This is a genomic window from Microbacterium sp. Root61, assembly GCF_001427525.1.
GTDB lineage: Bacteria > Actinomycetota > Actinomycetes > Actinomycetales > Microbacteriaceae > Microbacterium.
Genome location: NZ_LMGU01000001.1, coordinates 1,410,401 through 1,638,762, shown reverse-complemented (window position 1 = coordinate 1,638,762; position 228,362 = coordinate 1,410,401). Strand labels below are relative to the sequence as shown.

Sequence of the window (228,362 nt, the reverse complement as noted above, 5' to 3'; positions counted from 1 at the left end):
TCTGTTCGGCGCTGCGGCTGTGACGAACGCGACGAAGAGCGTCCGGAAGTGTGGAGACGTCGGCACGGGGACTTGCCACGTCATGGCGAAGTACTCGTATGCGTGATGGCAGGCGCAGCATGATTCGACTCGAGGGGTCAGAGCGCTCCCGGAGTGCGGCATTCAGCGCGCTCGGTCAAGATCTGCCGGGTCACGGTTGTCGAACGTGCAGGCGGCACGACGAACGTCGTGAGGCTCACGGTCACCCGATTCTCAGGGTGGGGGCCCACAGGGTCGGGTTCGTCCTCGATGGAGTCTGCAGTGGGGGCCGTGCCTCCAGAGAGACGGCTATGACTGGAGCGTCCGCCGCCACCGTTGTCCTTCGTGTCCGGGCAGGCCACCGGCGGTGCGCCGCCGAGTGACGCCGCTTCCCCTGTCGCACATCGCGGTCGGTGCGCGCCGATTGCGACAGGGGAGCACCGGCGAACGGCCGGTTGCGCGGGTCAGGCCGGAGCCGCCGTCAGGAGCGCCCGCGCGGTCGTCGTGCGGCGCCGGGCCACGGCGATCGTCGTGACCGCGAAGGCGAGGACCGTCCACACGATCATGCCGACGATCGCGGCACCGACTCCGCCCGCGGAGGTGAGCGCGGCGACCATGCCGGTGTAGGCGGGTGAGGTCGGCATCAGGGACGCGACGCCGGCGAGGAAGCCGGGCACGGTCGAGACGACGCCGGTCGCCACCGCGAGCACGCCCACGAGGGCTGCCACCCAGCGTCCGGCACCACCGAGGGCGGCGACGAGCGCTTGGTTGACGGCGGCGAACGCGATGCCGGCGATGACCGCCAGGGAGGCGAAGACCGACCAGGTGCCCCAGTCGTATGCGGCGGCCCACTGCACCACGAGCGCCACGAGCAGACCCTGGACCGCGCCGAGTGCGGCCGCCGGGGCGAAGCCGCGCAGCGCGAGCAGCGCCGACGGTGCACGCGAGGTGAGAGCCCGACGAGACACCGCCTGCAGCGCCACGAACGTCGCGAGTCCGCCGAACCACAGTGCCAGCATCGCCAGCAGCGGGATCGCCGAGGCGCCGAAGATGTTCGAGCCGAGACCGTCGGTCTCGACCGGGTTCGCAACGACCTCGGCGAGGCTGTTCGCCTCCTGGTCGGTGTACGACGGGACGGATTCGGATGCCGTCTTCAGGCCGTCGGCGAGCGTGCTCGTGCCGTCCGCGAGCTTCGCGGTGCCGTCGGCCAGCTGCGTGGCGCCGTCGGCGGCGGTGGTCGCGCCGGAGGCCAGCGCGCTTCCGCCGGCCGCGAGCTGGCCGGCGCCGGCCGCGAGCTGCTGGGTGCCCGCGGCGGCGGCAGTCGCACCCGCGGCCAGGCCGTTCATGCCGCCGGCGATCTGGGTGAGATTGCCCGACATCGAGACGAGCGTCTGGCCGACCGCGGGGAGCTGGCTGAGACCCTCGACTCCTGCCGCGATCGTGCCGGACTGGTCGAGGATGTTGTTGACCGTCGGCAGTGCCGCTTCCGCGCGATCCGCGGCCGCGCTGATGCCGGTGCAGATGTCTGCGGGCGAGCCCTGCGCGACGCAGTCGACGGCGAGCTGCCGCAGGCTCGCGGCCGCCGCGGCCGCGTCGGACTTGAGCTGCTCGCTGTTGGCCGCGATGCCGTTGGCCGCGTCGATCACGTTCTGCGGAATCTGCGGAGTCTGGGCGAGGCCGCCGCCGATCTGCGCGATGCCACCGGCGATCTGACTGGTGCTGCCGCCGAGTCCCTGTGCCCCGGCGGCCCAGGTGTTCAGACCCGAGGCGGCGGAGTTCGCCCCCGCGGCCCACTCGGTCAGGCCGCTGGAGAGGGCCCCGGCCCCGGTCCCGAGCTGACGGATGCCGTCGGCCAGACTCACCGCACCGTCGGAGCTCTGCTGCGCACCGTCGGCGAGCTGCTGCGCGCCGTCCGCGGCGGTGCCGAGCTGGTCGCCGAGGGTCGTGAAGCCGAGGAAGACGTTCTCGAGGTACACGGTCGACAGCTGCTCGCCGAGGACGGAGGCCGCGGTCTGCGCGACCTGCGCGGTGATCGCGTCATCGACGATGAGGCTGTCCGGCGGGGTGGTGACCTCGATCGTGGCCTTCTCCGGGGTTCCGCCCGGCGCCGTGGAGGTCGCCGCTGCCGAGAAGTTCTCCGGGATCGTGATGACGGCGTTGTACGTGCCATCGGCCAGACCGGCCGCGGCATCCTCCGTGTTGGAGATCGTCCAGGTGAGGTTGCTCTCACCCTCGCCCTGGCCTTCGACCAGGCCCGCGGTGAGCTGACGGCCCAAGGGCACGAGCTGGTCGTTGATCGTGACGGGCTGATCCTCGTTCACGATCGCCGCGTTCAGCGAGTCGAGCCGATCGGTCGGGTTGTACAGCGCGGCGACGAGGATGCCGCCGATCACGACGGGCAGCAGCACGACTCCGATGATCGTCAGCCAGGTGACGGGGCGACGGGAGCGGGCGCGTTCGATGTGGAGAGTCATGCGGTCACCTCAGGGGTGGAGAGGAGTCGGGTGGATGCGCGCGGTGTGGCGAGATCCAGAACTGTGGCGTCGGTGCGCCCGGCGGCGGCCAGCAGCGCGCGTGCGACGGCCGGGTCGGTGGCCGAGACGAGGACGGTGACGGATGCCGCGGCCGACGCGTCGCGGAGCACCGCGGCGGCCTGATCCAGCGCCGCCCCGGAGGCGATCGCGTCGACGCCGTCGATGACGACGATGCGCGTGCGGCCGCGGACCGCCCGACGCAGCTCGGTGATCGGGTCGCTCGCACCGGACAGCAGTGCGACGCCGACGTGAGCGCGCACCCAGGCCGCGCGGCCGGGCAGCAGGTGGCCGGCGACGCGGAGCCGGCCGTCCGAGGGGTCGATGCGCCCCGCGACGGTCAACAGCAGGGAACGTGCGGCGACGGCTTCGGTCGCGGTGACCACGAGCGAGTCGCCCGGTTCGAGGCGCAGTGCGACACCGTCGTAGAGTGCGACGTCGTCGGACACGAGCGAGAGGTCCTCGGCCACGACCGCGGCCGTGGTGTCGGGCTCGGGCCAGTCCGCCAGCTCGAGTTCGCGTTCGACGGCTTCGCCCTCGATGTCGAAGTGGGGGAGGACGCGGTCGAGCCACTTCGGCATCCACCAGGCCTTGTCGCCCAGCAGCGCCATCACGGCGGGAACCAGGGTCATCCGCACCAGGAACGCATCGATCGCGATGCCGACGGCGAGACCCAGGGCGATCGGTTTGAGTGAGGCGTCGCCTTCGGGGACGAAGGCGGCGAACACGGCGAACATGATGACGGCGGCGGCGGTCACGACCCGCGCGGAGGCGGTGAAACCGGAGCGCACAGCGCCGACGGCCATGGCGCGGTCGGTGCGGCCACCCATCGCGCGACGTTTGTGGACGAAGTCCTCCCGCATGCGAGAGACGAGGAACACCTCATAGTCCATCGCGAGCCCGAACAGCACGCCCATCAGCACGATCGGCATGAAGCTGATGATCGGACCGGTGCGCGTGACGTGCAGTGCGTCGGCGAGCCACCCCCACTCGAACACGGCACTGACCACACCGAACGCGGCGAGCACCGAGAGCAGATAGCCGACTGCGGCCTTGATCGGCACCCAGATCGAGCGGAACACGATCATGAGGAGCACGAGCGAAAGGCCGACGACGAAGATGCCGAAGGGCACGAGAGCGGCGCCGAGGCGGTCGGAGATGTCGATCGCGACGGCCGTGAAGCCGGTGACCTTCAGATCGACGCCGTACTTCTCCAGGAAGTGGTCGTGCTGCGCGCGGAGCTCGCGCACGAGGTCGGCGGTGGCCGGGTCATCCGGCGCCGTGGTCGGGATGATCTGCACGATGCCGGTGTCGGCCGTCTCGTTCGGCGTGGACAGTGCAACCGTCTGGACACCGGGCATCTCGGCGATCTCGTCGCCGAGATCCTGCATCAGGCCGAGCGGGTCGGTCGAGGTGACGATCGTGCCGGTCATGACGAGCGGGCCGTTGAAGCCGGGGCCGAAGTGCTCGGCGACCAGGTCGTACGACTGGCGGGCTTCGTTGTCCTTCGGGAGCATGCCGGCGTTCGGCAGGGCCAGCGCCAGGCTGGCCGCGGGGATCGCCATGATCCCGAGCGTGAGGACGACGGCGACGGTCGTGACGATCGGATGCTTCGTCACGAGGCCTACCCAGCGCGTCGCGAACCCGCGCTTGACCTTGGTCGGGGCTGCAGGCACCTCGCTCGCGGCGGGCGGGGTCATGAGCACACCTGCGGGCGCGGCATCCGCCTCGCCGTCCGATTCCGTGCTCGACGCGGCGCGTCGTGCGGCAGCCCCGCTCTTGTGGGCACGTCGGGCAGCGCGTGCGGCGCGACGCGCGTCGCGGGTCGGCCAGCCGAGCATGCGGCCCTTAACGAAGCCGAGGAACGCGGGGGTCAGCGTGATCGCGACGAGCACGGCGATCGCGACCGAGACGGCCGCCGCGATGCCCATGGTGGTGAGGAACGGGATGTTCGCGAGACCGAGGCCGATGAGCGCGATGAGCACGGTCACGCCGGCGAACACGACCGCGGAGCCGGCCGTGCCGGTCGCGCGCGCGGCCGACTCCTCCGGCTCGACCCCTGCCCGCACCTGGTCCTGATGTCGCGCCATGATGAACAGCGCGTAGTCGATGCCGACCGCGAGCCCGAGCATCAAGGCCAGCAGCGGGGTCGTGGACGAGATCGACACGAACGCGGTCGAGAGCATGATGAGCGAGAGCGCGAGCCCGACCCCGATGACGGCGGAGGCCAGGGGGAGCCCTGCCACCGCGATCGAGCGGAACGTGATGATCAGCACGAACAGGGCGATCAGCAGGCCGACTGCCTCGGTGAGGGTGACTCCGGGGATCGACAGTGCGAACAGATCGCCGCCGAGCGAGACCTGCGAGCCCTCCGGCAGCTCGTCCTGCAGCTGGGCGGCGATGTCGCGCAGCTCGTCCTTGGTCTCGTCCGAGACATCCGTCGCCTGACCGTCGAACTGCAGGCGGACCAGCGCGGCGGTTCCGTCATCCGAGACCAGCCCCGTGACCATCTCGTCGAACGGATCGGTCACCGCGAGGATCCCGTCCAGATCTTCGAGCTGGGTGATCGTGTTCTCGATGTCGGTGGTGAACGGCTCGCTGTCCACGACACTGCCATCCGGCCCGACGACGATGAACTGTGCGCTGGTGCCGCTGGCCTGCGGGAACGACCGGCTCAGCTGCTCGAGGCCGGCTTGGGCCTCCGTACCCGGGATCGAGAAGGAGTTGTCGGTCGCCTTGCCGAAGAGGGCGAACCCACCACCGGCCATGGCGAGCAGGAGGAGCCACGACACGAGAACTCGCCACGGATGCCGGTACGACCACCGGCCGAGCGAGTAGAGCAGAGTGGACACAACGCCTCCGGATCGGATGTCAGACAGTTTCGATACAACGCTGTATCCGATACATAGATGTATCGTAAAACCTGGACCATGCGCCAACCTGGAGACTTCATGTGTGTTTCGATGAACTCAGCCTCGGTCCGGAAGGAGAGTCGATGACAGAGAACACGGTCACGACGCCCGCCGCGCCGCGCCGGCGCGAGAACACGCGCCAGAAACTGCTGGATGCGGCCGCTCAGGTGTTCGCCGAGGTCGGTCTGGATGCGGCATCCGTCGAGGCGATCTGCGAACGCGCGGGCTTCACTCGCGGCGCGTTCTACTCGAACTTCGACTCCAAGGACGAGCTCTTCCTCGAGCTCGCCGGACGAGTCGCCCGCGCGCGCGTCGAGGTCGTGAAGAGTCGGGTCGCTGCGCTCGAGCAGGAGGGCGGCTTCGACGCCGCCTCGATCAATGCGTTCGCGATCATCGACCAGGTGCTGGACGTCACCGCCGACGACCGGCTCGGAGTCCTGCTGATGAGCGAGATCCGCATCCACTCGCTGCGCAATCCGCAGCTCGCGACGGCGTACCTCCGTCAGGAGGAGGAGATGCAGCGCAGCGTCGCCCAGATCGTGCGCGACATCGGTCAGGCGAACGGGCTGCGGTTCCGCGTGACCGCCGACGAGGCGGCACGGCTGATGCTCACCGTGTGGGAGGGCGCCTCCGTACACGCCGCCATGGCGGGGCTGGACTACGAGGCGATGTGCCGGCACACCAGCGCGGAGCTCGCCCGCGTGGCCGAGCTCATCATCGAGCCGCCCGCCGCGTAGCCGCTAGGCGCGGGTCTGCCGCCGCACCATCTCGGTGATCCAGCTGGGCGCGAACGGCGACGTGCAGTTCGGTGGCGTGGGGTAGTCCTTGAGTACCTCGAGGCGCTCGCCGATGTCCAGGGCGCGCGCACGGTACTCGGGATGGGCGATGCCGATGTGCGCCAGGCACGTGTTCATCGACCACTGCAGGCGGTCGGGAGCGGTCTTCATCTGGGCTTCGATGATGTCGAGCAGCCCGGGAAGGTCGAGGCCGTCGGGGTTCTTGTCGACGCGCTCGGTCGTCAACTCCCACCCCGCGCTCGCCACGGCGGGATCGGCGTCGTCGAACCAGGCGACGCGAAGCTCCTCGGCGTGCGGGCTCTTCTTGACGACGTAGTTCACGAGCCAGTCCTGCACCTTGGGGGTGCGGGCCTCGCGCATCATCGTGTCGAGCTGGTCGCGGTCGAACGCCTTGGGGCGGCAGATCAGCAGTGCGACCAGTCGGGCCGCCGTGTCGCCGGTCGCCCACAGGTCGAGAGCGAGATCCTGCTGGATCTTGAGCGGCTTGGCCACCGCGCGCAGCTTGGTGAGGTTCACGCCGTGGTCGTCGCCGTGCCGGACGTTCACGTCGCGGATGCGCGGATCCTCGAGTGCGGCCAGCTCGGCCATCACCTCGGGCACCGTCCCATTGGTCACGGTCATCTCGGCCACGTCGGTCTCCTGTCCGTTGACCTCCAGCCTAAAACGCGGCCCGCACGTCGGTCTACGCGTTCGCGCGCCGCTCCAGCTCCGCGTGGCACCGCTCGAGGCGTGCCAGCCACCATGCGCGGCGGTCGGCCGGTGCTTCCCACGCGGCCAGGGATGCGGCATCCGGAATCACACGCCCCACGAGGATGCGACCGTCGAGCGGCGTCAGCGGAGTCGCGGTGACGTCGGCCGTGAACAGGGATGCCGTGCCCAGCCCGCAGTCGAAGTCCAGGGTCGGCATGGCCGCGGCGAGGGCAGCACCCATCGACAGACCGATCGAGGTGTCCAGGGCGCTGGAGACGACGGCCGGCAGCCCGGCCTCGGCGATGATCTCCAGCGCACGACGCACGCCGCCGAGCGGCTGGGCCTTGACGACGATGATGTCCGCGGCGCCTGCGCGGGCGACGGCCAGCGGATCCTCGGCCTTGCGGACGCTCTCGTCGGCGGCGATCGGGATGCCCATGTACTTCACGCGGCGCCGCAGCTCAGCGAGCTCCTCGACGGTCGCGCACGGCTGCTCGGCGTATTCGAGGTCGAACTCGGCCAGCGCGTGGATCGCATGTTCGGCCTCGTCGACGTTCCAGCCGCCGTTCGCGTCGATGCGCACGCGACCCTCGACGCCGAGGACCTCGCGCACGGCACGGACGCGGGCGATGTCGTCGGCCAGCCGCTGGCCGGGCTCGGCGACCTTCACCTTTGCGGTGCGGCAGCCGTCGAAGCGCGCGAGGACGGTGGCGACGGATGCCGCATCCACCGCCGGCACGGTCGCATTGACCGGGATCTGGGTGCGGAGCGGCGCGGGGGAGCGAGTCCAGCCGAAGTCGAGCGCGGCGGCGAGCCAGGTCGCGGCCTCCGGGTCGGGGTACTCCCCGAACGGGGAGAACTCGGTCCATCCCTCCGGGCCTTCGAACACGACGGCTTCGCGCACGTCGACGCCTCGGAATCGGGTCGCCATCGGCAATGCGACGACGCGGGCGGTGTCCAGGATCTCCTGGAGCGGGGGGAGAGGGCGGATCATGCGTCCATCATGGCCGTCTCAGAGCCATGCGCCGGGATTGCGCATCGCCTGTTGCGCGGTGACGCGCTGGTCGACGGCTCCCGTCCGGGCGCGATCGGAGGCAGTGGCCGCTCGGTGCTCTTCGTGCGTCACCGGCTTGCCGAAGATCGCCCACTTCACACGAATCCAGAACGACGGTGTGGCGGTCACGGCGGCTCCTCTGCTTTGCCTCAGCCTGCCCGATCGGGGGTGGAATAGCTACGGTTTCGTACGCAACGAGTCTTCGCGCTGCAATGTGTGATTGACGATAGTGTGTGTCGCACAGTATTGTGTGAACATGACCGAGAACGAAACGCTCGACACCCACCTGCAGGAACTGCGGCGGGGCACGGTCGTGCTGGCATGCTTGCGGCTGCTCCGGCAGCCCGGCTACGGCTATGGGCTCCTCGAGGAGCTCAACGGGCGCGGCTTCCAGACGGACGCCAACACGCTGTACCCGCTGCTGCGCCGACTCGAGAAGCAAGGGCAGCTCACGAGCGAGTGGAACACCGACGAGGCGCGGCCTCGCAAGTTCTATCGCACCAGTCCCGCGGGCGACGCGCTCGCGTCGGCCATGGCCGCAGAATTCCGGTCGATCGCCACGGCGATCGACTCCCTCACCGAGGAGAACTGACATGACGAACCTGACCGAACGCTACATCTACGCCGCTACCCGCAGTGTGCCCGAGAAGAGCCGCGACGACCTGCGGGCCGAGCTCGAGGCATCCATCGCCGATGCGATCGACGCACGTGTCGATGAGGGCGAGTCGAGGGATGCCGCGGAGCGCGTGGTGCTGACCGACCTGGGCGACCCCGACCGGCTCGCCGCCGACTACTCGGATCGCCCGGCCTTCCTCATCGGACCGCGGTACTACTTCGAGTGGCTGCGGCTGCTCAAGGTGCTGCTGTGGATCGTCGTGCCCATCGCCGCCGTCGGCATCACGCTCGGCGAGGTACTGTCGGGCGGCGACATCGGCGAGATCGTCGCGGCCGCGATCGGAGGCTTGCTCACCGTCGCCCTCCACGTCGCGTTCTGGGTGACGCTCATCTTCGCGATCCTCGAGCGGACCGCGGACGCCGCTCCCGAGCGGCGGGGCGCGGCCAAGGATGCGCTGAACGTCACGTGGAGCCTCGACCGTCTCCCCGAACCGCGGGCCAAGGGCCTGGGCCGCGCCGACCTGATCGCGACGCTGGTGTTCCTCGGGCTGGCGGCGGGCGCGATCATCTGGGACCGCTTCATCGGCCTCGCGTGGATCGGCGAGAACTCGAGCCGGGTGCTGGATCCGTCGAGCTGGGCACCGATCCCGGTCTTGAACCCCGACCTCTGGCCATGGTGGATCGCCGGACTCTTCGTGCTGATGGCGGCCGAGGCGGCGTTGGCGATCGCGATCTACGTGCGCGGACGCTGGACGTGGACGTTCGCCGTCCTCAACGCCCTGATCGCGGTGGCGGTCGCCGTTCCCGCGCTCGTACTCCTGCTCACCGACCGCCTCCTCAACCCCGCGTTCCTCGCCGCGTTCGACATGGTCACCGCCGAGGTGGTGGGCATCGTCACGGCGATCGTGGCGGTCGTGATCGTCGGCTGTGCGCTGGCGGACATCATCGACGGCATCACCAAGACGGTGCGTTCCCGGGTCCGCTGAGCGGGACGTCTCGCTGAGTGCAGGGGTTCGGCGGATGCAGGACGAGTGTGCGTTCACACGTCCTGCGTCCGCCGATCGTCCTGTTCTCGGCGCCACTGAGCCGGACGAGCAGACGAAACGACGCGGCGCGGCGCCGGGTCCCGGCATCCCTCGTCTTATGCTGACGGGATGCTTCTCGACACTCCCGTGCGCCTCGGCGTCCAGCTCCAGCCCCAGCACTCCCCGTACGGCGCGTTCCGCGACGCCGTGCGACGCCTCGAAGACATGGGCGTGGACATCCTCTTCAACTGGGACCACTTCTTCCCGCTGACGGGCGACCCCGACGGTCTCCACTTCGAGTCCTGGACCATGTTGGCGGCCTGGGCCGAGCAGACCGAGCGCGTGGAGTTCGGCGCCCTGGTCAACTGCAACAGCTACCGCAACGCCGATCTGCAGGCCGACATGGCCCGCACGATCGACCACATCAGTGCGAAGGGCGGCACCGGTCGGTTCATCCTCGGCACCGGAGCGGGCTGGTTCGAGCGGGACTACGACGAGTACGGCTACGAGTTCGGCACGCCCGGCACACGACTGAAGGACCTCGCCGAAGGCATGGACCGGATCGAGGCCCGCTGGGCGAAGCTGGTGCCGCCGCCCACGCGCGAGATCCCGGTGATGATCGGCGGCAAGGGCGAGCAGAAGACCCTGCGGATCGTGGCCAAGCACGCCGACATCTGGCACAGCTTCGTCCACCCCGAAGAGATCGCGCACAAGGTCGGCGTCATCGACGCGTGGGGCGAGCGCGACGGGCACGACACCTCGCAGCTGATCATCTCGAACGAGCTGCAGCGCCGCGACGAATCCGTCGCCGATGACCTGTTCGACGCCGGCACACGTCTGTTCACCCTCGGCTTCCAGGGTCCGGACTGGGACTTCGCCCGGGTGCAGCAGTGGCTCGACTGGCGCGACGCGAAGAACGGGACTCTCTGACGGGATGCCGCGGCTCTAGGCTGAAGTCCATGGTCTCTGAGCTCTTCGATCCTGCGGTGTGGACCCTGGCGCCCGGCGCCGATGCCTACACCGACATCACCGCGCACGTCTCGCTCGACGGGCGGATCGCCCGGATCGCGTTCGACCGGCCCGAGATCCGCAACGCGTTCCGCCCGCACACGGTGGACGAGCTGTACCGTGCGTTGGAGATCGCGCGCCAGGACCCGAAGATCGGCGTCGTGCTGCTGACCGGCAACGGTCCGAGCGCCAAGGACGGCGGCTGGGCGTTCTGCTCCGGCGGCGACCAGCGCATCCGCGGCCGCGACGGGTACAAGTACTCCGAGGACGAGACCTCCGTCGCCGATCAAGGGCGCGGCGGCCGCCTGCACATCCTCGAGGTGCAGCGCCTCATCCGCTTCATGCCGAAGGTCGTCATCGCCGTGATCCCGGGCTGGGCCGCGGGCGGCGGGCACTCGCTGCACGTGGTCTGCGACCTGTCGATCGCATCGCGCGAGCACGGGCGTTTCAAACAGACGGATGCGGATGTCGGATCCTTCGACGCCGGCTACGGCTCGGCGTACTTCGCTCGGCAGATCGGACAGAAGTTCGCCCGCGAGGTCTTCTTCCTGGCCGAGGAGTACTCGGCGCAGCGCGCGTACGAGATGGGCGCGATCAACCGTGTCGTGCCGCACGCCGAGCTGGAGAGCGAAGCGATCGAGATGGCGCGCACCATCCTGACGAAGTCGCCGACGGCGATCCGCATGCTCAAGTTCGCCTTCAACGCGGTCGATGACGGACTGGTCGGTCAGCAGGTCTTCGCCGGTGAGGCCACGCGTCTCGCATACGGCACGGACGAAGCCGTCGAGGGGCGCGATGCGTTCCTCGAGAAGCGCGAACCAGACTGGGCGCCCTACCCATGGCAGTTCTAAGCGACATCCGGTGAGACTCGAACCGGTCGACGGCGACGATCCGCGCGTCATCGCGCGGGCGCTGCGTGACGCGCTGCACGGCGCCGGGCCGGCGCTGGGTCTGGGCATGGTCCACGCCTCGCCGATGCAGGTGGATGCCGGCACCGCGGTCGTGGTGACGACCTCCGGCTCGACCGGGGTGCCCAAGAGCGTCGTCCTCAGCCGCAACGCGCTCATCGCCAGCGCGATGGCGACGGCCGCGCGCATCGGGGAGGGGACGTGGCTGCTCGCGCTCCCGGCGAGCTACGTCGCCGGACTTCAGGTGCTCGTGCGCTCGCTCGTGTCCGATCGCGAGCCCGCGCTCCTCCGGGGCGTGTTCACGCCCCAGGCGTTCGCCGCGACCGCGCTGATGATGATCTCCACCGAGGGAGGCAGCCGCGTCCCGACGTACACCTCGCTCGTGCCCGCGCAGCTCTCCCGGCTCCTGGACGCCGCGACCGACGACCACAGCGTGCTGCGCGCACTGCAGTCGTTCGAGCGGATCCTGATCGGCGGCCAGGCGCTGCCGGCCGCGACTCTCGAGCGCGCGGAGGCTGCCGGCGTGCGCATCGCGCGCACCTACGGGTCGACCGAGACCAGCGGCGGCTGCGTGTACGACGGCGTCCCGCTGGACGGCGCGTCGGTGCGGATCGTCGAGGGCGAGGTTCGCATCTCCGGTCCGATGCTCGCCGACGGCTATCTCGACGACGCACAGCTGACGGATGCCGTGTTCCCACGCGATGCGGAGGGCACGCGCTGGTACCGCACCGGAGACGCGGGACTGCTCGAAGACGGCATCCTGCGCGTGCGCGGCCGCATCGACAACGTCATCGTGTCCGGGGGGATCAACATCTCGCTCGACCGCGTGGAACGCGTCGTGCGCGCCGTGCCCGGTCTGGAGAACGCAGTGGTGATCGGGGTTCCCGACGAGCGCTGGGGCGAGGCATCCGTCGTCGTCGCCGGCAGGGGAGAGGCGCTGCGGCGCAGCGAATCGACCCAGCTCGAGGAGGCACGCGCGGCGGTGGCCGACGAGATCGGGCCGCACGCGCGCCCGGTGCGGCTGGTGCTCGTGGACGAGCTGGCGACACTGCCGTCGGGCAAGCCCGACCGCGAGGGGATCCGCCGGGTCGTCACCGCGCTGCACTGACTCAGGCGGCGGGCCGCTCGCCGACGTCGACCACGCAGAACCGGTTGCCCTCGGTGTCCTCCAGGACGACCCAGTCCGCGTCGTCCGGGTAGCCGTCCCAGTCGACCTTGCGGGCGCCCAGCTCGAGGAGCCGAGCCACCTCGGCGGTCTGGTCGTCCGCGTACAGGTCCAAGTGGATGCGCGGCGGGTAGTGCTGCGGATAGCCCGTGATCGACAGCGCGATGCTCGCGCCCGGGGCATCCCAGTGCTCCTTGTAGGGCGGGTCGAGGATCACCCAGTCCTCGGACGGCTCGCGGCGGTTCACGTATCCGAGTGCGGCACGCCAGAAGTCGCCGGCCCGGGTGATGTCCTCGACGGTCAAGACGACGGATCCGATGCTCAACATGCGGCCATTGTGCCCCCGGCGCGCCCCGGCGGACAGGGGTGCTCCGGGCTGCGAGCCGTAGGATGACACCTCGTGGCAGGTACCTCCAGCAAGAAGCGCAAGCGTCAGGGTCCGAACAAGCAGCCGTCGCGGGGAAATCCCCAGAAGGCGCACCAGTCCGGCAACCCGCGGCGCATCGAGAAGGCGACGTTCGGCGACTGGGTCGGCGCGGCACGACTGCGCACGCTCCCGCTCGCGGTGACGCCGATCCTGATCGGCACCGGCGCGGCCATGCTCGTGGACGGACTGCTGCACTGGGTGCTCGCGCTGCTGTGCCTGCTCGTCGCGGTCAGCCTGCAGATCGGCGTGAACTACGCGAACGACTACAGCGACGGCATCCGCGGCACCGACGACTTCCGGGTCGGCCCGGCCCGCCTGACGGCCTCTGGCAAGGCGTCACCGCGCTCCGTGCTGATGGTCGCCCTCGTGTTCTTCGGCATCGCTGCGGTCACCGGCCTCGCGCTCACGATCCGCACGCAGCAGTGGTGGTTCCTCGCGGTCGGCGCGGTATGCATCATCGCGGCCTGGTTCTACACCGGCGGCAAGCGCCCGTACGGCTACGCCGGATTCGGCGAGCTGTTCGTGTTCGTGTTCTTCGGGCTGGTCGCCACGCTCGGCACCACCTGGGTGCAGGTGCAGTCGCTGCCGCAGGAGGCATGGTTCGGGGCGGTCGGTGCCGGCCTGCTCGCCGTCGCGGTGCTGCTGACCAACAACCTCCGCGACATCGACCAGGATCGCGAGGCGGGCAAGCGCACGTTGAGCGTCCGGATAGGACGCCGGGCCACGCAGTGGCTGTTCACGGTCGTCGTGCTGCTGGCCTTCGCGATCGCCGTGTTCCTCGCGGTGTTCTACCCGATCGCATGGCTCACGCTGCTCGCACTGATCGCGGCGCTGCCGGCGATCCTGATCGTCTGGACGTACCGACTGCCCAAGGAGCTGCTCGTCGCACTCGCGCTGACCTCGCTCACGTCGGTCGCGTACGGCGCGTTCCTGTTCTGGGCGTTCGCGGGCTGAGCCTGCGGGCTACGCCTCGCGGCCGGGTCGCGCGGAGTTGGGCTCGCGGGCCGTTCAGCGCTCGTCGGTGCCGGTGGGCTCGGGGCGGGATGCCGCATCTGCAGCGGCATCCTCGACATCCTCGTCGCGATCCGTACGGACGTTGGCGGCGCGGCGCTTCTCCACCTGTCGGGAGACATCGCTCAGGGGGCGGCGCAGGAACAGCAGCGAGATGCTGAGTCCGATGAGGGCGGCGAAGATCGCGGCGAGCCAGTAGAACTCGCGGAAGATCGGGAACAGCATCATGACGCCGAACGGGACCAGGAAGGCGAGCAGGCGCAGCACCGTGTAGACGAGCACGGGGGAAAGCTTCACGTATCCATCCTAAGTCGCCGTGCGATGCGGGCTCGCCGGGCCTGGGCGCTCGCTCACAGTTCGGTGACGGCCCGGCCGGAGTGCGGCGCGACGCCTAGGATGGGGGTGTGCCCCGCGTACTGCTGATCCTGGCTCTGGTGGCGACCGCTTTCTGGGTCTACACCATCGTCGATTGTGCTGTGCAGCCGCCGACGCGCCACCGTGGGGTGAGCAAGCCGGTATGGATCCTCATCGTGGTCCTGATCCCGGTTCTGGGCGGTCTGCTGTGGCTCGCGGTCGGTCGCATCCGCAACTCGACCATCGCCGCACGCCGCGCCCCCGACGACGACCCCGAGTTCCTCGGCAGCCTCGGTGCGGTCACCGACCAGGACGAACGGATCCGCCGCCTCGAAGAGGAGCTGGCGCAGCTCGATGCCGAGGACGACGACCCCCGCTGGGGCACCCCCGGCGTGCCGCCGGTGACCGACGTCGCACCGCCGACCGGAACCGCAGGCCCCACGAGCACGACGACCCCGCCGAGCGGAACCGCGAGCCCGGCGGGTACGACGGCGCCGGAGCCCCCGGCGCGCGGCCTCGACGGCGACGACGACGGCCGCGGTCAGCGCGGCGCCGTCGGCTGAGCCGTGGCGCATGACTTGACCGGCGGAGCATCCGCCGCCGATCCGAGACGTCTGGCATCGCCGGCGACGGATGCTGCGGCGGCGCTGCTGTGCGGACTCATCGAGCAGGGCGTGCGGCACGTCGTGGTCAGCCCGGGTTCGCGCTCGCAGGCGCTGGCACTGGTGGCGGCCGAATTCGAACGGCGCGGATCGATCCGCCTGCACGTGCGGATCGACGAACGCGTCGCCGGGTTCACCGCGCTCGGCATTGGGCGGGAGTCCGGGATGCCGGCGGCCGTGGTGTGCACGTCCGGCACCGCCGCGGCGAACCTGCTGCCCTCCGCGCTCGAGGCGCACCACGCCGGCGTTCCGCTGCTGCTGCTCACCGCCGACCGCCCGCCGGAGCTGCGCGGTGTCGGCGCGAACCAGACCACGCGACAGCCCGGCATGTTCGCGCCCAGCCTCCGGTTCGAGGCAGACCTGCCCGTGCCCGAGGACACTGATCCCGTCGGGGACGGCGAGCAGAGCACGATGCTGCGGGCGGTCGCCGCGGAGGCGGTCGCAGCCGCCCTCGGCGCCGGGATGCGCTCCGCCGGGCCAGTTCACCTCAACATGCCCTACCGGGAGCCGCTCGCCGGTGAGCTGCCGACGTGGCTCGGGGTTCCCGAGGTGGAGCTCGCGACGACGGACGCCCCCGACCTCGATGCAGCGCCGGAGCCCGACCTCGAGAGCGAGGACGAGGCATCCGGTGCCCTGTACCAAGGCGGCGGCGGCATCGGCGAGGCGGACCTGCCGCTCGAGCCCGACGACCAGCCGTTCGTGCTGGTACGCGGCCCCCGCACGGTGGTCGTGGCCGGTGCGGACGCAGGACCGGATGCCGAGGCCCTGGCCCACGCCGGCGGCTGGCCGCTCATCGCCGAGGTCGTCAGCGGCGCCCGGTTCGGTCGCCACCTCGTGCACGCCTACCGTGAACTTCTGCGCGACCCCGAGCTCGGCGGCCGGATCGAACGCGCCGTCGTGCTCGGGCACCCGACCCTGAGCCGCGAGGTCGCGCACCTGTTGTCGGATCCCGAGGTCGAGGTGCTCGCGCTGCGCGGGCCGGGCGAGCCGCTCAACCTCAACGGCGCGACCATCCCGCTGGACACGGTCGCCGTCGCGAGCGGCGACACCGACCGGGACTGGCTCGGCGCCTGGGTGCGGGCCTCACGCGCGGCATCCGTGGATCTCACGCCTCCGGCGCCGGACGCGGACGGCCTCGCCTCCGCGGTGCCCAGCGAGCGGCTCGGAGCGATCGCGGCGGAGCTCGCGACGATCCGGGCGGTTCTGGACCGTGAAGGCCTCGTGGACGCCGTGTGGCGCGCCACCTGGCCGCACGACCGGCTGATGTTCGGCTCGTCCCGCCTGGTGCGCGTCGCGGACGCCGTGGTGAACGGCAAGAAGGTGCCGGTGCACGCCAACCGCGGCCTCGCCGGCATCGACGGCACCGTCTCGACCGCGCTCGGCATCGCGCTCGCCAGCCAGGCCGACGGCGGCCCCGGAGTGACGCGGGTGCTGCTCGGCGACGTCACACTGCTGCACGACGTCGGGGCGCTGCTGCATGCGCCCGGCGAGGCCGAGCCGCGCATCCAGGTCATCGTCGGCAACGACGGCGGCGGCACGATCTTCGATGACCTCGAGGTCGCCCGCGTCGCGGCCGAGGACGCGATGAACCGCGTGCAGTACACGCCGCACACGACACGCTTGGAGCACCTCGCCCTCGCGTACGGGTGGGAGTACCAGCGCGTGACGACCCGGGTCGCCCTCGACCAGGCGCTGACCTCTCCGGTCGGCGGGCGTCAGCTCATCGAAGTGCCCCTCTCGCGCTGACCCCGGCGAATCCGGGCGTGACGTGAAGCGTTCCGCCATGATGGGGGCATGACCGCCAAGAGCCAGCACTATTGGGGCGCCGATGCCCTCGACATCCTGCGCGTGGGGGAGGGCTTCGTCCTCTCGGGCGTGGATCCCGAGTCTGCTCCGGGCCATCCCGGCGGCAAGGTTCAAGGCCAGGCCGACCTCGCGACCGGACTCGAGCAGTTGGACGAGTACCAGGAGCGCCTGTTCGCGCAGTCGCGGGCTGACGCCACTCACGCCTCGGTGCTGCTGGTGCTGCAGGCGATGGACTCGGCGGGCAAGGGCGGGATCGTGCGCCACGTGGTCGGCGCGGTCGACCCGCAGGGCGTCATGCTGACGGCCTTCAAGAAGCCGACGAGCCAGGAGCTCGCGCACGACTTCCTGTGGCGCATCCGCAAGCGCGTGCCGACGCCCGGGATGATCGGCGTCTTCGACCGCTCGCACTACGAGGACGTGCTCATCGGCAAGGTGCGTTCGCTGGCGCCGGCGGACGAGATCGAACGCCGGTACGACGCGATCAACGCCTTCGAGAAGGAGCTGACGGATGCCGGCACCCGCGTTGTGAAGGTCATGCTGCACATCTCGTACGACGAGCAGCGCACGCGGCTGATGGAGCGGCTCGACCGCCCCGACAAGCACTGGAAGTACAACCCCGGCGACGTGGACGAGCGTGAGATGTGGCCGCACTACATGGACGCGTACCAGACCGTGTTCGAGCGCACCTCGACCGAGCACGCGCCCTGGTACGTGGTGCCGGCCAACCGCAAGTGGTACGCGCGCCTCGCCGTGCAGACCCTGCTGCTGGAGACCCTCGAGGGCATCGACCCGCAATGGCCGGCCGCGACCTTCGACGTCGAGACCGAGAAGAAGCGCCTCGCCGCCACCTGACGTCTGCGACGGGTGGGCGTTCCGTCAGACGATCCCGCGGGCGGCCCAGGCGGTGGCAGAGATCGTGAACGGTGCGTCCGGCATCAGGGTCCGGCAGCGCTCGCGCACGACTTCCCGTTGCGCGGGATCGAGGGCCGCAAGCTGCCTTCCGGCAGGGGCGACGCCGAGCGTGTACGGCTCCCACCACTCGTCGAAGCCGGGGTAGTCGACCGCCACGGTGACTGCGGTCTCTTCGACTCGGCGGCACCCCGCTGCGGTCAGAAGATCGACGAGCTGTCCGCGCGCGGCACCCGAGCGGCGTGTTTCGTCGTCGAGACCGGGGAGCACCTCAGCGAGCGCTGTGAAGAACAGCGTCTGCGGTGCACGTCCGCCGACGAAGTCCCAGACGCAGGCGGCGACCGTCCCCCCTGGGCGGGTGACGCGGACCATCTCCGACACGCCTCGCGGCGGATCACGCATGAAGTGGACGACGAGCGCGGCGAGGGATGCATCGAACACGTCATCGCCGTACGGGAGGTCCTCGGCGGAGGCCAGTCTCACGTCGACCCCCGGCATCCGTGATCGCGCGGCCGCGACGAACGGTTCGGACGGATCGACCGCGCTGACTGCCGATGGGCCGAGTCGCTCCACCAGCACGGTCGTGAGCGCTCCGGGCCCGCAGCCGACATCGAGCACCCGTGTCGCAGAGGCCAGGCCGACCCAGTCCGCGAACGCGATCCCCAACGGCCCCGAGTAGCGGCCCATGAACCGGTCGTACGCGGATGCCGCGACATCGAACGACATGGCCGAATTCTACGCTCCGGCTGCAGAAGAAACTCTTGCATCATCCAGTACTTGATCTGATACAGTACTTGTCATGACACAGGACGATGCGTTCGCGGCGGATCTGCTGCGCGGACATACCGACACGATCGTGCTCGGTGTGCTGCGTCGTGGCGAGCGCTACGGCTTCGAGATCTACAAGTCCATCCGGGAGGCCACCGGGGGAGACCACGAGATCAAAGAGGCGACGTTGTACGCGACCTATCGCCGGCTCGAGAAGGACGGGCTCGTCGAGTCCTACTGGGGCGACGAGACGCAGGGCGGGCGACGCAAGTACTACCGGATCACCGATGCGGGGCGCGCCGTCTACCGCGCCAAGGTCGCGGCCTGGGTCGCGACCCGGCGCATCATCGATTCGCTCCTCGACGTGAACGACTCCGCAGTGAAGGAACAGGCCAATGAACACTGACATCCACCGCCTCCTGGACGAGGCCTTCCGCGGCGTCGAGATGACGCCCGACGCGCAGGACCTGAAAGAGGAGGTCCGCGCCAACCTCGTCGCCCGCGTCGCCGAGCTCGAAGCATCCGGTCGTTCGTCGACGGATGCCGCGGAGCAGGCGATCGCCGAACTGGGTGACGTCCGCGAACTGCTGGGGGATGCGGATGCCGCCACTGGCGGCACGGCGCGCGCACCGGAGTCCGCCCAGGCGCTGTTCCTCCGCCACCGCGTGCGCCCCAAGACCGGGTTCGTGGTGCGGGTCGTCGTCTGGTCGATCGCGTTCGTGGTCGGGCTGACGCTGGCCACCCTCGGCGCCACCGGCGTGCTGCCCCTGCCGATCGGACCCATCATCGCGCTCCTCGGCGTCGCCTCGACCGGCGTCGGCCTCATCGTCGGCGACTCGCTCTCCCAGGAGACGACGACCAACCACCCGATGCCGCAGAACCGGGCTTCGATCTACGCACTGGCCTCGTTCCTCGCGATGTACGGCCTCGGCTTCGGGGGTCTCGTCGCGCTCGGCGCGCTCCCGATGTGGGCGATCGTGTTCGCCGCTCTCGGTGTGATCGCCTCGATCATCCTGTTCGCGTTCCTCGCGGCATCCCAGACCAATCGGCACAAGGCCTGGACCCGCCACGTGCAGGCCGACACCCCGCCCAACCGCTTCGAGGAGGAGCCCGAGACCGCGGCGCGTTTCGGCATGTACACCGCCGTGATCTGGACCCTCACCTTCGCGGTGATCGTCGTGCTCGTCTTCACCGTCGGCTGGTGGTGGGCGCCGCTCGCGTTCGTCGTCGGCTTCGCCGCGATGCTCCTGCTCCTGGCCCGGATGATGTTCGCGCCCAAACGCTAGTCCTTCACTAGGCCTCCCGGCCGCTTCACCACCACCGCAAGAGAAGGGACGTTCGTCATGCCCAACCGCACCGAAGAATCCGGCGCCATCGTCGCCCGCGACCTCATCAAGGTCTACCGCGGCGGTCGGCGACGGCCCGAGGTCCGTGCCCTCGACGGGCTCGGCTTCATCGTCCCGGAGGGTCGCGTGTTCGGACTGCTCGGCCCGAACGGCGCCGGCAAGTCCACCACGACGAAGATCCTCACGACGCTGTCCACGCCGACGAGTGGGGGTGCCCGTGTCGCCGGGCACGACGTGCGGCGCGAGCCGGACGCCGTCCGCGCGGCCATCGGCTACGTCTCGCAGGGGTCCAGCACCGATCCCGTGCTCACCGCGACCGAGAACCTAGAGATCGCCGCCCGACTCCGCGGCGCGAACGCCTCCGAGGCCCGGAGCCGAGCGAAGCGCCTGCTGGCGGACTTCGGCCTGGCCGAGGCATCCCGTCGCCCGGTCAGCACCTTCTCCGGAGGGATGCGGCGGCGCCTGGACGTCGCGGCGGCCCTCGTGCACCGACCTCGGGTGCTGTTCCTCGACGAACCGACCACGGGCCTGGACCCCGAGGCGCGGGCGGCGATGTGGAGCGAGATCCGCCGGCTGTCGGGGGAGGAGGCGCTGACGGTCGTCCTCACGACGCACTACATGGAGGAGGCCGACCGCCTGGCCGACGAACTGCTGCTCGTCAATCGCGGCCGCGCGGTCGTGCAGGGCACCCCGGAGGAACTCAAGGCCGCGCTGCATGGCGATTCCGTGCGCGTGAGTCTCATTGAGCCCGAGGAGTCGCACGTCCGCGCTGCCGTCGCCCGCGTCGCCGGGCTCCGCGACGTGATCGTCGAGGTGTCCGGGGTCGACGGCACGCTGGCCGCCCGCACCGACGACGCCTCCGCGGCCGTGGGTGCGGTCATCGCCGCGCTGGATGCCGCGGGCATCCGCTTCGGGCAGGTCGCGGCATCCCATCCCACCCTCGACGACGTGTATCTGCACTTCGTCGGCCACACCTTCGGCGACGCCCCGACGGCGTCGCCCGCTTCGACGGGAGTCGCAGCATGACCTCCTTGACGCTATCCGTTCAGTCGGCGCCGGCTCGCGCCGACTGGTTCACGCAGACCGCACAGGTGCTGCGCCGGTGGATGATCTCGTCCCTCCGCCAGGCGTGGGGGCCGGTGATGTCGCTCATCCAGCCCATCATCTGGATCCTGCTGTTCGGGCAGGTGTTCTCCTCGCTCGGCGCCCTGCCGCAGTTCGGCGGCGCGGGGTACATCGACTACCTCGTGCCCGGCATCCTGATGATGACCGTGCTGTATTCCGGCGCGTGGGCGGGTACGGGGTACATCGATGACATCAATTCCGGGGTGATGGACCAGTACCTCACCTCGCCCGTGCGACGCTCGGCCATCATCACCGGCCAACTCGGGCAGCAGCTCATCATCAACATCGCGCAGTCGCTCGTCGTGCTCGGGATCGGCTGGCTCGGCGGGGCGCGCTATCCGGGCGGCGTCGGAGGGATGCTGGTGGCCCTCGGCATCGCGACGCTGCTGGCCACGATCTTCTGCTGCGCGTCGACCGCGGTGGCGCTCATCTCGCGCAGCCAGATCGCGCTGATCAGCCTCTCGCAGCTCATCGTGCTGCCCGCGACCTTCCTGTCCACGACGATGATGCCCGCGGAACTCATGCCGCAGTGGGTGCAGGACGTGTCCCGCTGGAACCCGATGACGTGGGCGGTCGAGCTCGGACGCGGGGGCCTCACGGGTGTGTATCCCGCGGCGGGATGGTGGCAGGCCGGAGGGCTCACGGTGCTCGCCGCGCTGGCGTTCGTCTGGGCGCTGCGTTCGATCCGCGCCTACCAGCGGTCGATCTGACCGCGCACCCGTCCGTCGGTTCAGGCCAGGGCGTCGACGATCGGGCGGAACTTCACCCGGGTCTCCAGCAGCTCCGACTCGGGGTCGCTGCCGGCGACGATCCCGGCGCCGGCGTGCGCGGTGACCGGGGTCGTGTCCGAGTAAGTGGCGAACCGCCGAATCGGCTCCGCACCGAACTGGGCGCAGCGCAGGGCGATCGCCCACTCACCGTCGCCGTTCGCGTCCACCCATCCGACCGGGCCGGCGTAGCGCCCGCGGTCGAACGGCTCGAGCCGGCGGATCAGCTCGATCGCGGCATCGGTCGGCGTACCGGCCACCGCCGCCGTCGGGTGCAGCGCGGCGACGAGGTCCAGCGCCGATTCGCCGTTGGACAGGTCGCCTTCGACATCGGTCGCCAGGTGCCACACATTGGGCAGTTTCAGCATGAACGGCTGTTCGCTCGCCGCCAGCGCACTGGTGTGCGGGCGCAGCACGGCCAGCACGCTCTGCACGGCGTACTGGTGCTCGTCCTGGTCCTTCGCGCTGGTCGCCAGGGCGAGGGATGCCGCCGTGTCGGCATCCGCGTCGGCGCCGCGCGACGCCGTCCCGGCGAGCACGCGCGCGGTGACGGTGCCTCCCGACACGGTCACGAGCGTCTCCGGGCTGGCGCCGATCAGGCCGTCCACGGCGAACGTCCACGTGTCCGGGTAGCCGCTGGAGAGGGCGCGTGCGAGTCGGCGCAGATCCGCGCCGACCGGCACCGTGCCGACCAGATCCCGCGCGAGCACGACCTTGCTGACCTCGCCTCCGGCGATGGCGTCGAGTCCCGCCCGGACGGCCGCCTGGTACCCGGCCGGATCCATGGCACCGGGGCCAAGCGTCGCCGACCAGTACGGGCCGTAAGGCTGCAGCACCGGCGCAGCCGGCTCCGGATCATCGGCGCGACGGATGCTGGTGACCCAGGATCGCCCGCCGTGCTTGCCGACGATGACCGACGGCACCCGCAGGACGCTCGACCGCTCCGAGCGCGCGTCGAAGGCGAAGGCGCCGAACGCGACGAGCCCGGTGCCGGGGAGACGAACCTCATCATCGACCTCGGCCGCGGCGGTCAGCCACCGCCACCCGTCGGCGGGGTCGGGAACCGCTCCGGCCGCGGACGTCGGGCGGGAGCCACCGAGGGAGACCTCGACCACAAGAGGTCCGATCCCGACGATGCCGTCGCCGCGGCGGAGCCACACGAGGGGGTCCCGCGGATCGGCGTACGCGAGGAGGTCTTCGATCGATTCGACTTCCCGGGTCTGTACGAGCAGTCGCGGGGAAGAGTTGCCGATCACGCCTCCAGCCTAGACTCGCACCGTGACGGCTGAGCAGACCAACAACGACGGGGTTGCGGCATCCGTTCCCCGCCGACCGGCGATCGGCACGAGGCTCTCCGCCCGCTGGCGCAAGTGGGACGGCTCCCCGCACTGGGTGAACGACGGGGTCTACCTCGGGCGCGACCAGTGGGGCGACTGGATCGGACAGCCCGTCGGCTGGGGCAGCTCCCGCCCCGGCGCGAGCTTCTTGGCCGAAGGCCCGAATGTCACGCTCTTTCCGCCGTCCGGCGACCACGCCGTCACCATCAACCGCGACCACCCGCGCCAGATGCGGATCTACATCGATATCGCGTGGGACATCCAGTGGAGCGACAGCGAGCCGTACGAGCCCACGGGCATCGACATGGATCTCGATGTGGTCCGCGCCGACGACGGTCGCGGCATCTGGATCGACGACCGCGACGAGTGGGACGAGCACCGCGTGCGGTACGGCTACCCGCTCGACATCGTCGAGAAGCTCGAAGCGCTCGCCGTCGACCTCGAGCGGCGGGTCACGGCGCGCGAGGCTCCGTTCGACGATGCGACCGGCGACCACTGGCTCGATCGGCTGGTCGCGATGCGACTGACCGACGGCGAGTCCACAGGCGCGCCCGCCTAGACTCGACGCGTGACCCCCGAGCAGAATCGCGCCGACCTCGGCAAGGACCCGGCACGCGTCAGCGGCATGTTCGACGAGGTGGCGCGCGGCTACGACCGCACGAACACCGTCCTGAGTCTGGGCAACGACCAGCTGTGGCGCGTCGCGACCACCCGCGCGGTCGCCCCCCGGCGCGGTCAGCGCATCCTCGATCTCGCAGCCGGCACGGGTGCCTCGAGCGTGGCGCTCGCCCGCAGCGGCGCCGATGTCGTGGCCGCGGACTTCTCCCCGGGCATGATCGCCGAGGGGATGCGCCGGCACGGCGACATCCCGAATCTGTCCTTCGTCGAAGCCGACGCCACCGACCTGCCGTTCGGCGATGCCGAGTTCGACACGGTGACGATGTCGTTCGGCCTGCGCAACGTCAACGAGCCGCGCATCGCGCTCGCTGAGCTGCTGCGCGTGACCAAGCCCGGCGGACGCCTGGTCGTCTGCGAGTTCTCGCATCCGCCGTCGCGCGTCTTCAACGGTTTCTACCGCTTCTACAACGACAGGGTGCTGCCCGTCGTCGCCAAGACGGTGAGCTCGAACGCCGAGGCGTACGACTACCTCAACGAGTCCATCCGCGACTGGCCCGACCAGGCCACGCTGTCGGCCTGGATCCGCTCCGCGGGATGGACGGATGTCGCCTACCGCAACCTCTCGTTCGGCATCGTGGCGCTGCACCGTGCGACGAAACCGGTCTGAGCAGGTCGTCGGGGTCTGGTCGCCCCGGCAAGGGCGGTAGGCTGAGCCTGTGACGCCGAGTTCAGCTTCCGGCTCGCGGATTGCGGGCAAACTGGGCCTCACCGACCGCATCTTCGCGGGGCCGAGGTCCCGCAGACTTCTGAGTACCGTTGAGACGGGCCTCGAACGGGTCGATGCCAACCTTGCCAGCGAGTTGCGGGTTACCGATTCCGTGGCCGATTCGGCCAGCCGCTACCTGTACGAGGCCGGCGGCAAGCGCGTGCGGCCGATGCTCACGCTCCTGACCGCGCAGCTCGGCGAGGGCGCGAACGATGACGTCATCGCCGGTGCCACGGCGCTGGAGATGACCCACCTCGGCTCGCTGTACCACGACGACGTGATGGATGCCGCAGACAAGCGTCGCGGTGTGCCCAGTGCGCATGCTGTCTGGGGCAACAACGTCGCGATCCTCACCGGCGACCTCCTGTTCTCCCGTGCCAGCCAGATCATGGCGCGGCTCGGGGATCGGGCCATCCGTCTGCAGGCCGACACCTTCGAGCGCCTCGTCCTCGGGCAGATGCACGAGACCGTGGGGCCGCAGGAGGGCGATGACCCGGTCGAGTTCTACCTGCAGGTGCTGGCCGACAAGACCGGCTCACTGATCGCCGCGGCCGCACAGCTCGGCGTCATCTTCTCCAACGGTCCGCGTGAGCTCGAGGACGCGATGTTCCAGTTCGGCGACAAGGTGGGCGTGGCCTTCCAGCTGCTCGACGATGTCATCGACCTCTCGGACGACCCCGATGAGACCGGCAAGGTGCCCGGCACCGACCTGCGCGCCGGTGTCCCGACCATGCCGTACCTGCTGCTCGCGACCCGCACGGATGCGGCATCCGTCGCCCTGCTCACCCGCATCGACGCAGGCGTCGCCCTCATCGCCGACGGCGCCGACCCCGCGATCCTCGACGCCGACCTGTCCGAGCTGCGCGAGCACGAAGCCACCCAGGCCACGCTCGACCTCGCGCACCAATGGTCCAGCGAAGCCATCGCGGTGCTTGCGCCCCTCCCCGAGGGCCCCGTGCGCGAGGCGCTGACCCGCTTCGCCCAGGCCGTCGTCGACCGCTCCAGCTGACGCGCGGTCGCGCACTCTTCGTTCCATCCGAAAGGACCCTCATGACCAAGCTCAGGCTGGCCATCGTCGGCGCGGGCCCGGCGGGCATCTACGCGGCTGACATCCTCCTCAAGGCGGAGCGCAAGTTCGACGTCGCCATCGACCTGTTCGAGCAGCTCCCCGCGCCGTACGGACTCGTGCGCTACGGCGTCGCCCCCGACCACCCGCGCATCAAGGGCATCATCACCGCGCTGCGCGATGTGCTGGACCGCGGTGACATCCGCATCTTCGGCAACGTCCGCTTCGGCGAGGACATCACGCTGGAAGACCTGCAGAAGCACTACCACGCGGTCATCTTCTCGACCGGTGCGATCCGCGACACGTCGCTGGACATCCCCGGCATCGATGCGGAGGGCTCCTACGGTGCCGCCGACTTCGTCAGCTGGTTCGACGGACACCCCGATGTGCCGCGCACGTGGCCGCTGGATGCCGAATCGGTCGCCGTCATCGGCAACGGCAACGTGGCGCTGGACGTCTCGCGCATGCTGGCCAAGCACGCCGAAGACCTCCTGCCCACCGAGATCCCCGACAACGTGCACGAGGGGCTGGCCGCCAGCGCGGTCACCGACGTGCACGTGTTCGGACGCCGCGGACCCGCACAGGTCAAGTTCACGCCGCTCGAACTGCGCGAGCTCGGCGAGCTCCGCGATGTCGACATGGTGGTCTACGACGAGGACTTCGACTACGACGACGCGTCCAAGGCCGCGATCGCCAGCAACAAGCAGGTCATGGTCATCGACCGCGTGCTGCAGTCGTGGCGCCAGCGCCCATCGGCCAACAACGCCGGCGGCGAGGCATCCCGTCGTCTGCATCTGCACTTCTGGGCCAAGCCCGTCGAGGTGAAGAAGGACGACGAGGGCCGTGTGTCGTCGTTCGTCTACGAACGCACCCGTCCGGACGGCCAAGGCGGGGTCGTCGGCACCGGCGAGCTGCGCGAGGTGCCGATCCAGGCGATCTACCGCGCCGTCGGCTACTTCGGCTCCCCGCTGCCGGGTGTGCCGTTCGACAAGCGCCACGGCGTCATCCCGAACCACGAGGGACAGGTGCTGCGCAAGGAGTCCAACGAGCGCGTGCCCGGCATGTACGCGACCGGCTGGATCAAGCGCGGACCGGTCGGCCTCATCGGCCACACCAAGTCCGACGCGATGGAGACGATCCGTCACCTGATCAACGACCAGGGCTCGTGGTGGCAGCCGGAGGATCCCTCCGACGAGGCCATCCCCGCCCTGCTGGCCGAGCGCGGCGTGGCCTGGACCGACCTGGACGGCTGGCACCGCCTCGACGAGCACGAGGTCGCGCTGGGTCAGCCGCACAGTCGCGCCCGAGTCAAGGTCGTGCCGCGCGACGAGATGGTGAAGATCTCGCGAGGAGAGTGACGCCACCCCCAGGGCCTAGGCTCAGGGGCATGGCCGATGCCTGGGTGCCCGACGTCCTCGGAGCTCCGTTCCAGCAGCGCACGCTGCCGCTGGGAACGGATGACGAGGGCGATGTCTTCGCGACGGTGGTGCGCCGCATCCCGAGCTGGTGGCAGTCGCTGCGCGGCCAGCTCTCGGATGTTGACGTGCTGTACGTGCACGGCTGGTCGGACTACTTCTTCCAGACCGGTCTCGCCGAGTTCTGGAACGGTCTGGGCGCCCGCTTCTACGCGCTGGACCTGCGCAAGTACGGCCGATCGCTGCGCGAAGGCCAGACTCCCGGCTACATCACGTCGCTCGACGACTACGACGCCGATATCGCGGCGGCGCTGGAGGCGATGGGGCACGGCGGCGAGCGGAGCCCCCGGCGCCTGGTGCTGATGGGGCACTCGACCGGCGGACTGACGCTCACCCTGTGGGCCGCCCGCCATCCGCGCAAGGCGTCCGCGCTGGTGCTGAACAGCCCGTGGCTGGAGCTGCAGATCGGCTCGATCGGCCGGCAGGCGCTGGCGCCGATCGTCGAGGTGCGCGCGCGGTTCGATCCGCGCGGCGCGCACCCCGACGTCGACCTCGGCTATTACACGCGAGCGCAGTCCGAGATCGGCACGCTGCCGGCCGCGGGAGACCACGAGCGGTGGCGTCCGCAGCGCGGGTTCCCCACGCATCCGGGGTGGCTCAACGCGATCATCGTCGGCCACAAGACGGTCGCCTCGGGGATCGACGTCGGCTGTCCGTCGCTCGTGCTGCTCTCGAAGCGCTCCGCGAACCCGTTCGCGTGGTCGGAGGCGGCGACCTCGTCCGACTCGGTGCTCGTCGTGGACGACATCGCCAAGGCGGCCACCAAGATCGGCCGAGTTGTCACTCTCGGCCGTATCGACGGTGCGATCCACGACATCTTCCTGTCGCGCGATGAACCGCGTGCGGCCGCCTACGACACGTTGCGCACCTGGGCCACGACCCCCGGCATCCGCGTCGGTCCACCGGGCTGACGCGCGCTGCGGTTCAGCCGAGGCGGCGGCTGCTGAGGCGTCGCACCCACTCCGGGTCGCGGTGGTCGAAGAACTGGGTCGAGGCGGTGTCGAGGGCTGCGACGGCGGACATATCGGCGTCGCTGAGCACGAAGTCGAACACGTCGAGGTTCTGCGCCATGCGCTCCGGGCTGACCGTTTTGGGGATGACGACCACGCCACGCTGGATCATCCAACGCAGCACGACCTGGGCGACGGACTTGCCGTACGGCGCGCCGATCGCCGCGAGGACCGGGTTGCTGAACAGGTCGTTCTTCCCCTCCGCGAACGGACCCCACGACTCGATCTGCACACCTTCGGTGCGCATGAGCATCTGGTAGTCAACGTTCTGGTGGAACGGGTTCGTCTCGATCTGGTTGACCGCGGGCGTGATCTCGTTGTTCAGGATGAGGTCGAGCAGACGGTCGGGGGAGAAGTTGGAGACCCCGATGGCGCGGATCCGCCCCTCGCGGTGCAGGTTCTGCATTGCGCGCCACTCGCTGTAGTAGTCGCCGAACGGCTGGTGGATCAGGTACAGATCCACCACGTCGAGGCCGAGCTTGCGGGCGGAATCGTCGAAGGCGCGCTTCGTGTTGTCTTCACCGGCATCCTGCACCCACAGCTTGGTGGTGATGAACAGCTCGTCGCGGGGAATGCCGCTGGAACGGATGGCGCGACCCACGGATTCTTCGTTGCCGTATGCGGCCGCGGTGTCGATGAGCCGGTATCCGGCGGCCAGCGCGGCGCTGACGGCGTGTTCGGTCTCTTCGGGGCCGACCTGGTAGACGCCGAACCCGAGGATCGGCATCTGACGCCGTTGTTCAACGTGACGGCGGGTATCGGGGCAGTGTTCGTGCTGGTCATGACTTCACCGTAGGCGCGCGCCACACCGGATGGGAGGGACCACTGCTACCCCTCAGATCGCCGTTCGACGCATCCGCCACGCAGGGTGGCAATTCACTGTGAAAGCCAGGCGCACTGAATATGATGAGGGTGCCTGACCGCATGACCTGAACGGTTTCCCCAGAGCCGTGAGCAGATGACCCCCAAGCATCGGCTCGACAGGTGCGACGGGAAGTGGCCCCCTTCAGGGCTGTGCGCGGTTGATGGCGCCCCTTGAAGGGGGCCGCGCCACGCCACATTGCTGCGACGTTGTTGTGATCCCCAAGCACCGATTCTTAGTGGACGGGATCCCCAGATCCCTGTCGTCCACGATCGGGATCTTCCGATGCTACCTGCAGACATTGAATTTGCCCAGACTATGACGACAGAAGGTCCGGTCGACGTCCAGGATTCGAGCACCCGAACTATTTCAACGACGCGGAGTACCGCGGCGGTTCCGGTGCTCGGTGGAACCGCACTCCGGTTATCGATACCGACGCGATTCGCACCCAGTGGTACTTGAGAGTCGGAATCCACGGCGTCAGCGGGAGGGCATCGGCATCGTCGATCTCGCGTTGCAGTTCGATTCGCGTCGCGGTGCCTTTGACCACCACGCTCGCGGCCGTTTCGTCGTCGTACTCATCGACTTCGAAAGCGACGAAAGGGTTCAGTGAGAGATCCGCGAGCTTCGAACCGACCGCTGTCCGGAACAGAACATGTGGGCCATCGACCACATAGTTCACGGGGAAGATGTCCGGCTTGCCGTCGACGGCCACGGCAAGACGCCCCAACTCCCTCCGCGCCAGGAGATTCCAGCACTCATCCTCGGCCAGCCTCCAGACGCCCGCATTATTCGAGCCCTCCATTGAGGTCCTCCTCACCCCCGTTTGGCACAGTGTGGCCGCTGTCTCAGCCGAGCGCAATACCTGCGACGGGACGTCGCGTCTGGCTGATCCGTCGCATGTTCGGTGAACATTCGCCGGAGCATTCGCGTCGGTGTACGGGCCGCGACGCGGGCGCTAATGTGTCGTTCGACGGAGGCCCGGCGTTGTGCAGACGTCGATGCCAGTCGGATTCTCGAAGGAGAGAGCCATGGTCAACTCGTCCGCAGCGGAGATCGTTCGCGCCGTGGGTGGCGCCGAGAATATCGAGAGTCTCACGCACTGCGCCACACGGCTTCGATTCCAGCTCCGCGACGCCTCCGGCGTCGAGCAGGAGACGGTCGAGGCGATTCCGGGTGTGATGGGCGCGGTGCCCCAGGCAGGCGACAGATTTCAGGTCGTCATCGGTGGTGGGGTGCAAAACGTGTACAACGACATCATGGCGCTGCCCGAGATGACGGGCGCGAGCGCACCAGCGCCGGCCGAGAGCCTCGATGAGATCAAGAAGCGCGAACGCGAAAAGGGCGTGCGGGGCAAAGTCGCATGGATCGACTCGCTCTTCGAGTTCCTGTCGGATTCGTTCCGTCCGATCCTCGGAGCCCTCCTCGGAGCCTCGTTCTTCATCACGTTCATGGCTCTTCTCGCGACCCTGGGCACAATCCCCGATTGGAACGCGCCCGGGGTCACGCTCGACCCGTCCTGGGCGTTCGTCAACCTGATGTGGCAGTGCATCTTCATCTTCCTTCCGCTGATGGTCGCCTATAACGCGACGAAGAAGGTCGGCGCTGATCCGTGGGTGGGCTTCGGCATCATGGCCGTCCTCATGTTGCCGGGGTTCCTCGCGCTCGGCGATGGGGTCGAGCCCACCCAGATCTTCGGCGTCGACGTCACGATCGTGCCGATCTTCGGGGTGCCGCTCACGATCTTCGACTACAGCTCGCAGGTGTTTCCGCCGCTGCTCATGGCAGCCGCGCTCGGACCCCTCTACAAGCTGCTGCGCAAGATCATCACCCCGAACCTGCAACTCATCTTCGTGCCGTTCCTCGCGATGCTGATCATGATTCCGCTCACCGCGTTCCTCATCGGGCCGATCGGCGTTTACGCGGGTGCGGCCCTGGCGAACCTGCTGTCGGCGATCAACAGCTTCTCGCCGTTCATCTTCGCGATCGTGATCCCGCTCGCGTACCCGTTCATGGTGCCATTGGGCCTGCACTGGCCCATCAACGCCATCATGCTGTTGAACATCCAGACGCTCGGCTACGACTTCATCCAGGGCCCCATGGGCGCCTGGAACTTCGCCTGCTTCGGCGCCACCGCGGGCGTGCTCGTGCTGTCGCTGCGCCATCGCGACACCCAGATGCGGCAGACCTCGACAGGTGCTCTCGCCGCCGGGCTGCTCGGCGGTATCTCGGAGCCGTCGCTGTACGGCATCCACTTGCGCTTCAAGCGGATCTATCCACGCATGCTCGTGGGGTGCTTCGTTGGCGGTCTGATCATCGGAGTCGGCAGTCTGGTCCTCGGCCTGCCCGACGGCATCACGACGCAGGCGTTCGTCTTCACCTCGCTGCTTACGATCCCCGCCTTCAACCCCATCGGCCTCTACGCCATCGCGATCACCGCCGCCTTCTTCACGTCGATGTTCCTCGTGATCGGAGCGAACTTCCGCACGCCGGAGCAGCAGGCCGAGTTCGAAGCCGTGCGCGATGCGGCTGAGGCCGCTGCAGCGGCGGAGCGCGTCGCGCCCGCGACCGTTGAGGCAAGCGTGGCCCGCGCGATCGACGCATCCGATGCGGCACCTGAAGCCGCCGCGGCGTCGATTGCGATTGCGGTGCTCGAGCGTGCCGCCATCGAGATCGCCTCGCCCCTTGCGGGGGTCGTCGTGCCGCTCGACCGTGTGCCCGACGCCGTGTTCGCCGGCGGGGTCATGGGGCCCGGCGCCGCTATCGAGCCGACCGGCGACACGGTGTACTCGCCCGGTGCGGGTGTCGTCGCGGCGGCGCAGCCGACCGGTCATGCATTCGGCATCGTGCTCGACGGGGGCGTCGAGGTGTTGATCCACGTGGGCATCGACACCGTCAATCTGAACGGCGAAGGGTTCGATGTGAAGGTGAAGAACGGTGACCGGGTGGAGCTCGGCACCCCGCTGGTCGTGTTCGATCGCGCCATCATTGAGAAGGCCGGGTATCCGCTCATCACTCCGGTCATCGTGCTCAACGCCGACGACTTCGGCGAGGTCTCACCCGTCCTCGAGGGCGCGACGACGCCGGGCGCCTCGCTCATCACCGTCGAGCAGAAGCCCTCCGATCCCGACACGGATTCGCGCTGATCACCTCGGCCTGCCGACCAGAGAAACGCTCCAGCGCAACCGGATATCACCCAGACAGGATGAGTCGACGCGGTTGGGCATCGGCATACGATCACCGCAGGTGATGAAGCGGAGTTCGATCGCGGTCTGCCGGCCGTGTCGAGCGTGAAGCAAAGGGGACGTCCATGGGCACGAAGAACCTCGCGTTGGTAGTCGGCTCGTATGACGATTCCGCGGCAGCGTCTGAAGACTATGAGGCTCTGCGAAGCGGACAGGATGCCGGCGGCTACGAGATCGTCGGTGCCGTCGTGCTGGTGCGCGACAAAGACGGGAAGGTGCAGGTGAAGGAGCACGGCACCCACTCGGTCGGGCATGGCGCCGCGTGGGGCGCCGGCGCGGGAGTCGTGGTGGGCCTCTTCGCCCCGCCGTTGCTGGCTGCGACTGCTGTCGGGGCCGGGATCGGCGCGATCCTCGGGAAGATCAAGAAGAACCGCGATGAGAAGCAGTTCGGCGTCGACGTAGACGAGTATCTCGCGCCGGGAACGTCGGCAGTCGTCGCCGTCGTCGACGACAAGTGGGCCGACAAAGTCGAGAGTGCCCTCCAGCGATCGGATAAGCGCATCAGCAAGGCCATCGACTCCGATGACTACGAGAAACTGCGCAAAGCGCTTGAGGAGTCAGCCGACGACGTGGTGGAGCAGATCAACTCGTAGCCCGATGTGGTGGCCCGCACGCGCGCTGGGCGAATCGGCGAGCATCCATTCTTCTTGCCGCGCTCGGCGCTCTTCGCCGATTCTCCCGCCGTCGCGAACGTGATTCGTCCGAGTACGGACGCGCTCATCCTGTTCGGGTGATGAGTCTCGCACGGATCCAGTGGACAGTGAGCATGGCGGGGATCATCTGCGGTACCCGCTTCCGGCCCGTTCGAACGTAAGGAAAGCTGACGATGAGTGGTAGCTTCTGGGACTTTCTCGTCTGGATCTTCTGGTTTTACATCCTCATTGCGTGCATCTGGATCTTCATCACGATCATCATGGATCTGTTCCGTGATCACACTCTGAATGGCTGGGCCAAGGCTCTCTGGGTGATCTTCCTCGTCTTCGTGCCGTTCCTCGCGGCACTGATCTATCTCATCGCGCGCGGGCAGGGCATGGCTCAACGCGAGCTCGAGCGCCGGGCTCAGGCGCAGCGCGAGACGAACAGTTACATCCGCAACGTCGCGGTCGCCTCCTCGCCGACCAGCGAGATCGAGGCGGCCAAGAAGCTGCTCGACTCCGGAGCGGTCAGCCAAGCAGAATACGACGCTTTGAAGGCGAAAGCGCTCGCCGCTTGAGCCATGGCCACGTCATGAGCACAATGCACACCACGTCGTCAGTTCCCTGGTTCGTTCAAGACCCCAGCGCGGTCGTTGCGGCACTCGGCACCGATCGTGAAAAGGGTTTGACGCAGGCGGAAGCGGCACGTCGCCTCGCCGAGCACGGGCCGAACTCGATCGCGTCCGAGCCGCAGCCCTCGATCTGGCAGGTCGCCTTCAATCAGCTCATCGATCCGATGAACGTGATGCTGGTCGTGGTGGCGATCATCAGCCTCTTCATCAACCAGATCAGCGTCGGCATCGTGGTGGGTGCCCTCGTCATCCTCAACGTGTTCCTCGGAACGCGCCAGGAGATGAAGGCCAAGGCATCTGTGGATGCGCTCTCGAAGATGCAGATCCCGAAGGCACGGGTCGTGCGCGACGGTTCGGTGCTGCAGGTCGAGTCGACGACTCTCGTTCCCGGGGATCTGGTCGCCCTGGAAGCCGGAGACATCGTGCCGGCCGACGGTCGCATTCTGCGCTCAGCGACGCTCGAGACACAGGAGGCGGCGCTCACCGGGGAGAGCGCACCGATCGCGAAAGACGCCGGCACCCTCACCGATCCTGAGACCACGCTCGGCGACCGCGCAAACATGGTGTTCCAAAACACCCAGGTCACCCGCGGTACGGCGAGCATCGTCATCACGGACACCGGCATGGGCACTGAGATGGGCCAGATCGCGTCGATGCTCTCCGCCGTCAAGCCCGCAAAGTCGCCGCTCCAACGTGAGCTCGACGCGCTGACCGGGGTGCTCGGCTGGATCGCGTGGGGCGCCGTGGCGGTCATCGTCATCTTCGGTCTGGTGCGCGGTCAGGAGATCGCGTCGGTGATCCTGCTGGGCATCTCGATGGCGATCTCCGCCATACCCACCGGCATGCCCTCGTTCGTGCAGGCGATGCTCTCCTACGGATCCCGTCAGCTCGCCGAGCACAACGCGGTCGTCAAGAACCTGACCGATGTCGAGACGCTCGGCGCCACAAGCGCGATCAACTCGGACAAGACCGGCACCCTGACGATGAACGAGATGACCGTCGAGTCGCTGTACCTCGCCGGTGAGTGGTACACGGTCGGCGGCAGCGGATACGACAAGGTCGGGGAAATCCGTCAAGTCGCTGATCAGCCCAATCCGGATTTCACACAGCTCGCGCTCGGGCTGACGCTCTGCAGCGACGCGATCGTGTCTGACGAGGGCGAAGTGATCGGAGACCCGACCGAGGCGGCACTCGTCGTTCTGGCGGCCAAGATGGGGGTGGATGCCGAGCTCACGCGGGTGAAGTATCCGCGCATCGCCGAGGTGCCGTTCGACTCCGCCTACAAGTTCATGGCCACGTATCACGATGTTCCACGAAATGGCGCCTCCGTGCGTGTCGCGCTCGTGAAGGGCGGGCCGGACGTCGTTCTCGAGCGGTGCTCGACTGTCGCGACGGTGGATGGCCCCGTCTCGATCGACGCTCAGCGCGACGTCGTCCTCGCGGCGAATCGGCGACTCTCCGAGCAAGGGCTGCGTGTGCTCGCGTTCGCGATCCGCCGCTTCGCGCCGGGGACTGTGGTGTCCGCGGACCCCATGGCCGAGGTGAAGGATCTTGAGCTCGTCGGTCTCGTCGGCATCATCGACCCACTTCGTCCCTCGTCGAAGGAGGCCGTGCGCATCGCGCACGAAGCCGGTATCGAGGTGCGCATGATCACGGGCGACCATGCGATCACGGCCGCAGCCATCGGGGCCAAGCTCGGACTCGGACCAGGAGCCGCAAGCGGCGCCGAGATCCAGGCGATGAGCGACGACGAGCTCAAAGCCGCGCTCCCGAGTCTGCACGTGTTCGGCCGGGTCACGCCCGAAGACAAGCTGCGCCTGGCCCGGCTCATGCAGGAGGACGGCGCGGTCGTGGCGATGACCGGCGACGCGGTGAACGATGCCGCTGCACTCAAGCAGGCCGACATCGGCGTCGCGATGGGATCCGGCAGCGAGGTCACCAAGCAGGCCGGCAAGATGATCCTCGTCGACGACAACTTCGGCACGCTCGTCACTGCGGTCCAGCTCGGACGGTCGATCTACGAGAAGATCGTCAGCTACGTCCGGTATCAGATGTCGCAGTTGTTCTCGCTCGTGCTGCTGTTCCTCGTCGCGAGCATCTTCGACATCAACGACGGCGTGCCACTCACGCCGATCATGATCCTGTTTCTCAACTTCTTCATCTCGATCTTCCCCGTCATCGTGATCCTGCTCGATCCCGCACCCTCGGGGATCATGCTGTTGCCGCCCCGCGACCCGAAGAAGACGATCGCGAACGGGGGCGCAGTCGTCCTGTGGTTCGCGTACGGCGGCGCGCTGTTCCTCATGACCTTGGTGCCCCTGCTGGTCTTCCCCGACCAGCTCAGTTCGACGGAGCCGAATGCGCCCGTGACGATGACGTTCGTCGTAGCGGCGTTCGGCGCGATTCTCGGCGGGCTCGCGATGCGCCGTGACCCGGAATCCGGACTGAACGCGCCGATCCTCGCGGCGATCAAATGGCTGTCCATTCCGATCGCGCTGACGGTCGCCGCCGTGGAGATCGGGTTCCTGCAACGCCTGGTCGGCACCGTCTCCCTGAGCGGCAGCGAGTGGCTGATCGCGATCGGACTTGCTCTCGTCGTGCCTGTGTTCGTCGAGGTGGAGAAGTGGATCCGCCGTCGGCGCATGGCGCACCGGCACCCCGCCCCCGGTACTCGTTCGGTTTGAGGAGGACATCATGACCCAGACACCGGCAAGCCCCGACACCGCCGAAACCCCGGGACGGAAGGTCGGTCTCGTTAAAGCGGCGGCCGTCATCGGCATCATCATCGGCGCGATGCTGATCGTTGTCGGAGTCGTCGCCTGGATAGGCGTGACGAACCAGCTGACGGCGGAGAAGATCACGATCCCGGACGACGCCATCGCCTTCCAAGGACAACAGGTGAGCGGGCCCTTCACCGCCTACGTTCAGGCCGACGTCATCAACAAGCACGCGCTCGAAGCCTCGGGCGGCAAGACGTATGCCGAACTCGATCAGGACGATCCGGTGCGCACGACCGTCATGCAGGCCTCATTCCTGCGGGCGTCGCTTTTCACTTCGGTCGTCGCCTACGGCGTGGCACTCTTCGCTGTCGGGATGGGCGTCGTGTGCATCCTCTTCGGCTGGGCCATCGCCCGGCTAGCGAGTGCGCCAGTCATTGTGGCTTCGAAGGCATCCACAGTCACGTAGTCCACGGCGCGCGATGCGCTTCGGCTCTGGCCGCGCGGGAATCCCCGGACCAGAGGGCCGCTCTAGCGGTAGTTGATGTACTGCAGGTCGACGTCGAGGTCGGCGGCCTTCAGCAGTCGCTGGACTTCCTGGAGGTCGTCGCGGCTCTTGGACTGCACGCGCAGCTCGTCGCCCTGGATCTGCGACTTGACGCCCTTGGGGCCTTCGTCCCGGATGATCTTGCCGATCTTCTTGGCGTTCTCCGAGGAGATGCCGTCCTTGATCGAGCACTGGATGCGGTACTCCTTGCCGCTGGCGAACGGCTCTCCCGCGTCGAGGCTCTTCAACGAGATGCCGCGCTTGATCAGCTTGGACTCGAAGACGTCGAGGACAGCCTTGGCGCGCTCCTCGGTGTTCGCCTTGATGAGGACCTGCTCGCCGCTCCACTCGACCGATGCGCCGGTGTTCTTGAAGTCGTAGCGCTGCTCGATCTCCTTGCGCGCCTGGTTCAGGGCGTTCTCGGCCTCCTGGTGGTCGACCTTGCTCACGATGTCGAAGGATGAATCAGCCATAGGGCGAGTCTATCTAGCGGGTCGCAGCGGCGGGCAAGCGGATGACGTCGGTCGCGGCATCCGTCCTTCCGCCCTCGCGTTCAGGAGGTTCTCCACAAGAGGTAGGCACGGAGTCCCGCCGTCGGGCACACTGAGGGCCATGGGATCAGCGTTGACCACCATCGGACTTCCGGTCGCCCTCGGCATCATCATGTTCGGGCTCGGCCTCAGCCTCACTCCCGGCGATTTCGCCCGGGTCGCGAAGCAGCCGAAGGCGGTGATCATCGCGCTGCTCTGCCAGCTCATCCTGCTGCCGGCGATCTGCTTCGGCCTCGTGCTGCTGTTCCAGCTCCCGCCCGTCCTCGCGGTCGGCATGATGATGCTCGCCGCCTCGCCGGGCGGGACGACGGCCAACCTCTACAGCCATCTCTTCCGCGGCGACATCGCCCTGAACATCTCGCTCACGGCGGTCAACTCGGTCATCGCGGTGATCACGCTGCCGCTCATCACCAACTTCGCGATCGCGTACTTCGACCCGTTCGACGACCAGCTCGGGCTGCAGTGGGCCAAGGCACTCGAGGTGTTCGCCATCGTGCTGCTGCCGGTCGCGGTCGGCATGGTCGTGCGCCGCTTCTGGCCGCGCTTCGCGGCGGGCATGGACAAGCCGGTGCGCATCGCCTCGGTCATCATCCTGATCGTCGTCATCGCCGGCGCCGTCGCCTCCAACTGGGCATTGCTGGTCGAGAACTTCGCGCGGCTGTCGATCATCACGATCGTGTTCTGTCTGATCAGCCTGGGCATCGGCTACCTCGTGCCGCGCGTGCTCAAGGTCGGGCAGCGGCAGGCGATCGCGACGTCGTTCGAGATCGGCATTCACAACGCCACGCTCGCCATCGTGATCGCGCAGACCGTGCTCGGGTCGGTGGAGCTGAGCCTGCCGGCGGCCGTCTACGGCGTGCTGATGTTCTTCATCGCGTTCGGATTCGGCTTCCTCATCCGCGGCCGACAGGGAGCGGATGCCGAGGGCGACCTCGCCGCCGACGACTCCAGCGAGCCCGCCACCGCCGGCTGATGCTCCTGGGCGCACCGCAGGCCGGTGACGGCGGCATCCGCGATTCGTAGACTGGCAGCAGATGCGAGGAGGTTCCATGCGCCCGTTGACCGAGCCTGAAGTCCGTGAATCATTCGCGAACGCCACCCCCGACGAGGAGCGCCTGATCGCGCTGCCGCTGGATTTCGTGCTGCTGGACTGGGATCACCTCGACTTCCTGGCGTGGCGTGATCCGCGCACGCGCGGCCGTGGGTATCTCGTCGCCGAGATCGACGGCGCGCCCGTCGGTGTCGTACTGCGCGCGGCCGACGGCTCCTCGCGGGCGCGGTCCGCCCTGTGCAACGTCTGCCACACGATGCAGCCCGGCGACCAGGTTGCACTCTTCACGGCGCACAAAGCCGGCACGGTGGGGGAGAAGGGCGACAGTATCGGAACCTATATGTGCGCGGATCTGTCGTGCCACGAGACCGTGCGACTGGCCGCTCCGTTGGCCCCGAACGAGGTCCGCGGCAGCGTCGACCGCCGATTGGACGGCACGCGCCTGCGCGCCGAGGCCTTCGTCGCCCGGGTGCTCGACCCCGTGCGGAGCGACGCATGAGCGCACGCGTCGTCGTGATCGGCGACGCGCTGATCGATGAGCTGCGCGACGACCACGGTGTGCGCGAGTTCGTCGGCGGTGCCGCGCTGAACGTCGCCGTCGGCATTGCGCGACTCGGCGTACCGGCGACCCTCATCGCGATGGTGGGCGACGACGAGCCCGGGTCCCGCATCCGCTCCTTCCTCTCCGACTACGGTGTGCCGCTGCTCGCGAGTCCCGCGCCGCACGGGTCTTCCCGTGCGGTCAGCACGCGCAGCGGCGGGGGCGAGCCGGAGTACGAGTTCAACCTCGCGGCACGGGGGCGCCGCATCCGTTTCGGGGATGCCGAGCGGCAGGCGATTGCGGATGCCGACCTCGTCGTGATCAGCTGCGTGCCCTTCGACGACGCCGAACAGACGGCCGAGCTCGCGGCCGCGGTGGGCGGGAAGACGCTCGCGATCGACCCGAATCCGCGCGCGGGGATGATGACCGACCGCGCCGGGTTCGTGCGCGGCTTCGAGTCATTAGTCCCCGGTGCCGCGCTCGTGAAGGTCGGCGACGATGACGCCACGCTGCTGTCCGGCACGTCGCTCGACGTGCTGCGGGCGCGACTCGTCGATCTCGGTGCGACCGCGGTGCTGGCCACTGAAGGCGCCGCCGGAGCGACGGTCGAAGCCGAGGGCTACGTCGTCAACCGGCCGATCACCGTCCTGCCCGGGCGGATCGTGGACACGATGGGAGCGGGAGATGCCGTGCTCGCGGCGACCGTCGCCTCGATGATCGAGAGCCCACCGGAATCGCCGGCGGAGTGGGCCGAAGCGCTCGATCGGGCGATGGCCGTGGCGGCCGCGACGTGCCGTTTCGAAGGGGCGCTGCTGCGGCTTCCGACTGCTCTGTCGGGCGACGATTTCGACCGAATCGGCACGTGATTTCTGAGGGCCTCCGAGTCAGGTAATATTGCTGTGCGCCTCCGGTCGTCTGCACAAGTCGGACGGATGTGTCTGGCGAGTTACCCAAGCGGCCAAAGGGATCTGACTGTAAATCAGACTGCTCAGCATTCGGGGGTTCGAATCCCTCACTCGCCACAGAACGAAAGAACGAGCGCCCGGCCTTTCCGGGCGCTCGTTCTTTCGTTTGTCGGCCCTACCCCCGAGAAACGACATTCCGGCGGGGAAACACGGCGTCGCATCGTTTCCCTGCCGGGATGTCGTTTCTCACCGCGCGGCTCGCTGGGAGCGCGCTGCGCGGCTTCGGTCGACCGATTCCGGGCTACTCGGCCCAGGGGGCGGGGCGCTCGCGGTCGAGTGCGCCGTCGCGGCCGATGTCGCTGAGCGCAGCGCCGCCGGCGCGGATGCACAACCATCGCAGCTGTTCGGGGCTGTCCGGCAGCGCACGCCAGGTGCTCCAGGTGCCCGGGGGGACGCGAACGGTCGTTCCCGCCTGCACATCGACGACATCGTCGTTGAGCCCCATCTGACCGTTGCCGGCGAGGAAGACGTACAGCTCTTCGAGCTTCTCGTGGGTGTGCCAGAACGGTGCCCGGCTGCCGGGCTCCGCCGCGTTGGCCGACATCCCTACGTTCTGCAGCGGCAGTTCCTTGTCGACGAACCGTTTGCCGGGGGTCGTGCCGCCGGCGAACTCATGCCAGGCATCGAGCCCGCCCATTTCAATGACTTCGTATGCACTCATGTCGCCACGATAATGCTCGCGGCGGCGATGGTCGGGGACCAGCGGTTTCGCCGCGTCCTTATCAACCACGTCCGTTCCTCCCCATCGAGTCTCGCGGCGGCATCCTCCACAGTCCGGCGCACTTCCTCGCCCCGTCGAGGGCTACGTGTCAGGATGGGGCAGCGGGCAACGCCCCGCGTCGAGAGAGGACCGCGATGACTGTGCCCGACCATCTTGAGAGCCCGCCGATGACCGATGCCTCGAACTCGAAGCTGCTCCGCCTCGCCATCTGGGTCGCGATCGGCGCTCTCATCGCCGCCGCGATCGTGTGCGTCGTCTGGGTGCTCGTCGGTCCAGCCAACGATTTCATCGGGCGCGCATTCCTGACGATCCTGCTGCTGGCGGCCTTCGCCGGTGTGGCGATCCTCGACGCGCACCTCGCACCCCGTCGGCCCGCGTGGTTCGCTCTGACGAGCATGATCGTGTGGGTCGTGATCCTCATCGTGGGCGCGTTCATGATCTGGATGCCGCTCAACGGGTACGGCTATGGATTCGGCCGGTTCTTCTCGTTCCTGCTGATCGTGCTGATCCTCCAGCTCGGCGTGCTGCACGTGCGCCTCTACGCCAAGGCGTACCTGCGCTACGTGACGGTGTTCACCCGGATCGTGGCCGGCGTGACCGTCGCCCTGGTGACCATCCTCGCGTTCATGCTCGTGTTCGCCCTGATGCTCAACGAGTTCCTCGATTTCGGCGAGTGGTACTGGCGTCTCGTGGTCGCGATCACGATCCTGGCTGCGGTCGGCACGGCGCTCATCCCGCTCATCAACGTGCTGTTCGCACCGAAGAAGCCGCGTCCCGCCCACCTGCAGGCTCCGGTGTACGCGCCCGTCGCGTGGCCGACCTACGTCGACGGCGTCACCCCGCTGCCGGTGCTGGCGGACGGCACGCCGGACTGGAATGCGTATTACACGGGCTATCCGTCGCAGACCTCTCAGGCTCTGATGCCGGGCGCCCTCCACCCCGTCGGCGAGCAGCCTCCCGTCGAGTGGCAGACGCCCGCGGAAGCACAGGCCGCGCCGCAGCAATGGCCCGCCCCGGAGCAGGCGCCGCAGCAGTGGTCGGCGCCCGAGCAGCAGCAGTGGCCCGCCCCGGCTCAGCCGCCGGCACCGGCAGGCTACGAGGGATACCCGCCGCCGCCTCCGCTGCCGCCGCAGCAGTAGGCGAGACAGTCACCGAGAGGGGTCGCGGATGCGGCCCCTCTCGTCATCGGTGCACGCGTGTCAGCGGGCCAACAGCTCCAGCGCCGCCATCGCGGCGCTGTGACCACCGAGACCGCTCACTGCGCCGCCGCGACGCGCGCCCGATCCGCACAGCAGGATCCGCTCGTGCGAGGTCTCCACGCCCCAGCGCTGCGCGGGCGTATCCAGCGGCTGGTCATCCTCCACCCACGGCCAGGACAGCGCGCCGTGGAAGATGTCGCCGCCGGTCATCCCGAGCGATTCTTCGAGGTCGGAGGTCGTGCGCACCTCGAGGCACGGCTCGCCGTTCGGCGCCTCGTACAGGCAGTCCGCGATCGGTTCGGCCAGGACCGAGTCCAGCGAGGTCTGCGCGGCCGTCCACAGCGCCGCGCGCGTGGCCGTGGCATCCTTGCCCGCCACCAGCCGGTGCGGAACCTGTAGGCCGAACAGCGTCAGCGTCTGTGCCCCGCTTGCGCGCAGTTCCGGTCCGAGGATGGACGGATCGGTCAGCGAATGGCAGTAGATCTCCGCGGGGAGCGGATCGGGGATGCTGCCGCCCGCGGCCTGCGCGAACGCGTCGTCGAGCAGGGTCATGGTCTCGTTGATGTGGAACGTGCCGGCGAACGCGGCTTCGGGCGTGACCGACGAGTCGCGAAGTCGCGGGAGGCGACGCAGCAGCATGTTGATCTTCACCTGGGCACCTTCCGGCGCTGGGGTCGCGGCACCGGCTGCCGCCATCAACCCGGCCAGCACCGCGGGACCGACCCCGCTCAACACCAGCGTGCCGCACACCCTAGTCGGGTGGTCTCCACCTGCCTCGACCTCGCCGTCGGGCGACACGGCGACCACGGGGGAGTCGGTGCGAAGCTCGGCGCCTGCTGCGCGCGCGGCCCGTTCGAGCTCCGCGGTGACGCGGCCCATGCCGCCGACGGGGACATCCCAGTCCCCGGTGCCGCCGCCGATCACGTGGTACAGGAAGCAGCGGTTCTGCCGGAGGTCGGCCCCGTCGGCGGTCGCGAACGTGCCGATCAGCGCATCGGTCAGCAGGATGCCGCGTGCCAGGTCGGTGCCCACCGACGAGCGCAGCAACGCGCCGAGGGGCTCATCGACGACCGCGTCCCACAGGGCGTCATCGCCGAGCCGCGCACGCACGGCCGAGCGAGACCGCAGCGGCTGCGTCATCGTGGGGAACATGGTGCGACCGAGCGGGGCGATACGGTGGCCGAACGCAGCGAACCGCGCAGCCTCGTGTCGGTCACCCGTCGCCTGGGCGAACGAGCGTGCGGTGGCTGCGGCATCCGCGGTATCGATCAGGATGCCGCGAGAAGGATCCTCCGGGCTCGGCGTATAGGAGGAGTACCGGCGGCGGCGCAGATCGATGCGCAGCCCGAGGTCGTCGATGATCTGCCGGGGGAGCAGGCTGACCAGATAGGAGTAGCGCGAGAGGGCGGCATCCACTCCCGCCCACGGGCGTTCCGACACAGCGGCCCCGCCTACGTGCGGCAGGCGCTCGAACACGACGACCTTCTTGCCTGCGCGGGCGAGATACGCCGCGGCGACGAGGGCGTTGTGCCCACCGCCCACGATCACGACATCGTGTGTGGCGGTCATGCTCCGACTATGCGCCCTGGGCGGGCGCTTCGGCAATGGTGGAGGGCGCTTCGGCGACGGTGGTGGGTGCGTCAGCGGCAGGCTCCTGCGCGTCGGCACCGACCGGAGCCGTCTCCGCAGAGGTCTCCGACGAGGCATCCGCACGCCCTCTGCCGCCGATCGCGACGAGTGCCGCGACCGCACCGACCACGAGCCCGAGGATGGCACCGAGCAGCGCGGAGACCACGACGTTCGCGACGAGGTGACCGAGGTACGTGCCGAGGTCGGCATGCACGACGAAGCTCGTGAAGATCGCGCGCACGATGTTGCCTGCGACGATCGCGACCGTCGTCACCCAGACCCCGCGGCCGAACGCGCGAGCCGGGCTCGGAGCCGCTTGCCGCTTCGGTGCCATGAGCATCGCCCACGCCGTGAGCAGCATGACGATCACGCCGGCGGCGTCCGCGGCCCAGAACACCCAGGTCGTCTCGCCGAGCGGCAGGATCCGCAGCGCGGGGATCAGGTTCGGCAGTCCTGCGGCGGCCGGCACGGCGAGCAGCGGTACCCAGGCGATGAGGACGCCGATGATCGGCCAGAAACCGGCGAGGATCGCCAGCACCAGGAGCGACACCACGATCGCCCAACCCACGCGACCGAGGCGCCCGCGATCAGATATCCGAGAAGGCATGGGCTGATGATAGCCTCCCCTCACACGCGTCAAGGAGGACCGGATGTTTGCCGCACGCACCGCTGTCGCCGCAGGGCTGGGGGTGCTGCTGCTCGTGGGCGCCGGTGCTGCCGCGACCCGTACGCCGGGTCCCGCATCCGCCGCCTCCTTCATCACGGACGACCAGGACCGGGCGCTCGTGCAGCACGGGTTCTCGACCGCCAGCAGCGCGAAGAATGCCCCGGGCGGCATGCCGGACTTCACCGAGGACCAGCTGGTGCAGGAGCAGGCCGATATGGGCACGAACTTCGTGCGGTTCCTCATCGCGTGGAGCCAGGTCGAGCCGAGCCCCGGCGTCTACGACCAGGAGTACCTCGATCGGGTCGAGGAGCGCGTCGGCTGGTACGAGGAGCGCGGCTATCACGTGATGCTCGACATGCACCAGGACTTGTGGGGTCCGGGCATCACGCCCGAGGGTACGAACGGCAACGGAGCGCCGGTCTGGGCGACCTACCTCGACGGCTTCCCGGTCAATCACCACGACATGTGGGAGCTGTATTACCTCGAGCCCGGCGTCATCCGCGCGTTCGACAACTTCTGGAACACCACCGGCGCGCACCCCGAGCTCACAGACCACTACGCCGCAGCGTGGCGGGCCGTCGCCGAACGGTTCGCCGACAACGACGCCGTGGTGGCCTACGACCTCATGAACGAGCCGTACGGCGGCTCACTGCAGGGCCCGGCGTTCGAGGCCGGACCGCTCACCGCGATGTACCAGAAGACCGTGGATGCGATCCGCGAGGTGGATGACTCGACGTGGGCCTGCCTCGAGCCGCAGGCGCTCGGCTTCAACTGGGGCCTGCCCAGCGGGCTCGGCAAGGTCGCCGACCCGCGCGACGGCGATCCCCGCATCGCGTTCTGCCCGCACCTCTACCCGCTGCCGATGGACCTCGGCGACGGGTTCAGCGGTATGTCGCGCGACCTCGTCGAGGGGACCGTCGCAGCCTGGCGCTCGAACACCCTGCGCACGGCCGAGGCGCTCGGCGGCGTGCCGATCATCCTCGGTGAGTTCGGCCTGGACACGACGCTGCCGGGCGCGCTCGACTATGTCGATCTGGTGTATTCGACCTCGGATGCCTCGGGCATCGGCATCGCGTACTGGTCGCGCGATCCGGGATCCTGGGGTCCGTACGAGACGGACGGCACACCGCGGAACCTCATCTCCGTGCTGGACCGGCCCTACCCTCGGGCGGTCTCCGGGCAGCTGCACGACTGGAAGTCCGACCCGGACTCGCTGGAGATCTCGGTGACTCCGGCTGCGGATGCCTCGGCCCCGACCGAGGTGTACCTGCCGTCCGGCGCATTCCCCGACGGCGGGACCGTCGAGGGCGGCACGGTCGTGTCGTGGGACGACGAGTCCCGCATCCTGCGCTTCACGGTGGACGCCGGAGACGGCGCGCAGACGGTGACCGTACGACCGAAGTAGCGTGGAGGCATGACCTCTCCCACTGATCTGCTCGACCTCGCCATCGAGATCGCCCGTGAGGCGGGAGAGCTCGCGCGCCGACGCCGCACTGAGGGCGTCGCCATCGCCGCGACCAAGTCCGCGCTCGCCGACATCGTCACAGAGGCGGACCGCGAGGTGGAGGACTTCATCCGCGCCCGGCTCGTCGCCGAACGACCGGCTGACGGCTTCCTCGGCGAGGAGTCCGGTGCCGAGCGCGGTACGAGTGAGATCACCTGGGTGGTCGATCCCATCGACGGCACCGTCAACTACGCGTACGGCATCCCTGCCTACGCGGTGAGCATCGCGGCGGTCACCGGTGAACCAGATCCGCAGCAGTGGACGGCGCAGGCCGCCGCCGTGTTCAACCCCGCGGTGGGCGAGCTGTTCCAGGCGGCACGGGATGCCGGAGCCTGGCTCGGCGGACAACGTCTGGCCGTGAACGCCGAGCCGTCGGTGGCCGGAGCGCTGCTCGCGACGGGCTTCGGCTACGACCCGGCGACGCACGCGGGAGACCTCGCGCGGGTCGCGCGGGTGATGCCGCTCGCACGCGACCTGCGACGCATCGGCGCGGCATCCCTCGATCTTGCGTACGTCGCGGCCGGACGACTGGACGGCTACTTCGAACGCGGACTGCAGCCCTGGGACCACGCCGCCGGTGCGCTGCTGGTGACCGAAGCCGGGGGAGTCGTGGGCGGTGCCCCCGGGGGACGCCCCGGCCGCGAGATGACGATCGCGTGCGGTCCCGCACTGTTCGACGCACTCACTGCCGCCGCAACCGGCGTGTGAATGGGTGGCGTCCGAACAAATAGAGAAACGCGGGCACATTCTTCATGGCATTCCCAGGATGACCGAGGTAGTGTTTACCCGATCGTTACCTTCATTGCCGTCATGGCAGGGGTGATCCCGAACCCGAGTCCGACCCGTTGCCCCCCGAGCGACACGACCTGAGAGCTCCCCTGCGTTTGTCTTTCGATGCCTCGATGGCTGATCCAGCGCCCACGCGCCGTTCCAGTCGTCCCCTCTCCGCGCCCCAGGCGTCGGACGAGTCGTCGAGTACCTCCCGCTCGGAGGTGCGCCGTCGCTCAGCCGATGCCGTGCCTGCCCGTCCGGCAGTCGTCTGGGGCCGTTCTGCCGCCGAGGCCGCAGTGACGGATGCGGCAGCCACGGTGTCGACACCGCTCGAGTTGCCCGCCGCACCGGCCCAGGTATCGGCCGTCGCTGAGGCTCCCGCACCCGTTCCGTCACGTCGTGCGCGTCGCGCATCGAGCCCGATCGCGGCTCCCGAGGAGCCCGTCGTCGAGGAGCTCGACGTCGCCGTCCTCGCGACCGAGGCTCCGGTCGAGCCGGCTGCCGTGCCGGTCGACTCCACACCTGCTCTGGCCGCTCCTGCGTCGGGCCGTCGGGTGCGCACCGCGCCTGTCCCGGTGGCGCCGCTCGAAACCGTGCTGACGCCGGTCGAGCCCTTCGAACTGCTGGCACCCGAGGCAGAGGCCGAGGCTGAAACGGACGCTGAGTCGCTCGTCGCGGTCGCGTCCGAGGTGCTCGTCGAGGTCGAGCCCGAGGCGGAAGTCGAACTCGAGCCGACGGTGGAAGCCGAGCTCGTTCCGGACGTCGTCGAGGTCGAGCCCGAGACTCCTGTGGCCGATGCGTCGCACGCCGAGCCCGAGGCATCCGTCGATGAGTTCGAAGCCGCCGCGCGCGCCTTCGCCTTCACCGGCGAAACCCCCATCACCCTGATCGATGCGGATGTGCCGGAGGCGGATGGCGCGTCCGCAGAAGTCGTCGAGACGGACACGGTGCACGTCGCTCCGCGCGGCAAGGCCACGCGTCGCTCCGCGTTCAAGCGGATGGCGACAGCGTCGTTCTCCGTCGGCGTCATGGGCATCGTCGGACTCCTCGCGGTCGGGATGACCACGCCCGCCGAGGCTGTCGCCGCGGCCGGTGGCAACGCTCCGGTGACGATGTCGCTCGTCGCGGTCGCCGGGGGAGATGTCGATCCGGACGCGAAGCCGGAGATCCAGGCCTACGTCGCCCCCTCGCAGATCCAGAACGCTGCCCTGCAGCGTGCCGAGAACTACGAGACCGACACTCTGGTCGATCTCGCCGGAGTCGCCGGCATCAGCAACTATTCGAACTCGGTCTTCACGAACAACCCGAACTGCGCCATCCAATGGCCGTTCGCGGTCGGTGTGACGATGAGCTACGGATTCGGATACCGTTCCGGAACTCTGCACGAGGGCATCGACTTCACCCCCGGCGAAGGCGCGCACATTCAAGCGATCGCCGACGGCGTCGTGCGCATCTCCACCGACAGCGGCGGTGCTTACGGCGTGACGGTGGTCATCGACCACGTCATCGACGGCGAGCTCGTCTCGAGCCGCTACGCGCATATGCAGTACGGCTCACGCCAGGTGCAGGTCGGCGAGACGGTGTCGGTCGGGCAGTTCCTCGGGCAGACCGGCAACACCGGCCGCTCGTTCGGTGCACACACGCACTTCGAGATCCTCAGCGGCGGAACGACGGCGATCGACCCCCTGCCGTGGCTGCGCGCACACACGACATGTTGACCCACGATTCAGTGAGACGCCGAAGCTCTGGTATTCTCTTCTAGTTGCCTGGATGCATCCAGGTACGCCCCGATAGCTCAGTGGTAGAGCACTTCCATGGTAAGGAAGGGGTCGTCAGTTCAATCCTGACTCGGGGCTCGCAGCATCAGTATTTCGGTTCGGATGCCGTGCGGCAGGGTAGCTCAGTTGGTGAGAGCGCACGACTCATAATCGTGAGGTCGCGGGTTCAAGCCCCGCTCCTGCTACAGATGAAAGACGCCCCTCGGGGCGTCTTTTCTCGTTGGTCGGGAGAACGGTCGGTTGAGCCGCACGCGCGGGTGGGCGGCAGCGCGACTGATTTACTGTGGTTGTGATGGATTCGGTGTCCGATGCAGAGGTCGCGATGCGCGCGGGTCTGGCTGGCGCGGCAGTCGCACGATCGCGATACCGCACCGGCTCCCGCCGGGTCGCTGAGGTTGGAGTGGACTTCACGACGGAAGCCGACGTCGACACCGAGCGCGCAGTCCGCGCCGTGCTTTCGCAGCTTCGGCCCGGCGATGCGATCGTCGGTGAGGAACTCGGCGCCAGTGGTGACTCGGCCAGACGCTGGCTGGTGGACCCCATCTGCGGCACTCTGAACTTCGCGGCAGGGCTGCCGTTGTTCGCTGTGAACGTCGCACTGGAAGTGGACGGCAACACAGTGGCTGCGGCCGTCGTGGATCCGATTGCCGGGCACGCGTTCGCGACGGACGGGATCACAGTGTGGCGACGCGTCGACGGTGCTGACGGGCTGCTCACGCCGACGTCGTCGTCACGTCTCGTCACGGTGAATCTGGAGTGCAGCTACCCGAATTCGGCCGGAACCCGCTTGTTGTCGGATGAGTCTTTTCGCTCCCGGTTCAGCCCCCGCTGCGTGTCGACCACCCTGGCGCTCGCGTGGGTCGCCACCGGTCAACACGCGGGCTACGTGACGGGCGGTGATCTTCGCCACAGCGTGCACTGGGCTGCGGGCATCGCGTTGTGCCGTGCCGCGGGTGCTGTCGTCACCAACCTTGCCGGCGAGGAACTGCACACCGGCGCACACGGCATGGTGGCCGCTGCCGATGCGGAGACACACGCATTCCTCCTCGCGGTGCTGCGGAGGCTCGGCAACGCGGTTTGGCCGACCCTCGACCACCAGACCTCAACGGGGCGTCCAGACCACGGGTAATACCCGCAGTCTCGACGCCCCGTTGCAGTCTCGGCGCGTGGCGTAGGTGCTAAGGCTTCTCGTGCACGATCTCGGGGAGCTGCCAGGTCATGTCGAACCACGGCTCCAGCGGGCCGTACAGGCGCAGCACGGGCCACCAGGACTTGCCGGGGAGGGTCGGGATCCAGTTGGACTCCTTGCCCTCCGGTGCGGTCGGACCGAACCAGATCACGTGGGTGCCGTCATCCTCGATCTTGAGGTCGGCGTCGAGGCTCGACAGGGCCGGGTAGGCCGTCGACTGCAGGAGCGAACGGGTCTGCGTGTCGTAGGCGTCGATCGACCAGAAGTTCTTCGCCGGCGGATCTGCGGGGATCCGCAGGGAGTAGGTCTCGCCCCCGTCGAACAGCGCGCCGTCGGCATCCTCCGCAGTGTAGAGGTACGCCGAGCCGGCTCCCACCTGCGCGTGCGCCATCGCCGGAGTGATCACGGTCGCCGCGTAGTGGAAGAGCGTGCGCGCGTCGAGATTGCGGGCGCCGTTGCTCAAGAACTCGTAGCTGCCACCGACGAACGGGTTCTTCCACGACGAGCCGTCCCACCGGAAGGTCTCGGGATCGCGCGGCGTGTACAGGATGGCGCGCGACATCGCGGCGCCGGTGCGGGCAGCGTTGTCGAGGATGCCCCGCAGTCGTTCGTCGGGTGCGAACGGCTTCCCGTGCACGATGCCGAGTGCGCGCAACGTCCCCGCCCGCTCCGGATCGAGCGCAGTGGCCGGCTCCTCGGCGACGAGCTCGGCGATCTCCTCGAAGAAGGAGAAATCGTTGGAATGGACGGTGTTGAACACCTGATCGGCGATGTTAACGAAGGTGTTCTCGGGCGCCGCGTCGGCGTCGCTCAAACGATAGATGCGCGACTGCTTGATGGCCGGCACTCCGCCCAGGGCACGGATCACGACGAAGTTCGTGAACGTCGGGCTCTCATAGGTGTAATAGCCGTCGGGCCGCTCGCCGTCATACCCCGGCGGGAGGAAGAGATACTTGCCACCGGCGCCCTGGTCGGGGCCCGGGATGCCCATGTCGGTGACATATCGGAACCAGAAATCGTCCACGACGCACAGCGACTGCGACGGCACCTCGATGACCGTCGGCCCCCACGCCTTCAGGTCGAGGAACCCGATTCCGTAGGTGGTCTCGGTGTTCGGGGTGAGCCAGATCGCGCCGGAGTTGCATCTCGGATCGGTGTAGGCGATCTTGTCGGGGGAGTCGACGCCGGCCGTGCGCAGGCCCTTGCGCATCGCGACCAGCGATGCGCCGGGCACGGTCGTCAGGAATGCGTCGATGCCGCGCACGAGGTCGAGCCCGTCGAAGATCGCCTGGACGGAGTCGGGCTTGGGGACGCCGTCGAAGAACTCGAACTCGCCGAATGGAGTCGAGAGGACATCGGGTGTCGACACATGACGCATTTGCTCGGCCAGCTGTTCCGCGGACAGCCCTGGTCCCTTGGATCCCTCAATCGTCACAATCATCTCCTTCTGAGTCAGATGATTGCGATCCTGTCAGTGATGCTGGTGCCCCGCCGTCATCCCCCTGAGGTGATTCGAACAGGGGAGTGTGAGGTCGACGGCCAGTTAGCACAGATTCGACCCCGATGGCGCGTCGGGCAGGGAATCATAGCCCCTCGGGGCCGTTTAGGCTAGAGATATGAGATTCACAAGATTTGTCCCCCTCATTCTCGCCGCGGGTCTTCTGGCCGGCTGCTCGGCATCTCCGGCAGCTACTGAGAGCAACGCCCCGTCGGCTTCCGCCACCACCGCGAGCGACGAGATCACATCGTCGTCGCGCGTCACCACGTTCGACGAGGCCCTCGCCTTCGCCGTCACGATCACCCCCGACACGCAGAGCGCCAAGTACGAGGTCGTCAACACGGCCGGCAAGCTGCGCACGCTGGGTGCTCAGGAGATCACGCCCGAGGTTGACGCTGCCCTGGTCCAGATCGGTGCCGACGCGACCGCGACCACGACCAAGGACGAGCTCGCTGAGCAGATCACCCAGCTCCAGGACGTCGTGGCAACGATCAACGCCACACGCTGAGAGCAACGCAAAAGCCGGGGTCCCACGGGGCCCCGGCTTTTGCGTTACCCGCGCATGACAGACCACCGCCGCCGCGGCTACCGTACGATCGCGGTGACCGTGGCCAGGCCGAGGACGACCTCGTGGCTGATCGAGCCGAGCAGGAAGCGCGTGATCGGCCCGCGGCCGTGTGATCCGACGACGCAGAGGCGAGCGGATGCCGCGAGCTCGTTGATGACCTGCGAGGGATAGCCGCGCGCGGCGCGGGACCGGATCTCGAGGTCGGGGAAGTCTTGACGCAGGCCTGCGAGCGACAGCGCCAGGTTCTCCTCGGTGAGGGCCTGCATGTTCGTCAGGTAGTCCTCCGGGAAGACCCCGGGGTTGCGCGGGGCTGCCAGCGGGGTCCACACCGCGACCGCGATCAGCGGCTCGCCCAGACGGTCGGCTTCTGCGGCCGCGAAGGCGATCGCCGCCTCGGAGACCGGTGAACCGTCCACGCCCACGACGACTCCGCGTCGATCCGCGGTGTCGACATCAGGTACCACGACGACGGGGCACGATGCTCCGGCGACGATGCGGACACCGTGCACTCCGCGGGCCGGGCCGTCGCCCCGACCGCGGTAGTCGCTGCCGATCACCAGCAGCGACTGGTCGGCGGTGGCCGAGATCAATTGCCTGACCGGATCGCCCCGACGGACGACGACCTCGACGTCGAGACCCGACTGTCGCAGCGCGGACGCGTGGGTCTCCAGGAGCTCTCCAGCTGCGGTGACGGCGCTATCGGCCACGGTCCCCTCGCCGACGGCTCCGACCGCACCGCCCACGACGGCCATCAGCAGCAGCGAAGCGCCGCGTGCGGCGGCCCGTTCGGCGGCCCAGGTCACCGCCCTCCGGCCGGCAAGTGAATCGACGACCCCGACAACGATGCGTGTGCCCACGATGGAACCTCCTGTGCGTGTGTCGCCAGCCTACGAACTCCGGATGACCTCACGCCAGGCTGCGGGCCGTGAGAAACCGCGGTGTCGGCCAACCGCCGCCGGCGTCGCCGCGATCGTCGTGGAGAATGGAGAGTCCATGGATGCCTACACACTTGCGACCGACGGCGCCTGCCAGCGCAACCCCGGACCTGCCGGTTGGGCGTGGGTGGGTGAGGATGGGCACTGGGCCGCCGGCTCCCTCGCTCAGGGCACCAACAACATCGGTGAACTGCTCGGACTGCTGCACGCCATCCGCGATCACATGCACGTGAAGCAGCTCACCGTGCAGGCCGACTCGATGTACGCCATCGACACCTACCGGTCGTGGATGGACGGTCACGCGCGACGCGGGTGGAAGACGTCGACCGGGGCGCCGACGAAGAACATCGACATCCTGAAGGAGCTGATCGCCGCCCGCGACGCACGTCGAGCGGCGGGTCAGCCGGACGTCATCCTCGAGCACGTCCGCGGACACTCCGGCCATCGCCTCAACGGCTGGGCCGACGAGCGCGCAGTGCGGGCCGCTCAGCACGGCGCCGAAGGTCGCGAGGGCGTGTGGTCGTCCCACGGCGGGCATCCGCGTGTGGATGCCACGGTGGACGCCCCGAAGTCCGGTGAGGACAAGCCCCGCAAACGGCGGCCGAAGAGCTGATCCACCGCGCACGCAGCGCCACCCTGTCCGGAACAAGGGCAGACTAGAAGGGCGGCCTTCCCGCGCTTCAGAACGGACACGGATGCACACCTCAGCCCCGAGAGATCAGGACCTCGTCGACTCTCGGCTCGACTTCGCGTACTTCACGCACCACCCCGATCGCGTCTACCTCGATTCGGCGGCGACGGCGCAGCGCCCGGCATCCGTCCTCGACGCGGAGCGCACCTTCGTCGAGCGTGACTACTCCGCCGTGCACCGCGGAGCGAGCGAGGCGGTGGGCATCGCGACCGAGGCCTTCGAGCAGGCCCGCGAGAGTGTCGCCCGGTTCGTCGGCGCCGGCTCGGACGAACTCGTCTGGACCGAGAACGCGACGGATGCGATCAACGTGGTGGCACTGGGGATCTCGGATGCCTCGGCAGGGCTCGGAGACGACACGCTCGCGCTGCGTCCCGGCGACGAGATCCTCGTCACCGAGGCGGAGCACCACGCCAACTTGATCCCCTGGCAGCGCGCGGCCGCGCGCACCGGGGCGACGCTGCGCTGGGTCGAGGTCCGCGACGACGGTACGTGGGACCTCGACGCCCTGCGGGCCGCGACGACCACGCGCACCCGGCTGATCGCCTTCGGCCACATCTCGAATGTGACCGGGATGATCGCGCCGGTCGTCGATGTGGTGGAGCACGCGCGCTCCATCGGCGCGCTGACGGTGCTCGACGCCTGCCAGTCCGTGCCGCACCTGCCCGTCGACTTCACCGGGCTCGGCGTCGACTTCGCCGCGTTCTCCGGGCACAAGATGCTCGGCCCCACCGGGATCGGCGGTCTGTATGGACGCGCCGAGCTCCTCAACGCGCTGCCGCCGGCACGCACCGGGGGAAGCACGATCACCACCGTGACGATGACCTCGGCCGAGTTCCTGCCTGCACCGCAGCGCTTCGAGGCCGGCACGCAGCCGGTCTCCCAGGCTGTGGCGCTCGGCGCCGCCGTCGACTATCTCGCCGGCTGGGGCATGGCACGCGTGCACGCCCACGAGACCGAGCTGGCCGGACTCCTCACCGAGGCCGTCGCCGCCGTCCCCGGTGTCCGCCTCGTCGGCCCGCCGCCCGGCGCCGAGCGCGCCGCGATCGTCAGCGTCGACGTGGATGGGGTGCACGCGCACGACGTCGGCCAGTTCCTCGACGCCCGCGGCATCTCGGTGCGCGTCGGCCATCACTGCGCACAGCCGCTGCACCGCCGGCTGGGGCTGACCGCGACGACGCGCGCGAGTGCCTACCTGTACTCCACGCCCGACGACGTCGCCGCGTTCGGCGCCGCGCTCGCCGAGGTGCGCTCGTTCTTCGGGGCGGACCGATGAGCTCCGAGCTGGAGGGCCTCTACCAAGAGGTGATCCTGGACCACTCGCGCCGCAAGCTCGGCCAAGGCGATATCGCGCCCTACGCGCACACCCACACCGAGGTGAGCCCCACGTGCGGCGACGAGATCACCGTCGGCGTCGAGATCGGTGCGGACGGAGCGGTCGATCTGCGCTGGAGCGGTCGCGGATGCAGCATCTCCACCGCATCCGCGTCGGTGATGTCGGAATTGCTCGAGGGCGCCACCGACGAAACCGTGCGCGAGAGCATCGATGCCTTCCGCACCATGATGCGTTCGCGAGGTGCCGGCGAGGCGCCCGAGCTGCTCGGCGACGCAGAGGTCTTCCAAGGCGTCTCGCGCTACATCATGCGCGTCAAGTGCGCCATGCTGCCCTGGGTGGCGCTGGAAGCTGCCCTGGCCAAGGCATCCGCCGACTGATCCTCGGGGGCGAACCGTGAGCGAAGACCCGGGACGACGCTCGACCGAGGGATAGGCTTGATCTCGCCGCGTACGCGCGGCATCGACGAGGCGAAGCGAGACGGTCATGACCACGACACCCCCGGGCTGGTACGACGACGGACACGGCGCGCTGCGCTGGTGGGATGGCGCGCAGTGGACCGACAACGTGCACACTCCGGATGCCGCACCCGTTGCGGCGTCGGAGCCCGTGGTGCCGGCCGCCCCGCCCGTCGCCGAACCGGCCGCGCCGAACGCCGCGCCGGCGGGTGGGCCGAGCGAATCGACCGCGATCCCCGCCCACTTCACCGGCACCTACCCGGGCTTCCCTGCCGGGACCGTGCCCTCCGGCGGTGTGTTCTCCGAGTCCACTGAGCCGAAGAAGTCGAAGCTGTGGATCCTGTGGGTCGTGCTCGGCGTCGTCGTGGTGGGTCTCGGCATCCTCGCCGCGATCCTCATCCCGCTGTTCCTCGTCGCGGTCTCCGGCGGCGGCGCCAACGCCGATGAGAAGGCGGCCGTCGCGGCGGTGAACCTCTACGACGAGGCGTGGAACACGGGCGACTGCGACAAGTTCACGGCCGCCACCACGGAGAGCTTCCGTGTGCAGATCCAGGTGCCGGACTGCGACACGTTCGCGCTCGCGTCGCAGGACTTCGTCGATTCGACGGATGACTACCAGATCGCGGTCACGGACGTGGCCAGCGCAGACGGCACGATCACCGTCGAAACCACCGAGACCTACACGAGCCTCCTCGACGACGACGGCAACACCGTCGAGACGCCGATGCCGTACGAGGAGTACTACACGTACTTCCTCGTGCCCTCGGACGGCGGCTGGGCGATCGACGACGCCGCGTCCAACTGACCTCGTGACGTCAGCGGCGCGCGCGCGGACACCTCGGACCACGCGCTTCATCCTCACCTGCCTGGGCGTCGGATTGCTCGCCGGGCTGCTGTCGGGACTCTTCGGAGTCGGCGGCGGCACGGTCATCGTCCCCCTTCTCGTCCTTATCCTCGGATTCGACCAGCGGCTGGCCGCCGGCACGTCCCTCGCGGCCATCGTCCCGACCGCGACCGTCGGCGTGATCTCCTACGCCGTGCACGGCTCGGTCGCGTGGATCCCGGCGATCATCCTGGCGGCGGCGGCGGTGATCGGTGCACAGATCGGCACATGGCTGCTGGCGCGCGTGTCGCAGTTCGTGCTCCGGTGGGTGTTCATCGGGTTCCTGTGCGTCGTCATCGTCTCGCTCTTCCTGGTGATCCCCTCGCGCGACGCCGTGCTCGAACTGACGTGGGGGAGCGGTCTGGCCCTCGCACTGGTCGGTCTTCTCACCGGTGTCGCAGCAGGGCTGATCGGCGTCGGCGGCGGCATCATCATCGTGCCGACGCTCATCCTGCTGTTCGGGGCGAGCGACCTCGTCGCCAAGGGCACCTCGCTGCTCATGATGATCCCCACGGCGATCTCGGGCACGATCGGCAACCTCCGCCGCGGCAACGTCGACCTGCTGGCGGCGGCATTGATCGGCGGAGCGGCCTGTACGACGACTGCCCTCGGCGCCTGGCTGGCGACCCTGTTGAATCCGTTCGCGGCCAACATGCTGTTCGCCGCGTTCCTGGTGTTCATCGCGACGCAGATGGCGTTCAAGGCCCTCAAGTCCCGGCGAGGCTGAGGCGCGGCATCCGCTCTGCCGAAAGGGAGGCGGGCACCGCTCGGTAGGATGAAGGGGTGCCAGTGAACCCCGAGCTCGTCGGACGCGAATTCCCGCCGACGTCGCCGTATCTCGTCGGTCGTGAGAAGGTGCGCGAGTTCGCGCGCGGCGTCTTCGCGGACGACGCGCAGTACTTCGACCCGGAGGCCGCACGGGCTCTGGGGTACGCGGACGTCGTCGCGCCGCCCACGTTCGCCATCGTCGTGCAGGAGTTCACGCTGCAGCAGCTGCTGTCCGAGCCCGACACCGGGATCGTCCTCTCGCGCGTGCTGCATGGTGAGCAGAAGTTCCGCTACTCGCGACCGATCGTCGCCGGCGACCTGCTCACCGCGACGCTGCACATCACGAGCATCCGCGCTCTCGGCGGCAACGCGATGGTCACCAGCGAGGCCGAAGTGACGGATGCCGATGGCGCGCACGTCGTCACCACGACATCCGTCCTCGTCGTCGGAGAGGCAGACGCATGAGCACGGCACCCCTGACCGTCGGAGACGTCGTCGCCGAGCGCGATGTACACCTGACCCGTGAGGCGCTCGTCCGGTACGCCGGCGCGGCCGGCGACTTCAACCCGATCCACTACCGGGACGACGTCGCCGAGGCGATGGGCCTGCCCGGCGTGCTCGCGCACGGCATGCTCACGATGGGCCTCGCCGTCCAGACGATCGTGCCCTGGCTGGGAGATTCCGGCCGCATCCTCGAATACGGCGTGCGCTTCACCCGCCCGATCGTCGTCGACGCCGAGAACGGCGCCGACGTGCACGTCCTCGCGAAGGTCGGGGCCGTCGAAGAGGACACCGCCCGTATCGATCTGACCGTGACGTTCGAAGAGAAGACCGTGCTCACCAAAGCGCAGGTGCGGATCCGGCTCGCGTAAGTGACGGATGCCGATGCCTGAGATCACCCCCATCGCTCTGTCGCAGCTCACCACGCTGCGCACCGGCGGTGTTCCCGCCCGCATGATCGACGCGACCACGACGACCGAGCTCGTCGCCGTGCTGCGCGAGGTCTGGTCGTACGGCGATCCGTGGTTCGTGCTCGGTGGCGGCTCCAACCTGTTCGTCGGCGACGAACCGTTCGACGGCACCGTCGTGCGGATCCTCACGCAGGGCATCGAGCGGCTGGCGACCACGCGGGTGGGGTTCGTTCGCTGGCGCGTGCAGGCCGGACACACGTGGGACGACGTGGTGGCGGTCGCCGTCGCCGAGGGACTCGCCGGGATCGAGGCGATGTCGGGCATTCCCGGCACGATCGGTGCTGCGCCGGTGCAGAACATCGGCGCATACGGTCAGGAGATCTCCGAGACGCTCGTCGAGGTCGAGCTGCTGGACGAGGAGACCGGCGAGGTCTCGATCGTGCCCGCCGCCGACCTGGGCCTGGGGTTCCGGACATCGGTGCTCAAGCACCACTACGGCTCGGTGCCGCAGCGTCCCGCAGTCATCCTGTCGGTCACGCTGGAGCTGGCCGAGGTCGGCCACGGGGAGCAGCCCGTCCGCGGCGCCCAGCTGCGCGGAGCGCTGGGCCTGGAGCCCGAGGCATCCGTCTCGCTCGCCTGGATCCGGGAGCACGTCCTGGCCACCCGACGACGGAAGGGGATGGTGCTCGATGACGCCGATCCCGACACCTACAGCGCGGGATCGTTCTTCCAGAACGCGATCGTCTCCGAATCCTTCGCCCGCACACTGCCGGCCGCGTGCCCGCGCTGGCCGATGACGCCGCAGATCGACCCGGTGACGGTGATCCCGCTGGAGTCCTACGACGGCGTCGTCCCGCGCCCTGTCCTGCAGCCCACCGCGGTCAAGGTCAGCGCCGCGTGGCTGATCGAGAACTCCGGACTCGGCAAGGGCTTCAAGCTGCCCCGCTCCCGCGCCGCACTGTCGTCCAAGCACGCGCTGGCCCTGACCAATCGCGGTCACGCCACGGCGGCCGAGCTGTCCGAGCTGGCCCGCTTCATCCAGGGGCGCGTGCAGTCCGAGTTCGGGCTCATCCTGCAGCCCGAACCGGTGCTGATCGGCGTCGAGCTCTAGCTGCGGCGCGTGGTCCTGCTCAGTGCTCTTCGGGGTACTCGAGCGTGATCTGCTCCGCCGGGACGTTGAGCGCCTGGGCGAGCATTCCGGTCAGCACGACCTTCGGGACGAGGCAATCGCCGCAGACGCCCTCGCCGGCCGTGATGACGGCCGAGGTCTTGCCCGCCGTCGTGTCCACCGCGAGGGAATAGCCGTCGACGGAGAGCATGGTCTGGAGTTCTTCAAGGGTTGCCATCGGTCTCGCTCTTTCTGATCTCGGGATGAAGCGGCTTGCGCCACCCCTCTATTGAGCGTCATCGATGTCTGCGCGAGGGCGTCTGCTTCCACTCGGCGAAACACTTTCCGACGACGCGGGTTCTGCACCGCACGATCCTGTCCGGCTCAAGTGAGCCCGAACAGACGTGCGGCATTGTCCTTGAGGATCAGCGGGCGCACCTCGTCCTTGATCGGCAGCTGATCGAAGTCGCGCATCCACCGTTCGGGTGTGATCACGGGGAAGTCGGATCCGAAGAGCATCTTGTGCTTGAGCAGCGTGTTCGCGTACTGCACGAGCTGCGGCGGGAAGTACTTCGGCGACCACCCGGAGAGATCGATGTACACCCGGGGCTTGTGGGTCGCGACCGAGAGCGCCTCGTCCTGCCAGGGGAAGGACGGGTGCGCGAGGATGATGTCCATGCCGGGGAAGTCCACGGCGACATCGTCGACGTGCATCGGGTTGGCGTACTTGAGGCGGATGCCGCCGCCACCCGGCTGCCCGGCTCCAACCCCGGTCTGACCGCTGTGGAACAGCGCGATCAGGCCGTGCTCCTCGATGACCTCGTAGAGCGGGTAGGCGATGCGGTCGTTGGGGAAGAACCCCTGGGTGCTGGGGTGGAACTTGAATCCGCGCACGCCGCACTCGGTGATCAGGCGCCGCGCCTCCTCCACGCCGGCCTTGCCACGCGACGGATCGATGCTCGCGAACGGAATCAGCACGTCGGAGTGCTGGGATGCCAGTCGTGCGATCTCTTCGTTGGCAGGTTCGGGATCCTTGCCGGTCTGCGACACGGAATCCACCGTGAACACCACGGCCATGATCCGGCGCTCGCGGTAATACGCGGCCAGCTCGGGCACGGAGTAGGTGGGCATCGTGCCGATGCCGAAGTACTCGCCCATCGCCTCGCTGCCAACGTGTTCGTCCGAGACGTCCGCCACGGAGCGGTGGACGTGCGTGTGCACGTCGATGGCGACGATCTCCTCGAGCGACAATCGGTCGATGGTCATGAGTCGAGCTCCTCGGTGTAGGCCGCGGTCGTGCGTGCGCGCACATCCTGCCGGGTGATGCCCGGCGCGCACTCGACCAGCACGAGCGTGCGGTCCACGACGTGGAAGATCGCCAGATCGGTGTAGACGCGCGTGACGACGCCGTGCCCGGTCAGCGGAAATGTGCACGACGGTACGATCTTGGGCTGCCCGTCGCGATCGACGTGCTCCATGCACACCCACACTTCGCGCGTGCCGGCCACAAGGTCCATGGCTCCGCCGACGGCGGGATTGCGTCCCGGCACGTACCAGTTGGCCAGGTCGCCGGACTGAGACACCTGCAGCGCGCCGAGGATCGTGACGTCGAGGTGTCCGCCGCGGATGATCGCGAAGGAGAGCGCCGAGTCCGTGATCGCCCCGCCGCTGATGAGGGACGCGGGCTGCTTACCCGCGTCGGTCAGGTCGGGGTCCTCGTTTCCTTCCCCCGGGTGTCCGCCGAGGCCGAGCACGCCGTTCTCGGCGTGCAGGACTACCTCGATGTCGTCGGGGATGAACTTCGGCACGGCCAGCGGAATCCCGACTCCGAGGTTGACGGTGTAGCCGTCGGAGAGGTCCGCGGCAAGGCGCTGTGCGATCTCGTCTCGCGTGCGGCCGAGGAGGGCGGGTGCCGCCGCTTCGATCATGCTCACGCTGCGTCTCCTCGGGCATCGGTGTATTCGGGACCGGCCGGCACGGGCTCGGCCGTCTTGACGACGTGCGCGATGAAGACTCCCGGGAGGTGGATGTCGTCGGGGCCGATCGCGTCGACGTCCACCAGCTGTTCCACCTCGGCGAACGTGGTGCGGCCGCTCATCGCGGCGGCAGGGTTGAAGTTGCGGGCCGACAGGTGGAAGCGCAGGTTGCCCTTTCGGTCACCTTGCTGGGCCTTCACGAGCGCGTAGTCTGCCGTGATCCCGTGCTCGAGCACGTGCGGGCGACCGTTGAACTCGCGGATCTCCTTTGCCGGAAGGTACGTGGCCGGACTGCCGGCGGCATCGTACGACAGCGGGAACGCGCCGTCCGTGAGCATCGTGTTGACAGCCGACGGCGTGAAGAACGCCGCGATTCCCGCCCCGCCCGCACGCATGCGTTCGGCGAGCGTGCCTTGCGGGATCAGCTCCAGTTCGATCTTTCCGGCGAAGTAGTCGTCGTAGAAGGACTGCAGGATCGGGAACGATCCGGTGAAGCGCCGCACTCGACCTTCGACCACCAATCGGCCGATTCCGGTGTAGTCATTGCCGACGTTGTTCACGATCACGTGCAGATCGCGTTTGCCAAGGTCGCAGAGCGCATTGAGCAGAGCGTCCGGACGGCCGGAGCTGCCGAATCCGCCGACGGCGATCGAGGAGCCGGATGGCACGGCGTCGAGCGCGGCCATCACGTCCTCGCGGTACTTGTCGATCACGCTGAAGACCTCTTCCAGTGGTTCGTCGGACAACGTCAGTCAATCGAGCTCCCGGTTTCGTCGACATCCTTCTTTCCACTGTGCAGAAGACCGGCTGAGACCCCAGGCCACGACGAAAACCTTCCGCAAGGCGAAAGGTCAATGGCCGCGGCCGCGCGCAGCGGGCACCGTGGAGTCAGTCGCGGAGGAACCGCAGAGCGACGAAGACGTCCGTCTCCGCACAGAGAAGAGATTCCCATGCCAGAGATGGTTCGCGCCGCCGTACAGACAGGTCCCCGTCAGATCGAGATGCGGGAGTTCGCCCGTCCCAAGATCGGGCCCGATGATGGACTGCTCCGCGTCGAGGCGAACGGTATCTGCGGAAGCGATGTCGAGATCTACCGAGGTCACATCGGTGACAAGGATCGTCCGCCGTTCATCCCCGGTCATGAGCCGATGGGAATCATCGAAGACGTCGGCGACCGCGCGGCCGAGCGATGGGGAGTTCAGGTCGGCGATCGTGTGGCGTTCGAGGTCATCGTTCCCTGTCGTGCGTGCAACGACTGCCTCACCGGGCGCTACCAGGCGTGCACGTTCCGCAAATACGGCCACGGCGTGACCGGCATCGAGGTGGAACCTAGCCTGTGGGGCGGGTTCGCCGAGCACATGTACATCTCACCCAACTCGGTGCTGCACAAGATCGACAAGACGCTGCCGGTCGCGGTCGCTGCCATGTACAACCCGCTGGGGGCCGGCGTGCGCTGGGCAGTCGACCTCGGCGAAGTCTCTCTTGGAGACACCCTCGTCGTGCTGGGCGCCGGGCAGCGCGGCCTCGCCGCGGTCATCGCCGCGAAGTCCGTCGGGGCATCGAACATCATCATCACAGGCTTGGCCGGCGATGCGCACAAGCTGGCGATCGCCCGGGAACTCGGCGCCGATCACACCGTCATCGTCGGCGAGGGCGGTCAGGACATCGTCGAAGCCGTGACGGAGATCACGAACGGACGGATGGCGGATGTGTCGTTGGATCTCACGCCGATGGCGGCGGGGCCGGTCACGGATGCGATGAAGGTCGTGCGACACGGTGGCAGGGTCGTGCTCGCGGGCCTCAAGGGACACCGCGAGATCCCGTTGGTCACCGATCTCATCATCAACCGTGCACTCACCGTCAAGGGCGCGTTCGGGGTCGATGCGTCGGCCAACCGCCGGGCGATCCAGTTGCTGGAGTCGGGACGGTTCCCGTTCGAGAAGCTGCACACGCACACCTTCGGGCTGGACGAGGTGGGCCTGGCGATCGACACCCTCGCCGGTGACACCGAAGACAAGTCCGCCATCCATGTCTCGGTCCACCCGAGCTTCGCCTGATCGACAAGGGGTCCCACGTGATCATCGACGCACACGCCCACCTCCTCCCGAAGGACTACCCGGCCGATGCACCGGAGTGCTTCCCGCACATGGAATCGATCGAGGAGAGCACCAGTAGGCTGCTGGTCTTCGGCAAGACGCGTTTCGCCGCGAAGGATGTCTTCTTCGAAGCGGAGCGCCGCATCGCGGCCCAGGATGCCTCGGGGGTGGACGCCGAGGTGGTCAGCCCGATGCCGCCCCTGCTGCGCTACGACCTGCCCGCCGCAGACGGACTCGCTCTGGCCCGCCATGTCAACGACTTCGCGGCCGAGCTCAGCTCGTATTCCCCGGAACGGATCATCGGTCTGGGGATGGTTCCGATGCAGGATCCGGATGCCGCGACCGGCGAACTCGCCGCGATCAAGGAGCGGGGTCTCGCCGGCGTGGAGATCGCGTCGAACATCCTCGGCAGTTCCATCGGCGACGAGAAGTTCCTCCCGTTCTTCCGAGAAGCCGAGGCGCTGGGGCTCTCGGTGTTCGTGCATGCCATGCCGACGCCCATGGATCGCCTGCCGCTGTCGGCGATGGGGACGTACGTCGTCGGCATCGAGGGCATGTTCGCTGCGGCATCCATGATTCTCGGTGGCACGGCGGTCGCCTGCCCCGACCTGCGGATATCGTTCAGTCACGCGGCCGGAGGCCTCGCGATGATGCTCCCGCGCGCGAACTACTTCTGGGGCGGATCGTGGAACGAGGAGCCCAAGAACCTCGAGCGTGCTGTCGCGCCCGACGACGGCCCGTCGCCGCTGGAGATCGCGCGACGCTTCTACTACGACGCGATGGTGTTCGATGCCCGCACCATCCGATACTTGGTCGACCTGCTCGGTGCCGACCGTCTGCTCGTGGGTTCGGACTTCCCTGCGATGCTGCGGGAGGAGCCGGCCGCGAAGACTCTCAGATCAATGGACCTTCCTGACCAGGAGTGGCAGGACATCAGTTGGCGCAATGCGTTGCGATGGCTCGGACGCGAGGCTCAGCCGTCCCGTGGAGCTCTGGCGAGCCTGAACGCCTGAACAGGTCCGGTGTCGCCCGAGCCGACACCTCATGTGGCTGGCCTGATACCTGCGGCGAGTGAATGGCTTCCGTCAGGCGAAAACAACAGCGCGAGAACGATGTCGCCCGGCAGATATTGAAGGACGACAGGCAACGCACCAGAGGCATGGATGACACCGTGCGAGCACGTGCGGATCGCTTGTGCTCGCCCGCAGTCGCCGACGACGGCGACCTCAGGAACGTGGAAGAGGGTCATGGACGACATCTCGGAAGACACAACAGGCAAGCGGACGGCCGCCGCGCGGGTTCTCGCGCTGCTCGGCGCCTTCTCACGCGGCGGAGGTTCGCTCAATCTGTCGGAGATCAGCCGCTACGCGGACCTGTCGCTGACCACCACACACCGGCTCGCGAAGGAGGTTCTCGAGTGGGGCGGGCTCGAACTCGACTGCGATGGTCGCTATCGTCTCGGCCGCAAGATCCTCGACCTCGCCTCTGCATCTACGGAAGCCCTCAGGCTCCGCGAGAAGGTGCTGCCCCACCTCGTCGACCTGCATCGACACACCGGACTGACCGTTCATCTCGCCGCGCGCGACGGCGCGGATGTGGTCTACCTGGAAGCGCTCCGCACCCACCCGAACTACACCGGCGAGAACAAGATCGGCGGACGCCTGCGACTGCACGTGACGGCGACGGGACTGGTGCTCCTCTCGCATGCCGGGTCCGACGTCGTCGATGAGTACCTGCGCGTCCCGCTGAAGGTGTACACCTCCCGGACGATCGCCGACGAGCAGACCCTGCGGCAGAATCTCACGATCGTGCGCCGCCAGGGATTCGCTGTGGGCCACCAGTTCGTGACGATGGGTGCCGGCTCCATCGCGGCTCCCATCGTGAACGCCGAGGGTGTGGTGACGGCCGCGGTCGGAGTCGTGTACCTCGTCGACCAGCACGATCCGAACCGCCTCATCGATCACGTGCGCGCAGCCGCGAACCGCATGTCTCGCGCGCTCGCCGAGAAGCCGGCCGCGCTCGACCCCCGCACGATCGATTTCAACCGCCGCAACGCGGGCCTGGTCTGAACCCCACGCCGTTCACGACGAAGCCCTCCGCACGCACCGCGCGGAGGGCTTCGTCGTCCGAGCGGCCTACTTGAGGTTCGACCCCGCCGCTCCGGTCGGTGCCATACGGAATCCGCCACCGTCGACGGCGAGTGTCTGTCCGGTGATCCAGCGCGCCTGATCGGTGAGGAAGAAGAAGGCGGCCCGCGCGATGTCCCAGTTGTTGCCCTCAGTGCGCAGGATCACGTTGTCTGCGCGGATCGCGCGCTGCTCCTCGCTCATGCCCCGCGCGGCGAACGCACCCCAGATCATGCCCACTCGAACGCAGTTGGCTCGGATTCCGCGGGGTGCCAGGCTGCCGGCCGCACCGATGGTGAGCTTCTCCAGCGCGGACTTCCCGAAGGAGTAAGGCATCCCGGGCCCGCGGCCCTCCGCTGCCGACGACGAGATCGTGACGATCGACGAGCCGCGTTCCATGTGGTTCTGCGCGTGACGCAGGACGTACCAGACCGCTGTGAAGTTCAGCTTCATGGCCTGCTCGAACTGCTCCAGCGTCGCGTCGAACATCGGCTGCACTCCGCTGCCCCCGATCGTGTCGGCGACCACATCGAAGGTGCCGAAGCGAGCCGATGCGGCCGAGATGGCCTCCTCCACGGATGCATCATCGGTCACATCGACCGGGAAGTACTCCGCCTGGCCTCCGGCGTCGCGGATCGCATCGACCGTGCGCCCACCTGCTGCCGGGTCACGATCCAGGATCGCGACGGAGGCGCCGTTCTGCGCGCACAGCCATGCGATGGCGAATCCGACGCCGCCCTCCGGGCCGCTGAGACCTCCGCCCACGACGAGGGCGACCTTGCCGGTGAGCCAGGGCTCGGCGGCGCTGGCCAATGGGTCGGTGACGGGAACGGGCCACTTCTCAGCGGGGGCGTCAGTCATGGGGATCTTGCCTTTCTGCAGTGACGGGGAGGTCAGCGAACGGGGAAGGAGCGGCCCGACCAGAGGCCGAGCACACGGAACACCATCGACATCGCCGCGTTGGGCGAGCCGGCGACGACGATCGGCAGCGTCGCGGGCTTGGCGTCCGCGAACGTCGGGTGGTGATGATCGGGCGCGAACGGCCCGTCGGGGAGGTGGCTCAGCCCCTTGCCGACGGCCTGGAGCTGCGCTTCCGTGCGTCCCGCACGCGCGACGATCCACTCGCGCACATCCTGCTTGCTCATTCCGGCCCCGGCGAACAGCCGGGCATGCTCCGGATTGAGGATGAGGCCTGTCGGGCTGTGCCGCCCGATCAGAGCACCGGAGCGCTGGATGGTGTTCACGAAGTCGGCCAGAACCTCCTCGTGTGTCGTGAAGCTGCGGTTGTCGACGACCTCGAAGGTGCGCACAAGGGTAGCCGAGACGGCGCTGACACCGGGTTCCAGGCCGGACTCCACAGACAGGGGCTCCCAGGGGCTGGCCTCCTCGTTCTCACCGATGCACAGCTGCCAGCGACCCACTGTCCCGATGGTGGCCTGTTCGAGCTCACGAGGACGGATGCCGAACCCGTTGCGTACGGTGAGACCGATCGCGCGCGGGATCGTGGCATTGGCGCGGAAGCCGGGGCCCAGAGATCCACCGGCCGAATTGATGTCGAGCTCGTGGCGGATCGGTCCGTTGACGACGATGAGAGGGCCGGGGCCGCTCGTGCTCTGCCAGCCTCCCCCGAGCGCAGCCCGCTCCGCGGACAGTGCGTCCCACACCGCCAGTACGACGGGGAAATACTCCGGGAGGCAGCCTGCCATGACGGCATTGACAGCGACATCTCGCACGGTCACGTGGCGTTCGAGCTGGGGATGATGCGCGGCCACCTCGTCGGCGGGGCGCGTGGTCGTCGCGAGGAAGCGCTGCACGGAATCCTCGGTCGCCGGCAGAGTCGGGAGACCGTCGGTCCAGCCGCGCGCGAACAGCTCCTCGGCGACGCCCACGGCGATGTCGGGGTCGAGGGTGACGCCGCTCACGCAGGCACCACCACGACGGCCGACGCGTCGATCAGACGTGCCTCGACCTGCGCCGCGAGCTGCGCTCCGCGGTCGGCGATGTCCTCCGCCGTGAGGTTCGCGATCGGGTGGGACGTGAGCAGGAAGGGATAGTCGGGGGCGCCTTTGAGTCCTGCCATCGCGGCGGACGGCTGCACGAAAGCGTCGGTGCAGATCACCGCCGTCGGGATGCCGACGTTCTCGAGTGTGATGCCGTCCGCGACGGCCGACGCGCTGCACGAACCGCAGTCGCCGACGCCGATGACGACCACATCGCATTCCCGGACCAGGTCCTCGACCAGGTCGACCGGCAGCGGCATGGCGAATTGCATCTTGGTTCGCGGGACGAACGTGACGACATCGTTCCGCTCGGCGAGCCGCGCGCCGACTGCGTCGAGTATCAAGTCGGCGTTGCGCTTCGTGTTGCCCAGGAGGCCGATCCGCAGCCCCGAGAGACTCGGCGGCCGCGGAGCGTCCTGGGGCATCACTGTCGTTCTCGCGTGGAAGTGCTGTGTGGGATCGATGATCTCGGCGGTCATGGTGGAACCTTCCTGTCCAGGCATTACGACTATCACGCGCCCACCGGTCCTGGCGGGCGGCTGATTCCGTCTCACGGAATCCGGAATCCGGCATCGCGGCGGAGGCCGCCGCGACGAGGGCGGACTGCCAGGAACGCACCCGGCACCCCGCCCTCGTCTGTCAGCGGGTCAGCCCTTCCACTTCATGGTCAGCCAGTTCACGGCGCCGCTCGGAGTGCCCTCGGCAAGCTCCGTGAGGCCGTCCCAACGTGTGGTGTTCACGGTCGGGAACGAGGCGTTGGTCCACACCAGCGGGGCGAAGAAGATGAGGTCCTTGGCACGCTGTTGCATGTCGCGGAAGTACTCACCGCGCTCCTCGCGATCGGTGGTGGAGTTCGCTCCGGCGACGGCGGCGTCGATCTCTTCGTCGCAGACACCCGACGGGTTGCGCGCCGCCATGTGGTCGGGGTTGCACGCGTACCAACGCGAGATGCCCAGGCCGGGGTCGGCAGACACCGTCGTGCGCAGGAACGCCAGATCGAAGTTGTTCTGGACGTAGATCTGATCGGTGAAGATCGCCGAGGTGACAGCCTCGAGGTTCACGCCGATTCCGACATCCGCCAGCATCGACTTCGCCTGGGAGGCCATGGCGACCGTGTCGGTCAGTTCCTGGATGTACTTGACGTCGAGCGTGAAGCGGACGCCGTCCGCGCCGACCGGGAAGCCGGCCTTGTCGAGGGCCTTGTTGATGGCCTTCACGTCGTGCGGGAAGTCCTTGTCGAAATCGATGGTCTCGTCCTTGGCCCACCCCATCGTGCTCGGGAAGAACCCATCGGCGGGCTCGCCGTAGCCCGCCAAAGCGACATCGGCGAAGGCGGTGCGGTCCAGAGCAGAGAACACCAGCGCGCGGACTGCGGGGTCAGCGAGGTACTCGTTCTTGGTGTTCATCTCCACAACCACGGCCTGGGCGAAGAAGCCGCTTTCGAGGTGCACGAGCTCGGGCTTTCCGGCGATCTGGTCCAGTTGCGACGCATCGATGGACGCGTTGTCCAGTTCGCCCGAGATGAGGGCGAGGGCGCGCGTGTTCGTATCGCTCATGACCGGGTAGATCGCCTTGTCGACCTTCACGTCTCCGCGCCAGTAGTCCTCGTTCTTGACGAGGATGACCTCGGCGCCCGAGGAGAACGACTCGAACTTCATCGCACCGGTGCCGATCGGCGCCATGTTGGCGGGGTTGGTGATGTAATCGGTTCCCTCGTAGATGTGCTTCGGGATGATCGCCTGGAGGGCGAGGGTCTCGAAGAACGGGCCGTACTCCGAGTTCAGGTGCAGCACGACCGTCGTGTCGTCCGGGGCGTCGACCGAGTCGATCGACTTCACGAGCGACGCACCGTATGTCTGCAGGGGCATGATCTCTTCGAAGTTGAACTTGACGTCATCCGCCGTGAAGGGCTCGCCGTCGTGCCAGGTGACGCCCTTCTCGAGGGTGAAGGTCAGGGTCTTCTTGTCGTCGCTGTACTCCCATGACTTCGCGAGCATCGGGTGGATCGCCGATTCGGCATCGATGTACACGAGCTGGTCGAACACGGCCGCGCCGAAGGCGGTGGTGGCGGGGGAGTTGGTGACCTGCGGGTTGAAGCTGATCGGGTCGGCGACGATCGCGTTGATGTAGACGCTGGGAGTGGCCGGCTTCGTCGACTCGGCGGGTGCTCCACCGGACGAACAGCCTGCGATCAGCAGGGCTGCGGACGCGAACGCCGCGAGGGCGGCGAATCGGGTCGTGCGCGTGGTTTTCATGGGACTACCTCTCTGTAGCTCCGGGCGCTGGGCTGCGCCGGACGCGGGTGTGTTCAGCTGTGCGGACCGGTGGCGCTCCGACTATCGGATGGGCTCGAGGACGAGCTCGGAGGCCAGCAGATTCTGCGTGTAGGGATGCTGCGGATTCTCGAAGATCTGCTGGGTCGGTCCGGACTCGACGATCTGCCCCGACTTCATGACGTAGACGCGGTCGGCGACCTTCTTGACGACCGGCAGATCGTGTGTGATGAAGACGTAGCCCACGCCGAGGCGCTCGGTCAGACCGTGCAGCAGCCGCAGAACGCCGGCCTTCACCGACGCGTCCAGTGCGGAGACGGCCTCATCCGCGACGATGATCTGGGGACCCAGCACGATCGCGCGAGCGATGAGCACGCGCTGGCGCTGCCCGCCGCTGAGTTCTTGCGGGAAGCGGTGGACGAAGGACTCGGCGGGGGAGAGCCCGACGAGCTCGAGCGCCTCGAGGACTTTTGCATGCACCTCGTCACGGCCGCGTGTGATGGCATGGAGGCGGACGATCTCCGCGATCGTGCGTCCGACCGTCTTGCGGGGGTTCAGCGACCCGGAGGGATCCTGCAGGACCGCCTGCACGGTGCGTCGGTAGTCCTTTCGCTGTGCGGCGGTCATCTCGTCGATCTCGATGCCGTTGATCGTCACGCTGCCGGATGTCAACGGGATCAGTCCGAGGAGCATCCGCGCCAGGGTGCTCTTGCCCGATCCGCTCTCCCCGACGATGGCCACGAATTCGCCGCGCCGCGCGGTGAGGTTCGCGTCCGTGACGGCGGTGACGGGTGCCCCACCGCGGCGTGAGCGGAACACTTTGGATGCGTCGGTGACTTCGATCATGGGTTCGCTCCGGTCTGGACGAGGTCGTCGATCTCGCGCCGCATCTCAGGCGGAATGGACCACAGATCCACGCCCGCGTCGGTGAGGCTGCGCACGCTGCGCAGCAGTGCCTGCGTGTAGAGGTGCTGTGGAGCCTCCAGGACCCGCCGAGTCGGGCCGGACTCGACGATCTGACCGGCGTACATGACGTAGATCGTGTCGGTCATACTGGCCACGACCGCCAAGTCGTGAGAGATCAGGATGAGCGAGGTGCCCAGCGTCGTGACGGTCTCATCGAGTGTGGCGAGGACCTTGCGCTGCACCGTGGCGTCGAGGGCGGTCGTGGGCTCGTCGGCGATGATCAGGTCGGGCTGTTTGGCGATTGCGAGCGCGATCAGCACGCGTTGTCGTTGACCGCCACTGAGTTCGTGAGGGAACCGACGCGCATACTCGGCCGCGTCGGCAAGCCCGGCCTGCTCGAGGAATCGGATGGCCTGAGGGTCGGCTGTCTTGTCCCGCCCCGTGCGATGCGCGGGGTCGATCGCCTCGCGGACCTGAGCGCCGACCTTCATGACGGGATTCAGGAAGGTGAGCGGGTCCTGGAAGATCATCCCGACCGAGCGGGATCGGATCTCGTCCCAGGCTCGGGGTGGCGCACCGACCATCTCGCGTCCGTCGAAGCGGATCGACCCCGCCACCCGCACGCGCGGGTTGGTCGGCAGGAGCCCTGCGATCGCGCGGCCGGTGACGGACTTGCCCGATCCCGACTCGCCGACGATGCCGACGCGTTGTCCTCGGTGCACCTCGAGGCCGACGGACTGCACCGCGCGGATCTCCCTGCGCGGACCGGTCGGCAGGTGCACCTCGAGATCGGTGACCTTCAGAAACGCCGCCGAATCGGATGCCGGCCGCTCGAGGTCGTCGCCGGTATCGCTCTGCGGGGGGACGGCTGCGATGGTGGTGGTCATTTCACCCTTCCGATCGACGGGTTGAGGGCATCATTGAGGGCGTCGCCGAGCAGGTTGATCGCCAGGACCACGAGGAAGATGCAGAGTCCGGGGAATACGGCCAACCACCATGCCGTCGAGATGTAGGGCTGTGCTTGGTTCAGGAGCGCGCCCCAACTGGGCCGGTTGGCGTCGCCGATCCCGAGGAATGACAGCCCCGACTCCGCGAGGATGGCCCGGGCAACCGTCATGGTCGTTGCCACCAGTACCGGCGGCATCGCGTTGGGAAGGACATCGGACCACAGGATGCGGAGACTGAGGAATCCCGCGGCGCGCTGCGACTCGACGTAGCCGAGCTGCGAGATGCGCATGGCTTCGGCACGGACGATGCGCGCCACGCCCGGCCACATGGTGAGCGACAGGATGACCACGATGACCGCGACGTTCGCGCCGAGGATCGACGCGGCGACGAGGGCCAGGATGATGCCCGGGATCACCTGGAAGAACTCGGAGACCTTCACCAGGATCGTGTCCATGAATCCGCCGTAGAAGCCGGCGATGCCACCGACGATGAGCGCCAGCGTCAGGCACAGAAGCGCCACGCTGAATCCGACCAGCAGTGAGACCTGGCCGCCCATCAGCACCCGGGCGAGATAGTCGCGCCCCAGGTTGTCGGTCCCCATCGGGAACTCGGCGTTGGGCGGTATGAACGGGGGATAGCTGGTGGCGAACGGATCGACGCTGAACAGCGGGCCGATCAGCGACGCCAGGATCATGAACAGCAGGATCGGCATGAAGATGCGCACGATCGGCTTGCGGAAGTACACGCGCCAGACGGCGTCGGGGTTGGCGGGACGCCGCGCGGCGCGCGTGGGCGTTGCCCGAGGTGCAGGTGTCACTGATCCTCGGCGGGACTGCTGTTGAACGCTCACGCTTCGCTCCTGACGGGTCGCTTCACTTGACTGCGAAGGCGCGGATCGACAAGGCCGTAGACGATGTCGGTCACGATGTTGACGATGAGGATGCTGATGGTCAGGACGATCACGATGCCGAGCACCAGGAAGGTGTCCTGCCGTTCGATCGCACCGATGAAAAGGAGTCCCATTCCCGGCCACCCGAAGACCTTCTCGACCAGCACGGAGCCGGCGAGGATGTGCGAGAGGCTGAGCCCCGCGACGGTGACCATCGGCAGCATCGCGTTGGGCATGGCGTGACGCCACAGCGCCTGGCGGTCGGTGAGGCCCTTCGAGCGCGCGGTGTCCATGAAGTCCTGGCCGAGCGACTCGATCATCGAGCTGCGCATGATGCGGGCTTTGAACGCGAGCTCGGCGGTCGCCATGGTGATCAACGGCAGGACCATGTACTGGAGCTGGATGCCCTCGACACCGTACGGGGCCTTGCCCTGGGTCGGGAACCATCCGAGGGTGACCGAGAACACGATGATGAGCATCAGGCCGAGCCAGAAGTTGGGCAGCGAGAACAGTGCGACCGAGCTGCCCGAGAGCAGGCTGTCGAGCCACCGCTTGCGGGTCTTCGCCGCGATGGCGCCGATCACGACAGCGCCGATCGTGGAGAGGATGAACGCCGGGATGGCGAGCGCCAAGGTGTTGCCGATGCGCTCGCCGATGAGCTGCGTGACCGGAACCTCTGTGCCGAACGAGACACCGAGATTGCCGGTGAGCACGTTGCCCATGTAGATGAAGTAGCGCTCCCACACCGGCTTGTCGAGGCCGAACGTGGCGTAGATCTGCTGGCGCAGCGCTTCGGAGATCGGCACGTCTCCGACAAGGGTCTGGATCGGATCGCCCGGGGCGATCTCCAGCAGTAGGAACAGGATCGTGATGACCACGATCAGGAGGATCAGCGACGAGAGCAAGACCTTCCCGATGTGCTTCAGGAGCGCCATCAGAGGGCCGCCCCCGTCATCGTCGGCTGTCGTGAGTGCAAACGCAGCATCGGCTGATCTCTCCTTTGAAATGCCCCTGCGGTCCGGCACTGCACCGCAGACCTGTGAATGGTTGCACTCCAAGGAGACTGCTCAACGACTGCTTCCACAGCGCGGAAGCGTTTGTCGGGGCGCACCGATTCGGGTTCGCCCCGACGCGGTCGCGACAGGGTCGCCGATGAGACCGTACGGCGGGTCACCCGCGCGCGTGGCGCGTGCGATCGATCGATACTCCGCCCCTACTCGGGGCCGCGCGGGCTACGCGACGCCGAAGAGGCGCTGCATCCGCTGGATGCCCTCGAGGAGCTGGTCGTCGCCCAGGGCGTACGAGAAGCGCAGGTAGCCGCTGGGGCCGAAGGCCTCACCGGGCACCGCTGCGACCTCGGCCTTGTCGAGGATGAGGTCGGCGAGCTCGAGCGAGGTGGTGGGTGTGACGCCCTCCCACTCGCGGCCGAGCAGTCCGCGCACGTCGGGGTACACGTAGAACGCGCCGAGCGGGATCGGCACCGTCACGCCGGGGATCTTCGACAGCTCCGAGACGATCAGCTTGCGGCGGCGGTCGAATGCCTGCCGGAACTGCTCCGCCTCGGTCTGCGGACCCGTAAGCGCGGCCAGCGCGGCACGCTGGGCGATGTTGTTCACGTTGCTGGAGAGGTGGGACTGCAGGTTCGCGGCGACCTTGATCGCGTCGGCCGGACCGACCATCCAGCCCAGTCGCCACCCGGTCATCGCGTACGTCTTGGCGACGCCGTTGACCAGGATCGTCTGCCCCGCCAGCTCCGGCACGGCCTCGACGATGGACATGGCGCGCACACCCTCGTAGACGAGGTTCTGGTAGATCTCGTCGGTGATGACCCAGAGGCCGTGCTCCAGCGCCCACTCGCCGATGGCCTGCGTCTGAGTGGGGGAGTACACCGACCCGGTCGGGTTCGACGGGGATACGAACACCAGCACCCGGGTGCGCTCGGTGCGCGCGGCCTCGAGCTGCTCGACGGTGACCAGGTAGTCCTGCTCAGCACCGGCGAACACCTCGACGGGCACGCCGTCGGCCAGCGCGATCGCTTCGGGATAGGTCGTCCAGTACGGCGCGGGCAGCAGGACCTCGTCACCGGGGTTCACCACGGCCTGGAACGCCTGGTAGACGGCCTGCTTGCCGCCGTTGGTGACCACGACCTGCGAGGGGGAGACCTCCAGCCCCGAGTCGCGGAGCGTCTTGGCCGCGATCGCCTCGCGCAGCACGGGAAGGCCGACCGCGGGCGTGTAGCGGAAGTTCGCCGGGTCGTGCAGCGCCCGGGCTGCGGCATCCACGATGAACTGCGGTGTGGCGAAATCGGGCTCGCCCGCGGCGAAGCTGATCACCGGGCGGCCGGCGGCCTGCAGAGCCTTGGCCTTGGCGTCGACCTTGAGGGTCGCCGACTCGGCGATGGCGGAGAGTTTGCGGGAGAGCGGAGCGCGTTCGGTCACTCCTCCAGCGTAGAGGGAGCACCGTGTCCTTCGCTGGGGATCCACGTCATGAAACGACAGAACAGCGGATGCCGCGACCCGGAGGTCGCGGCATCCGCTGTTCGTGAAGACCTAGGCGGTCCCGCGGGCAGAACTCAGTTGAACTGGCTCATCGTGTTGTGCTGGCCACCGGCCTTGAGGGCCGCGTCTCCGGCGAAGTACTCCTTGTGGTTGTCGCCGATGTCGCTGCCGGCCATGTTCTGGTGCTTGACGGTGGCGATGCCCTCGCGGATCTCGCGACGCTGGACGCCCTTCACGTAGGCGAGCATGCCCTCCTCGGCGAAGTAGCCCTTGGCCAGATCATCGGTGGAGAGGGCGGCCGTGTGGTAGGTCGGCAGCGTGATGAGGTGGTGGAAGATGCCGGCCTGCGCGGAGCTGTCCCGCTGGAACGTGCGGATCATCTCGTCGGCGAGCTGAGCGAGCTCGGTCTCGTCGTAATCGACCGACATGAGGCCGCTGCGATCGTAGGCCGAGACATCCTGGCCCTGCTCCACGAGACGGTCGTAGGCCTGCTGGCGGAAGTTGAGCGTCCAGTTGAACGACGGGCTGTTGTTGTAGACGAGCTTCGCGTTCGGGATCACCTTGCGCACCTCGTTGATCATTCCGGCGATCTGGCCGATGTGCGGCTTCTCGGTCTCGATCCACAGCAGGTCGGCACCGTTCTGCAGCGAGGTGATGCTGTCGAGCACGCAGCGCGCCTCACCGGTTCCGGAACGGAACTGGAACAGGTTGCTGGCCAGACGCCGCGGGCGGAGCAGCTTGCCGTCGCGCTTGATGACGACGTCGCCGTTGCCCAGGTCGCTCTCCGAGATCTCTTCGACATCGAGGAACGAGTTGTACTGGTCACCGAGGTCGCCGGGCGTGCTCGTGACGGCGAGCTTCTGCGTGAGACCGGCACCGAGCGAGTCGGTGCGCGCCACGATCACGCCGTTGTCGATGCCGAGCTCGAGGAACGCGTAGCGGACCGCGTTGATCTTCGCGATGAAGTCCTCGTGGGGAACGGTGACCTTGCCGTCCTGGTGACCGCACTGCTTCTCATCGGAGACCTGGTTCTCGATCTGGATGGCGCAGGCGCCCGCCTCGATCATCTTCTTGGCCAGAAGATAGGTGGCCTCGGGGTTGCCGAAGCCGGCGTCGATGTCGGCGATGATCGGCACCACATGGGTCTCGAAGTTGTCGATCTGCGACTGGAGGAACTCGGTCGCCGTCTCGTCGCCCGCAGCGCGAGCGCCGTCGAGCTGCGTGAAGAGGAGATCCAGCTCCCGCGCATCCGCCTGACGGAGGAACGTGTAGAGCTCCTCGATCAGGGCCGGCACCGAGGTCTTCTCGTGCATCGACTGGTCGGGAAGGGGACCGAACTCGGAGCGCAGCGCGGCGACCATCCAGCCCGACAGGTAGAGGTAGCGCTTGTTGGTCGTCTTGAGGTGCTTCTTGATCGAGATCAGCTTCTGCTGCCCGATGAAGCCATGCCACACGCCGAGCGACTGGGTGTAGACCGACGAGTCGGCGTCGTATTCGACCATGTCACGGCGCATGATGTCGGCCGTGTACTGGGCGATCTCCAGCCCGGTCTTGAAGCGGTTCTGCGCCCGCATGCGGGCCACCGACTCGGGGTTGATGGCATCCCAGCTGGAGCCGTTCTGCTCTTTGAGCGCCGAGATGGCTTCGATGTCGTCTTGGTACGCGGTCATGATCTTTCCTTTGCAGTAGTGGGGATCGGCTCGCACGAGCCGGGGCCGAAGCGGATCAGGCGGTCTCGATCAGGAAGCGGGAGTAGGCCGGCAGCGTCAGGAACGCCGGGAACTCCTGCCCGAGCGCCACGTCGCGGAAGACCTCGGCCGCGTCGTCGAAGCGGTCGCCGTCGCGGCGCTCGACCTCGCCCAGCACCTCGCCGATGAGCCCCTCGACGTACTCGCGCGTGATCGGGGTGCCCTCTTCGGTGACGTGATCCTGGTGGATCCACTGCCACACCTGCGAGCGGCTGATCTCGGCGGTCGCGGCATCCTCCATGAGGTTGTCCAGCGCCACGGCGCCCAGGCCCCGCAGCCACGCCTCGATGTAGCGGATCGCGACGGACACGTTGCCGTGCACGCCGGCGGCGGTCACCGGACGACCGATGTGCACGTCGATCAGGTCGGCGGCCTTCACCTCGACGTCGTCGCGCTGACGGTCGACCTGGTTGGGCCGGTCGCCGAGGATGGCGTCGAACTCGGCCATCGCCGTCGGGATCAGGTCGGGGTGAGCCACCCACGTGCCGTCGAAGCCGTCGCCGGCCTCGCGCTTCTTGTCGGCGGCGACCTTCTCGAACGCCAGGGCGGTGACCTCGGGGTCACGACGGTTCGGGATGAACGCGCTCATGCCGCCGATCGCGAAGGCGCCGCGCTTGTGGCAGGTCTTCACGAGCAGTTCGGTGTAAGACCGCATGAACGGCACTGTCATCGTGACCTCGCTGCGGTCGGGCAGCACGAACCGTGCGCCGCGCCCGCGGTAGTTCTTGATGATCGAGAAGATGTAGTCCCAGCGTCCGGCATTCAGGCCCGCGCAGTGATCGCGCAGCTCGAAGAGGATCTCCTCCATTTCGAATGCGGCCGGCAGCGTCTCGATGAGCACCGTCGCGCGGATGGTGCCGTGCGGGATGCCGATGTACTGCTCGCTGAAGCTGAACACGTCGTCCCACAGCTTCGCCTCTTCGCTGGATTCCAGCTTCGCGATGTAGAAGTACGGCCCGCGGCCGTTGGCGATCAGCTGCTGCGCGTTGTGGAAGAAGTACAGACCGAAGTCCACCAGCGAGCCCGACGCGGCCATGCTGCGCCCGGCGCGGTCGGTGAAGCACATGTGCCCCTCGACCAGGTGCCAGCCGCGCGGACGCATCACGATCGTGGGGGTGCGCTCGGCCGTGACCTCGTACGTCTTGCCCTCGGGGCTCGTGAACGACAGCTCGCCGCGGATCGCATCGCGCAGGGACAGCTGCCCCTCGATGACGTTCTTCCAGGTCGGGCTGGTCGCGTCCTCCTGGTCGGCGAGCCAGACCCGGGCGCCCGAGTTGAGGGCGTTGATCGTCATCTTCGGGTCGGTCGGACCGGTGATCTCGACGCGGCGGTCCTCGAGCCCGGGACCGGCGCCCGCGACGCGCCACTCGCTGTCCTCGCGGACGTGTGCGGTGTCGTCGCGGAACTGCGGGTCCTGACCGTTGCCGATCTCGAAGCGGCGGCGCATGCGGTCGGCGAGCCGGTCGTGACGGCGGCCGGCGAAGCGCTGGTGCAGCTCGGTGAGGAAGGCGACGGCCTCCGGCGTGAGGATCTCGTCGTAGCGAGGGCCGATGCGGCCCGAGATCTCGATGGACGGCTCGTGGGTCTGGGTGGGGATCGACCCCGTGCGGGTACGCATCGGGGTGGCGGTTGCAGGTGTCATGGTCCTGTCTTCCTGTGAGCGAGTGCTGAGACTGTGGGGGGATACCCCGTCCCGGCGTGTGCGCCGGCCCGGGCATCTCGTGATCCGTGTTCTGGATCAACCGGCGGTAGGTCGTGAGTCCACTCTGCGGTGAAGTTCGGGGGTTGATAAGACCAAACCAGGTGTGAAGTTTTCCGGTATTTCTGCTTTGGTGACAGAATCGCGGTATGACCACGGCAGCGACCTCGCAGAACTCTCTCGATCGCGACGACGATCAAGAGGTGGATTCCCTCACGATCGGCCGCCGCATCCGTCAGTTGCGCACCGACCGCGGCATGACCCTGGACGAGCTTGCGACGGCGGTGGATCGCGCGCCCAGCCAGCTGTCGATGATCGAGAACGGTCGGCGGGAGCCGAAGCTGACCCTGCTGCAGGCGATCGCCCGGGCGCTCGGCACGACGCTGGACGCGCTCCTCGAGTCGCAGCCGCTCGACGAGCGCTCCACGCTGGAGATCGGACTGGAGCGCGCGATGCGCGGGCAGACGTTCCAGGCGCTGGGCATCGCACCGTTCCGCATCGCGAAGACCGTGCCGACGGATGCGCTGAAGGCGATGCTCGCGCTGCAGGGCGAGATCGACCGGCTCCGCGACGAGCGCGCGGCCACGCCGGAGGAGGCGCGGCGCGCGAACGTGGCGCTGCGCCGTCTGATGCGCACGCAGGACAACTACTTCCCCGACCTGGAGAAGCGCGCACGCGATCTGCTCGCCGCCGTCGGCCACCCCGGCGGACCGCTCACTCAGCGCACGGCATCCGACATCGCCGCCCACCTCGGATTCACGCTGCACTACGTGCCCGACCTGCCGCAGACCACGCGCAGCGTCGCCGACCTGAAGAACGGGCGGCTCTACCTCTCCAGCAGGCTGACAGCGAAGGGCGACCCCCGCACGGCCGTGCTGCAGGCGCTGTCCAGCCGCATCCTCGGTCATGAGGAGCCCACCAGCTACGCCGCGTTCCTGCGGCAGCGCGTCGAGACCAATTACCTCACCGGCGCGCTCCTGATCCCGGAGGCGCACGCCGTGCCGTTCCTGCAGGACGCCAAGGCGAACCGCTCGATCTCGATCGAGGACCTCCGCGACGCGTACTCGGTGTCGTACGAGACGGCCGCGCACCGCTTCACGAATCTCGCGACGATGCATCTCGACATCCGGGTGCACTTCCTGAAGGTGCATGAGTCGGGCACGATCACGAAGTCGTACGAGAACGACGACGTCAACTTCCCGACCGACCGGATCGGCTCCAGCGAGGGCCAGATGTGCTGCCGCAAGTGGACCAGCCGTGTCGTGTTCGACGTCGACGACAAGTTCAACCCGTACTACCAGTACACCGACACCGGCAACGGCACGTACTGGTGCACCGCGCGGGTCGAGGCCTCCAGCGAGGGCGCGCACTCGGTCAGCGTCGGCGTGCGCTTCGACGACACGAAGTGGTTCCTCGGCCGGGACACCCCCAACCGAGGGATGTCGAAGCACTCCGTCGAGGTGTGCTGCCGTCGCGCCCCGGCCGATCTGGAGTCGTCGTGGCGCGACAATGCGTGGCCGAACGTGCGCACCCCGCGCACACTGCTCGCGACCCTCCCGACCGGCGCCTTCCCCGGCGTCGACACGACCGACGTGTACGAGTTCCTCGAGGCGCACGCACCGCGCTGAGGGCCAGAGGCTGTTTCAGCGGCCGGCGACCGGCCACGGGGAAGTACTCCCGCAACAGGCGCGTGAGCGAGTCGATGGTGCGGGGCTGGGTCGCGCCATCCGTGTCGACGCGCGAGCCGTAGCGGTACGGCACCCCGCGCCCGCCGAAGGCGATGCGGTCATCGGCGGTGCGCTGCGCGTACACGTAGACGTGTGCGAAGTCGCCGAGTGCCCATTGACCGTCATCGTTCGTCTCCGATCGCCTGGAACGCCGCCCAGATCTCCGCCCGGGCCGCGAAGGTGCCCAGCGGCCGGCCCAGCACGCGTTCGGCCAGCGCGATGCGGGCGCGCACGGTGTGTCGGTGCACGCCGAGTGCCTGAGCGGATGCCTCGTGCGAGGTGTCGTTCTCCAGCCACGCCTGCAGCGTCTCGCGCAGCGCGGTGCCGTGCTCGTCGTCGTGCTGCAGCAGGGGTTCCAGGGTGCTCAGCGCGAGGGTGCGCGCCTCCTCGGTCGCCAGTGCGGCCATGACTCCGCCGCGAGCGAGGTCGGCGTACCGGGCGAGCGGCTCGGTGCTGCCCTCGAGGGCGACGCGGGCCTGGCGCACGGCGGGGGCGAACCCGTCGTAGCCGGTGGGCTCCGCGATGCCGAGGCGCACGCCGAACCGCGCCACCACCTCCTCGAGCACGCCCTCCTCGCCGCTGGGCACGACCAGGACGAGCCCGTCGTCGCCGCGGCCGAAGAACAGCCCACCGCGCCGGTCGTCGGCGTGCATCTCGAGCAGCTCGGTGATCGCGTCGATGCGGGATGCCGCGGCATCCGTCACCGCGATCGTCACGGGCGCGGTCGGCAGCGGCCCCCAGACGTCGCGCGCGATGCGCCGGGCCAGGGTCGGATCACCGGTCAGCAGCGATTGCACGAGCCCCGCGCGCAGATGCCCGTGGGCGCGAGAGAGCCCCTGCTGCTGCTCGAGGGCGAGCCCGGCCATCGCGATGACGGCGGTCACGACGCCGCGGCCCTCCTGGTCGAGATCGCCCGAGGCGATCGCGATGACCCCGCGCAGGTGTCCGCCGCGGCCGAGCGTCTGCAGCGTGAACGGCGTCTCGCCGATCCGCAGCGACGATCCGGCGCGCGCCCCACGGCGCAGCACCGCACCGACCTCGTCGTGCAGCTCGGCCAGCACCTCGGCGTCGACCCCGCGCGGCGGATGCTCCCGTGAGAGCGCACCGACCGAGTCGAACAGCCCGACCCAGGTGTCCAGCTGGCGGGCGAGCTCGGCAAGCGTAGCGCCGAGCCCGTCGGGCCGCAGCGCGGCGAGCGAGATCGCACGCTGCGCCGCCAGTGCCCAGCTGCGCCGTGCGTAGGCCTGCGCGGCGACGGCCTCGGCGTGCGCCCGGGCCACGGCGATGAACGGGGTGCGATAGGGCACCTCGAACAGCGGCATCCGCTCCTGGCGGCACGCTGCGGCCAGCTCGGGCGGGATCCCGGCGCGCACCACTTCGGTGCCGAACCCGAGCCCCACCACGCCGCGGGCGGTGAGCCTGCGGACGTACTCGACGTACGCGTCGTCCCCGTCGGCTTCGGACACGACGTAGCCCGGGAGGTCGAGGAACTGCGTGCCCGTGGTGAGGAGCACCAGCCCCTCCAGCAGGAACGGCGTCGGGTCGGCCAGGTCCGAGCTGTGCACCCAGCGCAGCGGCCGATCCAGTGCTCCGGGCTCGAGGTCCTGCTCGTCGCCCTCCAGCCGCAGCAGGAGGTCTCGCCGGTGCAGGAGCGCACGCAGCGTCGGTGCCTCCGTGTCAGAGCCCATCGCCACCTCGCGTCGTCGTGTCGCCACTGTAGGAGAGCCTCTCGTCCGGCGGAATGTACAGACCGTACATCGACCTGTCCAGATTGTACGTTCGGGCGAGTGCGGTGGCGGCATCCACCCCCATACGCTCCCCACCATGAGCGCCACCGACATCATTGCCGCGCCGCCCCTGGGCGGACCGACCCTGCCGCAGGAGCGGCGCATGATCACGAGCATTCCGGGACCGCGGTCTACGGAACTGCTCGAGCGGAAGTCTCGCGCCGTCGCCGCGGGCGTCGGTCACACTGTGCCGATCTCGGCGGTCGCCGCCGGCGGTGGTGTCGTCGTCGACGCCGACGGCAACTCGCTGATCGACCTCGGCTCGGGCATCGCGGTCACCAGCGTCGGCAACGCGCACCCGAAGGTCGTCGCGGCGGTGCAGGCGCAGGTCGCGCAATTCACGCACACGTGCTTCATGATCTCGCCCTACGAGTCCTACGTCGAGGTAGCCGAGGCGCTCAACCGCGTCACCCCGGGCGACCACGAGAAGAAGTCGGCCCTGTTCAACTCCGGCGCCGAGGCGGTCGAGAACGCCGTCAAGATCGCCCGCAAGTACACGAAGAAGCAGGCTGTCGTCGCGTTCGACCACGCCTACCACGGCCGGACGAACCTCACGATGGCGCTGACGGCGAAGAGCATGCCGTACAAGAGCGGCTTCGGGCCGTTCGCGTCCGAGATCTACCGCGTTCCGACCTCCTACCCGTACCGTGACGGACTCTCCGGCCCCGAGGCGGCGACGAAGGCCATCTCGCTCATCGAGAAGCAGATCGGCGCCGACAACCTCGCCGCCGTCATCATCGAGCCGATCCAGGGCGAGGGCGGCTTCATCGTCCCGGCGGAGGGCTTCCTCCCGACTGTGGTCGAGTGGTGCCGCGCGAACAACGTCGTGTTCATCGCCGACGAGGTGCAGACCGGCTTCGCCCGTACCGGCGCCATGTTCGCGAGCGAGCTGTTCGGCATCGTCCCTGACCTGGTCACGACCGCCAAGGGCATCGCGGGGGGCCTGCCCCTGGCGGCCGTGACCGGCCGGGCCGAGATCATGGACGCCTCGCACGCCGGCGGTCTCGGCGGCACGTACGGTGGCAACCCGATCGCGTGCGCGGCCGCCGTCGCCTCCATCGACGTCTTCGAGAACGACGGCCTCATCGAGCGGGCGCGTGAGATCGGCGAGATCCTCACCCCGCGCCTCACCGCACTCCAGGCATCCGACCCGCGCATCGGCGACGTCCGTGGCGCGGGTGCCATGGTGGCCGCCGAATTCGTGCACCCCGAGACCGGGGAGCCGGATGCCGCGCTCACCGGCGCGGTGGCCAAGGCGTGCATCGCGGCCGGCGTGATCGTGCTGACGTGCGGCACCTACGGCAACGTCATCCGCTTCCTCCCGCCGCTGTCGATCCCCGACGCGCTGCTGAACGAGGGGCTGGATGTCGTGGCATCCGCCCTCGCCGAGAACTGACCCGCGCACACGCGCGAACCCGCATCGAGAACGGACGAAGGAGTCGCACATGACCGAGATTACGAGAGACGTCATCGTGATCGGCGCGGGGGCCGCCGGCCTCACCGCCGCGAACGAGTTGAAGCGCGCCGGTCTGTCGGTCGCCGTGCTCGAGGCGCGGGACCGTGTCGGAGGGCGCCTGTGGACCGATGTCATCGACGGCGCCATGCTCGAGATCGGCGGCCAATGGGTCTCGCCCGATCAGGACGCGCTCATCGAGACGATCGCCGAGCTGGGCCTGGAGACGTACGAGCGGTACCGCGACGGCGACAGCGTCTACGTCGGACCCGACGGCACGTCCCACCGGTTCACGGGGGAGATGTTCCCCGTCGGCCCCGAGACGGAGCGCGTGATCGCGGAGATCACCGAGCGTCTGGACGCGATGGTGGCCGAGATCGACCCCGACCGTCCGTGGGCGCACGAGAAGGCCGCCGAATGGGACTCGATCTCGTGGGATGCGTGGCTGCGGGCGCAGACCGACGACGACGAGGCTGTGCGCAACCTCGCGTTCGCGACGGGATCCGCGATGCTGACCAAGCCGACGCACTCGTTCTCGCTGCTGCAGTCGATGCTGATGGCGGCCTCGGCCGGTTCCTACTCGAACCTCGTCGACGCGGACTTCATCCTCGACAAGCGCGTCGTAGGCGGCCTCCAGCAGGTTCCGCTGCTGCTGGCCGAGCGCCTCGGCGGCGACGTCTTCCTGGGGCAGCCGGTGCGCACCCTCGAATGGGGGGATGCCGGAGTCACCGCCGTCACCGACGAGATGACCGTGCGCGCGCGGTTCGCGATCATGGCGCTCGCGCCGGTGCTCTACAACCGCGTCTCGTTCGTGCCGCCGCTGCCGCGTCGGCAGCACCAGCTGCACCAGCACCTGTCGATGGGCTTCGTCATCAAGGTGCACGCGGTCTACGAGACGCCGTTCTGGCGTGCGCAGGGGCTGTCAGGCACCGCGTTCAGCCCGTACGAGCTCTCGCACGAGGCCTACGACAACACCAACCACGGTGACGAGCGCGGCACCCTGGTCGGGTTCGTCTCCGACCAGCACGCGGACGACGTGTTCCAGCTCTCGGCCGAGGAGCGCAAGGAGCGCATCCTCGAGTCGCTGTCGCATTACTACGGTCCCGAGGCGAAGAACCCGGTCGTGTACTACGAGAGCGACTGGGGGAGCGAGGAGTGGACCCGAGGGGCCTACGCCGCAAGCTTCGACCTCGGCGGTCTGCACCGCTACGGCGCCGACCTGCGCACCCCCGTCGGACCGATCCACTTCGCGTGCAGCGACATGGCCGGCGCCGGGTACCAGCACGTCGACGGGGCGATCCGCATGGGCCGCCTGGCCGCCGCGCACATCATCGAAGACGCCCGCGCATGACCGCGCGCATCGTCGTCGGATACACCGCCACGGACGCCGGTGCCGACGCGGTGGCACTCGGGGCGCGGCTGGCCGCAGCATCGGATGCATCCCTCGACGTCGTCGTCGTCCTTCCCGCCGATGATCGCAGCGTGATCACTCCGCCCGACGCGGGGTACGACCGATACCTGCGCACCCAGGCCGCCGAATGGCTGGCCGACGCGGTGGCGACGATCCCGGATGCCGTCACCCACCGCTCGCACGTCCGCTACGGCGAGTCTTTCGCGGCGGGGCTGATCACGATCGCGGACGAGCTCGACGCCGCCTACATCGTCGTCGGTGCGGCCAACGGCGGTATGCGCGGCCGGCATCGGCTCGGCACAGTCGCGACCGAACTGCTGCATTCGTCGGACGTGCCCGTGGCGCTCGCGCCCGAGGGCTCGCGGCGGATCGACCCGTCCACCGGCATCAGCCGCGTCACGGCCGCCATCGGCACCCGTCCCGGCGCCGAGGCGCTCCTGAGCGAAAGCGTCGCCCTGGCGAGCGCGGCCGGCGCGCAGCTGCGCATCCTCTCGCTCGTGACCGTGGACCTGCCGACCTCGGTCGACACCGGGGTCATCCGCATCGCCGGTGCCGCCCACGCCGACGAGGTCGTGGCCAAGGCCCGCACCACCCTCCCCGCCGGGATCGACGCCGAGGCTGTCGTCGCGCGCGGTGACAGCATCGAAGACGCCGTGCAGCACCTCGGCTGGGAGCCGGGGGAGATCGCCGTCGTCGGTTCCAGCAGGCTCGCACAGCCGCGCCGCCTGTTCCTCGGCTCGACCGCAGCGAAGATGCTGCACGAGCTTCCCGTCCCCATGATCGTCGTGCCTCGCACCCGTACCACCGAAGGAGGGCAGCGATGAGCGCTCCCGAAAGCACCGCCGTGCCGCCGCTTGCCCCTGTCGTGGAGAAGGGGAAGGCGACCGGACTCTCGGCGAAGGGGCTCAGCGCCGGCACCATCGGCCTGATCGGCGCCGTCGTCATCGGCATCTCCTGCATCGCGCCGGCCTACACCCTCACCGCGGCCCTCGGACCGACCGTGTCGGAGGTGGGCTTCCAGGTCCCCGCGATCATCCTCGTCGGGTTCATCCCGATGCTGCTGGTGGCATTCGGCTACCGCGAGCTCAACCGGAAGATGCCCGACTCGGGCACCTCCTTCACGTGGGCGGCCCGTGCTTTCGGGCCCTGGGTCGGATGGATGGCCGGCTGGGGGCTCGTGGCCGCCACCATCCTGGTGCTGTCGAACCTCGCGGGCATCGCGGTGGAGTTCCTGTTCCTGCTGATCGATCAGATCGCGGGCAGCCCCGGCACGATCGCCGAACTGGCGTTCAACCCCTTCATCAATGTCGGGGTCTGCCTCCTGTTCATGCTGGGGGCGACGCTGATCTCCTACCGCGACATGCAGACCACGCAGAAGCTGCAATACGTGCTGGTCACGTTCCAGGTGCTCGTCCTCGTGATCTTCTCGGTCGCCGCATTCGTCCACGTCGCCCAGGGGAACGCCTTCGACGCGAGCCCGGTCGAGCTCTCCTGGTTCAACCCCTTCGCGGTCGGATCGCTCACCGCGGTCGTCGCCGGTCTCTCCCTCTCGATCTTCATCTTCTGGGGCTGGGACGTCACCCTCACGATGAACGAGGAGACCAAGAACCCCGAGAAGACGCCGGGCCGCGCCGCCACCCTCACCGTGGTCACGATCGTCGTGCTGTACCTGCTCATCTCGGTGTCGCTGCTGGCGTTCGCGGGAACCGGCGAGGAAGGGCTGGGCCTCGGAAACCCCGACATCCAGGCCAACGTCTTCTTCTATCTGTCCGGGCCGATCCTCGGACCGATGGCGTTCCTCGTCTCGCTCGCGGTGCTCACCAGCTCCGCATCGTCGCTGCAGTCGACCTTCGTCGGGCCCGCACGCACGCTGCTGTCGATGGGGCACTACGGGGCGCTGCCCCCGGCCTTCGCGAAGGTGAGCCCGCGGTTCTTCACGCCGGGCTACGCGACGGTCGTCTCGGCCATCGTGGCCTCCGCGTTCTACGCGATCATGCGGTTCGTCAGCGAAGACACCCTGTGGGACACGATCCTCACGCTCGGCATGATGATCTGCTTCTACTACGGCATCACGGCGTTCGCGTGCGTGTGGTACTTCCGCAAGCAGTGGTTCGACTCGGTCCGCAACGTGTTCTTCACGTTCCTGTTCCCGCTGATCGGCGGGGCGATCCTCGCCTGGCTGTTCTTCTCGACGCTCATCGATTCGATGGACCCGGCGTACGGCAGTGGTTCCCAGATCGGCGGTGTGGGTATCGTCTTCATCCTCGGCATGGTGATCATCGGTGCCGGCATCGTCATCATGATCTGGCAGGCCGTCAAACGTCCGGCGTTCTTCCGCGGAGAGACCCTCTCGATGGACGCCCCCGCAAGTCTGCGTCGCGCTCGCCGCTGACGCATCCACCCCACGAAAATCGGAGAGACCCATGAGCGACTACGCCGTCGTCAACCCGGCCACGGGCGAGACCCTGGCCACCTACCCCACGATCACGGACGCGCAGCTGGAGGAGAAGATCACGGCAGCGGATGCCGCATACCGCAGCTGGCGCGAGACGCCGGTCGCCGAGCGTGCCGCAGTGGTGCGTCGCGCCGCCGATCTGCACCGAGAGCGTCGCGACGAGCTGGCCGCGATCATCGTCCGTGAGATGGGCAAGCCACTGGCTGCCGCACTGGGAGAGGTGGATTTCGCCGCCGACATCACGGAGTACTACGCCGATCAGGCGGTGGAGATCACCAAGGACCGGCCGCTCGACATCCTCGCCGACGGCACCGCGGTGATCCGCCGCGCACCCCTGGGCGTGCTGCTGGGCATCATGCCGTGGAACTTCCCCTACTACCAGGTCGCGCGGTTCGCGGCGCCGAACCTCGTGCTCGGCAACACGATCCTGCTCAAGCACGCTCCGCAGTGCCCGGAGTCCTCTGCCGCGATCGAGCAGATCTACCGCGATGCCGGACTCCCTGAGGGCGCGTACCTGAACCTGTACGCGACCAACGATCAGGCAGCCACGGTCATCGCCGACCCGCGCGTGCAGGGCGTGTCGGTCACCGGTTCCGAGCGCGCCGGAGCGGCCGTGGCCGAGACCGCTGGGCGCAACCTGAAGAAGGTCGTGCTCGAGCTCGGCGGGTCCGACCCGTTCATCGTGCTCTCCACCGACGACGTGGACTACACGGTGGGCGCGGCGGTTGCGGCGCGGATCGACAACAACGGACAGTCGTGCAATGCGCCAAAGCGCTTCATCGTCGTCGATGGGCTCTACGACGAGTTCCTCGCGAAGTTCACCGCGGCCATGGCCGGTACCAAGATGGGGGACCCGTTCGCTGACGACACCGAGCTCGGCCCGCTCTCGTCGCTGGCAGCGGCTGAGCGCCTCGAGGAGCAGGTCTCGCGGGCCGTCGCCCAGGGCGCGACTCTTGTGACCGGTGGAACCCGCGACGGCGCGTTCTACACCCCGACGGTGCTGACCGATGTCACGAGCGACATGGACGTCTACCGCGAGGAGTTGTTCGGTCCGGCCGGTGTCGTGTACAAGGTCTCCGGTGAGGACGAAGCCGTCGCCGTGGCCAACGACACGAGCTTCGGGCTCGGATCGTACGTCTTCACGACGGACGAGGCACAGGCGCAGCGTATGGCCGACAAGATCGAGGCGGGCATGGTCTACGTCAACGTCGTACTCGCCGACTCGCCGGAACTGCCGTTCGGCGGGGTCAAGCGCAGTGGAACGGGACGCGAAATGGGTCTGCTGGCGGCCGACGAGTTCGTCAACAAGAAGTTGGTGCGGGTCGGGGCGTAGTCTCTGGGGCCGGTGTGGGGTGGGCTCCGTTGTCCCTGTCGGGACAACGGAGCCCTGCCCCGACTGTCCCGACAGGGACGACCGAGGCCTCAGGGCTCGAGGGCGGCGCGGGTTTCGGCGATGGCCTCGGCGGCCCAGGTGAGCTGCTGCGGCGTGCCCCAGCGGGTGGCGGCGTCCTGGGCGGCCTCGAAGGCGGCGAGGGCGTCCTCGTAGCGCTCGGCGTCGAAGTGGGCCCAGCCGGCGTTGTTGTGAAGGCCGACGAGCCAACGAAGGGTGCGCGGGTCATCCGTCGTCGCGAGCGCAGCGAGAGCCTGGGCGGTCCACTCCGGAGCGTGTGCGGCGTCCGCGATCGCCAGCATGTGCAGCGCGTCGACCTGCAGGAACAGCAGACCGGCGGATGCCGCGATCTGTGCCGCATCCTCGAGCAGCGGCACCGCCGCCGTTGCATCGCCGGCGGAGTTGCGGAGTCGACCCCGCTCCAGCAGCACCCGTACCCGCACGGCGGGCGTGGTCGGATCGAGATCGTCCAGTACGGCGTCGGCCGTGGTGAAGCGCTCCTGCAAACCCAGCGCGCGGGCGACCTGGGTCTGCCATTCGGCGCGGTCCGCGGCATCCGTCGTCTGCCCGGCAGCGGTGTGCAGGCGCTGCTCCGAGCCCGCCGGATCGGAGAAGTCCCACAGCTCGTCCAGCTGTGCCTGCGTGATCGCCACGACGGAATGCTACCTCCCGTGCAGTGGGACGTAGGGGTGTCCCCGGCGACGCTTTCTCGCGACAATGGAGGCATGGACGAGACGCAGGAAGTCGTCACCGCTCTGACCGTCGACGATTGCTGGGCGCGGCTCGGCGGGCAGGAACTCGGGCGCCTGGTGACCCGGGTCGGGGATGTGATGGACATCTTCCCGGTCAACTTCGTGGTGGACGATCGGACGATCGTGTTCCGGACCGCTCCGGGCAGCAAGCTGTTCGAGCTGACCGTGAATGACGAGGTTCTCTTCGAGGCCGACGATCACACCGATGTCGACGCGTGGAGCGTGGTCGTGCGCGGACACGCCCGGGTGCTGGACACCTCCGACGCCGTGCGCGCCGCCGACGCGCTGGGACTCGAACCGTGGGTGCCGACCCTGAAGTACCACTACGTGCGGGTGGAGCCCGTGTCGCTGTCGGGCCGGGCGTTCGCACGCGGACCCGAACCCGAGCGCTACGGCATCGCGGAGTACTGACTCGGTTCGCGGGTCGCGAGGCCATGCCGTACACTTGGTTGTGCAGTTGAAGTCTGCATTCTTTTGCCGTGCCCGGGTTCGGGGCAGGTTCCTTTGCACAAGGTCACGGCGTGGAGTGCGGGCATCCCGGGGTCATCCGACCCTTAGGGCGGTAGCTCAATTGGCAGAGCAGCGGTCTCCAAAACCGCAGGTTGCAGGTTCGATTCCTGTCCGCCCTGCGCGTCAGCGGAAGTTGACACACGGAAGGTAATCAGGTGGGTTCGATGGTCTCAGACGAGCCGAACGGCGAGGTGGTCGCCAAGAGCGACGCGCCGCGTGAAAAGAAGCTGAACTTCTTCGCACGCATCGCCGTGTTCATTCGTCAGGTGTTCGCGGAGCTCCGCAAGGTCGTCACTCCGACCCGGCAGGAGTTGCTGAAGTTCACTGCGGTCGTGCTCGGATTCGTCGTCGTGATGATGGCGCTCGTGTACGGCCTCGACGTGCTGTTCGTCTGGGTAACGACCGTCGTCTTCGGAACGCCGGGCGCCGTCATCAACTCCTGACCCACGGCGCGGGTGGGGTTCGTCTGAAGCATCCCGCACCCACGAACGGAAGAAGAAGTACAAGTGTCTGAAAGATATGTCGACGACGCCGACTGGGCGACCGCCGCAGAGCAGTCCTCGGAGGACGACGAAGCCCAGGAGGGCAACGTCCTCGCCGAGGAAGAGCGCTCCGTTGAGCCCGCCGAGCACGTCGCGATCCACGTCGTGGACGAGGACGGCGCTGAGGATCTTTCCGACTTTGACGACATCGATATCGACGACCCGGAGGCCGACGCGATCGTGAATGACGCTTTGAACATCGACAAGACCGAAGAAGCCGAAGCGGCCGCCGAGGTCCTCACCGACTCGCTCGCCGAGGAAGAGGCCGAGTACGTCGCCGAGCACGCCGATGACGTGACGCCCTACGACGGCCCCGACATCAACGGCGACGAGGACGCGCCCGTCCTCGACGAGGAATTCGTCGAGGAAGTCGACGCCGCTGCGGCGATCGTCGACGACGCCGAGGCTTCCGAGGAAGCCGGCGACGAGGACGCCGACCCGTACGAGGCTTTCCGCGCCGAGCTGCGCTCGCTCCCGGGCAAGTGGTACGTCCTGCACTCCTACGCCGGTTTCGAGCGCAAGGTGAAGGCCAACATCGAGCAGCGCAAGTCGACGCTCGAGGTCGAGGACGACATCTACCAGATCGAGGTCCCGATGGAGGACGTCGTCGAGATCAAGAACGGCCAGCGCAAGATGGTCACGCGCGTCCGGATCCCCGGCTACGTGCTCGTTCGCATGGAGCTCAACGAAGACACCTGGTCGGTCGTGCGTCACACGCCCGGCGTCACCGGCTTCGTCGGCAACGCCCACAACCCCACCCCGCTGCGCTTCGAAGAGGCCTTCAACATGTTGAAGTCGCTCGTCGAGGTCAAGGAGGTCGCGCCCGCCAAGGGCGGCGCCGCCAAGGGTGGCCACGCCGTGGCCCGTGCGATCCCCGCCGAGATCGACTTCGAGGTCGGCGAGACCATCACGATCAAGGAAGGCTCGTTCGCGGGTCTTCCGGGCACGATCAGCGAGATCAAGCCGGAGAGCGGCAAGCTCACCGTCCTCGTCTCGCTCTTCGAGCGCGAGACCCCGGTCGAGCTCAGCTTCGACCAGGTCACCAAGCTTTAAGACTTCCCGGGTTCGCCCGGGGAAACCGCGGTCCGGAACGGCCGGACTGGCGGGAGAAGCGGATGCCGAGTGCATCCGGTTCGAGGAAAGGAAAAGGAAATGGCACCTAAGAAGAAGGTGACCGGCCTGATCAAACTTCAGATCAAGGCTGGTGCCGCAAACCCGGCGCCCCCGATCGGGCCCGCGCTCGGTCAGCACGGCGTCAACATCATGGAGTTCTGCAAGGCGTACAACGCGGCGACCGAGGCCCAGCGCGGCAACGTCATCCCCGTTGAGATCACCGTCTACGAAGACCGCAGCTTCACGTTCATCCTGAAGACGCCCCCGGCAGCCGAGCTCATCAAGAAGGCCGCCGGCGTCGCCAAGGGCTCGCCGACGCCCCACACCGTCAAGGTCGCCAAGTTGACCAAGGCGCAGGTGCGCGAGATCGCCGAGGCGAAGCAGCCCGACCTGAACGCAAACGACATCGAGGCCGCCTCGAAGATCATCGCCGGCACCGCCCGTTCCATGGGCATCACGGTCGAGGACTGAGGGGGATAAGGAAAATGGCTACCAAGTCCAAGGCCTACCAGGCCGCCGCCGCGAAGATCGCGGCTGACAAGTTCTACACGTCCACCGAGGCAGTTGCGCTCGCGAAGGAGACGGGGTCGGCGAAGTTCGACTCGACCGTCGAGGTCGCACTCAAGCTCGCTGTGGACCCCCGCAAGGCAGACCAGATGGTGCGCGGCACCGTCATGCTGCCCCACGGCACGGGCAAGACCGCTCGCGTCATCGTGTTCGCGACGGGCCCGGCCGCTGAGGCCGCCATCGCAGCCGGTGCGGATGAGGTCGGCGGCGCCGAGCTCATCGAGAAGGTCGCCGGCGGCTGGACCGCGTTCGACGCGGCCGTCTCCACGCCCGAGCTCATGGGCCAGGTCGGTCGTCTCGGAAAGGTGCTCGGCCCCCGTGGCCTCATGCCCAACCCGAAGACCGGCACGGTCACCCCGAACCCGGCCAAGGCCGTCGAGGAGATCAAGGGCGGCAAGATCGAGTTCCGCGTCGACAAGCACGCCAACGTGCACTTCGTCGTCGGCAAGGCATCGTTCACGGCCGACCAGCTCGACGAGAACTTCAAGGCTGCTCTCGAGGAGATCAACCGTCTGAAGCCGTCCAGCTCGAAGGGCCGCTACATCCAGAAGGGTGCCGTCTCGACCACGTTCGGCCCCGGCATCCCGCTGGACGTCAACGCGCTGTAAAGCATCTGATCGTCCCGGAGCGTCCGCGCTCCGGATGATCTGCGAAGGACCCCACCGTTTCGGTGGGGTCCTTCTGCGTTCCCGGCGTCACACTCCGCGCGGTCTCGCCCGGGCCGACTAGCGTCGGTAGGGTCCGTCGACGGAGGGAAACACCATGACCGAGACTCTGCAGCAGGTGATCGGCATCACCACGCCGATCGTGCTGGGCCCGTTCGGCGGCCTCTCCTCCATCGAGCTCACGGCCGCGGTCAGCGAGGCGGGCGGACTCGGCTCGTACGGCCTCTACGGCTACGAGCCCGACCGGATCCATGACACCATCGGGCAGCTTCGCGCGGCCACCGATCGCCCGTTCGCGGTGAATCTCTGGCTGCCGATGCCGGGCGAGATCACGCCGGCCGAAGTCGATCCGGCACCGCACCTGGCCGCCCTGGCTCCGCTGTACGCCGAGGCGGGCGTGGCGCCGCCGAGCCTGCCGGAACGGTTCCTGCCCGACTCCGACGACCAGATCGCCGCGGTACTGGATGCCGCGCCCGCCGTGCTGAGCGTCGTCTACGGTGTGCCGACCGCCGCTCTGCTCGAGGCGGCCCATGCCCGCGGCATCCGCGTCGTCGGCACGGCCACGACCGTCGCCGAGGCGCAGGCGCTGGATGAGGCGGGGGTCGATGCCATCGTCGCGACCGGATCCGAAGCAGCGGGACACCGGGTGTCGTTCCTGCGCCCCGCCGAGCGGTCGCTCGTCGGCACGTTCGCGCTCGTCCCGCAGGTCGTGGACGCCGTTCGGGTGCCCGTGATCGCGGCCGGCGGTATCGCCGACCGGCGCGGCGTCGCTGCGGCGTTCGCGCTCGGCGCCTCCGGCGTGCAGGTCGGCACGGCCTTCCTGCGCACGCGGCAGTCAGCCGCGACCGAGGCGCACCGGCAGGCGATCGCCGCGGCCGGCGACACCGGCACCGTGCTGACCCGGGCGATGAGCGGACGCCTGGCCCGCGGCATCCCGAACCGTGCCATGCGCGCGATCGAGGCCTCCGGCGTCATCGCCCCGTTCCCCGCGCAGAACTGGCTGACCGGCGCCTTCCGCGCCGCGGCCGGGGCTGCCGGCAACGGCGATCTCGTCTCGCTGTGGGCGGGGCAGGCGGCGGGGCTGGCGACGCGTGAGGATGCGGGTGAGGTCTTCGCGGAGCTGGCGGCGGGGCTACCGGGCTGAGATCTACTCGACGACGCGGAACCCGACGCCGCCGTCGGGGTGCTGCTCGGTGACCGACGCGCTCTCGACGCGTGACCCCGGTGGGCCTTCGGCCATCCACGCCAGCATCTCGTCGACCTGGGCGGGGGTGCCCTCGACCTCCGCCTCGACGGTGCCGTCACGGCGATTGCGCACCCAGCCGCTGACGCCGACCTCTCGCGCGATCAGGCGTGCGGTGTAGCGGTAGCCCACACCCTGGACCTCGCCTCGGACGATCACATGCACGCGTCTCACCGTTCCATCCTGCCCCGCGACACCGTCCTTCAGTGCTGTGTATCGGACGCGATCGGCTCGGAGGCGTGGCGCAACGTCGCGGGGACGTTCCCCTATGCGGGACGCCCCGTTGTCCCTGGCACGCGGAGTCCGTCAAATGGAATCACCCCGATTCTCGGTCGTTGCAAAGAGTCCGTGGCGGGGGACTGACAGCCATGATTCGTTCCGACCGGGTCCGAATCGTTCAGCATCAAGAGATGGCAAGGGAGCTATTTGTGAAGAACATCCAGAGGATCGCGGTCGCCACGCTGGCCGCATCCGTTCTTGTGGCGTTGGCCGGGTGCTCATCCACCCCTGCGGAGCCATCCTCGTCGGAAGCAGCACCGGACGGCGACATGGCCGCGCTCGTCGCCGCCGCGAAGGAGGAAGGGGAGCTCACGTTCTACGGTGACGCCAACGAGACCTCCCTGCAGGCCTGGACACAGGGGTTCAGCGAGGAGTACGGCATCACGGTGAACATCCTCCGGCTGCCCGGCAGCGAGCTCAACCAGCGGTTCGCCCAGGAGATGTCGGCCGACCAGCACCAGGCGGACATCTTCAGCATCGCCGACCGGGTCTCGATGCAGTCAGCCGTCGATTCCGGGTGGATCGCGGAGTACACACCGGAGAATGCCGATCTGTACCCGGCCGACCAGTCGGGTCCCGGATTCTTCTATCCCGTGCAGAACGGCTATTTCCAGACCGTCGCCTACAACCCCTCGCTGCTCACGGACGCCGAGATCAAGGAGATCCGCAAGGACCCGATCAAGGCGGCCGGGGACCCGGTGTTCAAGGGTCGCGTCGGTGTCAACATGCCGCAATCGTCGCAGCAGGCTGCAGCGTTCTACTACCGCTTCGCCGAAGGCGACGCCGCCGACGAGTACGGCTGGGATGCACTGCAGGCCATCGCCGACAACGACCCGCTGTTCTACAGCTCGGCGACGCTCGTGCAGAACCTGATCGCCGGTGAGTACGCGATCGCGGTGGCGCTGACCGACAGCCTCGCCGCGCCGCAGGCGCTGCAGGGGGCCCCGCTGGAGTTCGTGTATCCGAAGGACACCACCGGCGGCTACTTCGCCGTCGGAGTCGTCGAGGATGCGCCGCACCCGAACGCCGCGCGGTTGTTCATGGAATGGGCCACCACACCGGAGGCCAACGCGAGTTACACCACGATCACCCAAACGGTTCCGGCCAACAGCGAAGTCTCCGATGACCGCGAGCTGCTGAGCTTCGACTGGTACAAGGGGCCCGAGATCGACAATGTCTGGTTCGATTTCATCGACGACGAGGAGTTCTTGAAGGCATCCTCCGCTGACGGCGACTTCCTCTCGCAGTGGAACGAAGTATTCGGATACTCCGGATGACGATTCTCGATCAAGCCGAACCCGTCGTCGGCGAGACCGGCGGCACCGCGACCACTTCGGTCGCGGTGCCGCCGGGCGCCGGCCGCCGCGCGCTGTGGCGCCGCCCCTCGTCCCTCGGCATCGCCGTCTTCATCCTGCTGCTCGGCCTGGTGGCCGGCCCCGTGGCGATGGTGTTCTTCGGGGCGTTCCAGAGCAAGGCGCCCGGCCTTCCCGACAACAGCTTCTCCCTCGACGCGATCTACCGCGTCTACCTCAGTGGCGAGTACTACGCCTCGCTCATCGGAACCCTCCTCATGGCCGTCAGCGTCGCGGGGCTCTCCGTCCTGTTCGGCGGACTCGCGGCCTGGTTCCTCACCCGCGTCAACGTGCCCCTGCGCAAGCTGTGGGAGTTCGGGCTGATCCTGCCCCTGTTCCTCTCGCCCTTCGTGGGCGCTCTCGCATGGATGATGCTGGCCGCGCCGAACTCCGGCATGATCAACGTCAACCTCCGCTGGATGCTGGGTACCGACGCGACTTTCGTGAACATCATGAGCCTGCCCGGCGTCATCTTCGTGATGCTGCTCTTCTACATCCCGTACGCGTACCTCTTCATTTCGTCGGCACTGAAGAACATGGATCCCTCCCTCGAAGAGGCGTCCTACATGAACGGGCACGGCGCATTCGCGACGGCCTTGAAGGTCACGCTGCCGATCATGCGCCCGGCGCTCGTGGCGTCCTTCTTCTTCGTCGCCGTGCTCGCAACCGGCGTGTTCGTGATCCCCGGTGTGTTGGGACTGAACACGAGCTTCTCGCCGCTCGCTGTCGAGGTGTATCGCGCGGTGACGGTCTTCCCCGCGCAACCGCCCGTCGGCGCGGCGCTCGGCACGCTGCTCTTCTGGTTCACCCTCGGTGGTGTCTACCTCTACCGCCGGTCGGTGCGCAACGCGAACCGGTTCGTCACGGTGAGCGCACGCGGCACGCGGCCTCGTCTCGTCAAGATGCGTGCCGGGCGCTACCTCGCGGCAGCCGCCTTCGGGCTCTACGTGCTGTTGGCGGCCGTCCTTCCCTACATCGTCCTGATCCTCATGTCGCTCACCCCGTTCGCGATCACCGACTTCCGGCGGATGACGTTCTCGTTCGACGGCATCATCCAGGTGTTTCGCGCGCCCGACGTGCTGACGGCCTTTGGCAACACCCTGTGGCTGGGTGTGCTCGTACCCACGATCACCGTGGTCATCGGGCTCGTGGTCGCCTACGTCGTCGTGCGCGAGCGCGGACGCATGGGCGCGATCGTCGACTACCTCGGAACCTTCCCGATCGCCGTTCCCGGCATCGTGTTCGCGACCGGGATCATGTGGATGTACGTGCGCTCGCCGATCTATGCGACGGTCATCCTGGTGATGATCGCGCTCATCGGCGCCTACATCCCGCAAGCGGCGAGGTTCGCGAGTGCGGGTCTGATCCAAGTCGACAAGTCGCTCGAGGAAGCGGCCCGGATGAATGGTGCTGGCAAGCTGCGCACGATCATGACGGTGACCTTCCCGCTGCTGAAGCCGGCGCTCCTATCCGCATGGACGCTGCTGTTCGTGTTCGCGACCCGCGAGGTGAACGAAGCCGTCATCCTGTCCGGACCGAAGTCACGACCGCTGGCCGTCCTCGCGTGGAACTACGTCGAGCAGGGCTCGGTCCGCAATGCGGCCGTGGTCGGGCTCCTGCTGACCATCGTCATGGCCATCGGCATCCTGTTCGCCCGACTCGTGCTGCGCGCGAAACTCGATTCCTCGAACCTCTAGGCTGCTGGACTCCAGCGCTCCCGACCGAAAGAAGCATCACGTGAGCAACATCACCCACGCGCGACCGCAGGACACCGAGACGGCGTCGGCATCGACGACCGGCGCATCCCTCGTCGTTTCGGGCCTGCGCATCAAGTACGGCGAGACCGAAGCGGTCAAGGGCATCGACTTCACGATCAAGCCGGGAGAATTCCTCACTCTGCTCGGGCCCTCGGGCTGCGGCAAGACGACGACCCTGCGCTGCATCGCCGGCCTCGAGTCGCCGTCCGGTGGAACCATCACGCTCGACGGGGAGGTCATCGCTTCGGTGGATCGGCAGCTCCCGCCCGAGAAGCGCGGGATCAACATGGTGTTCCAGTCCTACGCGGTGTGGCCGCACATGACCGTGGAGAAGAACGTGGGCTATGGGCTCCGTGGGCTGGCCAAGAAGGACGTCGCCGCTCGCGTCGACGAGGTCCTCACCCTCGTCGGTCTCTCGAAGTTCGCCAAGCGCTACGGCACAGAGCTATCCGGAGGTCAGCAGCAGCGCGTCGCGCTGGCCCGCGCGATCGTCACCCGCCCGAAGCTGCTGCTGTTCGACGAGCCGCTCTCCAACCTCGACGCGGGCCTGCGCGAGCAGATGCGCTTCGAGCTTTTGGAACTCCAGCGCACCGTGGGCATCACCAGCGTTTACGTCACGCACGACCAGACCGAGGCGATGTCGATGTCGGATCGTGTAGCGCTGATGAGGGAGGGCGTGATCGAGCAGCTGGACGCCCCGCGCGAGATCTACCGTCGTCCCGCAACGGAGTTCGCCGCCAACTTCATCGGCCGCGCCAACCTCGTGCGGGCGACCGCGGCTGCGGATGGGCTGAGTGCAGTGCAGGGCGAGTTCACCGTGCGATCGACCGAGCCGTATGTGGGCGCAATCACGGACGTGACGGCGGTCTTCCGCTCCGAGAATGTCGTGGTCGGCCACGCCGCCACGATGCTGGAGAATACGTGGACTGCGACCGTCGAACGGGTGGCCTTCCTCGGACGGCACATCGACGTCTCGCTTCGCGTGCCGGTCGGCGTCATCCGGGCCGAGATCCCCGCCGATGGAACGCTCGTCGCCGGCGACCAGGTCACGGTCGGGGTACGCGCGGACCACGTGCACTTCGTCCCCGCCGCAGGCTGAGCGCCATGAAGATCTCGCGATTCGAGACGCTGCACTGCGCGGCGGGCACCCGCATCTGGTCGTACCTCAAACTCGAGACCGACGAGGGCGTGACCGGGTGGGCGGAGTTCACCGACGGAGGCTACTCCGCGCGAGGTGTGGGACAGATCATCGAACGGCTCGCTCCGCTCGTCGTCGGGCTCGACCCGACCAACACGCGACGGCTGGAGGCGGTGATGCACTCCGCGACGCACGAGGCCGAGTCCTTCCTGAACCGCCGAGCGGCGGGCGCCATCCTCAACGCGAGCCTGGATGTCCGGGCGCGCGCCGCGGGCGTGCCTGTCGCCGCCCTGCTCGGCGGGATCCTTCGCGATCGCCTTCCGCTGTACTGGTCGCACTGCGGACTGGGGCGGGTACGGATGTCCCAGGCCGGTGAGCACCCGCCCATCACGTCGCTGGACGAGATCGTCGATCTCGGGCGTGAGGTGCGCGACCGCGGATTCCGATCGCTGAAGACCAACGTCATCCTGTTCGAGGGCGGTGCGGCGACGCTCTATCTGCCGCTGTGGAGCGGTGCGGGCGAGACCTCGCTGGAGTTGTCCCGTCGCACGATGGAGGGCACGGTCGACCTGATCGACGCCTTCCACGAGGGCGCCGGTCCCGACGTGGAGATCTTGCTCGACACCGTCTTCTGCGTGAAAGGCGAAGCGATCGGACGACTAGCCCGACGTCTGGCCGATACGCCCTTGGGCTGGCTGGAGTCGGACAGCCTCGAGCCGGAAGCACTCGTCGCGGCACGGGGCAACGGTCAGGTGCGGATCGCTTCCGGAGAGGCGCTGTCGGGCGCCCGGCACTACCGCCAGTTCTTCGATCGGGGCGCGATCGACGTGCCTGTCGTCGATGTCTCCTGGAACGGAATGCCGGAAGCACTCCGGATCGCCGATCTTGCCGCCACGTACGACTTGAATGTCGCGCCCCACAACTTCGCAAGCCACCTGCTCACGTACATGAGCGCGCATTTCGCGGCGACCATCCCGAACTTCAGCATCCTCGAGTACGACGTCGACGGGGTGCCATGGCGCGACGACGTCGTGACTCCCCCCACGGTCGTCGATGGCCACATGCTGCTGCCCGACGGCCCCGGATGGGGCTGCGAGATCGACGAAGAGGCGATCCGGGCTCATCCGGTCGGCCGCGTCGTCTGAGTCCCTCACCGATTGAAGGAGTGCTATGCCCACCGAGATCGTCGCCCTGAGCGCGCAGGTCCATACCTGGCGATTCGACGAACGACCCCGGGCGCTGGGGCTGGGAAGTGCCCTGCGCCGCGACTTCGTGCTGGTACGGGTCGAGTGCGCGGACGGCTCCGTCGGCTATGGAGAGGCCTTCCACGGCCATGCCGGCACGGCCGTCGCTGAGATTGTCAACACGACGATGCAGGACGTCGTCCTCGGCCGCGGCGTCGATGAGAACCTCGCCGTGCGGGAGGAGACCCGCGCGCGCTTTCTGATCGGCGCGGGGATGGCCGGCGGCTTCGAGCTCGCCTTGAGCGGTATCGACATCGCGATGTGGGATGCGCACGGCAAATCCGTCGGCGAGCCCGTGTGGCGCCTGCTGCGGGGAACCCGCCGAGAGTTCCCCGCCTACGCCGGCGGCTTCACCCTGGGCTTCTCCGAACCGGAGGTTCTGGTGGAGGAGCTGCGTCGACTCGTCGGCCGGGGCTATGGCGCGGCCAAGGTGCGACTGGGCGACACCCTCGAACGCGACCTCGCTCGGGTGCGCGCAACCCGCGAGGCATTCGGCGCCGATTTTCAGATCATGACGGACGCCAACCTGGGTCTCGCCTATGACGCAGGCACGCTGGCTCCCGGCCTCAGCGAGATCGGGGTGACCTGGCTCGAGGAGCCGTACAACCCCCACCGCATCGACGCCTTCACAGCTTTGCGGACACGAGGACTCGTCCCGATCGCCGCGGGGGAGAACCTCGCGGGTGCCGACCGTTTCGCGGAGTGGATCCACCGGGGGGCACTGGACATCGTGCAACCGGATGCGAGCCGCGCAGGCGGCATCACCGAGCTGCTCCGGATCGCCGTGCTCGCCGAGGCATCCGGCATCCGCTTCGCACCGCACATCTCGCATACGGGTCTGAACCACGCGGCGACCCTTCACGCCATGTCCGGTGCCGCCGGTGGCGCATGGTTCTTCGAGGCGGATCCGACCCCGGTCAACCCGTTCCGCGCGGGAGCGATCTCGGGCGGCGTAATCGTGGAGGACGGCCGCGCGCGACTGAGCGATGCTCCGGGACTCGGCGTAGAGGTGGACGAGGCCGAGCTGAACGAGCGGCACCCTGCCGAAGCAGGTTCGCCCTGGCCGCGAACGCGGGACCGGTGACCGCGCCGACCTGAGTCGGCGCGGTCAATCGCGTCAGTCGAAGACCAGCTCGTCGATCTGATGCGCGGCGATCCACTCCTGGTCCAGCGGCGTTGCCAGGCCGTGCCCCCGTGGGATGCCCACAGTGCCGTTCGCATCGACCTCGGCCAGATCGTCGGAGTAGTCCGCGAAACCGCCGAAGGAGATCTGCCGCAGGCTCGGCGCGACCAGTCCCATCTCGTAGAAGTTGCTGTTGCGCAGCGCCGACATGATGTGGCGGTGCACCGGGCTCGGCCCGTGCAGCTCGACGTCGATTCCGAGCGCCTCGGCCAGGTGGGCGATCTTGAGGACGCCCGTGACGCCGCCGTCCAGACCCGCGTCCGCCCGCATGAAATCGGTGCCTCCCGCGAGGACCTGGTCGGCGTGCGCCTGCAGTCCGCGTACGTGCTCGCCCTGCAGCAATGGGGTGCGGATGAGCTCGCGCAGCTTCTTGTACGCGAACGCGGAGGTTCCGCCCTCCTTGCCCGGATCCTCGTACCAGTAGAACTGCTCCTCGTCGAGGGCGCGGCCCACGGAGAGCACATCGCCGAACGTCTCATACGCTCCGGAGGGATCGAGCATGAGGGCGATGTCCGGCCCGACGGCCGTACGCACGCCCCGGACATTGCGGATCTCGCGCTCGATGTCGCCGTTGTTCCAACCGTGGATCTTGACGGCGCGGTACCCGAGATCCACGCACTCCCGTGCGAAGTCCGCGAACGCCTCAGGGGTGCCCAGCGGGCCGGCACCCTCGTCGTCGCCGAAGAGCGTCGAGGCATAGGCGGGCAGGCGTTCGCGGTAGCCTCCCAGCATTTGGGAGAGGGATGCTTCGTAGGCCTTCCCGGCGATGTCCCACAGTGCGCAGTCGATCGGCCCGATGCCGAGCCGGTCATACTTGCGCCACGCGCGATGCAGGTCCGCCCAGATGCGTTCGCGCTGGAAGGCATCCTGGCCGACGAGCCAGCCGGCGACGGACTCGATCTGCTGCGCGGCGTGTCCGTTGACCCCCGTCGTCCAGGTGTACTCGCCCGTGATGCCGGCGTCCGTCGCGAGTTCCAGCACGTAGCCGGTCTGCGTCGCGATGCCGTCATCCCACGCGACCGGGTAGAACCCGGATCTGTCCTGTGTGCGCCCCTGTGTTCGCCAGCGGAGCTTGCGGAGGGTCACGGAGCGGATGGTGAGGATACTCATTCACCCATCGTCGCTCCCGCATGGACGGGTAGGGCGACGCGTCCCGCTCTGCGGTCAGGCTGCGGCGAAGGCGCTGCTGGGGGCGCCGAGCGCGTGCGACAGGGCGTGAGAGGAGGCGAGGACAACCCCCGCGAAGCTGCGGGCCTGGCTGCGCGACGTCGCACCGGTTACCGACAGCGCTCCGACGACGCGACCGCTGCGCGCGAAGATAGGCGCCCCGACGCAGAAGAGACCCAACTGCGACTCCTCGAAGTCGTACGCCACCCGAGACTGGCGAACGCCGGCGATCTCCCGTCGTAGCGCGTCCGGCGACGTGATCGTCTTCGGTGTCACCTGCGCCAGTTCGCCCTCGAGGATCGAACTGACGAACTGCGCACTGCTGTACGCGAGGATCGCCTTGCCGAGGGCAGTGCAGTGCATGGGCAGACGCCCGCCGATGCGCGAATGCGGGACCTTGAGATCACGACTGTTGATCTTCTCGATGTAGATGATCTCGCTGCCCTCGCGGACGGCGAGATTGGAGGTGAGGTTCGTGATCTCGTTCAGCGAATGGGCGAACGGGATCGCCAACTCCCGCAGGCGGCTGTGATCGGGGACGAGGTGCCCGAGTTCGAACAGCCGCACGCCGAGGCGGACTCCGCCCCGGCTCTTCTCCAGTGCGCCCCAGCGCAGCAGGTCAACGACGAGGCGATGGGTGGTCGACTTGGGCATTCCGACGCGGCGCGCCATCTCACTGATCGACATCTCGTTCTCCTCTGGAGAGAACAGCTCCAGGAGGCTCAACCCGCGTGAGAGCGAGGATTCGCCGTCCTTCTTGCGTTCGGTGTCCATGGCGTTCCTTTCCCCCGGTCTGTGGAACATTATCGCCCGCATATCGTGCCTCGGGGCTGACCCGGATGGCATCCTCGCGTCCTGCATGCCGGGACTGGTGCTTCGGCTGCCGGAGCCGATGTGAGCACAATGACCCGACGAAACGGCAAGCGAGAGGAGCCGCATGACCCCGGGCACACAGGTGCGACGCGTGGAAGCGGGCACGGCCATCGAGCTCACGACAGCCGCGCTCATGGGCGTCGGGTCAGACGAGCAGAACGCGAGGATCCAAGCGGAGCATCTGGTCGAAGCCGAGCTGCGAGGGCATCCTTCGCATGGGCTGCGGCGCCTGCCGACACTCGTCGGCAGGATCACAGCGGGACTCCTGGACCCGAATGCGACGCCGACCTTCACCTGGGGTGCGAGCGGCGCGCTCATGGTCGACGGCAACCTCGGGTTCGGACCCGTGACCGCATACGCCGCAGGCGACGAGCTGCTCTCTCGGGTGGCGGAGGTCGGAGTCGCGGTCGCCGCTATGCACCGCACCCACCACCTGGGGATGCTTGCTCCCTTCGTCGAGCGGTTCGCCGAGCACGGCTGTATCGGCCTGGTGCTCTCTTCCACGGAGGGCCTCGTGCATCCGTGGGGCGGCGCGGGTCCTCTCCTCGGCACGAACCCGCTCGGCGCGGCGGTGCCCGCCGCGGGAGGCGGCGTCACGCTGGACATGTCGACCGGCTCCGTCTCAGCGGGCAAGATCCTCGACTTCGCCGAGCGCGGACTCGAGCTCCCGGCGGGATGGGCCGTGGACGTCGAGGGCCGTGCCACCGTGGATCCTGCCGCGGCGGTCCTCGGTTCCATTTCGCCGTTCGGCGGTGCGAAGGGCTATGCGCTCGGCCTCACGCTGGGTGCGATCGTCGGCGTGCTGACCGGTACGCCCTTCGGTCCGGCAGTCCGAGGCACGTTGGACACCACCAGCGAAGTCACGAAGGGCGATGTCATCGCTGTGATCAGCATCGACGCCTTCGGGCAGGATGCCTCCTCCGCAGTGCTTGCGGAGTATCTCGAACAGGTGCGCGCGAGCGGCGTGGACGGACGACGGGTGACCGTCCCGGGGGATCGATCCAAGACCGCGCGCACGCGCGCACTGGCGCAGGGCATCGACGTCCTCGAAGACCTTTGGGACACCCTGAGCGAACTCGCCGACGCGGGCCCGGGGATCTCGACCGACAGAGCGGAGCAGAGCGCATGAGCGCATCATCAGGCATCCTGCGGCTTCCGCGTGATGTGAGGTATGGCTATGGGGTCAGCGCGGCCGTCGCTGAGCTCGCGGCCGGGTACGGATCGCGAGTGGTCTTCGTGGCAGACCCGTTCCTCGCGACGACGCCGGAGTTCGACCGGATCCTGCAGTCCACGCGCGCGACCGGGGCGGAAGTCCTCGTGCTCACGGACGTTCCGCCGGAGCTGCCGGTGTCCGCCGTGCTGCGCGCGGGGGAGGCAGCGCGCACCTTCGCTCCCGACGTGGTCGTGGGCTACGGAGGTGGAAGTGCGCTGGATCAGGCCAAGCTCGTCGCGCTGCTCATCTCCTACCCGCCACCCCTCGAAACGTACTACGGGGAGAACGCGGTGCCCGGACCGGTCACCCCCCTCATCGCCGTGCCGACCACGGCGGGCACGGGAAGCGAGGTCACCCCGGTCGCCGTCGTCTCCGATCCTGCGCGCGCGATGAAGGTCGGCATCTCCAGCCCGCACCTCATCCCCTCGGTGGCGATCGTCGATCCGGCGCTCACCCTCGGCGCTCCTGTGGGCGTCACGACGTACGCGGGAATCGATGCACTCGTGCACGCCGTCGAGTCGTACACCGCGGCCGAGCTCGAACTGACGCACACTGCCGTCATGCCCGTGTTCATCGGCCGCAACGAGCTGACGGAATCGCTCTCGCTGGAGGCGGCCGCCTTGATCTTCCACGCGCTGCCCACCGCGGTTCACTCGCCTGACGACCGCGATGCGCGTGCGGCGATGTCACGCGGAAGCCTGCTGGCCGGCATGGCATTCGGCGCCGCCGGGACCCACCTCAGCCACGCGATCCAGTACCCGGTCGGAGCGATCACCCACACCCCGCACGGGCTGGGCACCGGCATGCTGCTCCCATTCGTGCTCCAGGCCTGCCTTATCGCCGTCCCCGAGCGGCTCGCACGGCTCGGCGCCGCCCTGGGCCTTCCTGCAGACGGCAGCGTTCTCCAGCGCGCGCAAGCGACGGTGGACGCGATCGACGACCTGACCGCGCGGATCGGACTGCCCCGTTCACTCGCCGAACTCGGTATCGGACAGGCCGACAGGGACAGCATCGTCGATCTGGCGCTTCAGTCGTCCCGCCTCATCGGGATCGCCCCCATTCACGCGGATCGCGTCATGATCGCATCGATCGTCGACGCCGCCATCGCCGGTAATCGGTCCTTGCTGCGCGCATCCGCCACCGATCGTCAGGAACACCCATGACCACGCTTCTCACCGACACCCCGATCACCCGGCTCTTCATCGACGGCGAATGGCGCGACGGCAGAGGGGGTGGCACGTTCCCTGTGATCGATCCCGCCACCGGCGAGATCATCGCCGACTTCGCGATCGCGACCGAGAACGACTGCGACGACGCGGTCCGCGCGGCGGAGGCGGCATTCCCCCGCTGGTCTCAGACGGCACCGCGCGAGCGGGCGGACATCCTCATGGCCGCCTTCGAGATCCTGCGGGCGGAGAAGGAACTGTTCGCCGAGATCATGGTGAGAGAGAACGGCAAGTCGTGGCCTGACGCGATCGCGGAAGCGGGCTATGCAACGGAGTTCTTCCGCTGGTTCGCAGAGGAAGCGGTCCGGGTCCCGGGCGACTTCCGGCTCTCGCCGGCCGGCGACAAGCGGATCGTCGTGGCCCGTCAGCCGATGGGCGTGGCGCTGCTGATCACACCGTGGAACTTCCCCGCGGCGATGGCCACGCGAAAGCTCGCCCCGGCACTCGCGGCGGGCTGCACGACGATCCTCAAGCCGGCCCGCGAGACCCCGCTCACGGCGGCGTACGTGGTCGATGTGCTGCGTCGCGCCGGAGTGCCGACCGGTGTCGTCAATCTCGTCACCCCTGTCCCCACCGGTCCCGCGGTCGCCCGAATGATCGCGCACCCCGCCGTGCGCAAGCTCTCCTTCACCGGGTCGACAGAGGTAGGTCGGGTACTTCTGCGGGAGTGCGCCGATTCGATCGTGAGCGCCTCCATGGAGCTGGGGGGCAACGCCCCGGTCATCGTGCTTCCCGATGCTGATCTCGACGATACGATTCCGGCCGCACTCGCCGCCAAGATGCGCAACGGCGGTTCGGCCTGCACCGCGGCGAATCGCTTCTATGTCCACTCGAGCCTCCACGACGAGTTCGTGGATCGGATGGCGGCGGAACTCTCCGCGGTTCGCACGGGCTCCGGTCTGGACCGGGACAACACGCTCGGCGCACTCGTCTCCCTCGCCGAGCGGGACAAGGTGGCGAGCCTCGTGGATGTCGCGGTCGCCGAGGGCGCGCGCGTCGTGGTCGGAGGAGCACGGATGCCGGATGGCGCCTTCTATGCCGCGACCCTGCTCGACGGGGTGCGCCACGGCGACTCGATCACCCGGCAGGAGATCTTCGGGCCGGTCACCGCGGTGATCTCGTACGACGATGTCGAGGATGCGATCCGCATGGCCAACGACACCGAGTTCGGCCTCGTCGGGTACGTGTTCGGCCCCGAACGCGAAGCCCTTCGCGTCGCGCTGCGTTTGGAGACGGGCATGGTCGCCGTGAACCGCGGCGTGCTGAGCGATCCCGCGGCGCCGTTCGGCGGCTCCAAGCAGAGCGGACTCGGACGCGAGGGCAGTTCGGAAGGAATCCTCGAGTATCTGGAGGAGAAGTACATCGCTCTCGACGCATGATCGGCTGTGCAGCGACGCATCAGCCTGGCAGGATGCCAGCATGGGCACCGTCGACGAGTACCTGACCGACCTCGATCCCGTCTCGCGCGGGGCGGTGGAACGTCTCTACGCCATCGCCCGCGACATCGTGCCGGACGCCGAGCAGGGCCTCGGCTACGGCATGCCGGCGCTCGTGTACCGCGGCAAGCCGCTCCTGTCGGTCATGCGCGCGAAGGGGCACATCGGGGTCTATCCGTTCAGTCCGGACGCGGTCACCGCCGCCGCCGAGCTGCTGCCCGGGTTCGATGTGGCGAAGGGGACGATCCGGTTCCAGCCGGAGCATCCGCTGCCCGACGAAGCGGTGCGCGTGTTGGTGGCCCGCCGCAAGGAGCAGATCGAGGGGGCCTGAGCGGCTCAGTGCGGGAGCAGCAGCCCGATGGCGATCGCGACCATGACGATCGCGATCGCGCCGTCGAGGATGCGCCAGGCGCGCGGCGTCGAGAGCCAGCGACCGAGGTGGCGGGCTCCGAACGCCAGGCCGAAGAACCATGCGACGCTCGCGACCATCGCTCCGGCGGCGAACAGCCACCGCCCATCGCCGTGCGTGTTGGCGACCGATCCCAGGAGGAACACCGTGTCGAGGTAGACGTGCGGGTTCAGCCAGGTCAGCGCCAGACAGGTCAGCACGACCGGCAGGACGCGGGTGCCGGTCGTCACCGGCGACGACGAGACCGAAGGGGAGTCGGCGACCACGACCTCGACGGCATCGGCGCTCGGCCGCCAGGCGCGCCGCGCCGCGAGGGCAGCGTACGCGAGAAGGAACAGCGCGCCTGCCCAACGTACGACCTCGATGAGCCACGGCACGGTCTGCAGCACGAGCCCGATCCCCGATACGCCCAGCGCGATGAGCATGGCGTCCGACACGGCGCAGATGGCGGCGACGAGCGCGACGTGCTCACGTCGGATGCCCTGCCGCAGCACGAAGAGGTTCTGCGCGCCGATCGCGACGATGAGCGAGAATCCCAGGCCGAGGCCGGCGAGGAGGGGGGTGAGCACATGTCGACGCTAGGCGGTCTTGCGTGCACGGTCCAGCTAAAGATTCTTCCGGACCATTAGCATGATTAATGATGCGCATTCCGTTGGAGTTGGCCGAGACCCTCGCCGCGATCGTCGACGAGGGCACGTTGGATGCTGCGGCCATGCGCCTGCGCATCACTCCGTCAGCCGTCAGCCAGCGGCTCAAATCGCTCGAGGAACTCCTCGGACGAGTGGTGCTGGTGCGGTCCAAGCCCGCGCGTGCCACCGCGGCGGGTGAAGCCGTCGTGCGCCTCGCCCGTCAGATGGCTCTCCTGGAGCACGACACGCTGGACGAACTCGGTGTCGCACACGATGACGGAGTGGCGCGCGTCAGCGTGCCGCTCGCCGTCAACGCCGATTCGCTCGCCACGTGGTTCCTGCCACCGCTCGCCCGGCTGAGTGCGACTCTTCCCGTCGTCTTCGAACTGCACCGCGACGATCAGGACTTCACCGCCGGGCTGCTCGAGTCTGGCACGGTCATGGGCGCGGTCACGTCCCGGGCGACGCCGGTGGCCGGCTGCCGGGTGAGCGTGCTGGGCGCGATGCGGTACGAAGCCGTCGCGACGCCGCAGTTCGTCGCCGACTGGTTCTCCGCGGGCGTGACCGCGGCATCTCTCGCGGCCGCTCCGGTCATCGACTTCGATCGCCGCGACGACTTGCAGACACTCTGGCTGACCTCACGCGGCGCCGATCCCGCGCGCCCACCGCGCCATTACGTCCCGGCATCCAGCGACTTCGCCCACGCGGTCAAAGCGGGCCTCGGGTGGGCGCTGCTGCCGCGATTCCAGTCGGAGGATGCGCTGGATGCCGGGAGACTGGTGGCCATCGGCGGCGATCCCATCGACGTGCCGCTGTACTGGCAGCAGTGGAACCTGCGCTCACCGCTGCTGGATGCGGTCGCGGCAGAGATCATCGCCGAGGGCCGGGTCGTCCTGGGGTGAGGCGTCTCAGTCGTCGCTGACACGCAATACGATCTTGCCGCGGGTGTGTCCGAGCTCCAGCTGAGCATGGGCCGCCGCGGCATCTGCCAGATCGAACACCCGGTCGACGTACACCTGCAGGGCGGGGGAGTCCAGGAGCCGCGCGATCGTCGAGAGCACGGCCGCATCGGGGATGACCTTGTACGACGTGGCGCGCACGCCTGCCGACGCCGCGGCCTCGGCGTACCCCGGCCACGAGCCCGTCGGCACGATCACGTACAGCCCGCCCGGTCGCAGCACGCTCAACGACCGGCTGCCGGTCGAGTCGTGCACATTGCCGATCAGGTCGATCACGACGTCGACGTCGGCCACGACATCCTCGAACCGCGTCGTCGTGTAATCCACGACGACCGTCGCGCCGAGCTCGCGCAGCCACGCGGCGTTCGCCCCCGAGCCGGTCGCCGTGACGTGGGCGCCGAAATACGCGGCGATCTGCACAGCGAAGTGGCCGACGCCGCCGCTGCCAGCATGGATCAGGATGCGCTGGCCCTCGTGGGCGCGGGCGGTCTCGACCACCAGCCCCCAGGCTGTGAGTGCGGCCAGTGGTACTCCGGCCGCCTCGACGTGCGAGAGCGACGCGGGCTTGCGGGCGACAGACAGCGACGGCACCACCGCGTATTCGGCGTAGCTGCCGCCGGTGCGCGGGAACGGCAGCATGCCGAACACCGCAGTGCCCGGCTGGAGGGGATGGGACTCGTACGGTGCCTTCACGACCACGCCGCTGAAGTCGAAGCCGAGCGCCGCGGGGAAGTCGCGGATGGCGCCGTAGGCGCCGGCTCCGCTGCGCGTCTTGGCATCGATCGGATTGATGCCCGCGGCGACCACCCGCACGAGAAGCTCGCTGAGTACGGGGGAGGGCACCGGGAGTGTGTCGAGGCGGAGGGCCGCGGGGCCGCCGGCCGCATCGATGACGGCGGCGCGCATGATCGCCGGCGGGGCGGATACCGCCACCGTGGCGGATTCGAGGGTGGATGCGGGATGCAGCGGCCGGAATCTCATCCGTTGCCCCTTCCTCGTGCGACCACCGCTGGCCGGTGCGTCGATGACACCAGTCAACCCGAACAATGTCTCGCCCGTGTTACGCGGGTGATACCGGTCGGCGAAGGTCGCGGCATCCGGGGTCGCGCGGCATGGCATGCTCGGAGCATGATCAGGCACACCGTCGTCTTCTCGCTCCATCACCCGTCGGGCAGCCGGGCGGAGCTCTCCTTCCTCGCCGATGGGCGCGCGGCGCTCACCTCGATTCCGTGTGTCGAGCGCTTCGAGGTGAGCCGTCAGGTGAGCACGAAGAGCGAAGGCGACTTCCAGTTCGCGATGTCCTTCGCGGATGCCGCGACCTACGCCGCTTACGACGCACACCCGACGCACGTGGCGTTCGTGGCGGAGCGTTGGGTGCCGGAAGTCGCGCGATTCCAGGAGTTCGACTTCGTGGAGTGGGACGCTGCCTCAGACGCGTGAGGCGAGCGCGTCGACGTTCGACGGCGACAGTACGACCTGCGTGACCATGATCGCGGCGCCGAGGACGCCGGCGGTCTCGCCCGCCTGCGACTGCACGATGCCCAGATGCTGGGTCGCGAGCGGGATCGAACGGCGGTAGACGACTTCGCGCACGCCGGCGAGGAGATGCTCTCCGGCGCGGGCGATGCTGCCGCCGATCACGATGATGGACGGGTTGAGCATGTTCACCACCGTCGAGAGGACTTCACCCACCTCGCGGCCGGCCTGCCGGGTCGCGGCGATGGCGAGCGGATTGCCGGCGCGCACGAGCCCGACGACATCGGAACTGCCGGCGGGATCGAGCCCCTGGGCGCGGAGGGCGGCGGCGATCGCAGTGCCGCTCGCGACGGCCTCCAAGTCGCGTTCGTCTTCGGGAGGGCGGGGGGAGTCGTGGCTGTACGGCACCTGCACGTGCCCCATGTCGCCGGCAGAACCCTGCGCGCCGCGCTGCAGTGTGCCGCCGGAGATGATGCCGGCGCCGATGCCGGTCGCGACCTTGACGAACACGAGGTCCTCGACGCCGGGCCAGCTCACCGCGTGCTCGCCCAGGGCGAGGATGTTCACGTCGTTGTCTACCAGTACCGGGACCGGCAGCGTCTGCTGCACATAGCCGGGCACGTCGAAGCGATCCCAGCCGGGCATGATCGGGGGATTCGTGGGGCGGCCGGTGGAGTGCTCCACCGGGCCGGGAACCCCGATGCCGACCCCGACCAGCTGATGCACCTCGAACGCGCTCTCCACGAGCAGCGCCTGCGCCTCAGCGAGCATCGAGTCCAGGACCGGCTCGGGTCCGTCGGCGATGTCGAGCGGTCGCGTCCTCGAGGTGAGGATGCGACCGGCCAGGTCGGCGAGGGCGATCGTGGCGTGCGTGGCACCGAGGTCGACGGCGAGCACGATGCCGGCCAGCGGATTGAAGGCCACCCGCGCGGGCGGTCGCCCACCGGTCGATGCCGCCTCTCCTGCGGGAAGGACGAGCCCGGCGTTCAGGAGCACATCGACGCGGCTGGACACCGTGGAACGCGCCAGCCCGGTGAGGGTGGCGAGTTCGGCTTTCGTGCGGCCCTGGCCGTCGCGCAGGATCTGAAAGATCTCGCCGGCGCCGGGATTCGCGGGTGCCGCAGTGCGCCCGAGTTCGACCATTGCGCCAGTGTAACCACACGAACTCTTGTCGGACAAAAGATAACTAAATGAACTCGATCGGAAGACTTTTGACGAAGACCTAGCAAAAGTTGCCGGAGGTGTGTCAGTATCACCTCATGACAATGGATGTCGCCGACACCGAGGTCGGCACGCTCCGAGCCGGGTTCCTCGGTGCGGGCTTCATGGCCCAGGTGCACAGCCGCGCGAGCCGCGCAGCCGGTGCACTTCTGCAGAGCGTGGCATCGTCCCGCGTCACGAGTGCGCAGGAAGCGGCACGCACGCTACGCATCGATCGGGCGGAGCAGGACACGGCAGATCTGCTGGCCGCCGACGACATCGACGTGGTGCACGTCTGCACTCCGAACGCGACGCACGCAGGCTATGCCGCCGCAGCAGTGGCCGCCGGCAAGCACGTCATCTGCGAGAAGCCGCTCGCCACGACGGTGGATGACGCACGTCTCCTGGTCGAAGCCGCACAGGTGCACGGCGTCGTCGGCGCGGTTCCCTTCGTCTACCGCTACCACCCCATCGTCCGCGAAGCGCGCGCACGTATCGCGTCCGGGGAGGTCGGCACCCTTCTCACCCTGGACTGCTCCTACCTGCAGGACTGGCTGCTCGAGGCCGGCGACGAGAACTGGCGTGTCGATGCTGCCCAGGGCGGGGCATCCCGCGCCTTCGCCGACATCGGATCCCACCTGGTCGACCTCATCGAGTTCGTCACCGGCGACCGCGTGGCACGTCTGTCTGCTCGCACCCGCACGGTGTTCCCGCGTCGGGCCGGCAACGCCGTCGCCAACGAGGACATCGCCGCCCTCGTCGTGGAGCTCGCCGGCGGCGCGCTCGGCACGATCCTCGTGTCGCAGATGGCGCCCGGCCGCAAGAACGCCCTGGTCCTGGAGCTGCACGGCACCGCCGAGAGCCTCCGGTTCGCGCAGGAGCGCCCCGAAGAGCTCTGGATCGGCCGTCGCGAGGGATCCCAGCTGATCCTGCGCGATCCGATCGCCGCCAGCCCCGACTCCGCACGACTGTCCCTCGTACCCGCCGGGCACCCGATGGGCTACCAGGACGCCTTCAACGCCTTCGTCTCCGACGCCTACGCGGCGATGTCCGGAGACACCCCGGACGGCCTGCCCACGTTCGACGACGGTCTGCGCTCCGTCATCCTCACCGCCGCCGTGCTCGAGTCCGCGGCCACCGGCCAGTGGGTGGAGGTGCACTCGTGACCGAGACCTTGCCCGAGTCCGCGACGCGGCCCGACACGGCATCAGCCGAGATCGTGCTGCGCGCCACAGGCATCGACAAGAGCTTCTTCGGCGTCTCCGTGCTCCGCGGCATCGACATCGATGTCCGCCGGGGCGAGGTGCACGGCCTCGTCGGCGAGAACGGCGCCGGCAAGTCGACCTTCATGAAGATCCTCGCCGGCGTGCATCAGGCCGACGCCGGCACCGTCGAGTTCGAAGGGCGCGTCGTCGCCTACACGCACCCGCTGCAGGCAATGAACGACGGCCTGGTCACGGTGTTCCAGGAGTTCAACCTCCTCCCGGAGCGCACCGTCGCGCAGAATGTCTTCCTCGGTCGCGAACCTCGCAAAGGAGTGTTCCTCGACAAGCGCGCCATGGCGCGGCGCACCCGCGAGATCCTCACCGACCTGGGTGTCGACTTCATCGACCCCGGCGCGCGAGTCGGTTCGCTCAGCGTGGCCGAGCAGCAGATCGTCGAGATCGTCAAGGCGCTCTCGTTCGACGCCAAGGTCATCTCGATGGACGAGCCGACGGCTGCCCTGAGCGATCACGAGGTCGAGCTGCTCTACGGCATCATCCGACGCCTCACCGGCCGCGGTGTCGCCGTGATCTATGTCTCGCACCGTCTCAAGGAGATCTTCGACCTGTGCGATCGGATCACGATCCTCAAGGACGGTTCGCTGGTGTCGACGGATGCCACGGCCGACCTGTCGACCGGTGAGCTGGTGCGTCGCATGGTGGGCCGCCCCATCCAGTCCTACTTCCCGGTCGCCGAAGAGGGCACCGTCGTGGGCGAGCCCCGCATCGCGCTGGAGGATGCCGGCAACGAATACGTCGACGGCGTCTCGCTCCAGCTGCGCGCGGGGGAGATCGTCGGGCTCGCCGGCCTCCAGGGCTCGGGCCGCACCGAGCTCGCCGAGGCGATTTTCGGTGCGCACGCCTTTACGCGCGGGCGCATGACGCTGGACGGCAGGACCGTGCGCTTCACCTCGCCGCGCGCCGCGGTCAAAGCCGGCATCGCGCTGGTGACCGAAGACCGCAAGGCGCAGGGGCTCGCCCTCGGCCAGTCGGTGCTCGACAATGCGCTCCTGGTTGTACGCGGTGTCTTCGCTGGCCGCACGGGCGCTTCGCGACGGTCGGTCCCCGGCATCCTGTCCAGCCTCGAGGTCACCTCGCGCGGTGTCGACCAGGAGGTGCAGTTCCTCTCCGGCGGCAACCAGCAGAAGGTCGTGCTCGCGAAGTGGCTCGTCACCGAGCCGCAGGTCGTGCTGTTCGACGAGCCGACACGAGGGATCGATGTCGGCGCCAAGATCGCCGTCTACACACTGATGCGGCGGCTGGCCGCAGAAGGCAAGGCCGTCCTGATGGTCTCGTCGGAGCTGCCCGAGGTGATCGGCATGAGCGATCGGATCCTCGTCATGCGCGACGGCATCCTCGCCGCCGAGCTGCCCGCGGGTGCCGCCGAGCACGAAGTGCTCGCCGCTGCGACCGGATCGGTCGAGACCGCGGCCGACGTCATCGAGGACCCGCGGGTCCTCGCCGTGGAAGACAGACCCGAGCCTGAGCCGGAAGGGGGTGAGCGCTCATGAAGCGCATCCGCGCAGCCGTCACCGGCGGCGGTACGACCCTGATCGTGCTGGTGGCCCTGATCGTCGTCATCGTGATCGGCGCCATCCTCGTCTCCACGGTGGGACGGAACTTCTTCAGTCCCGGCAACATCCGCGACATCCTCACCGGGATGAGCGTGCTCGGACTCGTCGCGATCGGTCAGACCCTCGTGGTGCTGGGCGCGTCGCTCGACCTGTCGGTGACGTACGTCATCAGTCTCGCCAGCCTCGTCGGGGCGACCACGATGAACGGCAACCCGGCGAACATCCCGTGGGCGGTCACGCTCACGCTGCTCGTCTGCGCCGGCATCGGACTGGCCAACGGCCTGATCGTCACGGTGCTGAAGGTCAACGGCTTCATCGCGACACTCGGTGTCGGCCTCATTCTCCAGGGCGTGCTCAACACCGCGTTCCAGGGGAGCGCGGGCAGTGTGCCGTGGGAGTTCCAGCTCATCGGGGCGACCGGGATCGGTCCCGTGCCGGTCTCGACGATCATCATGATCGTGCTGGCCGTGGTGATCTGGCTCATGCTCGACCGCACCCGTGCGGGTGCCCACCTGTACGCCGTCGGCGGCAACGCGGAGGTCTCGCGGCTCTCCGGCCTGCGCACGAAGCGACCGCTCATCATGGCGCACGTGCTGTGCTCGGTGTTCGCGGGGCTCGCGGGTCTGCTCCTGGCCAGCCGGCTCGGTGTCGGCAGCCCGACCGTCGGCCAGCAGGGCGGCTACGCGCTGCTTTCGATCGCCGCGGTGGTGCTCGGCGGCACCCTGCTGATGGGTGGACGCGGTTCGGTCTGGGGCACGATCGGCGGCGTCGCGATCTTCGCCGTCGTCGACAGCGTCATGAGCGTCATGCAGGTCAACCCGTTCCTCAAGGACGTCGTGCGCGGCGTCGTCATCGTCGCGGCCGTCGCCGTCTACAGCCGCCGCGCGGTGGTGAACCGTCGAGCGAGGTTCGGACCCGGCGGAACGAGTACATCCGGGAGCGCGGCACCCGCCGTCGCCGACGGTCAGCTCGCAACGACCGAGGGAGGTCGCTCGTGAACGCCCTGCGCACCCTGGTGAGCCCCCGCGGCGCCGTGTTCCTGCTGCTGGTCATCCTGCTCGTGGCCATCACGATCCTGAACCCGAACTTCGCCGAGCCCGGACAGCTCATGCGTTTCATCCAGCGCGTCGCTCCGGTCGCCATCGTCGCGATCGGCCAGTACTTCGTCATCGTCTCCGGCGAGTTCGACCTTTCCCAGGGGTCGCTCATCACCGCACAGGTGATCATCGCCGGCAACCTCGTCGGTCAGGATGACGCGCGCACGGTACCGGTCCTCATCCTGATGTTCGTCTTCGGCGCCTTCATCGGTCTGATCAACGGTCTGCTCACGACGCTCCTGAAGGTGCCGTCGTTCATCGTCACGCTCGGCATGATGCTCGCCCTCCTCGGCCTCGTGCTGTGGTGGACCGGGGGAGCCGCGACGGGCAATCCCGCCGACAGCTTCCGCGAGATCGGACGTGGCGGCATCCGCGACATCCCGTTCCTCGACTTCCTGCCCTGGGCCGTCGTGGTGCTCGCCGTCTGGCTCGCGCTGGCGATCTGGCTCACCAAGCGACCCCTGGGCAAGACGATGATCGCCGTCGGCGACAACCGCACGGCCGCCCGCTACGCCGGGGCGCGCACGTGGTGGGTCACCACCCGGGCGTTCATCATCTCGTCGCTGTCGGCCACGCTGGCCGGAGTGCTCCTGGTCGGCTACGCCGGCGTGCACCCCTCGGTCGGTCGCGGCTACGAGTTCGTCGCGATCACCGCCGTCGTCCTCGGCGGCGTGGTGCTCGGCGGAGGCCGAGGCTGGGTGGTCGCGGCGGTGGCCGGCGCCTTCGTTCTGGAGGCGCTCTTCCTGCTGCTGAACATCGCCGGTGTCCCGTCGACACTGCGCGACACGGTCCAGGGCGTCATCATCATCGCTGCGGTCGCCTACTCCGGCGTCGCGTTCCGTGCCCGCCGCTCGAAGCCACGAGCCGCGGCATCCACACAGTCTTCTCCCGCTACGGGGAAGGAGCCGGGTTCCCCCGAGGAACCTGCTCAGTCCGGATCACATGCCCTCACAGCAGAGGGCCCCAACGTTAACCAAGGAGGTTGACAATGCGACGGTCACTGAAGATCGGCGTCGTCTCGACGACGCTCATCGGCCTGTTCGTGCTTGCCGGCTGCACCACGGACCCCGGAGTCACGGCTCCGTCTGACTCCGCGGAGCCGCCGACGTCCGAGACGAACGAATGGTTCGACCAGGCCCTGTTCGACAAGCAGGACGCGGAGCGGGATGTCATTCCGCAGGGTCCGGAGGACGAGCCGTACCTGCAGTACATCAACGCCGAGATGGTCGACACGTCGGCCTTCGCGAGCACAGGTGCGAAGAAGGCGTGCTTCGCGAACGCTTCGATCTCCAACCCCTGGCGCCAGACCGGCTGGATCACCATGAACCAGCAGCTCAAGGTGCTGCAGGACGCGGGAGCGATCAGCGAGATGGAGACCCGCGACGCGCAGGACTCCGATGACACGCAGATCGCGGACATCGACTACTTCATCAACGAGGGCAACTGCGACGTCTTCCTCATCTCGCCGAACAGCACGGCGGCGATGACTCCGGCCGTCGAGCGCGCCTGCGAGACGGGCAAGCCCGTCGTCGTCTTCGACCGCGGCGTCGAGACGGATTGCCAGGTCACGTTCATCCACCCGATCGGTGGATTCGCGTGGGGAATCGACACGGCGGAGTTCCTGATCGACAACCTCGAGAAGGGCGACAAGGTCGTCGCACTGCGCGTCCTGCCCGGTGTCGACGTGCTCGAGCACCGGTGGGCGGCAGCCGAGAAGCTGTTCTCCGAGGCCGGTATCGAAGCGGTGGACTACTTCACCGGTGCGGACCCCGCGAAGATCAAGAGCATCATCGCCGACGAGCTCGCCAAGGGCGACGTCCAGGGCATCTGGATGGATGCCGGTGACGGCGCCGTCGCGGCGATCGAGGCGTTCGAGGACGCCGGAGCGGACTACCCGGTCATGACCGGTGAAGACGAGATGAGCTTCCTGCGTAAGTGGAAGGACACGGGCCTCACGGGACTCGCGCCCGTCTACTCGAACTTCCAGTGGCGCACCCCGCTGCTGGCGGCTCAGATGATCTTCGCCGGCCAGGAGGTTCCGAAGGAGTGGGTGCTCCCGCAGAGCCCCATCACCGCGGAAGAGGTCGACCCCTACCTCGAGGCCAATGACGGCATGCCCGACGGGCACTACGCCAAGTTCGGCGGAGAGAACCTGCCCGGTTACCCGGAGGTCTGGCAGCAGCGCCAGATTCCGTAAACCGCAGTACTGTCCCATCCTCCCGTCGTGCTTCGACGGGAGGATGGGACATCCCCATGTGATGGAGGAGAGCACATGCATCGCACGATCGGCGTCAACACCTGGGTGTGGACCTCGCCCTTGACCGACACGAGCCTGGACGAACTCGCCCGCCGTGCAGCCGGTATGGGGTTCGGTGCGATCGAGCTCCCGCTGGAGAATGTCGGCGACTGGGATCCGCTGCGTGCGCGCGACCTCCTCGACGAGCTCGGGCTGACACCCGTCGTGGTGGGCGCGATGGGCCCCGGCCGATCACTCCTGGCGCGCGCGGGCGATGTCGCCGCGACGCAGGCCTATCTTCGTGCGTGCATCTCGGCGGCCGCGGCCCTCGGCGCGGCCACCGTCGCGGGCCCCTTCTACGCTCCGACCGGCGTCACCTGGCGCATGAGTGACGAAGAACGAGCGGATGCCGCGACCGAACTGCGCCGCAACCTCGAACCGCTCGTGGCGGAGGCCGCCGAGTCCGGCGTCGCGCTCGCCGTCGAGCCGCTGAACCGCTATGAGACGAGCGTGCTCAACACCGTCGACCAGGCGCTGGTCGCCCTCGGTCCGATCCTCGGACCCGGGCTCGGTCTGGCCCTGGATACCTACCACCTCAACATCGAGGAGAAGCGGCCGGCCGATGCGATCCGCACGGCCGGGCGCGCGATCGCCTACGTGCAGGTGTGCGGCAACGACCGCGGCGCGGTCGGAGACGACCACACCGATTGGCCTGGCCTGCTCGACGCGCTCGATGACGCCGACTATCGCGGCATCCTGGGGCTGGAGAGCTTCACCGGCGAGAACGCGACCATCGCGGTCGCTGCCTCGGTCTGGCGCCCCCTCGCGGCGTCGCAGGACGAGCTTGCACAGCGCTCGCTGGCGTACCTCACCGCGCTGCAGGACGCGCGATCCGGGTCGGCGTCGGCCACACTGTAAGTCCCGACATCATCACTGGAGCTGCCATGTCGACGCATCCCGTCACCCTGTTCACCGGTCAGTGGGCGGACCTGCCCTTCGAGGAGGTCGCGCGGATCGCCGCCTCCTGGGGGTACGACGGACTGGAGATCGCGGCATCCGGCGATCATCTCGATCTGCAGCGCGCCGACGAGGACGACGACTACGCGGCATCCCGTCTGGAGATCCTGGACCGCCACGGGCTCAAGGTCTTCGCGATCTCGAACCACCTCGCCGGCCAGGCGGTGTGCGATGCTCCGATCGACTTCCGCCACCAGGCGATCCTGCGCGACTACGTGTGGGGCGACGGTGACGCGGAGGGCGTGCGGCAGCGGGCCGCGGAAGACATGAAGCGCGCGGCACGGGTCGCGCGCAAGCTGGGGGTCGACACCGTCGTCGGTTTCACCGGTTCGTCGATCTGGCCCTATGTCGCGATGTTTCCGCCGGTGCCGGCGAGCGTGATCGAGGGGGGCTACGAGGACTTCGCCGCACGCTGGAATCCGATCCTCGACGTCTTCGACGACGAGGGCGTGCGATTCGCGCATGAGGTGCACCCGGGCGAGATCGCGTACGACTACTGGACGAGTGTGCGCGCCCTCGAAGCGATCGGCCACCGGCCCGCGTTCGGCTTCAACTGGGACCCGAGCCACATGATGTGGCAGAACATCGACCCGGTCGGGTTCATCTGGGACTTCCAGGACCGGATCTACCACGTCGACTGCAAGGACACGCGGATGCGGCCGCGCAACGGCCGCGCGGGCGTGCTGGGGTCGCACCAGACATGGGGCGACCCGCGGCGCGGGTGGGACTTCGTCTCGACCGGGCACGGGGACGTGCCGTGGGAGGACTCCTTCCGCGCGCTCGATGCGATCGGCTACAGCGGCCCGATCTCGGTCGAGTGGGAAGACGCTGCGATGGATCGACTGCACGGCGCCGCCGAGGCCGTCGGATTCGTGCGGTCGCTGTTGTGGAAGGCGCCGGAGAACCCCTTCGACGCCGCTTTCAGCAACCAGTGACCAGGCGTCGCCGCTGACGCGAGCGTCGCCCACTCCATCGCCCGGTGCGGGCGGCGGTGCTTAGGCTCCTCCATTCCGCGAGACGCGGCAGAAGGCTGTTCCGTGCTCGGGGTCGGGTACTTTGCCGCGTCTCGCGGGGAAGGGTCTCTGCGAGGAGACTCTCGACAGTGATCTCCATACTGCCTAGTATGGAGAATGTATCCACACCACCGCAGTCGATAGGGGGTTGAGGGATGCATCGCATACCGAGCAGTACGAGAACAGAGAGGTTCGCCATGCCAGAGATCGGGATCGGGTTCCACACGGATGCCTTCAACTCCAGCCATAAGTCGTTCGAGCAGGCGCTCGCCTGGGCGCAGGAGAACGACGTGCACTACATCGAGCCGGGGGTGATCGACGGTGCGTGCTGGATCCATGGACTCGGCTACTTCCCGCATATCTCGCTCCTCGAGGATCCCGTGCTGCTGCGCCGCAAGATGGAGCGCTACGGGGTCGAGTTCTCCCAGATCGATGCCGCGTACCCGCTCTCGGGACGTGACGGGATGTCGATCGGCGTGCCGTACGTGCAGAAGGCGATCGCGTGGGCCTCGCTCGCGGGGAGCCCCCGCGTGGCGACGACGGACGGACTGCACAAGCCCGAAGGGCTCGAAGACCGCGAGGCGCTCGACCTGATGAAGCGCTCCTACGGCGAGATCATCCGCGTCGCCGAGGCGCACCAGGTCGTCGTCACGATCGAGGTCCACGGCTACTTCACTACCCGCCCGGACTGGCTCGCCGAGATGCTCGACTTCTGCGGCGATACGCCCTGGCTGCGACTCAACCTCGACACCGGCAACTCGTTCATCGCCGGTAACGACCCCGTCGAGTTCGCCGATCGCTTCATCGACCGCATCCATCACGTGCACATCAAGGATGTCTCTGAGTCATTGGCCGCCGCCGCGCGCGGTGGGGCGACGGGAATCGCGATCAGTCACGTCGCCGCCGGCAACGGCGTCAACGCCGACAACATCCGCCAGATCCTGCACCGACTCAGCGCCCACGGATTCGACGGCGTCCTCAGCATCGAGTGCGAAGGCCAAGGGGGGCCGATGCTCGCAGACTCACTCGCGTGGCTGCGCGCCGAACTTCCGGCGGCAGGATTCACCGAACGGGTCCCGTCGTTCCTGACGGCAGCCGTCGCCGCCTGAGGGCGGCGTCCACGCCGACCGGTATACGGTAGCCCCATGCCCACCGCTGTCTCCGGCAAGCCGGACGAACTCGCGCTCGCGGCGTTCACGCTGTTCTCCAGCCGGGGGATCGCGAGCGTCAACATGGACGCGATCGCCGCCGGCGCGGGGGTCACCAAAGGCAGCCTGTACTGGCACTTCTCCTCGAAGCAGGAGGTCGTCCTCGCCGCGTGCGGCGTCTACTACGCCCGGTGGCGCGATGACATCGGTGCTGCGATTGCCGCGGCGAGCGGTCCCTACGACCAGCTCGCCGCGGCGGTCGGGTACTCGGTGCGGGCCTGCCTTCTCGACGACGCGAATCGGGTGTTCACCACCGAGATCGTGGCGCTCTCGCTGTACAACGCGGAGGTGCGCACGAGCTGGGCCGGCTTCCTCGACGAGACCGAGCGCCTGTTCCTGGGGCTCACCCACCGCGCGGTCGGGGCGGGCGAGCTGGTGTGCGATGACGTCGATCGGGCTGTGGACCTGACGCTGGCCGCGATGGAGGGCATCAAACAGACCGCGCTGTTCCGGCCGCAGCTGTGCGCGCCGGACAGCGAGCAGCGGATCCTGCGGCGGCTGCTCTCACTACTCGGGGAGCGCCCGGAAGTCCCGCCTGCGGACTAAACGCCGAAGCGTTCGGGCTGCTCAGGAGGAGGGGGTCACGCCTGAGGACAGTGCGTGCAGGAGCCGAGTGAGGTTGTTGATGTCCTCGATCGGCCAGTCTCCCAGCGCGTGCAGGAGCGTGTGCTCCTGCGGGCGGCGCGCTTCATCCAGTCGCTCCATACCGAGCGGCGTGGGGGAGAGCAGACTGGAGCGGCCATCGGCAGGGTCCGGGGTGCGCACGATCAGCCCGAGCTGTTCGAGCTCACGCACGGCCCGGCTGATCTGGCCCTTGTCCGCAGTCAGTGATTCGGCCAGCGCGGAGAGGGTGACGCTTTCGCGCCGCACGATGGTGGTGAATACCTTGTAAGCCCCGGGCAGCATCCCGGGGCTTACCCGGTTCGCGTTCTCGGTCAGGATGCGGCGGAACTGATTGATCAGCTCCCCGAATTCGGCCTCGAGGGCGCGCACCGCTTCGGTGCGCGCCCCCTGAGTGTCGTGCTCGCTCATGATGACGACACTATCCGCGGGAATCGAGTGACCCGGACGAGGCATCCTGTCCTGTTGCGGAGCCGCGCTCGCGCTCGGCCACGCGGACGCTGCCGGTCGCCGTCAGCACGTCCATACCCTCGGGCACCGAGACGGTGGCGAGGTCGGCTTCGCTCGCGCGGATCCGCTCGCTCGTGGTCATGTTCGTCAGCGACTTGTTCGGCAGGAACACGATCGCGAGCAGGCTGATCACGGCGAACGGCACAGCGATCAGGAACGCGTGCGAGATGCCCTGCGCGTAGATGTCCTCGATGATCACGCGGACCGACTCGGGCATGGTCGAGACCTGGGGCAGTGCGCCGGACTGCAGCTGAGCCGCCACATCGGCACCCTTGTCGCCCAAGGCCATGACCGCGGCCATGATGTCGTCCTTGCGCTCGGTCATCAGCTCGGTGACACGTGAGGCCAGCGCCGCTCCCATGAGGGAGACACCGATGGTGCCGCCGAGGCTGCGGAAGAAGGTGACTCCCGAGCTTGCGACGCCGATCTCGTTCGGCTTCGACGTGTTCTGCACAACGAGTACGAGGTTCTGCATCGTCATGCCCACGCCCGCACCGAGCAGGAACATGTACACCGAGACGAGCACGAAGTTCGTGTCGTACTGGATGGTCGACAGCATGTACGCGCCGACGATCAGGAAGACCGATCCGACGATCAGGTACGGCTTCCAGCGACCGAACCGTGTGATGAGCGCGCCGACGCCGATCGACGACAGCAGCAGACCGGCGATCATCGGGATCGTCATGAGGCCGGCTTCGGTCGGCGAGGCGCCGCGGGCCAGCTGCATGTACTGGCTGAGGAACACCGAGGCGCCGAACATCGCGATGCCCGTGGCGATCGAGGCGATCACCGAGAGGGTGAAGGTGAGGTTGCGGAACATCGACAGCGGGATGAGCGGCTCTTTCGAGCGCAGCTCGACGACGATGAACAGCGCGGTCGCCAGGAGCGCGCCGCCGACCATCAGGACCGTCTGGAGGCTCCACCACTCGAAGCTGTCGCCGGCGAGGGTCACCCAGATGAGCAGCAGCGACACGGCGCCGGAGAGCAGCACGATGCCGCTGTAGTCGATGCTCACCTTGCGCTTTGCCAGCGGCGAGATGTGCAGCGTCTTCTGCAGGATGATCAGGGCGAGGATCGCGAAGGGCAGCGCGACGTAGAAGTTCCAGCGCCATCCCCACGTGTCGGTGATCAGTCCGCCGAGGAGCGGGCCGCCGACGGTGGCGAGGGCCATGACGGCGCCGAACAGACCCATGTAGCGACCGCGCTCACGCGGGCTGATGATGTCGGCCATGATGACCTGGCTGAGCGCGGCGAGACCGCCGGCGCCGATGCCCTGGATCGCGCGGAACGCGATGAGGGTCTCGGGGTTCTGCGAGAAGCCCGCGGCCGCCGTGGCCAGTACGAAGATGACGATCGCGATCTGGATGAGCAGCTTGCGGTTGAAGAGGTCGGCGAGCTTGCCCCAGATCGGGGTGGAGATGGCCGTGGTCAGCAGGGTCGCCGTGACGACCCAGGTGAAGGCGGCCTGGTCGCCGTCCAGGTCGTGGACGATGACGGGGAGCGAGGTGGAGACGACCGTGGATGCGAGCATCGACACGAACATGCCCAAGAGCAGGCCGGAAAGGGCCTCGAGCACCTGGCGGTGCGTCATCTTGGGCTTCTCCAAGGTGTCCGAGGACGAGGAGGACATTGCCATGGGCGGCGGCTTTCTTTAGCGAACGAGAGGCGCGACGACGTTGGCGCAATAGTTGACGAAGATCAACTATAACCAGATCGTTGACTTGTGTCAACCATTGCTCTCAGTCGGCCAGGGCCAGTGCCCGGAAGGGCTCCCTCGGTGGCTGTGGTGGCGGCATCCGCTCGGCGAGGGGGGTCGTGCGCAGGGTGGTGCGGCGGTACAGCTCGTCGATGAGCGAGGTCGCCAGGCCCACGAGCTTCGCGATCTCGGCGTCGTCGCGGTCGACCCAGGCGCAGCGCGGCTCATCGCCGACGGGCACGAAGTCCTCGTGCTCCTCCCACGCGACCAGCGTGCGCTCTGCGCCGAGGACGTGCTGCTGCCACCACACCTGGCGCAGGTACGTACGGGGGATGCTGCGCCACTTCTTGTTCGTCGTCTTGATCTCGCACAGGGTCACACGCCCGGCCGCATCGACCGCGACGCCGTCAGGCGTGGCGAGGTGGCGCTTCTCGACCTCGGCGTGGAACAGCGCGGACGAGGGCTGGATGCCGTGGGTCGCCGCGACCCACGCGGCGATCTCGGGCTCGCGGATGCGGCCGTGGTTCGTGTACGCGTTGCCGGAGAAGCCCGAGCCCATCAGCTTCGCGTCGGCGGCGCGTGAGATGACCCGCTCGCTGGTCAGGCTCGCGACATCCGTCGCCGTGATCCCGCGCGACCGTGCGCGCACCCAGGCCACCCGATCGCGGGAGTCCGCGACGATCCGGGCGGCGAGTTCAGGAGTCACCCTTCGAGCGTACGCGCGGGCGAGGACGCCCGCGGACTGACCCGCCGCCGGTGGCCGTTGCGGCGGCTCTTGTCGTGGCATCCGACGGCGTCGTGGCGTTCGTCGTCGCCTCGAGAAACAGCACTGCGGCTGGGAAACGGTGCGACGCGCCGTTTCCCAGCCGCAATGGAGTTTCTCGAGGGTGGGGTGCGAGCGGATGCTGCGACCCACGCCCCCGCGAAAAGCTAGAGCGAGGCGGCGCCGGCCTCGGCGACCGTCTGGTCCTGCTCGCCGGAGCCTCCGCTGACGCCGAGGCCGCCGACGACCACGCCGTCGCGACGCAGCGGCACGCCGCCCGCGAAGATCGCGACCTTGCCGCCGTTGGTGGTGTGGATGCCGAAGAACTGCTGCGTCGGCTGCGAGTTGTCGCCCAGGTCCTTGGTCTGGATGTCGAAGGCGCGTGAGGTCCACGCCTTGCTGATCGAGATGTCGACGCTGCCGATCCAGGCGCCGTCCTGGCGCACGTGGGCGATCAGGTTGCCGCCGGCGTCGACGACGGCGATGTTCATGGGCTGGCCGATCTCGTCGGCGCGCTTCTCTGCGGCGGCGATGATCGAACGGGCGTCTGCGAGGGTCAATGCGGACATGGTGTTCTCCTTGGGGTGATGCGGATCAGGCGGCGATGTAGCCGTTGGGGTTGAGGACGTACTTGGTGGCGGCGCCGGCGTCGAACTCCGCGTAACCGCGGGGCGCGTCATCCAGCGAGATCGCCTTCGCGTTCACGGCCTTCGCGATGTGGACCTTGTCGTGCAGGATCGCCATCATCAGCTGGCGGTTGTAGCGCATGACGGGGCACTGGCCGGTGGTGAACGACAGTGACTTCGCCCATCCGGTGCCGAGGCTGAGCGAGAGCGAGCCGATCTTGGCCGCCTCATCCACGGCTCCCGGGTCGCCGGTCACGTACAGACCCGGGATGCCGATGGCACCGCCGGCGGCGGTCACATCCATGAGCGAGTTCAGCACCGTCGCGGGCGCTTCCTTGGCGTGGGCGCCATGCCCCTCGCTGCGGGCCTCGAAGCCGACCGCATCGATGGCCGCGTCGACCTCGGGCACGCCGAGGAGCTGCGCGAGCTGATCGGGCACGGACCCGTTGCCCACGTTGACCGTCTCGCAGCCGAAGCTGCGGGCCTGGGCGAGGCGGTCCTCGTTCAGATCGCCGACGATGACGACGGCGGCACCCAGCAGCTGCGCACCCGCCGCGGCGGCGAGCCCGACGGGCCCGGCACCGGCGATGTAGACGGTCGATCCGACGCCCACACCTGCCGTGACGGCTCCGTGGAACCCGGTCGGGAAGATGTCGGACAGCATCGCGAGGTCGAGGATCTTCTCCAGCGCCTGGTCGCGGTCCGGGAAGCGCAGCAGGTTCCAGTCCGCGTAGGGGACCAGCACGTACTCGGCCTGCCCGCCGACCCAGCCGCCCATGTCGACGTATCCGTAGGCGCTGCCGGGGCGGTCCGGGTTGACGTTCAGGCAGATCCCGGTCTTGCCCTCCTTGCAGTTGCGGCAGCGGCCGCAGGAGATGTTGAACGGCACCGAGACGATGTCGCCGACCTTGATGAACTCGACGTCGGGGCCGACCTCGACCACTTCGCCGGTGATCTCGTGACCGAGCACGAGCCCGGCGGGGGCTGTCGTGCGGCCGCGCACCATGTGCTGATCGGAGCCGCAGATGTTCGTCGCGACCGTGCGCAGGATCACGCCGTGCGGGATCTTGCGTCCGATGTTCGCCGGGTTCACGCCCGGTCCGTCGTGCAGCTCGAAATCGGGGTAGTCGGTGTCGATCACCTTCACGACTCCGGGTCCCTCGTAGGCGACCGCTCTGTTCCCAGACATCCTCGTCCTTCCGTTCGGAGCGATGCGAACTCGCTCGCCTCGAGCCTGTCCGATCATTTCGGGTAGTGCGATACCTCGTGAGGGTTGTCTTGCTACCCGAACGGGTGGGTAGCCCGTATCGTGAGGCCATGGACGTGACGAACAAGGAGTGGGCACCGGGTGGCGACACGCTCCGGGATCTCGCCGAGGTGCTCACCGCGCCGCCGCAGGTGCTGCCGCAGCGGCTCTCCGGTCTGCTCGCCCCGCTCGTGGCGCACACGGCCGTCGTCGTCCTCGTCGCCGACGCGGCCGGTGGGCAGCGCGAAGGTGCGGGTGCCGCATCCTTCGTCGACGGCGTCTCGTTCCTCGCCCTCGACGATCTGCGACGGATGCTGCGCCCCGGCCGCACGCGCCGTGGCGGTGTGCCGACCGCGACCGGATCGGTCGACGCCCTTCAAGTCCTGTCGACGAACGGGGCGCTGCTCGTCCTGGCCGAACCGGGGGACGAACGCAACGACGAGGCCGTGCTGCAGCTGTGGAACATCGTCGCGCTGCGCGTGCAGGAGCTGGCGGATGCCGCTCCTCCGGACTATCTGCAGCGGGCGCGGGCGACCTCCAGCGTGCGCATGGAGGCTCTGACCGAGCTGGCCGACGAGTACTCCACGACCCTGGAATCGGTGCTGGCCGTGCTGCGCTCCGCGAGCCTCGACGACCGCGCCGCGCGTCAGACCGCGACCCGCATCGCCGCCGAGGGGATGGTGCACCTGCGCACGGCGAGCGACCGCGTGCGCACCTTCACCGAGGAGCCCGTGACCACCGCATTCGAGCGGCTGCGCGATGACCTGCGCCCGCTGGTGCGGTACCGCGACATCGACGTGCAGTTCGTAGAGCCGCCCGTAGACGGCCGGGCTCTGCCGAGCGAGATCGCCCATGGCGCCCGCGCCGTGGTGCGTGGGTCGATTCTCGCTCTCGTCGATCGGCACGACGTCAGCCGCGTGCGGGTGCAATGGGACTGCGACGGCACGAACCTCCTCATCAACGTGCGCGACGACGGTCCGGGCGATCTGTCCGACGAGAGCGTCCAGCTGCGACTGGTGCGGCAGCGCGTGCTCGCGCTGAACGGACGGCTGTCGTTCCAGGCGACGCCGGGCTGGGGCACCGAGATGTCCGTCGCGATGCCGCTGGATCCGCCCACCGCGCTGAGCGCGGCACCGACCGCGTGGGACCTCGGCAGGCGCGAGGCCGACGTGCTGGGGCTGCTGATCTCCGGGCAGCGCAACCGTGAGATCGCCGCGAACCTCGGCATCAGCGAGAACACCGTCAAGTTCCACGTCGCCAAGATCTTCCGCAAGCTCGGCGTGAGTTCGCGGGCCGAGGCGACCGCTCTGGTGCTGGCGCAGCGCACGGTAGCGCAGCGCTGACGTCCCCGATTTGGCGAGGGCCGAGGCATCCCGTACGCTGGTGGGTAGCCAAAGACCGCCGGTCATCAACGTGCGCGCAAGCGAACGAAGATCTAAGCACTGCATTGCAGAGGCCCGCGCAGGTGTACGAATGACTCTCTCCGAGAATCCAGCTCCGTGCGCTTGCGCCGGAGCTTTTTTGTTGCCGTGATGAGAGATGAGCGGGTGCTGCGGCTGTCGCTCCGCCACCGCGGAGCGTCACGTACACACCAAGGAGTGACCATGGCGCAGAAGGATGCATCGGTCTCCGAGCTCACGAAGTCATTCGAGAACTCGAACGCCGTCCTGCTGACCGAGTACCGCGGTCTGACGGTTGCCCAGCTCAAGCAGCTGCGCAACACCATCCGTCAGGACGCTCAGTACGCCGTGGTGAAGAACACGCTGACCAAGATCGCCGCGAACAACGCGGGGATCACTGCGCTGGATGAGGACCTCAAGGGTCCGTCGGCTGTCGCATTCGTGCACGGCGACTTCGTCGCCACTGCGAAGGCTCTGCGTGACTTCGCCAAGGCGAACCCGCTTCTCGTGATCAAGGGCGGCATCTTCGAGGGCAACGTCCTCAACGTCGACGAGATCAACAAGTACGCCTCGCTCGAGAGCCGTGAGGTTCTGCTTGCGAAGGCTGCGGGCATGATGAAGGCGACGATGGGCAAGGCTGCGGCCACCATCGACGCGCTTCGCGAAAAGCTGGAGACCGCTGAGGCCGCGTAAGCGACCGGCGATCTCTTTCCACAAACCCCATCAATAGGAGATACATCATGGCGAAGCTCACCACCGAGCAGCTGCTCGAGCAGTTTGCTGACCTGACCCTCATCGAGCTCAGCGAGTTCGTGAAGGCGTTCGAGGAGAAGTTCGACGTCACCGCTGCGGCTCCGGTCGCTGTTGCCGGCGCTGCCGGCGGCGCTGCTGCCGAAGAGGCCGAAGAGCAGTCCGCGTTCGACGTCATCCTCGAGTCGGCAGGCGACAAGAAGATCCAGGTCATCAAGACCGTCCGCGAGCTCACCTCGCTGGGCCTCGGCGAGGCCAAGGCCGTCGTCGACGGCGCACCCAAGGCAGTGCTCGAGGGCGCTTCCAAGGAAGCCGCTGAGAAGGCCAAGGCCGCTCTTGAAGAGGCCGGCGCGACCGTCACGCTCAAGTAGTCGACTCCTCTGAGTCTGAAGGACCCCGGATGCGTGCATCCGGGGTTCTTCGTCTTACCCGTGCTGGTGGGGGAGCGGGCCTCACCCGAGGCTGGTGCCCGCTTCGATCGCCGAGGACTCGCGGTCGGCCGGGCCGGTCGAGTTGCGCACGATCAGTCGCGACGACGCGGCGATGTGGCGCGGCGGGGCACCCGGGTCCTCCATCTGCGCGATGAGCAGCTGCACCGCCTCGTACCCCTGAGCGCGCGGGCTCTGCCGCAGCGTCGTGAGCGAGAACATGTCGGCGTGCTCGTGATCGTCGATGCCGACCACGCTGAGGTCGCTCGGCACCCTCACGCCGATCCGCCTTGCGGCGATGATGGCGCCGATCGCGACCTCGTCGCAGACGCCGACGATGGCGGTCGGGCGTCGGCGCGTATCGCCGAGGAAGTCGACGGATGCCGCGTACCCGCCCGGCAGCGAGAGCACGGCGGGGATGTGCCGGATGTACTCCTCGAGACCCGCGTCGATCATCGACTCCTGGTAGCCCTGCAGGCGGAGCTTGTCGACGTGAGCCCAATGCAGCTCCTGGGCGCCGCCGACGAACGCGATGCGACGGTGGCCGAGGGCGAGCAGGTGCTCAGTGGCGCGACGGGCGGCGTACAGATCGTCGATGGCGATCGCGCTGGCACCGGGGGAGGAGCCGACGACGGTGACGATGGGGCGCCCGATCGTGTGCAGCCGCTCCATCTCGTGGTCGGCCGGTTCGAGCCCGACCGCGATGACGCCGTCGAAGCGCTGGCGGGCGAGATAGTGATCGAAGATCCTGGCTCGGCCGGGCGTGCCGGGCTTGGCGTTGTAGAGGGCGAGATCCAGCCCGCGTTCGACCAATGCCGTCTGGATGCCTTCCAGCACCTCGCCGAAGAACCAGCGGTTGACGGCGGGCATGATCACCCCGACCGTGTCGGTGCGACCGGTCGCCAGGCTGACCGCGGTCGTGGACGGCACGTAGCCGAGACGCTCGGCGGCATCCCGCACGCGGGTCTGCGTCTCGTCGGAGACGTAGCCGCGGCCGCTCAGGGCGCGACTGGCGGTGGACTTGGACACACCCGCCAGTTCGGCGACGTCGGCGATACCGGCCACGGCGCAGGCCTCCCTCTCTCGGGCGACGACATCGTCGCCTCCCACATGCTAGCGGAAGGGCAGCACATTTCGGGAAACGGTTCCACAACGTCAATCGGGGGCGACGAGCTCGCCTGATCCTCGGAAATCCCATGGTTACTGAGTTGTGACTATCCCGGCTTGTGCGGCAACATGGGGATCGAATACGTTGTGCATGGAAGCGGTTCCCTAGTGCAATCGGGAATCGGTGCGCATCGCACGCAAGAGAGACTCAACGAGGAGACAGCAATGAATGAAATGCGGTCATCACTGGCGCGCCGCGCGACCGTGGGCATCGGACTGGGTGTGGTTGCAGTCCTCGCTCTTGCGGGGTGCACCGAAGGTGGAGGCGACGACACGTCCTCCGGCTCGGTCGAGGGCCAGACCGTCAAGATCTCCGGTGGCATCACCGGCATCGAGGCGGACAACATGCAGAAGTCGTTCGAGCAGTTCACCGAGGACACCGGCATCATCGTCGAGTACACGGGTGACAAGAGCTTCGAAGGCAACATCGTCACGAAGGTCGACGGCGGCTCCGCCCCGGACATCGCGATCGTGCCGCAGCCGGGTCTGCTGAAGACGCTCGTCGGCACCGGTGAGGTCAAGCCGGCCCCCGAGGGCGTCGTCACGAACGTCGACGAGAACTGGTCGCCCGACTGGAAGGCCTACGGCACCGTCGACGACGTGTTCTACGCGGCCCCCATGCTCGCGAACATCAAGGGCTACGTCTGGTACTCGCCGGCATCCTTCGCGGAGTGGGGCGTCGAAGTCCCCAAGACGTGGGATGAGCTCATCACGCTGACCAAGACGATCCAGGAGAAGACCGGAGCCGCACCGTGGTGCGCCGGATTCGCCTCGGGTGACGCCTCCGGTTGGCCGGGCACCGACTGGGTCGAGGACCTCGTCCTGCGCCAGTCCGGCCCCGAGGTCTACGACCAGTGGGTCGCCAACGAGGTCGAGTTCACCGACCCGCAGATCGCGGACGCGTTCACGGCGGTCGGCGACATCCTCCTGAACCCGGCCTACGTCAACGCCGGCTTCGGTGACGTCAAGAGCATCAACTCGACGGCATTCGGCGACGTGGCGGCCAAGGTCGCCGATGGCACCTGCCCTCTGACGCACCAGGCGTCGTTCCTGTCGGCCAACTTCCTGGACGTGAAGACGGCTGACGGCAACGCTCCGACGGTGGCGCCCGATGGCGATGTGTACGCCTTCGTGCTCCCCGGCTTCGAAGAGGGCGCGGCCACCATCGAGGTGGGTGGCGAGTTCGTCACCGCGTTCTCCGACTCCCCGGCGACCGTCCAGGTGCTCGAGTACATGTCCAGCCCGGAGTGGGCCGACGCACGCGTCAGCCTGGGCGGCAACATCTCGGCCAACCTGAACGCCGACCCGAGCCTGGCCTCCAGCCAGTTCCTCACCGAGGCCATGGAGCTGCTCCAGGACCCGAACACGACGGTGCGCTTCGACGCATCCGACCTGATGCCCTCCACCGTGGGCGCCGGATCGTTCTGGAAGGGAATGGTCAACTGGATCGACGGTAAGGACCAGGCGACCGTGCTCAGCGACATCCAGGCAGGCTACGAGAACTAGTCGACATGATCCCGAATCCGGGGTTGCTCGCAGTGTCGAGCAGCCCCGGGTTCGGGGTATGTTGCTCGGGAACGGCTCCGCGGTGACGCGGAGCGCGGTTCCTGTTCCCAGAGTCCACAGACGTACTCGGAAGGGCACTGATGTCTGACACCCAAACCAAGGAAGCCGTCGCCGCCCACGCGGAGGAAGACCGGAAGCGTGCCCTCCGCAAGGGATGGTCGGTCCGGACCACGAGGCTGGTCGTCACGATCGGACTGATCCTGGTCGTGGCACTGGCGATCTTCCTGGTGACACGGCCGCCCGTCGAAGGCGCGAAGCCCGTCTCGCTCGGATTCTCGTTCAACAGCTTCTTCCAGTGGATCGGCAACATGGGGCCGATCGTCCAGATCCCGATCGTGCTGCTCGTGTTCGCCGTGGTCGTGGGGCTCCTGCTCCTGCTCATCGAGTACGCGCCGCGGGCCGGTCGCGGCTATTTCTGGCTGCGCCTCGCCGCCTGCTTCGTGATTCCGATCCTCGCGTTCATGCTGCTGCGGCCCTACCAGAACGCGGTTCTCTACGTCCTGGCGATCGCGATCCTGCTGGGCGGCGTGCTGTTCTACGCCGACTACCGTTCCCGTGAGGGCGCCGGCTACCTCTTCCAGCTGGTGCTGTTCACCGCACCGGCCACGATCCTGCTGCTGGTCGGACTCATCTACCCGGCGATCATGACGCTCTTCCAGTCGTTCTTCGACAAGACCGGGGCAACTTTCGTCGGACTCGAGAACTATGCGTGGGTCTTCACCAACCCCGAGGGCTTCTGGTCGGTCATCAACACCCTCATCTGGGTGCTGATCGCTCCGGCGTTCGCCACCGCGGTCGGCCTCGCGTACGCCGTGTTCATCGACCGTGCGCGCGGCGAGCGGACGCTGAAGATCCTGATCTTCATGCCGTTCGCCATCTCGTTCGTCGGTGCCGGCATCATCTGGAAGTTCGTCTACGACTACCGGCAGGGCGACCAGATCGGCCTGCTCAACGCGGTCGTGATGTTCTTCGGCGGCGAGCCGGTGGCATGGCTGGACGCACAGCCGCTCATCAACAGCCTGCTGCTCATGGTGGTGTTCATCTGGAGCCAGACCGGTTTGGCGATGGTCATTCTCTCCGCGGCCATCAAGGCGGTGCCGCCGGAGCGGATGGAGGCGGCCGCCCTCGACGGGGCGAACGCCTGGCAGCGCTTCCGCAACGTCACCGTCCCCGGCATCCAGACCTCCATCGTCGTGACGATCACGACGATCGCGATCGGCGCCTTGAAGGTGTACGACATCGTCGCCGTGATGACCGGCGGTCGAGCCAACACCACGGTGCTGGCCTTCGAGATGGTCAATCAGCAGCAGCGGTTCCAGAGCTACGGCCACTCGGCCGCCCTGGCCGTCGTCCTGTTCCTCTTCGTCGTCCCGCTCATCGTGTTCAACGTGCGTCAGATCAGAAAGCAGAGGGAGGTCCGATGACCATCGAGGTAATCGAGCCGATCGTCGATTCACGATCCGCCCGGCAGGTCGCCCGCGACACCCGCAAGCACGAGAAGACGGCACAGAAGCGTCTCACTTCGCGCGGCGCGACGATCGCCGCGATCATCATCGCCTTCTTCTGGACGATCCCGACGTTCGGTCTGTTCGTCACGTCGTTCCGTCCCGGCGCCGATTCGCAGTCGACCGGCTGGTGGACGGTCTTCACCGACCCGGAGTTCACCCTCGGCAACTACTCGGCGGCACTGACCGCGGGCGGTACCGCGCTGACACTGGGGGAGTCGCTGCTGAACACCCTCGGGATCACGGTCCCGGTGGTCTTCTTCTCGCTCGCCGTCGCGTCCCTCCTCGCGTACGCGTTCGCGTGGATCGACTTCAAGGGCAAGAGCGTGGCGTTCGTCGCGGTCTTCGCGCTGCAGATCATCCCGCTGCAGATGGCGCTCGTTCCGTTGCTGAGCCTGTTCTCGCGTGGTCTCACGATCAACGGCGTGAGCATCTTCCCAGGGCTGGAACTGCGCGACATCGATCACAGCTTCGCGACCGTGTGGATCGCTCACACGATCTTCTCGCTGCCGCTCGCGGTGTTCCTGCTGCACAACTTCATCGCGGAGATCCCGAGCGAGGTGATCGAGGCGGCGCGCGTGGACGGCGCCGGTCACGGGCAGATCTTCTTCCGGATCATTCTGCCGCTGGCCACGCCGGCACTCGCCGCGTTCGCGACGCTCGAGTTCATCTGGGTGTGGAACGACCTGCTCGTCGCGACGATATTCGCGCCATCCACGTCGTTGCCCATCATGCAGTCGTTGAACTCGCTCTCGGGCACCTGGGGGAACCAGTGGTTCCTGCAGTCCGCGGGCACATTCATCTCGATCCTGATCCCGCTGATCGTGTTCTTCGCGCTGCAGCGGTTCTTCGTCCGCGGTCTGACCGCGGGCGCGACCAAGGGCTGATCGGGCCACAGACCGGTCGAGTGGCGCATGTTCGGGGGGACATGCGCCACTCGCCATTTCGCGGCCCTCGCTAGGGTGAACGAATGGATGCCGCTTCCTCCGCTGTCACGCCTGTCGCCGCCCCGGCCGCCTTCGTGGACGCGGCCGTCGGGCTCACCGCGCCGGAGGTCCAGGACCGCGTCGCTGCGGGCCGCACGAACGCCTACAAGGCTGATTCCAGCCGCAGCGCGTGGAACATCGTCCGCGCCAACGTGTTCACCCTGTTCAACGGGATCGTCTTCGCGTGCTTCTTCGTGCTGTTCCTCCTCGGGCGGTGGCAGGACGCCCTCTTCGGCCTGGCGGCGTTCGCAAACGCGATCATCGGGTGCGTGCAGGAGTTCCGCGCCAAGGCTGCGCTGGATCGTCTCGCCCTGCTGAACGCCCCGCTGGCGCGCGTGCGGCGAGACGGCGTCGAGTCGGAGCCGCACCCGAACGAGGTGGTGCTCGACGACATCCTCGTGCTCCGCGCGGGCGACCAGGTCTCCGCTGACGCCCGCATCGTGAACGCGCGCGGCCTCCAGATCGACGAGTCGATGCTGACCGGCGAATCGGATGCCGTCGACAAGCACCCCGGCGACGAGGCGCTGTCCGGCTCGGTGGTCGTCGCGGGCGAGGGTGACGCGCAGGTCGTGCGGGTCGGCGCCGACTCGTACGCGAACAAGTTCGCCGACGAGGCCAAGCGCTTCTCCCTCGTCTCGAGCGAGCTGCGCACCTCCGTCAACCGGGTCCTGAAGTGGGTCGGCTGGGGCATCGGTCCCATCGGGCTGCTGGTGTTCAACGCCCAGGTGATGGTCGCCGGCGGGTATGTCGTGGCATGGGAGACCGGCACCTGGGTGCAGGCCGTCGTCAACACGATCGCGTCGGTCACCGCCATGATCCCGCTCGGCCTCGTGCTGATGTGCTCGATCGCCTTCGCCGTCGGGGCATCGAAGCTCGCCGCCCGTCAGGTGCTGGTCAACGAGCTCCCCGCCGTCGAGGGGCTCGCCCGCGTCGACATCATCTGCCTGGACAAGACCGGCACACTGACCGCGGGCGACATCGAGTTCGACGCTGCGCACCCGCTGGCCGATCCGACTCCCGGTTGGGAGGCGGTGCTCGCCTGGTACGGCGCGGCCCCGGACGCGAACGCCACCGCGCGCTGCCTGCAAACGCCTTACCCGGTGTCCGCTCCACTGACAGTCGCCGACACCATTCCGTTCTCGTCCGCGCGAAAGTGGAACGCGGTCTCCTTTGACGACGTTTCCGCAGGCACCTGGGTGCTGGGCGCCCCGGAGATGGTGTTCGGGGATGCCGCGACAGACCCGGCATCCTCCCTCGGCGGTGTCGTGACCCGACTCGCCTCGTCGGGCCGCCGCACCCTGGTACTCGGTCATTCGCCCGTGCCGCTGAGCGCAGCGGACGTGGAGGAGGAGCGACTTCCGGCCGGTCTCGTGCCCGTCGCGGTGCTCACCTTCCGTGAGCGGGTGCGGCCGGATGCGCGGCAGACCCTGGAGTACTTCGGACGCCAGGATGTCGGCATCCGGATCATCTCGGGCGACAACCCGCGCACGGTCGCCGCCATCGCGCGCGAGGTCGGGCTCGATGTCGCGGAGGGCTACGACGCCCGCACGCTGCCGGAGGATGACGCCGAGCTCGCCGACGTGCTCGAGCAGCACATGGTCTTCGGTCGCGTCACGCCCGACCAGAAGCGGCGGATGGTGGTGGCGCTGCAATCGCGCGGGCATACGGTGGCGATGACCGGCGACGGCGTCAACGACGCACTGGCGATCAAGACCGCCGACATCGGGATCGCCATGAACTCCGGTGCCGCCGCGACCAAGGCCGTCGCGCGTCTCGTCCTGCTGGACGGCCAGTTCTCGCACCTGCCCGACGTCGTGGCCGAGGGGAGGCAGGTGATCGCCAACATCGAGCGCGTCTCGATGCTGTTCCTGACCAAGACCGCCTACGCCACCGGGCTGGCGATCCTGTTCGGCGTGATGGTGATGGAGTTCCCGTTCCTGCCGCGCCAGCTCTCGATCACCGACGGCCTGACCATCGGCATCCCGGCGTTCTTCCTGGCGTTGATGCCGAACACGCAGCGCTACGTGCCGGGATTCCTCCGGCGCTCGCTGACGTTCGCGATTCCCGCCGGCATCATCATCGCCATCTCGCTGACCCTCTACACCCGTGGGGCGATGGCCCTCGGTGTCGAGGAGCCGCAGCTGCGCACCGGCTCCACGATCATCCTCGCGATCGTCGGCATCTGGGTGCTCACCGTGCTCTCCCGTCCGATCACCCGATTCAAGGGCGCGGTGATCGGGACGATGTTCCTCGGGCTCGTGGGCGTGTTCACCATCCCGTTCCTGACTACGTTCTTCCAGCTCGTGGACCCGGGGGAGGATGCCGCGTACCTCGTCGCCGTCGTCACGCCTCTGACGATCGGGGCGATCGAGATCGTGCGCTTCGTGCACCGACGCGTGGTCGCGAAGGACATGACGTCCCGCGCCGCGCGGAGTCGGAATCAGACAGTGGCGACCGGAGCCGGTGGGCGACGGAAGTAACGGGTACCGGGCGGTGTCCACAGCGCGATGACGACGACCAGCTCGGCGACGATCTGCACGATCTCGGTCCAGTCCCACACGTCGCTCACGACGATGGTGGCGACGTGCAGGGCGATCTGCACGGCGATGTACAGGGTGACGAACAAGCGGGCGAGGCGGCTGCCCCGGGCGATCGCAGACGCGATGCCGATGGTCAGCAGGCCGAACAGGGTGATCGCCGCGCCGAGCAGGGAGACCCCCAGGACCTCGGACTCGGCGACCTGGTAGCGGCTCAGGAGAACGAGGACGCCCACGACGATGTTCAGGAGCCCCGACACGTACAGCAGCACCACGGCGATCGTCACGATCACCGGTCGCCGCAGCGGAGCCTCGGTCTCGGTGGTCACGCCCCCACTGTAGTGGGCGGCCGGTGCCTCGCGCCGTCGACTACGGCGTACAGCCGAGGCGCTCGCTCATGGCGCGCATCGCGTCGATCTCCGCGCCCTGGGATTCCTTCATGCTCGCGGCGACCTGCAGCACGCGGGGCTGCGACCCCAGCTCGAGCACGGCGTCGACCATCTCGATCGCGCCCTCGTGGTGACGGATCATCAGGGTGAGGAACTGGCAGTCGCCCGCCGCGCCGGTGGCTGCCTTCAGCGTCGTGAGCTCGGCATCCGTCGCCATCCCCATTGCGGCGTGCAGCTCGGCGTCCGTGGCGGGAGCATCGGAGGATCCGTGGCCCGCATGCCCGTCGTCGCCGATCATCCACGACATCAGCGGCGCACCCGCCTGCGGGAGCCCCCACTGCACGAGCCAGTCGAACATCTCGCCCCGCTGGCCGGCCTGGCCGGTCGCGATGTCGTAGGCGAGGGTGCGCAGGTCGGGGTCCTCCGTGGCACGGTAGGCGATCATCGCCATCTCGACGGCTTGGGCGTGGTGCACCTGCATATCGCGGGCGAATCCGGCGTCGGCCGCGTTCGGCACGGCGGCGGCCTCGCCCGAGCCGAACGTCGTGAACCGGCCGATCGCGAACGCGACCGCCGCCACCGCAAGGCACGCCAGCGCCACCGTCAGCCAGCGACGACGCGGCGGAGCGGGCGTAGTCGGCTCGCTCATCAGTGTCAGAGCTTGCCGGGACCGTCAAGCGCGCCGGTGCACGCCGCGGTCGGCTCAGGCACGTCCTGGCTGCGCCAGTACTCTTCGAGGAACTGCGGGATGCGGGCGTCGTCGGCGGAGTCGACCTTGAGCTGGTGGTTCCAGCTGCTCAGCACGATCGGGGAGTCCAGGCCCTCGTAGGGAGAGAGCACGACGTAGGTCGAGGGGAGCTCGGCCCGCAGCGCGTCCAGTTCGTCGCCCTTGACCAGGCTGGCGTCGTAGGTGATCCACACCGCGCCGTGTTCGAGCGAGTGGACCGCGTTCTCGTTCTGCTGGGGCTCGGTGTAGATGCCGCAGTTGAGCCAGACGGCGTTGTGCGGTCCGCCGGTGGGCGGGCTCTGCGGGTAGGCGACTGATCCCTCGACGTGCGTCGTGGTGTTCTCGTAGACGGCGACGCCCTCGATGTCGGCGCCGTCGCTGCCCGCGGTGTACTTGGGGGCGGGCTGCGGAGCGAAGATGAAGGATGCCGCGACCAGCGCGACGATCACGACCGCTGCCGTGGAGCCGACTGACCACCAGACGATCTTGCTGCGGCGACGCTTGGCGAGGTGCTTCTGGTACTCGGCCAGCTTCTCCTGGCGCTTCTGCTCGCGCTGCTGCTTGACGGTCTGGTTGATCTGCGCCTGGGTGGCGGGGTTGCCGCTGTTGCGCTGGGAAGGTGTCGGGGTCATGTGCGTGATCTCGGCTGTTCGCTCGCGGGCTTCGGGTGGCGCACCGGCCACTCCCGTGCGCGGTTCCAGCCTATTCGCCCGCATGGGTAGGGAGGCTGTGAAGCCACCCAGGACTTGTGCTCACCGGCCGGGTGAGAGAGGTCGCGATCGGTGGTGGTGGTCCGATATCATGGAATGTCGAATCGATTCGATCTTCGACGCTCAAACTCCTGTGGCGCCGCGCCCGGACTTCTTCCGTGCCCCGTCATTCCGCCCGCCACTGAAGTGATGCCTCTCGTGCTCGATACCTCGTCCATCCCCGTCATCCCCGATCCCGACGCAACCCGCACGGCCACCGGGTCGATCCGCACGACCTCGAGCACGACCGGCGCCATCCGCACGCTCGGTCCGAATCCGGCGACCGCGCCGATCATGCTGCACCCCGGCGATTCGCTCTCGACCGGCCGCCGCGTCGTCTACATCATCCTGCTAGGTGCGCTGACGGCACTGGGCCCGTTCACCGTCGACCTCTATCTGCCGGCCTTCCCGGTGCTGGAGGAGGACTTCCAGACGACGGCCGCGATGATCCAGCTGACGCTGACCGGCACGATGCTCGGTTTCGCGCTCGGGCAGCTGGTCGTCGGACCGCTGAGCGATAAGGTCGGCCGCCGCATCCCGCTCCTGTCGGTGACCGCACTGCACGTGCTGGCCAGCGTCGGTGCTGCTCTCGCCCCGACCCTGCTCACGCTCGGCATCGCGCGTGTGCTGATGGGTGTGGGCGCAGCGGCGGGCGGTGTCGTGGCCATGGCGATCGTGCGCGACCTGTTCGGCGGGCGGCGGCTCGTCGTGATGCTGTCCAGGCTCGCGCTGGTCTCCGGCGTCGCACCCGTGGTCGCACCGCTGATCGGGGCTGCACTGCTGGCCGTGATGCCGTGGCGGGGCATCTTCGTGTTCCTCGCCGCCTACGGCGCCATCATGCTCGTGTGCGCGATCTTCCTCGTCCCCGAGACGCTGCCCAAGGCCCGCCGCGGTGAGCGCGGCAGCACCACGGTGTGGCAGCGGTACAGGAGCGTGCTGTCGGACCGTGTGTTCATCGGCGTGCTCGTCATCGGCGGCATGACCTTCAGCGGCCTGTTCTCCTACCTGTCGAGCTCGTCGTTCTTGTTCCAGACCACCTTCGACTTCAACGCGCAGGAGTACGGCCTGCTCTTCGCCGTCAACTCCCTCGGCGTCGTGATCGGCGTGCAGGCTGCCTCGCGCCTCGCGGCGCGGTTCGGTCCGCAGTGGGTGATGGCCTTCTCGACCGCCGTCCTGCTGGTCTCGTCGATCGCGATCCTCGTGTTCGATCAGCTCGGCGCCGGGCTGTGGGGTGTCATGATCCCGCTGTTCGTCTTCATGACGGCCTGCGGCTTCACCTTCCCCTGCGTGCAGGTGCTGGCGCTGGACCGCCACGGCAAGGCCGCCGGAACCGCCGCGTCGCTCATCGGTGCGACGAACTTCGGCATCGCCGGACTCATCTCACCGATCGTCGGCTGGATCGCGCGGGATGCCGGCATCACCGCCTCGACGATGGCCGTGGTCATGATCGGCTGCGCCGCGATCGGCGTCGTCGCATTGTGGGCGATCGTGCGGCCGCGCACGATCGGCCTCCTCTCGGCGTAGGGCCAGAGGTCGACCGCGAGTTTTGGTGCGGCGGTATGCGCGGGTCGGGCCCGGGGCATCACCGCGAGGTCGGAGATAGCCACGTCGGGCGCGTGTCGGGGCGCCACCGCGAGGTCGGAGATAGCCACAACGGGCGCGTGTCGGGGCGCCACCACGAGGTCGGAGATAGCCACAACGTCGGATCCGACCTCGGCGATTCGGTCCGACGGAGCTGTTATCTCCGACGCGGTGGCGGGCGGTGAGGAGCCCGCACCGGCGATCACACCGTGATATCGAAGCCGAGGTCGTAGTCGCTGGCTGCGCGCCCGCCGGCACACCAGTTCTCGGGCACGCTCTCGCGAAGGAGTATCGACACGTTCTCTCGCGGAATGTCGAGCAGTTCGAGGCGCTCTACGATCTCTCGGTACAGGTTCCGCTTGGCCTCAATCGAGCGTCCCGAGAAACAGTCGATCGTGACGCGCATGTAGCTGTCCGCTCGTCCCGCCGCGAGGCCATTCACCATCGCGTGAGGCTCGTAGGAGAGCACTCGGATGAATCGGTCTTCCTCCGGGATCTTGAACGCAACGACGAGCGCCCCGTGCACCGCATCCATCAGAGCGACCTGCTCCTGCTGCGAGTAGGTGCGACGAACCTCGATCAAAGAACTGGGCATGCCGACATCCTGCCAGCCGCCGATAGCAGAGGCTGCGTCAGGCTTTGCGTCGCACCGGCTGCAGACGGAAGATGCGGACGGTCCGACCGGAGTCGCGCTCGTACTCCCGGTAGTCCGGCCATTGGGCCTCCATGATCGCCCACACGGCTTCCCGCTCTTCGTCGGGGATGAGGGTGGCGTGCACGGCCATGCGGCGACCGCGCACCGTGATCTCGGCGTCCGGGTACGCGAGCAGATTGGCCGTCCAGGCGGGATGCTTCGCCCCGGCCCAGTTCGTCCCCGCGACGATCGCACGACCGGAGCCGTCGGCCGTGTACATGAGCGGCGCATCCCGCGGCTCGCCGGACTTCGCGCCGAACGTGTGGAGCACGAGGGAGGGGACCAGGAACGCGGTCAGCTGCACGCGCCCACCGGACACGCGGCTGACGAAACGCTCGATCGGGGGCAGCGCGGTGGTGGCCAGAGCGCGCCACCAGCGGGTGCGGGTGAGCGGCGCGACCGCTGCGCGGAGGACGTCGTTGGCACGGGTCATCCGCCCATCATGCCGTGGATCCGAACCGCATCCGCACCACCGATGCGGTGCGACGGGTCAGCTCGGAGAGGCCTCGCGCACCGGCTGCAGCCGGAACAGGCGGACGGTGCGCCCGGACTCTCGCTCGTACGCGCGGTACCCCGGCCATTGCGCTTCGATCCGCGCCCAGGCGGCGTCGCGCTCCTCCTCCGGGATGGCATATGCGTGCACCGGCATGGTCTTGCCGCGCACCGTGATCGACACATCGGGATGAGCGAGCAGATTGCTCGTCCACGCCGGATGCCGTGTCCCGGCGAAGTTGGTCCCCGCCACGATGGCGCGGCCCTGCCCGTCGGGGGTGTACATCAGCGGTGCATCGCGCTGCTCGCCGGACTTCGCCCCGATCGTGTGCAGCACGAGGGAGGGGACCAGCAGGGCGCTGAGCTGCACACGGCGCCCGGTGACGGCCGCGATCAGTCGCTCGATCGGAGGGAGCACACTCGGCGCGAATCGACGGAAGAGCTGCGTACGGGTGAGGGGAGCGAGGACACTCCTGAGTACATCGACGGCCGTTGACATGCGTTCATTCTGCCCGTCGGCTGCACCCGTGGGCGTGCCTGTCACAATGGGCGCATGTCCGCGACCTCGTCTGCCCGACCGATCGGCCTCCGTACCTCGACAGCGCTGTGGTGGGGTGCAGGGCTGCTGCTGGCGGGTATGGTGCTGGGCGCGACGATCTTCCTCTACGGCTCGAACGCCCCCTTCGCGATCGATGTGTGGTGGAACGACCTGCTCGTCCAAGCCCGGCACGGATTCCTGCTGTGGATCTCATATGCGATGAACTGGCTCGGCGGGGGCTGGTTCGGAGTCTTCGGCGCGCCCATCTTGATCTCGGGCTGCCTTCTCATCGCCCGCAGACCGTGGGGCGCGGTGTACTTCCTCGCCGCCGAGATCGTCTCCGCCGGACTCGTCCAACTGCTCAAGCATCTGTTCGGGCGTGCCCGGCCCGACGACATCATCGTCGTCTCGGACTTCGGCTCGTTCCCCTCCGGGCACGTCGCCAACGCGGCGACGATCGCCGTGGTGCTGTTCATCCTGTTCCCGCGGGTGTGGGTGGGCGTGGCCGGAGCCGCATGGGTGATGCTGATGGCCTTCTCACGCACCTATCTCGGTGCGCACTGGCTCAGCGACACCGTCGGCGGCGCCTTGCTGGGCGCTTCGGCCGCACTTCTGGTGTTCGCCCCGTTCCGAGGACCGCTGGTCGCGGAATCCGCGCGACGACAGGATGCTGAGACTTCGGGCCCGTCGCTAGGCTGAGCGCATGAGTGACCCCACGGCTTCCGCGTCCACAGACCCCGCTGTCGCCGCCGCGGAAGCAGAACTGGCTCGACTCCGTGCCGAGGCGGCCGCCGCCGAAGCCCAGCTGAAGGCTGCGCAGGCGCAGGCGGCGCTGGCAGCCGCAGAGGCCGAGGCAGCCAAGGCGCGCGTGGCAGCGGCTCCGGTGGTTCCTGCCGCGACCCCGGGCGACGTCGCTCCGGCCGCCTCGCCGGTGGAAGCGCCCGCCCCAGCGCAGGTCGAGCCGGAGGTCGTGACCGCCGCGGCTGCTGACATCGTGACCGCCGCGACGAAGCCTGCCGCCCAGCCCGCCGCCGATGCCCCGCTCAACGCCGACGAGGTCCAGGCGATCGTGCGCGGGTACACGTTCGATGCCGCGACACTCGACCTCGGCGCTCTGGTCAACGGCGATCCGGTGCCCGAGGCGCAGGTGCGCATCCCGCTGGGCATGATGAACCGCCACGGCCTCGTCGCCGGCGCGACCGGCACCGGCAAGACCCGCACGCTGCAGGGCCTGGCCGAGCAGCTCGCGGCCAAGGGCGTCCCCGTGTTCGCCGCCGACATCAAGGGCGACCTCTCCGGTGTCGCGACCCCCGGCGAGGCGAACGACAAGCTCCTGACGCGCACCCAGGCGATCGGGCAGGACTGGAAGCCCGAGGCATCCGTCACGGAGTACTTCGCCCTCGGCGGCATCGGCAAGGGCGTGCCCGTGCGTGCCACCGTGAGCGGGTTCGGGCCGCTGCTGCTGAGCAAGGTCCTCGGTCTGAACGAGACGCAGGAGTCCAGCCTCGGGCTTGTGTTCCACTACGCCGACGCAAACGGGCTGGCACTCGTGGATCTGTCCGACCTGCGCGCGGTGCTGAGCTACCTGACCAGCGACGAGGGCAAGGCGGAGCTGAAGAACCTGGGTGGTCTGTCGTCGGCGACCGCGGGCGTCATCCTGCGCGAACTGATCACGTTCGCTGACGACGGCGCCGACGTGTTCTTCGGCGAGCCCGAGTTCGACGTGAACGACTTCATCCGGCTCGCGCCGGACGGCCGCGGCGTGATCAGTCTGCTCGAGGTACCGGGCGTCATCGACAAGCCGGCGTTGTTCTCGACGTTCCTGATGTATCTGCTCGCCGAGCTGTTCGAGATCCTCCCCGAGGTCGGCGACCTCGACAAGCCGAAGCTGGTGTTCTTCTTCGACGAGGCGCACCTGCTGTTCAAGGACGCGTCGAAGGACTTCACCGCCGCGATCGTGCAGACCGTGCGGCTCATCCGGTCCAAGGGCGTCGGCGTGTTCTTCGTGACGCAGACGCCGAAGGACGTCCCGTCCGACGTGCTCGCGCAGCTGGGCTCGCGTGTGCAGCACGCGCTGCGGGCGTTCACGCCCGACGACGCCAAGGCGCTGCGCGCGACCGTCGGCACCTACCCGAAGTCGGGCTACGACTTGGAGCGCGTGCTGCAGGAGCTCGGCACCGGCGAGGCGATCGTCACAGTGATGAGCGAGAAGGGAGCCCCGACGCCGGTCGCGTGGACCCGCCTCCGCGCACCGCTCGGGCTGATGTCGCCGACCCCCGACCCGCAGATCGTCGCGGCGATCAACGCCTCGCCGCTGCTCGCCCGCTACGGCACCGCGATCGACCGCGAGTCCGCACGCGAGATCCTCACGGCCCGCATGAACGCCGCCAATGAAGCGGCCGCCGCCGAGGATGCGGCGCTCGCGAAGGCGAAGGCGGATGCCGAGTTCGCCAAGCAGCAGGCGGCGATGGACAAGGCGCAGGCCGCGGCCGACAAGAAGGCGCAGGCCGAATACGACCGGCTGCTGAAGAAGACCTCGGGCACGAGCCGGACCACGTCCAAGCCGCAGAAGTCCGCGATCGAGCAGGTGCTCGGGTCCAAGTCGACCCAGACGATCCTCAACGGCGTGATCCGCGGGCTGTTCGGTAACGGGCGCCGCTGAGGGCAGCGCGACCGGCCTCAGCGCGAGAGGCTCAGCGCGACGGCAGCAGTTCGAGCGCGGCGAGCGATTCCGCCGCTTCGCGCAGCGCGGCGACATGACGCGCGGCGAGCGAGAGCCGGGAGATCGACGTCGACAGGCTCACCGCGCCGATCGGCTCCTCGTTGCTGCGGATCGGCACGGCGAGGCAGCCGCGGTCCGGCGCCAGCATCCCCATGTGCTCGGCGTACCCCCGCGCAGCGACCGCGGCTGAGATATCGGTCACGTCGATCCGCCCGGTGGGCACGCTCCAGCGCGCGTCCCGCGGACTCGGCGGGCGCTCGGGACGTTCGATCAGCCAGAGATGCCCGACCGCGGAACGGGTGGGATCCTCCAGCATCGCCGCACGGTCGGAGAGCGGATGCACGGGGTCCTCGTCGATCACCGTGAGGCCCGCGCGGTGGAATCCGACCAGATGCACCGCTTCGCCGGTCTGCGCACGCAGCCGGTCGAGGATCCCCTGATAGGGCGGCCGACGGTGGGCATCCACGATGCTGGCGAGCTCGAGCACGCGTGTGCCGAGCAGGAAGCCGGACAGATCCGGACGCCGCACGAGATACTCGTCGCGCACCAGCGCATTCACGATGCGATAGACCGTGGCGCGCGGAGCCTGGAGCTCGCGGGCGATGTCGGCGGCCGCCATCCCCGCATGGTGGCGTGCCACCTGCTCGAGGATCTCCAGCGCCAGGCCGAGTCCCTTCTCCGGCAGCGGCGCGGGGCCGCTCATCGTGCGGACCCCGTGCGGTCCTCGCCGTCCGACTCGGCGGCGGGCACCTGCGCCGCGATGGTGTCGGCATCGACGGGCCAGTCGTGCAGGCCGACACGGGCGGCCACTCCCGGGCGCCTGGCCAGGCGCACCATGCCGGCGACCACGAGCACGGCCAGGATGCCGACCGCCCACGCGAAGCCGACGGGATTGCCTCGCGTCGCCGACGCGCCGTAGAACCCGAGGACGGTCGCCAGTGCGAGCAGCGGGACGACCGACACGATCACCGCGCGCGCCGACAGCTCGCCGATCTTCGCGAGGAACGCCGGGGCGGCTGCGCACATCAGGGCGTAGGCGATCAGGAACCCGAGAGTGGATGCCGGGGCGGTGATCGCCCGCATGTCCTGCCGCGATCCGCCCGCCGCCAGCGTCGACAGCGGGATCGCGGCCACGATCACCGTCAGCGCGACGGCACCGAGCGCGGGAACGCCGCGCCGGGACACCCGGCCGAACAGCGGGGGGATGACGCCCTCCCGGCTGAGGGCGAACGCGACGCGGGTTGCGGCGTTGGTCATCGCCAACGCGCACGCCAGGAAGGAGACGCCGACGATGAGATCGATGAGGGTCCGCAGCCCGGTGACCTCGGCGAGTGCGCCCGCCGCGGGGTCCTCGGACAGCAGAGAGAGCTGGGCGGCGGTGCCCACCAGCATGACGAACCCCGTCGCCCCCACACTGATGAGGATCGCGCGGGGGATCGCGGCGAACGGCCGCCGGGTCTCGGGACCGAGCGCGACGCCGCTCTCGAATCCGACGAAACCGATGAGCGAGAAGGCGACGCCGATCATCACGGCATCCATCGAGAAGTCCTGCGCCCGGGGGATCAGCCGCGCCACATCCCACTTCGTCGCCGTGAGTGCGATCACGGACAGCACCAGCACTGCGAGCACCGCGACGGTCTCGAGGACGAGGAGGATGCGCGTGGAGATGCGCAGCCCGCGGGCGATCACGACGGCGATGACGACCGCGGTGACCGCGACGATCGCCGCGGTCAACGGCGGTGGCGGTTCGGGCGAGGCCGCCACCACGCTCGCGATGCGTCCGGCACCCGACCACAGCGTGTTCATGGCGATCGCGAGGTACCCGACGGCCAACGCGGTGCCGCCGATCAGCCCGACGCGCGGGCCGAGGCCGCGTGCGGTGAAGGTATGGAGCGATCCGGTGCTGGCGATGCGCCGCGCGAAGATCCCGATGACGAGCGCGATACCGATCACGAGCGTGATCGTCAGCACGATGTCGAGGTAGGCGAACGAACCGCTGCGCCCGAACAGCGCCCCCGGGTGCACGAGCAGCACACCCGCCGGCGCAGTGGCGGCGACCGACTGCGCCACCACATCGATCGTGCGGGCGTGTCGACGGCGGAGACCGGAGAACGGCGAAGTCGTGCCGAGATCGGATCGCTGCTGCCCATGCCGGATCGCGTCTGCCAGTGCGCTCACGTGTCTCCCTCCGGTAGCGCGACGGTATCGAGGTCGCGTTGCCGATTCGATCCGGCGATGTTTCGGGTGGATGACGCGGCCTGAGACGCCGCGCGTCGCCACGGCCGCATGTGTCTCATACGGATTTCGCTGCGCTTTCGCCGGCGCACACCGTCGGGAAACAGCGCTGCCCAAGACTCACCCCACGGCGTGGACCCCACCGCGTCGGTCCCACCCCAAGAAAGGAAGCCTGTGACCGAGCCACAGCTCTCCCAGGGGGAGTCCCCGCCTCCCTCACGCTGGCGTCGCCTCCTCACCCCGCGTGTCCTCGGCGTCTCCGCCGCCCTGGCCGCGGGCTGCGCCGCAGTCACCCTGGTGTTCGCGACGCAGATCGCCGTCCAGGCGACCTCGACGCCGCCCGACGCGGCGTCCAGCCCCATCGCTGCGGACAGCACCGACGAGAACGCCCCCGAGAAGTCGGAGACGGTCGCGCCCCCCGCGGTGATCGCCGCCGCCTACGACCAGCTCTCCGGAGACGAGGTGTCGTACGTGCGCTACCTCGGCGCGCAGACGGCCGACTTCGCGGCCGGCGCGGACGTGTTCGGCGAGCCGGGGATGCAGTTCATCTCCACCGACGTCGCCGACCCGCAGTCCTACACCGACGGCCAGCGCCGCCTGCTCTCGCTCTACTACGACTACGCCGCGAACGAGACGGTCGCCCTCATCGTCAACGTCACCCAGGCGAGCATCGAGTCGGTGCAGCGCGCGACCGGATCGCAGCCCGCGCCGACCGATGCCGAGACCGCCTTTGCGTGGGACCTCGTGCTGTCATCGGACCAGTCCGAACCGCTGGTGAACGAGTTCTCCGCCCTCACCGGGGGGTCGGCGCTCACCACCACCTCGGCTGAGGTGGAGCTCACCGCTCACTCCTTCATGTCGGATGCCGCATCCTTCGGCGCCGAGACGTGCGGTGTCGACAGGTGCGTGCAGCTGCTCGCACAGGTGAACGGCGGCCCGTACCTCACCACCAGCACCCTCGTGGTGAACCTCTCCACCAGAACTGTCCTGCCCGTCTCATGACCACGGAGAAATCGATGATGAAACGCATCCTCGGTGCGGCGACGAGTGTCGCCGTACTCGCAGGCGGGCTTCTGCTCGCCGCCCCACTGCCGGCCACGGCACAGACCATCACGGAGGCCTCATGCTCGGGCGGCTCGCTCGTGTCGGAGACCCTGGAATCGGGATCGAGCTGGCAGATGTGCTGGCGCATCGACACCTATCGCGGTCTCGTGCTCGACAAGATCGCGTACCAGCCGCGTGATGACGCGGCGCCCATGCTCGTCCTGGACTCCATCGCCCTCGCGCAGCTGAACGTGCCGTACGACACCGGTGCGACGGAGTACAACGACGTCACCACCTACCAGGTCGGCGGACGCCGGCTGCAGGCGCTGGCCGCCGTGGACTGCCCGGTAGGTGAGATCCGCAACGCCTGGGTCGATGCCCCGCGCGGCGAGATCCCCGCGATCTGCATCGGCGAGGAGGACTCCGGTCTCGCCTACCGCTCGAACATCACCAACGACGCCCTCTACGCGGCGCAGGGGACCGACCTCGTGCTGCACACGGTGTCGCGCATCGGCTGGTACGAGTACCAGGTGCAGTACCGCTTCCACGACGACGGAGAGATCTCCGTGCAACTCGGCGCGACCGGCGACCTCTCGCCCAACGACTACACGAACGTGGTCAATCAGGGCTGGCCGCTCGATCCCGCCGACGAGGACTTCGCGGTCAACCACTACCACTCCGCGTTCTGGAAGGTGGACTTCGGGATCGACGGGGGCAGCACCCAGAACGTCGAGAAGTTCGCCACCGTCCCGACCGGCGAGTACGGGACGACCGGTGACACCGGGCACACCGCCATCCTCGAGACCACCCTCACACCGGTCTCCAGCGAGACCAAGACGATGGGATCGAACCGGGAGGCCTACCGGGTCGTGAACCCGGACAGCCTCAACGCGGACGGGCACGCGCGGTCGTACGAGATCATCGTGCCGCGCGACCAGGCGTACAACCTCAACCCGGAGACGGACTACGACATCGCGTTCACCAACGCGAAGGCCGACGAGGTGCACTCGAGCTTCAACCTGATCCCCTCGAAGGCCGGGAAGATGGTGACCGACTACATCGACGGCGAAGAGCTGATCGATCCGGTGGCGTGGGTGAACGTGGGCTTCCATCACATCAACCGTGACGAGGACCAGAGCCCGATGCCGATCCACTGGCAGGGCTTCACCCTCTACCCGCGTGACTTCGCGGCGCAGAACCCCAATGTGCCCGAGGGACGCAAGTGGGTGAACGGCGACATGCGCGGCGTTCCGAACCCGAACATCACGACGACCCCGACCCCGTCGCCGACCGTGAGCCCCACCGCGGGACCCACCCCGACGACGGACCCGACGGCCGGACCCACGCCGACCGGAACGCCCAGCGTGCCCGGTGGTGGCGGCACGACCGCGCCGACGAACCCGGTCGCCTTCGGCCAGTCCGAGGTCGCACCCGGAGCGTCGCAGACCGCGACCGCCGAGGGATTCACCCCCGGTGAGACGGTCAGCGCCGTGCTGCACTCCGACCCGGTCGACGTCGGCACGTTCGTCGCCGATGCGGAGGGAAAGATCACGGCGCAGTTCATCGTGCCGCGTGACACTCCGGCCGGCGAGCACCGTCTCGTGTTGACGGGGCAGGCCTCCTCGGTCACCGCCGAGGGCGCGTTCACCGTCTCGTCCGCCTCCCCGGCGGCGATCTTCGGAGCACTCGCCACCACCGGCACGGATGCCAACCGCTGGGCGATGTCGGGGCTCGTGCTCCTGCTCGCCGGCGCCGGCCTCGCCGCGCTGTCCTGGTTCGCCCGACGCTCAGGCGCGCACATCGCCGCCTGATGAGAACGACCGCGGGATGGCGTTCCCCCCACGCCATCCCGCGGTCACCCGATTCCGCTGATCGAAGGGACATGACATGCGCAGCCGCATCGCCGGAGTCGGAATGATCGTCGCGGTCACGATCGCACTCGTCGGACTCTCCACCGTCGCCCTCGCGATCACCACCCCCCGGACGACTCCGGTGGCTGCTCCTGCCTCTGCGCCGATCCTCAACGCGCAGGGCCAGCGATTCCCCGTCGCAGCCGACTACTGCTACGTCGAGGCGATGATCCCGCACCACACCCAGGCACTCGAACTCAGCGGCATCGTCCTCGCCGCCGACGGTATCGGCGATCGCACGCGAGCGCTGGCCGAGTTCATCGTGACGGACCAGACCGCCGAGATCCGGACGATGGACGCGTGGCGGACCGCCTGGGTCGCCTCGTCGGGTGAGTCCGCAGCGCCCGCGTCGGCGCACGGCGCGCACGGCGCCTCGAGCGCGAACGAGCCGGTCGATGCCCCGATCGCCGGATGCGGCGACCACGCGTCGCACGAGGGCATGAAGGGGATGGCGACGCCCGAGCAGATCTCCGAGTTCGAGACCCTCGACGGCTTCGCCGCGCAGACCCGTTTCCTCGAGCTCATGATCGCCCATCACATCGGCGCGCTCGAGATGGCCGAGCTCGCGGTGCGAGAGGGGACGAACGCCTATGTGCGTTCCTCCGCCAAGCACGTCCTGATCGAACAGGACAGGGAGATCACCGCGATGACCGCTCTCCTGGCGGGGGAGTGATGGCGCTCGCCGTTCCAGCCACGGTCGCGACGCAGCCGACCGCGCCGCGCACGCGTCGTCGCGGCATCCTCACCCTGTCGGTGATCGTAGCGCCGCTCCTGCTGGCCGCGCTCGCCGTGGCCGGACTCGGGGCCGCCCACATCGTCAACGATTCGATGGACCCCACGCTGCGCAGCGGCGATGTGGTCCTCTACGACCGGTGGCTGACGCCGGCCCGGGGTGACATCGTGCTCTTCCGCGATGTCGACGGCTGGTCGGGGGCGGACGGGACCACGCTCGTCAAGCGCGTGATCGGCGTCGGCGGCGACACCGTGGTGTGCTGCGAAGCGGGATCCGGGCGCCTCCTCGTCAACGGGGAGCCGCTCGATGAGGGGTACATCGCCGGCGACAGGCCCGGCGGCGTGATCCCGTTCCGGGTGAGCGTGCCCGACGGCAGCGTCTGGGTCGTCGGCGACAACCGTGCCGTGTCGGTGGATTCGCGTTCCGCGATCTCCGGGCCGCACCTCGGCGCCGTTGCGCTCGATGACGTGCTCGGCATCGTGCGCGGTCGGGTGCCGCAGTGAGCGGGTGTCCCGTTCCACAGGCGTGAGCGCCCTCCTCGGAGGCCTCACCGCGCGCAGACTATTCTCGGGGGAGTCCTCCGCGGGAGACCGGGCGCCGCCGACTGCGCGCCGCCGGTCGGGAGCGGGCGGCATCCCGACCGGAAGGATCGTCTCGGTGCGCAACGCAGTCGCAGCCGTCGGCCTGGTGGTCGCGCTGAGCACGGCGGCGGTGGCGATCGCTTTCGCGGCGATGGCCGGACGGCCCGGTGGCGAGGCGCCGACGGTGATGGCGTCGCCGTCGGGTACTGGACCCGCCGAACCGATCTCGGCGTCCGATTTCTGCTTCGTGGAGTCGATGATCTTCTACCGCGTCGAGGCGCGCGAGCTGGGTGTGGTGCTCCTCGACACCCCGGAGGTCTCTCCGGACGCGGAGGAGGTGGCCACGGAGAGCATCGCCGAACAGGATGCTGCGCTCGATGCCCTGCGGGAGCAGTACGTGGCGTGGTCGGCGGCCAAGCCGCTCGAGCGCTCGGACGACGGTCCGTGTGCGGGGCACGGCGCGCACGCCGATATGCCCGGGCTGCCCACGGCAGCGCAGCGGACCGAGCTGGCGTCCGCCACCGGAGCCGACGCCGAGCGGCTGTACATCGCGCTCCTGCAGGGCCAGACAGCAGGCGTGATCGACCTGGCCACCGAGACCCTCGCGGGCGGTCCGCACGGCGTCGTGCGGGCGACCGCGGAGGAGGCTGTCGCGCAGGGCGAGGGCATGCTCGGCACGCTGGAGGAGCTCGTGCAACAGCAGTGAGCAGCGTGCGCGCACCGGCGGCCCATCCAGTGGGACAGCAGCCGCGCTGGGATTCGTCCCGTCCCCTCCAGACGGCGTAGTTTGGCTGTATGGCGAAGAGGCCCCCCACCGCAGACATCGACGAATCCAAAGTGCGCGTCGGATCCACCAAGCACGTGGCCGTCGGCATCCCCGCCGTGCTGCACGCGCTGAAGATCTCGTACGACCAGATGGGCGTCAGCCGCAGCGTGCAGACGCTCCTGAAAGTCAACCAGAAGGACGGATTCGACTGCCCGGGATGCGCCTGGCCGGAAGAGGACAAGCGCCACGTCGCGGAGTTCTGCGAGAACGGCGCCAAGGCCGTCGCAGAAGAGGCGACCATCCGTCGCGTCGAGCCCGAGTTCTTCGCGCGGCACTCCATCGACGAGCTCCGCGGGCACGACGACTACTGGCTCGGACAGCAGGGCCGGCTGACGCATCCGATGCTCCTCGAAGAGGGCGCCACGCACTACCGCCCGATCTCGTGGGACGACGCTCTCGGCATGATCGCCGATGAGCTGCGCGGGCTCGAGAACCCCGACAAGGCGATCTTCTACACCTCGGGCCGCACCTCCAACGAAGCCGCGTTCCTCTACCAGCTGCTCGTCCGCGGCGTCGGCACGAACAACCTGCCGGACTGCTCCAACATGTGCCACGAGTCCAGCGGCTCCGCGCTGACCGAGACCATCGGCATCGGCAAGGGCACGGTGTCGATCACCGACATCCACGAGGCCGACCTGCTGATCGTGGCCGGGCAGAACCCCGGCACCAACCACCCGCGCATGCTGAGCGCGCTCGAGAAGGCCAAGCAGCGCGGCGCGACGATCATCGCCGTCAACCCGCTGCCCGAGGCCGGTCTGATGCGGTTCGAGAACCCGCAGACCGTCAAAGGCGCGATCCTCGGCGGCACCAAACTCGCCGACCAGTTCGTGCAGATCCGCCTCGGCGGTGACCAGGCTCTGTTCCAGGCGATCGGCAAGCACCTGCTCGAGGCCGAGGAGAGCGACGGCGGTGTATTCGACCACGCGTTCATCGCCGAGCACACCAGCGGCTTCGACGACTACATCCAGTCGATGCGCGACACCCCGTGGCGCGAGCTGGTCGCGGCCACCGGACTGCCGGAGAAGGCCCTCCGGCGGGTGGGCGAGTCTGTGCGCACATCGAAGTCGACCATCGTCTGCTGGGCGATGGGGCTCACGCAGCACAAGCACTCGGTGCCCACGCTGCGCGAGGTCGTGAACGTACTGCTGCTGCAGGGCAACATGGGGCGCGCCGGCGCGGGCGTCTGCCCTGTGCGCGGGCACTCCAACGTGCAGGGTGACCGCACGATGGGCATCTACGAGAAGCCGTCGACGGACTTCCTCGACGCGCTCGACCGCGAGTTCTCCTTCGCCTCCCCGCGCGAGCACGGACACGACACTGTTGCCGCGATCCGGGCCATGCGCGACGGCGACGCCACGTTCTTCATGGGCATGGGCGGCAACTTCATCAGCGCCACCCCCGACACGAACGTCGTCGAGGCGGCCATGGGCAACATGTCGCTCAGCGTGCAGGTGTCTACCAAGCTCAACCGCTCGCACGTAGTGACCGGTCGCCGCGCGATCATCCTCCCGACCCTCGGCCGCACCGACCGCGACCGTCGTGGCGGCCGCGAGCAGCGGGTGTCGGTCGAGGACTCCATGGGGGCCGTGCACTCGTCGCGGGGCCGCCTGGCACCGCCGGCCGAGGACATGCTCAGCGAGGTCGCGATCGTGTCCCGCCTGTGCGCGCTCGTCTTCGGGACGGACGCGGATGCCGCGCCGGGCGCGCAGCGCGTCGCCGAGAGCGCCGTCGAGGTCGACCTCGGTCAGCCCGAGCGTCGCGCTGACGAAGAGGCGAGCGGGTCGAACCCGTCGACGGTGGCCCATCCGGCCAACGTCCCGCACGCCGACTGGGCGGCGCTGGAGTCGGACTACGCGCAGATCCGCGGCCACATCGCCGCGGTCATCCCCGGATTCGACGACTACGACCAGCGCATCGACCGCGGTCGCACGTTCTTCCTGCCCAACGGTCCGCGCGACGAGCGCCGCTTCGCCACGGCCACGGGCAAGGCGATGTTCACGGTCAACCCGCTGGAGTACCCGCGCATCCCGCGCGGGCGTCTGCTGCTGCAGACCCTGCGTTCGCACGACCAGTACAACACCACGATCTACGGCAAGGACGACCGGTACCGCGGCATCAGCGGCGGCCGGCGCGTGGTGCTGGTCAACGCCAAGGACATCCAGGTGCTGGGCTTCGAGGAGAACGACATCGTCGACCTCGTCTCGGAGTGGCAGGATCCGACTGGGCACGTCGAGGAGCGCCGCGCCGAGGAGTTCCGCATCATCGCGTACAGCACTCCGCGCGGCAACGCGGCGGCGTACTACCCCGAGACCAACGTCCTCGTGCCGCTCGACTCGGTGGCCGATGTGAGCGGCACCCCCACCTCCAAGTCGGTCATCGTCCGCCTCGAGCGGCGGGACTGAACCTCGTCCGACGTCTCTGAACGCCAGTTCGGGTCGTCGCCACTTCCCGGACCCCGGTGCGGCGCGTAGGGTTCGGACGATGAATGAACTCTCCGCGCCCACCGGTCAGGAGGAGGGCCTGCGCGCAGTTCCCCGGCCGGACGGTTCACCACCGCGGGCGCTCGTGTTCGGAGCGACCGGCTACATCGGAGGGCGACTGGTGCCACGCCTCCTCGCCGCGGGGTACCGCGTTCGCGTGCTGGCGCGCGAACCTGCCCGGGTCGCCGCCTATGACTGGGGCGACGGCGTCGAGGTGGTTCCCGGCGACGCGCGGGATGAGGCATCCGTCCGCGAAGCCGTCGAGGATGTCGATGTCCTCTACTATCTGGTTCACTCCATGGGCGTCGGTCGAGGGTTCGAGAAGGTCGACCGGGACGCGGCCGAGAACGTCGGCCGCGCCGCGAGCGACGCGCGGGTCGGCCGCATCGTCTACCTCGGAGGGCTTCATCCCGATGACGCCGAGCTCTCGCCGCATCTGCGCTCGCGCGTCGAGGTGGGCGAGATCCTGCTGCGCAGCGGAGTCCCGACGCTGGTACTGCAGGCAGGGGTGGTGATCGGTTCCGGTTCGGCGTCATTCGAGATGGTGCGACATCTCACCGAGGTCCTGCCCTATATGCCCGCACCGAGATGGGTGCGCAATCATATTCAGCCGATCGCGGTGCGCGACGTCCTGCACTATCTGCTCGGCGCGGCTCGCATCGCCGGCGATATCAATCGCGTCGTCGACATCGGAGGCCCCGACGTGCTGCGATACGGCCAGATGATGAACGGCTACGCGGTCGAGGCGGGGCTTCGTCAGCGGGCGATCGCGGCACTGCCGGTGCTCACGCCGCGACTCGCGTCGCACTGGGTGAACCTCGTGACTCCCGTGCCGCGGGCCGTTGCCAGACCGTTGGTGGAGTCGCTGCAGAACGACTGCGTGATGTCCGATCATGAAATCGACTCGCTCATCGCGCCGCCCGAGGGTGGACTCACTCCGTATCGCCGAGCGGTCGCGCTCGCGCTGGGGCGCGTGCGCGATGACGGTGTGGAAACCAGCTGGCAGGATGCGGAGGTCTCGGGCGCACCGAGCGATCCGCTGGCCGCAGACCCGGACTGGGCGGGTCGTACGGTGTTCACCGACGTTCGCGTCGCTGAGACCACCGCCACTGCGGACGCGCTATGGAGCGTGATCCAGGCGATCGGTGGCGATACCGGCTGGTACTCGTCGCCGGTGCTGTGGGCCGTGCGAGGGTGGATGGACAAGGTGGTCGGTGGCGTCGGGCTCGCGCGCGGAAGACGCAGCCGGGCACGGCTGCGGGTCGGGGACGCCCTGGACTTCTGGCGGGTGGAGGCGATCGAGCCGGGTCTCTTCCTTCGGCTGCGAGCGGAGATGAAGGTTCCCGGCAGCGCATGGCTGGAACTGCGCGTGACGCCGGGGGACGGTATCACGCGCTACGACCAGCGCGCCGTCTTCTTCCCGCTCGGTCTTGCGGGACGACTGTACTGGCTCGCGGTGCTGCCGTTCCACGGCCTGATCTTCCGCGGCATGGTCAACCGCATCATCGCGGAGGCCGAACAGCTCACGGCGATGCACGGCCGAACCGTGTCGACGGAGTGAGACGGTGCGCCCCTAGGGTGGAAAGCATGGATGCCGCTGAAACCGTTCGCGCCGTCGTGATCACCGTGTCCGACCGATCGGCCGCCGGCACCCGCGTCGACGCGAGCGGTCCGGTCGCCGTCGATGCGCTGCGCGCTGCCGGCTACGACTGTTCGGACGCGTTCGTCGTACCCGACGGCGCCGATAGCGTCGCGGCCGCTCTGCGCGCTGCTCTCGCGGACGCTTCCCAGCTCATCGTGACGACCGGTGGCACCGGGGTCGGCCCGCGCGACCGGACGCCCGAGGGCACCAGGTCGGTGATCACGCGCGAGTTGCCCGGCATCGCCGAGGAACTGCGCCGGATCGGCGCCGCGGAGAAGCCTGCGGGCATGCTCTCCCGCGGCCTGGCTGGAGTCGTCGACCCGGTGGAGGGCGGCCTCGGGGCGCTCGTGGTCAACCTTCCGGGATCCACGGCTGCCGTGGCATCCGGAATCCCCGTGGTGCTGTCGGTCGCCGCCCACGTTCTCTCGCAGCTCGGCGGAGGGGACCACTGATGCCCGCCGATGTGCGCATCGCCCGGATCAGCGCCGAGCCGCTCGACCTGCAGGAGCACCTGGACGCCGTCGACGACGCCACCGCCGGTGCCGTCACGACCTTCGTCGGGCGGGTGCGCGATCACGATCCGGACGCCGCGGGCGAGGTCGTCGCGCTCGAGTACACCGCGCACCCGGACGCCGAGAAGACCCTGCGCGAGATCGCCGAACGCGCGGCGACGGATGCCTCGGCCATCGTCGCGGTCAGCCACCGCATCGGGCACCTGGCGGTGGGGGATGCGGCTGTGGTGATCGTCGTCGGCTCCTCGCACCGCGCCACCGCGTTCGAGGTATGCCGCACGATCATCGAGACGATCAAGACCGACCTGCCCGTATGGAAGCGCCAGCTCGAAGCCGACGGCCGTTCCGAATGGAAGGGCCTCGGCGGCTGACGCCGCCCCACCCCCGCACGCGAGCTCACAGAAATGGTGCGCTCAGAGTCCTCTGAGCGCACCATTTCTGTGAGCTCGCGGGAGGGGTCAGCCGCCGGCGAAGGGCGGAAGCACGTCCACGAGCACGTCGGTGTCGAGTACGGCGTCGTCCTCGAGGCGGGCGCCTCCGACCAGGACGGCGCAGCGGGGCAGGATGCCGCCGAGTTCGGGGTAGTCCGAGCCCAGCGCGACGCGGAGCTGACCGAGCGTGGTTTCGCCCCGGTTCTCCTCCTCCACGCCGGCGGCCTCACGGGCGGCGGCGAAGTAGCGGACGCGCGCCATTACTGGTTCCACCCCGCAGCGAGCTGCGTCACGGCCGCGACTGCGGCCTCGATGTCGGCGGGCGAACCACCGGCACGACCGGCGACCAGCCCGGCGGCGAAGGCGCTGAAGGGTGCGGCGGGGCGTGCGACGCCGTTAGCGACATCACGGGCGAGATCGAGGATGAGCGCGATCGGCAGCGCCTCGGGCTCGAGGTCGAACCTCGTGCGCAGCGCCGCGGCCCACTCGTCGAGTGCCTCGGGCGGCAGGGTGCGGGATGCGTTCTCGCTCACGTCTGCTCCGTCTCCCGCGCGGCGAACCGTCGCCGCGCGTCCTCCAGATCCTCCCACGTATCCACATCGGCGGTCAGGGCATCGGGTGCCCGCAGCACGGTGATCGCGAGGTCATCCAGCAGCGCGCGGACGGATGCGTCGCGTGCACCGTCGGGAATCGTGCGGGCGGCGCGCCGCAGCGACGCCGTCCGATACGCCGCCGTCAGCCACTGCGGCCGGGACGCGGCATCCGCCAGGCACACGCCGTCGGTGTCCGCCGGCAGCAGCGGGAGGTCGCGCATCAGCTGTGCGACCGCGTCGACCGCGCGGGGCAGGTCGCACGCGAGCACCAGGGTCCATTCGGGCAGCGGGCCTTCGCGACCGTCCCAGGCGTGCAGCGCGGCCACGATCGCGGCGGCCGGACCGCCGAACGGCGGGTCCTCGCGGAGCCACTCCAGGGCGTCGGCATCCTCGACGGCGGCGTCCTCGCGGGGACCGACCACGGTGATCGGCGCGCACGGCACCGAGCGGGCCGCCGCGACCGCGGCGGCGAGGAGGGTCGTGCCGCCGACCTCGAACAGCGGTTTGGCAGCGCCGTCGACGCGCGTGGCACGTCCGCCGGCGAGGAGGATGGCGCCGCAGGAGGGGAGGCTCACGCCTCGGGCCGCGTCCATGCGCCGCTCTTGCCGCCGGTCTTCGCGATGAGGCGCACGTTCTCGATCGAGGTGGACTTGTCCAACGCCTTGACCATGTCGACGATCGCCAGCCCGGCGACGGTGACGGCCGTGAGCGCCTCCATCTCGACGCCGGTGCGGTCGGCGGTGCGGACGGTCGCTTCGATCTGCACGCCGTCATCCTCGATCGTCAGGTCCACCGTGGCGCCGTGCACCCCGATGACATGCGCGAGCGGCAGGAGGTCGGCGCACTTCTTCGCCCCTTGGATGCCGGCGATCCGGGCGACGGCCAGCACATCGCCCTTCGGTACGGAGCCGTCGCGGAGGGCGGCGATGACCTCGGCGGAGCAGCGCACGAATCCCCGCGCGGTCGCCGCGCGAACGGTGGGCTGCTTCTCCGTGACGTCGACCATGCGCGCGTGACCCGCGGCATCCAGGTGCGTGAAACTCATGGGACCAGCATGACATCGACCAGATCGCCGGCGGCCACCTCCGCGACGTAGGCCTCGACGATGACCAGCGCCTCGGCGCGAGCGAGTCCGCCCGCCAAGTGCGATCCGGAGCCGCCGCGGGTCGCGGGACGCACGGTCCATCCGGCCGGGTCGCTGCGATCCAGCGCCGCGGGCAGATACTGGCGACGCCCGGGCGGAGTGCGCCAGCCGGCCTCGGCACGCAACCGCATCAGGGGGCGCTGGAGGTCGCGACGCCCCTGCATCGCCAGAAGCGCGGGGCGCACGAACGCCTCGAAGGACACCGCAACGCTTACGGGGTTGCCGGGGAGCCCGAAGACGAGCGTGCCGTCGGCCAGCCGGCCGAAGCCCTGCGGTTTGCCGGGCTGCATGGCGACCTTCACGAACTCGAGCTCGCCGCCGGGGCCGAGCGTGTCCTTCACGACCTCGTAGGCGCCCGCGCTCACCCCGCCCGACGTGATCACGACGTCCGCCCCGAGAGCGGATGCCGCGGCCAGCGCCGCGCGCAATGCCTCGACATCGTCGGCGACCGTATCGCGCAGCACGAGGTCGGCGGCGGCATCCTGCACCAGCCCCGCCAGGAGCAGCGAGTTCGACTCGGGGATCTGCCCGTGCCGCAGCGCCGCGCCGGGGGAGGCGAGCTCGGAGCCGGTCGAGATGACGGCGACCCGCGGGCGGCGGGCGACGACGGCGTCGACGGCACCCGCGGCGGCCGCGGCCGAGATCTGGAAACCACCCAGCAGCACGCCCGCCGGGACGATCTCGTCGCCGACGACGGCATCCTCACCGCGGCGGCGGATGTGGGCGCCGAGCGCCCGCGGGGCGGCGGTGACGAGGACCTCGTCGAGCGAGTCGTCGAGGCCGCCCACGGTGTCTTCGAACGGCACGATGGCGTCGGCGTCGCTCGGCACGGGGGAGCCCGTCATGATCCGCGCGGCCTCGTCGGGGTCGAGGGCCGGGTCGAGGGAGGTGCCGGCGGGGAGGTCGGCGGTGACGCGGAGCCGCACTGGGGCGTCGGGGGATGCCGCGGCGACGTCGGCGAAGCGCACCGCGAAGCCGTCCATCGCCGAGTTGTCGAACACCGGGATGTCGACGCGCGCGGTGATGGGAGCGACCAGGGTGCGACCCAGCGCGTCCGCCAGCGGAACGGTCTCGGGCACGACCGACGGGACGGCGGCGAGCACGGCGGCGAGCTGCTCGGGGACGGTGCGCATCAGACCAGCCGCTCCGCGTGGGCCGATTCCCACGCGAGCATGCCGCCGGCCAGCACGGTGGCGTCGATGCCCGCGGTGACCAGGGCCTCGGCCGCTCGACGGGCGCGGGGGCCGATCCGGCACACGATCACGACGGGACCGTGCACCGCGTAGGGGTCGGCGAGGAGCTCGGCGAGGGGGAGGTGGCGCGCGCCGGGGATGACGCCTTCGGCGACCTCATCGGCCTCGCGGACGTCGATGATGGTCGGCGCGGTGCCCTCGGTGAGCGCGGTGGCGAGGTCCCGCACCGAGATCGCATGGATCTGCGCGGGCGCGTCGGCGATGACGGGGGGAGCCGCGGATGCTGCGGCTCGCAACGGCGCCTCCCACTGCCGTGTGCGCAGGCCGTCGATGACGAGGACGCGCCCGAGGAGGGGCTCGCCGATTCCGGTGATGAGCTTGATCGCCTCGGTGGCGAGCACCGAGCCGACCTGGAGGCAGAAGGTGCCGAGCACGCCGACGTCGGCGCACGTGGGGAGTTCGCCGACGCTTCCGCTGGGGTACAGGTCGGCGAGGCGCACGGCAGGGACGCCCGCCGGGGGCGTCGACCAGAACACGGTGACCTGGGCATCGAACTGCTGCACCGTGCCCCAGACCAGCGGCACGCCGAGGCGTTCGCACGCGGCCGCGACGGCCTCGCGCGTCTCGAAGGTGTCGGTGCCGTCGATGACGAGGTCGGCGTCGCCGAGGATCCGATCGGCATTGGCCCGGCTGAGGTGCTCCCGCACGGTGTGCACGACCGTCTCAGGGGCGAGATCCGCGGCCGCGCGGACCGCCGAGTCGGCCTTGGCCGCGCCGACATCGCTCATGCGGTGCAGCACCTGACGCTGGAGATTGGATGCCTCGACCAGGTCGTCGTCGATCACGGTCAACGTGCCGACGCCGGCGGCGGCGAGCCCCAGGATGACGGGAGACCCGAGCCCCCCGGCGCCGACGACGGCGACATGTGCGGCCGCGAGGCGGCGCTGGCCGAGCTCGCCGAGTCCGGACAGGCTCGCGTGCCGCGCGGTGCGGGCGCGTTCGGCCGCGCTGAGGGCGGCGACAGGTTCGACGAGCGGCGGAAGGGGCATGGTTTCAGGGTAGTCGCGGGGGAGGGCCGGGGCTCCGGGTATCCCGTCCGTTGGGCGCCGCGCGCCTCGCGCTCGAGCGGGAGCTCCGCAGATGCGGGTAAAGCCACACTTTTCGCCCGTATCTGCGGTGATATCGTCGAGCCGTGCAGACATTCAAGGTGTCCGAGGCGGCCCGGCTGCTCGGCGTGAGTGACGATACGGTCCGGCGCTGGGTCGATCAGGGCGCCCTGCCCACGACCGGGGCGAGCCCTGCCGAGATCCCGGGCGATGCTCTGGCCGAACGTGCGACCGAACTCGCACGTGCCGCTTCCGACCCGACCGACGTGCTTTCCAGCGCACGCAACCGTTTCGTCGGGCTCGTGACCCGGGTCCAGCTGGACGGGGTCATGGCGCAGGTCGATATCCAGGCCGGACCGCATCGCGTCGTCTCGCTCCTCTCCGCCGAGGCGGTGCGCGACCTCGGACTCGAGGTCGGCTCCCTCGCCGTCGCTGTGGTCAAGGCCACCAACGTCATCGTCGAAACTCCGAAGGGCTGACCCATGGCACGCCGAACTCTCGCGATCGCCGCCGTCGCGGCATCCGTTGCCCTCCTCCTCGCCGGCTGCACGTCCGCCGGTGATGCCGCTCCGAGCACTCCGCCACCGCCCGCGGCCACGGAGGAGGTGCTGCGCGGTGAGCTCACCGTGTACGCCGCCGCCTCCCTGGGCGCCGCGTTCGACGAGATCGCCGCGGCCTTCGAAGAAGCCCACCCCGAGGTCGACGTGCAGCCGATCGTCTACGACGGCTCGAGCACGCTCGCCACGCAGATCATCGAGGGGGCGCCCGTCGACGTGTTCGCCTCCGCAGACGAGAAGAACATGGCCAAGGTGACGGATGCGGGTCTCGTCGAGGGCACGCCGGAACTGTTCGCCAGCAACACCCTCGTCGTCGTGGTTCCCGCGGGCAACCCCGGCAACGTCGAGGACATCACCGACCTCGCCGACGACAGCGTCACGGTCGTGCTGTGCGCTCCCGAGGTGCCGTGCGGCGCGGCATCCCAAACCCTGCTGGGGAATGCGGACCTCCATGTCACGCCGGCGAGCCTGGAGCAGAACGTCACCGCCGTGCTGACCAAGGTCGCCGCAGGTGAGGCGGATGCCGGTCTGGTCTACGCGACGGATGCGAAGGGCAATGCGGACGTCGAGTCGTTCGTGCCGCAGGGCGCCGAGGACGTCGTCAACCGCTACCCGATCGCCGCGCTGTCGGCGACGAAGTACCCCGAGATCGCCGCCGCATTCTTGGCCTTCGTCACGGGACCGCAGGGGCAGAAGATCCTCGCGGACCTCGGTTTCGGGGCGCCGTGACCCGGGTGCGCGAGATCGGCGGCTTCGTGCCGCCCATCCTCGCGCTCCCGGCCGTCCTGGGGCTCTCGCTCCTGGTCGTGCCCCTGCTGGCGCTCGTCGGACGCGTGGAATGGTCCACGCTGTGGACGGACATCACCGCACCCGCGGCGCGGGACGCGCTTCTCCTCTCGCTGCTGACCGGCCTGATCGCCACGGGGATCTGCGTGCTCCTCGGCGTGCCCCTCGCGCTCGTGATCGCCCGCAGCGGACCTCGGATGGCGGGAGTGCTGCGCGCGCTCGTCACCGTCCCGCTCGTGCTCCCGCCGATGGTCGGGGGCGTCGCGCTGCTCTTCCTCTTCGGCCGCAACGGCGCGCTCGGCCAGTTGCTCGACGCCTGGTGGGGCCTGCGGATCCCGTTCACGACCACGGCCGTGGTGCTCGCGCAGACCTTCGTCGCGCTGCCGTTCCTGGTGCTGGCCGTCGAAGGGTCGATCCGCACGTCCGGCGTCGGCTACGAGCGCACGGCCGCGACGCTCGGGGCCGGGCGCTGGATGACCCTCCGCCGGGTCACCCTCCCGCTCGCGGCCCCCGGGCTCGTGGCCGGTATCGTGCTGTGCTTCGCCCGTGCCATCGGCGAATTCGGGGCGACCGCATTGTTCGCCGGGAACGCGCCGGGGGTGACGCAGACCATGCCGCTGGCGATCTACACCGCCTTCAACGGATCCGGCGTGGGGCAGGGCACCGCTGTTGCCCTCAGCCTGCTGCTGCTCGTGACCGCGCTCGCCGTGCTCCTGCTGGTGCGCGCGTGGCGCCCGGGTGCGGCCCGATGACCGGCCAGTCACTGTCGGCCCACGTCGTGGTCGATCGTCCGGACGCCTTCCGGCTCGATGTGCGCCTCGACGTCGCGCCGGGCGAGGTCGTGGCAGTCATGGGGCCGAGCGGTGCGGGCAAGTCCACGCTGCTGGCGGCGATCGCCGGTCTCGTGCGGCTCACCGCCGGGTCGATCTCGATCGGCGGCGCGGAGGTGGCATCCGTTCGCCCCGATCGCCGTGGCGCGGTGCTCCTCGGGCAGGAGCCCCGGCTGTTCCCGCATCTCACCGTGCGCGCGAACGTCGCCTTCGGGCTGCGGGCGCACGGGATGCCGCGTGCGCAGGCGGACGGCCTTGCGGATGAGTGGCTGACCAGGGTCGGCCTCGACGGCTTCGGCCCGCGGCGTCCCGCGGAGCTGTCGGGTGGACAGCAGCAACGCGTGGCGGTGGCGCGTGCGCTGGCGATCGATCCGCACGTGCTGCTGCTGGACGAGCCCCTCACCTCACTCGACCCCGAGACGGCAGGTGACATCCGCGCCATGCTGGCGCAGCAGCTGGTCGAGACGGGCTCGACAGCGGTCGTCGTGACGCACGACGTCGTGGATGCCGCGGCCATCGCCGCGCGACTCGTCGTGGTCGAGGACGGCGCGGTCACGCAGGAGGGCCCCGTGCGCGAGGTGCTCGCGGTGCCGCACACGCGGTTCGTCGCGGCGGTCGTCGGGGTGAACCGCGTCACGGGAGTCGCCGCGGCCGGGGAGTGGACCTCCTCGGACGGAGCCTTGGCGGTTCCGGCATCCGCTTTCGCCGAAAACACCCCGCTCGCGGCCGTGTTCCGCCCCGCCGTCGTGCGCCTCGATCCGGCCTCCGACGACCGCCCGCCCGCCTCACCGGGGCAGTGGCTCGCCCGGGTGATCCGCCTCGAGCAGACGCCCGGGGGAGTGCGGGTGCACACCGGTGCTCCCGCCGTCGCGGTGGACATCTCGGTGGAAGATGCCGCCGCTCTACGACTCGCGCCCGGCGCCCCGGTCCGCCTCGCCGTCGACCCGGCACACGTGCGTCTGCAGCACCTCGGAGTGGATGAAGCCGTCGCCTAGAATCGGCGAGTGCCGCACATCCGTCCCTTCCGCCCCGGCGACGAGTCCGCTCTCGCCGAGATCTGCCTGAAGACCGCGGATGCCGGCGCCGACGCCACCGGGATCTTCGACGACGACGGACTGTGGGCCGAGATCTTCGTGCTGCCGTACGCCGCGAAGCATCCCGAGTTCGCGTTCGTCGTCGAGTCCGAAGACGGCCGGGTCGTCGGCTACAGCGTGGCCGCACCCGACACCGATGCCTTCGAGGACTGGTTCCATGATGTGTGGTGGCCCGAGCGCGGCGCGCCGCGGCATCCGCTGCCCGCTGTTCAGCGCACGCGGCAGGACGGCACCCTCGCGTACGCCTACAGCCGTCGTGGCGGCACCAACGCCTACACCGCCGAGTTCCCGGCTCACCTGCACATCGATCTGCTGCCCGAGGCGCAGGGCGGCGGGTGGGGTCGGCGCCTCATCGAGACCGTGACCGACGCGCTGCAGGAGGCCGGCGTGCCCGGCGTGCACCTGGTCGCGTCGGCGGAGAACACCGGAGCCGTGGCGTTCTATCCCCGCGTGGGCTTCGTGCCGCTGCCCTCCGAAGAGGGCGTGCAGGCGTTCGGCAGACGCCTGGGCTGAGTCACGGCAGCAGGATCGGCTCGCCGGCGAGCAGCCGACCGAGCACGGAACGCTCGGGCACGGCGGCGCTGTCGTATTTGTAGCTGAGCTTCTGGATGACCGACGCGCGAGCTGCGAGGCGCACCGCGTCGGGATTCCACGGCTGCATCATGCCGAGCTGCAGCAGGTGGCTCGCCGCGCTGGAGACCACCGGAACAACATGCCACTGCCCGTGGAACTCGGGCACGAGGTCGATCAGCACCTCGAAGATGCGGTGGAAGAGGAAATAGTCCGGGATGCCGCCGTCCTCGGTCCACCATGCCGCCAGGGCGAGCCGCTGCAGGCGCAGCAGCGGGGTGCCGGGCACCGCGGCGATGAACCAGTTGCCGATCTGGTGCCGGGTCCAGCGCGGGTAGAGGGCGCCGGCGGTCAGGAGCGGGGCCACCGCGCGGGGCAGCGGATTCGGCGCCCAGCACGTGGCGTCCACCCAGATGCCGCCGTGCTCATCGAGGACGCTCACGCGCACGAAGTCGGAGAAGTGCGCGGGGTGGTCCTTCTCGAGGACCGCGGCCACCGCATCCGGGATCTCGACCAGCTCTCGTGCCGTGCGACCGTCCAGCACCTGGAGAGTCGGATGCAGGGCACGCATCTGCGCGATGCACGCCCGAACGAGCGGCGGCGCCTGCTCGAGCGGAGAGTTCCAGAACGTGTACACGCCCAGCGCCGCCTCGTCGACGCGGGCGCCGTCGCGCTGCGCGATCGCCACACCGTCGGCGCGGGTGCCGGGCGCTGCCGGAAGACCCGCGGCGACCCGGAGCTCGGGAAGGCGGGGCGTCAGGAAGTCGGCCACCAGGGTGCGCGCGGCAAAGGCCGCGGCCGGATCCACCGCGTCGCGGAACCGATCGGCACGCTTCAGCTGCGCCTGGATTCCTTCCAGGACGGGGATGGTGCCATCGGTGCTCATGGTCAGAGCGTACGCGCCGGTCTGATCCGAGCACGGGGGACTCACCCGGCGACGATGCGGCCCCGATCGATGCGGACGACACGGTCGACGAGGCCCGCCGGTACCGTCACGTGCGAGATCAGCACGACCGCCTGGTCCTCACCCACGGCGGACAGCAGGTCGGTCAGCAGAGCATCGGATGCCGCGGGGTCGACGCCGGCGGTCGGCTCGTCCAGGACCAGGACGGGGAAGCCGCGCAGAAGGGCGCGCGCCAGGGCGATGCGCTGCGCCTGCCCGCCGGACACGAGCGCACCGCGCTCGCCGACGCGGGCGTCCAGTCCGCCGCGCTGACGGATCCAGTCGCCGAGGCCCACGCGCTGCAGAGCGGCGAGGAGCTCGTCGTCGGTGGCCGTGTCGCGGGCGAAGAGGAGGTTCTGGCGGATGTCTTCGTCGAACAGCATCGGCCGCTGCTCGCACAGTCCGATGGTGAGTCGCACGTCGTCGGCGGCCAGGTCGCGGACCGAGACGCCGCCGATCTCGTAGGTGCCCGCGCACTCCAGGAACCGCACGAGCACATGCGCGAGGGTGGTCTTGCCGGCGCCGCTGGCCCCGACGACCAGCACGCGCTCGCCGGGCTGCACGTGCAGGTCGAGGTCGTGCAGGGCGGTGCCCGAGGCGTGCGGCCAGCGCGCCGACACGCCCTTCAGCCGCAGGCCGCTGCCCAGTGCCGGACCGACCCCGGTGGCCGGGCTCGTGTCGTGCACCAGCTCATCGGGCAGCGTCGGGGGCAGGGCGTCGGAGATGCGGTTCGCCGAGGCGCGAACCTGGCGCCACGACGATGCGGCGAGGGGCACGGAGGCGAACACCTCGAACACCGCCATCGGCACCAGTACGGCGATCGCGAGCTCCGGACCGCCCAGGGAGCCGGCCGTCGCGTGCGGCGCGGCGACGAGCACGGCCAGGATCGAGGCCGTACCCGCCAACAGGGAGACGATCGCGGCGGAGGCGGCCTGTGCCCCGGCTCGCCGCACGACCGCGCGGCGGAGCAGGGCGTCGGCGTCGCGGATGCGCGCGCGACCGGCGTCTTCGGCACCGAACGCACGCAGCACGTCGAGGCTGCCGAGTTGGTCGAGCAACGCGTCGGCCAGGCGGGCGCGCAGCGGGGCGATGGAGCGCTCGGCGCGCGCGCCGGAGGCCCAGCCCCAGAACGTCGCGACGACACCGGCCACGAGGAGGCAGCCGAGGAGGGTCAGGGCGGCCGGCCACGACACGAAGGCCACGAGCACGACGGCGCCGAGTGCCACGGCGGCCGAGGCGACGAGAGGCTGGGCGACGCGCAGCGGGAGGTTCTGCAGCTCATCGACGTCGTCGACCAGCGCGCCGAGCACGCCACCGCGTCGCGTGCGGCTGAGCCCGTCGGGAGCGAGGGGGATGAGTCGACGCACCATCGACGACCGCGTCACGGAGAGCTGGCGCAGCGCCGCATCGTGGCCGGCGAGCCGCTCGGTGTAGCGGAACACCGCGCGCGTCAGGGCGAACAGGCGCACCCCGACCACGGCGGCCGAGATGTAGAGCACGAGCGGTTGCTCGCTCGCCCGTACGATGAGCCAGGCGCTGACCGCGAGCAGCGCGACGGCGGATGCCTCGGACGCGAAGCCGGAGAGAGCGCCGGGCAGGAAGCGGCGCCACGGCGGCATCGCGCCGCGCAGGATGTCGGCCGGAGTCGCTGGGCCGTCCGACGCGGGGGACGCCAGGACGGTGGGTTCGGCGCTCATGCCGGTACCTCGCTGGGCTCGAGCCGGACGACGGCATCGGCGATCGTCCGCGCGCTCTCGCGGTGCGAAACGAGCACCACGATCGCGCCGTCGTCGGCGAGCCCGCGCACCGACCGCCACAGTCGTGCCTCGGTCTCGGGGTCGAGCGCCGAGCTCGGCTCGTCGATCGCGATCACGGGCGCGTGCCCGCGCAGGTGGCGGTAGAAGGCGCGGGCCACCGCCACGCGCTGCGCCTGACCGCCGGACAGCCCGGCGCCCTGCACGCCGAGCTCCTGCGCGGGGTCGAGGTCGTCGGCACAGGCCAGGTCGAGGGCTCGGACGACGAGCGCGGGCTGGGGTGCGGCATCCCCGAGACTCACGTTCTCGTCGATGCGCCCGGAGATCAGGCCCGGCTGCTGCCCCGCCCAGGCAAGCCAGGTGGTCGGTGCCAGGTCGCGGATGTCGCGCCCGGCGAACTGCGCCGAACCGGCGAAGTCGACCACACCGCGCAGTGCGGCCAGCGCGCTGGACTTGCCGGCGCCGCTAGGCCCCTCGATCAGCGTGACCGTCCCGGGGGAGCCGGTGAGATCGATGGCCGGCAGCATCCGGTCGCCACGCTGCACGCGGAGTCCGTGCACTTCCAGGGCTCCGGTGGCCGGCGCGGTGTCGGTGTGGCGGGCGGGGCCTTCCCCGGCGGTGGCGGCCTCGTCAAGCACGGCGAAGATGTCCTCCGTGGCGGCGACGCCTTCGGATGCCGCGTGGAACTGCACGCCGACCTGACGCAGCGGCAGGTAGGCCTCGGGCGCGAGCAGCAGCACGAACAGCCCCACCGTGAGGGTCAACGACCCGTCGAGCAGACGGAAGCCGATCGAGACGGCGACGATCGCCACCGCGATGCTGGCGAGGAACTCGAGCGCGAACCCGGAGAGGAACGACACCCGCAGCACGCGCATCGTCTCGTGCCGATAGCGCTCGGTGACGGACTGGATGGATGCCGCGGCCCGATGCTGTCGGCCGAACACCTTGAGCGTGGCCAGGCCCTGCACAGTGTCGGAGAAGCGTGCCGCGAGGTGTTGCAGGGTCTGCCACTGGCGCTGCTGCACGGCGCGGGTCGCGAGCCCGATCAGGATCATGAAGATGGGGATCAGCGGGAGGGTCAGCAGCACGGTGAGTCCGCTGATCCAGTCCTGCCACCACATCACCAGCACGATGATCGGCGTGGCGATCACAGTCTGCACGAGCTGCGGCAGGTAGCGGCCGAAGTAGGCGTCGAGCGCGTCGAGCCCGCGGCCCGCGGTCACCGCGAGGGCGGCGGAGTTGCGGCCCGCGAGCCAGTCCGGACCGAGCGTGCCGACGGCCTCTACCAGGCGCGTCCGCAACTGCGCTTCGACGCGGGCCGCGGCACGGGCGGCGACCGCCTCACGCAGCCACAGCAGTCCGGCGCGCAGCGCCACGACGAGCGCGAGCATGCCGAGCGTGGCGACCAGCTCGGGCCACGGCATCCCGTCGATCGCCCCGACGATCGCGCGTGTCAGCAGCCACGCGAACGCCACGATCACGAGCGTCTGCGCGAAGCCGATCGCCCCGATCGCGAGGAAGAACCCGCGGGAGGCGCTGGCGTAGCGCAGCAGCCGGGGATCGACCGGGCGACCGCTCTGCCGCGGCGGCGTCGGGGGGAGTGGCTCGGGCACTTCGGTCTTCGCCATACTTCGATCCTGCCTCACGATTCGTCGCCCGTCGTGCCGGCCGTTTCGTCTCGCCGCGCGCACTCGCTCGCCGACGGGGGAACCGAGGTGCCGGTCGGTGAGCGGGCGCAGCGACGAGACGAACGTTTCCGTCAGTGGACGACGGCGGCGGCCTTCTCGATCTTCGAGCGCGTGACGCGCTTGCGGAAGATCCAGTACGTCCAGCCCTGGTACAGCAGCACCAGCGGCAGGAAGATGACCGCAGCCCAGGTCATGATCGTCAGCGTGTAGTCCGTGCTCGACGCATTCTCGATCGTGAGGTTGAACGCCGGGTCGGTCGAGGACGGCATCACGTTGGGGAACAGCGCCAGCCACAGCGTCAGCACGGCGAAGATGACCGTGAAGGCGCCGAAGCCGAACGCCCACCCCTCGCGGTCCCGCAGGTTCGCGACGACCGAGGCGACAAGTGTCACCGCGGCGATGACGGCGCAGACCACGACCAGTCCGATCAGGGGAGCGCTGTTGCCCACGGCCTGGAGGATCGTCCAGATCAGGAACGCGGCGGCGACCACGACGGTGAGCACACCCGAGCGCATCGCGAGCTTGCGGGCATCGCTGCGCACCTGACCGTCGGTCTTCAGCGCGACGAAGTAGACGCCGTGCGTGAAGAACAGCAGCAGAGTGGTGAGCCCGCCGAGCAGACCGTAGGGGTTCAGCAGGGTGAGCAGCGACCCGGTGAACTCCATGTCGGCGTCGATCGGCACGCCCTGCACGATGTTCGCCACGGCGACACCCCACAGGAACGCCGGCACGGCGGAGCCGATGACGATCATGTTGTCGAAGCCCCGCTTCCAGCGCAGGCTCTCGCGCTGGTGGCGGTACTCGAACGAGACGCCGCGCAGGATGAGTGCGAGCAGGATCAGCAGCAGTGCCAGGTAGAAGCCGCTGAACAGGGTGGCGTACCACTCCGGGAACGCGGCGAACAGGCAGGCTCCGGCGACGATGACCCAGGTCTCGTTGAGGTCCCAGACCGGGCCGATCGTGTTGATGATCTGGCGACGCGAGATGTCGTCCTTGCCGAGGAACGGCAGCGACATGCCGACACCGAAGTCGAACCCGTCGAGCACGAAGTATCCGACGAACAGGACGCCGACGATGAAGAACCAGACGTATGCGAGATCCATGACGTCCTCCTAGTAGACCGTCGTCGGGGTGTCGGACACCTCGGTGGGTTCGGCCCCGGGACTGCCGGGCTCGGGGAGAGGGTCGGGACCCTTGTGGCTGGTCTTCATGATCAGACCGATCTCGACGATCGCGAGGGCCGCGTAGATCGCGGTGAACGCGATGAGCGAGATCAGCACGGTCCAGCCGGGCACGCTCGGCGAGACGCCGTCCTCCGTGAGCATCAGGCCGAACACGATCCAGGGCTGTCGGCCCATCTCCGTGAACACCCAGCCCACCAGGATCGCGAACAGCGACGCGGGCCACGCCCAGATCGCGAGCCGCCATGCCCAGGTCGGCACGGGGCGCTTGGCCTTCTTGCGCGTCAACCACAGTCCCACCACGCCGGTGAGGGCGGCGACGGCGCCGAGCCCGATCATCCAGCGGAACGACCAGTAGGTGATCCACAGGACGGGGGCGAAGTTGCCGTCGACCTGGTCGGCGAACTGCGGGAACATCTCGTTCGTGTAGAGCATGTTGAGGTCGTTGATGCCCTCGACGCAGCCGTCGAGGGAGTGTGTCGACAGCAGCGCGAGCAGGTACGGCACGCGGATCGAGAACAGCTCGCTGGTGCCGTCGGGGGTGCCGAGCGTGAAGATCGAGAACGAGGCATCCGCTCCGCAGGCCGAGTCGAACATCGCCTCCGCCGCGGCCATCTTCATCGGCTGCGTCGAGACCATGACGAGGCTCAGCTGGTCGCCGGACAGGGCGACGCCGGCGAAAGCGATGATCATGCCCCACAGGCCGTAGCGCAGCGAGGTCCGCATCATCTCGATGTTCTGCTTGCGCACGAGGTGCCAGGCCGAGATCGAGATGATGACACCGGCGGTCATCATGAACGCGGCGAAGAGGGTGTGCGGCAGTGCCGCGAGAGCGACCGGATTGGTCAGCACCGCGAAGAAGTCGGTCATCTCGGCGCGGCCGCCATCCTGCGCCATCTGGTACCCGACCGGGTTCTGCATGAAGGCGTTGGCGGCGAGGATGAAGTACGCCGAGAACCAGGCGCCGATCGTCGCGATCCAGATGCTGGCGAGGTGCAGGCCCTTGGGCAGCTTGTCCCAGCCGAAGATCCACAAGCCGATGAAGGTGGCCTCGAAGAAGAACGCCATCAGGCCCTCGAAAGCGAGCGGTGCGCCGAACACATCGCCGACGAAGCGCGAGTAGGACGACCAGTTCATGCCGAACTGGAACTCCTGCACGATGCCGGTGACGACACCCATGGCGAAGTTGATCAGGAAGATCTTGCCGAAAAAGCGGGTGAGGTGCAGCCATTTGAGGTTGGCGGTGCGGAACCACGCGGTCTGGAAGATCGAGACCGTGAGCGCCATTCCCAGCGTCAGCGGTACGAACAGGAAGTGGTAGAGGGTCGTCAGTCCGAACTGCCAGCGGGCCAGCAAGAGCGGGTCGAGAAGATCCATGGGGCACCCTTCTGCCGGCATGTTCCGCCAGCACCGTTCACCTTCTGGCCAACCTACACAGGAAGCTCTCAGCCTCAAAAGAGGACGGGCCGTGAATAATACGCGCGCGCAGCGCCTGACCCCCTCCCTGTGCGGGATACCCTCGATGTATGGATGCTGGAGTCGACGCGGTGGTCGGATCGTGACCGCGATCCCCGTGGTCATCGGCCGGCGACCGCCCGTGATCGACCGTGCCGAGGCATCCGATCTGCACGAAGCGGATGCCGCGTCCACGGCGCTGATCGACACCCACGGCCGCGTCCACCGCGACCTGCGCATCTCCCTCACCGACCGCTGCTCGCTGCGCTGCACCTACTGCATGCCCGAGCAGGGCAACGAGTGGCTGGCGCGGTCGAGCATCCTCACGCTCGATGAGATCGAACGCATCGCCCGGGTCGCTGCGGCGGCCGGTGTCACGACCTTCCGCCTCACCGGGGGCGAGCCGTTGCTGCGCGCCGACATCGTCGAGGTCGTCCGACGGCTCGCGGCGATCGAGAGCCCCAGCGGTCCCGTCCAGCTGGCGATGACGACGAACGGCATCCGCCTCGCCGAGCTGCTGCCCGCCCTGCAGGAGGCGGGACTGCATCGCCTCAACATCTCGATCGACACGCTCCGCCGCGATCGCTTCCACGACCTCACCCGCCGTGATCGTCTCGAGGACGTGCTGACCGGGATCGCGGCCGCGCAGGCATCGAGTCTGCGTCCCCTGAAGCTGAACGCCGTCGCGATGCGCGGTGTGAACGACGACGAGCTGGTCGAGCTCGTCGCGTTCGCGATCGCGCATGACGCCGAGCTGCGCTTCATCGAGCAGATGCCGCTGGATGCCGGACACACGTGGGACCGCGCACAGATGGTGACGCGCGAGGAGATCCTCGAGACCCTCCGCGGTCGCTGGACCCTGACGCCTGTGCCGGGGCGCGGCGGTGCGCCGGCGGAGCGCTGGGTACTTGACGACGGTCCGCACACGGTCGGCGTGATCGCCTCGGTCACCGCCCCGTTCTGCGGCGACTGCGACCGGCTGCGGCTGACCGCGGACGGACAGCTGCGCAACTGCCTGTTCTCCACGACCGAGTACGACCTGCTCCCGATCCTCCGCGCCGGCGGCGAGGTCGATGCGGAGATCGATCGGATGCTGCGCTCCTGCGTGCGAGGCAAGCTCCCGGGCCACGCGATCAACGACCCGAGCTTCCTGCAGCCGGCACGAGGCATGAACGCGATCGGAGGCTGACATGGGACGCATCACAGTGCGCCGACCGGTGGTGAAGATCACCGTGGGCGGAGGCGAGGGCGTGCGGCGCTCGGACACCCTGGCAGTCGAGGAGCCCCTCGAGATCCGGGTCGGCGGTGTCGCACTCGCGATCACCATGCGCACCCCGGGCAACGACGTCGAGCTGGCCGCGGGCTTCCTCGTGTCGGAGGGCGTCATCGCCCGCGGGTCCGACTTCCTGTCGGCGATCCACTGCGGTGGACCGGGAACCGGGGGAGTCGAGAACACCTACAACGTCCTCGATCTCACGCTCGCGCCCGGCGTCACGCCGCCGAGCCCCGACCTCGCGCGCAACTTCTACACGACCAGCTCGTGCGGCATGTGCGGCAAGGCATCCATCGAAGCGGTCGAGACGGTCTCGACCTACGACGTGGCGGCGGATGTGGCATCCGTCGACGCGGCGATGATCGCGACGTTCCCCGATGCGCTGCGTGCCCAGCAGGCCGTGTTCGAGAAGACCGGCGGACTGCACGCGGCGGGGCTGTTCGACGCGACGACCGGCGAGCTCCTGGTGCTCCGCGAGGACGTCGGTCGGCACAACGCCGTCGATAAGGTCGTCGGATGGGCCGTGCTGAACGATCGGCTTCCGCTCAGCGGCACCGTGCTGATGGTCTCCGGGCGCGCGAGCTTCGAGCTCGTGCAGAAGGCCGTGATGGCCGGCATCCCGATGCTCACGGCGGTCTCCGCGCCTTCTTCCCTCGCGGTGGAGCTGGCCGAGGCCTCCGGGCTCACCCTCATCGGGTTCCTGCGCGGCGCGTCGATGAACGTGTACTCGCGCGCCGATCGCGTGCGGGTGGACAGCACGTCGTCCGTCGACGTGCTCGCACGCTGACCGGGTCAGACGAAGCCGAAGAGCGGCGGGAAGACGGCCACGACGATGGCCGCCCACACGAAGTAGACGGGCAGATAGCCGGTCTGCCAGCGCTCCAGCCGTTCGAACGTCGAGGTGCGCCGCACGAAGCCGAGCAGCAGCCACGCCGACCACGCCAGATTCACCAGCAGGATGACGTTGAGTCCGAGTGAGGCGACCTTGTTGGCGCTGAAGCCGTAGGCGCCGATGCGCGCGAGCATCGCGATCAGCACGAGCGCGTCCACGACGAGGGCACTGCCGACCAGGACCAGCTGGAGCCGCTCGAACCATGACGGCGGGGCCTGCGGGTCGCGGGCCGAGATGGCGTAGAGCAGCAGGGCGACCACGACGAGCAGGACGACGTCGAAGATGATGAGCAGATCGCGCTGCCCGTCGATGAGGTTGCGCTGCACGAAGGCGGCGACGATCAGGGCGAGCAGCAGTCCGGTGAACAGCGGGGTGAACACCTTGGTCAGCACCGGTGCGATGTTCTCGATGACCGCCTGCTTGGCTTCGACCAGCCAGGCCGCCACGAGGACCGCCCCGGCGGCACCGCACGGGACGAGCCAGGTGCCGACGAACCCGGAGGCATCCATGCCGAGCGCGCTGAACACCGCGATCGTCAGGGCGGACAGCACGCCGCCGCCGAGCGCGATGAGCACGAAGTAGACGAACCACTCGCCGGTGAAGCGGACGAAGTCCATCCGCGTGCGCGACGATCGCCATTGGCCGCCGACGTAGGCGATCCCGACCGCGAGCCACAGCACGACCACCGCATGGACCGCGGCGAGGATCTCGGTCGCGCCCGGCGAGGTGCCGAACGCTTCGGTACCGCCGTCGGGGGCGAACGGGTAGACGTTCAGGAGGACCGCCACCACCGCGAACACGCCGACCACGACGGCGATGGCGGCAGCGCCGAGACGGCGGCGGATCGCGAAGTAGGCGGCGAGGAACGGCAGCGTGAGGAGGCTCGCGTTGCGCAGGTAGAAGGTCGGGTCATCCACTCCCAGCAGGTCGGGGAGTTTGACGGCGAGGGCGGCGGTGAAGCCCAGTACGAGGGCGAGGACGAGTCCCGATGCGCCGCGCTTCTGCGGAGCATCCGTATCGCCCAGCACCAGCTGCTTCCACAGTCGGTCGGAGTGCTCCCGCGCGAATTCGCGGGAGAGCTCGTCCATGCTGCCGAGGCGCTTCACCGACACGATGAACGCCTCGTCGCTGGAGAGCCCTGCCTGCTGGAGGTCGGCGATCTGATCGCGCAGATGCGTCTCCAGCTCGTCGACGTCCCGCGGTGCGACGGCGCTGCGCGTGCCGAGGAACGTCCGCCAGGCGGTGATCTGCTCTTCGAGATCGTGCTGCGCGGTCATGTCACGCCATCCCGGGCAGCGGCTGAGCGGTCGCGCGCTGGGTGGTGTCGGACCACGCGCGGTGCAATGCGTCGCTGACCACGGCCCACTGCTTGCGCTGGTCGGCCAGCACGGCACGTCCCTGCGGGCTCAGCCGGTAGTGGCGCCGCGGGCGCCCGGCGCTCTGCGCGTGCCACGACGACTCGACGTGGCCGAGCTTCTCCAGGCGATGCAGGAGCGGGTACAGCATCCCGTCGCTCCATTCCAGCTCGCCGCCGGACAGCTCCGTCACCCGCTGCAGGATGGCGTAGCCATAGGACTCGCCGTCGGCGAGGATGCCGAGCACCATGGGTGTGGCGGCGGCCGCGACCAGGTCTTTGCCGATGCGCATGGGTCCTCCAGGAAGCGCTCGATACCTTGTAGTTCTATGTACCTAGAACTGCAAGGTATCACCTGTGTCCGTGTGGAGGAAGGCGTTCAGTCCTTCGTGGTCATCCGTGCCAGCTGCACCACGCAGCCGTTCGCCATGCCCTCCGTGCGCACCTCGGTTGCGTGCAGCGGTCCACCGGCCTGGGCCAGAACGCCCTGCATGATGCCGAGGTGGATCGCGCACAGGGTCTCGCGGTGGTCGGCCTGCACCGACTGGTGCATGCAGGGGGTGACGTCGAGGGTCAGCGAGGTGCCGTCGAACTCCGGCTCGAATCCGGCTTCATCGAGGTGGTCGATGATCGCGTCGAGCTGGTGCACCGCCGCGGCTTCGAGCCCCTCGGTCGACTCCTGGGCGTCCGGCAGGATGCGGCGCATCAGGTCTCCGCGGGCGGCGGCGTCCCGAGCGCGGCGTGCGGTGACCGGGCTGGATGCGTCGGCGCCGATGATCGCGCTGAACAGCACGCGCGGGCGTCCGCGCGTGGTGCGCTTCTCGGTCGAGCGGATGACGCATCCCTCGTCCTCGAGACGCTGCAGGTGCTCGCGCACGGTGTTGGCGTGCAGCCCGGTCTCGGCGCTCAGGTCGGCGATCGTGCGCTGCGGACGTTCGCCCAAGAGTCGCAGGATCTCGACCCGGCTGTAACTGGAGATCGCGCTGTACCCGACGGTGGCAGACGTCATGGCTCCATTATCCCGTGCCCGGTCTGAGGATCGCCCGGGCGCGTGCGGCGTCAGCGCGATCGCCGACGCATCCGTCCGACCTGGAAGACATGCAGGCCGGCGGCCGACAGCATGGATGCGCCGATTCGCAGCTTGAGACTCCGCCACGTCGAGCGTTCGGCGTCGGTGCTGGTCGCGGCGGCGATCTGATGCAGGATCTCGGGGCCGAGCAGCTTGGCCGCGGTCTTCGGCGCGAGGTCGACGCGGTCGCTGACGCCGACGACGATGCGGACGGCATCGTCGGCGATGAGATCGCGACGCGCGTCGAGTCCGAGCATGCCGGCGTTCAGGCTGGAACGATTCGTGGAGCGCACGGCGATGACCGCGACGGATGCCTTCGGCTGCAGGTCAGCGCCATCCGCCGGCTGGGGATCCAACAGTTCGACTCCGGCCTCACGCGCGGCCTTGCGGAGCGCGTCGACGACGAGATCGGCGTCCCCGTCGATCAGCACCAGCGCCGACTCTCCCCACGTCCCGGCCTGACGTGCGCGATCGCGCCGTGATTCGGATTCAGCTCGCACACCGACCACCCCCACTTGAGCGTATCGAGCCCGGGACCGTCCGGGCGCCGATGCGTCCGGTGCAGCCGGGGTGTCGCAGGGGTTCTGCTCGCCTGTCACGATCTGTCGGGGGTGGTTGCAGATCGTGACAGGGGAGCAGGTGGGGCTACGCGGTCGCTGATCCTGGAGCCGCGTCGATGCGCTGGAGCAGCACGACAGAGTCCTCGAAATCGACGGGGGCTCCGTCGCGGACCGCCGTTCGCCGGCGCGTCTCGGCGATGACCGTGCGCCAGGATGCGGGGTCGAGATCGAGCGTGGCGAGCTCCTCCTCCGGCGTCGGGAAGACGGCGTGGGCGTGCGCGTGATTGTGGTTCGGCGCGGTCGCGTGGGCGGTCAGCAGCAGGTGCCCACCGGGCGTGACCCTGGCCGCGGCCCGGCGGAGGATCGCGGCTCGATCCAGAGCGACGGGGGACTGCAGGAAGCTCGCGGTGACGAGGTCGTACGACTCCGCGGCATCCCAGGTCGCGAGGTCCGCGGCGATGAAGCGCGCCCGCTCGGCGACCGGGCTGCCCTCCACCATCGCGGTGGCTCGCGCGACGGCAGTGGTGGAGATGTCCACCCCGGTGGCGTGCCAGCCGTTCTCGGCCAGCCAGATGACGTCGGCGCCCTCGCCGCAGCCCAGATCCAGGGCGCGGCCCGGAATGAGGGCCGCGACGACGTCGGTGAGGGCCTTGTTCGGATGCCCGGACCAGACCTTCGCGGCATCCGAATATCGGTTTTCCCAGAACTCGACGGGTGACGGTTCTTCGTGCATGGCGCGGGCGTCGCGCTCCGCCGCATCGAAGTCCTCGGCCACGAGGGTCGCGTTGACGGACGCTCCCGCTGCGGTGCCGGCTCCCATGGCCATCGGAACGCTTGCGGCGGGCGCGACGACGTTGCCCGCGGCCCAGATACGGCTGTCGCTCGTGCGCCCCATCGGGTCGATGGCGAGGAAGCTCCCTGCGGGTGCCTCGGTCCGGTCCAAAGAGAGCGACGAGAGGAAGCCGTCGTGCGGTCGGGCGGCGCCGGTGGTGAAGACCGCACCGACGGGGATGTCTTCGCCGTTCGACAGACGCACCGCGGTGACGTCCGTGCCGTCGCCGATGACCTCCGCGACGGGCTCGGCGATTATCCGCATCCCGCGCGCGCGGAGTCGCTTTTCGACCTCGGGGCGCAGAGACCCGATCGCGCTCGTGAACACGATCACTTCGTCGCTCCACTGTCGTACGAGCTCTGTCTGGTGCAGGCCGAGCTCGGAGCTGAGGATCACACCCAGAACCCGGTCACGCACCTCCCACCCGTGGCAGTACGGGCAATGCAGCACTCCGCGCCCCCAGTACTCGGCGAGGCCGGGGACGTCGGCGAGCTCGTCGGTCAGTCCGGTCGCGACGAGGACGGCGCGGGTCGACACCGCGCCCCGGCCCGCGATCGTGACCGCGAGCCCCGCGGGATCGTCCTCCACCGATTCGACGCTGCCGGAGACGATACGAACGCCGTAGCGCTCGATCTCGGCGCGGCCTCGGGCGAGGAGCTCTTCGGGAGGTGTCCCGTCGTTGCCGAGCACCCCGTGCATGTGCGCGGCGAAGCGATTGCGCGGTGCGCCGCCGTCGATGACGAGCGTGCGGCGTCGGGCGCGCCCCAGCATCAGCGCCGCACTCAGTCCCGCCACGCCGCCGCCGATCACGACCGCGTCCCACTCTGCATGTTCCATTGCTCCAGCCTGCGGGGCAGAATGACAGATGGGCAAGCTCGCTTGCAGAAATAGCAAAGGACGGATTCATGACCGACGAACTCGATCAGGTCGGACCGCGGCTTCGAGCGGCGCGCAAGGCACGTGGGTGGACGCTGGAGGAGCTCGCCAGTCAGGCCGGCATGTCGGTCAGCACCCTGTCGAGGCTGGAGTCGGGCAAGCGGCAGGCGAGCCTCGGCCTGCTGCTGCCCTTGACGCGCCACCTGGGCGTGCGCATCGACGATCTCGTGCGCCCGGCCTCGCCGGACCCGCGGGTCCGGCGATCCGTCATCCGGCGTGACGGGCTGACCATCGCCCCGCTGGCGCTGGAGGGTTCGTCGATCCACACGTACAAGATCACCTATCCGCCCATCGCCGAACTTCCGGGCCTCAAGGTGCACGACGGCTTCGAATGGCTCTACGTGCTGTCCGGCAAGCTGCGACTGCGAGTGGGCGATCAGGACCTCGTCCTCGGACGGGGCGAGGCTGCCGAGTTCGACACCCGTGTTCCGCACGCGATGAGTGCGTCGGGCACGCGTCCGGCAGAGGTGCTGAGCATCTTCAACGAGGCGGGGGTTCGCATGCACACCCACGGTGGGCCTGAGCTCGAGGAGTCGGTCGGCTAGGAGGCGGTACCGTGCCGCTCCCGCGCTGGTGCTACGGCGTGTCGATCAGGATCCGGGATGAAACGTCATGAATACGTCGACGTCGTCCTCGTGGTCGACGACGAAGCCGTGACGTTCGTACAGACGGCGCGCGCCGCTTCCGCGGAGCACGTTGAGTCTCAGCGGCATCGGATCCTGTGCAGCGAGAATGTGTCGAAGCACGTCTCGTCCCACGCCCCGACCTTGCATTGCCGGCAGCACGTAGAAGTGCTCAAGCCAGCGGACATCCGTGTCGCGGCGAACGGTGACGGATCCGACGTCGGCTTCATCGACGACGATGATGCGCGTGAACGTCGGGTCGAAGCCATCGCGCATGCGTTGGCGCACGCGAACGGCGTCGAAACGGCCCAGTCGTTCCAAATCGTCGCGGAGCACGAGAGCTCGGAGTTCGACAAGCCAGTCAAGGTCCGCGTCGGTGCTGCGGCGAAGGGTCATGGCCATCGTGCAAATCTACGGGGGTCTACAAGGAAGCGTGCTCGACGCCTAGCGTTGGGGTGTCGTCGCCGCGATGCCGCGGTTCATGACAAAGCCCCGCCACCCGGAGCGGTGACGGGGCTTCGGAAATGTGCTGCGGATCAGACGTGGGGGTTCTTCCACCCGAGCGCGGGGGCGACGTACTTCGCGAAGGACTCGACGACGCGGAGGTTGAACTCGACGCCCAGCTGGCTGGGGATCGTGAGCATCAGGGTGTCGGCCGTGCGGATGGCGGCGTCGTCCAGCAGCTGCTGGACGAGCACGTCGGGCGCCGCGGCATACGTCTTGCCGAACGTGGATCGCATGCCGTCGATGATGCCGACTTGGTCGCCGTCCTGGCGTCCGCCGAAGTACATCTCCTCCTCGGTCGTCGTGATGGGGAAGATGCTGCGGCTGATCGAGGTGCGGGGCTCGCCCGGATGACCCGCCTCGCGCCACGCGGCGCGGAACGCGTCGATCTGCTGCGCCTGCAGCTCGTCGAAGGGCAGTCCCTTGTCTTCGGTGAGCAGCGTCGAGGACATGAGGTTCACACCCATGCGCCCGGCCCACTCCGCGGTCTCGCTGTTGCCGGCGCCCCACCAGATGCGCGAGCGCAGCCCGGGGGAATGCGGCTCGATGCGCTGGAGGCCTGTGGCGCCGCCGAACGGGCTGCGCGGGTCGCCCTCGGCGATGCCCTCGCCCTCGATCGCGCGCAGGAAGGTCGAGAAGTGCTCGCGGGCGATGTCGGCGCCGCGCGGGTCCTGCGACCCGGTGTAGCCGAACGCCTCGTAGCCGCGCACGACGGTCTCTGGTGAACCACGGCTCACGCCGAGGGCGAGCCGACCGTCGCTGATGAGGTCGACTGCGGCGGCCTCCTCCGCGAGGTAGAGCGGGTTCTCGTAGCGCATGTCGATCACGCCGGTGCCCACCTCGATGCGCTTCGTGCGCGCGGCGATCGCGGCGAGGAGCGGCATGGGGGAGGCCTGCTGGCGTGCGAAGTGGTGCACGCGGAAGTACGCGCCGTCGACGCCGAGCTCGTCCATGCCCTGGGCGAGATCGATCGCCTGGTGCAAGGAATTGCCGGCCGACAGGGATCGCCCGCCGCCGAGGGGGCCGTAATGGCCGAAGGAAAGTGTGCCGAATCGCTGCATGACGGGTGCAACGGGAGCGAGGTGGTTTCTATTCCAGTGAATGAATGCGGGGCACGATGTGTCCGGTGCGGTCGGGTCGCGGTCGATCTATCTCGGAATCGAGAAGATCGTGCCCTGGATCGGGAGCTGTGCGGAGCGGATGCCGACGTCGGGAGGGGGCATAACGGCCTCGCCATCGGGCGCGAGCGCACCTACCGTCTCGAAGCGCTCGAGCACCCAGGCCACATTCTCGCCGGAAAGGAGGGGGCTGCGCTGCAGCTGGAAGTGCAGGTGGGCCTCGCTCGTGTTGCCGGAGTTGCCCAAGCGGCCGATCTCCTGGCCCTTGGTGACGATGTCACCCACCTCGACGGTGGCGCTTGCCTCCTTCATGTGTGCGTACAGCGCGTAGACGCCGCCGCCGATGTCGATCACCACCTGATTGCCGGTGGCATCGTCGACGACCTGCAGGTCCGCGAGCACCTTGGGCGCCACGTCAGGGTGGTCGGAGGTCACCCGGACGACTCGACCGTCGGCTACGGCGAGCAACGGCTCGTCGAAAGCGAGGTAGCTGGTGTTCAGAGCAGGATCGCCGTTGTAGGAGGACTGCGCTACGGGATCGACCTTCATGAAGTCGATCCCGTAGCGTTCGGCGCCGGTGATGCGTCCGCCCACCGGAATCACGACGTTGCTGTGGTGGTTCAGTGCCAGGGACTCCAGGGAGTTGTTCGCGTACCAGTTGTCGCCCGCTACCGGCGCGCCGATGACGAGGGGTTCCGCATCGATCGTGGTCACCGCGCCGCCGATCGCCTCGACCTGGTCGGGGTAGATGCCGGCCAGCCGGGGTGCGTCATCACCAGGGGCTGCGAAGGTGGCGTCGATGCGGTGGGTGAACGACGTCGGAATCTCTCCTCTCGACGGATAGCTGTCACGGAGCACGACGATCGCCGTTCGGCCGGCCGGGATTTCGGAGCTTCCTTCGCCGCCCCCGAGCAGCATCGTGTTGGCCGCGACCCGATTCAGATCGCGTGTCGTGATGACATCGCCGTTCTCGCCGCCGAGGAGAGTCTCTACCTGGGTCAGAGTGGCATCTCGTGGTGACGCGTTGAACACGCTGAGCTCGTACGCCACCCAGAACCGGCCGTCCGATCCCTCCACCGGGACGACTTCCGTCGCGAGCGGATCGATGATGAGCGGCGAGAACTCCAGAGTCTCCGCATCCTGATACCCCGCCCGAATTCCCGAATCCGATGTCCGGTGCGGTTGCGCCGTCGACGTGCTCTCGGGTGTATCGGTGCAGCCGGTGGTCATGAGCAGACAAGCTCCTGCGACCAGGATCATTGCGGTCGGCCCCGTAGATCTCATCGTCGCTCTCCGATCGTCCAGCCTACGGACGGGCATCCCGCCCGTGTGGGTGGACGGTATCAGAGGCGAGGACGGGTACGACAGAGCCCGTCGCCGTTCCCGGCGCGACCGAACCTCGGACGATGTTGCGGATCGCCTCGACGACGAGGGTCGGATTCTCCAGCACGAGCGGGGCCCCTCCCTTCCGACGAGTGCGGGCACCGATGCCGCCATTGCGCGGCTCAGTAGCGCGCCGAGAACGCCCCGTCGCTGTGCAGGAGCTGACCGGATACCCAGCGCCCCTCGGGTGAGACCAGGAACGACACCATGGCCGCGATGTCGGTCGGAGTGCCCAGTCGGCCGAGCGGCTGCTGCGCGGTCAGGTACGTGCGGACGCCCTCGTCCATCCACCCGGTGTCGACCGGTCCGGGATTGAGCGCGTTGGCCGAGATGCCGAGCGGTCCCAGCTCGCGAGCGGCGGCGATCACGATGCGATCGAGCGCGCCCTTGGATGCGCCGTAGGGCAGATTCCCGGTCGTGTGGTCGCTGGTCAGGGCCACGATTGCGCCCCCGCCGCTGCCGATCTGCCGGGCGAATGCGGCGATGAGGAGGAGGCCGGCTCGTGCGTTCACGGCGACGTGCCGGTCGAAGCTCTCCGCGGTCGTATCGAGGATGCCGGACTCCACATCGTGCGCGTGGCTCAGGATCAGCGCGTCGATCGGGCCGAGATCGCGATGGACGGCGGCGATCAGCTCATCCGGACCCGTCGGTGTCGACAGGTCACACGGGTAGTCGGTATCGGCGAGGTCGCTGGTGACCACGGTCCAGCCGTCGGCGATGAGGCGTGGCGCGATGCCGGCGGCGATGCTGTTCGACCGCGCGGCGCCGGTGAGGAGGACGAGAGGCATCCCTCGACCCTAGCGGCGGCGACGCCGCGCCTGCGGGCGGAGGGGCCGCCCGATCAGCGTCGGTTGAGGAGGTGCGTGGGGATGGCCAGCGCGGCGGAGATCGCGAGGATGCCGAGCACGAACACGAGTCCCTGCCACTCCGTGATCGTGAAGGCCAGCCCGAACAGGTACATGCCGCCCAAGAACAGGACCATTGCCACAATGAACATCAGGAGTTCCCCTCGATAAGTCTCAGCTCAGACTATCGGGCGGCCCGAGACGCGGCCAGTTGGCGGGCCGCGAGCGCGACGGCCTCAGCCGGCGTCGACCGACTGGCTGGCGCGCAGGTAGTCGACGGCGAGGCGGGCCGCGGTGCCGATGACGCGATCGGCGTCCGGGTTGCGCGGCTCGAACGTCGGCTCCTGCAGGAAGACCGCGACCGCGAAGCGCTCGCCGGTCGGGAACTCCACGACACCCACCTCATTGCGCACGTAGAAGAGCGTTCCGGTCTTGCCGCTCACCCGCACGGCAGGGTCGGAGAAGCCCGCCGTGAGGCGATGCCCCCACGCCTGCAGTCCCATCACGCGGCGGACCTCGGCCGCGGCATCCGCGTCGAGTAGCTCGTCGCGCCAGATCGCGGACAGGAGCTCCGCGATCTGCCGAGGCGTGGTGCGGTCGGTCTCCTCAGGAGTCGTGGCGCGCAGGACCCGCAGCCGCTCCTTGAGGTCGTCGGTCAGCTCGCCGTGCTCCAGCTCGGCGATGCCTTCCGCGTGCGCGTCGCCGAGATCCTCCATGATCGTCGCGAACAGCATGTCGCAGTCGTAGTCCACGACGGTGCGGTCGAACCCGAACTCCCGCATCGTGGCGTTGACGTTGTCCAGGCCGACGAGGTCCGTGATCACGTCGGTGGCCCGGTTGTCGCTGACCGACATCATCAGCAGCGACATGTCGCGCACCGAGAGGTTCAGTTCGTCGAGCATCACCGAGATCCCGGTGGAGCCGTCGGTGCGACGCTCGTCCGCCCCCAGCGCGATGCGCGCCCGGGGATCGATCCGTCCGGACGAATACTGCCGACAGAGCTCGACCAGCACGGGCACCTTGAACACGCTCGCAGAGACGACCGACTCGTCGGATCCCACGCCGATCTCGTGCCCCGTATCGATGTCGACCGCGTGGATGAGCCCCCGCACGGGCACTTCCGCGAAGGCCGCCAGAAGGGCGTCGTGGGCAGTGGACAGATCTCGAAGAGTGGTCGTCACGAGATCAGTATTCCCGCGGCCGGTATCCACATGTTCGGGCTTTTGACCAATCAACGACCACCTCGTCTGTACAGTCGGGCAAATGTCAACGGTGATCACGTCGTCCGCGTCCGTGTTCGGTCAGCCGCTCGGGCGGCTCGTCGATCGACTGGGATCGACCCTGCTCACGCTCGTGGCCGGCCACGGCGAGCAGGGCCGCATCGTCAGCTCCGTCGTGCTCTACGACCCGGCGGATCCGCCCGTGCTGAGCGAAGGCGCGCTGGTGCTCGGCGTCGGCATCAACGGCGTGAACGATCTGCTGGCGCGCATCCCCGATCTGGCGGGATCCGGGGCGATCGCCCTGATCGTGCGCGAACCCGTGATCACCACGACAGAAGTGATCAGGATGGCGGAGGAGCACGCCCTGCCGATCTACGGACTCATCCGCGGGGCATCCTGGATCCAGATCGCGACGATGCTCGCGGGGGCGCTCGATGTCGGGGCGACCGGAGAGACTCCCGGTTCGCACGCGGATGCCGGTGCAGACCTCTTCGGACTCGCCGACTCGCTCGCCGCACTGCTGCAGGCCCCGGTCACGATCGAGAACCTCTCGTCGCGGGTGATGGCGTTCTCCGCCGACCAGGCCGGTACGGACGAGCCTCGACGGCTGACGATCCTCGGGCTGCAGGTGCCGGAGATCTACAGCGACATGCAGCGCAGCCGCGGGGTCTTCCGGCAGATCTACGCGTCCGAGCGGCCGGTGTACGTCGCGAAGGCGGAACCCGAGGGTCTGCCGCGCGTGGCCATGCGCATCCGCGCCGGCGAGGAGGTCCTGGGGTCGATCTGGGCCGTGGTGCACGAGCCGCTGTCGCCGCAGCGCGAGCAGGGGATGGTGGAGGCAGCGGGGGTCGTGGCGCTCACCATGCTGCGGGCGCGGGTCAGCGCCGACTCCACGCAGCGACTCCGGCTCGGCTTGGTCAGCATGCTGCTCGACGGCGCCGGTCGTGCACGCGAGGCCGCACAGCAGCTGCGCTTCGGATCGTCGCCGGTGTGCGTGATCGCCCTGGGCCCGAAGGAGGGGACTCTCGATGACGCCCGGATGGAGGCGGACATCCAGCGCACTGCGAGCGCGCTGAACATGTACCTGCAGCCGATCTACCCCCGGGCGGTCTCCGCACCCTTGGGAGGCACCATCTACGCCGTCATCCCGCTCCGCGCCGACGACGCCGCCTCCGCGGCGGAGGCCGAGCGATTGGCGCGCGAGTTCATCAGCCGCCTGGACTCCCAGGGCGAGGTCTACGCGGGGGTGGGCAACCTGGTGCGGGAACCCTCCGAGCTGCCCTTGTCACGGCGGGCGGCCGACGAGGCGCTGCGGGTTCTGCGGAGTCGATCGAGCTCAACCGTGCGCGTCGCCACGCTGGACACGATGCAGGTCGAGGCGCTCATTCTGAGGGTGGCCGACTCGCTGGTCGCCGATCGGGTGGGTGTGGCCGGTCCCATCGCCACGCTGCGCACCTACGACCAGGAGCACGACACCGAGCTGCTGCTGACGCTGCGCACCTGGCTGGAGCAGTTCGGCGACGTCACCGCGGCCGCGCAGGTCATCCATGTGCACAAGAACACCTTCCGCTACCGGCTGGCGCGTCTGACCGAGGTGGGCGGGATAGACCTGGACGACCCGGACGTACGGTTCGGCCTGATGCTGCAGCTGCGGCTGTTCCCGGCCGCTGCGATTGGGTGAACGGCCAACGTTTCTGCAAACCGCTGTGTGATCGACCGATGCTCGATGGTGGCTGAGCGTCGATTGTGGAGAGTGCGCGTCGGACCCCCCGATCGTCATCCCTGCACCACATCTCTCGAGGCGGATAGCAATGACATTTCGTGCACGTAATCTCTTGCCCCTCATCGTCGTCGTGCCGCTGGTCCTCGCGGGCTGCAGCGGCGGATCCCCGGAGTCGTCCGGCGATTCCGGCGAGTTCGCGGTAGACGGCAGCTACGCGACGTCGATCGCGGGCGATCCAGGGGATCTCAACCCGCTGGTGACCAACCTGGTCGCCGCCCAGTTCGTCGGCGCCTTCGCGTACGACACGCTCATCTTCGTGGATCCCGCCACCAGCGAGATCAAGCCGTTCCTGGCCGACAGCTGGACGGACGGCGCGAGCGAGGTCAGCTTCACTCTGCACGAGGGCATCACGTGCGCCGACGGCACCCCGTTCACCGCGCAGACGGCGGCCGACAACCTCAACTGGATCGTCGATCCCGCCAACGGATCGCCGCTGCTCGATTCGATCATTCCCGGGACCGCGGTCGCGAAGGCAGACGGCAACGTTCTGACCGTGACGACGCCGGAGCCGTCGCCCTTCCTGCTCTACAACGTGGGCGCACAGCAGATGGTGTGCGAGGGGGCACTGGACGACCCGAAGAGCACGTCGGCCGCGAGCAACGGCACGGGGCTGTTCGAGATCACCGAGGTCGTGGCCAACGACCACATCACGCTCGAGCGTCGCGACGGGTACGACTGGGCCCCGGACCGCACGACGACGTCCGACACTGCCGGCGTCCCGAAGACGATCACCGTGAAGATGATCCCGGATCCGAGCACCGTCGCGAACCTGCTGCTGTCGAAGGGCTTGAACGCGGCGCTGGTATCCGGCGCGGACGAGGAGCGGCTGGCGGACCTCGAATCACTGTCATCCCCGAACCTCTCCGGAATGATCGGGTTCAACAACCTCGCGTCGCTCCCGACCGGCGATGCCGCGGTGCGCATCGCACTGACGCAGGCCGTCGATCTCGACGCGTTCACCGACATCATCACCGCCGGCAAGGGATCGCGCGCAACGTCCCTGCTCACAGTGGAGCCGAAGACCTGCAGCTACGACAGCGTCGACGGCACCCTGCCGACCTTCGATGAGAAGGCGGCTGCGGCAGGCATGGAAGCGGCCGGCTACACGCTCGGCGCCGACGGAAAGCTCACCAAGGACGGCGAACCCCTCTCCATCCGTCTCGTCTACAACAACCAGCCCGATACCCGCAGCGCGGCGACCGAGTACCTCGCCGCACAGTGGGAGAAGCTCGGCGTCACGGTGGAGCTGAGCGGCGGCGACGCGAGCTTCGTGATGGGGCAGACCTTCTCCGCGGAGGACCCGTCGGGCTGGGAGGCATCGGTGGGCGTCGATCTGCAGTCCAACACGCCCAGCATCTTCCCGCCGTACCTGTCGGGCCCGACCGTGCCGGAGGGCAACAACTACGCCTCGGTCGACAACCCGGAATACGTCGAGCTGTCCAGTGCCGCCGCGCTGGAGTCCGGAGACACGGCGTGCGACCTGTGGAAGCAGGCCGAGCAGGCGCTGATGCGGGACGCGAACATCCTCCCGGTCTCCGTCACCCCCTTCAAGATGTACTTCAACGGCGCCACCTCGCTCTACCAGCCGGTCATCGGATCCATCCCCGGTCCCGGCATCCGCGTCCTGAAGTAGTGCTGATCCGTTGATGACCGAGCACGACACGGTGGCGCCGCTCCAGGTCGCTGCAGCGCCCACGCGCGACAACGACCGTCAACGGGGCGGCTCACCGTGGGTCGGTTTCCTCCTGAGGCGGACGGGGCGCCTGCTCGTCTCGATCGTGGTCCTGGTCACCGTCGCGTTCTTCATGATCCGGCTCATCCCCGGTGACCCGATCCGCAACGCCCTCGGCATCAACGCCGCGCAGTCCGTGGTGGAGGCCAAGCGAGAAGCGCTGGGACTGAACCTTCCCCTGTGGGAGCAGTACTTGCGCTTCTGGCAAGGCCTCCTCACTGGGGACCTGGGGGAGTCGTTCACCCTCCAGATCCCCGTGACGACGGTCATCGCGCAACGGCTCCCGGCCACCCTCGAACTCGCCCTGCTCGCGCTGGCGGTCATGCTGCTGCTGGCGATCCCCATCGGGATCGGCGCAGCGGCCCTCACCCGTGGCGGGCGCCGTCGCGGGTTCGAACTCGGCTACACCACGGTCAGCGGCTTCATCGCGGTCATCCCGGAGTTCCTGATCGGCGTCGGCCTTGTCTACGTGTTCGCCGTGCAGACCCACCTGCTCCCGGTCGCGGGTCGCGGCGGGCCGGAGACCTACATCCTGCCGGTCGCCGCCCTCTCCATCGGCGCGGTCGCGGCGATGTCGCGCATCGTGCGGGCCGAGGCGCTCTCGGTCCTCGATCAGGACTACATCCGCACTGCGCGGGCCAAGCGGATGTCGCGCTGGCGCCTGTACATGCGCCATTCGCTCCCGAACCTGCTGACCTCGGCGCTGACGATCGGCGGTCTCGTGCTCGGGGCGCTCATCGCCGGGACCGTCCTTGTCGAGACGATCTTCGCGTGGCCGGGACTCGGCACCACCATCGTGGACTCCATCCGCACGAAGGACTATCCGCTCGCCCAGGGCGTCGTCATCGTCTACGGCCTGATCGTGCTCCTGGTGACGCTCGTCGTCGACATCGTTCTGGTGGTACTGGACCCGCGCTCCGCGCTGAAGGACAACTGATGTCGATCGCCCCCACCGTAGGAGTCGAGTCACACGTTCTCGATCCGCTCCCGGACGTCCCCACCGGGAGCGTCGCGACCGGACCGGCTCCGGCGGCCAATCGCGCCCAGCGGTTCGTGCGCGTGCTGCGTTCTCCACTCGGCATCGCCGCGGTCATCGGCCTCGTCGTGCTGACGTTCTTCACGATCTTCGGTCCCATCATCTGGGGGCAGGAGGCGACCGTCGCTGATCTGACCCAGTTGTCCGCCAAGCCCAGTCCGGAGCATCCGCTCGGAACGGATGCGGGCGGACGCGATGTCCTCGCCCGCGTGCTCACCGCGACCCGGCTCTCGGTGATGATGGCGCTCGCCGCGACCGCCATCGGCGTCATCTTCGGCGTCGGGGTCGGGTTCCTGCCCAACGTCCTGCCGCGGCGCGGGGCGCGCTTCGTCGTCAGTGCGACCGGCATCGCACTCGCCTTCCCGGCGCTGCTGCTCATGATCGTGCTGTCCATCGTCGTGGGCACCGGGGCGGTGGGCGCGGTGCTGGCCATCGGGTTCGCCATGGTGCCGTTCTACGGCCGTCTCGCACAGACGCTGAGCGCGTCGATCGCCGGACGCGACTTCGTGGCGGCGGCGCGGATCCTCGGCGTCGGGCGCTTCACGATCCTCCGCCGCCACATCCTGCCCAACGTCTCCGAGCCGCTCATCGTGAACGCGAGCATCAGCGCGGGCGGCGCCCTCATCGCCTTCGCGGGGCTGTCCTTCCTCGGCCTGGGCGTGCAGGCGCCGGAGTTCGACTGGGGACGGATGCTGAACGAGGGTCTGAGCAAGATCTACGTCAATCCGGCCACCGCGTTGGCCCCCGGGGCTGCCGTGGTGTTCGCCGGCCTGGTGTTCACCCTGGTCGGCGAATCGCTCGCGCGCGGCTTCGGCCTGGACTCCCTCGTCGGACGGCGCCCGAAGCGCGGGGCGCGCAGCGCGGAACCGGTGACGGATGCCGCGGACACCGAGCTCGTGCTGCGCGTGCGGGAGCTCCGGGTCGGGGTGCCGACGAACGGCACCTGGTCGTACCCGGTCGGCGGCGTGAGCTTCGATGTCGCCCGCGGGGAGATCGTCGGCATCGTCGGCGAATCCGGCTCCGGCAAGTCGCTCACCTGCATGTCGGTCGCGGGGCTCATCGACGATCCGCTGGTCGTGACGGCCGGCAGTGTCGTCTTCGACGGTCGTGAGCTGGTCCGTGGCGGCGTCGTGCCGACCTCCGTGCCGTCGCGCGAGCTCGCCGGCCACCTGGGCACCCGGATGGCGTTCGTCTTCCAGGACCCGTCGACGTCCTTGAACCCCGCCTTGCACGTGGGTCCGCAGGTCGCCGAGATCGGCATCCTGCACGAGAACCTCTCCGCGAAGGAGGCGAAGGCCCGCGCCGTGGACCGGCTCGGCGCCGTGCGCATCGCGGACCCGGAGCGACGCTACCGCCAGTATCCGCACGAGTACTCCGGGGGGATGCGCCAGCGCGCGATGATCGCGATGGGCCTGATGGGCGACCCGGCCCTCATCATCGCTGACGAGCCCACGACGGCGCTCGATGTCACGGTCCAGCGCGAGGTGCTGGCCCTGCTGCACGCGGTCAACAGGAAGAACCAGGCCGCGATCCTGTTCGTCTCGCACGACATCGCCGTCGTGTCCGCGCTGTGCGACCGCGTGCTCGTGATGTACCGCGGCATGATCGTCGAGGACATCGCCGTGACGGCGCTCGTCGCCGGGGAGGCGCGCCATCCGTACACCCGTGCGCTGTTGGAGGCGGTGCCCGACATGACCGGCGAACCGGGCGCGAAATTCGCGACCATTCCCGAGGGCACGGTCTTCCCGACGGACGCGGTGGAGGCACTCTCGTGAGCACGCTCGAGATACAGGAACTCCAGGTGCACTTCGGGTCGGGGCGCTCCAGCCACCAGGCGGTCGCCGGGGTGGATCTGACGATTCCATCGGGGACGATCTTCGGTCTCGTCGGCGAATCCGGATCCGGCAAGTCCACCATTGCACGGGCGATCGTCGGACTGCACGAACCGAGCGCGGGACGGATCCTGCTCGACGGCGTGGATGTCGTCCGAGCGAAGGGCAAGACCGCACGTGCACGGCAGAACGTGCAGATGGTCTTCCAGGATCCCAACTCGTGCCTGGACCCCCGGATGACGATCGGACAGTCGATCGAAGAAGCACTTCGCGTCACCGAGCGGCGGCGCGAGAGGGGGCGTGGGGTCACGAAGGCCCAGCGCGCAGCGCGCATCGCCGAACTTCTGACCCTCGTCGAACTCGACCCGGCCAGGTCGGGCGAGTACCCCAGCAGGCTTTCCGGCGGCCAGCGCCAGCGCGTGGCGCTGGCGCGCGCGCTCGCCGCGGAGCCGACCGTGCTGCTGGCCGACGAGATCACGTCCGCCCTGGACGTGTCCGTGCAGGGAACGGTGCTGAATCTCCTGCGCGACGTGCAGCAGCAGCTCGACCTCACCGTCCTGTTCATCAGCCACAACCTCGCGGTGGTGCGCCAGCTCTGCGACGGAGTCGCGGTCATGAAGGACGGTCGCATCGTGGAGAGCGGCCCCGCGGTGCGCGTGATCGATGATCCGCAGCATCCGTACACCCAACAGCTGATGACCGCAGTACCGCACCTCGGTGTGCCCCTGTTTCCAGAAGAAGAAGGAGCTCCACAGTGACGAATCGATCCATCGAACTCGCCGACCTCGCGCGCATCGCGGTTCCCGCGGAGACCGCGATCTCGCCGGACGGGCTGATCGTCGTGTTCTCGCGCACCGAGGTCGTCGATGGCGCGCCCGCGAGCTCCCTCTGGTCGGTCGCGACGGTCGGGGAACCCGCCGAGCCGCGGCGTCTCACGAGCGGGCCGGCGGATGCGGCACCCGAGTTCTCTCGCGACGGCCGTTCCCTCCTGTTCACGCGTGAGGTCGATGGCGTCGCCCAGCTCCACCTCCTTCCGATCGACGGCGGCGAGCCGCGCGTCGTGACCGCCGCATCCGACTTCCCGCTGGGGGTCTCGCTCGGCCGGCTCAGTCCCGACGCCACCCGCGTCGTGGTCGCCGCTCCGGTCTCGCGGGACTCCGACACCCCCGCTGCCGATACGCCGCTGGTGATCGACCGGCTGGGCTTCAAGGCGGACGGCGTCGGCTGGTTCGGCTCCGTGCGCCGGCACCTGTTCGTGGTGGACCTGGCCACGGGCGCGAACCGCCGCCTCACCGACGGCGACTGGCACGCCGGGCCGCCGAGCTGGTCTCCGGATGGCCGCCTGGTCGCCTTCACCGCATCGTCGGAGCCGCGCTCCGACGTCGATCTCACCTCGTGCGCGTATGTCGTCGAGGCCGACGCCAAGATCCCGGTGCCGGTTAGCGTCGGTCAGGCGCGCAGCGTCAGCGGCCCGATCGCCTGGGCGCCGGATGGGGCAGCGCTGATCGCGGTCGGCTCGGCCGTGCCGCGCGTGGGCAACGCCGCACTGCTCCGCCTCGCGCTCGACCCGGCGACCGCGGACGTCGACCTGGCCGCGGGGCTGGACCGCAACGTCATGGTCGGGGCTCCGGCCTACCCCGGAGGCGCTCCGGCGTTCACCGCGGACGGCGCGGAGATCGTCTTCTGCCTCCGCGAACGCGGCTGGACCCATCTGCACGCGGTGTCGGCGGACGGCTCTCAGACGCGCGCGCTCATGGCGGACGCGCACGCAGCGGTCTCCGCCCTCTCCGTGGCCGCGGCTGCCCCGCGCGCCTCCGTCGTCGTGCGCACCCCGGAGAGCTTCGGCGAGGTGGCCGTGGTGGACCTCACCACCGGTGAGATGACCGTGCTCACCAGCGTCACGGCGACCGCACTCCCGGACGTCGACCTGTTCACGGCGCAGGAGCGCGAGTTCTCCCTCTCGGACGGCACCCGCGTGCACGGATGGTTGCTCTCCGCGCCGGACACGACCGGTGCGGCCCCGCTGCTGCTGGACATCCACGGCGGCCCGCACAACGCGTGGACGGGCCTGGCGGACGACATCCACCTCTATCACCAGGTGCTGGCCGCCCGCGGGTGGCGCATCCTGATGGTGAACCCGCGCGGCTCGGACGGCTACGGAGACGACTTCTTCCGTGCGGTCAACGGCGGGTGGGGCGCTGCCGACGAGAAGGACTTCCTCGAACCGGTCGACCAGCTCATCGCCGAGGGACTCGCCGATCCCGAGAGGCTCGCCCTCACCGGCTACAGCTACGGCGGGTTCAGCACGTGCGCGCTCACCGCCTCCACGGACCGCTTCTCGGCGGCAGTCGCGGGCGGACTGATCTGCAACTTCACGAGCATGGCCGCCGAAGGCGAGGGCCCCGCGTACTTCTCGGAGATGGCGGCGGATGTCGCTCCGGTAGGCCACTACGCCACGTTGCTGGAGGCATCGCCCATCTCCCGCGTCCAGAACGTCACGACCCCGACGCTCGTCCTGCACGGCGCGGCCGATGACACCTGCCCGGTCGGGCAGGCGCAGGAGTGGTTCTCCGCGCTGCGCGTGCAGGGCGTCCCCACTCGGCTGGTCGTCTACCCCGGGGGAAGCCACCTCGTGATCCTGCAGGGGCCCTTGGCGCAGCGGATCGACTACAACAGTCGACTCGTGGAGTGGGTCGAGCGGTACACCGTGACGAAGGCGGCGGCGGCCGGTCTGGTCGCCGCGGGACAGGGCGAGGCGTTCTGGCGGAAGCGCCTCGACGCGCTGCGCACGCGCTACGGTGTCACCGGCGCCCAGTTCGGCATCGTCCGCCTCGGCGAGGACGGCACGCCGTTCGAGCGGACAACCGCGAGCTCCGGGGTGCTGGATGTCACGACCGGCGTGTCCACGCACGACGACGCGCTTTTCCAGCTCGGCTCCATCACCAAGGTGTGGACCAGCATCCTGATCATGCAGCTCGTCGACGAGGGCGCGCTCGATCTGGACACGCCCGTGCGCGCGATCCTGCCGGACTTCGCGGTGCAGGACGAGTCGGTCGCTGCCGCGGTGACGGTGCGTCACCTGCTCTCGCACACGAGCGGCATCGACGGCGACCTCTTCACCGACACCGGGCGCGGCGACGACTGCGTCGAAAAGTACGTCGCCACCCTGACCACGGCCGAACAGGTCCACCCGCTCGGGGAACGGTTCTCCTACTGCAACTCCGGCTTCGTGGTGGCCGGTCGCATCATCGAGGTGCTGCGCGGCATGAGCTGGGACGACGCGCTGAAGAAGTACATCGTGACCCCGATGGGACTGACCCACACGATCACGCTGACGGAGGATGCTCCGCGCTTCGGCGTCGCGACGGGCCACGGCGGCTTCGGCGCCGAGGCCGAAGCAGTACCGGTGTGGCCGATCGCCCGCTCGATGGGTCCGGCCGGCCTGATCGCCGCGCGGATGGGCGACCTGCTCACGTTCGCCGAAACCGCGCTGCGGGGAGGCGTCGCTCCCAACGGCATGCGGATCCTCTCTGAGGCATCCGCAGCAGCGATGCTCGAGGAGCAGATCAGCCTGCGCGAAGCGGTGCCGACGGTGACAGGGTGGGGGCTCGGCTGGTTCCTGGAGGACTGGAACGGCACCTTCGCATTCGGGCACGACGGGGGCACCATCGGGCAGCGCGCCTACCTGCGGATCTTCCCCGAGCACGGGTTCGCCGTCGGGCTGCTCACCTCCGGCGGTCAGAGCGACGGCCTGTACCGCGAGATGTTCGACGACGCCGCGAGTGCCGCGGCGGGCGTGCACATCCCCGCACCGTTCCGCGACGCACCGAGCCCCGAGGCGGCCGCGCCGGAGCCGACGGAGTATGCGTCCGGTGGCATCGTCGTCACGCTCGCGCACGGGGAGGACGGCCCCCAGCTGACGATGACGGAGCGCACCGACATCCTGCGTCTCGGTGCGGAGCCGGAGAGCACCACCGTGGGGCTCGTGCCGGCCAACGCCGCCGGAGTGTGGGCGTATACCTCGCCGGACATGGCCGGATGGGGCCAGTACCGGCCGGTGCCGGGCGGCATCTACCTCGGCTACCGCTATGTGCCCCGAGTGGCGGCTGAGGCGTGACGACCTCGCTGCGGAGCACTCCGCCAACGGCGGAGAAGGCGGCGGCGCGCGCGGAAGCCGACGCCAGGGCACTCGCCGAGCACAGCGGTGTGGTGGTGCGCGAGCTTCACACGCCCGACGAGATGATCGCGGCATCCCGCCTGCTGGCCGAGATCTGGCACGTGGAGGAGAACAAGTCCCATCTCGATCCCGGGCTGCTGGTGGCGCTCGCCCACGCGGACAACTACGTCGCCGGTGCCTATCACGAGGGTCGGCTCGTCGCGGTGTGCGTCGGGTTCTTCCACCCCCCGAGCGATCACTCGGTGCACTCGCACATCGCGGGCGTCGCAGACGGCTTCCTCGGCGCGGGTGTGGGGAAGGCGCTGAAGCACCACCAGCGGGCGTGGTGTCTGCGCAAGGGCGCCGACTCGATCACCTGGACCTTCGATCCGCTGGTCGCCCGCAACGCCTACTTCAACATCCACCGGCTGGGGACGACGGCGACTGCGTATCTGCCCGACTTCTACGGCGCGATGACGGATGGCATCAACCGTGGTCAGCCGAGCGATCGGATGCTGCTGGTCTGGGACCTGTACGGCGAACCTCCCGCCGATCCCGCGGCCGAGGCATCATCGGCCTCGGAGCGGTATGCATTGCGCAGCATCGATCGGGAGCCGGTTCTGGACCTCGCGGGCGTGGCGGATTCCGCATCCTGTCGGGTGCAGATTCCGTCCGACATCGAGCGGATGCGTCTGGAGTCGCCCGAGCTGTCGGCGCGCTGGCGGCTGGCGGTGCGCGACGCACTCACCACGCTCATGGACGACGGATGGCGCGTCACCGACTTCACCCGTGCGGGGGACTACTGCCTCGAGCGGGCGGTCTGAGCCCAGGTCGAAGGGCTCAGACCGGCTCTCGCCGTTCGCCGGCGGGCAGCCATCGCCCGCGGCCGGGCGCGGCGGTGATGGTGCACGACGATCCGTCGCGGGCGAGCACGACTTCGCCGCGCGAGAGCACGAGGCGCGGCCAGCCCGTGGCGGTCCAGCCTTCGTAGACCGAGTAGTCCGCCGCGCTCTCCAGCTCCGCTGCCCGGATCGTGCGCTCGTCCGCGGGGTCGAGCACGACGATGTCGGCGTCGCTGCCGACCTGGAGCGCGCCCTTCTGCGGATAGAGGCCGAGTAGGCGCGCCGGGTTCTCCGCCGACACCGCCACCAGCCGCTCCAGGCTGAGGCGGCCGGTCCGCACGCCCTCCGAGTACAGGAGTGGGAGGAACGTGTCGAGTTCGGCCATGCCCTTGCGGGCTGTCTCGACGGTGAGGGCGGGGTCGATCTTCGCGGCGAGCGACCACGGCGCGTGGTCGCTCGCGACGGTGTCGATCGAGCCGTCCGCCAGTCCCTCCCAGAGGGCACGGACATCCTCATCCCGGCGCAGCGGCGGCATCCCGATGAAGCGCCCGCCGTCCGGCTCCGCGTGCACCCGATCGGTGAGGTACAGGTAGATCGGGCGGGTCTCGGCGAACACGGGCAGTCCGCGGCCCTTGGCGGCGCGCACGGCCTCAAGGGCTCGCGCCGACGACAGGTGCACGATGTAGATCGGTGATCCGGTCAGCTCGCACAGGGCGATGGCGCGATCGACCGCTGCCGATTCGGTCACGACCGGCCGGCTCTCCGGGTAGAACCGCAGATCGCTCCTGCCATCCGACATGAGCTCGGAGGTGGCGTGCTCGATGAGCGCGCCGTCCTCGCAGTGCAGCAGGGTGAGCATCCCGTGCTCGCCTGCCCGTGCAACCGCCTCCGCGAAGTGCGTGGAGTCCTCATCCAGCGCCAGGGTGACGAGCTTCAGTGTCCGATAGCCCTCTTCGGCGAGCCCCGCGAGCTCGGAGATCGCTTCGGCGGCCACCGCATAGGTGCCCGGATGCAGCACGTAGTCGATGGTCGAGAGGGCACGCGCCTGCGCGTGGTCGGCCTCCACCGCCGCCCGCAAGCTTCCCGTGTCGGTGAAGCTCATCTGACCGACGGTGGTGACCCCGCCGTGGATCGCCGCCCGTGTTCCGCGAAGGAAGTCGTCGACGAATCCGGGTTCCGCCCCCGGGCTCGTTGTCGCGAAGTGCACGTGCGCGTCGATCGCGCCCGGAAGGACGAACGCCCCGCGCGCGTCCAGGACGGTCGCGGCATCCAGCTCGATCGTCGTCGAGTCGCGATCGATGACGTGCGAGATCCTGCCGTCGCGGATGCCGATGTCGCTCGCGCTGCGCCCGGACGGGGTCACGACGATTCCGCCGCGGATGATGGTGTCCACGGCGATCCTCGTCATCGGCGTGCCTCTCCCGGTCATGTCTGCGTCAGTCGAACGCGGCGTCGGTGTTCCGCGGATATGCGCCGCCCGCGAGCTTCACGAGGCGGGCGTGGGCGTATTCGCACACGAGCGCGTGCCGGTAGACCATGCGCGGGACATCGACGTTCGAGTCCATCCAGAGGCTCAGCCCTCCGAGCTTCCAGTGCCGGAACGTGTCGTCGTCGCAGACGAGCGCGAGGATCTCCATGAACGAGTCGTCGAACCGGATCGAGTGCACCGCGCGGCGGTACTCCTCGACGGTGAGCGCCATGGAGAACGGAATGTTCATGAAGCACAGGGCTGTCTGGATGTCGAGGCGGACGATGCGGCGGCGGCGCCGTTCGGCATCGAGTCGGGGGATGTCGAGCTGGGCGAAGTCCAAGGTCTCGGCCCGAGTCAGCGGCACCTTGTCGAGCGCGATGAGCACGTCGTAGACGTTGACGTCGTGCTCGACGACGGCGTGATCGCCGAGTCCGGCGAGCGTCTCGGGTCGCAGAGTGACCGGTTCCATGTCGACCGGCGTGTTGCGGATGATGAAGTTGACGAGATTGGTCTCGATGACGAAATGTCGGATGAGCAGTTCGACGGCGTCGGGGGAGACGAACCGTCGGAGGAACCACACGCACAACACGTCCATGGTGCGCAGCGGCATCCATCGGAACGGGAGGACGCGCTTGATGATCGAGACGAGGGCGACGATGACGCGGGAGAGCACGCGGACGATCGGGTAGAGCCAGCGGCGCGACAGGCGCCGCTGGTCGTTGATGATCTGCCGGACTAGCGCGCGGTCGAGCGGCACGGAAGGATCGGCGTAGATCGCCTCCCACATGCTCGGGTCGGAGCGGACGAACTCCGCCACGTCAGTGATCCAGCTCTTCGAGCTGGAGTGCGTAGAGGCGCGCGACCACCTGCGCGCAGCGCACGATCTCATCGGCCGCCGCGCCGTCGATCATCCCCGAGGAGAGGATGACGCCGAGGTTTCCGGTGTGCTGGGCGTCAGCCTCCTGGTGGTACTTCATGAAGTGCACCTGGCTGTCGGCGAGCCCGAGCACCTCTTGGAAGCGGGCCGCCCACCCGGCGGCTCGTTTGGCGCCGAGCCCTTCGATGATGAACATCGCGCCGAGCAGCCCGACGGGGTTGGGCCGATCGGCGTAGTGGAACATGTATCCGGACAGCGCCTCGGAGCCGATGTTCTTGCGCCCGCGGCGCAGGTCGTCCAGTGAACCGCCGACCGCGACGTAGTCGCGTTCGATCATCAGGTAGTCGCGGTGCTCCTCCTCGGCATGGTGGATCGCCGCCGACCGGAGTTCGAAATGGTCGATGTCGAAGCTCGAAGCGGCCCGCGAGATCCACGCGGATCCGTCGACGACCTGCTGCCGGAGGTTGAAGAGCAGTCGCTTGTAGTCCTCGAGGGTGACGGTGCCATCGGCGAGCCGGCTCAGGACCGGTACCCGTGCGAGGCGTTCGTCGAGCTCGGTCCAGACGTCGGCGAGCCGATCCGGCAGGGCGCCGTCGCCGGCGGGCGGCATGTCGAGCGTCGTGGTCGTCGGGTTCGTCATGTCGGTGCTCCTTGCTGAACGGGTGGGGCGACCACGGTGAGGTGGGCGAAGGCGAACGAGAAGCGCCCCGATTCGGGCACGGCCAGCAGCACCGTCTCGCCGGGTGCGAACCGGCCGGTGCTCCAGGCCTCTTCCAGCGCGATGAAGATGCTCGCCGCTCCGGTGTTGCCGCGGGTTTCGAGGTTCGAGAACCACCGGTCCGTGTCGAGTGTCGGGATGCGGCGCCGCAGCGCGTCGAACGCGACGTCGCGGAAGGCGTTGGTGCTGTAGTGACACACGACGTGGTCGAGGTTCTTCACGTCGACGAGTCCGATGTCGACGAGCTCTTCGAACTGCCGGATGCCCGCGTCGGCGAGGTCGTCCAGCACGCTCACGTCCTGCCGCAGCAGGAACATGCCGGCCGCCTCGGCCTCGTCGATCCCGACGTCCTGCCACGTCGTGCCCACGCTCGCCTCGGTGCCGGTCATGCCTGCCCGCATGCAGACGTCGTGCTCGTGGGCGAGCGAGACCTGACGCACCCAATCGACTCGCAGCGAGGGCTTGCTCGGGTGGGGCTGGAACTCGACGATGGCGGCACCCGCGCCGTCGGACAGCATCCAGCGGAGGAAGTGCGAGTCCATCCCGGCACGGATGCCGTCGAAGCGGCGTTGCCGCAGATTGCGGCTCGCCAGCTCGGAGCCGACGACCGCGGCGATCGGATGGTCGCCGAGTCGGATCTTGCTCACCGCGGCGTCGAGCGCGGCGAGGCTGGACGCGCACACGCCCGACGCGGACAGCACCTGCATCGGTCCGCCGCCCAGGCGGCCGTGCACCATGGAGGCGAAGCCCGGCACGAGCGCATCGCCCATCGTCGTCGCGCACGCCAGCATCCGCAGGTCGGCCGCGTCGATGCCGCGATCCTCCAGCGCGGCGCGGAGGGCCTTGACCGCGAGCTCCTCGTTGAGCTCGGTCGGCTCGCCGTTCTCGTCGAGCGCGTAGTGGCGTTGCCGGATGCCGTTCGAATCCAGGATGCGGCGACGGATGCGCTCCGTGACCGGGTCATCGCCGCCGAGGCGGGTGACGATCGCGTCGTTGTCGACCGGATCTCCGGGGAGGTACCGGCCGAAGCCCGTGAGGTATGCGGTCGCCGTCGAGCCCATGTCACGACCCTAGGCCACGAGCGGAATCCGGAGCGCATGTGATACTTTCTGAACATGTTCAGTTCTGATGTGATGCCGGTGAGGGCGGGCATGAAGATCGCGATCACGGGAGGGACCGGCTTCGTGGGCCGGCATCTCGCCGAGCGGTTCGCGCCCGCCGACGTCGTGCTCGCCTCGCGCCGCACCGGCGTCGAGGTGGACGATGTCGATGCCCTGACCCGTGCCTTCGACGGGTGCGAGGCCGTCGCCCATTGCGCCGGGATCAATCGTGAGCTCGGCGACCAGACGTTCGACCGCGTCCACGTGCGGGGGACCGCGGCCGTGGTCGAGGCCGCGCGTCGCGCAGGCGTGCGGCGAATCGTGCTGCTCAGCTTCCTGCGCGCGCGCCCGGACTGCGGCTCGCGCTATCACGAGTCCAAGTGGGCGGCCGAGGAGATCGTCCGCGCATCGGGTTTGGAGTACACGGTCCTCAAGGCGGGGATGATCTACGGCCGCGGCGACCATCTCGTCGACCACCTCAGCCACACGGTGCAGACCATCCCGCTGTTCGCCGCGGTCGGGTTGCGCGAGAAGACCATCAGCCCGATTCCGGTCGCCGAACTCGTCGACGTGATGGTCGCCGCGCTCGGGGGAGAGCTCGCGCAGCGCACGGTCGCGGTGCGCGGCGGTGAGACCCTCCTGCTCAGCGAGGCCGTGCGACGCGTTGCCCGCGTCGTCGGCCGACGGGTGCTGGTGGTGCCCGCGCCGGTGGCGTTCCACTACGCGTTGGCGCAGGTCGCCGAGTGGACGATGAAGGTCCCGCTGGTGGCCATGGCGCAGGTGCGGATGCTGGCCGAAGGCGTCACCGATGCCGTCCAGCCCGCGGGTGAACTGCCGCGGGCGCTGCGACCGCGGCTCCCGTTCGATGAGGCGTCGATCCGGGCCGCGCTCCCTGCTCCGGGCGGATTCGGGTGCGCAGATCTGCGGATGCCGCGTCGCGGCGTCGCGGCGGTGTTCAGGTGAGCGGGCGCCGAAGGCGGGGCGCATCAGCCATCTATGTCGAGATCGTGATCCGGGCCGACCCGGAGAAAGTGTGGGAGCTCACCCAGGATCCGGCCGCGCACGGTCGGTGGGATGCCCGGTTCTCGCAGATCGTGCCCACTGAGTCGAGCGAAGCGGGCGAGACGCGTTTCACCTATGCGCGTCGCATCGCGTTCCACACGGTGGCCGGCACCGGCGTCACCATCGGAGAACGCTCCCGCCCGGACGGCACGCGCACGTCCGCCTTACGCTTCTCGACAGTCGACCCGCTCTCGCCGATCCGCGACGGCCGGGGGTACTGGCGGTACGTCCCGGATGACGGGGACACCCGGTTTCTCACCGGATACGACTACACCCCCGGCTGGGGGCGGATTCCGGACCTCATCGTGCGGCCCCTCCTGGGGTGGGTGACCGCGTGGAGCTTCGATCGACTGCGCATCTGGATCGAGCGGGGCGAAGCTCCCGAGGCGTGGCCGTTTTCCAGTGCGCTGTGGTTGTGGCGGCCTGATCGCCCGCGTGCGGCGCGGTGCCTGCGCGCGCCTGCGCACGGGGCGCGGCAGGACGACCATCTGCGCGACGCGCCGGCCACGCTCGCCGTGCTCGCCGACCCGAGGAGGAGCTGATGACGTCGATGTTCGAGCGCGCGCTGGTCGAGGACTTCGCGCGCCTGCACCCGATGCTGCAGAAGCGGTTCGGAATCGGGCTGGACTCCGGTGAGGCATGCGTCGGGCGCGGGACGATGGTGCGGATCCGGCGCGGTCCGTGGTGGACGGTGCCATTCCTGCAGGTCGGCCGACTGCGCAACATCCTCATCCCGGATGTCGGCACCGATGTCCCGTTCCGGATCGAGAACTACCCCTACCTCGACCCATTCGGGCGGGAGACCGTCACCTTCGTGCGGGAGTACGACATCCGCGGTCGCCGTCGACGCTTCGACGCCACGATGATCGGCGTGGGGGATCGGATCATCGACTATCTCGGTACCCACCAGCATCTCGCCGTCGACCTCGACCTGGGTGTCGATGACGATGGCGCGCTCATCCTCACCTCGGATGCGCAGCGGTTCTACGAGGGTCCGGTCGCGTTCCGGTTCCCGATGCTGTTCAGCGGTCGGGCCCGCCTGCGAGAACGATTCGACGACCGTGACGGGCTGTTCCACATCGACCTCGAGGTGCGCAACTCGCGGTTCGGGTTCCTGTTCGGCTACCAGGGCTCCTTCGCCTGCGAATGGGTTCCCGCGACCGACGCCCCTGAGCGGCTCAAGCCGAAGCGGCACGAAGCGCGTACGTGACGGGAGAAACAGAATGAGCCCGGCCGTTGGCCGGGCTCATTCTCAAGGGCGGAGGATGGGGGATTCGAACCCCCGAGGGCTTTCACCCAACACGCTTTCCAAGCGTGCGCCATAGGCCACTAGGCGAATCCTCCTTCGGCCCCGGAGGGCCGCAACAATCCTACCTTGCCTGAGAGCCTCTCCCGGACCCGGCGTACACACTGCCCGGACGAACGATCAGCGACCGGGGTGCGGCGAGGGCGAGGATGCGGCGGGAACGGTCGACGGCGGCGAGCATGCCGGCGCGAACGGCGGTCGCGGCATCCGCCATCTCGGCGCCCTGCCAGAAGCCGTGACGGCCACCCGCGGCGTAGCTGGCGCGCTCGATGCCGCCGATCAGCAGCGACATCTCGTCGGCCGGGGCGCCGTGCGCCTGCACGAGGCGCGTGCCCAGCGCACGGGCGGACTCGCTGCCCGGCACGTCGATGCCGAGGTCGATCGCGACGTCCTGCACGCTGGTCCAGGCTGCGGCCGCGTCACCGCCCCGTGCCGCCGCCAGCAGCTGACGACGCCGCAGCTCGCGGATCAGTCCGGGGATGGCGAGGGCCACCAGGATGCCGAACAGCGTCACCAGCACGGGGGTGGGGTCCAGCGCGTCCTCGGCGCGCCCGGCCTGCGAGTCGCCGGGACGCAGGCCTCCGGCACTCGGGCTGGGCGAGGCGGACGACGACGCGGATTCGCGGGGCAGCGGGGCGGCGGACTGCTGCGGGTCGGCACCGCCGGGCGTGGTCGAACCGGCGGAGAAGGTGGTCGGCACGCCGAGGCTGTTGGTCGGTTCGAACGGCACCCAGCCGATTCCCCCGAAGTACACCTCGGGCCACGCGTGCAGTTGACTGCTGGAGACGGCGTAGACGGTCTTGCCGTCGATCGTGGTGTTGGTGTTCGAGCCGGGGAGGTAGCCGACGACGATGCGTGCCGGCATCCCGAGCGTGCGCGCCATCAGGGCGAACGCCGATGCGAAGTGCACGCAGTAGCCCGCGCGCACCTCGAGGAATCGTGCGACCGCGTCGGCACCGGTGCCGTCGAAGCCCTCTTCGACCGGGGCTTCGAGCGAGTACTGGAACTCGGAGCCCCGGAACCACGTCTGCAACGCGACGAGCCGGTCGTAGTCGTTGGTCTTGTCGGCCGTGATCTGCGCGGCGAGCTCGCCGATGATCGGAGGAAGATCCGCGGGCAGGGCCGTCGTCTCGTCGCGCAATTCCGGGCCACCGGCGGTGCGCGCGCGGATCTGCTCCAGCGTCGGGCGCGGCAGCTCCGTCGTCACGTCGTAGGACTGCCCCTGCGCCGAGCCGTCGCGGCTGACGACGGTGCGGTTGTACGGGACCGCCGACCACTCGCCATCGAGTCCGGTGACCGAGATCGCGGGGAATGCCACAGGCAGCCACGGGGAGTCGAGATCCTGCACCTGTACGGTCGTGGTCTCCTGCACGACGCGGATCTCCTCGTCGGCGGTGATCGGACCGAGGCCGGACGGGCTGTCCAGCGGCAGCGTGCGGGAACGGTCCGGCTGCCACACCGAGCCGTCGAAGGCCGACAGCGTCGCGGCTCGGAGATACGGCGGGGCCTGCGCGGAGGTACGCACCGTGAGCACCTCGACCTCGGCCGGCCGGCGCAGGTCGTCGCCGAGCTGCAGCGTCGGGTCGATCGCGGCGCCGACGCCCACTCCCGAGCCGGCCTCCGCGAGCGGGGGGAGGAGCGGCGTCGCGACGATCGCGACGATCACCCCGATCGCGCCGATGCCGAGGGCCGTGGCCGACACGCCGCCCGCGGGCGCGGTGCGGGTCGATGGAGTACTGGTGTCGCCGGCGGTCTCGCGCGCGCGGGTCTCCACGCGCAGCAGGAACAGGATGGATGCCGCGAGCAGCACGAACGAGGTGACGTCGATCTCGCCGGGAACCGCGATCGAGGGGATGAGCGAGATCGCGATGAGACCGACCGATGCCAGCAGCGGCATCCGGGCGGTGAGGACCACGTGATCTATGACGATCGTGAGGATGCCCATGGCGCCGACGATGAAGAACGACAGCGGCGTGCCCGCCTCCAGCGGTGCAGCACCGAGGACGACCTCGTCGATGCCCGCACCGATCAGCCCCGGCACCGTGCGCACGGTGTCGGGGGTGGGGATGAGGCCGAGCAGGGCCGAGTCCCGCAGGAACATCACCGTCAGCAGCACCACCCAGACGGCCGCCTCGATGAGGCTGACGGCGACGGCGGGCAGTCGGAACCGGCGCGCCACGAAGCCTGCGGCCAGAACGGCGGCAGACAGGACGACCGCGCCCAGGACCCACCATCCCGTCTCGATGACGCGCAGCAGCGGCATCATCGCCGCGAAGACGGCGACGAACACCCCGATGGTCAGGGCCAGCTCTCCGCCGCGGCGGAGCGGTGCCTCACTGGAGGGCATGGCTGACCCCCCGATCCACGGCGGTCGCCCAGGCGGCGGCGAGGTCGACGTCGGCGTCGATCGCGGCGGTACGCCAGCCGTCATCGGCCGCGCGGTCCAGCGCGTCACCCGAGGCAGATGCCGCGAGCAGGACGGGGAGCGCGGAGTGGTGCACGACGGGGGCCAGCGCATCGGCGTCTCGCGGATCGAACCGGCCGGTGATGATCACGACCGGCCCGGTCATCAGGGACGTGAACAGATGCGGCAGACGCGTCAGGTGGTCGTCGCGTCGGGCGGTCAGCGTGGCGAGCTGCACGGTGAGCGCCTCGACCTCGGTGACGTCGCCGCCCTCGATCGGTTCGGCCAGTGCGGTGCCGTCGGAGTCGATGATCTCCACGGTGTAGCCGTCGTGGACGAGCCGGGACACGACCGACACGCACGCAGAGACCGCCGTTTCGAACGCCGCATCCGCGCCGGGCGCCTGCATGGCCTCGGGGCTCCACCGGAGCACGCCGCGATCGAGCACGACGACCGCCTCCGGAGCGGACTCCTGCTCCTCCTGGCGAACCATGAGCGTGTCGCGATGCGCCGTCGCGCGCCAATGGATGCGGCGCATCGAATCGCCGGGGGCATACGGGCGGGCGATCAGGTTGTCCGACCCCTGCCCCAGCTGATTCGTCGTGGAGTGCAGGGTTCCGCCGGTGTCGCCGATGAAGCTCGACAGGGCAGGAAGGTCCACTACCGCGGGGGCGACGGTGACCCGGGTCCGGTCGCCGAGGACGTTGCGGCGGCGCGCGAGTCCGAATGGATCGGAGGAGGTGACCGTCAGCGGTCCCAGGGAATGGATGCCGCGGCGTGCGCCGGTGACGCTGTACCGCAGCTCGACGGAGCGCTCGCCGCCGCGCAGCCCGGAGCCCAGGGCGGGGAAGCTGCCCTGCGCGCGTCCGGTCAGTCCGCGCGGCACGGTGTCGCTCCAGCGGCCCTGCGCGCTCGGCACGGCTGTGCGGACCGAGACCCGCACCGTGACGTTCGCATCGCGGCCGACGGACGGCACGTCGGGGGAGAGGGAACGGCTGATGCTCTCGGTGCGCCGCGTGAGATAGAGCGACGCGATGCTGGCGGCCAGTACCGCGCACAGCAGGATTCCGAAGTAGACCAGCTCGATCAGCCCGAGCTCATTCGCCAGGACGAAGCACGCGATCGCCAGGATGAGCGCGCCGGTGCCGCGTACGGTCAGCGGCCACAGGCGTCTCATGGTCGACTCACTGACGTGCGGCGAGAGGGACGCGGACGCTGCTCGCGATGCGTTCGAGGATCGAGGCGATCGTGTCGGAGTTCGCGCGCGACCGCGCCCCGCCGGTCGCGCGAGTGGGGATGAGCCGGTGGGCGAACACCGGGAGCAGCAGCGCGGTGATGTCGTCGGGGATGACGAAGCCGCGCCCGTCCAGGGCGGCCCAGACCTTGGCGGCACGCACGAGCTGCAGCGTGGCGCGTGGGCTCGCGCCCAGGCGCAGGTCGGGATGGGTGCGGGTGGCCTGCGAGAGCGCGACGGCGTAGTCCTCGATCGCGGGCGCGACATGCACCGCGCGTGCCCAGCCGATGAGGTCGGTGATCTGTGCCGAGGTGACGACGGGCTTGAGCGCCTCGAGCGGGTTGACGGTGTCGCGCTGCCGCAGCATCAGTGCTTCGGAGCGAGCGTCGGGATACCCCATCGAGATGCGCATCATGAAGCGGTCGCGCTGCGCCTCCGGCAGGGCGTACGTGCCCTCCATCTCGAGCGGGTTCTGCGTCGCGACGACCAGGAACGGGTCGGGCAGCATGTGCGTCTGCCCGTCGACGGTGACTTGGCCCTCCTCCATCGCCTCCAGCAGCGCCGACTGCGTCTTGGGGGAGGAGCGGTTGATCTCATCGGCGATGACGATGTTCGCGAAGATCGCGCCGCGCTTGAACTCGAATTCGCGGTCGACCGGATTGAAGACGGAGACGCCGGTCACATCGCCGGGAAGCAGATCGGGCGTGAACTGGATGCGGCGCACGGACGCGTCGACGGATGCCGCGAGTGCGCGCGCCAGCATCGTCTTGCCGACCCCGGGGACATCCTCGATGAGCAGGTGCCCCTCGGCCAGCAGCGTGACCAGCGCGCTGCGGACCGCGTCCGGCTTGCCGTCGATGACACTGCCGACGGCGGTCAGGATGTCGGTGGTCTGGCGCTCGAAGGTTTCCGGGGTGATCGCGTCCGCCGAACGGCCGTGATCGATCTGGGTCGTCGCGCTGTGGTCCATTGGGCCCCTCGGATCCGCCGTGGTTCGAGCGTCATCGCCCGACCCCTCGATCGTAACCCTGGCAAAGCCCCAGCGGATCAGGGAGTTCCCTGAATGCACGAGGCATCCGTTCGTCTCGGTTAGACTGGTGGCAGCTCTCCGCGCGGCGGCATCCAGGCCAACTCCCCCAGGACGGAAACGTAGCAAGGGTAACCAGGCTCTGCCGGGTGCGCGGAGAGTCTTTTCATGCCCGGATACTCACGGCCCGGACCCCAGCGCGAGCGGATGCCGCGCCATAGGCTGGTCCCCGTGGCGCAGAGCATCTACATCACCTCGGCCGAAGGTCACTCCGGCAAGTCGACCATCGCGCTCGGCGTGCTGGAGGCGTTGAGTCTCGCGACCGCCCGAGTCGGCGTGTTCCGCCCGATCGCCCGCTCGACCGCGGAGCGCGATTACGTGCTCCAGCTGCTGCTCGATCACGACGGCGTCGACCTCGATTACGACGAGTGCATCGGCGTCACCTACGACGATGTGCGGGCCGATCCGGACGCCGCGCTGTCGACGATCGTGTCGCGCTACAAGGCCGTCGAGGCGCAGTGCGACGCGGTCGTGGTGCTCGGCAGCGACTACACGGATGTCGGCAGCCCGGCCGAGCTCGCCTACAACGCGCGCATCGCCGCCAACCTCGGCGCCCCCGTGCTCCTCGTGCTCGGCGGACGCGCGCAGCAGGGGCAGAGCGAGCAGCTCGGCACGACGCTGCCGCGCACTCCGGCCGAAATGGGGCAGATCGCGGACCTCACCCTCGCCGAGCTCGCGCACGGTCGCGCCGAGCTGTTCGCCGTCATCGCCAACCGCGCCGACCCGGAGCGCCTCGACGAGATCGTCGAGGCGATCGGCGGCGCGGTCGCCACGGCGCACGGACGGGCAGTGCCGGTCTGGGCGCTGCCCGAGGACCGCAGCCTGGTCGCGCCGTCGATCCGCGGCATCCTGCGCTCCGTCGAGGGCACTCTGCTCAAGGGAGACTCGGAACTGCTCACCCGCGAGGTGCTCGGCGTGGTCGTCGCGGGCATGTCGATGGTCAACGTGCTGCCGCGCCTGATCGAGGGCGCCGTGCTGATCGTGGCCGCCGACCGTACCGATGTGCTGCTCGCCGCGCTCCTGGCCAACGCCTCCGGCACGTTCCCCTCCATCGCCGGCATCGTGCTGAACGGTCCCTTCGTGCTGCCGGATGACATCGACCGCCTCATCGACGGCCTGGATTCCAGCATCCCGATCGTCGCGACCGAGCTCGGCACCTTCGAGACCGCCGTGCGCGTGATGAACACGCGCGGACGTCTTGCTGCCGACTCGCAGCGCCGCTACGACACCGCCCTCGCGCTGTTCGAACGGCACGTCGACACCGATGAACTACGCCGCGCGCTGGGTCTGGCCCGTGCCACCGTGGTGACGCCGCTGATGTTCGAGTACGGCCTGATGGAGCGTTCGCGCTCCGACCGCAAGCGCATCGTGCTGCCCGAGGGGAGCGATGACCGCATCCTGCGCGCGGCCGCCACCGTGCTGACGCGCGGCATCGCCGACCTCACGATCCTCGGCGAGGAGGACGACGTGCGCACCCGCGCGGTCGAGCTCGGCATCGACATCAGCGGCGCGCAGGTGCTCAGCCCGTTCGATCCGGCCCACGTCGCGCAGTTCGCGACCGAGTACGAGCGACTCCGCGCGCACAAGGGCGTCACCTATGCGCAGGCTGCCGACACGGTGACGGATGTCTCGTACTTCGGCACGATGATGGTGCACCTCGGCCTGGCCGACGGCATGGTTTCGGGCGCCGCGCACACGACGGCGCACACGATCCGACCGGCGTTCGAGATCATCAAGACCGCCCCGGGCGTCTCGGTCGTCTCCTCGGTCTTCCTGATGGCGCTCGCCGACCGCGTGCTCGTCTACGGCGACTGCGCCGTCATCCCGGACCCGACCAGCGAGCAGCTCGCCGACATCGCGATCTCGTCGGCGGCGACCGCGAGCCAGTTCGGCATCGACCCGCGCGTCGCGATGCTGTCGTACTCGACGGGGGAGTCGGGGTCGGGCGCCGAGGTGGAGAAGGTGCGCACCGCGACCGCGCTGGTGCGCGAGCGCGCCCCCGAGCTGCTCGTCGAGGGTCCGATCCAGTACGACGCCGCCGCCGATGCGGCCGTCGCCAAGGCCAAGATGCCGGATTCGGCCGTCGCGGGGCGGGCGACCGTGTTCATCTTCCCCGACCTGAACACGGGCAACAACACCTACAAGGCGGTGCAGCGCTCGGCCGGTGCAGTCGCGATCGGGCCGGTGCTGCAGGGGCTGAACAAGCCGATCAACGACCTGTCGCGCGGGGCGCTCGTGGACGACATCGTCAACACGATCGCGATCACCGCGATCCAGGCGCAGGGCGAGGGAGCAGCATGAGCGTGGTGCTGGTCGTCAACAGCGGATCGTCCTCGTTCAAGTACCAGCTGCTCGACATGGATCACGAGCAGGTGCTCGCCTCCGGGCTCGTCGAGCGCATCGGCGAGGCGACCGGGCGCGCGCGGCACACGGTCACGGCCGCGGGCATGGGGGCGGACGGCACGGATGCGGCCCCCACGGTCTTGGACGCCACGTATACGCGAGAACTGCCGATCCCGGACCACACCGCCGGGTTCGCGGTGATGCTCGAGGCGTTCGCCGAGAACGGTCCCTCGCTCACGGAGCGGCCGCCGGTCGCGGTCGGACACCGCGTCGTGCACGGCGGTGCCAGGTTCTTCGCGCCCACCCTGATCACGCCGCTGGTCGAGATCAACATCGACGAGCTCTCCGTGCTCGCCCCGCTGCACAACCCCGCGAACCTCGCCGGGATCGTCGCGGCCAGGCGCGCGTTCCCCGACGTGCCGCACGTGGCGGTGTTCGACACGGCCTTCCACCAGACCCTGCCCCCGGCCGCCTACACGTACGCGATCGACGCGGAGCTGGCGGCCGCCCACCGCATCCGCCGCTACGGCTTCCACGGCACGAGCCACAAGTTCGTCAGCGAAGCGGTCGCCGCGTTCCTGGATCGGCCGCTCGCCGAGCTGAAGCAGATCGTGTTCCACCTCGGCAACGGCGCGTCCGTGACGGCGATCGACGGTGGACGCTCGGTCGAGACCTCGATGGGGCTCACCCCGCTCGAGGGCCTCGTGATGGGCACGCGATCCGGCGACATCGATCCGGCCGTGCTCGTGCAGCTCGCGCGCCGCGCGCACCTGTCGATCGACGACCTCGACGACCTCTTGAACAAGCGCAGCGGCCTGCTGGGCCTGGCCGGCGTCTCCGACATGCGCGACCTCCTCGAGCGGGCGGAGCGGGGGGATGCCGCTGCCACCCTCGCTTTCGATGTCTACGTGCACCGCCTCCGCGCCTACGCGGGGTCCTACCTGGCACAGCTCGGCGGCGTCGATGTCATCTCCTTCACAGCGGGTGTCGGGGAGAACTCCCCGGCGGTGCGCGCGGGAGCCCTCGCCACCCTCGGTTTCGCGGGCGTCGAGCTCGACCCGGAGCGCAACGAAACGCGGGGCCCCGGCATCCGCATCATCTCGACGGATGCCTCGGCGGTCACCGTCCTCGTGGTTCCGACCGACGAAGAGGTCGAGATCGCGCGGCAGACGCTCGAGGTGGCCCAGAGCTGACAATCGGGTCCCGACTGCGCCCGCTTCGGTTCCCGAGGGGAGGTCCCGCGACTACGCTTGCAGGACGGCACGAAGGTGAGCCGTTTCGCCCTTCATCCGCTCTCTGCCGGGAGGTCCTGTGACCGCCGAAACTCTGCCCGATCTCACCGCGTACGACGCCGTGCTGTTCGATCTCGACGGCGTGCTCACGCCGACCGCCGAGGTACACATGCACGCCTGGCGGTCGATGTTCGAAGAGCTGTTCGCGGCGTGGGACATCGCTCCGGCGTACTCCGACCAGGACTACTTCGACTACCTCGACGGCAAGAAGCGCTACGACGGCGTCGCCAGCCTGCTGCGCAGCCGCGACGTCGAGGTCAAGTGGGGCGACCCGAGCGATGACCCGAGTGTCGATTCGGTCTGCGGCATCGGCAACCGCAAGAACGAGGTCTTCGCGCGCGTCCTGCGCGAGGACGGCGTCACCGCGTTCCCGGGCTCGATTCGGCTGCTGGACGCACTGCAGGCGGCGGGAACGCCGATCGCGGTGGTGTCCAGCTCGAAGAACGCCGAAGAAGTGCTGGTTGCGGCGGGCATCCGCGATCGATTCCCGGTCGTGATGGACGGGGTGATCGCCGAGCGCGACAACCTGGCCTCCAAGCCTGCTCCGGACGTCTTCGTCGAGGCCGCCCGCATGATGGGCGTGGACCCGGCGCGGTCCGCCGCCGTCGAAGACGCCATCAGCGGCGTCGCCTCCGCGGCCGCGGGCGGCTTCGCACTCGTGGTCGGCGTCGACCGCGGGGTCGGCGCATCCGCTCTCCGCGAGGCCGGCGCACACGTCGTGGTCGACGACCTCGACGCCCTCGTGCGCTGAGCGCGAACTACCCCTCCACCCCCAGTACCTCGATACCGAGATCAACAGAAGGCACCGCATGATCGATCGCGACCGCTTCCCCGTCGACCCCTGGCGACTTGTCGAAAACCACTACGCGCTGGAGGATGCCGGGGTCACCGAGACACTCTTCTCCGTCGGCAACGGCTACCTCGGTCTGCGGGGCAATCACCCGGAAGGACGCCACTCCCACGAGGACGGCACCTTCATCAACGGGTTCCACGAGACGTTCCCGATCCGTCACGCCGAACAGGCCTACGGCTTCGCCGAGGTCGGGCAGACGATCATCAACGCCCCCGACGCCAAGGTCATGCGGGTCTACGTCGACGACGAGCCCCTGTCGCTGGATGTGGCCGACGTCCGCGAGTACGAGCGCACGCTCGACATGCGCGACGGGGTTCTGCGACGCCACATCCTGTGGAACACCCCGTCGGGCAAGCTCGTGCGGATCGACTTCGAGCGCATGGTGTCGTTCGAGGAGAAGCACCTCGCGATCATGTCCGTCGAGGTGACCGTGCTCAACGCGGACGCCCCGGTGACCGTCAACTGCCAGATCGTCAATCGCCAGGACGGTGAGGACGTCTACGGCGGCACGCCGAACGCGCCGAAGAAGGCCGGTTTCGACCCGCGCAAGGCGGAGCGCATCCACGAGCGCGTCCTGCAGCCGCAGGAGTTCTGGCAGGACGGACTGCGCTCGGCGCTCAGCTATCGCGCGACCGAGTCGGACATGACGCTCGCCGTCGTCGCCGACCACCTCGTCGAGACCGAGAACGAGTGCTCGGCACGCACGCTCATCGAATCCGACATCGCCAAGAACGTGTTCCGCGTGCAGGCCAAGGCCGGTGTTCCGATCCGCGTCACCAAGTTGGTCAGCTACCACACGTCCCGCGGCGTGCCCGCGCGCGAACTCGTCGACCGCTGCCGCCGCACCCTGGATCGCGTGCGCACCGAGGGCATCGAGCGCCAGTTCGCCCGTCAGCGCGAGTGGCTCGACGGATTCTGGTCGCGCTCGGACGTCCGCATCGGCGGCCACGACGACCTGCAGCAGGCCACCCGCTGGTGCCTCTTCCAGCTCGCGCAGGCGGCGGCCCGTGCCGACGGTCTGGGCGTCCCGGCCAAGGGCGTGTCGGGCTCGGGCTACAGCGGCCACTACTTCTGGGACACCGAGATCTACGTGTTGCCGTTCCTGGCCTACACGACCCCCCTGTGGGCGCGCAACGCCCTGCGGATGCGGTACCTCATGCTTCCCGCCGCCCGCAAGCGCGCGCACCAGCTCAACGAGGCGGGCGCCCTGTTCCCGTGGCGCACGATCAACGGCGAAGAGGCCTCGGCCTACTACGCGGCCGGCACTGCGCAGTACCACATCAACGCCGACGTCAGCTTCGCGCTGGCCAAGTATGTGCGGGCCACGGGCGACACCGAGTTCCTCCACCGAGAAGGCGTCGACATCGCGGTGGAGACCGCCCGTCTGTGGGCCACCCTCGGCTTCTGGCGCGAGAGCGACGGCGAGGACTCGTTCCACATCCACGGCGTCACCGGCCCCGACGAGTACACGACGGTCGTCAACGACAACCTCTTCACGAACGTGATGGCGCGCTTCAACCTCCGGTTCGCGGCGCGCACCGTCCGCGAGATGGCGGTGGACGACCCCGAGGCCTACCGCCACATGGTCGACCGACTCGGTCTGGATCCCTCCGAGGAGGAGGGCTGGGAGCGCGCCGCGGAGGCCATGAACATCCCGTTCAGCCCGGCCCTCGGCATCCACCCGCAGGATCACGTCTTCCTCGAGAAGGAGGTGTGGGACCTCGAGCACACGCCCGCCGACCAGCGGCCGCTGCTGCTGCACTTCCACCCCCTCGTGATCTACCGGTACCAGGTGCTCAAGCAGGCCGACGTGGTGCTCGCGCTGTTCCTGCAGGGCAACCACTTCACCGACGGCGAGAAGCTGGCCGACTTCGAGTACTACGACCCGCTGACCACGGGGGACTCGACCCTGTCCGCGGTCGTGCAGTCGATCCTCGCGGCCGAGGTGGGCTACCAGGATCTGGCCCGCGAGTACTTCGAGGAGTCGCTGTTCGTCGACCTCGCCGACCTGCACAACAACGCGGCGGACGGCGTGCACGTGGCATCCGCGGGCGGCATCTGGACTTCGCTCGTCGCCGGCTTCGGCGGCATGCGCGACCACTTCGGCGACCTGTCGTTCGACCCGCGCCTGCCCGCGGACTGGCCGGAACTCTCGTACGTGCTGCACTGGCACGGCACGCGTCTGACGGTCACCGTCACGCGGGACGCGCTGAGCGTGCGAGCGGATGCCGGGGAGCCCGTGTCATTCACCGTGCGGGGCGTGCCCTACACGGTCGAAGGCGGGACCGAGGTCGTCGCCCCGCTCGAGGGACAGGGACCGGTGATCGCGGGCAAGCCCTCGCTGCGCCAGTTCGCCGACGTCCGGCGGGAGGACGGCACGCTGCTGTCGGCATCCGTCCCCACGGTCACGACCACCATCCCGATCATCGGTTCCGAGGTCGACCCGGAGGGCGATCCCGCGCGCGCCGGTCTCGACGCGTGAGGACGGCGGCGGGGGCGTGCGCGCCCGGCGGGATGTCGCGACCACAGCATAGGCTGGGCACGTGACCATCGCCCTCTACCGCCGCTACCGTCCCGAGACGTTCGGCGAGATGATCGGCCAGTCCCAGGTCACCGAGCCGCTCATGACGGCGCTGCGCGGTGATCGGGTCGGCCATGCCTACCTGTTCTCGGGACCCCGCGGCTGCGGCAAGACGACGTCGGCGCGCATCCTGGCGCGCTGTCTGAACTGTGCCCAGGGGCCGACCGACACCCCGTGCGGCGTGTGCGACAGCTGCATCGAGCTCAGTCGCGGCGGCGGCGGTTCACTCGATGTCGTGGAGATCGACGCGGCCAGCCACGGTGGTGTCGATGACGCCCGAGACCTGCGCGAGCGGGCGATCTTCGCTCCCGCACGTGACCGCTACAAGATCTTCATCATCGATGAGGCGCACATGGTGACCTCGGGGGGCTTCAACGCGCTCCTGAAGCTCGTCGAAGAGCCGCCCGAGCACGTCAAGTTCATCTTCGCGACGACGGAGCCCGAGAAGGTCATCGGCACGATCCGCTCGCGGACGCACCACTACCCGTTCCGACTCGTCCCGCCGGCCGCGATGCTGGAGTACGTCGAGTCGCTGTGCGAGGTCGAGGGGGTCCGCGTCGAGCCCGGCGTGCTGCCGCTCGTGGTCCGCGCCGGAGGTGGGTCACCGCGTGACACCCTGTCGCTGCTGGATCAGCTGATCGCCGGCTCCGACGTGGGCGAAGGCTCCGACACCGTCCTGGTGCGCTACGAGCGCACGGTTTCGCTGCTCGGGTACACGCACGGCGCCCTGCTGGATGAGGCCGTCGACGCGTTCGCAGCGTCGGATGCCGCGGCCGCCTTCGCCGCCGTCGACCGTGTCGTGCAGACCGGCCAGGATCCACGGCGGTTCGTCGACGACCTCCTCGAGCGCCTGCGCGACCTCATCGTCATCGCGGCGACCGGACGCGGCGCCGCCGCGGTGCTGCGCGGAGTGCCCGCCGAAGAGCTCGAGCGCATGAACGCCCAGGCCGCGGCGTTCGGCTCCGAGCGCCTCTCGCGCACGGCCGACCTCGTGATCGGCACGCTGGACGAGATGACCGGCGCGACCTCGCCCCGCCTGCAGCTCGAGCTCATGGTCGCCCGCGTCCTGGCACGCGACACGGCCGCCCCCGGCGTCGCCGCGACGCCCGTCGCCGCGTCCTCCGCCCCTGCGGCCGCCCCGGCCGCTGCCCCCGTGGCACCCGCCGCGGCTCCGGTGCAGCCGCCTGCGGCTCCGGTCGTCGCGCAGCCTGCCGCTGCTCCCGCCGCTGAGCGAGCGCAGCGAGACGAAGCGCCTCCTGCTCCTGCTCCGGCTCCGGCAGCCCCCGTCGTCGTCGCGCCGCCGGTCCCGTCCGGTCCGGTGACGGTGCAGCGCCTGCGCGAGGCGTGGCCCGAGATCCTCACGAAGCTCGAGGGCATCAGCCGCACGTCCTGGCTCGTGGCCGCGAATGCACGCGTCATCACGTTCGCGGACGACGTGCTGTCGCTCGCGTTCCCGAACCAGGGCGACCTGACCCGCTTCAAGCAGCTGACGCGCGGCGCCGGCCCCAGCGAAGACCTCCGCCAGGCGATCCTCGGTGTCGTCGGCGTCAGGGTGAAGTACCTCGCCAAGCTCGACGCCGGCGAAGGACCAGACGGCCCCGACGTCCCGCCGTCCGAGCCGTACGACCCGGGTCCGTCCGGGTTCGACGCCCCGGCCGGTTCCGCCCCGAGCGCCCGTCCGCCGGCACCCCGCACTCCGCCCGCCGCGCCGCCGCGCGCGCCGGAGCGCTCGACGTCGGCACCCGTCGCGCGGGCATCCGCCGCGCCCGTGACCGACTGGGCCGTCGCTCCGATCCCGACGGATGACGCGTCCTCCCCGATCGCGCAGTTCGCCGTCGACGACGAACCGGAAGAAGCGGCATCCGCTGCCTCCCACTCGCGCACGGCGACGCTGGCCCCCGCCCGCGCGGGCGACGTGCTCCCGGCCGCCGAGATCGAGCCGTCTCACGTGACCGACGACGAGGAGCCCGAAGACGACACCGCCGCCCCCGCCGTCGACGTGCCGATCCCACCCGTCGTCGCGCCGCGGCTTCCGCCGTCGGCCGGCGGCATCCAGCGCTACGGCGAAGCCGTCGTGCGGCAGGTCCTGGACGCGACCTTCGTGCGTGAAGAGCCCTACGCGCCGCCGACGAGGTTCAACTAGCCATGTATGACGGAATCGTCCAAGAGCTGATCGACGAGTTCGGTCGCCTGCCCGGCATCGGCCCGAAGTCGGCGCAGCGCATCACCTTCCACATCCTGCAGACACCGTCGTTCGACGTGTCGCGCCTGGCCGAACTGCTGGCCGAGGTGCGCGAGAAGGTGCGCTTCTGCGAGGTGTGCGGCAACGTCTCCGAACAGGAGCGCTGCACGATCTGCCGCGACCCGCGCCGCAACGCGACGTTCATCTGCGTGGTCGAGGACGCGAAGGATGTCGCCGCCATCGAGCGCACGCGGGAGTTCCGCGGGCTCTACCACGTGCTCGGCGGGGCCATCAGCCCGATCGCGGGCATCGGCCCCGACGACCTGCGCATCCGCCAGCTCATGCAGCGCCTGGCCGACGGCACCGTGCAGGAGGTGATCCTGGCGACCAACCCGAACCTCGAGGGCGAGGCGACCGCGACCTACCTCAGCCGGCTGCTGCACACCCTCGACATCTCGGTGACGCGCCTGGCGTCCGGCCTGCCGGTCGGCGGCGACCTGGAGTACGCCGACGAAGTCACCCTCGGGCGCGCGTTCGAAGGGCGCCGGGCCGTCTGATGAACGCGGTCCGATGAGCGCCGCCGTCGCGCGCTTCGACACCCGCGCCTGGATCCTCTTCGCGGCGATGGCCCTCCTGTGGGGCATGCCGTATCTGTTCATCAAGCAGGCCGTCGACTCGTACACACCGGCATCCGTCGTCGCGGGTCGCACGCTCATCGCGGCGCTCCTGCTGCTCCCGTTCGCCCTGCGCCAGAAGGCACTGCGCCCCGCGTTCGGCAAGATCGGGTGGGTGCTCGCATTCGGTGCGATCGAGATGGCCGGGCCGTTCCTGCTGCTGGGGCACGCCGAGCAGACGCTGCCCTCGGGCCTCACCGGACTCCTGGTCGCGACCGTCCCGCTGTTCGCGGCGGTGATCGCTGTGCTCGGCGGTGATCGCGCCGTCCTGCGGCCCTCCCGCATGATCGGTCTCGCGCTCGGCTTCGCCGGCGTCGCGGTGATCGTCGCCGGGCCCGGACTCGCGGTCGGCGGCACCGCCGGTCTGCTCGCACTCGGCGAGGTGCTGCTGGTCGCTGTCTGCTACGCAACCGCGCCATTCATCGTCGCGCACAAGCTGAAGGGCATTCCGGCGCTCGGTACGATCACGATCTCGCTGGCCGCGGTCGGACTGTTCTACCTGCCCATCGCCCTGTTCACCCAGCACGAGGTGCCGACGATGGAGAGCACGGCGGCACTCGTCGCGCTCGCGGTGCTGTGCACAGCCGTCGCCTTCATGGTCTTCTTCGCGCTCATCGCCCGCGTCGGCCCCGTGCGCGCCCCGCTGTTCACGTACGTCAACCCGGTCGTCGCGATCCTGCTCGGCGTGGTGATCCTGGGGGAGCAGATCACCCTCGGCCTCATCATCGGCTTCCCGCTCGTCATCCTGGGCTGCTGGCTGGCCGCCACCGGAGGCACGTTCCGGCCGCGCAAGCAGGCTGTCATCGGAGGCGATCTGCCGCCGATCCCACCCGGCTGACCCGGTTCAGCGCAGGATCTCGATCAGGACGACCCACGCGAACGTCACGCCCGACACCACCGCGAGGATCGCGCCGGCGCCGAGCCAGGCCAGACCGGCCGTCGAGCCGATGACCAGCAGCACAGACCCCGCGGCATAGGCCGCGACGGGAGCGATGATCGCCGCCGACTTCGGGGTGCGCGTGCCGCGCGGCGCGAGCGTGTTGAGGTACACGGCACGCACGGCATGGAAGGCGAAGACGGCCGCGATGACGGCGCCGATCGCGACTTCCGCGCCGTAGAGCCAGAGCGGCTGGGCGGGGACGAGGCCCAGCGCGCACACGATCAGCGCGAGAGTGAGGGTCGCGATCGCCGCCGCGGCGCGAGCGGGCAGATGCGGAGCGTCGAGTATGTCCTTGACGTTCACCGACATCGCCACGATCAGCAGACCGACGAGCGCGGCGAGCCCGCCGAGCATCGCGACGTTGAACTCGCTCCATGCCTGCGTCGCCGCGTCCATGCGAGCACTGTAGCGCGCGTCACGCATAACGAGGGGGGCATGCACTTTCCGTAAGATGGGACCTTGGGCGCCGCATCCGTCGCCCATCGCCGCCGGACGTGTGTCATCGGGCGGCGGCACACCCCCGGGGAGTTCCACAGTGGCGCTGATCGTGCAGAAATACGGCGGTTCATCCGTCGCCGATGCGGAGAGCATCAAACGTGTCGCCAAGCGCATCGTCGACAACCGACGCGCGGGCCACGAGGTCGTCGTGGCCGTGAGCGCCATGGGCGACACGACCGATGAGCTGCTCGACCTGGCGAACCAGGTGGCGCCGATTCCCGCGCCGCGCGAGCTCGACATGCTGCTGTCCAGCGGAGAGCGCATCTCGATGGCGCTGCTGGCGATGGCCATCCACTCGATGGGCTTCGAGGCGCGCTCCTTCACGGGCAGCCAGGCCGGGATGATCACGGATGCCACGCACGGCGCCGCACGCATCGTCGATGTCACCCCGATCCGGCTGCGCGAAGCGCTGGACGAGGGCGCGATCGTCATCGTCGCCGGCTTCCAGGGCTTCAACCGCGACACCCGCGACATCACGACCCTCGGTCGCGGCGGCTCGGACACCACCGCCGTCGCGCTCGCCGCGGCGCTGGACGCCGACGTGTGCGAGATCTACAGCGACGTCGACGGCATCTTCACCGCCGACCCCCGGGTCGTGCCGAAGGCCCGCAAGCTCGACCGCGTCTCCAGTGAGGAGATGCTGGAGCTCGCCGCCAATGGGGCCAAGGTCCTGTACATCCGCGCCGTCGAATACGCCCGCCGGCATGGCGTGCTCATCCACGCGCGGTCCACCTTCAGTTCGAGCGAGGGCACCTACGTCCTCAATGAGAAGCAGCGTTCCCGCTACCTGGATCAGGGAGAGCACATGGAAGAGCCCATCGTCGCCGGAGTCGCCACCGACCTCAGCCAGGCGAAGATCACGGTCATCGGCGTCCCCGACGTCCCCGGTAAGGCCGCCGAGATCTTCAAGATCATCGCGAAGTCCGGCGCGAACGTCGACATGATCGTGCAGAACGTGTCCGCCGCCGCGACAGGACGCACCGACATCTCCTTCACTCTGCCCAAGTCGGAGGCCGCCATCGCTCTCCGCGCCCTCGCGGGGGAGCAGGCCGAGGTCGGGTTCGAGAGCCTCGTGCACGACGACCAGATCGGCAAGCTGTCGGTCGTCGGTGCCGGAATGCGCACCCACTCGGGGGTCTCGGCGACGCTGTTCGAGGCGCTGTCGATCGCGGGCGTCAACATCGAGATGATCTCGACGTCCGAGATCCGCATCTCCGTCGTCGTCCGAGGCGATGACCTGGTGGCCGCCGCGCGTGTCGTGCACACCGCCTACGGGCTCGACGGCGATGACGAGGCCGTCGTGCACGCCGGCACCGGCCGCTGACACACCACCGAAGCCCCCTCGTCCGGTCTGCCGGAGGAGGGGGTTTCGCCGTGTTGCGGCGTCTAGCGGCGACCGTCGCCGAATCGTAATAGAAAATGTTCTTTCCAGTTCGTTCCTTTTCAGATAACGTTCTTCCCAATAAGCGCCACGTTCCCTTGGCGTTCCCCCGGAAGCACGAAAGAAGGAACGATGATTCGTCGATCGAAGCGCTCTCTCGCCGTGGCCATCGCCGCCGGCGCGACCGCTCTGTCTCTCGCTCTCGCCGGCTGCAGTCCGTCCGGCGGTTCCTCGAGCGGCGCTGACCGCCCGCTGCGGGTGTGGGCCGGCAGTGCCACTCCCGTCAACGAGAACTTCAACCCGTTCAACCTCGACTCGGCCGTGCACGCGACTTTCGGACCGATCTACGAGCCGCTGTTCTTCTTCAACCAGCTCTCCAGCGACCCGCCCGTCGGTCTGCTCGGCGACAGCTACGAGATCAGCGAGGACGGCACCGTCGTCACGGTGACCCTCAAGCCCGATCTGAAGTGGAACGACGGCGAGGCGCTGACCGCCGCCGACGTGGTCTTCACGATGGGCTACGGCCCGAACAAGAGCGTCGACATGGTCTCGGCAGAAGCGCCGGATGACACCACCGTCGTCCTGACCTACTCCAAGCCGCACTTCACCGGGCTCTCGCTCACCCTCGGCTCCACGTGGATCGTGCCCGAGCACGTGTGGGGCAAGATCACCGACTACATGGCGGAGACGAACCCGAAGCCGATCGGCAGCGGTCCGTACATGCTGAAGACGTTCTCGGATGCCGCGTACACCGTCGAGGCGAACCCGAACTTCCGTGACGGCGAGCCCGCCGTGAAAGAGGTCCAGTACATCGGCATCGACAGCAACCAGTCCTCGCAGGATCTCCTGGCCACCGGCAAGCTCGACTGGGTCGGCCAGTTCATCGCCAACCCGGACGCCGTCACCGGCAAGGGCGTGATCTCCACGCTCAACCTGCAGCAGGACCCGACCGTCCTGGTGACGTGCTCCTCGGCCGAACAGGGCTGCACGGGTGCGCAGACCGATCCCGCCGTGCGTCAGGCGATCAACGTCGCGCTGGACCGCTCGACCATCCGCGAGAAGGCCTTCGCCGGTCTCGCCGGGGAGAGCAACCCCGCGTTCCTGCTCCTCCCGCGCGATGAGGCGTGGCTGAGCGACCCGTCGCTGGAGACGAGCCCGCAGAGCCCGAACGCCGCAGAGGCCGGGGCGATCCTCGAGGCCGCCGGCTACGCCAAGGGATCGGACGGCTTCTACGGCAAGGACGGCGAGACGATCGATCTGGACCTGTTCTCGCCGGATGGATGGACCGATTACAACGACGCCGCCAAGCTGATCGCCGAGCAGGCCGGAGAGGCGGGGATCAAGATCACCCCGCGCACCGTGTCGGACGCCGACTACTGGACGCCGATCTCCAGCGGTGACTTCCAGATGGCGCTCTACGGCCTCGCGGCGAGCCTCGTCGCGGACCCGTACTCGACGTACCACGAGTACTTCGAGGGTGTATCGACGGCGAAGGTGGGAGAGGACCCGGTCTCGGGTCAGAACTATTCCCGCTACTCCAACCCCGTGGCGGATGCCGCGATCGTGGCCGCCGGTGCGACCAACGACGAAGCGACCAAGCAGGCGGCATACGCGACGGTCCAGACGGAGATCGCCCGCGACCTCCCCTACATCCCCGTGGTCCTGAACGCCTCCCAGTCGTTCTTCAACACGAAGGACTTCACCGGATGGCCCAGCGAGAGCGACCTGTACGCGGTGCCGCTGCCGTACACGTCGGTGGCCAGCGCCATCGTGCTCACGCATCTGAAGCCCGTCAAGTAGCCCGGCCATGCGACGGACTCCCGGCATGAAGATGTGTGCGGCATGAAGTTCTATTTGAGGCGGTTCACCTTCTATGTGGTGACCCTGTGGGCGGCCATCTCGCTGAACTTCCTGCTGCCGCGCCTCCTGCCGGGGGATCCGGCGCAGATCATGATCGGAAAACTGCGAAGGGCCAGCGGAGGCCGGCCCATCTCGCAGGAGACGATCGACTCGATCAAGGCGCTGCTCGGCGCGGACGACACACCGCTGTGGCAGCAGTACCTGAATTACTGGGGGCGCCTGCTGCACGGCGACCTCGGGATCTCCTCGACGCGGTATCCGGCATCCGTCGGCGAATTGATCGCCCAGGCCCTGCCGTGGACCGTCATCCTGGTGGGAGTCGCGACGGTGATCTCGTTCGTCCTGGGCATCGTCGTCGGTGCCTGGGTGGGATGGCGGCGCGGCACGTGGCTGGACCACCTGGTGCCGATCACGACGATCTTCCAGTCGATCCCGTACTTCTGGCTGGCACTCGTGCTCGTCGCGATCTTCTCGGTGAACCTGGGCTGGCTGCCCATCATCGGCGGCTACGACGTCTTCGAGTTCCCCGGCGGCCCGGAATGGAGCTGGGCGTTCGTGGGCAGCGCCATCACCCACGCGATCCTTCCGGCCGTCACGATCGTGCTGTCCTCGGTGGGCGGCTGGCTGCTGGGGATGCGCAACATGATGGTCTCCACGCTCTCCGAGGACCACGTCGTCACGGCGGAGGCGAAGGGCCTCAGACCCCGCCGCATCCGTACCGCGTACGCCTCCCGCATCGCGCAGATCCCGTCGCTCGCCGGCTTCGGCATCGCGCTCGGCTTCGTCGTGGCCGGCTCGATCGTGATGGAGCAGGTGTTCAGCTACCCGGGCATCGGCAAGCTCATGATCCAGTCGGTGCAGGGGCTGGACTACGCGCTGATGCAGGGCGTCTTCCTGGTCATCACGATCACCGTGCTCGCCGCGAACTTCATCATGGATCTGATCTACGGCTTCATCGACCCGAGGGCCCGACACAATGGCTGACACCGACCTGAGCTCCGCCGAACTCGAGCGCCTCGAATTCGTAGAGGAGACGCAGATCTCCTTCGACTCCCCGGCCGAGGCGGAGGCCGTGCGCGAGGCGTCCCGCGAGGCGCAGGCGCAACGCACCCGAGGCCGGTTCACCGACCTCCTTCCGCGCCCGTCCGCCAAGCTCATCACCGGCATCGCGATCGTCTCGGCCATCGTGCTGTTCGCGATCTTCGGCCCGATGTTCGCCCAGGACCCGTACAACTCGCACAATCCCTCGCTCCAGCCGCCGAGCACCGAGCACTGGCTGGGCACGACGAAGCTGGGCTACGACGTGTTCGCACAGCTGGCGACGGGCTCGCGCGGATCGCTCCTGATCGGCCTGATCGCGGGCGTGATCGCGCTCGTCCTCGCGGTGATGTTCGGCGTCTTCGCGGGCTACTTCGGCGGGTTCGCCGACGAAGCGCTCTCGCTGTTCACGAACATCATCCTGGTCATCCCGGGTCTTCCCCTCGTGATGGTGATCGCCGCGTACGTGCAGCGCGCCGAGGGGCTCGGCGACATGGCGCGAAGCTGGCTGATGATCGCGATCGTCCTCGGCATCACCGGGTGGGCTGGATCCGCCGTGGTGTTGCGCTCGCAGGCGCGGTCGCTGCGATCGCGCGAATACGTGGCCGCTGCCCGTGTCGCGGGGGAGAAGCCCGGACGGATCATCTTCGTCGAGATCCTGCCGAACCTCGTGCCGCTGCTGGCCGCCCAGTTCCTGTTCGGCATCATCTTCGCGATCCTCGGCGAGGCCGGGCTCTCCTACCTAGGGCTCGGCGCCACCGGATCGATCACGTGGGGCACCATGCTCAACGACGCGCAGACCGGCCAGGCCGTCGGTACCGGAGCCTGGTGGTGGTTCGTGCCGCCGGGAGCGATGATCGCGGCCCTCGGGGCGGCACTGTCGCTCATCAACTTCGCGATCGACGAGGTCGTCGATCCCAAGCTGCGCCTGGCCCCGCAGAACGCCCGGCGCGTGCGCAAGGCGGCCAAGGCCGGCATCGGCATCACCGAGGACGCGGGAGCACTGGCATGAACGGGACCATGGGCGAGCCGGTGCTGACAGCGCGCGGCATCTCGATCGAGTACCAGGTCGATCCTCCGGTCAAGGCCGTGCGCGAGGCATCCCTCACTCTCCACCGCGGCGAGATCCTCGGGCTCGCCGGGGAGTCCGGATGCGGCAAGACGACGCTGGCGTACGGCATCAACCGGCTCCTGAAAGCGCCCGCGCTGATGACCTCCGGCGAGGTGATCTTCCACGATGCGGGCGGGCACGACATCGATGTCGTCGAGCTGCGCGAGGAGTCGCTGCGCACGTATCGGTGGGACAAGGTCTCGATGGTCTTCCAGGGGTCGATGAACTCCCTGAACCCGGTGCTCAACGTCCGCACGCAGCTCCATGACGTCTTCACCACGCATCGCCGCAGCATGACGCGGGCGCAGCGGGAGGCGCGTTCGGTCGAACTGCTCGAGTTGGTCGGGGTCGACCCGTCACGGCTGTCCAGCTTCGCGCACGAGCTGTCCGGCGGGATGCGGCAGCGCGTCATGATCGCGATGGCGCTCGCGCTGGACCCGCAGGTCATGATCATGGATGAGCCGACCACGGCACTGGATGTCGTCGTGCAGCGCGGCATCATCCGCGAGATCATGCGGCTGCGCGAGCGACTCGGGTTCGCCGTGATCTTCATCACGCACGATCTGCCGCTGTTGATCGAGATCAGCGACAACATCGCGATCATGCTGCAGGGCGAGATCATCGAACAGGGACCCGCCGAGGATATCTACCGCCGGCCGACGCACGAGTACACGCGCAGGCTGCTGGCGAGCTTCCCGAGTCTGCGTGGCGTGCGCGGCGGTTTCGTGCGACGTGGGCCCGACGTGGTCGAGGCCGAAGGAGGTGCGGCATGAAGACCGCCACACGACGTGACGGCGCGCTGGAAGCACGCGGCCTCATCAAGGACTTCCGGCTGCGTGACGGGGTGAAGTTCTCGACCCTGCACGCGGTGAAGGACGTCTCGTTCTCGCTCGTGCCGGGCCGCACCATCGCGCTGGTCGGCGAGAGCGGCTCCGGCAAGTCGACGATCGCGCGCATGATCGCCAAGCTCGAGACTCCGACGTCGGGGACGATCCTGCTCGACGGCGTCCCGAGCGGCACCGGCGGACGCGCGCTGGCGCAGTATCGCCGCGACGTGCAGATGGTCTTCCAGGACCCGTTCGGATCCCTCAACCCGTTCCACACGATCCTTCACCACATCGAGCGGCCGCTGCGGATCCACCACCCGAAGTGGTCGACGCGCGAGGTCACCGACCGCGCGTACGAGCTGCTGGAGCGCGTGCGGCTGACCCCGGCGGCGCAGTTCGCGCGGCGACGCCCGCACGAGCTCTCCGGCGGCCAGCGTCAGCGCGTGGCGATCGCGCGGGCGCTGGCGCCCGGCGCACGGTTCATCATCGCCGACGAGCCGGTCTCGATGCTCGATGTGTCCATCCGGCTCGGGGTCCTCAACCTCCTGGCGGATCTGCAGCGCGAGGAGCAGCTCGGGGTGCTGTACATCACGCACGACCTCGCCACCGCGCGACACTTCTCGGACGAGATCCTGGTGATGTACCGCGGTGACATCGTGGAGCGGGGACCTTCGGATCGGGTGATCCTGGATCCGCAGCACGAGTACACGAAGACGCTTTTGGATGCCGCGGCGGATCCCGACAAGATCGGGATGCTGCGTGATGAAGTACGGGCGGGAATGGCAGAGACGGATGCATGAGATGAGTCAGATCGACCCGGGTACCCCCACGTGGCTGCGGGCCCACAACGACCGGACGGCGTTCCGCCTGCTCCTGGAGCACGGACCGCTGACCCGCGCGCGGCTGGGCAAGCTGTCGGGCATGTCCAAACCGACCGCAGCGCAGATGCTGGCGCGCCTCGAGCGCGTCGGCCTGATCGCGCCGGTCGGTGAAGTCTCGGCCGGACGCGGGCCCAACGCCGTCACCTACGGGGTGCGCACCGACCGCATCACGGGGGTGGCGATCTCGATCCTCGAGCACAGCATCCATGCCGTCGTCGTCGACGCCGTCGACGCGGACCACCCGATCGTCGAGGTGGTGCGCGACGCCGCGGACCGCTCGCCGCAGAACGACGTGCGGGCGGCCGTCCTGGCCGCGTGTGATGCCGCCGGCATCTCCGAGGCATCCGTCAGCCGGGTCGTCGTGGGGGTGCAGGCCGCCGTGTTCGTCGAGGGCGATGAGCTGTCGTTCACCGACACGCTGCCCGGCTGGCCCGAATCCGGCGCCCGGCAGCAGATCGAGGCGGCCCTGGACCTGGACGTCACCCTCGACAACGACGTGAACCTCGCGGCGATGGCCGAGCGTTCCGCAGGGGTGGCGCAGGACGCCTCGAGCTTCGCCCTGCTGTGGATGGGCGGTGGCCTCGGCGTAGGCCTCGACGTCGGCGGGATCGTCCTCCGCGGCGCCCACGGTGGCGCCGGCGAGCTCGGCTATCTCGCCGTGCCGCGGGCCGCACTCGAGTTCGAACCGGACGCGAACGACCTCACCGACCTGCTCGGCGGCCCGGCCGTGCTGCGGCTGCTCGGGGGGAGCGAGTCGCAGCCACTCGCGGACGTGCTCGTGGGGCTGCCGGAGAATCCGGCCGCGCTGGCCGCGCTCGCCGACCGCATCGTGCTGGCCGTGGAGCCGCTGCTGGCCGTGCTCGACCCCGCGCTGATCGTGCTCGGCGGCCCGACCGGCTCAGCGGGCGGAGAAGCGCTCGCCGAGCTGGTGAACGCGCGGATGGATGCCTCGGCACGTCCCAAGCTCTCGATCCGCACCAGCGGGACCGGGCGGCAGCCGGTGCTGCTCGGTGCGCGGCAGAAGCTCGTCGAGCAGATCCACGCCGAGCTGGAGGACGAGATCTCCGCCGTGACCGATCCCCAGCGCTGGAGCGTGGAGGCATGAAGCTCACGATCGTCGGCGGTGGGTCGACCTACACACCCGAGCTCATCGACGGGTTCGCGCGGCTGCGCGACCTTCTTCCGCTGGAGGAGATCCACCTCGTCGACCCGGATCCCCAGCGCCTGGAACTGGTCGGAGGGATGTCGCGCCGCATGCTCGCGCACGCCGGACACCCCGCGAAGGTGGTCACCACGACCGACCTCGTCGCCGGGGTGGCCGATGCGGACGCCGTCCTCATCCAGCTGCGCGTCGGTGGACAGGATGCCCGGGAGGCCGACGAGACCTGGCCGCACGAAGTCGGGTGCATCGGTCAGGAGACGACCGGACCCGGCGGCCTCGCCAAAGCGCTGCGCACCGTGCCGGTGGTCCTGCGGATCGCCGACGCCGTGCGCCGGCACGCCAAGCCGGACGCGTGGATCATCGACTTCACCAATCCCGTCGGCATCGTCACGCGCGCCCTGCTGCAGCACGGCCACCGTGCTGTCGGGCTGTGCAACGTCGCGATCGGCTTCCAGCGTCGCTTCGCCGAACTGTTCGGCGTCGAGCACGACCGGGTCAGCCTCGGGCATGTCGGTCTGAACCATCTGACGTGGGAACGCGGCATCCTCGTGGATGACAGCGACCGACTCCCGAACCTGCTGCGCGATCGGCTGAACGACCTCGCCGACGACGTGCACCTCGCTCCGGCGCTGATCGAACAGCTGGCAGCGCTGCCGTCCTACTACCTGCGGTACTACTACGCCCATGACGAGGTGCTGCACGAGCAGCTGCACGAGCCGACGCGCGCCGCCGCTGTGCGGGCGATAGAGCGCGAGCTGCTCGAGCTCTATGCGCGGCCGGAGGAGAACACCAAGCCGGAGGCGCTGGAGCGTCGCGGGGGAGCGTTCTACTCGGAAGCGGCGATCGAGCTGCTCGCCGCCATGCAGAGCGGCACCGACCGGGCGCGTGTGGTGAATCTGCGCAACGACGGGCGGCTCCCGTTCCTGCCGGACGACCACGTCATCGAGGTGCCCGCGGTGTTCCGCGACGGGGCGTTCGTGGCGGAGCCGATCGCGGCGCTGCCGGACGACATGGCGGGCCTCATCGCCTCCGTCGCCGGATATGAACGGCTCGCCTTGGATGCCGCGGTGCACGGTGGACGTGATCGCGTGCTGCGCGCCATGCGGGCGCATCCGCTCGTCCTCCAGCATGACCGCGCGGAGAAGCTCACCGACCTGCTGCTCGCGGAGAACGCACGATTCCTCGAGTGGGCGCGATGACCGGCCTGGTCGTCGCGGTAGACGCGGGCGGTTCCAAGACAGAGGCGGTCTCGGTGACCCGCGACGGGGAGGTGCGTGCATTCCGGCGCGGACCGGGCGCGAGCCCGCACCTGGAGGGGCTCGACTCATCCGTGCGCATCGTGGACGACCTCATCCGATCGGTCGCGCTCGGCAGCCCGGTCGCGCAGGCGAGTTTGTACATCTCCGGGCTCGACCTGCCCAGCGAGAGCGACGACTACCGCGCGGCTGCCGCCGGCTTCGACTGGGCGGGCCCGGCGACGATCATCGCCAACGACCTGTTCGCGCTGCTGCGCGCCGGAACCGACGAGCCGAACGCCGTCGCCGTCATCTGCGGCACCGGCATCAACGCGGTCGGCGTACGGGCCGATGGAGCGGATGTGCGCTTTCCGTCCCTCGGCGAGATCTCAGGGGACTGGGGCGGCGGTGCGGGACTCGGCGCGGTGGCCCTGTGGCACGCGGCCCGCGACGTCGACCGCCGCGGACCGCGCACCGCACTGACCCCTGCGATCGTGGCGGCGTTGGGCGTGCGCTCGATCGCCGACCTGATCGAAGACCTGCACTTCGGTCGACGGGATTCGGCCGACCTCACGCATCTCGCGCCGATCGTGTTCCGCGCCGCCGCCCACGGCGACATCGTCGCGCGCAGCATCGTCGAGCGCCAGGCCGAGGAGATCGCCGCCTTCGTACGTGCCTGCGTCGTCCGGCTCGAGCTCGAGTCCGTGCCGATCCCGGTGGTGCTGGGCGGCGGCGTGATCCGCTCCGGCGACCCGCTGCTGCTGGCACAGGTGCACGAGCGCATCGCGGGCGTCGCGCCCTTCGCCCGGCCCGAGATCTACGACGGTCCGCCCGTGGTCGGTGCGGCGCTTCTGGCGCTCGAGCAGGTCGGTGCCGATCGCGTCGCGCTCGAGCGGGCGCGGGACGAGGTGACCCGCGCCGCGGCGTCGGTCACCACGCTGCGGCATCCGGTCTGAATCCGTGCTCGCGGGCGCGACCGTCATGGGGTCCGACGTCTCGAGCGTGCCCGGTAGAATCAGGGTTTCACG

The 228,362-nt window shown here is 68.9% G+C and carries 214 protein-coding genes, 5 tRNA genes and 1 other RNA gene; 134 read left to right on the top strand and 86 right to left on the bottom strand.

Going from position 1 to position 228,362, the window contains the following annotated elements:
- Positions 1-482: 482 nt before the first annotated feature.
- Both ASD65_RS07975 and ASD65_RS07970 read right to left on the bottom strand, forming a co-directional pair.
- Positions 483-2,492 carry a YhgE/Pip family protein gene (locus tag ASD65_RS07975; protein WP_056220867.1) on the bottom strand — a complete coding sequence of 670 codons (2,010 nt, stop codon included), beginning with the start codon at positions 2,490-2,492 and terminating at the stop codon, positions 483-485.
- On the bottom strand, positions 2,489-5,401 hold the full coding sequence (locus ASD65_RS07970) for an MMPL family transporter (RefSeq protein WP_056220864.1): 2,913 nt from the start codon (positions 5,399-5,401) through the stop codon (positions 2,489-2,491). The genes ASD65_RS07975 and ASD65_RS07970 overlap by 4 nt, the downstream gene beginning before the upstream one ends.
- A 143-nt stretch (positions 5,402-5,544) precedes the next feature.
- Between ASD65_RS07970 and ASD65_RS07965 the strand changes: the two genes are divergently transcribed.
- Positions 5,545-6,198 carry a TetR/AcrR family transcriptional regulator gene (locus tag ASD65_RS07965; RefSeq protein ID WP_056220861.1) on the top strand — a complete coding sequence of 218 codons (654 nt, stop codon included), beginning with the start codon at positions 5,545-5,547 and terminating at the stop codon, positions 6,196-6,198.
- A gap of 3 nt (positions 6,199-6,201) precedes the next feature.
- Here the strand turns inward: ASD65_RS07965 and ASD65_RS07960 are convergent, their stop codons facing one another.
- The 3 genes from ASD65_RS07960 to ASD65_RS18975 form a co-directional block, all read right to left on the bottom strand.
- Positions 6,202-6,879 (bottom strand): DNA alkylation repair protein, encoded by a 678-nt coding sequence (locus tag ASD65_RS07960; RefSeq protein ID WP_056224612.1) that lies wholly within the window; start codon positions 6,877-6,879, stop codon positions 6,202-6,204.
- Between the two features lie 61 nt (positions 6,880-6,940).
- Entirely contained in the window at positions 6,941-7,942 is a 1,002-nt protein-coding gene (locus tag ASD65_RS07955; protein ID WP_056220859.1) for an o-succinylbenzoate synthase, read from the bottom strand.
- A gap of 18 nt (positions 7,943-7,960) precedes the next feature.
- On the bottom strand, positions 7,961-8,131 hold the full coding sequence (locus ASD65_RS18975; protein ID WP_156378810.1) for a hypothetical protein: 171 nt from the start codon (positions 8,129-8,131) through the stop codon (positions 7,961-7,963).
- A 127-nt stretch (positions 8,132-8,258) separates the two neighbouring features.
- Here ASD65_RS18975 and ASD65_RS07950 point away from each other — a divergent pair, with 127 nt between their 5' ends.
- From ASD65_RS07950 to ASD65_RS07930, 5 genes are all read left to right on the top strand, one after another.
- Complete coding sequence (locus ASD65_RS07950; RefSeq protein WP_056220856.1) at positions 8,259-8,594, top strand: PadR family transcriptional regulator; 336 nt, start codon at positions 8,259-8,261, stop codon at positions 8,592-8,594.
- Position 8,595: 1 nt separating this feature from the next.
- Positions 8,596-9,603, top strand: coding sequence for a permease prefix domain 1-containing protein (locus tag ASD65_RS07945; RefSeq protein WP_056220852.1), 1,008 nt, complete (start codon positions 8,596-8,598; stop codon positions 9,601-9,603).
- A 168-nt stretch (positions 9,604-9,771) separates the two neighbouring features.
- Positions 9,772-10,572, top strand: a complete 801-nt coding sequence (locus tag ASD65_RS07940; protein WP_056220850.1) for an LLM class F420-dependent oxidoreductase — start codon at positions 9,772-9,774, stop codon at positions 10,570-10,572.
- 29 nt (positions 10,573-10,601) lie between these two features.
- On the top strand, positions 10,602-11,501 hold the full coding sequence (locus ASD65_RS07935; protein WP_056220846.1) for a 1,4-dihydroxy-2-naphthoyl-CoA synthase: 900 nt from the start codon (positions 10,602-10,604) through the stop codon (positions 11,499-11,501).
- A 10-nt stretch (positions 11,502-11,511) separates the two neighbouring features.
- Positions 11,512-12,666: an AMP-binding protein gene (locus ASD65_RS07930; RefSeq protein WP_056220843.1), complete on the top strand. Its 1,155-nt coding sequence runs from the start codon at positions 11,512-11,514 to the stop codon at positions 12,664-12,666.
- A gap of 1 nt (position 12,667) precedes the next feature.
- On the opposite strand, the gene ASD65_RS07925 is transcribed toward ASD65_RS07930, so the two are convergent.
- On the bottom strand, positions 12,668-13,051 hold the full coding sequence (locus ASD65_RS07925; protein ID WP_056220840.1) for a VOC family protein: 384 nt from the start codon (positions 13,049-13,051) through the stop codon (positions 12,668-12,670).
- A gap of 72 nt (positions 13,052-13,123) precedes the next feature.
- Between ASD65_RS07925 and ASD65_RS07920 the strand changes: the two genes are divergently transcribed.
- Complete coding sequence (locus tag ASD65_RS07920) at positions 13,124-14,104, top strand: 1,4-dihydroxy-2-naphthoate polyprenyltransferase (RefSeq protein WP_056220837.1); 981 nt, start codon at positions 13,124-13,126, stop codon at positions 14,102-14,104.
- Between the two features lie 54 nt (positions 14,105-14,158).
- Here the strand turns inward: ASD65_RS07920 and ASD65_RS07915 are convergent, their stop codons facing one another.
- Positions 14,159-14,458: a DUF4229 domain-containing protein gene (locus ASD65_RS07915; protein WP_056220834.1), complete on the bottom strand. Its 300-nt coding sequence runs from the start codon at positions 14,456-14,458 to the stop codon at positions 14,159-14,161.
- A gap of 107 nt (positions 14,459-14,565) precedes the next feature.
- Between ASD65_RS07915 and ASD65_RS07910 the strand changes: the two genes are divergently transcribed.
- Genes ASD65_RS07910 through ASD65_RS07900 form a run of 3 tightly spaced genes read left to right on the top strand, consistent with a single transcriptional unit; the run spans position 14,566 to position 17,835 of the window.
- Positions 14,566-15,078 carry a PLD nuclease N-terminal domain-containing protein gene (locus ASD65_RS07910; RefSeq protein ID WP_056220831.1) on the top strand — a complete coding sequence of 171 codons (513 nt, stop codon included), beginning with the start codon at positions 14,566-14,568 and terminating at the stop codon, positions 15,076-15,078.
- 3 nt (positions 15,079-15,081) lie between these two features.
- Positions 15,082-16,923 (top strand): 2-succinyl-5-enolpyruvyl-6-hydroxy-3-cyclohexene-1-carboxylic-acid synthase, encoded by a 1,842-nt coding sequence (gene menD, locus ASD65_RS07905; RefSeq protein ID WP_235566629.1) that lies wholly within the window; start codon positions 15,082-15,084, stop codon positions 16,921-16,923.
- A 48-nt stretch (positions 16,924-16,971) separates the two neighbouring features.
- Positions 16,972-17,835, top strand: a complete 864-nt coding sequence (locus ASD65_RS07900) for a polyphosphate kinase 2 family protein (protein ID WP_056220827.1) — start codon at positions 16,972-16,974, stop codon at positions 17,833-17,835.
- A gap of 24 nt (positions 17,836-17,859) precedes the next feature.
- Here the strand turns inward: ASD65_RS07900 and ASD65_RS07895 are convergent, their stop codons facing one another.
- Positions 17,860-18,618: a class I SAM-dependent methyltransferase gene (locus ASD65_RS07895; protein ID WP_056220824.1), complete on the bottom strand. Its 759-nt coding sequence runs from the start codon at positions 18,616-18,618 to the stop codon at positions 17,860-17,862.
- Between the two features lie 73 nt (positions 18,619-18,691).
- On the opposite strand from ASD65_RS07895, the gene ASD65_RS07890 reads away from it, so the two are divergent.
- Genes ASD65_RS07890 through ASD65_RS07875 form a run of 4 tightly spaced genes read left to right on the top strand, consistent with a single transcriptional unit; the run spans position 18,692 to position 21,841 of the window.
- Positions 18,692-19,066 (top strand): PadR family transcriptional regulator, encoded by a 375-nt coding sequence (locus ASD65_RS07890; protein ID WP_056220821.1) that lies wholly within the window; start codon positions 18,692-18,694, stop codon positions 19,064-19,066.
- Positions 19,056-19,946, top strand: a complete 891-nt coding sequence (locus ASD65_RS07885; RefSeq protein WP_056220818.1) for a permease prefix domain 1-containing protein — start codon at positions 19,056-19,058, stop codon at positions 19,944-19,946. The genes ASD65_RS07890 and ASD65_RS07885 overlap by 11 nt, the downstream gene beginning before the upstream one ends.
- Before the next feature lie 57 nt (positions 19,947-20,003).
- Positions 20,004-21,032, top strand: coding sequence for an ATP-binding cassette domain-containing protein (locus ASD65_RS07880; protein WP_056220816.1), 1,029 nt, complete (start codon positions 20,004-20,006; stop codon positions 21,030-21,032).
- Complete coding sequence (locus ASD65_RS07875; protein WP_056220813.1) at positions 21,029-21,841, top strand: ABC transporter permease; 813 nt, start codon at positions 21,029-21,031, stop codon at positions 21,839-21,841. The genes ASD65_RS07880 and ASD65_RS07875 overlap by 4 nt, the downstream gene beginning before the upstream one ends.
- Before the next feature lie 20 nt (positions 21,842-21,861).
- On the opposite strand, the gene ASD65_RS07870 is transcribed toward ASD65_RS07875, so the two are convergent.
- On the bottom strand, positions 21,862-23,154 hold the full coding sequence (locus tag ASD65_RS07870; RefSeq protein ID WP_156378809.1) for an isochorismate synthase: 1,293 nt from the start codon (positions 23,152-23,154) through the stop codon (positions 21,862-21,864).
- Between the two features lie 22 nt (positions 23,155-23,176).
- Here ASD65_RS07870 and ASD65_RS07865 point away from each other — a divergent pair, with 22 nt between their 5' ends.
- Genes ASD65_RS07865 through ASD65_RS07845 form a run of 5 tightly spaced genes read left to right on the top strand, consistent with a single transcriptional unit; the run spans position 23,177 to position 28,071 of the window.
- A complete protein-coding gene (locus tag ASD65_RS07865; protein WP_056220810.1) occupies positions 23,177-23,794 on the top strand; it encodes a DUF402 domain-containing protein in 618 nt (205 codons plus the stop codon).
- A 9-nt stretch (positions 23,795-23,803) separates the two neighbouring features.
- Positions 23,804-24,520: a class I SAM-dependent methyltransferase gene (locus tag ASD65_RS07860; protein WP_056220807.1), complete on the top strand. Its 717-nt coding sequence runs from the start codon at positions 23,804-23,806 to the stop codon at positions 24,518-24,520.
- A 49-nt stretch (positions 24,521-24,569) separates the two neighbouring features.
- Positions 24,570-25,628, top strand: coding sequence for a polyprenyl synthetase family protein (locus tag ASD65_RS07855; protein ID WP_056220804.1), 1,059 nt, complete (start codon positions 24,570-24,572; stop codon positions 25,626-25,628).
- Between the two features lie 41 nt (positions 25,629-25,669).
- Positions 25,670-27,043: an FAD-dependent oxidoreductase gene (locus ASD65_RS07850; RefSeq protein WP_056220801.1), complete on the top strand. Its 1,374-nt coding sequence runs from the start codon at positions 25,670-25,672 to the stop codon at positions 27,041-27,043.
- Positions 27,044-27,072: 29 nt separating this feature from the next.
- Positions 27,073-28,071, top strand: coding sequence for an alpha/beta hydrolase (locus ASD65_RS07845; RefSeq protein ID WP_056220798.1), 999 nt, complete (start codon positions 27,073-27,075; stop codon positions 28,069-28,071).
- A gap of 13 nt (positions 28,072-28,084) precedes the next feature.
- Here ASD65_RS07845 and ASD65_RS07840 read toward each other — a convergent pair whose 3' ends face one another.
- Both ASD65_RS07840 and ASD65_RS07835 read right to left on the bottom strand, forming a co-directional pair.
- Positions 28,085-28,897, bottom strand: a complete 813-nt coding sequence (locus ASD65_RS07840; RefSeq protein WP_327041973.1) for an aldo/keto reductase — start codon at positions 28,895-28,897, stop codon at positions 28,085-28,087.
- A gap of 499 nt (positions 28,898-29,396) precedes the next feature.
- Positions 29,397-29,837, bottom strand: coding sequence for a pyridoxamine 5'-phosphate oxidase family protein (locus ASD65_RS07835; protein WP_056220795.1), 441 nt, complete (start codon positions 29,835-29,837; stop codon positions 29,397-29,399).
- Positions 29,838-30,063: 226 nt separating this feature from the next.
- Between ASD65_RS07835 and ASD65_RS07830 the strand changes: the two genes are divergently transcribed.
- The 5 genes from ASD65_RS07830 (at position 30,064) to ASD65_RS07810 (ending at position 36,730) form a co-directional block, all read left to right on the top strand.
- A complete protein-coding gene (locus ASD65_RS07830) occupies positions 30,064-32,178 on the top strand; it encodes a glucose PTS transporter subunit IIA (RefSeq protein ID WP_056220792.1) in 2,115 nt (704 codons plus the stop codon).
- A gap of 164 nt (positions 32,179-32,342) precedes the next feature.
- Positions 32,343-32,870 carry a DUF1269 domain-containing protein gene (locus ASD65_RS07825; RefSeq protein ID WP_056220788.1) on the top strand — a complete coding sequence of 176 codons (528 nt, stop codon included), beginning with the start codon at positions 32,343-32,345 and terminating at the stop codon, positions 32,868-32,870.
- 233 nt (positions 32,871-33,103) lie between these two features.
- Complete coding sequence (locus ASD65_RS07820) at positions 33,104-33,490, top strand: PLDc N-terminal domain-containing protein (RefSeq protein WP_200948636.1); 387 nt, start codon at positions 33,104-33,106, stop codon at positions 33,488-33,490.
- 14 nt (positions 33,491-33,504) lie between these two features.
- Complete coding sequence (locus ASD65_RS07815; protein WP_056220782.1) at positions 33,505-36,228, top strand: cation-translocating P-type ATPase; 2,724 nt, start codon at positions 33,505-33,507, stop codon at positions 36,226-36,228.
- A gap of 10 nt (positions 36,229-36,238) precedes the next feature.
- Complete coding sequence (locus ASD65_RS07810; protein ID WP_056220779.1) at positions 36,239-36,730, top strand: hypothetical protein; 492 nt, start codon at positions 36,239-36,241, stop codon at positions 36,728-36,730.
- A gap of 62 nt (positions 36,731-36,792) precedes the next feature.
- On the opposite strand, the gene ASD65_RS07805 is transcribed toward ASD65_RS07810, so the two are convergent.
- Positions 36,793-37,281 carry a YajQ family cyclic di-GMP-binding protein gene (locus ASD65_RS07805; RefSeq protein WP_056220775.1) on the bottom strand — a complete coding sequence of 163 codons (489 nt, stop codon included), beginning with the start codon at positions 37,279-37,281 and terminating at the stop codon, positions 36,793-36,795.
- 139 nt (positions 37,282-37,420) lie between these two features.
- On the opposite strand from ASD65_RS07805, the gene ASD65_RS07800 reads away from it, so the two are divergent.
- The 4 genes from ASD65_RS07800 to ASD65_RS07785 all read left to right on the top strand — a co-directional run bounded on the left by ASD65_RS07800 (position 37,421) and on the right by ASD65_RS07785 (position 39,973).
- Complete coding sequence (locus ASD65_RS07800; protein ID WP_056220772.1) at positions 37,421-38,332, top strand: bile acid:sodium symporter family protein; 912 nt, start codon at positions 37,421-37,423, stop codon at positions 38,330-38,332.
- A 76-nt stretch (positions 38,333-38,408) separates the two neighbouring features.
- Positions 38,409-38,909: an FBP domain-containing protein gene (locus ASD65_RS07795; protein ID WP_056220769.1), complete on the top strand. Its 501-nt coding sequence runs from the start codon at positions 38,409-38,411 to the stop codon at positions 38,907-38,909.
- Positions 38,906-39,817 carry a PfkB family carbohydrate kinase gene (locus tag ASD65_RS07790; RefSeq protein WP_056220766.1) on the top strand — a complete coding sequence of 304 codons (912 nt, stop codon included), beginning with the start codon at positions 38,906-38,908 and terminating at the stop codon, positions 39,815-39,817. Before ASD65_RS07795 ends, ASD65_RS07790 begins: the two co-directional genes overlap by 4 nt.
- Positions 39,818-39,891: 74 nt before the next feature.
- Positions 39,892-39,973, top strand: a tRNA-Tyr gene (locus tag ASD65_RS07785).
- 184 nt (positions 39,974-40,157) lie between these two features.
- On the opposite strand, the gene ASD65_RS07780 is transcribed toward ASD65_RS07785, so the two are convergent.
- Positions 40,158-40,577, bottom strand: coding sequence for a cupin domain-containing protein (locus tag ASD65_RS07780; RefSeq protein WP_056220764.1), 420 nt, complete (start codon positions 40,575-40,577; stop codon positions 40,158-40,160).
- A 194-nt stretch (positions 40,578-40,771) separates the two neighbouring features.
- Here ASD65_RS07780 and ASD65_RS07775 point away from each other — a divergent pair, with 194 nt between their 5' ends.
- The gene (locus ASD65_RS07775) at positions 40,772-41,776 is read left to right on the top strand and encodes a hypothetical protein (RefSeq protein WP_235566628.1); all 1,005 of its coding nucleotides are present in this window, start codon (positions 40,772-40,774) and stop codon (positions 41,774-41,776) included.
- Positions 41,777-41,836: 60 nt separating this feature from the next.
- Here ASD65_RS07775 and ASD65_RS07770 read toward each other — a convergent pair whose 3' ends face one another.
- On the bottom strand, positions 41,837-43,405 hold the full coding sequence (locus tag ASD65_RS07770) for a phytoene desaturase family protein (protein ID WP_056220758.1): 1,569 nt from the start codon (positions 43,403-43,405) through the stop codon (positions 41,837-41,839).
- A 7-nt stretch (positions 43,406-43,412) separates the two neighbouring features.
- Positions 43,413-44,072, bottom strand: coding sequence for a hypothetical protein (locus ASD65_RS07765; RefSeq protein WP_156378808.1), 660 nt, complete (start codon positions 44,070-44,072; stop codon positions 43,413-43,415).
- 43 nt (positions 44,073-44,115) lie between these two features.
- Here ASD65_RS07765 and ASD65_RS07760 point away from each other — a divergent pair, with 43 nt between their 5' ends.
- From ASD65_RS07760 to ASD65_RS07735, 6 genes are all read left to right on the top strand, one after another.
- A complete protein-coding gene (locus tag ASD65_RS07760; protein WP_056220752.1) occupies positions 44,116-45,537 on the top strand; it encodes a cellulase family glycosylhydrolase in 1,422 nt (473 codons plus the stop codon).
- A gap of 9 nt (positions 45,538-45,546) precedes the next feature.
- Positions 45,547-46,344, top strand: coding sequence for an inositol monophosphatase family protein (locus ASD65_RS07755; protein ID WP_056220749.1), 798 nt, complete (start codon positions 45,547-45,549; stop codon positions 46,342-46,344).
- Between the two features lie 194 nt (positions 46,345-46,538).
- Positions 46,539-48,125 (top strand): M23 family metallopeptidase, encoded by a 1,587-nt coding sequence (locus ASD65_RS07750; RefSeq protein WP_082561622.1) that lies wholly within the window; start codon positions 46,539-46,541, stop codon positions 48,123-48,125.
- A 66-nt stretch (positions 48,126-48,191) separates the two neighbouring features.
- Positions 48,192-48,263 (top strand) — tRNA-Thr (locus tag ASD65_RS07745).
- Positions 48,264-48,296: 33 nt separating this feature from the next.
- Positions 48,297-48,370, top strand: a tRNA-Met gene (locus ASD65_RS07740).
- A gap of 107 nt (positions 48,371-48,477) precedes the next feature.
- Entirely contained in the window at positions 48,478-49,314 is an 837-nt protein-coding gene (locus ASD65_RS07735) for an inositol monophosphatase family protein (RefSeq protein WP_056220742.1), read from the top strand.
- A 49-nt stretch (positions 49,315-49,363) separates the two neighbouring features.
- Here ASD65_RS07735 and ASD65_RS07730 read toward each other — a convergent pair whose 3' ends face one another.
- Positions 49,364-50,809 (bottom strand): DUF1254 domain-containing protein, encoded by a 1,446-nt coding sequence (locus ASD65_RS07730; RefSeq protein WP_200948635.1) that lies wholly within the window; start codon positions 50,807-50,809, stop codon positions 49,364-49,366.
- A gap of 181 nt (positions 50,810-50,990) precedes the next feature.
- Here ASD65_RS07730 and ASD65_RS07725 point away from each other — a divergent pair, with 181 nt between their 5' ends.
- The gene (locus ASD65_RS07725; protein ID WP_056220736.1) at positions 50,991-51,380 is read left to right on the top strand and encodes a hypothetical protein; all 390 of its coding nucleotides are present in this window, start codon (positions 50,991-50,993) and stop codon (positions 51,378-51,380) included.
- 77 nt (positions 51,381-51,457) lie between these two features.
- Here ASD65_RS07725 and ASD65_RS07720 read toward each other — a convergent pair whose 3' ends face one another.
- Positions 51,458-52,297 carry a universal stress protein gene (locus ASD65_RS07720; protein ID WP_056220734.1) on the bottom strand — a complete coding sequence of 280 codons (840 nt, stop codon included), beginning with the start codon at positions 52,295-52,297 and terminating at the stop codon, positions 51,458-51,460.
- Between the two features lie 136 nt (positions 52,298-52,433).
- Between ASD65_RS07720 and ASD65_RS07715 the strand changes: the two genes are divergently transcribed.
- From ASD65_RS07715 to ASD65_RS07680, 8 genes are all read left to right on the top strand, one after another.
- A complete protein-coding gene (locus tag ASD65_RS07715; protein WP_056220731.1) occupies positions 52,434-52,988 on the top strand; it encodes a ribonuclease H family protein in 555 nt (184 codons plus the stop codon).
- An 82-nt stretch (positions 52,989-53,070) separates the two neighbouring features.
- Entirely contained in the window at positions 53,071-54,339 is a 1,269-nt protein-coding gene (locus ASD65_RS07710) for an aminotransferase class V-fold PLP-dependent enzyme (RefSeq protein ID WP_056220728.1), read from the top strand.
- Positions 54,336-54,776 (top strand): Fe-S cluster assembly sulfur transfer protein SufU, encoded by a 441-nt coding sequence (gene sufU / locus ASD65_RS07705; RefSeq protein WP_056220724.1) that lies wholly within the window; start codon positions 54,336-54,338, stop codon positions 54,774-54,776. The genes ASD65_RS07710 and sufU overlap by 4 nt, the downstream gene beginning before the upstream one ends.
- Positions 54,777-54,882: 106 nt before the next feature.
- Positions 54,883-55,659 (top strand): DUF2510 domain-containing protein, encoded by a 777-nt coding sequence (locus ASD65_RS07700; RefSeq protein WP_056220720.1) that lies wholly within the window; start codon positions 54,883-54,885, stop codon positions 55,657-55,659.
- Between the two features lie 4 nt (positions 55,660-55,663).
- Complete coding sequence (locus ASD65_RS07695) at positions 55,664-56,464, top strand: sulfite exporter TauE/SafE family protein (protein ID WP_056220717.1); 801 nt, start codon at positions 55,664-55,666, stop codon at positions 56,462-56,464.
- A 56-nt stretch (positions 56,465-56,520) separates the two neighbouring features.
- A complete protein-coding gene (locus ASD65_RS07690; RefSeq protein ID WP_056220714.1) occupies positions 56,521-56,970 on the top strand; it encodes an FAS1-like dehydratase domain-containing protein in 450 nt (149 codons plus the stop codon).
- Positions 56,967-57,377 (top strand): MaoC/PaaZ C-terminal domain-containing protein, encoded by a 411-nt coding sequence (locus ASD65_RS07685; protein WP_056220712.1) that lies wholly within the window; start codon positions 56,967-56,969, stop codon positions 57,375-57,377. Before ASD65_RS07690 ends, ASD65_RS07685 begins: the two co-directional genes overlap by 4 nt.
- A 13-nt stretch (positions 57,378-57,390) precedes the next feature.
- Complete coding sequence (locus ASD65_RS07680) at positions 57,391-58,527, top strand: UDP-N-acetylmuramate dehydrogenase (protein WP_056224605.1); 1,137 nt, start codon at positions 57,391-57,393, stop codon at positions 58,525-58,527.
- Positions 58,528-58,546: 19 nt separating this feature from the next.
- Here the strand turns inward: ASD65_RS07680 and ASD65_RS07675 are convergent, their stop codons facing one another.
- From ASD65_RS07675 to ASD65_RS07660, 4 genes are all read right to left on the bottom strand, one after another.
- Positions 58,547-58,762, bottom strand: a complete 216-nt coding sequence (locus ASD65_RS07675; RefSeq protein ID WP_056220709.1) for a hypothetical protein — start codon at positions 58,760-58,762, stop codon at positions 58,547-58,549.
- 146 nt (positions 58,763-58,908) lie between these two features.
- Positions 58,909-59,790 carry an amidohydrolase family protein gene (locus ASD65_RS07670; protein ID WP_156378807.1) on the bottom strand — a complete coding sequence of 294 codons (882 nt, stop codon included), beginning with the start codon at positions 59,788-59,790 and terminating at the stop codon, positions 58,909-58,911.
- A complete protein-coding gene (locus ASD65_RS07665) occupies positions 59,787-60,452 on the bottom strand; it encodes a 3-oxoacid CoA-transferase subunit B (RefSeq protein WP_056220707.1) in 666 nt (221 codons plus the stop codon). The genes ASD65_RS07670 and ASD65_RS07665 overlap by 4 nt, the downstream gene beginning before the upstream one ends.
- A 2-nt stretch (positions 60,453-60,454) precedes the next feature.
- Complete coding sequence (locus ASD65_RS07660) at positions 60,455-61,246, bottom strand: CoA transferase subunit A (RefSeq protein WP_235566627.1); 792 nt, start codon at positions 61,244-61,246, stop codon at positions 60,455-60,457.
- Between the two features lie 204 nt (positions 61,247-61,450).
- Here ASD65_RS07660 and ASD65_RS07655 point away from each other — a divergent pair, with 204 nt between their 5' ends.
- Positions 61,451-62,557, top strand: a complete 1,107-nt coding sequence (locus ASD65_RS07655) for a zinc-dependent alcohol dehydrogenase (protein WP_056220705.1) — start codon at positions 61,451-61,453, stop codon at positions 62,555-62,557.
- A 17-nt stretch (positions 62,558-62,574) separates the two neighbouring features.
- Complete coding sequence (locus tag ASD65_RS07650) at positions 62,575-63,609, top strand: amidohydrolase family protein (RefSeq protein ID WP_056220702.1); 1,035 nt, start codon at positions 62,575-62,577, stop codon at positions 63,607-63,609.
- 29 nt (positions 63,610-63,638) lie between these two features.
- Here ASD65_RS07650 and ASD65_RS19140 read toward each other — a convergent pair whose 3' ends face one another.
- Positions 63,639-63,845, bottom strand: coding sequence for a hypothetical protein (locus ASD65_RS19140; RefSeq protein WP_162248471.1), 207 nt, complete (start codon positions 63,843-63,845; stop codon positions 63,639-63,641).
- Between ASD65_RS19140 and ASD65_RS07645 the strand changes: the two genes are divergently transcribed.
- Positions 63,844-64,665, top strand: a complete 822-nt coding sequence (locus ASD65_RS07645; protein WP_056220698.1) for an IclR family transcriptional regulator — start codon at positions 63,844-63,846, stop codon at positions 64,663-64,665. The genes ASD65_RS19140 and ASD65_RS07645 overlap by 2 nt on opposite strands.
- Positions 64,666-64,731: 66 nt before the next feature.
- Here ASD65_RS07645 and ASD65_RS07640 read toward each other — a convergent pair whose 3' ends face one another.
- From ASD65_RS07640 to aceB, 11 genes are all read right to left on the bottom strand, one after another.
- Positions 64,732-65,583: an SDR family NAD(P)-dependent oxidoreductase gene (locus ASD65_RS07640; RefSeq protein WP_056220695.1), complete on the bottom strand. Its 852-nt coding sequence runs from the start codon at positions 65,581-65,583 to the stop codon at positions 64,732-64,734.
- A gap of 32 nt (positions 65,584-65,615) precedes the next feature.
- Positions 65,616-66,644: a hypothetical protein gene (locus tag ASD65_RS07635; protein WP_056220691.1), complete on the bottom strand. Its 1,029-nt coding sequence runs from the start codon at positions 66,642-66,644 to the stop codon at positions 65,616-65,618.
- Positions 66,641-67,201, bottom strand: a complete 561-nt coding sequence (locus ASD65_RS07630) for a UGSC family (seleno)protein (RefSeq protein WP_056220688.1) — start codon at positions 67,199-67,201, stop codon at positions 66,641-66,643. The genes ASD65_RS07635 and ASD65_RS07630 overlap by 4 nt, the downstream gene beginning before the upstream one ends.
- A 168-nt stretch (positions 67,202-67,369) precedes the next feature.
- Complete coding sequence (locus ASD65_RS07625) at positions 67,370-68,977, bottom strand: ABC transporter substrate-binding protein (RefSeq protein WP_056220686.1); 1,608 nt, start codon at positions 68,975-68,977, stop codon at positions 67,370-67,372.
- An 81-nt stretch (positions 68,978-69,058) separates the two neighbouring features.
- Positions 69,059-69,841: an ABC transporter ATP-binding protein gene (locus ASD65_RS07620; protein WP_056220682.1), complete on the bottom strand. Its 783-nt coding sequence runs from the start codon at positions 69,839-69,841 to the stop codon at positions 69,059-69,061.
- Positions 69,838-70,788, bottom strand: coding sequence for an ABC transporter ATP-binding protein (locus ASD65_RS07615; protein WP_056220679.1), 951 nt, complete (start codon positions 70,786-70,788; stop codon positions 69,838-69,840). Before ASD65_RS07615 ends, ASD65_RS07620 begins: the two co-directional genes overlap by 4 nt.
- Positions 70,785-71,666 (bottom strand): ABC transporter permease, encoded by an 882-nt coding sequence (locus ASD65_RS07610; protein WP_156378806.1) that lies wholly within the window; start codon positions 71,664-71,666, stop codon positions 70,785-70,787. The genes ASD65_RS07615 and ASD65_RS07610 overlap by 4 nt, the downstream gene beginning before the upstream one ends.
- Positions 71,667-71,695: 29 nt before the next feature.
- Positions 71,696-72,673: an ABC transporter permease gene (locus ASD65_RS07605; RefSeq protein ID WP_056220674.1), complete on the bottom strand. Its 978-nt coding sequence runs from the start codon at positions 72,671-72,673 to the stop codon at positions 71,696-71,698.
- A 297-nt stretch (positions 72,674-72,970) separates the two neighbouring features.
- The gene (locus tag ASD65_RS07600; protein WP_056220672.1) at positions 72,971-74,176 is read right to left on the bottom strand and encodes a pyridoxal phosphate-dependent aminotransferase; all 1,206 of its coding nucleotides are present in this window, start codon (positions 74,174-74,176) and stop codon (positions 72,971-72,973) included.
- A gap of 134 nt (positions 74,177-74,310) precedes the next feature.
- The gene (locus tag ASD65_RS07595) at positions 74,311-75,906 is read right to left on the bottom strand and encodes an isocitrate lyase (protein ID WP_056220669.1); all 1,596 of its coding nucleotides are present in this window, start codon (positions 75,904-75,906) and stop codon (positions 74,311-74,313) included.
- Positions 75,907-75,961: 55 nt separating this feature from the next.
- Positions 75,962-77,626, bottom strand: a complete 1,665-nt coding sequence (gene aceB / locus ASD65_RS07590; protein WP_056220665.1) for a malate synthase A — start codon at positions 77,624-77,626, stop codon at positions 75,962-75,964.
- Positions 77,627-77,832: 206 nt separating this feature from the next.
- Here aceB and ASD65_RS07585 point away from each other — a divergent pair, with 206 nt between their 5' ends.
- Positions 77,833-79,311 carry a helix-turn-helix transcriptional regulator gene (locus ASD65_RS07585; protein ID WP_056220661.1) on the top strand — a complete coding sequence of 493 codons (1,479 nt, stop codon included), beginning with the start codon at positions 77,833-77,835 and terminating at the stop codon, positions 79,309-79,311.
- A gap of 221 nt (positions 79,312-79,532) precedes the next feature.
- On the opposite strand, the gene ASD65_RS07580 is transcribed toward ASD65_RS07585, so the two are convergent.
- A complete protein-coding gene (locus tag ASD65_RS07580; protein WP_327041956.1) occupies positions 79,533-81,125 on the bottom strand; it encodes a PucR family transcriptional regulator in 1,593 nt (530 codons plus the stop codon).
- Between the two features lie 109 nt (positions 81,126-81,234).
- On the opposite strand from ASD65_RS07580, the gene gabT reads away from it, so the two are divergent.
- The 5 genes from gabT to ASD65_RS07555 are packed head-to-tail and all read left to right on the top strand — an operon-like array spanning position 81,235 to position 87,849.
- Positions 81,235-82,593: a 4-aminobutyrate--2-oxoglutarate transaminase gene (gene gabT / locus ASD65_RS07575; RefSeq protein WP_056220655.1), complete on the top strand. Its 1,359-nt coding sequence runs from the start codon at positions 81,235-81,237 to the stop codon at positions 82,591-82,593.
- Positions 82,594-82,642: 49 nt separating this feature from the next.
- The gene (locus ASD65_RS07570; RefSeq protein ID WP_056220652.1) at positions 82,643-84,001 is read left to right on the top strand and encodes a flavin monoamine oxidase family protein; all 1,359 of its coding nucleotides are present in this window, start codon (positions 82,643-82,645) and stop codon (positions 83,999-84,001) included.
- Positions 83,998-84,885 carry a universal stress protein gene (locus ASD65_RS07565; protein ID WP_056220649.1) on the top strand — a complete coding sequence of 296 codons (888 nt, stop codon included), beginning with the start codon at positions 83,998-84,000 and terminating at the stop codon, positions 84,883-84,885. The genes ASD65_RS07570 and ASD65_RS07565 overlap by 4 nt, the downstream gene beginning before the upstream one ends.
- Entirely contained in the window at positions 84,882-86,453 is a 1,572-nt protein-coding gene (locus ASD65_RS07560) for an APC family permease (protein WP_056220645.1), read from the top strand. Before ASD65_RS07565 ends, ASD65_RS07560 begins: the two co-directional genes overlap by 4 nt.
- 31 nt (positions 86,454-86,484) lie before the next feature.
- Complete coding sequence (locus ASD65_RS07555) at positions 86,485-87,849, top strand: NAD-dependent succinate-semialdehyde dehydrogenase (RefSeq protein WP_056220642.1); 1,365 nt, start codon at positions 86,485-86,487, stop codon at positions 87,847-87,849.
- Between the two features lie 89 nt (positions 87,850-87,938).
- Here the strand turns inward: ASD65_RS07555 and ASD65_RS07550 are convergent, their stop codons facing one another.
- A complete protein-coding gene (locus ASD65_RS07550; protein ID WP_056220639.1) occupies positions 87,939-88,559 on the bottom strand; it encodes a hypothetical protein in 621 nt (206 codons plus the stop codon).
- Positions 88,560-88,631: 72 nt separating this feature from the next.
- On the opposite strand from ASD65_RS07550, the gene ASD65_RS07545 reads away from it, so the two are divergent.
- From ASD65_RS07545 to ASD65_RS07515, 7 genes are all read left to right on the top strand, one after another.
- Entirely contained in the window at positions 88,632-89,069 is a 438-nt protein-coding gene (locus ASD65_RS07545) for a pyridoxamine 5'-phosphate oxidase family protein (RefSeq protein WP_056220637.1), read from the top strand.
- Positions 89,070-89,214: 145 nt separating this feature from the next.
- Positions 89,215-89,287, top strand: a tRNA-Trp gene (locus ASD65_RS07540).
- Positions 89,288-89,332: 45 nt separating this feature from the next.
- Complete coding sequence (gene secE / locus ASD65_RS07535) at positions 89,333-89,611, top strand: preprotein translocase subunit SecE (RefSeq protein ID WP_056220635.1); 279 nt, start codon at positions 89,333-89,335, stop codon at positions 89,609-89,611.
- Between the two features lie 63 nt (positions 89,612-89,674).
- Positions 89,675-90,763, top strand: coding sequence for a transcription termination/antitermination protein NusG (gene nusG / locus ASD65_RS07530; RefSeq protein WP_056220631.1), 1,089 nt, complete (start codon positions 89,675-89,677; stop codon positions 90,761-90,763).
- 99 nt (positions 90,764-90,862) lie between these two features.
- Positions 90,863-91,294, top strand: coding sequence for a 50S ribosomal protein L11 (rplK, locus tag ASD65_RS07525; RefSeq protein ID WP_056220628.1), 432 nt, complete (start codon positions 90,863-90,865; stop codon positions 91,292-91,294).
- Between the two features lie 14 nt (positions 91,295-91,308).
- Positions 91,309-91,998: a 50S ribosomal protein L1 gene (gene rplA / locus ASD65_RS07520; RefSeq protein ID WP_056220626.1), complete on the top strand. Its 690-nt coding sequence runs from the start codon at positions 91,309-91,311 to the stop codon at positions 91,996-91,998.
- A 154-nt stretch (positions 91,999-92,152) separates the two neighbouring features.
- Positions 92,153-93,199: an NAD(P)H-dependent flavin oxidoreductase gene (locus ASD65_RS07515; RefSeq protein ID WP_056220623.1), complete on the top strand. Its 1,047-nt coding sequence runs from the start codon at positions 92,153-92,155 to the stop codon at positions 93,197-93,199.
- A 3-nt stretch (positions 93,200-93,202) separates the two neighbouring features.
- Here the strand turns inward: ASD65_RS07515 and ASD65_RS07510 are convergent, their stop codons facing one another.
- Positions 93,203-93,472 carry an acylphosphatase gene (locus ASD65_RS07510; protein WP_056220621.1) on the bottom strand — a complete coding sequence of 90 codons (270 nt, stop codon included), beginning with the start codon at positions 93,470-93,472 and terminating at the stop codon, positions 93,203-93,205.
- A 254-nt stretch (positions 93,473-93,726) separates the two neighbouring features.
- Between ASD65_RS07510 and ASD65_RS07505 the strand changes: the two genes are divergently transcribed.
- Genes ASD65_RS07505 through ASD65_RS07485 form a run of 5 tightly spaced genes read left to right on the top strand, consistent with a single transcriptional unit; the run spans position 93,727 to position 100,152 of the window.
- Complete coding sequence (locus ASD65_RS07505; RefSeq protein WP_162248470.1) at positions 93,727-94,854, top strand: ABC transporter substrate-binding protein; 1,128 nt, start codon at positions 93,727-93,729, stop codon at positions 94,852-94,854.
- Complete coding sequence (locus tag ASD65_RS07500; protein WP_056220615.1) at positions 94,851-96,626, top strand: ABC transporter permease; 1,776 nt, start codon at positions 94,851-94,853, stop codon at positions 96,624-96,626. The genes ASD65_RS07505 and ASD65_RS07500 overlap by 4 nt, the downstream gene beginning before the upstream one ends.
- A 40-nt stretch (positions 96,627-96,666) precedes the next feature.
- A complete protein-coding gene (locus ASD65_RS07495; protein WP_056220612.1) occupies positions 96,667-97,785 on the top strand; it encodes an ABC transporter ATP-binding protein in 1,119 nt (372 codons plus the stop codon).
- A gap of 5 nt (positions 97,786-97,790) precedes the next feature.
- Complete coding sequence (locus ASD65_RS07490) at positions 97,791-98,969, top strand: mandelate racemase/muconate lactonizing enzyme family protein (protein WP_056220610.1); 1,179 nt, start codon at positions 97,791-97,793, stop codon at positions 98,967-98,969.
- 25 nt (positions 98,970-98,994) lie between these two features.
- Positions 98,995-100,152 (top strand): mandelate racemase/muconate lactonizing enzyme family protein, encoded by a 1,158-nt coding sequence (locus ASD65_RS07485; RefSeq protein ID WP_056220605.1) that lies wholly within the window; start codon positions 98,995-98,997, stop codon positions 100,150-100,152.
- Between the two features lie 33 nt (positions 100,153-100,185).
- Here ASD65_RS07485 and ASD65_RS07480 read toward each other — a convergent pair whose 3' ends face one another.
- Positions 100,186-101,361 (bottom strand): enolase C-terminal domain-like protein, encoded by a 1,176-nt coding sequence (locus tag ASD65_RS07480; RefSeq protein WP_056220603.1) that lies wholly within the window; start codon positions 101,359-101,361, stop codon positions 100,186-100,188.
- Positions 101,362-101,415: 54 nt separating this feature from the next.
- Positions 101,416-102,192, bottom strand: coding sequence for an IclR family transcriptional regulator (locus ASD65_RS07475; RefSeq protein ID WP_056220600.1), 777 nt, complete (start codon positions 102,190-102,192; stop codon positions 101,416-101,418).
- A 163-nt stretch (positions 102,193-102,355) separates the two neighbouring features.
- Between ASD65_RS07475 and ASD65_RS07470 the strand changes: the two genes are divergently transcribed.
- The 4 genes from ASD65_RS07470 to ASD65_RS07455 are packed head-to-tail and all read left to right on the top strand — an operon-like array spanning position 102,356 to position 106,497.
- Entirely contained in the window at positions 102,356-103,420 is a 1,065-nt protein-coding gene (locus tag ASD65_RS07470) for an Ldh family oxidoreductase (RefSeq protein WP_056220597.1), read from the top strand.
- Positions 103,417-104,667: an iron-containing alcohol dehydrogenase gene (locus ASD65_RS07465; protein ID WP_082561617.1), complete on the top strand. Its 1,251-nt coding sequence runs from the start codon at positions 103,417-103,419 to the stop codon at positions 104,665-104,667. Before ASD65_RS07470 ends, ASD65_RS07465 begins: the two co-directional genes overlap by 4 nt.
- Positions 104,664-106,109 (top strand): NAD-dependent succinate-semialdehyde dehydrogenase, encoded by a 1,446-nt coding sequence (locus tag ASD65_RS07460; protein WP_056220593.1) that lies wholly within the window; start codon positions 104,664-104,666, stop codon positions 106,107-106,109. The genes ASD65_RS07465 and ASD65_RS07460 overlap by 4 nt, the downstream gene beginning before the upstream one ends.
- A gap of 40 nt (positions 106,110-106,149) precedes the next feature.
- Positions 106,150-106,497, top strand: coding sequence for an iron chaperone (locus ASD65_RS07455; RefSeq protein WP_056220590.1), 348 nt, complete (start codon positions 106,150-106,152; stop codon positions 106,495-106,497).
- A gap of 5 nt (positions 106,498-106,502) precedes the next feature.
- Here the strand turns inward: ASD65_RS07455 and ASD65_RS07450 are convergent, their stop codons facing one another.
- Positions 106,503-107,144, bottom strand: coding sequence for a LysE/ArgO family amino acid transporter (locus ASD65_RS07450; RefSeq protein WP_056220587.1), 642 nt, complete (start codon positions 107,142-107,144; stop codon positions 106,503-106,505).
- A gap of 68 nt (positions 107,145-107,212) precedes the next feature.
- On the opposite strand from ASD65_RS07450, the gene ASD65_RS07445 reads away from it, so the two are divergent.
- Entirely contained in the window at positions 107,213-108,106 is an 894-nt protein-coding gene (locus tag ASD65_RS07445) for a LysR family transcriptional regulator ArgP (RefSeq protein ID WP_056220585.1), read from the top strand.
- A gap of 6 nt (positions 108,107-108,112) precedes the next feature.
- On the opposite strand, the gene ASD65_RS07440 is transcribed toward ASD65_RS07445, so the two are convergent.
- On the bottom strand, positions 108,113-109,144 hold the full coding sequence (locus tag ASD65_RS07440; protein WP_056220582.1) for an NADP-dependent oxidoreductase: 1,032 nt from the start codon (positions 109,142-109,144) through the stop codon (positions 108,113-108,115).
- Between the two features lie 147 nt (positions 109,145-109,291).
- On the opposite strand from ASD65_RS07440, the gene ASD65_RS07435 reads away from it, so the two are divergent.
- The gene (locus ASD65_RS07435; RefSeq protein WP_056220581.1) at positions 109,292-109,603 is read left to right on the top strand and encodes a Dabb family protein; all 312 of its coding nucleotides are present in this window, start codon (positions 109,292-109,294) and stop codon (positions 109,601-109,603) included.
- Here ASD65_RS07435 and ASD65_RS07430 read toward each other — a convergent pair.
- On the bottom strand, positions 109,592-110,782 hold the full coding sequence (locus ASD65_RS07430) for an ROK family transcriptional regulator (protein ID WP_056220578.1): 1,191 nt from the start codon (positions 110,780-110,782) through the stop codon (positions 109,592-109,594). The genes ASD65_RS07435 and ASD65_RS07430 overlap by 12 nt on opposite strands.
- 116 nt (positions 110,783-110,898) lie before the next feature.
- Here ASD65_RS07430 and ASD65_RS07425 point away from each other — a divergent pair, with 116 nt between their 5' ends.
- From ASD65_RS07425 to ASD65_RS07385, 9 genes are all read left to right on the top strand, one after another.
- Positions 110,899-112,005, top strand: a complete 1,107-nt coding sequence (locus ASD65_RS07425) for a Gfo/Idh/MocA family protein (protein ID WP_056220576.1) — start codon at positions 110,899-110,901, stop codon at positions 112,003-112,005.
- The gene (locus tag ASD65_RS07420) at positions 112,002-113,612 is read left to right on the top strand and encodes a sugar ABC transporter ATP-binding protein (protein ID WP_235566626.1); all 1,611 of its coding nucleotides are present in this window, start codon (positions 112,002-112,004) and stop codon (positions 113,610-113,612) included. Before ASD65_RS07425 ends, ASD65_RS07420 begins: the two co-directional genes overlap by 4 nt.
- Complete coding sequence (locus tag ASD65_RS07415) at positions 113,609-114,673, top strand: ABC transporter permease (RefSeq protein WP_056220573.1); 1,065 nt, start codon at positions 113,609-113,611, stop codon at positions 114,671-114,673. The genes ASD65_RS07420 and ASD65_RS07415 overlap by 4 nt, the downstream gene beginning before the upstream one ends.
- Positions 114,670-115,758, top strand: coding sequence for an ABC transporter permease (locus ASD65_RS07410; RefSeq protein WP_082561616.1), 1,089 nt, complete (start codon positions 114,670-114,672; stop codon positions 115,756-115,758). Before ASD65_RS07415 ends, ASD65_RS07410 begins: the two co-directional genes overlap by 4 nt.
- Positions 115,759-115,760: 2 nt before the next feature.
- Positions 115,761-116,969 carry a substrate-binding domain-containing protein gene (locus tag ASD65_RS07405; protein ID WP_056220570.1) on the top strand — a complete coding sequence of 403 codons (1,209 nt, stop codon included), beginning with the start codon at positions 115,761-115,763 and terminating at the stop codon, positions 116,967-116,969.
- Positions 116,970-117,044: 75 nt separating this feature from the next.
- On the top strand, positions 117,045-117,926 hold the full coding sequence (locus tag ASD65_RS07400; RefSeq protein WP_056220566.1) for a sugar phosphate isomerase/epimerase family protein: 882 nt from the start codon (positions 117,045-117,047) through the stop codon (positions 117,924-117,926).
- Positions 117,927-117,952: 26 nt separating this feature from the next.
- Entirely contained in the window at positions 117,953-118,960 is a 1,008-nt protein-coding gene (locus ASD65_RS07395; RefSeq protein WP_056220564.1) for a sugar phosphate isomerase/epimerase family protein, read from the top strand.
- Positions 118,961-119,235: 275 nt separating this feature from the next.
- The gene (locus ASD65_RS07390) at positions 119,236-120,147 is read left to right on the top strand and encodes a sugar phosphate isomerase/epimerase family protein (protein ID WP_056220561.1); all 912 of its coding nucleotides are present in this window, start codon (positions 119,236-119,238) and stop codon (positions 120,145-120,147) included.
- A 36-nt stretch (positions 120,148-120,183) separates the two neighbouring features.
- Entirely contained in the window at positions 120,184-120,792 is a 609-nt protein-coding gene (locus ASD65_RS07385) for a TetR/AcrR family transcriptional regulator (protein WP_056220558.1), read from the top strand.
- A gap of 21 nt (positions 120,793-120,813) precedes the next feature.
- Here ASD65_RS07385 and ASD65_RS07380 read toward each other — a convergent pair whose 3' ends face one another.
- From ASD65_RS07380 to fdhA, 5 genes are all read right to left on the bottom strand, one after another.
- A complete protein-coding gene (locus ASD65_RS07380; protein ID WP_056220554.1) occupies positions 120,814-121,278 on the bottom strand; it encodes a MarR family winged helix-turn-helix transcriptional regulator in 465 nt (154 codons plus the stop codon).
- Between the two features lie 10 nt (positions 121,279-121,288).
- A complete protein-coding gene (locus ASD65_RS07375) occupies positions 121,289-123,013 on the bottom strand; it encodes an MDR family MFS transporter (protein WP_200948634.1) in 1,725 nt (574 codons plus the stop codon).
- A 103-nt stretch (positions 123,014-123,116) separates the two neighbouring features.
- On the bottom strand, positions 123,117-123,779 hold the full coding sequence (locus tag ASD65_RS07370) for a YqaJ viral recombinase family protein (protein WP_056220549.1): 663 nt from the start codon (positions 123,777-123,779) through the stop codon (positions 123,117-123,119).
- Between the two features lie 224 nt (positions 123,780-124,003).
- Entirely contained in the window at positions 124,004-124,405 is a 402-nt protein-coding gene (locus ASD65_RS07365; RefSeq protein ID WP_056220546.1) for a GlcG/HbpS family heme-binding protein, read from the bottom strand.
- Positions 124,406-124,430: 25 nt separating this feature from the next.
- Positions 124,431-125,651, bottom strand: a complete 1,221-nt coding sequence (gene fdhA / locus ASD65_RS07360; RefSeq protein WP_056220543.1) for a formaldehyde dehydrogenase, glutathione-independent — start codon at positions 125,649-125,651, stop codon at positions 124,431-124,433.
- 128 nt (positions 125,652-125,779) lie between these two features.
- Here fdhA and ASD65_RS07355 point away from each other — a divergent pair, with 128 nt between their 5' ends.
- The 3 genes from ASD65_RS07355 (at position 125,780) to rplL (ending at position 128,229) form a co-directional block, all read left to right on the top strand.
- On the top strand, positions 125,780-127,051 hold the full coding sequence (locus ASD65_RS07355; RefSeq protein ID WP_056220540.1) for a helix-turn-helix transcriptional regulator: 1,272 nt from the start codon (positions 125,780-125,782) through the stop codon (positions 127,049-127,051).
- Positions 127,052-127,312: 261 nt separating this feature from the next.
- Positions 127,313-127,801 (top strand): 50S ribosomal protein L10, encoded by a 489-nt coding sequence (rplJ, locus tag ASD65_RS07350; protein ID WP_056220538.1) that lies wholly within the window; start codon positions 127,313-127,315, stop codon positions 127,799-127,801.
- A 47-nt stretch (positions 127,802-127,848) separates the two neighbouring features.
- Entirely contained in the window at positions 127,849-128,229 is a 381-nt protein-coding gene (rplL, locus tag ASD65_RS07345; RefSeq protein WP_056220535.1) for a 50S ribosomal protein L7/L12, read from the top strand.
- 81 nt (positions 128,230-128,310) lie between these two features.
- Here the strand turns inward: rplL and ASD65_RS07340 are convergent, their stop codons facing one another.
- Positions 128,311-129,351, bottom strand: coding sequence for a LacI family DNA-binding transcriptional regulator (locus tag ASD65_RS07340; protein ID WP_056220531.1), 1,041 nt, complete (start codon positions 129,349-129,351; stop codon positions 128,311-128,313).
- A gap of 276 nt (positions 129,352-129,627) precedes the next feature.
- Between ASD65_RS07340 and ASD65_RS07335 the strand changes: the two genes are divergently transcribed.
- The 4 genes from ASD65_RS07335 to ASD65_RS07320 all read left to right on the top strand — a co-directional run bounded on the left by ASD65_RS07335 (position 129,628) and on the right by ASD65_RS07320 (position 135,990).
- Positions 129,628-130,959 (top strand): ABC transporter substrate-binding protein, encoded by a 1,332-nt coding sequence (locus ASD65_RS07335; protein ID WP_442922450.1) that lies wholly within the window; start codon positions 129,628-129,630, stop codon positions 130,957-130,959.
- A gap of 140 nt (positions 130,960-131,099) precedes the next feature.
- A complete protein-coding gene (locus ASD65_RS07330) occupies positions 131,100-132,443 on the top strand; it encodes a carbohydrate ABC transporter permease (protein ID WP_056220525.1) in 1,344 nt (447 codons plus the stop codon).
- Positions 132,440-133,411 (top strand): carbohydrate ABC transporter permease, encoded by a 972-nt coding sequence (locus ASD65_RS07325; RefSeq protein ID WP_056220520.1) that lies wholly within the window; start codon positions 132,440-132,442, stop codon positions 133,409-133,411. Before ASD65_RS07330 ends, ASD65_RS07325 begins: the two co-directional genes overlap by 4 nt.
- A gap of 83 nt (positions 133,412-133,494) precedes the next feature.
- Complete coding sequence (locus ASD65_RS07320) at positions 133,495-135,990, top strand: HAD-IC family P-type ATPase (protein ID WP_056220517.1); 2,496 nt, start codon at positions 133,495-133,497, stop codon at positions 135,988-135,990.
- Here the strand turns inward: ASD65_RS07320 and ASD65_RS07315 are convergent.
- From ASD65_RS07315 to ASD65_RS07305, 3 genes are read right to left on the bottom strand one after another with little or no spacing between them, the layout of a single operon-like run.
- Complete coding sequence (locus ASD65_RS07315) at positions 135,951-136,376, bottom strand: hypothetical protein (protein ID WP_056220514.1); 426 nt, start codon at positions 136,374-136,376, stop codon at positions 135,951-135,953. The two genes, ASD65_RS07320 and ASD65_RS07315, sit on opposite strands and share 40 nt — an antisense overlap.
- Before the next feature lie 40 nt (positions 136,377-136,416).
- Entirely contained in the window at positions 136,417-137,085 is a 669-nt protein-coding gene (locus tag ASD65_RS07310; RefSeq protein WP_056220510.1) for a DUF305 domain-containing protein, read from the bottom strand.
- A 5-nt stretch (positions 137,086-137,090) separates the two neighbouring features.
- The gene (locus tag ASD65_RS07305; protein WP_056224598.1) at positions 137,091-137,795 is read right to left on the bottom strand and encodes a DUF3105 domain-containing protein; all 705 of its coding nucleotides are present in this window, start codon (positions 137,793-137,795) and stop codon (positions 137,091-137,093) included.
- A 276-nt stretch (positions 137,796-138,071) separates the two neighbouring features.
- On the opposite strand from ASD65_RS07305, the gene ASD65_RS07300 reads away from it, so the two are divergent.
- A complete protein-coding gene (locus ASD65_RS07300) occupies positions 138,072-139,436 on the top strand; it encodes a multidrug effflux MFS transporter (RefSeq protein WP_442922449.1) in 1,365 nt (454 codons plus the stop codon).
- Positions 139,437-139,695: 259 nt separating this feature from the next.
- Here ASD65_RS07300 and ASD65_RS07295 read toward each other — a convergent pair whose 3' ends face one another.
- From ASD65_RS07295 to ASD65_RS07285, 3 genes are read right to left on the bottom strand one after another with little or no spacing between them, the layout of a single operon-like run.
- A complete protein-coding gene (locus tag ASD65_RS07295; RefSeq protein ID WP_056220507.1) occupies positions 139,696-140,088 on the bottom strand; it encodes a tautomerase family protein in 393 nt (130 codons plus the stop codon).
- A 37-nt stretch (positions 140,089-140,125) separates the two neighbouring features.
- Positions 140,126-140,620: a nitroreductase family deazaflavin-dependent oxidoreductase gene (locus ASD65_RS07290; RefSeq protein WP_056220504.1), complete on the bottom strand. Its 495-nt coding sequence runs from the start codon at positions 140,618-140,620 to the stop codon at positions 140,126-140,128.
- A gap of 57 nt (positions 140,621-140,677) precedes the next feature.
- Positions 140,678-141,178, bottom strand: coding sequence for a nitroreductase family deazaflavin-dependent oxidoreductase (locus ASD65_RS07285; protein ID WP_056220502.1), 501 nt, complete (start codon positions 141,176-141,178; stop codon positions 140,678-140,680).
- A gap of 54 nt (positions 141,179-141,232) precedes the next feature.
- On the opposite strand from ASD65_RS07285, the gene ASD65_RS07280 reads away from it, so the two are divergent.
- Together ASD65_RS07280 and ASD65_RS07275 are read left to right on the top strand one after the other, a co-directional pair.
- Positions 141,233-141,916 carry a phosphatase PAP2 family protein gene (locus ASD65_RS07280; protein ID WP_082561613.1) on the top strand — a complete coding sequence of 228 codons (684 nt, stop codon included), beginning with the start codon at positions 141,233-141,235 and terminating at the stop codon, positions 141,914-141,916.
- Positions 141,917-141,920: 4 nt separating this feature from the next.
- Entirely contained in the window at positions 141,921-143,879 is a 1,959-nt protein-coding gene (locus ASD65_RS07275) for a helicase HerA-like domain-containing protein (protein WP_056220499.1), read from the top strand.
- Positions 143,880-143,910: 31 nt separating this feature from the next.
- On the opposite strand, the gene ASD65_RS07270 is transcribed toward ASD65_RS07275, so the two are convergent.
- Together ASD65_RS07270 and ASD65_RS07265 are read right to left on the bottom strand one after the other, a co-directional pair.
- Positions 143,911-144,642 carry an IclR family transcriptional regulator gene (locus ASD65_RS07270; RefSeq protein ID WP_056220496.1) on the bottom strand — a complete coding sequence of 244 codons (732 nt, stop codon included), beginning with the start codon at positions 144,640-144,642 and terminating at the stop codon, positions 143,911-143,913.
- Complete coding sequence (locus tag ASD65_RS07265; protein ID WP_056220493.1) at positions 144,639-146,117, bottom strand: APC family permease; 1,479 nt, start codon at positions 146,115-146,117, stop codon at positions 144,639-144,641. The genes ASD65_RS07270 and ASD65_RS07265 overlap by 4 nt, the downstream gene beginning before the upstream one ends.
- A 231-nt stretch (positions 146,118-146,348) precedes the next feature.
- Between ASD65_RS07265 and ASD65_RS07260 the strand changes: the two genes are divergently transcribed.
- The 9 genes from ASD65_RS07260 (at position 146,349) to ASD65_RS07220 (ending at position 156,273) form a co-directional block, all read left to right on the top strand.
- On the top strand, positions 146,349-147,176 hold the full coding sequence (locus ASD65_RS07260; RefSeq protein WP_056220491.1) for a hypothetical protein: 828 nt from the start codon (positions 146,349-146,351) through the stop codon (positions 147,174-147,176).
- Between the two features lie 17 nt (positions 147,177-147,193).
- Positions 147,194-149,029, top strand: coding sequence for a copper amine oxidase (locus ASD65_RS07255; protein WP_162248469.1), 1,836 nt, complete (start codon positions 147,194-147,196; stop codon positions 149,027-149,029).
- A 76-nt stretch (positions 149,030-149,105) separates the two neighbouring features.
- Positions 149,106-149,801: a DUF305 domain-containing protein gene (locus ASD65_RS07250; protein ID WP_056220485.1), complete on the top strand. Its 696-nt coding sequence runs from the start codon at positions 149,106-149,108 to the stop codon at positions 149,799-149,801.
- Positions 149,801-150,364 (top strand): signal peptidase I, encoded by a 564-nt coding sequence (lepB, locus tag ASD65_RS07245; protein ID WP_056220482.1) that lies wholly within the window; start codon positions 149,801-149,803, stop codon positions 150,362-150,364. The genes ASD65_RS07250 and lepB overlap by 1 nt, the downstream gene beginning before the upstream one ends.
- Before the next feature lie 154 nt (positions 150,365-150,518).
- Positions 150,519-151,148: a DUF305 domain-containing protein gene (locus tag ASD65_RS07240; protein WP_056220479.1), complete on the top strand. Its 630-nt coding sequence runs from the start codon at positions 150,519-150,521 to the stop codon at positions 151,146-151,148.
- 89 nt (positions 151,149-151,237) lie between these two features.
- On the top strand, positions 151,238-153,670 hold the full coding sequence (locus ASD65_RS07235; RefSeq protein WP_056220476.1) for an FdhF/YdeP family oxidoreductase: 2,433 nt from the start codon (positions 151,238-151,240) through the stop codon (positions 153,668-153,670).
- A gap of 79 nt (positions 153,671-153,749) precedes the next feature.
- Positions 153,750-155,309, top strand: coding sequence for an SDR family oxidoreductase (locus tag ASD65_RS07230; RefSeq protein ID WP_056220473.1), 1,560 nt, complete (start codon positions 153,750-153,752; stop codon positions 155,307-155,309).
- A gap of 26 nt (positions 155,310-155,335) precedes the next feature.
- The gene (locus tag ASD65_RS07225) at positions 155,336-155,842 is read left to right on the top strand and encodes a MogA/MoaB family molybdenum cofactor biosynthesis protein (RefSeq protein ID WP_056220470.1); all 507 of its coding nucleotides are present in this window, start codon (positions 155,336-155,338) and stop codon (positions 155,840-155,842) included.
- Entirely contained in the window at positions 155,842-156,273 is a 432-nt protein-coding gene (locus ASD65_RS07220) for a molybdenum cofactor biosynthesis protein MoaE (RefSeq protein ID WP_056220467.1), read from the top strand. Before ASD65_RS07225 ends, ASD65_RS07220 begins: the two co-directional genes overlap by 1 nt.
- Before the next feature lie 87 nt (positions 156,274-156,360).
- Here the strand turns inward: ASD65_RS07220 and ASD65_RS07215 are convergent, their stop codons facing one another.
- The 6 genes from ASD65_RS07215 to ASD65_RS07190 are packed head-to-tail and all read right to left on the bottom strand — an operon-like array spanning position 156,361 to position 160,312.
- Complete coding sequence (locus ASD65_RS07215) at positions 156,361-156,594, bottom strand: MoaD/ThiS family protein (protein ID WP_056220464.1); 234 nt, start codon at positions 156,592-156,594, stop codon at positions 156,361-156,363.
- The gene (locus tag ASD65_RS07210; RefSeq protein WP_056220462.1) at positions 156,594-156,866 is read right to left on the bottom strand and encodes a DUF6457 domain-containing protein; all 273 of its coding nucleotides are present in this window, start codon (positions 156,864-156,866) and stop codon (positions 156,594-156,596) included. The genes ASD65_RS07215 and ASD65_RS07210 overlap by 1 nt, the downstream gene beginning before the upstream one ends.
- Positions 156,863-157,519, bottom strand: coding sequence for a molybdenum cofactor guanylyltransferase (gene mobA, locus ASD65_RS07205; RefSeq protein ID WP_056220458.1), 657 nt, complete (start codon positions 157,517-157,519; stop codon positions 156,863-156,865). The genes ASD65_RS07210 and mobA overlap by 4 nt, the downstream gene beginning before the upstream one ends.
- Positions 157,498-157,971, bottom strand: a complete 474-nt coding sequence (gene moaC, locus ASD65_RS07200; RefSeq protein ID WP_056220456.1) for a cyclic pyranopterin monophosphate synthase MoaC — start codon at positions 157,969-157,971, stop codon at positions 157,498-157,500. The genes mobA and moaC overlap by 22 nt, the downstream gene beginning before the upstream one ends.
- Positions 157,968-159,203, bottom strand: a complete 1,236-nt coding sequence (locus ASD65_RS07195) for a molybdopterin molybdotransferase MoeA (RefSeq protein WP_056220455.1) — start codon at positions 159,201-159,203, stop codon at positions 157,968-157,970. The genes moaC and ASD65_RS07195 overlap by 4 nt, the downstream gene beginning before the upstream one ends.
- Positions 159,203-160,312, bottom strand: coding sequence for a ThiF family adenylyltransferase (locus tag ASD65_RS07190; RefSeq protein ID WP_056220451.1), 1,110 nt, complete (start codon positions 160,310-160,312; stop codon positions 159,203-159,205). The genes ASD65_RS07195 and ASD65_RS07190 overlap by 1 nt, the downstream gene beginning before the upstream one ends.
- 143 nt (positions 160,313-160,455) lie before the next feature.
- Between ASD65_RS07190 and ASD65_RS07185 the strand changes: the two genes are divergently transcribed.
- From ASD65_RS07185 to ASD65_RS07165, 5 genes are read left to right on the top strand one after another with little or no spacing between them, the layout of a single operon-like run.
- Positions 160,456-160,848 carry a TOBE domain-containing protein gene (locus tag ASD65_RS07185; protein ID WP_056220448.1) on the top strand — a complete coding sequence of 131 codons (393 nt, stop codon included), beginning with the start codon at positions 160,456-160,458 and terminating at the stop codon, positions 160,846-160,848.
- A gap of 3 nt (positions 160,849-160,851) precedes the next feature.
- Positions 160,852-161,655, top strand: a complete 804-nt coding sequence (modA, locus tag ASD65_RS07180; protein WP_056220446.1) for a molybdate ABC transporter substrate-binding protein — start codon at positions 160,852-160,854, stop codon at positions 161,653-161,655.
- Between the two features lie 5 nt (positions 161,656-161,660).
- The gene (locus ASD65_RS07175) at positions 161,661-162,464 is read left to right on the top strand and encodes an ABC transporter permease (protein ID WP_056224591.1); all 804 of its coding nucleotides are present in this window, start codon (positions 161,661-161,663) and stop codon (positions 162,462-162,464) included.
- The gene (locus tag ASD65_RS07170) at positions 162,461-163,537 is read left to right on the top strand and encodes an ABC transporter ATP-binding protein (RefSeq protein ID WP_056224589.1); all 1,077 of its coding nucleotides are present in this window, start codon (positions 162,461-162,463) and stop codon (positions 163,535-163,537) included. Before ASD65_RS07175 ends, ASD65_RS07170 begins: the two co-directional genes overlap by 4 nt.
- 9 nt (positions 163,538-163,546) lie before the next feature.
- Positions 163,547-164,149, top strand: coding sequence for a GNAT family N-acetyltransferase (locus ASD65_RS07165; RefSeq protein WP_056220443.1), 603 nt, complete (start codon positions 163,547-163,549; stop codon positions 164,147-164,149).
- A 1-nt stretch (position 164,150) separates the two neighbouring features.
- Here ASD65_RS07165 and ASD65_RS07160 read toward each other — a convergent pair whose 3' ends face one another.
- From ASD65_RS07160 to ASD65_RS07140, 5 genes are all read right to left on the bottom strand, one after another.
- Positions 164,151-165,092: a capsular polysaccharide synthesis protein gene (locus tag ASD65_RS07160; RefSeq protein WP_156378804.1), complete on the bottom strand. Its 942-nt coding sequence runs from the start codon at positions 165,090-165,092 to the stop codon at positions 164,151-164,153.
- 41 nt (positions 165,093-165,133) lie between these two features.
- Positions 165,134-166,846 carry a thiol reductant ABC exporter subunit CydC gene (cydC, locus tag ASD65_RS07155; RefSeq protein ID WP_056220437.1) on the bottom strand — a complete coding sequence of 571 codons (1,713 nt, stop codon included), beginning with the start codon at positions 166,844-166,846 and terminating at the stop codon, positions 165,134-165,136.
- The gene (gene cydD / locus ASD65_RS07150; RefSeq protein ID WP_056220435.1) at positions 166,843-168,531 is read right to left on the bottom strand and encodes a thiol reductant ABC exporter subunit CydD; all 1,689 of its coding nucleotides are present in this window, start codon (positions 168,529-168,531) and stop codon (positions 166,843-166,845) included. Before cydD ends, cydC begins: the two co-directional genes overlap by 4 nt.
- 131 nt (positions 168,532-168,662) lie before the next feature.
- Positions 168,663-169,694 (bottom strand): cytochrome d ubiquinol oxidase subunit II, encoded by a 1,032-nt coding sequence (gene cydB, locus ASD65_RS07145; protein ID WP_056220433.1) that lies wholly within the window; start codon positions 169,692-169,694, stop codon positions 168,663-168,665.
- Between the two features lie 9 nt (positions 169,695-169,703).
- The gene (locus tag ASD65_RS07140) at positions 169,704-171,149 is read right to left on the bottom strand and encodes a cytochrome ubiquinol oxidase subunit I (RefSeq protein ID WP_056220430.1); all 1,446 of its coding nucleotides are present in this window, start codon (positions 171,147-171,149) and stop codon (positions 169,704-169,706) included.
- Positions 171,150-171,330: 181 nt separating this feature from the next.
- Between ASD65_RS07140 and moaA the strand changes: the two genes are divergently transcribed.
- Both moaA and fdhD read left to right on the top strand, forming a co-directional pair.
- Positions 171,331-172,416: a GTP 3',8-cyclase MoaA gene (gene moaA / locus ASD65_RS07135; RefSeq protein WP_235566625.1), complete on the top strand. Its 1,086-nt coding sequence runs from the start codon at positions 171,331-171,333 to the stop codon at positions 172,414-172,416.
- Between the two features lies 1 nt (position 172,417).
- Positions 172,418-173,287 carry a formate dehydrogenase accessory sulfurtransferase FdhD gene (gene fdhD, locus ASD65_RS07130; RefSeq protein WP_056220424.1) on the top strand — a complete coding sequence of 290 codons (870 nt, stop codon included), beginning with the start codon at positions 172,418-172,420 and terminating at the stop codon, positions 173,285-173,287.
- Positions 173,288-173,292: 5 nt separating this feature from the next.
- Here fdhD and ASD65_RS07125 read toward each other — a convergent pair whose 3' ends face one another.
- From ASD65_RS07125 to ASD65_RS07105, 5 genes are all read right to left on the bottom strand, one after another.
- Positions 173,293-174,669: a permease prefix domain 1-containing protein gene (locus ASD65_RS07125; protein ID WP_056220419.1), complete on the bottom strand. Its 1,377-nt coding sequence runs from the start codon at positions 174,667-174,669 to the stop codon at positions 173,293-173,295.
- Position 174,670: 1 nt separating this feature from the next.
- Positions 174,671-175,039, bottom strand: coding sequence for a PadR family transcriptional regulator (locus ASD65_RS07120; protein WP_056220416.1), 369 nt, complete (start codon positions 175,037-175,039; stop codon positions 174,671-174,673).
- Between the two features lie 86 nt (positions 175,040-175,125).
- On the bottom strand, positions 175,126-175,755 hold the full coding sequence (locus ASD65_RS07115) for a helix-turn-helix transcriptional regulator (RefSeq protein ID WP_056220414.1): 630 nt from the start codon (positions 175,753-175,755) through the stop codon (positions 175,126-175,128).
- Positions 175,756-175,805: 50 nt separating this feature from the next.
- A complete protein-coding gene (locus tag ASD65_RS07110) occupies positions 175,806-176,315 on the bottom strand; it encodes a hypothetical protein (protein ID WP_156378803.1) in 510 nt (169 codons plus the stop codon).
- Positions 176,316-176,460: 145 nt separating this feature from the next.
- Positions 176,461-178,044, bottom strand: a complete 1,584-nt coding sequence (locus ASD65_RS07105) for a bifunctional NAD(P)/FAD-dependent oxidoreductase/class I SAM-dependent methyltransferase (protein WP_056220409.1) — start codon at positions 178,042-178,044, stop codon at positions 176,461-176,463.
- Between the two features lie 68 nt (positions 178,045-178,112).
- Between ASD65_RS07105 and ASD65_RS07100 the strand changes: the two genes are divergently transcribed.
- Positions 178,113-178,688: a helix-turn-helix domain-containing protein gene (locus ASD65_RS07100; RefSeq protein WP_056220408.1), complete on the top strand. Its 576-nt coding sequence runs from the start codon at positions 178,113-178,115 to the stop codon at positions 178,686-178,688.
- A 45-nt stretch (positions 178,689-178,733) separates the two neighbouring features.
- On the opposite strand, the gene ASD65_RS07095 is transcribed toward ASD65_RS07100, so the two are convergent.
- From ASD65_RS07095 to ASD65_RS07075, 6 genes are all read right to left on the bottom strand, one after another.
- The gene (locus tag ASD65_RS07095) at positions 178,734-179,168 is read right to left on the bottom strand and encodes a GNAT family N-acetyltransferase (protein ID WP_056220405.1); all 435 of its coding nucleotides are present in this window, start codon (positions 179,166-179,168) and stop codon (positions 178,734-178,736) included.
- 134 nt (positions 179,169-179,302) lie between these two features.
- Positions 179,303-180,331 (bottom strand): LLM class flavin-dependent oxidoreductase, encoded by a 1,029-nt coding sequence (locus ASD65_RS07090; protein ID WP_056220402.1) that lies wholly within the window; start codon positions 180,329-180,331, stop codon positions 179,303-179,305.
- Positions 180,332-180,418: 87 nt separating this feature from the next.
- On the bottom strand, positions 180,419-181,618 hold the full coding sequence (locus ASD65_RS07085; RefSeq protein ID WP_056220399.1) for a M23 family metallopeptidase: 1,200 nt from the start codon (positions 181,616-181,618) through the stop codon (positions 180,419-180,421).
- A gap of 275 nt (positions 181,619-181,893) precedes the next feature.
- Positions 181,894-182,559, bottom strand: a complete 666-nt coding sequence (locus ASD65_RS07080; protein WP_056220395.1) for an SDR family oxidoreductase — start codon at positions 182,557-182,559, stop codon at positions 181,894-181,896.
- Positions 182,560-182,612: 53 nt separating this feature from the next.
- The gene (locus ASD65_RS19195) at positions 182,613-182,768 is read right to left on the bottom strand and encodes a hypothetical protein (protein WP_200948632.1); all 156 of its coding nucleotides are present in this window, start codon (positions 182,766-182,768) and stop codon (positions 182,613-182,615) included.
- Positions 182,769-182,852: 84 nt separating this feature from the next.
- The gene (locus ASD65_RS07075) at positions 182,853-183,797 is read right to left on the bottom strand and encodes a serine hydrolase (RefSeq protein ID WP_056220392.1); all 945 of its coding nucleotides are present in this window, start codon (positions 183,795-183,797) and stop codon (positions 182,853-182,855) included.
- Positions 183,798-183,879: 82 nt separating this feature from the next.
- Here ASD65_RS07075 and ASD65_RS07070 point away from each other — a divergent pair, with 82 nt between their 5' ends.
- From ASD65_RS07070 to ASD65_RS07040, 7 genes are all read left to right on the top strand, one after another.
- Positions 183,880-185,517, top strand: coding sequence for a helix-turn-helix domain-containing protein (locus ASD65_RS07070; RefSeq protein ID WP_056220390.1), 1,638 nt, complete (start codon positions 183,880-183,882; stop codon positions 185,515-185,517).
- A gap of 130 nt (positions 185,518-185,647) precedes the next feature.
- Positions 185,648-187,252: an ABC transporter substrate-binding protein gene (locus ASD65_RS07065; protein ID WP_056220387.1), complete on the top strand. Its 1,605-nt coding sequence runs from the start codon at positions 185,648-185,650 to the stop codon at positions 187,250-187,252.
- A gap of 13 nt (positions 187,253-187,265) precedes the next feature.
- Positions 187,266-188,288 (top strand): ABC transporter permease, encoded by a 1,023-nt coding sequence (locus ASD65_RS07060; RefSeq protein ID WP_056220384.1) that lies wholly within the window; start codon positions 187,266-187,268, stop codon positions 188,286-188,288.
- Positions 188,288-190,162 (top strand): dipeptide/oligopeptide/nickel ABC transporter permease/ATP-binding protein, encoded by a 1,875-nt coding sequence (locus tag ASD65_RS07055; protein ID WP_082561607.1) that lies wholly within the window; start codon positions 188,288-188,290, stop codon positions 190,160-190,162. Before ASD65_RS07060 ends, ASD65_RS07055 begins: the two co-directional genes overlap by 1 nt.
- Positions 190,159-190,977, top strand: coding sequence for an ABC transporter ATP-binding protein (locus ASD65_RS07050; protein WP_056220382.1), 819 nt, complete (start codon positions 190,159-190,161; stop codon positions 190,975-190,977). Before ASD65_RS07055 ends, ASD65_RS07050 begins: the two co-directional genes overlap by 4 nt.
- Complete coding sequence (locus ASD65_RS07045) at positions 190,974-194,336, top strand: serine hydrolase (protein WP_056220379.1); 3,363 nt, start codon at positions 190,974-190,976, stop codon at positions 194,334-194,336. The genes ASD65_RS07050 and ASD65_RS07045 overlap by 4 nt, the downstream gene beginning before the upstream one ends.
- Positions 194,333-195,199, top strand: coding sequence for a hypothetical protein (locus tag ASD65_RS07040; RefSeq protein WP_056220376.1), 867 nt, complete (start codon positions 194,333-194,335; stop codon positions 195,197-195,199). Before ASD65_RS07045 ends, ASD65_RS07040 begins: the two co-directional genes overlap by 4 nt.
- Before the next feature lie 16 nt (positions 195,200-195,215).
- Here ASD65_RS07040 and ASD65_RS07035 read toward each other — a convergent pair whose 3' ends face one another.
- From ASD65_RS07035 to ASD65_RS07020, 4 genes are read right to left on the bottom strand one after another with little or no spacing between them, the layout of a single operon-like run.
- On the bottom strand, positions 195,216-196,610 hold the full coding sequence (locus ASD65_RS07035; protein WP_056220371.1) for an amidohydrolase family protein: 1,395 nt from the start codon (positions 196,608-196,610) through the stop codon (positions 195,216-195,218).
- A 43-nt stretch (positions 196,611-196,653) separates the two neighbouring features.
- The gene (locus tag ASD65_RS07030; protein WP_056220369.1) at positions 196,654-197,505 is read right to left on the bottom strand and encodes a DUF6999 family protein; all 852 of its coding nucleotides are present in this window, start codon (positions 197,503-197,505) and stop codon (positions 196,654-196,656) included.
- Between the two features lies 1 nt (position 197,506).
- Positions 197,507-198,205, bottom strand: a complete 699-nt coding sequence (locus ASD65_RS07025) for an iron-containing redox enzyme family protein (protein WP_056220366.1) — start codon at positions 198,203-198,205, stop codon at positions 197,507-197,509.
- Positions 198,202-199,344, bottom strand: a complete 1,143-nt coding sequence (locus ASD65_RS07020; protein ID WP_056220363.1) for a 3-oxoacyl-[acyl-carrier-protein] synthase III C-terminal domain-containing protein — start codon at positions 199,342-199,344, stop codon at positions 198,202-198,204. The genes ASD65_RS07025 and ASD65_RS07020 overlap by 4 nt, the downstream gene beginning before the upstream one ends.
- A gap of 54 nt (positions 199,345-199,398) precedes the next feature.
- Between ASD65_RS07020 and ASD65_RS07015 the strand changes: the two genes are divergently transcribed.
- From ASD65_RS07015 to ASD65_RS07005, 3 genes are read left to right on the top strand one after another with little or no spacing between them, the layout of a single operon-like run.
- Entirely contained in the window at positions 199,399-200,346 is a 948-nt protein-coding gene (locus ASD65_RS07015) for an SDR family oxidoreductase (protein WP_235566624.1), read from the top strand.
- The gene (locus tag ASD65_RS07010; RefSeq protein WP_442922434.1) at positions 200,295-200,987 is read left to right on the top strand and encodes an SRPBCC family protein; all 693 of its coding nucleotides are present in this window, start codon (positions 200,295-200,297) and stop codon (positions 200,985-200,987) included. The genes ASD65_RS07015 and ASD65_RS07010 overlap by 52 nt, the downstream gene beginning before the upstream one ends.
- Positions 200,987-201,655, top strand: a complete 669-nt coding sequence (locus tag ASD65_RS07005; protein WP_056220356.1) for a DUF4166 domain-containing protein — start codon at positions 200,987-200,989, stop codon at positions 201,653-201,655. The genes ASD65_RS07010 and ASD65_RS07005 overlap by 1 nt, the downstream gene beginning before the upstream one ends.
- Positions 201,656-201,704: 49 nt before the next feature.
- Here the strand turns inward: ASD65_RS07005 and ASD65_RS07000 are convergent.
- The 4 genes from ASD65_RS07000 to ASD65_RS06985 all read right to left on the bottom strand — a co-directional run bounded on the left by ASD65_RS07000 (position 201,705) and on the right by ASD65_RS06985 (position 206,359).
- Positions 201,705-201,789 (bottom strand) — tRNA-Ser (locus ASD65_RS07000).
- A 26-nt stretch (positions 201,790-201,815) separates the two neighbouring features.
- Positions 201,816-204,098: a transglutaminase family protein gene (locus tag ASD65_RS06995; protein WP_056220353.1), complete on the bottom strand. Its 2,283-nt coding sequence runs from the start codon at positions 204,096-204,098 to the stop codon at positions 201,816-201,818.
- Positions 204,085-205,332, bottom strand: coding sequence for a DUF58 domain-containing protein (locus ASD65_RS06990; protein WP_056220343.1), 1,248 nt, complete (start codon positions 205,330-205,332; stop codon positions 204,085-204,087). Before ASD65_RS06990 ends, ASD65_RS06995 begins: the two co-directional genes overlap by 14 nt.
- A 7-nt stretch (positions 205,333-205,339) precedes the next feature.
- Positions 205,340-206,359, bottom strand: coding sequence for an AAA family ATPase (locus ASD65_RS06985; RefSeq protein WP_056220326.1), 1,020 nt, complete (start codon positions 206,357-206,359; stop codon positions 205,340-205,342).
- 129 nt (positions 206,360-206,488) lie between these two features.
- On the opposite strand from ASD65_RS06985, the gene ffs reads away from it, so the two are divergent.
- The 8 genes from ffs (at position 206,489) to ASD65_RS06950 (ending at position 217,239) form a co-directional block, all read left to right on the top strand.
- Positions 206,489-206,585: signal recognition particle sRNA small type (gene ffs / locus ASD65_RS18730), an RNA gene on the top strand.
- Positions 206,586-206,647: 62 nt separating this feature from the next.
- Complete coding sequence (gene pta, locus ASD65_RS06980) at positions 206,648-208,777, top strand: phosphate acetyltransferase (protein ID WP_056220314.1); 2,130 nt, start codon at positions 206,648-206,650, stop codon at positions 208,775-208,777.
- A complete protein-coding gene (locus tag ASD65_RS06975) occupies positions 208,774-210,012 on the top strand; it encodes an acetate/propionate family kinase (protein WP_056220311.1) in 1,239 nt (412 codons plus the stop codon). The genes pta and ASD65_RS06975 overlap by 4 nt, the downstream gene beginning before the upstream one ends.
- A gap of 118 nt (positions 210,013-210,130) precedes the next feature.
- Positions 210,131-210,862 carry an HAD family hydrolase gene (locus ASD65_RS06970; protein ID WP_056220308.1) on the top strand — a complete coding sequence of 244 codons (732 nt, stop codon included), beginning with the start codon at positions 210,131-210,133 and terminating at the stop codon, positions 210,860-210,862.
- A gap of 58 nt (positions 210,863-210,920) precedes the next feature.
- Positions 210,921-213,446 carry a glycoside hydrolase family 65 protein gene (locus tag ASD65_RS06965; protein WP_056220306.1) on the top strand — a complete coding sequence of 842 codons (2,526 nt, stop codon included), beginning with the start codon at positions 210,921-210,923 and terminating at the stop codon, positions 213,444-213,446.
- A gap of 61 nt (positions 213,447-213,507) precedes the next feature.
- Positions 213,508-215,688, top strand: coding sequence for a DNA polymerase III subunit gamma and tau (locus ASD65_RS06960; RefSeq protein ID WP_082561605.1), 2,181 nt, complete (start codon positions 213,508-213,510; stop codon positions 215,686-215,688).
- A gap of 2 nt (positions 215,689-215,690) precedes the next feature.
- Positions 215,691-216,284, top strand: coding sequence for a recombination mediator RecR (gene recR, locus ASD65_RS06955; RefSeq protein ID WP_056220305.1), 594 nt, complete (start codon positions 215,691-215,693; stop codon positions 216,282-216,284).
- A 13-nt stretch (positions 216,285-216,297) separates the two neighbouring features.
- Positions 216,298-217,239, top strand: a complete 942-nt coding sequence (locus ASD65_RS06950) for a DMT family transporter (protein WP_056220302.1) — start codon at positions 216,298-216,300, stop codon at positions 217,237-217,239.
- Between the two features lie 6 nt (positions 217,240-217,245).
- Here ASD65_RS06950 and ASD65_RS06945 read toward each other — a convergent pair whose 3' ends face one another.
- On the bottom strand, positions 217,246-217,737 hold the full coding sequence (locus ASD65_RS06945; RefSeq protein WP_156378802.1) for a hypothetical protein: 492 nt from the start codon (positions 217,735-217,737) through the stop codon (positions 217,246-217,248).
- A gap of 139 nt (positions 217,738-217,876) precedes the next feature.
- Here ASD65_RS06945 and ASD65_RS06940 point away from each other — a divergent pair, with 139 nt between their 5' ends.
- The 9 genes from ASD65_RS06940 (at position 217,877) to ASD65_RS06900 (ending at position 228,290) form a co-directional block, all read left to right on the top strand.
- Positions 217,877-219,163, top strand: a complete 1,287-nt coding sequence (locus ASD65_RS06940) for an aspartate kinase (protein WP_056220296.1) — start codon at positions 217,877-217,879, stop codon at positions 219,161-219,163.
- 189 nt (positions 219,164-219,352) lie between these two features.
- Positions 219,353-221,020: an ABC transporter substrate-binding protein gene (locus ASD65_RS06935; RefSeq protein WP_056220294.1), complete on the top strand. Its 1,668-nt coding sequence runs from the start codon at positions 219,353-219,355 to the stop codon at positions 221,018-221,020.
- A 42-nt stretch (positions 221,021-221,062) separates the two neighbouring features.
- Positions 221,063-222,064, top strand: coding sequence for an ABC transporter permease (locus ASD65_RS06930; RefSeq protein WP_056220291.1), 1,002 nt, complete (start codon positions 221,063-221,065; stop codon positions 222,062-222,064).
- The gene (locus ASD65_RS19190) at positions 222,057-223,130 is read left to right on the top strand and encodes an ABC transporter permease (protein WP_156378801.1); all 1,074 of its coding nucleotides are present in this window, start codon (positions 222,057-222,059) and stop codon (positions 223,128-223,130) included. Before ASD65_RS06930 ends, ASD65_RS19190 begins: the two co-directional genes overlap by 8 nt.
- Before the next feature lie 8 nt (positions 223,131-223,138).
- On the top strand, positions 223,139-224,002 hold the full coding sequence (locus tag ASD65_RS19185; RefSeq protein ID WP_056220289.1) for an ABC transporter ATP-binding protein: 864 nt from the start codon (positions 223,139-223,141) through the stop codon (positions 224,000-224,002).
- Complete coding sequence (locus tag ASD65_RS06915) at positions 223,999-224,856, top strand: ABC transporter ATP-binding protein (protein WP_056220286.1); 858 nt, start codon at positions 223,999-224,001, stop codon at positions 224,854-224,856. Before ASD65_RS19185 ends, ASD65_RS06915 begins: the two co-directional genes overlap by 4 nt.
- Before the next feature lies 1 nt (position 224,857).
- Complete coding sequence (locus ASD65_RS06910) at positions 224,858-226,042, top strand: ROK family transcriptional regulator (RefSeq protein ID WP_056220284.1); 1,185 nt, start codon at positions 224,858-224,860, stop codon at positions 226,040-226,042.
- On the top strand, positions 226,039-227,298 hold the full coding sequence (locus tag ASD65_RS06905) for a 6-phospho-beta-glucosidase (RefSeq protein ID WP_056220281.1): 1,260 nt from the start codon (positions 226,039-226,041) through the stop codon (positions 227,296-227,298). The genes ASD65_RS06910 and ASD65_RS06905 overlap by 4 nt, the downstream gene beginning before the upstream one ends.
- Positions 227,295-228,290 (top strand): N-acetylglucosamine kinase, encoded by a 996-nt coding sequence (locus ASD65_RS06900; RefSeq protein ID WP_056224578.1) that lies wholly within the window; start codon positions 227,295-227,297, stop codon positions 228,288-228,290. Before ASD65_RS06905 ends, ASD65_RS06900 begins: the two co-directional genes overlap by 4 nt.
- Positions 228,291-228,362: the final 72 nt, after the last annotated feature.

Bases quoted from the DNA above. Each gene is read 5' to 3' on its own strand.
- recR (WP_056220305.1), top strand. From the start codon at position 215,691: ATGTATGACGGAATCGTCCAAGAGCTGATCGACGAGTTCGGTCGCCTG.
- ASD65_RS06930 (WP_056220291.1), top strand. From the start codon at position 221,063: ATGAAGTTCTATTTGAGGCGGTTCACCTTCTATGTGGTGACCCTGTGG.
- cydC (WP_056220437.1), bottom strand. From the start codon at position 166,846: ATGAGCGCCGAACCCACCGTCCTGGCGTCCCCCGCGTCGGACGGCCCA.
- ASD65_RS19140 (WP_162248471.1), bottom strand. From the start codon at position 63,845: ATGACCCTCTTCCACGTTCCTGAGGTCGCCGTCGTCGGCGACTGCGGG.
- ASD65_RS07295 (WP_056220507.1), bottom strand. From the start codon at position 140,088: ATGCCCAGTTCTTTGATCGAGGTTCGTCGCACCTACTCGCAGCAGGAG.
- ASD65_RS07190 (WP_056220451.1), bottom strand. From the start codon at position 160,312: ATGCCCCTTCCGCCGCTCGTCGAACCTGTCGCCGCCCTCAGCGCGGCC.
- ASD65_RS07235 (WP_056220476.1), top strand. From the start codon at position 151,238: ATGGCGAAGAGGCCCCCCACCGCAGACATCGACGAATCCAAAGTGCGC.
- ASD65_RS07780 (WP_056220764.1), bottom strand. From the start codon at position 40,577: ATGAGTGCATACGAAGTCATTGAAATGGGCGGGCTCGATGCCTGGCAT.
- ASD65_RS06975 (WP_056220311.1), top strand. From the start codon at position 208,774: ATGAGCGTGGTGCTGGTCGTCAACAGCGGATCGTCCTCGTTCAAGTAC.
- ASD65_RS07760 (WP_056220752.1), top strand. From the start codon at position 44,116: ATGTTTGCCGCACGCACCGCTGTCGCCGCAGGGCTGGGGGTGCTGCTG.
- ASD65_RS06995 (WP_056220353.1), bottom strand. From the start codon at position 204,098: ATGCCCTCCAGTGAGGCACCGCTCCGCCGCGGCGGAGAGCTGGCCCTG.
- ASD65_RS07655 (WP_056220705.1), top strand. From the start codon at position 61,451: ATGCCAGAGATGGTTCGCGCCGCCGTACAGACAGGTCCCCGTCAGATC.
- ASD65_RS07090 (WP_056220402.1), bottom strand. From the start codon at position 180,331: ATGCAGCGATTCGGCACACTTTCCTTCGGCCATTACGGCCCCCTCGGC.
- ASD65_RS07570 (WP_056220652.1), top strand. From the start codon at position 82,643: ATGACCGAGATTACGAGAGACGTCATCGTGATCGGCGCGGGGGCCGCC.
- ASD65_RS06915 (WP_056220286.1), top strand. From the start codon at position 223,999: ATGAAGACCGCCACACGACGTGACGGCGCGCTGGAAGCACGCGGCCTC.
- modA (WP_056220446.1), top strand. From the start codon at position 160,852: ATGGCACGCCGAACTCTCGCGATCGCCGCCGTCGCGGCATCCGTTGCC.
- rplL (WP_056220535.1), top strand. From the start codon at position 127,849: ATGGCGAAGCTCACCACCGAGCAGCTGCTCGAGCAGTTTGCTGACCTG.
- ASD65_RS07765 (WP_156378808.1), bottom strand. From the start codon at position 44,072: ATGCCTTCTCGGATATCTGATCGCGGGCGCCTCGGTCGCGTGGGTTGG.
- ASD65_RS07490 (WP_056220610.1), top strand. From the start codon at position 97,791: ATGAAGATCTCGCGATTCGAGACGCTGCACTGCGCGGCGGGCACCCGC.
- ASD65_RS07770 (WP_056220758.1), bottom strand. From the start codon at position 43,405: ATGACCGCCACACACGATGTCGTGATCGTGGGCGGTGGGCACAACGCC.
- secE (WP_056220635.1), top strand. From the start codon at position 89,333: ATGGTCTCAGACGAGCCGAACGGCGAGGTGGTCGCCAAGAGCGACGCG.
- rplJ (WP_056220538.1), top strand. From the start codon at position 127,313: ATGGCGCAGAAGGATGCATCGGTCTCCGAGCTCACGAAGTCATTCGAG.
- ASD65_RS07405 (WP_056220570.1), top strand. From the start codon at position 115,761: ATGCGACGGTCACTGAAGATCGGCGTCGTCTCGACGACGCTCATCGGC.
- ASD65_RS07725 (WP_056220736.1), top strand. From the start codon at position 50,991: ATGAGATTCACAAGATTTGTCCCCCTCATTCTCGCCGCGGGTCTTCTG.
- ASD65_RS07675 (WP_056220709.1), bottom strand. From the start codon at position 58,762: ATGGCAACCCTTGAAGAACTCCAGACCATGCTCTCCGTCGACGGCTAT.
- ASD65_RS07645 (WP_056220698.1), top strand. From the start codon at position 63,844: ATGGACGACATCTCGGAAGACACAACAGGCAAGCGGACGGCCGCCGCG.
- fdhD (WP_056220424.1), top strand. From the start codon at position 172,418: ATGGGACGCATCACAGTGCGCCGACCGGTGGTGAAGATCACCGTGGGC.
- ASD65_RS06990 (WP_056220343.1), bottom strand. From the start codon at position 205,332: ATGAGACGCCTGTGGCCGCTGACCGTACGCGGCACCGGCGCGCTCATC.
- ASD65_RS07900 (WP_056220827.1), top strand. From the start codon at position 16,972: ATGACCGCCAAGAGCCAGCACTATTGGGGCGCCGATGCCCTCGACATC.
- ASD65_RS06905 (WP_056220281.1), top strand. From the start codon at position 226,039: ATGAAGCTCACGATCGTCGGCGGTGGGTCGACCTACACACCCGAGCTC.
- ASD65_RS07230 (WP_056220473.1), top strand. From the start codon at position 153,750: ATGAATGAACTCTCCGCGCCCACCGGTCAGGAGGAGGGCCTGCGCGCA.
- ASD65_RS07945 (WP_056220852.1), top strand. From the start codon at position 8,596: ATGACGAACCTGACCGAACGCTACATCTACGCCGCTACCCGCAGTGTG.
- ASD65_RS07275 (WP_056220499.1), top strand. From the start codon at position 141,921: ATGAGTGACCCCACGGCTTCCGCGTCCACAGACCCCGCTGTCGCCGCC.
- aceB (WP_056220665.1), bottom strand. From the start codon at position 77,626: ATGACACCTGCAACCGCCACCCCGATGCGTACCCGCACGGGGTCGATC.
- ASD65_RS07335 (WP_442922450.1), top strand. From the start codon at position 129,628: ATGCGGTCATCACTGGCGCGCCGCGCGACCGTGGGCATCGGACTGGGT.
- ASD65_RS07800 (WP_056220772.1), top strand. From the start codon at position 37,421: ATGGGATCAGCGTTGACCACCATCGGACTTCCGGTCGCCCTCGGCATC.
- ASD65_RS07005 (WP_056220356.1), top strand. From the start codon at position 200,987: ATGACGTCGATGTTCGAGCGCGCGCTGGTCGAGGACTTCGCGCGCCTG.
- ASD65_RS07795 (WP_056220769.1), top strand. From the start codon at position 38,409: ATGCGCCCGTTGACCGAGCCTGAAGTCCGTGAATCATTCGCGAACGCC.
- ASD65_RS07630 (WP_056220688.1), bottom strand. From the start codon at position 67,201: ATGACCGCCGAGATCATCGATCCCACACAGCACTTCCACGCGAGAACG.
- ASD65_RS07685 (WP_056220712.1), top strand. From the start codon at position 56,967: ATGAGCACGGCACCCCTGACCGTCGGAGACGTCGTCGCCGAGCGCGAT.
- ASD65_RS07140 (WP_056220430.1), bottom strand. From the start codon at position 171,149: ATGGATCTTCTCGACCCGCTCTTGCTGGCCCGCTGGCAGTTCGGACTG.
- ASD65_RS19195 (WP_200948632.1), bottom strand. From the start codon at position 182,768: ATGTTCATTGTGGCAATGGTCCTGTTCTTGGGCGGCATGTACCTGTTC.
- ASD65_RS07625 (WP_056220686.1), bottom strand. From the start codon at position 68,977: ATGAAAACCACGCGCACGACCCGATTCGCCGCCCTCGCGGCGTTCGCG.
- ASD65_RS07160 (WP_156378804.1), bottom strand. From the start codon at position 165,092: ATGAGCACCGATGGCACCATCCCCGTCCTGGAAGGAATCCAGGCGCAG.
- ASD65_RS07565 (WP_056220649.1), top strand. From the start codon at position 83,998: ATGACCGCGCGCATCGTCGTCGGATACACCGCCACGGACGCCGGTGCC.
- ASD65_RS07085 (WP_056220399.1), bottom strand. From the start codon at position 181,618: ATGACCACCGGCTGCACCGATACACCCGAGAGCACGTCGACGGCGCAA.
- ASD65_RS07820 (WP_200948636.1), top strand. From the start codon at position 33,104: ATGAGTGGTAGCTTCTGGGACTTTCTCGTCTGGATCTTCTGGTTTTAC.
- ASD65_RS06910 (WP_056220284.1), top strand. From the start codon at position 224,858: ATGAGTCAGATCGACCCGGGTACCCCCACGTGGCTGCGGGCCCACAAC.
- ASD65_RS07445 (WP_056220585.1), top strand. From the start codon at position 107,213: ATGATGCGCATTCCGTTGGAGTTGGCCGAGACCCTCGCCGCGATCGTC.
- ASD65_RS07830 (WP_056220792.1), top strand. From the start codon at position 30,064: ATGGTCAACTCGTCCGCAGCGGAGATCGTTCGCGCCGTGGGTGGCGCC.
- ASD65_RS07840 (WP_327041973.1), bottom strand. From the start codon at position 28,897: ATGCCGATCCTCGGGTTCGGCGTCTACCAGGTCGGCCCCGAAGAGACC.
- mobA (WP_056220458.1), bottom strand. From the start codon at position 157,519: ATGGACGCGGCCCGAGGCGTGAGCCTCCCCTCCTGCGGCGCCATCCTC.
- ASD65_RS07700 (WP_056220720.1), top strand. From the start codon at position 54,883: ATGACCACGACACCCCCGGGCTGGTACGACGACGGACACGGCGCGCTG.
- ASD65_RS07080 (WP_056220395.1), bottom strand. From the start codon at position 182,559: ATGCCTCTCGTCCTCCTCACCGGCGCCGCGCGGTCGAACAGCATCGCC.
- ASD65_RS07835 (WP_056220795.1), bottom strand. From the start codon at position 29,837: ATGGAGGGCTCGAATAATGCGGGCGTCTGGAGGCTGGCCGAGGATGAG.
- ASD65_RS07305 (WP_056224598.1), bottom strand. From the start codon at position 137,795: ATGACCCCGACACCTTCCCAGCGCAACAGCGGCAACCCCGCCACCCAG.
- ASD65_RS07955 (WP_056220859.1), bottom strand. From the start codon at position 7,942: ATGATCCGCCCTCTCCCCCCGCTCCAGGAGATCCTGGACACCGCCCGC.
- ASD65_RS07325 (WP_056220520.1), top strand. From the start codon at position 132,440: ATGACCATCGAGGTAATCGAGCCGATCGTCGATTCACGATCCGCCCGG.
- ASD65_RS07120 (WP_056220416.1), bottom strand. From the start codon at position 175,039: ATGCGCATCGGCAAAGACCTGGTCGCGGCCGCCGCCACACCCATGGTG.
- ASD65_RS07750 (WP_082561622.1), top strand. From the start codon at position 46,539: ATGGCTGATCCAGCGCCCACGCGCCGTTCCAGTCGTCCCCTCTCCGCG.
- cydB (WP_056220433.1), bottom strand. From the start codon at position 169,694: ATGGATCTCGCATACGTCTGGTTCTTCATCGTCGGCGTCCTGTTCGTC.
- ASD65_RS07440 (WP_056220582.1), bottom strand. From the start codon at position 109,144: ATGAGATTCCGGCCGCTGCATCCCGCATCCACCCTCGAATCCGCCACG.
- ASD65_RS07485 (WP_056220605.1), top strand. From the start codon at position 98,995: ATGCCCACCGAGATCGTCGCCCTGAGCGCGCAGGTCCATACCTGGCGA.
- ASD65_RS07255 (WP_162248469.1), top strand. From the start codon at position 147,194: ATGAAACGCATCCTCGGTGCGGCGACGAGTGTCGCCGTACTCGCAGGC.
- ASD65_RS07875 (WP_056220813.1), top strand. From the start codon at position 21,029: ATGACCTCCTTGACGCTATCCGTTCAGTCGGCGCCGGCTCGCGCCGAC.
- ASD65_RS06935 (WP_056220294.1), top strand. From the start codon at position 219,353: ATGATTCGTCGATCGAAGCGCTCTCTCGCCGTGGCCATCGCCGCCGGC.
- ASD65_RS07755 (WP_056220749.1), top strand. From the start codon at position 45,547: ATGACCTCTCCCACTGATCTGCTCGACCTCGCCATCGAGATCGCCCGT.
- ASD65_RS07665 (WP_056220707.1), bottom strand. From the start codon at position 60,452: ATGATCGAAGCGGCGGCACCCGCCCTCCTCGGCCGCACGCGAGACGAG.
- moaC (WP_056220456.1), bottom strand. From the start codon at position 157,971: ATGAGTTTCACGCACCTGGATGCCGCGGGTCACGCGCGCATGGTCGAC.
- ASD65_RS07925 (WP_056220840.1), bottom strand. From the start codon at position 13,051: ATGTTGAGCATCGGATCCGTCGTCTTGACCGTCGAGGACATCACCCGG.
- ASD65_RS07025 (WP_056220366.1), bottom strand. From the start codon at position 198,205: ATGACGAACCCGACGACCACGACGCTCGACATGCCGCCCGCCGGCGAC.
- ASD65_RS07880 (WP_056220816.1), top strand. From the start codon at position 20,004: ATGCCCAACCGCACCGAAGAATCCGGCGCCATCGTCGCCCGCGACCTC.
- ASD65_RS19190 (WP_156378801.1), top strand. From the start codon at position 222,057: ATGGCTGACACCGACCTGAGCTCCGCCGAACTCGAGCGCCTCGAATTC.
- rplK (WP_056220628.1), top strand. From the start codon at position 90,863: ATGGCACCTAAGAAGAAGGTGACCGGCCTGATCAAACTTCAGATCAAG.
- ASD65_RS07215 (WP_056220464.1), bottom strand. From the start codon at position 156,594: ATGGCGCGCGTCCGCTACTTCGCCGCCGCCCGTGAGGCCGCCGGCGTG.
- ASD65_RS07710 (WP_056220728.1), top strand. From the start codon at position 53,071: ATGCACACCTCAGCCCCGAGAGATCAGGACCTCGTCGACTCTCGGCTC.
- ASD65_RS07555 (WP_056220642.1), top strand. From the start codon at position 86,485: ATGAGCGACTACGCCGTCGTCAACCCGGCCACGGGCGAGACCCTGGCC.
- ASD65_RS07470 (WP_056220597.1), top strand. From the start codon at position 102,356: ATGACCCCGGGCACACAGGTGCGACGCGTGGAAGCGGGCACGGCCATC.
- ASD65_RS07310 (WP_056220510.1), bottom strand. From the start codon at position 137,085: ATGAGCGAGCCGACTACGCCCGCTCCGCCGCGTCGTCGCTGGCTGACG.
- ASD65_RS07095 (WP_056220405.1), bottom strand. From the start codon at position 179,168: ATGGCCATGACCCTTCGCCGCAGCACCGACGCGGACCTTGACTGGCTT.
- ASD65_RS07775 (WP_235566628.1), top strand. From the start codon at position 40,772: ATGACTGTGCCCGACCATCTTGAGAGCCCGCCGATGACCGATGCCTCG.
- ASD65_RS07715 (WP_056220731.1), top strand. From the start codon at position 52,434: ATGGATGCCTACACACTTGCGACCGACGGCGCCTGCCAGCGCAACCCC.
- ASD65_RS07015 (WP_235566624.1), top strand. From the start codon at position 199,399: ATGTTCAGTTCTGATGTGATGCCGGTGAGGGCGGGCATGAAGATCGCG.
- ASD65_RS07895 (WP_056220824.1), bottom strand. From the start codon at position 18,618: ATGTCGTTCGATGTCGCGGCATCCGCGTACGACCGGTTCATGGGCCGC.
- ASD65_RS06945 (WP_156378802.1), bottom strand. From the start codon at position 217,737: ATGGACGCGGCGACGCAGGCATGGAGCGAGTTCAACGTCGCGATGCTC.
- ASD65_RS07105 (WP_056220409.1), bottom strand. From the start codon at position 178,044: ATGGAACATGCAGAGTGGGACGCGGTCGTGATCGGCGGCGGCGTGGCG.
- lepB (WP_056220482.1), top strand. From the start codon at position 149,801: ATGGCGCTCGCCGTTCCAGCCACGGTCGCGACGCAGCCGACCGCGCCG.
- ASD65_RS07250 (WP_056220485.1), top strand. From the start codon at position 149,106: ATGCGCAGCCGCATCGCCGGAGTCGGAATGATCGTCGCGGTCACGATC.
- ASD65_RS07385 (WP_056220558.1), top strand. From the start codon at position 120,184: ATGCCCACCGCTGTCTCCGGCAAGCCGGACGAACTCGCGCTCGCGGCG.
- ASD65_RS07220 (WP_056220467.1), top strand. From the start codon at position 155,842: ATGCCCGCCGATGTGCGCATCGCCCGGATCAGCGCCGAGCCGCTCGAC.
- ASD65_RS07270 (WP_056220496.1), bottom strand. From the start codon at position 144,642: ATGAGCGGCCCCGCGCCGCTGCCGGAGAAGGGACTCGGCCTGGCGCTG.
- ASD65_RS07390 (WP_056220561.1), top strand. From the start codon at position 119,236: ATGCCAGAGATCGGGATCGGGTTCCACACGGATGCCTTCAACTCCAGC.
- fdhA (WP_056220543.1), bottom strand. From the start codon at position 125,651: ATGTCTGGGAACAGAGCGGTCGCCTACGAGGGACCCGGAGTCGTGAAG.
- ASD65_RS07815 (WP_056220782.1), top strand. From the start codon at position 33,505: ATGAGCACAATGCACACCACGTCGTCAGTTCCCTGGTTCGTTCAAGAC.
- sufU (WP_056220724.1), top strand. From the start codon at position 54,336: ATGAGCTCCGAGCTGGAGGGCCTCTACCAAGAGGTGATCCTGGACCAC.
- ASD65_RS07475 (WP_056220600.1), bottom strand. From the start codon at position 102,192: ATGGACACCGAACGCAAGAAGGACGGCGAATCCTCGCTCTCACGCGGG.
- ASD65_RS07960 (WP_056224612.1), bottom strand. From the start codon at position 6,879: ATGACCGTGACCAATGGGACGGTGCCCGAGGTGATGGCCGAGCTGGCC.
- ASD65_RS07290 (WP_056220504.1), bottom strand. From the start codon at position 140,620: ATGACCCGTGCCAACGACGTCCTCCGCGCAGCGGTCGCGCCGCTCACC.
- ASD65_RS06985 (WP_056220326.1), bottom strand. From the start codon at position 206,359: ATGGACCACAGCGCGACGACCCAGATCGATCACGGCCGTTCGGCGGAC.
- ASD65_RS07585 (WP_056220661.1), top strand. From the start codon at position 77,833: ATGACCACGGCAGCGACCTCGCAGAACTCTCTCGATCGCGACGACGAT.
- ASD65_RS07500 (WP_056220615.1), top strand. From the start codon at position 94,851: ATGACGATTCTCGATCAAGCCGAACCCGTCGTCGGCGAGACCGGCGGC.
- ASD65_RS07435 (WP_056220581.1), top strand. From the start codon at position 109,292: ATGATCAGGCACACCGTCGTCTTCTCGCTCCATCACCCGTCGGGCAGC.
- ASD65_RS07465 (WP_082561617.1), top strand. From the start codon at position 103,417: ATGAGCGCATCATCAGGCATCCTGCGGCTTCCGCGTGATGTGAGGTAT.
- ASD65_RS07975 (WP_056220867.1), bottom strand. From the start codon at position 2,492: ATGACTCTCCACATCGAACGCGCCCGCTCCCGTCGCCCCGTCACCTGG.
- ASD65_RS07850 (WP_056220801.1), top strand. From the start codon at position 25,670: ATGACCAAGCTCAGGCTGGCCATCGTCGGCGCGGGCCCGGCGGGCATC.
- ASD65_RS07355 (WP_056220540.1), top strand. From the start codon at position 125,780: ATGGACGTGACGAACAAGGAGTGGGCACCGGGTGGCGACACGCTCCGG.
- ASD65_RS07935 (WP_056220846.1), top strand. From the start codon at position 10,602: ATGGTCTCTGAGCTCTTCGATCCTGCGGTGTGGACCCTGGCGCCCGGC.
- ASD65_RS07805 (WP_056220775.1), bottom strand. From the start codon at position 37,281: ATGGCTGATTCATCCTTCGACATCGTGAGCAAGGTCGACCACCAGGAG.
- ASD65_RS07845 (WP_056220798.1), top strand. From the start codon at position 27,073: ATGGCCGATGCCTGGGTGCCCGACGTCCTCGGAGCTCCGTTCCAGCAG.
- ASD65_RS07115 (WP_056220414.1), bottom strand. From the start codon at position 175,755: ATGACGTCTGCCACCGTCGGGTACAGCGCGATCTCCAGTTACAGCCGG.
- ASD65_RS07380 (WP_056220554.1), bottom strand. From the start codon at position 121,278: ATGAGCGAGCACGACACTCAGGGGGCGCGCACCGAAGCGGTGCGCGCC.
- ASD65_RS07020 (WP_056220363.1), bottom strand. From the start codon at position 199,344: ATGGGCTCGACGGCGACCGCATACCTCACGGGCTTCGGCCGGTACCTC.
- ASD65_RS07890 (WP_056220821.1), top strand. From the start codon at position 18,692: ATGACACAGGACGATGCGTTCGCGGCGGATCTGCTGCGCGGACATACC.
- ASD65_RS07400 (WP_056220566.1), top strand. From the start codon at position 117,045: ATGCATCGCACGATCGGCGTCAACACCTGGGTGTGGACCTCGCCCTTG.
- ASD65_RS07640 (WP_056220695.1), bottom strand. From the start codon at position 65,583: ATGACTGACGCCCCCGCTGAGAAGTGGCCCGTTCCCGTCACCGACCCA.
- ASD65_RS07595 (WP_056220669.1), bottom strand. From the start codon at position 75,906: ATGACCGCGTACCAAGACGACATCGAAGCCATCTCGGCGCTCAAAGAG.
- ASD65_RS07375 (WP_200948634.1), bottom strand. From the start codon at position 123,013: ATGGCAATGTCCTCCTCGTCCTCGGACACCTTGGAGAAGCCCAAGATG.
- ASD65_RS07170 (WP_056224589.1), top strand. From the start codon at position 162,461: ATGACCGGCCAGTCACTGTCGGCCCACGTCGTGGTCGATCGTCCGGAC.
- ASD65_RS07735 (WP_056220742.1), top strand. From the start codon at position 48,478: ATGGATTCGGTGTCCGATGCAGAGGTCGCGATGCGCGCGGGTCTGGCT.
- ASD65_RS07365 (WP_056220546.1), bottom strand. From the start codon at position 124,405: ATGTCCGCATTGACCCTCGCAGACGCCCGTTCGATCATCGCCGCCGCA.
- cydD (WP_056220435.1), bottom strand. From the start codon at position 168,531: ATGGCGAAGACCGAAGTGCCCGAGCCACTCCCCCCGACGCCGCCGCGG.
- ASD65_RS19185 (WP_056220289.1), top strand. From the start codon at position 223,139: ATGGGCGAGCCGGTGCTGACAGCGCGCGGCATCTCGATCGAGTACCAG.
- ASD65_RS06950 (WP_056220302.1), top strand. From the start codon at position 216,298: ATGAGCGCCGCCGTCGCGCGCTTCGACACCCGCGCCTGGATCCTCTTC.
- ASD65_RS07480 (WP_056220603.1), bottom strand. From the start codon at position 101,361: ATGAGTATCCTCACCATCCGCTCCGTGACCCTCCGCAAGCTCCGCTGG.
- ASD65_RS07545 (WP_056220637.1), top strand. From the start codon at position 88,632: ATGGACGAGACGCAGGAAGTCGTCACCGCTCTGACCGTCGACGATTGC.
- ASD65_RS07100 (WP_056220408.1), top strand. From the start codon at position 178,113: ATGACCGACGAACTCGATCAGGTCGGACCGCGGCTTCGAGCGGCGCGC.
- ASD65_RS07320 (WP_056220517.1), top strand. From the start codon at position 133,495: ATGGATGCCGCTTCCTCCGCTGTCACGCCTGTCGCCGCCCCGGCCGCC.
- ASD65_RS06965 (WP_056220306.1), top strand. From the start codon at position 210,921: ATGATCGATCGCGACCGCTTCCCCGTCGACCCCTGGCGACTTGTCGAA.
- ASD65_RS07560 (WP_056220645.1), top strand. From the start codon at position 84,882: ATGAGCGCTCCCGAAAGCACCGCCGTGCCGCCGCTTGCCCCTGTCGTG.
- ASD65_RS07125 (WP_056220419.1), bottom strand. From the start codon at position 174,669: ATGACCGCGCAGCACGATCTCGAAGAGCAGATCACCGCCTGGCGGACG.
- ASD65_RS07415 (WP_056220573.1), top strand. From the start codon at position 113,609: ATGAAGCGCATCCGCGCAGCCGTCACCGGCGGCGGTACGACCCTGATC.
- ASD65_RS07940 (WP_056220850.1), top strand. From the start codon at position 9,772: ATGCTTCTCGACACTCCCGTGCGCCTCGGCGTCCAGCTCCAGCCCCAG.
- ASD65_RS07395 (WP_056220564.1), top strand. From the start codon at position 117,953: ATGTCGACGCATCCCGTCACCCTGTTCACCGGTCAGTGGGCGGACCTG.
- ASD65_RS07425 (WP_056220576.1), top strand. From the start codon at position 110,899: ATGACAATGGATGTCGCCGACACCGAGGTCGGCACGCTCCGAGCCGGG.
- ASD65_RS07825 (WP_056220788.1), top strand. From the start codon at position 32,343: ATGGGCACGAAGAACCTCGCGTTGGTAGTCGGCTCGTATGACGATTCC.
- ASD65_RS07060 (WP_056220384.1), top strand. From the start codon at position 187,266: ATGACCGAGCACGACACGGTGGCGCCGCTCCAGGTCGCTGCAGCGCCC.
- ASD65_RS07280 (WP_082561613.1), top strand. From the start codon at position 141,233: ATGTCCGCGACCTCGTCTGCCCGACCGATCGGCCTCCGTACCTCGACA.
- ASD65_RS07225 (WP_056220470.1), top strand. From the start codon at position 155,336: ATGGATGCCGCTGAAACCGTTCGCGCCGTCGTGATCACCGTGTCCGAC.
- ASD65_RS07670 (WP_156378807.1), bottom strand. From the start codon at position 59,790: ATGACCATCGACCGATTGTCGCTCGAGGAGATCGTCGCCATCGACGTG.
- ASD65_RS07515 (WP_056220623.1), top strand. From the start codon at position 92,153: ATGACCGAGACTCTGCAGCAGGTGATCGGCATCACCACGCCGATCGTG.
- ASD65_RS07285 (WP_056220502.1), bottom strand. From the start codon at position 141,178: ATGTCAACGGCCGTCGATGTACTCAGGAGTGTCCTCGCTCCCCTCACC.
- ASD65_RS07615 (WP_056220679.1), bottom strand. From the start codon at position 70,788: ATGACCACCACCATCGCAGCCGTCCCCCCGCAGAGCGATACCGGCGAC.
- ASD65_RS07070 (WP_056220390.1), top strand. From the start codon at position 183,880: ATGTCAACGGTGATCACGTCGTCCGCGTCCGTGTTCGGTCAGCCGCTC.
- ASD65_RS07680 (WP_056224605.1), top strand. From the start codon at position 57,391: ATGCCTGAGATCACCCCCATCGCTCTGTCGCAGCTCACCACGCTGCGC.
- ASD65_RS07605 (WP_056220674.1), bottom strand. From the start codon at position 72,673: ATGGCGCTCCTGAAGCACATCGGGAAGGTCTTGCTCTCGTCGCTGATC.
- rplA (WP_056220626.1), top strand. From the start codon at position 91,309: ATGGCTACCAAGTCCAAGGCCTACCAGGCCGCCGCCGCGAAGATCGCG.
- ASD65_RS07950 (WP_056220856.1), top strand. From the start codon at position 8,259: ATGACCGAGAACGAAACGCTCGACACCCACCTGCAGGAACTGCGGCGG.
- gabT (WP_056220655.1), top strand. From the start codon at position 81,235: ATGAGCGCCACCGACATCATTGCCGCGCCGCCCCTGGGCGGACCGACC.
- ASD65_RS07055 (WP_082561607.1), top strand. From the start codon at position 188,288: ATGTCGATCGCCCCCACCGTAGGAGTCGAGTCACACGTTCTCGATCCG.
- ASD65_RS07790 (WP_056220766.1), top strand. From the start codon at position 38,906: ATGAGCGCACGCGTCGTCGTGATCGGCGACGCGCTGATCGATGAGCTG.
- ASD65_RS07885 (WP_056220818.1), top strand. From the start codon at position 19,056: ATGAACACTGACATCCACCGCCTCCTGGACGAGGCCTTCCGCGGCGTC.
- ASD65_RS06900 (WP_056224578.1), top strand. From the start codon at position 227,295: ATGACCGGCCTGGTCGTCGCGGTAGACGCGGGCGGTTCCAAGACAGAG.
- ASD65_RS07460 (WP_056220593.1), top strand. From the start codon at position 104,664: ATGACCACGCTTCTCACCGACACCCCGATCACCCGGCTCTTCATCGAC.
- ASD65_RS07455 (WP_056220590.1), top strand. From the start codon at position 106,150: ATGGGCACCGTCGACGAGTACCTGACCGACCTCGATCCCGTCTCGCGC.
- ASD65_RS07965 (WP_056220861.1), top strand. From the start codon at position 5,545: ATGACAGAGAACACGGTCACGACGCCCGCCGCGCCGCGCCGGCGCGAG.
- ASD65_RS07430 (WP_056220578.1), bottom strand. From the start codon at position 110,782: ATGGTCGAACTCGGGCGCACTGCGGCACCCGCGAATCCCGGCGCCGGC.
- ASD65_RS07810 (WP_056220779.1), top strand. From the start codon at position 36,239: ATGACCCAGACACCGGCAAGCCCCGACACCGCCGAAACCCCGGGACGG.
- ASD65_RS07195 (WP_056220455.1), bottom strand. From the start codon at position 159,203: ATGCGCACCGTCCCCGAGCAGCTCGCCGCCGTGCTCGCCGCCGTCCCG.
- ASD65_RS07330 (WP_056220525.1), top strand. From the start codon at position 131,100: ATGTCTGACACCCAAACCAAGGAAGCCGTCGCCGCCCACGCGGAGGAA.
- ASD65_RS07065 (WP_056220387.1), top strand. From the start codon at position 185,648: ATGACATTTCGTGCACGTAATCTCTTGCCCCTCATCGTCGTCGTGCCG.
- ASD65_RS07620 (WP_056220682.1), bottom strand. From the start codon at position 69,841: ATGATCGAAGTCACCGACGCATCCAAAGTGTTCCGCTCACGCCGCGGT.